A 227,992-nucleotide genomic window follows, 5' to 3' on the forward strand; every position below is an offset into this window, starting at 1 on the left:
CTCGCGCACTTCCATTTCGACCAGTTCCAGCAGTTCTGCGTCGTCAACCAGGTCGCACTTGTTCAGGAACACGATGATGTATGGAACGCCAACCTGGCGTGCCAGCAGGATGTGCTCGCGAGTCTGCGGCATTGGGCCGTCAGCAGCGGAGCAAACCAGGATCGCGCCGTCCATCTGCGCAGCACCGGTGATCATGTTCTTGATGTAGTCGGCGTGGCCTGGGCAGTCAACGTGAGCGTAGTGACGGTTGGCGGTCTCGTACTCGACGTGGGCGGTGTTGATGGTAATGCCGCGTGCTTTTTCTTCTGGAGCAGCGTCGATCTGGTCGTAAGCTTTGGCTTCGCCGCCGAATTTCTTCGACAGAACGGTTGCGATAGCAGCGGTCAGGGTGGTCTTACCATGGTCAACGTGACCGATGGTGCCAACGTTCACGTGCGGCTTAGTCCGCTCGAACTTTTCTTTTGCCATTTTAGACTCCTAACAAATGTTGAGTTGCTGGGCACGCGCCCGACTAATCAGATGGATACTGCAGAATTCTGGTGCCCTTGACGTGGATTGAACACGTGGCCTCTCCCTTACCAAGGGAGTGCTCTACCACTGAGCTACAAGGGCTTATTTTTACTACCATGCTGCTTGGAGCGGGTGAAGGGAATCGAACCCTCGTCATAAGCTTGGAAGGCTTCAGCTCTACCATTGAGCTACACCCGCGAGGTCCGACAACATTCGACTACAACTTCACTCAGCTTCCTGCATTTGGTGGAGGGGACTGGATTCGAACCAGTGTACTCATAAGAGGGCAGATTTACAGTCTGCTGCCTTTAACCACTCGGCCACCCCTCCGCGAAGGAACCGCAGAGTATGAAGCAACTTCTAAACACTGTCAATGCTGTTATTTGCTTATTTCGCAAACGCTGCATGACGTGCGCTTCGGGGCGAGATTGTAAAGGCTAGCCCTGCAAAAATGCAAGTGTTGTTTTTGGGTTGCGGCAATTATTTTTGAAAGCCGGTAAAGCGGGCTCGGGCACAAGTGCCGACCCGAACCTGATCGGCTTGAAGAATCAAGGACTTAAGCCCTAAATGCTGTGCTTGCGCAGACAGTGCCAGCCCCTTGGGTCTGACACCGCCTTACCGGTTTTAGGGCGACAAGGCCGTCAACACCTGCGCTTTCAGCGCCCGAATCAGGGAAGTTTCATCCGGCGCCACCCCCTCCGGCGCCGGCAGCGCCCGGTCCGCATAGAACAAGCCCAGCTGCACACCCTGCAACACCAGCGGCAGCACGATAAAGCTGCGCGCATCCGGCAGCAGGTCGAGATGCCACTTCGGCAACAGATCGCGGATCTTGGTCGCATTCGCATCGGCGATCATCAAATCCGCATCATTTTCCAGCGCCAGGTGGAACAGGTCCTTGCCTTGCAGCGGAAACACGAAGCCCTCCTGCCGCAACGCCCGCTGCTCGCCCAGCGCAATGCGGGCCCGGAACTGCGCCGTCTTTGCATCCTTCAGGCACACCGTGGCAAAGCGAAAGCCCATGCTGCGATACAAGGTCTCCAGCACCGCCTGGATCAGCTCGTTGACCCGCGCCTTGCCTTCCACCCGCATCTCGGTCAATTCCTGCACGCCCGCCAGCAATTGCTCGCGCGCATCGAACGGCTTGCCGCTCGGGTAAGCGCCCTCTTTCGCGCCCGCATCCAGGCTGGCCAGCGCCAGCACGCTGGGCAGGGTGCCGGCCGCGCCGGGCATCTGGTTCGATTCCGCATACGGATCGCCCGGCTCGCCCTGCGCCCCCTTGCTGCTGCCGCCGTCGAGCTGCATGCTGTCCAGCAAGGCATCCATGCTGCTGCGCGCGCGCGTCAGCACGCTGGTCACCTGTTCGCGCTCGAGCCCCAGCGCATTGCCGAAGCGCTGGTGCAGCAGGCGCACATCATCGGCCGCCGCGCCGCCCGCGCGGGTCAGCGCGCGCGCCCCGTCGATACTGAAGTGCACCACTTGGCGTATCCATTCGGCGCGGTCCGGCGGCGGGCGCAGCGTGCCGCTGGACAAGGGCGCCAGCGAGCGGATGATCACTTCGGGGATTTTCCATTCGCGCAGCACGGTCGCCGTCAGCGTATCGTAGGTGCTGCCCAGGATCATCTGCGACGCCTGCGCCTGCGTGTGCTGGCCCGCCACCACCAGCGCGTTGATTTCGCGGAAGCGTTCATGCTCGCGCGAGGCGACCAGCAAGGGGCCCAGGTTCTTGAACAGGGCGCCGATGGAAGCTTCCTCGGCCTTCTGGTAGGGGCTATAGCGCGCCAGTTCGCGCCCCACCAGGCTGGCGCAGAGGGCCGTCTCCAGTTCCACACGCACGCTTTGCGCATGCTTGCTGTTGGACAGGGTATCGACCAGCAACATGGCCAGCGCCGTGGTTTTCACATTATCGAAACCAAGCAGCGAAATCGCATGGGAAATAGTGGTCACCGGCGCCCCGGACGCCTGGCGGTATTGCGGGGTATTGGCCAGGCGCAGGATCTTCTGCGTCAGCGCCACATCCGACAACACGTGGTAGGCCAGGCTCTGCGTGCCCTGGTCGTCGGAATCGGCCATCTGCACCACGCGCGCGATGGATACGCCGAGCGCGAACAGGCCCTCGTCATCGCTGCACAACTTCTTCAGCAGGTAAGCGCGGACCGGCCGTTCTTCTGGAGGATTGCTGGAGCTCATAAGTCATTGTAGCGCCAGCAGCTATCAGATCGCGACGCGTACTCCTGCTTCGCGGCGCGGTGCCGGCCTGATGTTGTATTTCTTCAATATATCCTGGTGCAGGCCGGCCAGCGCATTGAGTTTGTTGTTGGCGGGGTCGAGGCGGCGCACGGTGGCCACCAGCGACAGCACATGCCGTCCCAGGGCGTCGTCCCAGCCATCGTTTTCCAGGCATTTCAGGATGGCCACGGCCGCATTGAAGGCCACTTGCGCATTGTCCGGCAGCTTGGCGACCGCTTCCAGCATCAGGTCGACCGCGCCGCGGAAGTCGCCGTTCTTCGCCAGCGCCGCGCCGGCCGCCACCATTTCGCCCACTTCGTTGCGGCTCTCGTCGGCCAGGCGGTGCGCCAGTTCGGCGCGGCCGCTCTTTTCCATCATGCGCACGGCGCGCTCCACGGCGCCGGGCGTGGCGGCGTTGCGCATCACATCGCGCATCACCTCGGTGGCCATGTCCTCCTTGCCCACCTCGAAGCAGGTGCGCGCCAGTTCCATCTTCATTTCATTCGACAGGCCGCTGGCGGTGCGCACGCCGGTCACCGCATAGTCCAGCGAGGCATTCATGCGCGCTTCGTTGCCGGTGAATTCGTGCAGGGCGGCCGAGGCGATGGCGCTGCAGATATCGGTATTGGGCGCGCCGGCCAGCGTCTTGTCGAGGTCGCGGATCACCGCCGCCGCCTGTACCGGATCGCCCTTCTTGACCAGCGTCTGCGCCAGCTTGGCATGGTCTTCCGGGGTGCGGAATTCGGAATAGCGCGTCTTGCTCACCACCTGCTTCATGGCCCGTTCGGCGCTGTCGACATCGCCCGCTTCCAGCGCCACTTCGCCCAGGCGGCGCAGGCGCCGCACGGCATGCGGCGACAGTTCGACCGCGTTGGCCAGCACCGCCTGCGCCGCCGCCAGGTCGCCGCTCGCCTCATGGGTGCGCGCCAGCCAGTCGTAGGCGTCGAGGAAGCGGCTGTTCTTGCCCAGCAGCTCTTCCAGCATGGCCCGCGCTTCATCGTAGCGGCCGCGCAGGTACAGGGTCTTGGCCTGGCCCAGGCGGGCCCAGTGCACCTGGCGGCTGGCCCACAGCTCGGCGTACAAGGGTTCCGCCAGTTCCGGCTCGCCTGCCTGGATATGCATTTCCGCCCGCAGGCGGCGGAACTCGGTGGCGAAGCGCGGCTGCGCCGCCTCGCCTTCCTGGCAGGCTTCGATCGCGGCGCGCAGATCGCCCATATCGATCAGCTGGTGCACCGGCAGCAAGGCGTTGCGGCGGTCGAGGGCGCGCCAGATGCGATCCAGCATGGCGTCGGCCGCGAACGGCTTCAGGATGTAATCGTTGGGCATCAGCTCGGCGGCCGAGACCACCTTGCTGAACTGGCCTTCGCCGGTGACCATGAAAAACATGGTGGAGGCATTGATCAGGCGGTGGTCGCGCAAGTCTTCCAGCATCTGCTGGCCGTCCTGGCCGCCCTCGAGCGCGTATTCGCACAGCACCAGGTCGTAAATCCGGGTCTCCAGGGCGCGGATGGCCTGGTTAGAACTGGCGGCGTCTTCGATCCGCACCAAGCCGCACAGGCTCAGCATATTGTGCAGGCTGGCGCGCATGCTGGGATTGGGCTCGATGACCAGCGCTGTCAGGCCCTTCAGTTCATTCATGGCTCTCGGCGTAGGGCATAGGCTGCCCTTATTTTAGCGCTTGCACGCTACGCGCCGTGAAAATTGGTGAGAATGAAGATGACGGCGCGGCGCGGCCGCCACAGTTGGGCTCAGGCGCCCTGGCCCAGGCCGGGGCTGCGCTCGACGACGTCATTCAGGGCGGTGACCACTTCCGGATCGAACTGGGTGCCGGCACGGTCGCGGATATAGGTCATGACTTCCGGATAAGGCCAGGGTTCCTTGTAGGGACGCTCATGCAGCAGGGAATCGAAGACATCGACCACCGCCACAATGCGCGCCGAGAGCGGAATCTGCTTGCCCTTGAGCTGGCTCGGATAGCCGCCGCCATCCCAATGCTCATGGTGGCCGCCGGCGATTTCGGCGCCATAGGTCAGGTAGCTGACGCCATCGACCATATTGGCCGCACGCTCCAGCACGCTGCGCCCGACCGCCGCGTGCGTCTGCATCAGGGCCCGCTCATCGTCGGTATGGGCGCCCGGTTTCAGCAGGATATGGTCGGGAGTGGCGACCTTGCCCACGTCGTGCAGGATGGAGGCCAGGCCGATCATGTCCACCAGCTGCGGCGTCAGCTCATCGTCATATACGCCGCGCTCCTTCATGCGCGCGGCAATGGCGGTCGACAGCTGCTGCACGCGCCGCACGTGGCCGCCGGTACAGCCGTCGCGGAATTCCGCCAGGTCGGCCAGCGCCACCACGGTGGCTTCCTGCGCCTTGCGCAGCTGGCCGAACATGTACAAATTGTCAAAGGCGGCGGCAATGCGCTCGCAGAACACTTCCAGCAGGTCGCGCTGGATCTGGGCCAGCGGCCAGGGCGGCGTCACGGAAATCAGCACATCGCGGTTTTCGTGCGTGTGAATGTAGAGCACATTGGCAGGATGCTCGAACTGGCTTTTCTTTTCCTGGAAGGCTTTGCGGATGGTCGGCCACAGCGGATGGCTGGCCGGCATCTGCTCATTTTCCGCCAGCGGCGCATAGCCGCCGGTGGCCGCCACCACGGTGGTATCGCCGGTATCGACCTGCATCAGGCACAGCACGCCGTCCGCGCCCACGTCGAGGATGGCCGATACCTGGTTCAGCACGCCGGAGGCGAACTCGCGCAGCGAATGGATCTGGTACAGATTGGTCGCGCCGGCCAGGATCTTGCCCAGGCCGATGCGCGAACGCTCCAGCATATTCAGGCTCTCATACGCGCGCAGCGCCGAGATCACGGTCGTAAACAGCTTTTGCGTGGTGAGTTCGGTCTTGGCCTTGTAGTCGTTGATATCGTATTCGATGATCACGCGCTGCTCGGGCGCCTGGCCCGGCTGGCCGGTGCGCAGCACCACGCGCACGATGGCGTTGTGCAGCTCTTCGCGGATGCGGCGCGCCAGCAACAAGCCGGCATCGTCCGTTTCCATGACGACATCGAGCAAGACCAGGGCAATATCGGGCGTGTCGCGCAGGATGTCGAAGGCTTCCCGGCCGCTGTAAGCGGAAAACAGTTCCAGCTCGCGGCCCTTGAAGCTGACGTTGCGCAGGGCCAGCCGGGTCACCGCATGCACGTCCTGGTCATCATCGACGATGAGCACGCGCCATAAGCGCTGTTCAGGCGATCCCGCCGATGCTGGCTGCTTTTCTTCTTCGTCTTCTTCGAGAAGCCAGTTGTCATCGACGGCGTGAGGGTCCGCCATGAAGTCTCCTTGATCAAAATGCGCTAATCTTTAGATCCAGCATAATCAGATTTGACTTGGCTAGCAATTAAAAATTGCCCACTCGTAAATCGCTTTGCACTCTGATACGCTTTGACAACACAGATTTTGCTAAAGGAAAAAACCATGCAAGTTAATGCGCAAGAAGACGCTGGGCAAGGCAAGGAATTCCTGGCATTCAAGCTGGGCGCAGAAGAGTACGGGATCGATATCCTGAAAGTGCAGGAAATCCGCGGTTATGAAGCGGTCACCCGGATTGCCAATGCGCCCGACTTCATCAAGGGTGTGATCAACCTGCGCGGCATCATCATCCCGGTGGTCGACATGCGCATCAAGTTCAAGCTGGGCGAGCCCGTCTATGACCAGTTCACGGTGGTGATCATCCTCAACATCAATGGCCGCGTGGTCGGGATGGTGGTCGACTCGGTGTCGGACGTGACCACCCTGATGCCGGCCCAGATCAAGCCGGCGCCGGACCTGGGCACCGCCTTCAGCTCCGAATACATGATCGGCCTGGGCACGATCGACCAGCGCATGCTGATCCTGGTGGACATTTACCGCCTGATGGCCAGCCCGGAAATGGGCCTGAGCGAAACGCTGGCGGCCGGCGCCGCCTGAACACGCCGGGCTCAGCCGGCCTTCGCGCGCGCGCAGCCGCTCTGGCCGGCGCCCAGGTTCAAGTTCTGGTAACGGATTTCATATTTACCGTTCGACAACTGGTCAACCACCAGCTTGTCATGCGGCTGCACATAGGCATAGCGCACATTCGCGCGGCGCTCCAGGTCGTACACCTTGATGAAGACCGGCGCGGCGTTGGCGCTGTTGTCCAGCGTGAGCTGCATGTCCTCGCCTTTGTTACCGACCGGGAAACCTTCCACATAGCCGGATTGGGCCGGCCACGGTTCGCCATTGGGCGCCACCGGCGGCGCCACCTCGGCTTCGCAGTCGACGGCGGCGCTGGGCAGCACCACCTGCGACAGGGCCAGCACCTTGATCGGCGGCGCAGCAGAGGATGGCAGCGTCGGCTCCGGCGAATACGGTTTGGCCACAGCCCAGCCATCGTCCGGCGTGACTTTTTCCACCCGCGGCGGGTGGATGCGCGGCGTGGCCGCCGCGGTGGCGGTGAGTTCGGCGGGCGGCTTGCCGCCCCAGGCGCCGGCCAGCACGCTGGACATGGCGCGCGGCTCGCTGACGGTGAGTATCCCGCCCAGCCAGCCGGCCGCCGCAGCGCCGCCCACCGTCCCCCAGAAACGCCATGATTGCAGGACGCGGGGCCGGCGCGGCAAGTCGAGCTGGTCGGACCAGCCCGGCTCGTGGCCCGCCTCATGCCTGGTGCTCTCCAGCCACTCGATTTCCCATTCTTCCTGGGTGATCCACTCGTCGTGCTCCTTGCGCCGTTGCGGATCGGACAAGGCGCCATACGCCGTGTTGACGATCGCCATGATGCGGGCCGCCTTCTCATCACCCGGATTCTTGTCTGGATGATATTTCTGGCTCAGGGCCTTATACGCCGCACGTATGACTTCCTGCGGCGCGCCACGGGCCACCTTCAGGTTGTCATAGTGAGTATGTATCTTTCCCATTTTTAAATGATATTACAAACGGTGGCTGCGGTCGCTACTCAGCAATGGCTCGGGCAACGCGATGCCGTGGCCAATCACCAGCACCTTGAACAATTCTCCCATTTCGGCAGGAGAAAGCAATTTCTGTAGCGCGTTAGCGTGCGGCAAGTAATTCAGGGCGTCGGCCGGATCGAAACGCTGGATCAATTCGCCGATCCCGGCGCCGATCAGGAATCCCGCCTGGCTGTTGTAAGCCAGCACATCGGCGCCCGCATCCTGGGCCGCCAGCGCCATGGCCGTGAAGTCGACGTGGGCGGTGATGTCCTGCAGACCGGGCAGGTAGAACGGTTCCGGGTGGGCGTGGTGGCGGTAGTGGCACATCAGGGTGCCGGTGGCGCGGTCGCCCAGGTAGAACTCGCGCGCCGGGAAGCCATAATCGAACAGGAACGCCGCGCCCTTGCCTTGCGCCAGCATGGCGGCCAGCGTGGCCATGAAACCGCAGCCGGCGCCATGCACCTCGGTCACGTAGCCGACCGGCAGCGCATCCGCCTCCGGAATCTGGCGCGCGATCTGCGCCTGCAGCGCGGCGCCGGCTGGCGTCGGCTGCCAGGCGAAACCGGCAGCGGTCGCCGTCACGTGCAACGATTGCCAGCCCGCCTCGGTCAAGGTGACCACGTCGACCGGCATCGCATCCAGCACCTCGTTGCCGAACACGACGCCGTCAAAGGACGCCGGCAGCGCATCCAGCCAGCGCACCTGCGGGAAATCGCGCAGCAGTGCCTGCTGGCGGGCGCGCAGCTCGCCGGACAGTTCGACGATGGAATAGCTCTCGAGCGCCACACCGGCGGCCGCCAGCTCGGTCAGGATGTCCTTGGCCAGCTTGCCGGTACCGGCGCCGAATTCCAGGATGTGCGGCGCGCTTTGGTCCATAATAGCGGCTGCGACATGCGCCAGCGTTTGCCCGAACAGGGCGCTCAGCTCGGGCGCGGTTGTAAAATCGCCATCCTTGCCCAGCTTGGCGGCGCCGCCGCTGTAGTAGCCCAGGCCGGGCGCATACAGCGCCAGTTCCATGAAGCGGGAGAATGGGATGGCGCCACCTTGCCGCGCAATGTCGTCGGCAATCAGGCGCTGCAAGGCTTGGGACGCGGCCAGCGCGTCGTTGGAAGGTGCTGGTAAAGACATGCCGGCATTGTAGCGGTTCAGCGCGGCCCGGCGCCATTTTGCTCGATTTGACTATGACTATCACAATTCCATTGCCGCGCGTGGCCCTGGTGACCGGCGCCGGTCGCCGCCTGGGACGCGCCATCGCCATCGAACTGGCGCGCGCCGGCTGGGACATCGCCGTCCATTACCGCAACTCGCACGACGAAGCGCGCGAGGTGGCGCAGGCGATTGCCGCCCTGGGCCGCCGCGCCGTCACGCTGCCATGCGATCTGTCCGACGAAGAGGCCGTGCGCGGCCTGCTGCCGGCCGCGCGCAAAGCGCTGGAGCGGGTCGACTGCGTGGTCAACAACGCTTCCCTGTTCGATTACGACAGCGACCTGAATTTCAGCCACGCCCGGCTCGACGCCCACATGCACGCCAACGTGGCGGCGCCGATCCAGCTGGCGCGCGCCTTGTACGACGCGACGCCGGATGGCGGCCAGGCCGTGGTGGTGAACCTGCTGGACCAGAAGCTTTATAATCTCAACCCTGATTTCCTGTCCTACACCCTGTCCAAGGCGGCGCTGCTGGCGGCCAACACCATGCTGGCCCAGTCGCTGGCGCCCAAGGTACGGGTGGTGGGCGTGGCGCCCGGCATCACCATGGTGTCCGGCGACCAGAGCGAGGAAGGCTTTGCCAAGGCGCACACCCAGACGCCGCTGGGCCGCTCCAGCACTCCCGAGGACATTGCCGCCGCCGTGGTGTATGCGGCGGGCGCGCGGGCATTGACCGGCACGACCCTGCTGGTCGACGGCGGCCAGCACTTGATGCCGTCACCGCGCGATGTGATGTTCCTTGCAAAATAAACGAATTTACAAATCCACCTGAAGGTATTCGCACGATGCTGTCCGCCCTGATTCACCCGCAACTGCAAGACTGCCGCCGGCTGTTCCTGCGCAACTATGAAGTGCTGATCAACATCGGCGTGCACGATTTCGAGAAAAAGGGCGAGCAGCGCGTCCTGATCAACGTCGACCTGTACATTCCGCTCGCCGTCTCGACCCCGAAGGCCGACGAACTGAACGAAGTGGTCGACTACGACTTCATGCGCGAAACCATCGCGCGCCGCATGGCCGCAGGCCACGTGCACCTGCAGGAAACCCTGGTGGACGATGTGGTGAAGGCGATGCTGGCGCATCCGAGCGTGCGCGCCGCGCGCGTATCGACCATGAAGCCCGACGTGTACCCGGACTGCGAAGGCGTGGGTGTGGAAGTCTTCCAGATCAAGGAACCAGCATGAACGCCGTCGTCGATACCAAGGCCGCCGACAAGGTCGCCCTCGAAAACAACAAGCTGCACAAGCGCCTGTGCCGACTGGTCGGCCAGGCCATCGGCGACTTCAACATGATTGAAGACGGCGACAAGGTGATGGTCTGCCTCTCCGGCGGCAAGGATTCCTACGCCCTGCTGGACATCCTGATGACGCTGCGCGAACGCGCGCCGATCGATTTCGAGATCGTGGCCGTCAACCTGGACCAGAAGCAGCCGAACTTCCCGGCCGACGTGCTGCCGGCCTATCTGGAAAAACTCGGCGTGCCGTTCCATATCGAGAACCAGGACACCTACTCCATCGTCAAGCGCCTGATCCCGGAAGGCAAAACCACCTGCTCCCTGTGTTCCAGGCTGCGGCGCGGCATCCTGTACCGCGTGGCCGATGAACTGGGCTGCAACAAGATCGCCCTGGGCCACCACCGCGACGACATCCTCGAGACCTTCTTCCTGAACATGTTCTTCGGCGGGAAGATCAAGGGCATGCCGGCCAAGCTGGTGTCCGACGACGGCAAGCACATGGTGATCCGCCCGCTGGCCTACGTGAAGGAAGAAGACACCGAGCGTTATGCCGAGGTGAAGCACTTCCCGATCATCCCGTGCGACCTGTGCGGCTCGCAGGAAAACCTGCAGCGCAAGCAGATCAAGGCCATGCTGCGCGAATGGGAGAAGAAGCACCCGGGCCGCGTGGAGAACACCTTCTCCGCCCTGTCCACCGTGATCCCTTCGCACCTGATGGACCGCGACCTGTTCGGCTTCAAGGACCTCAAGACCGACGGCATCGCCAACCCGCTGGGCGACATCGCCTTCGACGAGGAGCCCTGCTCGACGCCATCGGCCACGCCGGGCGTGATCCCGCTGCAGGCCGGCTAAGGCTGACGGATGGCGCGCGGTTTGCGCGCCTTCTCAAGCACGTCGCGCAAATTCATACGCAAATAGTCCAGGTTACCCACGTAGCTGGACATTGCGTGCAGCGCGCGCGCTTCGATTTCCTCGGGATCTGGGCCGTTATAACGTGCCATCTTGCTGACTATAAGGTCTACAGGACTGCGCACATAAACTTCAATATGCCTGGTTCCAAGCAGCACACGTATTGCATCTTTCAGATAGTCCTCATGCATTAGCGCAAACGTGCTCAAGTCGGTTTTCGATCGCGTGACGAAAGCGCGCCACGTCCGTAACGAGTCCATCAGACACCATTTGCGGGAACGAACGTGGCTTTACTCTGGTCTTGTCAAAGTACGAGCGCGCCGCACTATCGAGTGTCTTGGCATGCATCGGATATCGAGTCTTCAGTAACTGGGCCGCGAAACGGAACAAGTCCGCTTCGCCGTGCGATGATGGGCTGCGCTCCGCCCTGATTGCATCGATCAGGGCGCCAAGCATGGAATCTTCAGTCTCGCGGGCCGGGCTGGCTCTCAAGTCCGCCATCACAGCATTGCGATTCACAACACCCCAATCGTCAATTCTGTAGGATGACCCGATTTTTTCGAACCGCATGCGCAACTGTTCTCGCGCAAGGTCAATTGCGCGCAAAACTTCTGCACGAGTACATTCAAGCGCCAGCGAGGCATAGTGCGCAGTCGCTTTCTCGCCAAGCTGTTCAATTGTAAGCAGCACCGAGAAGCAGCGCCTTAAATCATGTTTGGGGAAGTCTTTGTATTTCATTGATGCCTCCTGAATCCCAGTTTAGTCCGTTATTTGATACACTTCAATTGCGTTATTTACAACATGACAGTTAGAATGGGTTTCTTCCTTAATCGCTGAAGGGGACCTCCCGATGCATCGCTTCCTCGGCTTCTGTGCCGCTTTCCTGATGTTGTCTGTTGCGCCGCTCCTGCATGCGGAGGAGCGGCCCGAGCTCGCCGTGGCGGTGGACCTGCGCCATGTGGCGCAAGACCTGTGGCGCGTGGATTACCGCTTTGCGCAAGCCGTGACGGCGGTCAAGCTGCCTTCCATCGGCGAATTTAGGAACAAGGAGTGGAAGGTGCTCACGCCAGGCATGGACATGAAATCCCGAGCGGACTTCGATGTCATTGCCTCCAAAGGCAAGCCGTTCAAGACGGCCAGCGTGCAGATCCGGACTTTCGACGGCTGGTCGCCCAAGGAGTATGTTTCCTTCAACCGTTTCGGCGATGGCGGGACGTCGGTCTACCTCGGCCACCTGCAAGGCGACGTCGAACAAGGCGGCAAGACGCTCTCCATGCACACCGATTTCAAGCTGTCTGGCCTGGCGCAGGAAAACGTGATCGCCCCGCCCACTAACCGCCTGCACCCGGGTGGCGTGCGCGGCTACGCCTACTTTGGGCCGGCGCAGGCTGTCCTTGCCGGTGCGGCGAAAGTCCTGATCGATCCAAGAACGCCGCAATGGCTGCGCGAAACGATACTCGATGTCGGCGCAAAAACTTCCGCCTACTACGAGAAGGCCTATCAGCGGCAGTTGAAGGACGAGCTCCTGATCATGGTCTCGATTGGCAATGTCGAATCGTCGGGCTTTTCGATCAAGGGAGGCACCATCATGGGCGCGGGCCAGGTTTCCTACCGGGTGGAAGGCAAACAGGTGCTGATCGACCATCCGAAGCTGCGCGAGTACGTCAGCAAAAACGTGGCGCACGAGATGGCGCACATATGGCAATTGGCGGTCTCACGCGGCGCCATTGGCGACGCCCAGGATCCTTGGATCCACGAAGGCGGCGCGGAGGCAATGGCACTCGATGCCCTGGCCCAGACCGGCCTGTTCAGCGAAGAATCGGTGCAGGCCTACCGCGCAAAGCAGGCCGCGACCTGCGAGAAACTTGGCGGCGCTGTCGATACCTACGACGGCATTTATGCCTGCGGCCTGATGCGCTTCGACAAGCTGGGCGTCGGCATCGTTCCGCTTTGGCGCTCCATGATGGCGGCGACCGAAGCGAGCGGCGCAGCCTATTCCCAGCAGATGATCGACACTATCGTTTCTGCGAAGTAGGCGCTGCTTGGGCGCGCGAGAAGGAATACGGCGCATCGGCGGGCGCGGTGCCGCGCTGCTGGTTCGCTTGCGCCGACATCGTCACATCGAAGGTGGCGCCGCGCAGTATCTCTTCGTGTGACAGCCAGTTGCGCTGCATCGCGCGGCCATTCAGTCTGGCGGCGCGGATATAACGCTGATCGGCGCCGTTGCCCGGCGCGTTGATGCGCAGCTGCTTGCCGTTTTCCAGGTGCACGGTGGCGTGCTGGAACAGCGGCGCACCCACCACGTACTGGCCGACGGCCGGCGTCACCGGATAAAAGCCCAGCGCCGAGAACACGTACCAGGCCGAGGTCTGGCCATTGTCTTCGTCGCCGCAGTAGCCGTCCGGCGTGGCCCTGTACATGCGGTTCAGCGTTTCGCGAATCCAGTACTGCGACTTCCACGGTGCGCCAGCGTAGTTGTACAGATAAAGCATGTGCTGGATCGGCTGGTTGCCATGCGCATACTGGCCCATATTCGCCACCTGCATCTCGCGGATCTCGTGGATCACGGAACCGTAGTAGCTTTCGTCGAACACCGGCGGGGTGCGCATCACGGCATCGAGCTTGTCGACAAACGCGGCGCGCCCACCCATCAGGTTCACCAGGCCGTCGATGTCGTGGAACACGGACCAGGTGTAGTGCCAGCTATTGCCTTCGGTGAAGGCATCGCCCCATTTGAATGGATTGAAGGGCGACTGGAAACTGCCGTCCTGGTTGCGGCCGCGCATCAGGCCCGTCTCCGGGTCGAACAGCTTTTTGTAGTTCATGGCGCGCTTGGCGTAGATACCGATTTCCGATGCCGGCTTGCCGAGCGCCCGGCCCAACTGATAGATCGCAAAATCGTCGTAGGCATATTCCAGCGTGCGGGCAGCGTTCTCGTTGATCTTGACGTCGTACGGCACGTAGCCGAGTTCCTTGTAGTACTGCACGCCTTTGCGGCCGACTGCGGACATCGGACCTTCGTTGTCGGCGCCGTGCTTGAGGGCTTGCCACAAGGTCTCGATATCGGGACTGCGGCTCCCCTTGATCCACGCATCGGCCACCACCGAGGCCGAGTTATTGCCGACCATGATGTCGGCATAGCCCGGGCTTGACCACTCGGGCAGCCAGCCGCCCTCGCGGTAAGCGTTGGCCAGGCCGGCCTGCATTTCGCGGTTGACCGATGGGTAGACCAGGTTCAGGAAGGGATACAGGGCGCGGAAGGTGTCCCAGAAACCGGTACCGCCGTACAGGTAGCCGGGCAGGACCTTGCCGTTGTAGGGGCTCCAGTGCACTGGCTGGCCGGAGGCATCCAGTTCGTACAGCTTGTTCGGGAACTGCACCATGCGGTACAGGCTGGAATAGAAGGTTCGCACCTGGTCGATGCTGCCGCCCGCCACTTCCACTTTCGACAGGGTGCGGTTCCACGCGGCCTTGGCACGCGCACGGGTGGTGTCGAAATCATCGCTTGCCAGCTCCCGCTGCAGGTTTAATTCGGCCTGTTCAGGACTGATAAAGGACGAAGCGACCTGCATGTGGACCTTTTCGCCGCGCGTCGTCTTGAAGCCTACGATTGCGCCGCTATGCCCACTTTCCATCTCCAGCGCGCCTGCCACCAGTTCCTTGCCGCGCCACACATCGGTGGACGTAAAAGGTTTATCGAACACCATCACGAAGTAGAGGCGGAAGTTCGACGGCAGCGGTCCGCGCGCATAACGCGTGCTGTAGCCGACCACCTTGCGCTGCTCGGGAACAATCTTGACGTAAGAACCCTTGTCGAATGCATCCACCACCACGTAGCTCTGGTCCGATTCAGGGAAGGTGAAGCGGATCTGCGCTGCGCGTTCGGTCGGCGTCAGTTCGGCGGTAACGTCGGAATCGGCGAGATAGACACTGTAGTAGTAAGGCTTTGACGTTTCGGCTTTGTGCGAGAACCAACTGGCGCGGTCGTCTTCCGTGAAGCGCTTAGCGCCTGTCACCGGCATAACGGAGAACTGGCCGTAGTCATTCATCCACGGCGACGGCTGGTGCGTCTGCTTCAAGCCGCGCAACTGATCGGCGTCGTACTGGTAAGTCCAGCCGTTACCCATCTTCCCGGTTTGCGGCGTCCACATATTCATGCCCCAAGGGACAGTGATTGCCGGATAGGTGTTCCCGTTCGACATTTCAGGCTTGCTGGCTGTGCCCATCAGGGGGTTGACCCATTCGACAGGGTCATCGACCTTGCCGACGAATTGCGCTGATGCCACCGGCGCCATCAGCACCAGCGCGAATGCGATCATCTTCATTGCTGGTATCCCGTTTGGCTGTATGGACGGGCGCTGCGTTCAACGCCCCAGTCTTTGTTCGGTTCTGCCTGCATGCGGAACGTCAGTTCACCGCCAGCCATGATGTCTTCGTGACGCAGGAAGCTGCGCGCCAGCGGCTTGCCGTTCAGGGTGACGCCGCCGACAAAGGCATTGACCGCCGACAGCCCTTCGGCACGGATGGTGAAGCGCTTCCCGTTCTGCAGGTTCAGCACCGCCTTGTCGACGAATGGGCGGCCGATTACATACTCATTACTGCCCGGCGCCACGGGGTAAAAACCCAATGCGGTGAAGACCAGCCAGGCAGACATCTGCCCCAGGTCATCATTGCCTGCCAGGCCATCAGGCTTGTTGTGGTACTGGCTGGCGACAATCTGCGCCAGCCGCGCCTGGGTCTTCCAGGGTGCGCCGGCGAAGTTGTACAGGTACGCCACGTGATGCGACGGCTCGTTGCCGTGCGCGTAATGGCCGATCAGGCCGGAGATGTCTTCCATGTGGGCGTAGGCATTGTCATCGACCTTGGCGTCGAACACCTGGTCGATTTTCGACTGCAGGCCGGCATCGCCGCCCAGCATGCCGACCAGGCCGGCGTTATCGTGCGGCATATACCAGGAATACTGCCAGGCGCTGCCCTCGGTGTAATCGCTGCCGAAGTTCGACTGCACCGGGTTGAACGGCTCCCGAAATTCGCCTGTGGATTTACGGGCGCGGACGAAGCCGGTCCTGGTGTCGAAGACGTTGCGGTAGTTCTGCGCGCGCCGGTAGAAACGCGCCGCGACATCCTTGCGCCCCATCTTTTCCGCCATGCGGGCGATCGTCCAGTCGTCGAAAGCGTATTCGACGGTCTTGGATGCGGCTTCCGGTTCCAGGTCGATCGGCACATAGCCCAGCTTCATGTAGTGCGCGAGCCCGCCGTATGGTCCGTAGTCGGCACTGGCAACCATCGCCGCCAGCGCCTGGTCGGCGTTGATGCCCTTGATACCCTTCATATACGCATCGGCGATCACCGGCACCGCGTGGTAGCCGATCATGCACCAGGTCTCCTGCCCATGGAAGGCCCACACCGGCAGGATGCCGTGCGGGCTATGCTGGCGCGAGGCGACCAGCGAATTCACGAAATCCGCATTGCGCTGCTCCGGCTGCACCAGGGTGAGCAAGGGATGCAGGGCACGGTACGTGTCCCACAACGAGAACGTCGAGTGATAGCGGAAGCCTTGGGCCTGGTGCACCTGGTTGTCCGGGCCGCGATATTTGCCGTCGCGGTCCATGAACAGGCTTGGCGCCAGCATGGCGTGATACAGGCTCGTATAGGCCATGGTGCGCATCTCGGCGCTTGCTTCGATCGTCACTGCAGACAGGGCTTCGTTCCACGCATTGCCTGCGCGCTGGCGCTCCGCATCGAAGTCCCAGCCCGGCATTTCCTCCAGGTTGGCGAGCGCGCCATCTTCGCTGACGGCGGACAAGGCGACTTTCACCAGCAGCGTGCCGTCTTCCGGCGTGCCGAAGTCGAAGGCGCCAACCAGCGCCTTGCCTTCCAGCTGGATCTTGTCCGAAGGCGTCTTGCCCGGCCCGGCAAAGCCCTTGTATTCCACACCCTCTTCCCGGTTATACAGGCTGCGGCTGGCAATCGGGCGTGAAAACTGCATTGCGAAATAGACCTGGCGTGCAGGCGCCCAGCCGCGCGTGATGCGCATGCCCGTGACTGTTGTGTTGTCGCGCACCCGCAGCGAGGACCACAGGTTCTTGCCGGTGTAATCGTAGATGCTCTGGCGCAGATCGAGGATCACTTTCGCTGCGGCGCTCTTTGCATAGCGGTAGCGGTGCAGGCCGACCCGCTCGCTGGCGGTCAGCTCGACGTCGACTTCGTGGTCCTGCAGGCGCACGGCGTAATAGCCCGGTTCCGCCCGTTCGTCCTCGTGGCGGAAGCGCGAGCGGTAGCCGCTGAAGGGGCGCTCGGGATAGCCCGGCTCCAGCCTGGTGTCGCCGGAATACGGCATCAGCAGGATGTCGCCCAGGTCGGAGTGGCCGCTGCCGGAGAAATGGGTGTGGGAGAAACCGAGGATGGAATTGTCCTCGTAGCGGTAGCCGGCCGCCCATGGGTAGCTTTGGCGGAAATGGCGCACCTGGGTATCCGGGCTCAGTTGCACCATGCCGAAGGGCCGGGCGGCACCGGGGAAGGTGTGGCCATCGCCGCCGGTGCCGATAAACACATTGACGGCGGCGGCCGGACTGCCGGGGGGCGCCGCCTGCGCCGCCGTGGCCAGCAGCGCGGCGGCGCACAGCGCCACGAAAGGTCGAATACCCATGGTGTCTCCTTTTATAGTGCTGCTTTTATAGCCTTAGCCGCTTTTCCCCCGCAATCAAAAGTGGCGAAAACACCCCCAATTTAGGTTTGTTTAGTAAACAACACCGGTGCGGTAGACCGGATACAGGTTGTGGCGGTCGTCCCACGTCGCATGGCGGCGGGCGAAGAAGTCCAGCCGCGCGCGCGGGCTCTTGGCGAAGGCGGGATCGCTTTCCAGCTTGGCTTTGAAAGCCGCCGCCAGGGCCGGATCGGCCGCCAGCATATCGCGCGCCGCCTCTTCGGCCACATATTCCTCCATGTACTCCTTGCGTTCGGTGTAGTTGTTGAAGAAGCCCCAGGCAGCCAGCGAATCAGCGCCAGCCGGCTCCAGCATGGTCATCACCAGGCGCGACTTCGCCTGAGCGATCGGCACAAACAGTGCTCCCGCTCCGACCTCGCGCTGCTCGGTTTTCCAGGCGCCCTTCCAACTGGCCAGCTGGTGGCCCTCGAAGGATGCCGCCGTCAACTTGGCTTCGTCGGCACGGAAGGCTTCGACCGCGACCGTGCCGGGGGCCTTGTCCAGGCGCTTGTAGCCGATGCCGTGCACCTTCAGCTTGGGCTCGATCAGCGCAACCTGCGCCGCCGGCACCAGGTAGCCGCCAGCCGGGGCCTTGAGCACCACGTCGGGGACGACTTCATCGCGCAGGGGCACCGTCCATTTCTGCGGCTTGCTCTCGTCGTACTTCGTCCATACCCCGCCCGAAACCTCTGATGGCGTGCGGCTGTATTCATAGCCCGGGAAGTCGATCATCTCGGAGCGTTCCGTGGTCTTGTAGCTGAGCGGCATCTCGGTCAGCTTGGCGGCGCGCACGTCGGCTTCCGCCGCCGCCTTGGCCCAGGCCGCGCCATGCTGCGCGAACTGCTCCATCAAGGAAACGATGGTGTTGCGGGTGACCTTCACCCGGTGCGGATAGGCGCGCCAGGAGTGCGTCTCCACCAGCATGGCGAGGCGGTTGCGCATGGGGAAATAGCCGGTCGAGAAGCGCGGCGTGGACATGCTGTCGACAAAGCCTGAATCCGGCTCGTCGGTCTTGTTGAAGGAGATGTAGAAGTGACGCGGGTCGGAGCCCTGCTTGCGCAGGTCGGCCATGACGTTGTCGCGCAGCGCCGTCCCCACCGGCAGCAGGGCCGCGTCGCCGCCGTGCACCGGTTCGACCTGGATCGACACGTCCGGCTGGAACTTGGCGCCGTCCGTCACGTGCAGGTCGATGTAGGCCAGAGGGTCCCAGTCATTGACCAGTTTGAGCATGGCCTGCATTTCCGGCGCATCGGCCTTCACATAATCGCGATTCAGGTTGTAGTTCTGGGCGGTGACACGCCAGCCCATTTCCACCGGGCCGCGCTGGTTGGGGCGGTTGTTCCTGCCGAAGCGTTCATGGCCGTCAACGTTGAAGACGGGGACGAACAGGACCACCTGCTTGTCCAGGGCGCCAGCGGCAGCCTTGCCTTCCAGCGCCTCGCGCAGTGCCCAGAAACCTGCATCCTTGCCGTCGATCTCCCCGGCGTGGATGCCGCCTTGCACCAGCAGCACCGGCAGCTTGCGCTGCCTGGCTGCAGCGGCAGTCAGCGCGCCGCTGCGCGATACGGCCAGCGCCAGCATCGGCCGCCCTTCCGGCGTTTCGCCGAAAGAGAAGCAGCGCACGGCCTTCGGATACGCCTTCTGGTAGGCGGCGCACAGGCGCTGCACTTCGTCATAGCGGCCGGTGGCCTGGTAGCCGGAGCGTTCGGCGATGGTGGTGAGATCGGGCGCGGCGTGCGCCAGCGGGAAGGCGGCAAACAGGGAAAGCAGTACGGCGGTACGAATCATCTCAATGCTCCGGCGGTTGTTGGAAAACGCCGGAGCATTATAGAGCGCATCAGGAACGCAGGTAGGGGCGCTCGCCGACAAACAGCACCAGACGCGCCACCTTGCGCCAGTTCGCCGGTGCGCCAGCGCCAACCGCTACCACGCCGGCACTATAGGCAAGAGCGCGTACTTCCATCGGCAGTGAACCCAATCCCTTTTCAGCCTCCATATATTTTCCAGCCTTGGCGGTTTCAAGGAAACGGCGCAGCAACGGCGCGTGCTCGCGCAGGGCCGTGGCGTGCTCCCAGTATGGTCCTGTATCGCGGCCCTCGCGCAATGCCAATGCGCAGATCAGCAGCGTATCCCAGCTTCCATCATTTGCCATCGGCTGATCCAGTGCTGCCCGCACCTGGGCGGCGCTGGCGCCATCCGATGCCGCGACCAGCACGCGCATGCCCGCCAACTGGGATGGGTCGCCCTTCACCGCGTCCAGCGCCCTGTCAAAGTCGCCGCGCGCCAGGAAGGCGTACGGGCTGCCGGCTGCGCGCTCCATCTCCACCAGCGAAGCGACGCGCGAACCAGGACGCGCAAGGCGCGATTTGACTTCGCCATCCAGCAAGCGTTGCAGGCGCTCCAGCTCCACCGGCAGGTCATCCCCCTCATACGGCAGCTTGCCCTGCACCTTGCGCAGCGGTCCGATCGCTTCTTCCCAGGCGCCGTTGTCCATCAAGGTCCGCGCCTGCAGATAGAGTAGCCAAGGGTTGTTGGGGAAACGCGCAATCGCCGCAGCGATGTCCTCTTTGCTGGCAGGCTGGCCGCAGCGCATGGCGAGGTAGGCGCGGTTGCCGTCGTCCGGGCGGGCCTTGGCACGCTCGCGCGCCGCTTCGCAGATCTGCGCCGACTCGTTGGCAACGCGCTGCTCGATGCGGCGCAACTGCACATGCTCCGGATTCGCCTTCAGGCGCTGCGCCAGCACATCCCCGGCGCCCTTCTCATGCGCCAGCTCGAGCCATTCGGAAGTCGACGGCTGTTCGATGCTGTCCCATCGCGCGTGGGCCAGCACCATGGCCTTGATTTGGGCATCGTCCTTCAGGTACCTTACCAGCGACCCTGGCCGTATTCCCGATGCCGCAGCCAGCACCTTGCGCCACTTTTTGTCCTTGCTGGTCACCGTCTGTGGCGCATCCTCAAACAGGATATCCGCATCGGTGTCGAACCAGCGCGGCGCCCCAAGCAGGGTACTCTCGTCATTGCCCGAACCGCCGTAATGGACGATATCTGTTGCCATCACCGCGCCGCCGGCAATGTTGTAGACCGACTGATGCCAGCCGTCCTCGGCGCTGAAACTCTCCAGGAGACTGCCATCGGCAAGGCGTGCTTCGACCCGGTGCTTTGCGTCCATGGTTGCATCCACCTTGGCGTGCTGGCCCGGTTCGACCAGCTTGGCATTGCCGTCGATCATCACCTGCACCGGAATGCCAAGGCCGTTATAGACCGTGACGGTCGCTGTGCCAAGCGCCATGCCCATGCCAAGCACGCTCGCCACGATGCCGCCGGCGACAGCCAGGCGCGCACCGCCGGCCAGCCAGCCGTCGGCGCGCTGGAAGCGCGACCACCAGTCCAGCGATGTCTGCAGCTTGCGCTCCCCGCCCGGCAGCAGCACGCCGTAATCGCGCGGCACCTGGCAGGGCTGCGGCGCGGCGGCAATCGCCTCCCCGCTGCGCACATGGCTGGCTACCAGGGTTTCGCTGACCAGGAGTTGCTCCAGCGCCGCGGCGCGCAGGGCGCCCAGCCAGTTGCTGGTGTGGGAACTCCAGTTCGCGGCCCATTGCAGCCATTCGTTGATGTTCTCGCGTGAGACCGGCGGCAGCGCGAATTTCTGCAGCGAGGCCTGCCAGCTTTCGCTGATTTCAAGGCGTTCCATCAATTGCGGGTCGAGCTGCACGGAGCTGTTGCTTCGATAGAATTCGTCCAGCACGAGGTACAGGCCACCGCAATCGGCGATCAGGCGCTGGATGTTCGACTCGCTCTGGCGGGCGACCGCCGTCACAACCGCGCGCGTGTTCTGCACCAGACCCCACGCATCGCGCACATTGGCACCGCAATGCTCGGCGTAGTGCAGCACATCGAGCAGACTGTCCAGATAGGCCGGCCAGCCTTCGCCCAGTTTGTTCGCAGCCGCGTAATGCCAGGCGCGTACCGTGGCGTCGTGGCGTTGCAGCTTCTCCTCCAGCTGTGCGATACGTTCATCGGTGCGCTGCAGCGCCGCGGGCAACTGGTTCAGCCGGTATTCTTCGCCGCCCAGCTGGACGCGGTTGCCCTGGGCCTTGGCATGGCCGTTGATCACCGCCGACAATTGCGCGCGTTCCTCCTGCAATTGGCGCAGCAGGCGCACATCGTCCTTGAGCGAAAGCGGATACAGCGCGCTCGCCTCTACCGCAGGCTGCGCATCACGGGCCGCGCGCAGTTCCGCCGGCTTGACGGCATGCCGCGTCAGCGAGCGGCCAAAGTACACGCCGCAGTAACGGCTCTGGAAATGCTCGCGGCGGTATTCCTTGGCCAGGCGTTTCAGGCTTTCTTCCAGTTCGACCGGCGCGGCGTTGCCTTCCTGTCCTTCCAGCAGGTGGGCCGTCATGCGCTGGCGCATGCCTGCCGGGTCGTCGAACAGCGACCATGCACTGGACTGGTCGATCGCGGCAGGCAGGTAGCGGCGCTTGGCGTTTTCCTCGCGTTCGTGGTTTTGCGGGTGGGTCTGCCACATGCGCGGCGGTTGGCCCAGTTCCGCCTTGAAGACGCGGTGCAGTTCCGGCTGTTGCTCCGGCAGCGGCGGCACGGTGCCGTAGAACGGATCGTCCAGGATGCCGGCCATGCGCGCCGTGATATGGTTTTGCACGGCGAAGGCGTCGCTGGTGGCGCGGCCGGCGCCATGTTCGCCGAACACGAATCCGACGGTGCGCTCCCAGGCATCGTCGGCTGCGCCCAGGCGGTGCAGCGCGTGCACCAGCGCATCGCTGCCCGTCAGCGAAACGGCCACCAGGTCGGCCTGCATTTCCATTTCGCGCGACAGCGCCCTTTGCATCAAGACCACCAGGCGGAAGGCCTGCTCGACCAGTGAACGCAGCGACCACACGAGGATCTGCAGGAACCAGGCGACCAGGCGCAGTCGTATATCAAGGCGGCCAATGCCTTCAATGAACTCGTCCAGCGCATCGCGGCGCGCCACCATTTCCTGCACCACTTGCTGGGCCACGTAGGCCCAGCGGCCCACCGCCATCGAACGCTGCGCGAAATGGCCGAATTCGTGGGCCAGCACAGCGCGCAGCTCGCCCAGCGGCATGGCATTCACCAGCGGCAGGCCGATTTCCAGGTTTTTCTTCGACGGGAAGATGAGGTTCAGCAGCGACAGGTCGTAAAACACCGCGGCATTCACGCGGTTCGACAGGAACACCCGGTGCGGACGCGGCGCGCCGGCCGTATCGGCCAGCTCCATCAGGTAATCGAACAGGCGCGGCTGCTCGGCGCGCTTGACCTCGACCAGGCCGGGCGACATGGCGTGGCGCACGGCGAAGATCGCCTTCAGCATGACCACGGCCAGCAGCACGGCCACGATCGCGGCGCACCAGTTGCCGAAGCCGTTCCCGCTGTGTTCGCTGGTCTTGACCAGGCGCCACGCGCTCAGCAGGAGCCAAGCGGCAAGGCCGAAATACATCAGGACAAACGCCAGCAGGCCCGCCACGGCGAGGCGGGCGCTGCGCTGGTAGGCGACTGTGGGACGAGTCAGCTCGGCCAAAGCGGCCGGCTGGTGGGGGGTGGCGGTTGCGATGACGTACTCCATAGAATTATTGCATTCAATAATTCTATGGGGAAACTAATTGCTTGTAAATATATTACTGATATTTGCAGCAGATTAAGAGCCAAAATGGTAATTCAGCTCCAGCCAGACTTGGCGTCCCGTCGGGCTGTAATTGCCGATCGGATAATACGGCCAGCCGCCGCTGTCGTCGCGCTTGATGCGGTCGAGCACGTTGTTCACCGCCAGCGTCACGGTGGCTTGTGTGGTCGCCCGGTACACCACGCTGGCGTTGACCAGGGTGGTCGGCGTCAGCCAAGCCTTGCCGGCGCCGTTCGGCACCTTGCCGTAGCGGCGCAGGAACAGGGTAGTTGACCAGTCGCCGGCATTCCATGTCAGGCTGGCGTTCAGCTTGTCGCGCCAGTCGTTGTTGTCGAGGTCGTCCTTGTCGTTCTTGAGCGGGTCGCCGTCGAACTGGCGCGACTCCTGCTTCAGGGTCTTCGAATAATTCAGCCTGGTGATGAAATTGCCGTACGCCGCGGTGCGCACGATGTACTTGCCCGACAGGTCGATGCCGCTCACCTTGGTCGACGCCGCATTGATCGGGTTGACCAGGATGGTCTTGATTTCGCCGGCTTTGTTCAGGGCGTTATCGGCAAAGCGCACAATGCGGCGGAGGGCGTCGGCGCAGGTCGGCGAGCCCAGGTCACCGTTCACCCGGCATGCCGCTTCGTCGCGCAGCAGCTTGTCGGCGCTCAGGTTGGTGACCAGGTCATCGATGCGGATATTCCAGTAATCGAGCGTGACGTCGAAGTCGGCGCTCGGCGACCAGACTGCGCCCAGGCCGCTGGAGCGGCCCCTCTCTGAACGCAGGTCCTTGCTGCCCGTCTGCACGTAGTCCGCGCCGGGCGAGTAGTTGGCGAAGTCGCAGTCGGCGACCGCCTGGCCGGCCTTGGCGCAGCGGTAATAGTCCGTGGTTGAGGCGTAGTAGCCGGTGCCGCGCGCCTTGTAGATATAGTTCATGTCCGGCGCACGGAAGCTGGTGGCGTAATTCCCGCGCAACAGCAGCTGCGTGGCCGGACGCCATTCGATGCCGCCGTTATAGGTGAACTTGCCATCGGCGCGCCCGGCGAAGGTGTAGCGGTCGTAGCGGCCCGCCAGCGTGGCGTCCAGCGACTTCACCAGCGGAATGCTGGCTTCCGCACCGACGGCAAAGCGCTTGCGCGTGCCCGCTGTCACGTCGGACGGCACCACGGTGTTGAAATAGCCCTGGTTGATGCGCGCATCGGGAGTATTGGAGAAGCCCTGTTTCCCCAGCTCCGCCACGGTCGCCACCTTGAGCGGGCCGGCCGGCAGGCTGAAGGCTTCGCCGTTGGCCGTCAGGCTCACTGTGTTGGTCCACGATTTGTCGTCGCTGAGCGAGGCGCCGGTGATGGCATTGAACTCCTCCGGCGTCAGGCGTTTGGACAGCCGCGCCGGGTCGGGGGCGTAGATGGCGATGCCGCTGGCGTTCACGCCCAGCTGGGGGCCGAGGAAGAAGCTGTCGATATTGGCCAGCGCGCGCTGGGTGCGGTTCTGGCTCTTGTACTGCGACGCGGTATAGCCCGCCTCGTACGTCCACGACGAGCTGGGAATTTGGCCGCGCAGGCCGAACGACAGCGAGGCGGCCTGGTCGTCCCAGCGGCGGTTGTAGCGCTCGACGCCGCCTATCTCTTCCGGCGAGATGTAGCGGCTCCACGCCTCGTAGACCTTGGTGTTCTGGTTCCAGAAATAGCTGTCGGTCGCCGAGCGGGAAAGCCAGGACGGGCCGCGCGTATTGTTGGTGCTGCGGTTCTTGCTGTACAGCGCCTCCGCATACAGGGTGGACGTGTCGGACAGCGCATAGTTCGCGCTGCCGAACAGGTTCCGGCTGGCATTGCCGGTCTGCGTGGTCCAGTAGGTCGGCCCCACCTTCGGGCTGGCGCAGTAGCTGCCCGCCTTGGCCGTGTACTTGACCGTGCTGCCGCCGAACAGGTCGCCGAACGCGGCGCAGGCCGTTCCCAGGTCCACATACTTGCCACTGCTGACGTTCTTGCGCGCGGCGACGGAACTCGGCGCCACCCCGTCCTTGCTAGCCATGAAATCACGGTCGGCGCTCCAGAGGGGATCGCGCTCCAGCAGTTCCGCGCTGACCAGGGTATTCAGCTTGCCGAAACTCTGGCCGCCGGTGAACTGCAGGCGCTTGTCGCTGCCGCCGCCGCGTGTCGTGGTGCCGGCCTTCAGGTTGATGTCGTAGCCGCTCGCCTGCTTTTTCAGGATGATGTTGACCACTCCTGCAATCGCGTCGGAGCCGTAGACGGCCGATGCGCCGCCGCTCAGGATTTCAATGCGCTCCACCACGCTCGACGGGATGTTCGCCAGGTTGGTGAAGTTGACCGTGCCTTCGTAGGCGATCGGGAAGTCCGCCATGCGCCGGCCGTTCAGCAGCACCAGGGTATGGTTCGGGCCCAGACCGCGCAGGCTGATGGCGTTTGCCGACGGCGTGAAGGTGTTGCCATAATCGGCGCCCTGCACGAAGCCACTGTTCTGCGTCTGGCTGGTCAGCGCGTCGAAAACATTCTTGTAGCCTTGCTTGGTGATGTCGTCGCCGGTCAGCACGGTGACCGCCGACGGTCCTTCAAGGCTGGCGCGCGGAATGCGCGAACCGGTGATGACGACGGCTTCCTGGGCCTGGGCAACGCCGAACAGCAGCGCGACGGCGCCAGCCGCCAATGGATTCAGTTTGAATTTGTTCTGCATGAAGTGGTCCTCTGGAGAAGAGCGGCCACCTTAGCAATTCAGCCTTCATTTCTGAACGAATGATTTTGCAGATGCATATAAAAAAAGCCGGGGACCCGCCCCGGCTTGTCAGGAAACCCCGTGGTTTCAGGCCGCGTGCGATGCCACAGCCGGTTTGTTGAAGTCGGCCAGCAGCGATGCTTCCTTCTGCTTGGCGGCCTTCAGATGGCGCTCCTTGACGTGGCCGTAGCCGCGGATGTCTTCCGGGATGCGCGCAATCGCCACGGCGGTCGCCAGGTTGTCGGCGTTCAGCTTGCCCAGCAGGCCTTCCACGGTCTTGCGGTATTCGCCGATCAGGGCGCGCTCCATCTTGCGCTCCGCGGAGTAGCCGAAGACGTCCAGGGCGCTGCCGCGCAGGCCCTTGAACTTGGCCAGCACGCCGAAGGCTTTCAGCATCCATGGACCGAATTCCTGCTTGACCAGGCGGCCTTCCTTGTCTTTCTTCGCCAGCAGCGGCGGCGCCAGGTGGAATTTCACCTGGTAGTCGCCTTCGAACATATTGGCGATCTTGGCGCGGAAGGCCGGGTCGCTGTGCAGGCGCGCCACTTCGTACTCGTCCTTGTAAGCCATCAGCTTGTAGAAGTAGCGGGCCACGGCTTCGGTCAGCTTCTTGCTGCCGAAGGCGCCTTCCGCCGTCTGCACCTGCGCCACGAAGTCGCTGTACTGCTTGGCGTACGCGGCGTCCTGGTAGGCGGTCAGCAGTTCCACGCGCTTGGCGATGATCTCTTCCAGCGTCTGGGTGCGCTTGAATTCGATCACGGTGGCCGGGGTGGCCAGCTTGGTCACGGCGGCGGTATCGTGCGCGCAGTAGCGGCCCCAGTTGAAGGCGGCCTTGTTGAACGGCACGGAGACCGCATTCAGCTCGATCGCCTTCATCAGCGCAGCTTCCGACAGCGGCACATGGCCTTTCTGGAAGGAGTAGCCAAGCATGAACATATTGGTGGCGATGGAGTCGCCCATCAGCGCGGTCGCGATCTTGCCGGCGTCGACGAAGTCCACATTGGCGTCGCCGCAGGCGCGCTTGATTTCGGACTGCGAGGAGGTGCCGGGGAATTGCCAGTCCGGGTTCTTCACGAAGGCCGCGGTGGTGGCGCCGGTCGAGTTGATGGCCGCGTAGGTGCGGCCTTCGCCCATGCGCGACAGCGCGTCTTTCGACGCGGTCACGATCTGGTCGCAGCCGATCACCAGGTCGGCGCTGCCGGTGCCGACGCGGGTCGAGTGCAGGTCGGCCTGCTTGTCGGCCAGGCGCACGTGCGACATCACCGGGCCGCCCTTCTGGGCCAGGCCGGACATGTCCAGCACGATGGCGCCCTTGCCTTCAACGTGGGCCGCCACGGCCAGGATCTGGCCGACGGTGACCACGCCGGTGCCGCCGATACCGGTGATCAGGATGCCGTACGGGTTGGCGGTCGACGGCAGGGTCGGCGATGGCAGTGCAGGCACTTCGCCGCCGCCGGCAGCCGCGGCTTTCTTCGGCTTTTTCAAGCCGCCGCCTTCCACCGTCACGAAGGATGGGCAGAAGCCGTTGACGCAGGAGAAGTCCTTGTTGCAGCTGGACTGGTTGATCTGGCGCTTGCGGCCCAGTTCAGTTTCCAGCGGCTCCACCGACAGGCAGTTGGACTGCACGGAGCAGTCGCCGCAGCCTTCGCACACGGCTTCGTTGATCACGGCGCGCTTGGCCGGGTCGGGGAACTCGCCTTTCTTGCGGCGGCGGCGCTTCTCGGACGCGCAGGTCTGGTCGTAGATCATGGCCGACACGCCCGGCATGTCGCGCAGTTCCTTCTGCACGTCCATCAGCTCGGAGCGGTGGCGCACGGTGACGCCCGGCGCCCAGTTGTAATCGTCCGGATATTTTTCAGGTTCGTCGGTGACCACGATGATCGGCTTCACGCCTTCCGCCGCGATCTGGCGCGAGATCATGCCCGGATCCAGCGGGCCGTCCACGTTCTGGCCACCCGTCATTGCCACCGCGTCGTTGTACAGGATCTTGTAGGTGATGTTCACTTTCGCCGCCACCGCGGCGCGGATCGCCAGGATGCCCGAGTGGAAGTACGTGCCGTCGCCCAGGTTGGTGAAGACGTGCTTCTCGTTGGTGAACGGCGCCTGGCCGACCCAGGTCACGCCCTCCGCGCCCATATGGGTGAAGGTGGAGGTTTCGCGGTCCATCCACAGCACCATATAGTGGCAGCCGATACCGGCCATGGCGCGCGAGCCTTCCGGCACCTTGGTCGAGGAATTGTGCGGGCAGCCCGAGCAGAAGTAAGGAATGCGGTCGGTCTCGGGATTGGCCTTGGCCGGCAGGTTTTTCAGCGCCGCCTCCTTGGCTTCCAGGAAGGCGATACGCTCTTTCACGCGGGCCGCGACCGGATGGTCCTTGCAATAATGCTGGATGCGCGACGCGATGGCGCGCGCGATCTGGGCCGGGTTCAGCTCATAGGTCGCCGGCAGCAGCCAGTCGCCGTGGCCGGTCTTGCCCTTATTGCTCCACTCGCCGGTGTCGTCGAACTTGCCGACCACGCGCGGACGCTCGCCGTCCGGCAGGTTGTACAGCTCTTCCTTCAGCGCGTATTCCAGGATCTGGCGCTTCTCTTCCACCACCAGGATCTCGTCCAGGCCCTTGGCGAATTCGTGCACGCCGTCCGCTTCCAACGGCCAGGTCATGCCGATCTTGTACAGGCGGATGCCGATATCGGCGGCGGCTTGCTCGTCGATCCCCAGGTCGGCCAGCGCCTGGCGGGTGTCCAGGTAGGACTTGCCGGCGGTGATGATGCCGATCTTCGGCTTGGGCGCATCCCAGATGATCTTGTTGAGCTTATTGGCGCGGCAGTAGGCCAGCGCGGCGTACCACTTGTAGCTGTTCATGCGCACTTCCATGTCCAGCACAGTGTCCGGCCAGCGGATGTTCAGACCGCCCGGCGGCAGCTCGAAATCGTCCGGCATCTGGATCTGCACGCGGTCCGGGTCGAAGTCGACCACGGCGCCCGACTCGATGATGTCGGTCACGCACTTCATCGACACCCACAGGCCGGTGTAGCGGCTCATGGCCCAGGCGTGCAGGCCGTAGTCGATGTATTCCTGCACCGACGCCGGATACAGCACCGGGATGCCGCAGGCGTTCAGGATATGGTCCGACTGGTGCGCGGTGGACGAGGATTTTGCCGCGTGGTCGTCGCCGGCCAGCACCAGCACGCCGCCGTGCTTGGAGGAGCCGGCGTTGTTGGCGTGCTTGAACACGTCGCCGCAGCGGTCCACACCCGGGCCTTTGCCGTACCACATGGAGAACACGCCGTCGTATTTGGCGTCTTCGAACAGGTTGGTCTGCTGGGTGCCCCAGACGGCGGTCGCCGCCAGGTCTTCGTTCATGCCCGGGTGGAATTTGACGTGGTGGGCGTCGAGGTGCTTCTTGGCCTTGATCGCTGTCATATCGACCGAGGTGACCGGCGAGCCGCGGTAGCCGGTGATGTAGCCGGCGGTGTTCAGGCCGGCCTTCAGGTCGCGCTCACGCTGCAGCATCGGCAGGCGGATCAGCGCTTGCGTGCCGGTCATGAAGGCGCGGCCGCGCTCCAGGGTCCACTTGTCGTCCAGGGTAATGTCGTGCGCAGGCAATAGCTCGCCGCTTTTGACGGGTGCGTTCATCAGGTGTGTCTCCAAAAACTTCTACAAGGATTTGATCGGCGCCCCGTCTTGAGTGCGGGGCTGCCGGAATTCTTTTAACCCGGTAAACCTGGGTCAGACCCAAGGGTCCGACCCGGTCTGCGCTGCCTTATCGGGGTTAAGCAGCCGTCTTGTTAGGGTCGTCCAGCACGCCGCGGCGAATCTGGTCCAGCTCGATCGACTCGAACAGCGCGCGGAAATTGCCTTCGCCGAAGCCCTGGTCGCCCTTGCGCTGGATGATCTCGAAGAAGATCGGTCCAATCACGTTCTGGGTGAAGATCTGCAGCAGCAGTTCGCGTTCGCTGTCGTTCGAATGGCCGTCGATCAGGATGCGCAGGCGGCGCAGTTCCTCCACATTCTCGCCGTGGTTCGGCAGGCGGCGGTTGACCAGCTCATAGTAGGTTTCGATCGTGTCCTGGAACACGATGCCCTGGTCGCGCAGGCCCTGCACGGAAGCGTAGATGCCGTCGCTGCCCAGCGCGATGTGCTGGATGCCTTCGCCGTGGTACTCGTTCAGGTATTCGGCGATCTGCGACTTGTCGTCCGACGATTCGTTGATCGGGATGCGGATCTTGCCGCAAGGCGAAGTCATGGCCTTCGACTTCAGGCCGGTCAGCTTGCCTTCGATATCGAAGTAGCGCACTTCGCGGAAGTTGAACAGGCGCTCGTAGAAGTCGGCCCATTCCTTCATGCGGCCGCGGTGCACGTTGTGGGTCAGGTGGTCGATATAGGTCAAGCCATTGCCGACCGGGTTGGCTTCGGCGCCGGGAATGGCCACGAAGTCGGCGTCATAGATCGAGATGTCGCCGATGGCGCCGGTCGGCTTGCCGTCGGCGGTGTTCTTGCCGCGCCAGCGGTCGACCAGGTACAGCAGAGAGTCGCCCACGCCCTTGATGGCGGGGATGTTCAATTCCATCGGGCCGGTTTTGTTGTCAAAACCCCACGCTCCCAGTTCCAGCGCGCGCTGGTACGCGAAGGCGGCATCGTCCACCCGGATCGCGATGGCGCACACGGACGGGCCGTGCTGGCGGGCGAAGCGCTGGGCGAAGGAATCCTGCTCGGCGTTGATGATGAAGTTGATATCGCCCTGACGGTACAGGGTCACGTCCTTGTGGCGGTGGCGGGCGATCGCGGTGAAGCCCATGTTTTCGAACAGCTTGCCCAGGGCCTTGGGATCGGGTGCGGCGAATTCGACGAATTCGAATCCGTCGGTGCGCATGGGGTTTTCCCAGGGGGTGAATTTCATGGTGCGTCTCCCTATTTGAATTTGCGCACAGTATAGTCCCCTGCAAGCGACATTTAATTGCAAAGATTTCCCGGCACAGAGAGGATTGAGCAATAATATTGCGAGAACTTCGATTGAAAGAGGAATTTATGACCAAGATCGCGCTGGATAAAACGGATCGCAAGATATTGTCGATCTTGCAAACCGATGGCCGGCTGTCCAACCAGGATGTCGCAGAGCAAGTCAACCTCTCTCCCTCGCCCTGCCTGCGCCGCATCAAGCGCCTGGAAGAGGAAGGCGTGATCCGCCAGTACGTGGCGCTGCTGGACCCGGACAAGATCGGCCTGGGCCTGCTGGCCTATGTGAATGTGCGGCTGGAAAAGCACAGCGACGCCGCCGCCCACAGCAATGCCCGCGCCTTGGGTGTGAACCCGACCGGCACCTCGCCGCGCGCCGATTTCGCGGTGGCGGTCGAACAGTGGCCGGAAGTCGTGGCCTGCTACGCCATGACCGGCGAAATGGATTACCTGCTGCGCGTGCATGTGGAAGACATGGACCACTTCTCGCGCTTCATGATGGCTACCTTGCTGCGCCACCCTGCCGTGCTGGACGTGAAATCGTCCTTTGCCCTGCAGCGCATCAAGGACACCACCGCCTTGCCGCTGGTGTAACCATGCGCAGCCTCGTTACCATATTGCTTGCCGCGCTGTGCGGCTTTGCCGCCGCACCCGCCGGCGCCCACGATTTCGGCCCCTACCTGCAAGCCGGCCTGCGCCTGCAGGTCATGCCCACGCTGCCGCGCCTGAAGGATCCCGAGGGCGCCGCCCTCTTGACGGTCTTGGGCGATAACGGCCGCTTCCTGGATCGGGAGCCTTTCGGCCAGGACGACATGAACACGCTGATGGATGTCTGCGGCGTCGCAAACAGGATCAACGTCGCCTACTTGCTTCACGACCTGCAGAAAAGCGTGGCCGGCGTCGATAAAAACGATGCTCAGGCGGTGGCGCGCGCCATGCAAAGCGCGGCAATGAATAATGTCCTCGAGTACCAGGACGAAATTGCCCTGGTCATGCCATTTAGCCTTCGCTGCCAGGCGCGCATTGCGCCGCTGATGGTGACTTTCCTGCGCGACCTGCCGCCGGAGCAGTTGACCGATATCAGGAAAGGCGGCGTGCGGCAGGCGCAAAATGGCTCCTATTCCAGCTACGTCGGCTATCTCTCAACGATTACCGGGGACGGGATCAAGGAAGCCAACCTGCGCCGTTTTTCCGCCGCCATGGCGGATTCGGCGCCGGCCTTTGCCTCGATCCTGCCGCTGCCAATGCGCCGCCAACTGAGGGACCTGGCAACAGCGACCAAGGCGCGGGCACCGGCGGCGCTGGCGGACGATCTGTCGAAGGTGATCGAGGCCATGGACAGCGAGAGCTGCAGCGCAATGTGCGCCATGCGGTAGGCGCGGCGCAACGGTCCCGGTCAGTCGTGCTCGTGCTGGCGCATCGCTGACTGCTCCAGGCGCTGGTAGTCGGTCGTGGCGCGCACCTTGGCGATCGCATTCCAGAGCGCCTCGATGCGCCTTGGGTCCTTGCCGTAAGCCTTGTGGCTGACCATCAGGTGGAAGTCGAAACTGGCGAAGGGCTCCTTCGCCAGCACCAGGCGCCCCTGGAAGCGCGGATCGTCGCGCAGCAGGCCCTCGGCATCGCGCCCCATCAATACCGCCACGTCGGCGCTGCCGGCGGCCAGCAGGCGCAAGCCCTCTTCCGCCGACTTGGGCGTATCGATCACCGTCTGGCCGCGCGCCTGCAGCATTTCCACGATGTAGTAGCCGCGCTGGGCCACCACCAGCTTGCGCGGGTTGACCAGGGTCTTGCCGTCCCAGCTGGCCGCGCTGCCCACGCGCAGATAAAGGGCGATGTGGTCGCGGTACATGGCGCGCTCCGGGTCCTGCGTGCCGTCGGCCCTGGTCGGCGGACGGCTGTACGAGCGCCGGCGCGGGTTGTCGATGGGGCCGATCATGCCGTCCATCACCCCGGTGCGCGTCTCTTCCTCGCAGCGCCGCCACGGGCGCGGTATGTAGTTGAACTGGTCGCCGGTCAAGCGGGCGACGCGTTTGAGCAGTTCGATATTCAAGCCGCTGCCGTCGGGCATGGTCCACGGCGCCTGCGGCACGTCTTCATAGCACAGGTTCAAGGGCGCACTTGCCGCCTGCGCCTGCGCTAGTGCTTGCGGGGCGGCGATGATCAAGCCTAAGGCGATACTGCGCAGGGCGAACGGCATGGACTGCCTCCTCTCGGGTTCAGCCCATTCTACGCCAAGCCGCCACGCCTATCCGCCGTCGGACTTTACCCCGGGGATCCTGTCGAGCAGTTTGGCGGCGGCGCGGACGTTGGCCTTCAGCGCATAGTCGAGCGAGGCAAGCTGCTCCGCCACCGCCTCCTGCAGCACGCTGGCCGGATCGGCCGGGCCCAGTTTCAGATAGGCGTCCGCCTCGCCGTAATCGCGGTGGATTTCCATGCCGGCTTTCTTCGCGATGTGCATCATGGTCGCATTCGACGACAGGCAGTGCATGTACAAGGTGTCGACGTCATTGTTGCGGCAGGCGATATTGGCGCGTTCGAACAGCTTGGAACCGATGCCCAGCCCGCGCGCGGACCGCGAGACCGACACGCCGAACTCCGCCACCTGGTCCTTCTCGGTGGATTTGTGCCGGTTCGCATCGCGCTCGGCAAACGCCAGGTGGCCCACGGCGACCAGCTTGAACACCCGGTTGTAGACGCCAAACACCAGGTCGCGGTCGAAGTCGATGCCGCCCACATAGCGCGCCACCTGTTCGTCGTTGACCGGGGAACCGAAGCGCAGCAGGCGGTCATGGCGCTCCAGCGAAAGAAAATGCCTCAACATGCGGCGGCGGTCGCGCTCGCGCAATTCCTTGACCGGGATGGTCGGACGGTCCGCGCCGCCGAACAGGCCGCGCAAGGGATTGCGGAAGAAGTTAAGGCTGGTCATGGTGATCCTCCTGCGCCCACCGCCTCATGCACCGCCTGCACGCGCGCCGCGCGCACCAGCACCGGGATCTGCTGCGGCGCGGCGGCCGAGCGCTGGGCGATCTCGCCGGCGTTGACCGCGCGCGCGGCGTCGAGCGCTTGGGCCAGCCGTTCGCGCTGCGGTGACAGCGTGGGATCCGCAACAGCTTGCGCGCATGCCGCGGCCGACACCATCTGCAGGAAGCGCGCCGGCTTGCGGAAACCGTCGCAGCGCTCGAACAGGCCGACCAGGGCGGCGGCATCGAGCGCCAGCGCTTGGTCCACGCTGGAACGGTCGCGCGCCGTCATCACGGCCAGGTCGCGGCACTCGGTCGGCACTTTCAGGCGCTTGCAGGCTTGCTCGACCTGCGGCACGCTCAGCGCCAGCGTCAGCGCGGCGAAGCGCTCCGCCAGGTCCAGCTCCCGCCCGGCGGCACGGTCGATCACCGGCTCGACGTCATGTCCATCGCCGATTTCGGGAATGATGTGCGACAGCGCGCCGCAGTCGCGCAGCGCCAGCAGCATGCGCGAGGGCTTTTGCTCCATCAGCCCGCGCGAGATTTCCTGCCAGACGCGTTCAGGCACCAGCGCATCGACCTCGCCCTCGTCCACCATGCGCCGCATCAGTGCGTTGGTCTCGGGCGCGACGCGGAAGTCCGGGTAGCGCGCAGCGAAGCGCGCCAGGCGCAGGATGCGCACCGGGTCTTCGGCGAAAGCGCCCGACACATGGCGGAAAATGCGGTTCTTGATGTCCTGCTGGCCGTGGTGCGGGTCGACCAGCGCACCGTCGTCGCCGCGCGCGATCGCATTGATGGTCAGGTCGCGCCGCACCAGGTCTTCTTCCAGCGTCACGTCGCTGGAGGTGTGGAATACAAAGCCTTTATAACCGGGCGCCGTCTTGCGCTCGGTGCGCGCCAGCGCGTACTCCTCCTGCGTTTGCGGGTGCAGGAACACCGGAAAATCCTTGCCGACGGGGCGGAAGCCGGCCTTCACCATGTCTTCCGGCGTGGCGCCGACCACCACATGGTCGTGGTCCTGGACCGGCAGGCCAAGCAATTCATCGCGCACCGCGCCGCCGACCACATATGTCTTCATTCCCATCAGTCGTCCGGCATCTCCGCGTCGTGCAGTGGCGCGGTTTCGGTTTCCGCCAGCGCGCCGGCAATCCAGGCGTCGACCGCCGGGTGGTTGCGCATCCGCTCGCAATACGCCGACAGCGCCGGCGGCAGCACCACGCCGTAGGTCTTGAAGCGGCACACCACCGGCGCGAAGAAGGCGTCGGCAAGCGAGAATTGGCCGAACAGGAATTCGTTATGGCCGAAGCGGCTCAGGCATTCTTCCCAGATTTCGCTGATGCGGCCGATGTCGGCCTGGGTGGCGGGGGTGCGCCCCTTGCCGGGGTAGCTGCCCTTGATATTCATCGACATGGTGCTGCGCAGGCTGCCGAAGGAGCTGTGCATCTCGGCGCACACCGAGCGCGCCAGCGCCCGCGCCGCCACGTCGCGCGGCCACAGCGGCTTGTCCGGGAACTGCTCGGCCAGGTATTCGCAGATGGCCAGGCTGTCCCAGATCGTCATGTCGCCGGCCACCAGCACCGGCACCCGGCCGCTCGCGCTGTACTTGGCGATATGGTTCGAGGTGTCGGGCTGGTCGAGCAGCACGCGCACCTCGGTGAACGGGATATTGAAGGCTTTCATGGCAACCCAGGGACGCATCGACCACGAGGAATAATTCTTGTTGCCGATGATCAGGGTCAGGCCCGGTTCGCGCGCCGCGGCCAGGGTTTCGGCAAGCTTCGGGTCGAGTTCTGTGGTCTGCATGGTTCTCCTCAAGTCTGCATTATCGGCCGCCGAAGGCAGCTTCCTGTTGTTCCTGTTCGGAATAGCCCTTCGGCGTCACAGTGCTGCCCAGGCGTGCCTTCATCGATTGCGGCCGGCCTTCGAACAGCGCAGCGTAGTAAGTGGCGTTGACCATCACGTTTTTCACGTAGCCGCGCGTTTCGTGGAAAGGAATCGATTCGATGAAGATGGTGGTGTCCATCGGCTTGCTCAGCTGCGTGCGCCAGGAGCGCAGGCGCCCCGGCCCGGCGTTGTAGGCCGCCGTGGCCAGCACCTGGGAGCCGTCCATGCTGCCCAGCACCATGTTCAGATAGTTCGCGCCCAGCAGGATATTGGTCTTGACGTCCGTCAGCATGCCCTGCACGAAGTCGGTCAGCCCGATCTTGCGCGCCACCCAGCGGCCGGTGGACGGCATCACCTGCATCAGGCCGGAGGCGCCCACCGCCGATTGCGCATCCATGACGAAGCGCGATTCCTGGCGGATCAAGCCATACACCCAGGCGCGGTCCAGGCCCAGGGTGCTGGTGGTGGGCTGCATGATCTCGTCATGCGGCGCCGGATAGCGGTGGGTGTAGTCGGCCTGCACCCGGGTTTTCTCGGAGGTGTACACCATCCGGTCCAGCACATGCCGCTCGCGCGCGAATTCGGCGGCGGCGATCAGTTCGCGCTCGCTCAGGCGGCGCGTTTCCCAGTTCCATTCGCGCGTGCCCTCAAAGCGCAGGCGCAGCTCGAAGAACTTGAGGGCACGCTGCAGGCCGGGATTGGCGGCGATGGCGGCCATCTCGGCCGGCGTCGGGGGCGCGCCCGGCGCGGGGATGGAAACCATCTGGCCCAGCTCCTCCCCGGCCAGGATGCCGTAGTAGCTGGACTGGTCGGCAATGCCGCGGTAGGCGGCCAGCACTTCCGGCGTATTGCCGCCCGCTTCCGCCGCCAGCGCGCGCGCGTTCCAGTAGATCCAGGCCGGATCCTTGCGCAGTTGCGGCGGCATGGCGGCGATGGTGGCCTTGACGGTTTTCCAGTCGCGCTCGCGCAGCGCGATGCGGGTCTTCCATTGCAGCTGTTCCGCGCTCAGCGGCGCGCCGGCCGTTTGCGCCCAATAGCCGGCGGTTTCCGGCGCCAGCGAATAGGACGACACCAGGGCCAGGTTGGCCCAGCCGATGGCGCGTTCCTGCGGCGTCAGCTGGGGCGCGGCCTTTTCCAGCGCCAGCCGGGCCAGCTTCATGCTGGTGCGGGCGCCGCGCCCGACGGCGACCAGGAAGGTTTCGTGGTCGGCGCGCGTGCTGCCAGCGCCCTTGGCCAGGGCCAGGGTCGGCAAATCGACCGCCTGGCCCATTTTCTTGTCCGACCCGTTCAGCAGCATCACGATGCGCTTGGCCGGACCGGTGGCATTGGTTTCGCCCGCCAGGCGCACCTGCGTCCACAAGTCTTCCTGGCTGAACTGGCCGGTTTGCGCCAGCGCCGCCACCAGCGAACCGCAGGCCTCGCCGTAGTTCGGCGGGTAGAGCAGCAGCGTGCGCGCCTCGGCGGCGACATTCTGCCCTTTGGCGATACGCGACAGCAGGTGGTAGCACTTGACCTGGGTATCGTCCTGCAGCACGAACTGCGGGAACTGCTCATCGAAGGTGGTCCATTCGCGCTTGCGGCCCAGCTCAAGCAGCCAGTCGTTGCGCAGGCGGTCGGCGATGGCGCTGCCCTGGTATTTTTTCAGGAAGGCCCGCACTTCGGGATCGGCGGCATCCTTGAAACGCGCCTTCAGGCGGTAATACTCAACGTAGGAAGGGATGGTGTAATCGGACAGGCGGGCCGCGTAAAACTCCGCCTTGGGAGCATCGTCGCGCCGGACCGCATCGCGCAGCAGCAGGAAGGCGTCGTCTTCCTTGCGGCTGTCGCTTGCGTTATCCTGCGCCCAGGCCAGTGGCGAGGCGGCGCTTGTAGCGACTATCAGTGCGCCGGCTATCCATTTCAAGGTGGAAATCAATGTACGACTCTCAAGGTAATTCACGATATGACCAGCCCAGGTAGCATACCACGCAACAGCGACGCCCAACCACCCTCCGGCAAGGCGGAATTGCGCCAGTTTATGCTGGCCGCGCGCCGTGCGCTGGCGCCGCAAACGCGCGCCCAGTGGGACCGGGAAATTGCGGCGAAAGTGGTCCAGTGGTGGCGCGAATCCGGTGTCGGCACGCTCGGCGTGTACTGGCCTTTGCGCGACGAGCCCAACCTGCAAGCCTGTTATGCGGAACTGGCGGAACTGGGCGTGAAGCTGCTGCTGCCGGTGGTGCTGGCAAAGCAGGCGCCGCTGGCGTTTGCGGAGTGGACGATCGGCGAGCCGATGGTGAAGGATGCGATGGGGGTGGCGGTGCCGGCCCTGCGGCGCCTGGTGCAGGACAATCCGCCCGCGCTGCTGGTGCCCTGCCTGGGATACAACGCGCAGGGCTACCGGCTCGGATATGGGGGCGGCTTCTACGACCGCACGCTGGCCCGTGCGCCCAGACCGGCGACGGTGGGGGTGGCCTATCGCTGCCTGGCGGCGGACTTCCCGTCCGACGGGCACGATGTGGCGCTGGACCGGATTATCACTGAAGACTAAACCCGGTCCGCGCCAGCCGCCGGGTAGTATCAGGCAGCTGTGCCCGACACAGGTTTCCCGGCGTCAGACCAGGCGGTTCCACAAGGCGGTGGTCGCCGCCGCCTGGTTCATGGAATAGAAATGCAGCCCCGGCGCGCCGCCGGCCAGCAGGCGCTCGCACAGGTCCGAGACGACGTCCAGCCCGAAGGCCTTGATCGACGCCGCATCGTCGCCAAACGAAGCCAGCTTCAGGCGCACCCAGCGCGGGATCTCGGCGCCGCACATATCGGAAAAGCGCATCAGCTGCGTGTAGTTGGTGATCGGCATGATGCCAGCCACGATCGGCACATCCACGCCGGCCTTCTGCGCCGCGTCGACGAAATGGAAATAGGCGTCGGCGTTGTAGAAATACTGGGTGATCGCCGCGTTGGCGCCGGCCTTCACCTTGCGCGCAAACGCCTGCATATCGTCCTGCGGCGAACGCGCCTGCGGGTGGACTTCCGGATAGGCCGCCACTTCGATATGGAACCAGTCGCCGGTTTCGGCGCGCACGAACTCCACCAGCTCGTTGGCATAGCGGAACTCGCCCGCCATGCCGTAGCCGGACGGCAGGTCGCCGCGCAGCGCCACCAGGCGCTTGATGCCATGCGATTTGTACTGCTGCAGGATGGCGCGGATCGATTCGCGCGTGCCGCCGATGCAGGACAGGTGGGGCGCGGCTTCTTCGCCGGCCGCCATGATCTCCAGCACGGTATCGAGGGTGCCCTGCTGGGTCGAACCGCCGGCGCCGAAGGTCACGGAGAAATACTTGGGATGCAGCTCGGACAGTTTGGCGCGCGTGGCGCGCAGCTTTTCCGCCCCTTCCGCCGTCTTGGGCGGGAAGAACTCGATACTGAAATTATGGTTAGCCATCGTTGTCTTTCAACAGGAGGGTAGACAAGGCCCAGGAGATCACGCTGTACAGCAGCGCGCCGACGATGGCGGCGCCAAAGCTGTCCACATGGAAGCCTTCCACCACTTTCGCCACCAGCCAGAACATGAAGCCGTTGATGACGAAGATGAACAGGCCGAGCGACAGCACGGTCACGGGCAAGGTCAGCAGCAGCAACACGGGGCGCACCAGGGTGTTGACCAGGCCAAGCAGGAGGGCGGCAACCAAGGCGGCGCCCATGCTCGTGACGCTGATGGAATGCATCAGGTACGGCACGGCGAACAGGGCGGCGGCATTGATTATCCAGGTGAGGACCAAACGCATAGAGTTGCTCGCTTTGTTGAGAACCGGTACACCAGTGTCCGACCCGCAGGGTCAGACACGATTGCGCGGCGGACGCGGACAGGCGCCGGCCCCAGGGCCGGTTCCCGCCGCGTGGCCGGTTTTAGTAGCGGTAGTGCTCAGGCTTGTAAGGGCCTTCGACCTTCACATTGATGTACGCTGCCTGCTCGGCGGTCAGGGTGGTCAGCTGCGCGTTCAGCTTCTTCAGCTGCAGGCGGGCCACCTTCTCGTCCAGGTGCTTAGGCAGGGTATACACGCCGACCGGGTAGGCCTTGGTGTTGGCGAACAGCTCGATCTGGGCGATGGTCTGGTTGGCGAACGAAGACGACATCACGTACGACGGGTGGCCGGTGCCGCAGCCCAGGTTCACCAGGCGGCCTTCGGCCAGCAGGATGATGCGCTTGCCGTCCGGGAAGATCACATGGTCGACCTGCGGCTTGATGTTTTCCCACTGGTACTTCTTCAGCGAAGCGACGTCGATTTCGTTGTCGAAGTGGCCGATGTTGCAGACAATCGCCTGGTCCTTCATCTTCAGCATGTGCTGTTCGGTCAGGATGTGGTAGTTGCCGGTGCAGGTGACGAAGATGTCGCCGTGTTCCGCGGCGTAATCCATGGTCACCACGCGGTAGCCTTCCATTGCCGCCTGCAGGGCGCAGATCGGATCGATTTCGGTCACCCAGACTTGCGCCGACAGGGCGCGCATGGCTTGCGCCGAGCCCTTGCCCACGTCGCCGTAGCCGGCGATGACGGCGATCTTACCGGCCACCATCACGTCGGTGGCGCGCTTGATGCCGTCCACCAGGGACTCGCGGCAGCCGTACAGGTTGTCGAACTTGGACTTGGTGACGGAGTCGTTGACGTTGATGGCAGGGAAGGCCAGCTTGCCTTCCTTGTGCATCTGGTACAGGCGGTGCACGCCGGTGGTGGTTTCTTCGGTCACGCCCAGGATCGCCGGCAGGCGCTTGGAGTACCAGGTCGCGTCCTTGGCCAGGCGGGCCTTGATCGAGTTGAACAGGCAGGTTTCCTCTTCCGAACCCGGCTTGGCCAGTACGGAGATGTCCTTCTCGGCGCGTGCGCCCAGGTGCAGCAGCAGGGTGGCATCGCCGCCGTCGTCCAGGATCATATTGGAGTACACGCCTTCACCCGGCCATTCGAAGATGCGGTGGGTGTATTCCCAGTATTCGTCCAGGGTTTCGCCCTTCACGGCGAAGACCGGGGTGCCGACGGCTGCGATGGCGGCGGCGGCGTGGTCCTGGGTCGAGTAGATATTGCAGGATGCCCAGCGCACTTGCGCGCCCAGCGCTTCCAGGGTGCGGATCAGGACCGCGGTCTGGATGGTCATGTGCAGCGAACCGGTGATGCGCGCGCCTTTCAGCGGCTGCGCGGCGGCGAATTCCTCGCGGATTGCCATCAGGCCAGGCATTTCCGTTTCGGCGATCTTGATCTCTTTTTCGCCCCAGGCCGCCAGGCCGATGTCAGCGATGATGTAGTCTTGGGAATCTTTGAGTACGGCGTTCATCACGCCCTCCTTTCATTGGTTGAAAAAAGTAACGTGAGCGCGGTGTTGATATTCCGAGCCTGGCCAGGCTTGCTGGTCGCAGCGCTCCTCGGAGAAATGGGATTGTAGCATTGTGCCAGGCACAAGCGGTAAACCGGTGTCCGACCCGCAGGGTCCAACACCGGTTACGCGGCGCTCGCGCGCCTGATGCTGATTACAGGCCGGCGGCGGCGCGCAGGATCGCCGCCTTGTCGGTGCGCTCCCAGGTGAACTCCGGCTCTTCGCGGCCGAAGTGGCCGTAGGCGGCGGTCTTGGCGTAGATCGGGCGCAGCAGGTCCAGCATCTGCACGATGCCTTTCGGGCGCAGGTCGAAGTGTTCCTGCACCAGGCGGGCGATCTTCTCGTCGGAGATCACGCCGGTACCTTCGGTGTACACGGTGATATTGATCGGGCGTGCCACGCCGATGGCGTACGACACCTGCACCTGGCACTGGCGCGCCAGGCCGGCGGCCACCACATTCTTGGCCACGTAGCGGGCGGCGTAGGCGGCGGAACGGTCCACTTTCGACGGGTCCTTGCCGGAGAACGCGCCGCCGCCGTGCGGGGCTGCGCCGCCGTAGGTGTCGACGATGATCTTACGGCCGGTCAGGCCGCAGTCGCCCTGCGGGCCGCCGATGACGAAACGGCCGGTCGGGTTGACCAGGAATTTGGTGTCCTTGATCCAGGCGGACGGCAGCACCGGACGGATGATCTCTTCGATCACCGCTTCTTCGATCTGGCTATGGCTCATTTCCGGCGCGTGCTGGGTCGACAGCACCACGGTATCCACCGACACCGGGCGGCCTTCCACGTAGCGCAGGGTGACCTGGGATTTGGCATCCGGGCGCAGCCATGGCAGGCGGCCGTCCTTGCGCAGTTGCGACTGGCGCTCGACCAGGCGGTGCGCGTAATAGATCGGCGCCGGCATCAGCTCCGGGGTTTCGTCGCAGGCGTAGCCGAACATCAGGCCCTGGTCGCCGGCGCCCTGGTCCAGGTCGATGCCCGCACCTTCGTCCACGCCCTGGGCGATGTCCGGCGATTGCTTGTCATATGCAACCAACACGGCGCAACCCTTGTAGTCGATACCGTAATCGGTGTTGTCGTAGCCGATGCGCTTGATGGTATCGCGGGCGATTTGAATATAATCCACGTTGGCGTGGGTGGTGATTTCACCTGCCAGCACGACCAGACCGGTATTGCACAGGGTTTCCGCGGCGACGCGGGCCCGTGGGTCCTGGGCGAGAATGGCATCCAGAATCGCGTCGGAAATCTGGTCGGCGACCTTGTCCGGGTGGCCTTCCGAGACGGATTCGGAGGTGAAGAGGAAATCGTGAGACATCGCAAGCTCCTGACATTGGTTGAAAAATAATATTGTCGCAAAACCAAGGCAGCTTGCGACGCTTTAGCGACATTTTTATACCGCTTCGCAAGTTGTCTGTTAACTCAGCGGTTACTCCTAACGTGGTATTTTACGCTTCTTAAAAAATTTTTGTGCAGAGCAACGTATAAAATGCTCTTATATACTTATACATGCTGTTAAGAATATTCCGTTTTTTCTCGATCTTCCCCCTGCCGCTGCTGCATGGCATCGGCGTCGGGCTTGGCTGGCTGGTCTACCTGCTGTCCCCCGCCTATCGGCGCCGCCTGCGCGCCAATATGCGGCAGGCCGGTTTTTCCGCCCACCTTGGCAGCGCCGTCGGCGAAGCCGGCAAGGCCATGTTTGAACTGCCCTTCATCTGGTGCGCTGACCCGCAGCGGGTCAGCCGCCGCGCCAGCGTCGAAAACTGGGAGCTGGTGCAACATTACCTGGATGCGGGCAAGGGCATTGTCTTCCTGACCCCGCACCTGGGCTGTTTCGAGATCACCGCCCAGGAAATCGCCCACCGCAGCGAGCTGATGGTGATGTACCGCCCGCCCCGCAAGGAAGCGCTGAAACCGCTGGTCGAAGGGGCCCGCGCCCGCAAGAATCTGCTGTTGGCGCCGGCGAATATGGGCGGCGTGCGCCTGCTGGCCAAGTTCCTGAAGAAGGGCAAGCCGATCGGCCTGCTGCCCGACCAGGTGCCGCAGGAAGGCGAAGGCGTCTGGGCCGATTTCTTCGGCCGCAGCGCCTATACCATGACCTTGCCGGCCAAAATGGCCCAGTTGGGCGATGCCGTGGTCCTGATCGTCTACGCCGAACGCTTGCCACGCGGCAAGGGCTATGTGGTGCGCTTCGTGCCGTTCGAGGGTTCGCTGGACGGTGACTCCGCCGCCCAGGCGCGCGCCATCAATGCGGCTATGGAAAAGCTGATCGCGCGCTGCCCGGCCCAATACTACTGGAGCTACAACCGCTACAAGGTGCCGGCCGGCGTGGCCGGCCCGGCCGCGCAGGAGGCTGCATGAAGTTCCTGCTGAGAATGATGTGGCTGCTGCACTGGCTGCCGCTGCCGGTGCTGGGCCGGATCGGCAAGGGCATCGGCAGCCTGCTGTTCATGGTCATGGCGGCGCGCCGCAACATCGCCCTGACCAACCTGCGCCTGACCATGCCGGCCCTGGACGAAAGCCAGCGCCGCGACATCGTGCGCCAGCACTTCCAGGCCTATTCGCGCAGCGTGCTGGAACGCGCGATCCTGTGGTGGGCGCCGCCGGCCCGCCTGCGCAAGCTGATCCAGGTCGAGACCAGCGTCGGCATGCCGCCCGGCCGCATTCCGGTCGAGGCGATGACGGAAAAGCCGACCATCCTGCTGTGCCCGCATTTCGTCTGCCTGGATGTGGGCGGCGCCGCCGTCGCCATGGAAGCGTCGGCATCGTCGATGTACGTGGCGCAAAAAAACAAGGTGTTCGACGAGGTGCTGCGCGCCGGCCGCGCGCGTTTCAAGCCGGTCAAGCTGTTCACGCGCCAGGACGGCATCAAGCCCATCCTGCGCGCCCTGAAGGACAAGCTACCCTACTTCATGCTGCCCGACATGGACTTCGGCGACAAGGACGCCGAATTCGTGCCCTTCTTCGGCATTCCGGCCGCGACCCTGACCGCCACCGCCCGCATCGCCGCGGCGACCGGCGGCCAGGTCATGCCGGTGGTCGCCACCTTCCTGCCCGATTACCAGGGCTACCGCGTCAAGTTCTATCCGGTGTGGGAGAATTACCCGGGACCCGATATGGTCGCGGCCACGCGCCGTATGAATGAATTTATCGAAGAACGCGTCAAGGAAGCGCCGGCCGAATACTTCTGGACCCACAAGCGCTTCAAGACCCGCCCGGAAGGCGAACCTTCCTTCTATTCAAACAAGCGATGAAACTCAAATTCACCAAGATGCACGGCGCCGGCAATGACTTCGTGGTCATTGACGCCATCAACCAGCATATCGACTTCAGCCCGGCCCAGTGGCAGGCGCTGGCCGACCGCCGCTTCGGCGTGGGCGCCGACCAGATGCTGGTGGTGGAAAAGTCCCGCCTGCCCGGCTGCGACTTCCGCTACCGCATCTTCAACAACGATGGCGGCGAAGTGGAACAGTGCGGCAACGGCTCGCGCGCCTTCGTCAAGTTCGTGGTCGAAAAAGGCTTGACCGCGTCGCGCCGGATCACGGTCGAGACCCTGGCCGGCGTCATTTCCCCGTGCCTGGAAGACGACGGCAGCATCACGGTCGATATGGGGGCCCCGGTGCTGGATGCGGCGCAGGTGCCGTTCGACGCCGACGGCCTGGCCGGCCAGCCGGAAGGGCGCGAAACCCTGTGGCCGCTGGTATTGGAACTGGGCGGACAGCGCGAAACGGTGCAAGTGTCGGTGGTATCGATGGGCAATCCGCACGCGGTGCAGGTGGTGGCGGATGTCGATGCCGCGCCGGTCGAGCTGATCGGCCCCCTGATCGAGCACCATCCGCGCTTCCCCAAGCGGGTCAATGCCGGCTTCATGCAGCTGCTGAACCGCAGCCATATCAAGCTGCGCGTGTTCGAACGGGGCGCCGGCGAGACGCTGGCCTGCGGCACGGGCGCCTGCGCGGCGGCGGTGGCGGGCATCCGCCGCGGCTTGCTCGATTCGCCGGTCAGCGTCGACGCGCGTGGCGGGCAGCTGTCGATTGCCTGGGCCGGCGAAGGCCAGCCGGTCTACCTGACCGGGCCGGCCGTGACCGTGTTCGAAGGCGAAATCGAAATTTAACGCGGCCAGCCCGGCGTCAGGCGGCCGCCATCATGCCGGCGCCGAACCAGCTCTTGAGCCGGTACAGGCGCTGGCGGTAATTGCCTTCCAGATCCGCATCGACCTGCTCAAACAGGCGGAGGATGCGGTCCAGCTTCTGGCGCTCGGCCGCGGTGCGCACCAGCACCAGGCGGCGCTTGCTGCGCCCGTAGCTGGCGCGGATATCCACCACCAGGCAATGGCCCTGGTCGGCCGCCGTCACATCCAAGAGCAACGCTTCGGCGCGCGTCAGCCGGAACAGGACCGCCAGCTCGATGCGCGCCGCCAGCAAGGGCTGGCTGCCCAGCAGTTCGCGCGTCAGCAGCGGCACCAGCGGCTCGGCCCAGCTGGCTGGCGGCTGCGGCGGCGCGATGCGCTCCAGGGCCTGGCGCGCCTCGGCGCTGCCCTGGGCCGCCGCCTTCTGCAGCCAGTACACGGCACGCACATCATTGTCCTCGGCTCCGCGCCGCGCGCGCCAGGCGTGGATCCCGCATTCCAGCTGCGCCGCGCTATGGCCCATGCCGGCCGCCCGTTCCAGGCAAGCCTGGGCCTCGCTCGCGCTGCGCTGCGAAAACTCGGGGCGGATATAAATACGCGACATGGCGAACCAGGCGTCGGCCAGCCCCTGCTCTCCGGCCTGCGTCAACCAGCGCAGGGCGCGTTTGAAATTGACGGTGCCATTCATCGATGCCACCCGGTCGCCTTCGCTGTTCATGCGCGCCAGGTGCAAGCCCAGCGCCAACTGGGCGTCGCGGTCGCCGCCCTGGGCCGCCAGGGTGCGCAGGCGCAGCAAATCGTCCTGGTCGGCATCCCGGTCCGCCTCCAGCGCGCGCCAGGCATCCGGCGCCCCGGCCAGGCGCGCCGCGGACGGCGCCGCCGCGCCAGACGGGGCACTGGGCGGGGCCGGCGCCGGCTCAGCAGGCAGGGGCGGATCGATGCGCCGCAGCTGCGCCAGCACGCGCACCGCCGCCGGCACGCCTTCCTGGGCAGCGCGCGCATACCATGGCAAGGCTTGGCTGCGCACCGGCAGCGCCACTTCAAAGGGGATGTGGGCGCCGATCAGCCGCCAGGCGTCCGCCACGCCCTGCTGGGCGGCGCGGCATAGCCAATACAGGGCCGTCGGCACGTTTTGCGGCAGGCTGGCCCCGCCAAACAGGTAGAGCTTGCCCAGCGCCAGCTGGGCGGCGGCGTCTCCCGCCCGCGCTCCCCTGATAATCACCAGCTCTTCTCGATTTGCCATCGATCCATCCGGTATCCAAGGAATAAGCTGCCCGTTCAGTGTAGCCGTGCCGACTTGCCTTGGCACGCTGCCCGCGGACTTTTTGATATGTGACAAATGTGACAGGCGCGGCTTTCGCTTTCCTTACAGGGCGTCGGGCTATCTGAGCAGCCTGGCAAGCGTTTCAAAAATACAACAGGATGCCCGCGCTTTGCGCGGTTTTGACCCTTTTTCCTGCCCATAAACGACCACGCAGCGGGAAGCTGGCGCCCTCAGCACGTATGGTGAAAGCATCGCCGTCCCCGGTTTGACTCATAAAAAGGAAAACATATGAAGACATCGTTATTGGCTCTGGCCTTGCTGGGCGCTGCAAGCGGCGCTGCCTTCGCTCAGTCGTCCGTGGTCATTTACGGCACCCTCGACGCCGGCGTGACCAAGACCACCAATGCGCCGAACAGCGCCCTGTCGGAAGGCAAGCGCGATAACAACAAGCTGGGCTTTCGCGGCGTGGAAGACCTGGGCGGCGGGCTGAAGGCCTTGTTCCACCTGGAAATCCGCTTCGAACCGGACACCGGTACCATCGAAGGCGTCAGCCGGCCCCTGTTCCAGGGCCAGAGCCGGGTCGGCCTGCAGGGCGACTTCGGCACGGTGCGCCTGGGCCGCGCCCTCACCGCGCTGCAGGAAACCACCGGCTTGTTCGAACCCTGGTCCGGCATGCCGAACCAGGCCGGCTTCCAGACCGACCTGATGGTGGCCGGCTACCGCACCGCGACCTCAGGCAGCGGCTCCGACCCGCTCGGCCTGGCCGGCAACTCCGGCAACCGCTTTGCCAACGCGCTCTGGTACAACACCCCGGTGTTCAACGGCTTCCAGCTGAACATCAACGTCGCCAGCAAGGAAAACAATAGCCTGCCCACGGCCATCGTCGGCCGCGGCACCGCCGCCGCGCCGCAATACCCGGCCGGCGCGCTGGCGGGCGCCTATCCTTACTCGGTCAGCGCCACCTATATGGCGCCGGGCACGCTGCCGCAGTATGCCGTGTATATCGGTACCGAGCGCAATGCCACCGAAGTGAAGTGGCATTCCGTGGGCGCCTACTTCCGCCCGGTGCCGGAACTGAAGCTGATGGCCAGCTACGGGCGCCAGGACCTGAGCCACATCCGCGCCGTCAACGACACCATCCGGGCCTGGCTGGTGGGCGCCAACTACACCGTGGGCACCGGCATGTTCCGCCTGGGCTATGGCCAGAAGGATGCGGACGGCGAAGTCAAGACCAAGGAAATCTCGGTGGGCTACGAGCACAACCTGTCGCCGCGCACCTACCTGTACCTGGACTTGTCGCAGAAGAAGATCCCGAATGCCCTCACCCCGGCGCTCTCCGATGTGAACCAGAACCACTACGCCCTCGGCATCCATCACAACTTTTGATGGCTTGCCCGGCCGGAGCGGGCGGCAGCCCGCCCCGGCCATGGTTTTCATCGGTTAAAATGTCCACGCCTGCAATATGAGATGTGACAACCGATCATGACCGACACCCTGGATTCCGCAATCGTCGCGCAGTACCTGGCCGACCATCCCCACTTCTTCGAAGAACACGCCAGCCTGCTCGGCGACGTCAGGCTGTCCAGCCCGCTGACCGGCCGTGCGGTGTCGCTGCAGGAGCGCCAGATGGAAGTCATGCGCGACAAATACCGCGCGCTGGAACTGCGCCTGTCGGACCTGAGCCGCCATGCCCAGGAAAACGCCACGATCGCCAATCGCTTCCACGGCTGGCACCAGGCCATCTTGCGCGTGCGCAACGACGCCGACCTGCCGCGCGCCGTGGTCCAAGGCTTGACCGACAGCTTCCACGTGCCGGCCGCCACCCTGCGCCTGTTCAATGTGGCGCAGGAATTCGCCGGCGAATGGTTTGCCAGCGGCGTTTCGGAAGATGCGCGCCTGTTCGCCAACAGCCTGCTGGCGCCTTACTGCGGCAGCAACAATGATTTCGAAGCCGTGCGCTGGCTGGACGACGCGGACGAGATCAAGTCCACCGTCATCCTGCCGCTGCGCAAGCCCGGCGCCAAGGGCCCGGCCTTCGGCCTGCTGATCATGGGCTCGCCCGACCCGGAACGCTTCACCTCCCTGATGGCGACCGACTTCCTGGTCCACATCGGCGAGAGCGCCAGCGTCGCGCTGGCGCCCCTGCTGGCCTGAATCCCGTGAGCGCCGCCAAGCAGGAACAGGCCGGCGCCTACCTGGCCCACCTGGCCACGCAGCGCAAGCTGTCGGCGCATACGGTGGCGGCCTACGGCCGCGACCTGCGCGAGCTGGCCGCCCTGTCCGAGGGCAAGGACTGGAGCGCCCTGACCCACCTCGAGATCCGCCGCTACGCGGCCCAGCTGCACAGCCGCGGCCTCGATGCGCGCAGCATCGCGCGCAAGCTGTCCGGCTGGCGCGGCTTTTTCGCCTGGCTTGGCCAGCACAGCGCCCTGGCCGCCAATCCGGTGGCCGGCGTGCGCGCGCCCAAGCGCGCCAGGAGCTTGCCCAAAGCCCTGTCGGTGGACGACGCAGTGCAGCTGGTGGCCCCGTCCGCCCCCAGCGCCGGCGCTGGCGAGCCGGCCCGCCTGTGCGACCGCGCCATGTTCGAACTGCTGTATTCGAGCGGCCTGCGGGTGTCCGAGCTGGCCGGCCTGGACCGCGAATTCCGCAAGGCCGGCGACGGCCAGCCCGCCTCGCTGGGCTGGCTGGAGCAGGACAACGCCGAAGTGGTGGTGACCGGCAAGGGCGGCAAGATGCGCCGCGTGCCCGTCGGCAGCGCCGCCCTGGCAGCGCTGCAAGCCTGGCTGGCCGTGCGTCCCGCTGCGGCCGACGGCAGCGCCGCCCTCTTCCTCAACGAGCGCGGCAAGCGCGTCACGCCGCGCGTGGTGCAGCTGCGGCTGAAGGCGCACGGCATCCGCAGCGGCGCGCCGGTGGCGGTGCACCCGCATATGCTGCGCCACTCCTTCGCGTCGCACGTGCTGCAATCCTCGGGCGACCTGCGCGCCGTGCAGGAGATGCTGGGCCACGCCAGCATCTCCTCGACCCAGGTCTATACCGCCCTCGATTTCCAGCACCTGGCCCTGGTCTATGACAAGGCCCACCCACGGGCTAAAATCAAATAGCCGGGATTTGATCCTGCTCAAGTTTGCCCATTTGCCAGCATTTCCAGAATTCCGGCATAATCGACCGATTCCCAATGCTACTCGCCCGACTATGGCAATGATCCCGACGACTATTTTGACCGGCTTCCTCGGCGCCGGCAAAACCACGCTGCTCAACCGCATCCTGCGCGAAGAACACGGCATGAAGATCGCCGTGATCGAAAACGAATTCGGCCAGGAGAATATCGATAACGAAATCCTGGTGCAGGAAGCGCGCGAACAAATCGTGGAAATGAATAATGGCTGCATTTGCTGCACCGTGCGCGGCGACCTGATCGTCGGCCTGAGCGATCTGGCGAAACGGCGCGCCGCCGGCGAAATCGCCTTCGACCGCGTGGTGATTGAAACCACGGGCCTGGCCAATCCCGGCCCGGTGGCGCAGACCTTCTTCATCGACGAGGAAGTAGGCGCCAACTATCTGCTCGACGCCGTGGTCACGGTGGTCGATGCGCGCCACGCCATGCAGCAGCTCGACGAGCACGAGGAAGCCCAGCGCCAGGTCGGCTTTGCCGACAAGATCCTGCTGTCCAAGACCGACCTGGTGGACGGCGCCGCCGTCGCGGCCCTCACCGCGCGCCTGAAGCGCATCAACCCGCGCGCACCGATCAGCCGTTCCGATTTCGGCCAGGCGCCGCTGGCCGAGGTGCTGGACCTGCGCGGCTTCAACCTCAACGAAAAGCTGGAAATCGACCCGGCCTTCCTGGCCGAAGACGAGCACGGGCATGCGCATTGCGGGCATGACCACGCGCCTGGCCATGTGCACGATGCACAGTGCGGCCACCACGACCACCAGCATGACCACCATCACCCCCACCACAGCGACGATATCGCGGCCTTCGTGTTCAAAAGCGAACGACCGTTCGATCCGGCCAAACTCGACGAATTCCTGGGCGGTCTCGTTGATGTGTACGGTCCTCGCATGTTGCGTTACAAAGGCGTATTGTGGATGCAGGGCGCCGACCGAAAAGTGGTTTTCCAGGGCGTGCACCAATTGATGGGCAGCGACCTGGGCGCCAAATGGGGTGAAAACGAGACACGGGCCAGCAAAATGGTGTTTATTGGCAAAAATCTGCCGAAAGAGATCTTTATTACTGGCCTTGAACAATGTTTGGTATAAACTAAGGCGTTTTTTTGACGCCCCCCACGCAGAAATTTGAAAACTCCGTCGTATCGAAGGTAAGCGAAGTCATGACAAAAGCAAATAAATCGACCCCCGCCGCGGAAGTCCTGCTCACCGAAGAAGAAATTCTGAAGATGAGCGATAAAGACTATATGAACCCGGCTCAGATGGCGTTTTTCAAGAATAAGCTGCAAACCCTTGAAAAAGAATTGCTGAAAAACGCTGGCGAAACCACCGAACACCTGCGCGAAACCGTGCTGGTGCCGGATCCCGCCGACCGCGCCACCATCGAAGAAGAGCACGCACTGGAACTGCGTACCCGCGACCGCGAACGCAAGCTGTTGAAGAAAGTGCAGCAATCGATCCAGGCAATCGACAATAACGACTATGGTTATTGCGAAGAAACCGGCGAACCGATCGGCATTCCACGCCTGATCGCCCGTCCCACCGCGACCCTGTCGCTGGAGGCACAGCAGCGCCGCGAGCTGAAACAAAAGCTGTACGGCGACTGATCCGCCACACAAAACGGGAAAAAGGCACGCTTAGGCGTGCTTTTTTCTTTTCTTTACTCCTACGGTACGCCCTTATAATTTTCCATTGGGCTACACTAGTGATCCTATGGGACTGTTCTCCATTTTTAAAAAAGGCAAGGTTGACGAAACCATCGTGCAAAACGATGGCGACGCCGCACGCCTGGCCGCGAACAGCGAACTGGAGCGCCAGCGTGCGCAACAGTCGGACCTGCAACGCGAAATCGCCCGTGCCACTGCCATGAAGATTGACGCCATCGAAGCAGCGATGGCGGCCGATATTTTTAACGAACCGGAACCAGCCTGGGCGCGCAAGCCGCGCCCACTGCAAGCAGCCAACGGCGCCAGCAATGACGACGCCACCCTGCCGATGCTGGACCAGTACACCACCGAACTGCTGGGTGACGACGACATGCCGCTGGAAGCGGCGGCCGCCGAGAGCGCGCCCATCGTCGAAGAGATCGCCATCCTGTACTCGAACGGCCAGGCGGAAGTGGCCGAGCAGATGCTGCTGGGCAGCCTGCCCGACGCCGCCCAGGACCGTACTGTCTGGTGGATGCTGTTCGACCTGTACCAGGTGCTGAACCGCCAGGAATCGTTCGAGAATATCTCGATCGACTACGCCAGCCATTACGAAACCTCGCCGCCGTCCTGGATCCCGCCGGCCAGTGCCGCCAGCGCGGCGCCGGTGGCGGTGCGCGGCTATTCCGGCGTGACCCCGACCGTGGGACTGGGCGGCGTCCTGAATGCCTCGGTGGGGCCGCAGCTGGAGCGGCTCGACAGCATGGACCAGAAGCTGCCGCTGCGCCTGGACTTCTCGCGCATCAACGGGGTCGAGCCGGAGGGCTGTGCCCTGCTGCTGGCGGCGCTGAAGAAGGCCCAGGCCGGCGAGCGCGAACTGGTGGTGGTGGGCGCCGCCGAACTGGCCGAGCAGGTGCGCAACACCTTGACCATCGGCAACCGCGACGGCGGCGAAGCGCCGTGGCTGCTCTATCTGGAGCTGCTGCACCTGCTGAACCGCGAAAAGGACTTCGAAGAATCGTCGATGGACTATTGCGTGACGTTCGAAGTCTCGCCGCCGCCCTTCGTGCCGCCGAAAAAGGTGGCCAATGCGCCGCGCCAGGCCACGGCTGCCGCCTCCGACCGCTTCATGCTGCCGGCGGTGATCGAAGGCGACGTCACGGCGCTGCTGTCGGCCATCGACGAATACGCCGGCCAGTACCAGGCCCTGGTCTTCGACTGCGGCCGCCTGGCGCGCATGGAATTCGGGGCCGCCAGCGCCCTGCAAGCCAAGATTGCCGAGCTGGCGACCGGCGAGCGCCGCATCGAATTCCGCGACCTGAACCACCTGGTGGCGGCGTTGATGCGCCTGCTGGGCTTCGCCGAAATGGCGCGGCTGTTCCCGCACAAGTATTAAGAAAGGGGGGATCGCCCCTTTTTCTTGAGATTTGGGGGCTGCGCCCCCAGATAGCGCGTTAATCCAATACAAAGGCATTAACATGGAACAATTTCACGGCACCACCATCCTGTGCGTGCGCCGCGGCGCCGAGGTCGCCATCGGCGGCGATGGCCAGGTCACGCTTGGCAATATCGTCATGAAAGGCACGGCGCGCAAGGTGCGCAAGCTGTACCAGAACAAGGTGCTGTGCGGCTTTGCCGGCGGCACGGCCGACGCCTTCACGCTGCTCGACCGTTTCGAAGCCAAACTGGAAAAACACCAGGGCCACCTGCTGCGCGCCTCGGTCGAGATGGCCAAGGACTGGCGCACCGACCGCGTGCTGCGCCGCCTGGAAGCCATGCTGCTGGTGGCCGACAAGGATGCCACCCTGGTCATCACCGGCAACGGCGACGTGCTGGAACCGGAAGGCGGCGTCGGCGCCATCGGCTCGGGCGGCAGCTATGCCCAGGCGGCCGCCAAGGCCCTGGTCGAAAACACCGCGCTGTCGCCCAGCGAGGTGGTGAAGAAGGCGCTGACCATCGCCGGCGAGCTGTGCATCTACACCAACCTGAACCACATCATCGAAACCCTGGACCCCGCATGAACATGACTCCCCAAGAAATCGTCGGCGAACTCGACAAACATGTGGTCGGCCAGGGCAAGGCCAAGAAGGCGGTCGCCATCGCGCTGCGCAACCGCTGGCGCCGCCAGCAGGTGGAAGAGCCGCTGCGCCATGAAATCACCCCCAAGAACATCCTGATGATCGGCCCCACCGGGGTCGGCAAGACCGAAATCGCGCGCCGCCTGGCCAAGCTGGCCGGCGCCCCCTTCATCAAGGTGGAGGCCACCAAGTTCACCGAAGTGGGCTATGTGGGCCGCGACGTCGACACCATCATCCGCGACCTGATCGACATCGGCGTCAAGCAGACCCGCCAGTCGGAAATGGCCAAGGTGCGGGCGCGCGCCGAGGACGCGGCGGAAGACCGCGTGCTCGATATCCTGCTGCCGCCGCCGCGCGACTTCGGCTTCGCCAACGCCACGGCCGAGCCGCGCAGCGACGACGCCACGCGCCAGACCTTCCGCAAGCGCCTGCGGCAGGGCGAACTGGACGACAAGGAAATCGAGATCGAGCTGGCCGAGCAAAGCCCGACCATGGAAATCATGGCGCCGCCCGGCATGGAAGAAATGACGGAACAGATCAAGTCCATGTTCTCCGGCATGGGCAGCGGCCGCAAAAAGGCGCGCAAGGTCAAGATCAAGGAAGCCATGAAATTCCTGCTGGAAGAGGAAGCGGCCAAGCTGGTCAACGAAGACGAGATGAAGAAACAGGCGCTCACCAACGTGGAGCAGAACGGCATCGTGTTCCTGGACGAAGTCGACAAGATCGCCTCGCGCTCGGAAACGGGCGGCGCCGACGTCTCGCGCGCCGGCGTGCAGCGCGACCTGCTGCCGCTGGTGGAAGGCACCACCGTCAACACCAAGTACGGCATGGTGCGCACCGATCACATCCTGTTCATCGCCTCGGGGGCCTTCCACCTGGCCAAGCCGTCCGACCTGATCCCCGAGCTGCAGGGCCGCTTCCCCATCCGCGTCGAGCTGGAATCGTTGTCGATCGCCGACTTCGAGCGTATCCTGACCAGTACCGACGCCTGCCTGACCAAGCAATACCAGGCCTTGCTGGCGACCGAAGGCGTGCACCTGGAATTCGCGCCGGACGGCATCCACCGCCTGGCGGAGATCGCCTTCCAGGTCAACGAGCGCACCGAGAACATCGGCGCGCGCCGGCTGTACACGGTGATGGAAAAGCTGCTGGAAGAGATCTCCTACACGGCGACCGAAACCGGCGACCAGGCCGTCACCATCGATGCGGCCTATGTCAACCAGCGCCTGGATGCGCTGGCCGTCAACGAAGATTTATCGCGCTACGTCCTGTAATGGCCAACAAGCAGCTGGCGACCCGGCAGAAGATGCGCATCCGCGTCGAACCCTCGCAGAACTTCGGCAAGCCGCGCAACCCGATCGCGGCGCTGGCCAAGGCGCGCGCGGCGGGCCCGCACGACAAGCACCGCGTCACGGCCGAACGCCAGGCGGCCAAAAAGCTGATCGACCGGAAGCTCGATGGGTCCGATGAGCAATAGCCCGTCCGCCACGCTGCGCGTCGGCGACTGGCGCGTCAACCGCCTGACCGGCGAGCTGGCGCGCGACGGCGCCTGCCTGCGCCTGGAAGAGCGCAGCCTGCGCCTGCTGACCTGCCTGGCCGACCGGGCCGGCGACGTGCTGTCGGCCGAGGAGCTGCTGGCCCATGCCTGGCCCGGCGTCGTGGTCTCGCCCGATTCGCTATACCAGGCCATCACCCTGCTGCGCCGCCAACTGGGCGACGATGCGCGCAATCCGCGCTATATCGCCACCGTCTCGCGGCGCGGCTATCGCCTGGTCGCGGCCGTGTCGGACACGGCGTTGCCAGCGGACCCGGCGGCGTCCCCGCTGGCGCCCGCCGCCCCGCCGCCCGCCCCGCGCCAGCGCAAGCGGATCGCCCTGTTTGCCGGCGTCGCCGCCGTGCTGGCCGGCCTGGCGGCGCTGCCGCTGGCCATGCCCGGCAGCCGCTCGGTGGCCGTGCTGCCCTTCCTCGACCTGACGGACGAGATGAACGAAGAACCGTTTGCCGACGGCATCAGCGAAGAACTGATCGGCAAATTGAGCCGGCAGCCGGGCCTGTCCGTCGCCCCGCCCGGCGCCTCCTACTATTACAAGGACAAGCGCGCCACGGCAGCCGAGGTGGCGCGCGCCCTGAAAGTGGCCTACGTGCTGGACGGCAGCGTGCGCCGTTCCGGCGGCGCCCTACGCATCGCCGCCCGCCTGACGCGCGCCGCCGACGGCTTTGTGGTCTGGTCCGACAGCTACGACCGCACGCCGGGCGACAAGCTGGCCATCCAGGCGGAAATCGCGACGGCGGTCAGCCGTGCCGCCGCCGCCCAGCTTCACTGAGCGACCGAATTCATCTGCATTTCCTTGCCCGCGTCCGGATCCGGTCCCACCGCCGCCTCCAGCTGGATCTGCACCGCGATCGCGTCGCCCACCAGGTCCATATAGGCATCGAGCCCGAAGTCCGAGCGCTTGACCGTGCTGGTGGCGCTGATGCCGATCGATGGCTTGTTGCTGACGCGGTTCACGCCGATCTTGTTGACCTTCATCTGCAGCGCCACCGGCCGCGTCATGCCGGCCAGCGTCAATTCGCCGTGCAGCACGCCGCTCATGGCGTCGCGCCGCTCGATGCGGGTGCTGCGGAAGCGGATCTCCGGCTGCTTGAACAAGGCGGTCCAGGCGTCGTCGCCGCGGATCTGGCCATTCCATAGCCCGTCGCCCATATCGAGCATGCTGGTCGGCATGCTGACCGCGACCGACGATTTCGACCAGTCCTCATTGTCGAACACGAAACTGCCCGGGGCGACCTTCAGCGTCCCCGAGACCGGGATGAAACCCTGGTGCTCAAAACTGAAACTGACCTTGGAAAGCTTGCTGACGATGGTGTAGGTGACGGGTGCGGCCTGCGCGGCAGCGGCGGACAGCAAGACCGCGCAGACAGCGGCGCGGCGGATATGACGGTACATGGGGACTCCTTTTCTTGGGTTGGAGCCCTCTTTGTACCGGCCGCAGCCCGCTCAAGTCCTGAAAAAGTCCTGAAAAGTTCTGAATTGACGCGATTTACCAGACCGGACCGAGGAACAGGTAGAGCGTCTCCTCGCCCTGGCGCGTGGCGCCGGCACCGAGGAACAGGGGGCCGAAGCGGGTTTCCACCGACAGGAAGGCGCTGCCGGCCTGCTTCAGCGCGCGTCCGCTCGCCGTCACGCCACGATCGAAGCCGCCGCCGGTTTCCAGCGAAAAGCCGGCGCGCATGGTGCCGCCAAGGCCGCTCGGCAGGGAAGCGATGCGGCGCGCCAGCACCAGGCGCCCCAGCAGGATGGTCGGGTCCTGGATCGAATCGGTCGGCGTGCCCGACAGGCGCAGGAAGCCGCCCAGCGTCACCGGCGACGCCCCCACCTGGGCCCTGGCCCATTCCAGCGACACGTGGCCGGCCCAGTCCGCGATGTGGAAGGCTTGCAGCGCGGTGGCGCCCCAGTTGGTGGTGGCCGTGCCGACGCCCTTGCCGCTGCCCGGCGTCTGCTCGCGGCCGAGGGTGAGCAGGGTGCCGCGCGTGGGGAAGGCCAGCGAATCGAGGGTGTCGACGCGAAAGCGCGCAAAGCTCTTGGTGTCGTAGACGCGCCGCACGCCGGCGGCCGGATCCTGCGGGATCAGCGGCCGTATGGTATAGGCCTGGCGCGACACGCCCACCGAGAATTCGCCCCAGTTGCCGAACTGGCGCCCCAGCGCGAACGAGGCCGCGCGCGCATTGTAGGACAGGCGCTCCCGCCGCAATTCCTTCTCGAAGATGTCGCCGGAGGTCTTGCCGACCTGCGCCGCCGGCATCACGAACCACTTGGCGCCAGGCCCCAGCGGCTGCCACCACTGCATGCCGAGGCCGCGCTCATTGCCCAGCCGCCCTTCGGTACGCAACTCGCCGCCCCAGCTGTTCAAGGCCGCGCGCACGTGCATCACCTTGATGGCGAAATTATTCGCATCGCGGAAATCGCTGGCCAGTTCCAGCCCGACCCGCATGCGGCTGCGCGTCCATTCGGCTTCGGTGGCGCGGATGGTGACGGTGCGTTCCTCGTCCACGTCGTCGATATCGGTCTCCACGCGGGCCAGGTCGCCGCGGCCGTAGAGCGCCACGGCCGCCTGCCGCACCTGCTCGCGCGTGGTCGGCTGCCCCGGTTCCAGGCCGGACTGCCGGGCCAGCACCGCGGGATTCACCTCGCGCGTGCCCTGGACCTGCACCCTGGCCAGCGTCACGGGCCGGTCGGGATCGAGCGGCGCGGCCAGGCGCAGGCTTTCCCTGCCGGCGTAGTCGGGTTCCGGCAGGGCCAGGGCCGCCAGGCGCGGGGCCAGCGCGCGCGCCGCCGCCTCGCCGGCGGCCATGGCTTGCTTCCAGGTCGAGAAGTCGAGGAAGGTGACGCCGCCCAGGTCGGGGGCGATCAGGATGTCGTCCTGGTGCAATTCGCTGAGCGAGCGCTGCACATTCTGTTCGGTCAGGATTTGCAGCATCTGGTTGGCCACCCCCAGCGCGCTGCCCAGCTCCTTTTCCGGCGCCAGCGGGGTGCCGACATTGACGGCAATGACGATGTCGGCGCCCATGGCGCGCGCCATGTCGACCGGCAGGTTGCGTACCAGGCCGCCGTCCACCACCAGACGGTCCTTGATGCGCACCGGCGCGAACACGCCCGGCACGGCCAGCGAGGCGCGGATGGTCTGGAACAGCGGCGTGTTGTCGAGCACGACCAGCTCGCCGGTCAGCAGGTCGGAAGCGACCGAGCGGAACGGCAGCGGCAGCTGGCTCACCGGCAGGTCGCGCGTGCCGCGCGGCAGCAGCTTTTGCAGGGCCATTTCCAGGGCGGCGTTGCCGGCGGCGGCCGGCGGGCCCTGCACCCCTTTCAGGGTGAGGCCGAATTCGATGCGGGAGGGGATCTGGATGTCTTCGTCGCGGCGGCGGAAGTGCAGCTCGTCGCGCGCCGGGCGGTCGGCCACCACGCTGTCCCAGTCGGTGCTGGCGGCCATGCGCTCCAGGTCCTGCAGCGAGGCGCCGGCGGCCCAGGCGCCGCCGATCACGCTGCCCATCGAGGTGCCGACCACGATGTCGACCGGCACATGCATTTCCTGCAGGGCGCGCAGCACGCCGACGTGGGCAAAGCCGCGCGCGCCGCCGCCGCTTAATACCAGGGCGATTTTGGGGCGGGCCGAACGCGGTAATGCGGCCTCAGACCCGCCGGGGCCGACGCCCGCCTGCGGCGGCCGCGTTTCCGCTGCGCTGGCAAGACCCGCGCAGAACGCGAGGGCCAGCGCCAGCCGTTTCATTGCAACTGCGGCTGCGGCGGCTGGCCCGAGACGGTCGGCGGCTGCGCCGGCGCCATCTGCACCGGCGGCGGCGCCGGCTGCGGCAGCGGCACCGCCGCCGGTTCCTGCGGGCCGCCCAGCGGCGTTCCGGTCGGCGACAGCAGGCCGCCGCCGGAGCTCACGCCCTGGTCGCTGGCCAGCTCGATGCGCTTCTGCACGCCGCCTTCCATCAGGATCACGAAGCGCGGCTGCACCTCTTTCACGCTGACGCCGGGCGCCAGCTCCGCGCCGACCGGGAAGGCCTTGGCCGGCTGGTTATCGGCCGCAATGATCGCCACGCTGCCACGGCCGCGGGTATCGGCCACCACCCCGCGCAGCTGGTAATTGCTGGCCGCGGCCACTGCGGTATTGCCGCCGAACAGGCCGCGCGCGGCGTCCATATTCGCTTCCGGCGCCTGCGCCACCGGCACGGCGGCGATCGGGCGCTGCTTTGGCTTGAACAGCTGCATGCCCCAGTAGGCCAGCGAGGCAGACAGCGCCGCAACGGCGGCCACACTGCATATCAAAGGCAATCGTTTCAATTCAATTCTCCAGATTCAGCGCACCAGCTGATTGATTTCGATGATCGGCATCAGCACGGCCAGCACGATCAGCAGCACCACCACGCCCATTGCCAGGATCAGCATCGGTTCCAGCAGGCCGGCGATGGTCAGCGTGCGGCGCTCGAGGTCCGATTCCTGCGCGCTGGCGGCGCGGTCCAGCATGGCGGGCAGTTCGCCGGTGATTTCGCCGGCGCGGATCATGTGGATCAGCATCGGCGGGAAGTGTTTTTGCGCCGACAGCGAGCGCGCCAGGCTGGCGCCTTCGCGCACCGAGTCGCTGGCCTGCTCCACCAGCGCGCGCATGGCGACGTTGGACAGGGTGTCGCGGCTCGTTTCCAGGGCGCGCAGGATGGGCACGCCGGAGCCGGTGGTGATCGCCAGCGTGCTGGCGAAGCGCGAGGTGTTCAGGCTGCGTTCGAACTTGCCGTACAGCGGCGCCGTCAGCAGCCAGGTATGCCAGCGCAGCTTGGTGTCCGGGTTCTGCAGCATCTTGCGCACCATGAAGCCGGCGGCGATCAGCAGGCCCAGCACGACCAGGCCGTAGCTGCGCACGAAGTCCGAGACGGCCAGCATGATCACCGTCAGCAGCGGCAGCTTCTGCTTGGTGTTGGCGAACACGGACACGATCTGCGGCACCACATAGGTGAGCAGGAAGATCACGATCAGGAACGCCACCACGGTCACGATGGCCGGATAGGTGAAGGCCAGCTTGACCTTCTGCACCAGGGCATTGCGCCGTTCGATGTAGTCGGCCAGGCGCGACAGGACGCGCGACAGCTGGCCGATCTGCTCGCCGGACGCCACCAGGGCGCGGTAGATTTCCTGGAAGTCACGCGGGTGGCGCGACAGCGCGTCCGACATCGAAGAGCCGCCCATCACTTCCGAGCGGATCGAGGCCACCAGGTCGCGCACATACTGGCGCTCGGCCTGTTCCAGCAGGGCCGTAAACGCCTGCTCCAGCGGCAGACCCGCTTCCAGCAGGCTGGCCAGCTGGCGCGTAAACAGGGCCAGTTCGGTGGTGTTGAGTTTTTCGCCGAAGCCGCGCCGTGCGGCGGCGCCGCTGGCGTCGACCTGGGACTCGATGGCATCGACCTTGATCGGCACCAGCCCCTGCGAGCGCAGGTCGGCGCGCGCCGAACGGGCGCTGTCGGCGTTGACCACGCCCTTCTTGCTGGCGCCCGTCGCATCGACGGCTTCATAACGGAAGGCCGGCATCGCTTAGTCCTTCGTCACGCGCAGCAATTCCGCCGGCGTGGTGACGCCCTGCTGCAGCCAGCGTTCGCCGTCTTCGCGCATGGTGCTCATGCCGCCATGCTGCTGGGCGGTGGCGCGGATCTCCGCCTCCGAGGTGCGGTCGTGGATCTGGGCGCGGATATGCTCGTCCGTCTGCAGCAGCTCGTAGATGCCGACCCGGCCCTGGTAGCCGGTATGGCCGCAGTGCTCGCAGCCGACCGCCTTCCACTGCGTGCCGTCGAAGCTCTTGCAGCTTGGGCACAGCTTGCGCACCAGGCGCTGGGCCAGCACGCCAAGCAGGGAGGAGGACAGCAGGAACGGTTCGATGCCCATGTCCAGCAAACGCGTCACGGCGGCGGCGGCGTCATTGGTGTGCAGGGTCGCCAGCACCAGGTGGCCGGTGAGCGAGGCCTGCACCGCGATCTGCGCCGTCTCCAGATCGCGGATCTCGCCGATCATGATCACGTCCGGATCCTGGCGCAGGATGGCGCGCAGGGCCTTGGCGAAGGTCATGTCGATGCGCGCGTTGACCTGGGTCTGGCCGACGCCGTGCAGGTCGTATTCGACCGGGTCTTCCACCGTCATGATATTGGTGGAGGTGTTGTTCAGCATGGACAGCGCGGCGTACAGCGTGGTGGTCTTGCCCGAGCCGGTCGGCCCGGTCACCAGCACGATGCCGTGCGGCTGGTTGATCAGGCTGTTGAACTGGCCCATCATCTTTTCGCTCATGCCCAGGTGGGTCAGGTCGAGGCGGCCCGCTTCCTTGTCCAGCAGACGCAGCACGGCGCGTTCGCCATGGCCGGTCGGCAGGGTCGAGACGCGCACGTCGACCGGCTTGCCGCCCACGCGCAGCGTGATGCGGCCGTCCTGCGGCAGGCGTTTTTCGGCGATGTCCAGCTGCGCCATGATCTTGATACGCGAGATCAGGGAACCGTGGATGGCCTTGCGCGGGCGCACGATGTCGCGCAGCGCGCCGTCGACGCGGAAGCGCACCACGGAAGTCTGCTCGAACGGCTCGATGTGGATGTCCGAGGCGCCGTCGCGCAGGGCCTGCGTCAACAGCGCGTTGATCATGCGGATCACGGGCGCGTCGTCGGACGCTTCCAGCAAGTCCTCGATGGCCGGCACGTCCTGCAGCAGCTTGGTCAAGTCCAGGTCGGCGTCGAATTCGTCCGCTACTTGCGAAGCGTCGCCGCCGGCACTGGCGTAGGCGGCGGCGATGGCCGCTTCCAGGTCGGCGCGCGGCAGGTGTTTCAGGTTGATGCGGCCGAAGCGGCGCGACACTTCCGCGATCGCGGAAGCGGGCGTGGCGGACGACATCATCACATCGACCGCGTGCTCGGCTTCGGCGCTGGGCTGGGCCAGCACCAGGAAGTCGCGCGCGAAGGCGTAAGGCAGGAGGTTGCTCATCGCTGTTGCTGTTTCTGTTCAGGCACGCTCGGCGCGGCCGGCGGGATCGGGCGCACCAGCTGGCCGCTGGCGGTCGGCCTGCCGTCCTGCAGCGTCGGCAAGGTCGGGCCGCCCAGGTTCTGCACCGTCATGCTCGGCTCGGGCGCGGACGCTTCCTGCGTGGCGCGCATATAGTCGTAGCGGTCGGCCGTCAGGCTCATGCCCTGCTCGCGGTTGCGGATCACCACCGGGCGCAGGAAGACCATCAGGTTGGTCTTCTTGCGGTTGCGCTTCTGGTATTTGAACAGGTTGCCGATCAGCGGGATGTCGCCCAGGCCCGGCACCTTTTCCACGCCGTCGCTGGAATCGTCCTGGATCAAGCCGCCCAGCACCAGGATCTGGCCGTCGTCGGCGATGATATTGGTCTCGATGGTGCGGTTTTTCAGGATCAGGCCGTTGGCATTCGACGCCACCGAGGTGTCGATGCTGGAGCTTTCATTGTAGATGGCCAGCTTGATGGTGCCGCCTTCGGAAATCTGCGGGCGCACTTTCAGCGTGATGCCGATGTCCTTGCGGTCGACCGTGGTGAACGGCGAACCGGTGGAACCGGCCGCGCTGGTGTAGGAGCCGGTCACGATCGGCACGTTCTGGCCGACCTTGATGGTGGCCACTTCATTGTCGAGGGTCAGCATGTTCGGGGTCGACAGGATATTGCTGTCGTCGTCCGCGCCCAGCGCATGCGCCACGGCGCCCAGGCCCAGCTTGCCGTTCGCCAGCTGCTTGAACACGCCCAGGGTCAGGCCCGAGCCGGGCATCACGGCATTGGTGCTGCCGGCGGCCAGCTGCGCCAGGTTGGTCAGCTTGTTTTCACCACCGGCCACATTGTTGTACGTGGTGGCGCCGCCCACGCGGTAGCTGCTGCCGCTGTTGCCGCTCAGGCCGGCCCACTGCACGCCGAACTCGGACAGCTTGGCGGCGTTGACTTCGACGATCATCGATTCGATATAGACCTGGGCACGGCGCACGTCCAGCTGCTCGATCACCGAGCGCAGGTTGCGGTAGACGGCGTCCGGCGCGGTGATGATCAGGGTATTGGTGGTGGCGTCGGCCTGGATGAAGCCGCCCTGCCCGCCGCCGCCCTGCTGCGCGCTGGATTTGCCGCCGCCGGCCAGGGTCGGGTTGCTCGGCCCGTTCTGGCCGCCGCCCTGCTGCGAAGCGCCCAGACCGCCCTGGCCCATCTGGCTGTTGCCGGCGCCGCCCTGCGACAGGCTGCCGCTGCCGGACTGGCTGGCGCTGCTGCCGCCCTCGCCCGTGACCACCGAGCGCAGGGTTTCGGCCAATTTGGTCGCTTCCGCGTTTTTCAGGTAGACCACGTGCACATTGCCGGCCTGCTCGGTCGGCTGGTCCAGCTTGGCGATCAGAGACTTGGCCAGGTTGGCGCGCGCGGCCGACGGCGCCCGCACCACCAGCGAATTGGTGCGCGGATCCGGCACCAGGGTGACGCGGCCGGCATCGCCGCCGGCGCCCGGTTCCATCAGCTTGTTGACCATGGCCGCCAGGTCGCTGGCGATGGCGTAGCGCACCGGCACCACGTCCAGGTCGGCCGACGAAGGCGCGTCCAGCGAGGCGATGATCTTGGCCAGGCGCTTCAGGTTGTCCGAGTAGTCGGTGATGACCAGGGTGTTGTTGCCGGGGTTGGCGTTGATGGTGTTGTTGGGCGTGATCAACGGGCGCAGCACGGTCACCAGGTTGGCCGAATTCTCGTGGTTCAGGTGGAAGATCTGCGTCACCACCTGGTCGCCCTGCGGGCTTTTCTGGCCGCCGATCACGGTCGGCGAGGCCTGCAGCTTGGCTTCCGCTTCCGGCACCACCTTGGCGTAGCCGTCGCCGCTGACGATGGCGTAGCCTTGCAGGCGCAGCGCGGAGGCCAGCAGCTGGAAGGCTTGCGACTTGGTAATCGACTTTTCCGACACCAGGGTGATGGTGCCCTTGACGCGCGGGTCGATCAGGAAGGTGATGTTGGTGTAGTGGCCGACGGCCTTGATCACCGATTCGATGTCGGCACCGACAAAGTTCAGCGCGGCTTCGTCATTGGGCTGGGCCCAGGCCGTGATGGGGGCGGCGGCGGGCGCCAGCGCACAGCACAGCAACGCGGCGGCGCTCAGGCGGCGCAGCGCCGGGAAGGGGGTGGGGCTTGCAGTGTGTGTTTTCATTATCGGAACTCTAGTGCAATGACGTTTTTACCGCTATTCGGCTTGGGCTGGCCCAGCATGTTCAACAGGCTGGCCAGCTGCTCTTCAAATCCTTTTGCCGCTTGCGCCTGGCCGGAGAACTGCAGGCGGCCATGCTCGAATTTCCCCGTACCGCTCAACAGCAGGGGCCCGCGCTGCGAATCCAGCGCCAGCGCGGCCTGCTGGCCCTTCCAGTCGAACGCCAGCTGATAGCTGCCCAGCGGCTTGAGCGAGGTCAGGCTGGACGACATATCCTGCATCTCCAGCGTGGTGCGGCCCTGCAGCGACACCGCCGGCCCCGCGCGCTCGAGCTGCAGCGAGGTCCAGGACAGCTTCATGCGCCCGCTCGGCGCCAGCGTATTCAGCGGCGCGCCCAGGCCGGCCAGGCCGTCGGCCGGCAGCATCAGGGCCGCCGGGCTGACTTCCCAGCTGCTCCAGCCGCCGCGCAGCGACACCGGCTGCGTCAGCGCGTCCGGGTTGGCCAGCTCCACGTCCACGCTGCCGAACACCACCAGCGGCGACAAGCGCCAGCTGAAACGTCCCGGCAGCAGCGGCGTGACGGCGCCGTCCTTGCTGGCGGCACCGCCAATGAAGGCGGAACCGCGCCACAGCGTGCCTTGCGCGTCGCCCAGGGCGAAGCGGCCGCCGCTCTGGCTTTCCACCAGCACGCCCATCCAGCTGGCCGGCAGGCAGGCCAGCACCGTCAGGCCCGCGCTCAGTGCGATGGCCAGCAACCACAACGCTGCGCGCTTCATTGGACACCGGACTCCTGGCGCAGCGTCAGATTGGCATCGACCTGTCCGGCCGGGCCTTGCTGCGTCACCTGGCCTTCCTGCACGCGCACCCGCTGTTCGCGGCGGATGGCGTCCAGCCAAGCCACCAGGCCGGCGAAGGGCACGCCCTTGAATTCCACTTTAATGTAGTCGCCCGTGACGGCAAGGTTTTGCGTCGTCAAACCGCTCGCCTGCAGCTGCGCCGCCACCGCGTCCTTGTTCAGCGGCTGCGGCTGCACCGCCGGCTGGGCCGCCAGCTGCGCCGCCTCGCCGGCCAGGGCCTGCAGTTCGGCCATCTGCTGGTTCATCTGCGGCAGCTGTTTTTGCAGCTTCTCGCGGCCCGTCATGGCCGGTTCCACCAGCACGCTCCAGACCAGGCCAATGGCCAGCACCGCGCCGCCGATGGACAGCATGCGCTGCTCCTGTTCGGTGCGTGCGCTCCACCAGGCGGCGGCATGCGCGCGGTAGCCGTTGATGCTGTCGTTCAGTCCGGCCATCACTTGCCCCCCGCTTTCACCAGCCAGACGCCCGGCCCGGTTTCGCTGGCAACCAGCTTGCGCGCCGCCAGGCTGGCCTTCATCTGCGCCAGGGCGTTGGCGTCAACGCTGTTGGGCTTGAATTTGACGGTCATGCTGCGATCCTTGTAATCGATGCCGGCCAGGACTTCGCGGTTGGGCAGCACGGCCAGCACCTCGCCCAGCACCGCGCTCATATTGGTGAATTCATCGGCCGTGCCGGCTCCGGCGCCGGCGCGCGCCGCGGCGATATTGTGGCGCATCTGTTCGACCGGGTCGCCGATCATCGGCTGGTTCGGATAGGCGGAGCTGAATACCTGCGTCATATTCTTGCGCAAGGCGTCGGCTTCGCGCTTGAGGCGCAGCCATTCCCAATTCAAGCCCACGATATTCACCAGCACGGCGGCGATGGCGATGCGCAGCGGCCATTTCCAGCGCGCCCAGGCGCGCGCATTGGCGCCGCTGGCGGCGCCCAGTCCGGCCGCCAGGTCGAACGGCACGCCCCGGGCGGCGGCGATGCGGTGCACCCAGTTGTCTTCTTCCAGCGTGATGCCGGGCAGATTGGCGGCCGCCGCCGCGTACTCGGCGCGCTGGGCCGGCGCCACGTACAGCGTCAGCGGCGCGTCGCCGGCCAGGGCGCGCAGGGTATGCAGGGCCGCTTCGGGAGCGTTCGGCAGGGTCAGGCCCAGGCCTTCATGGGGCGCGCTGCGCAGGGTCAGCTCCAGGCCGGCATCGTCCAGTCCCAGGGCGGCCGAGACGCTGCCCGGCGCGAGCGGCAGGCTCAGTTGCACCGGCAGCGCCGACACGCCGTGCGCGCCCTGCGCCACCAGGGCCTTGACCAGCACTTCCAGCCAGGCGCGGCTGGCCACGGCCACCACGCGCTCGTCGCTGTCGCCGCTGGCCGGCGCCAGCGCCAGCACGCAATCGGCCGGATCGCCCAGCACCTGCTCTTCCACCAGGTGGGGCAGGGCGGCTTTCAGCCGGGCGCCCGACAGCGGCGGCACCCGCACTTTCAGCAGGGAGACATCGGCAGCGGCCAGCAGCAGCACCACCCGGCGCGCGCCCGACACCAGCTCGCCCAGGTTGCCCAGCGCCCCGGCGCCCTGCTGCATCACGTTGCCGCCGTCGCCCACCAGTGCGAACTGGCAGCTCGACGGCACGCCGTTGTCGGCGGCAGCGGCGCGGGCCGGATACCGAATGTAGAGTGTTGTCAAAGCTTGCCTTCCCTATTCCTTTAAATTTCCCGTATCCACACCACGCGCGTGCCGTTCTGGTCGCGCTGCACCAGCGACCAGGAAATCAGCTCCGCGCGGTCCAGCTTGACCCGGCTCATGACCAGGAAATAGCGGCTGGTCACGTCGATCTGCACGTTCTCGGGCAGCGACTTGCCCCGCGCTTGCAGCTGGGCCTTGAAGTCGTCCGCATTGCGGAAGAAGGTGCGTTCGCGCGCCAGCGCCACGCCCTGCCCTTCCGACAGCGACATGCCGGCCAGCGCCGCCAGCACCGGCGCCGGCGCGGTGTTCACATTGACCGGCGTCGGCTCGGGCAGCGCCACCACCAGATCGCGCAGTTTTTCCACCGCCCGCTGGTCGAATCCCGTCACCGCCAGCAAATCCTCCACGCGCAGCAGCTTCATCGGCCGGCCGCTGCCAGCCGGCACCGGCTCCACATTCGGCTGCGGCGGCGTGCCCGGCTGCGGCGCCTGGCCGACGCCCTGGCTGCGCACCACCTGGATGGCCACGGTGCGCGCCAGCCCCGGATCGAGCTGCAGGTTCTGCAGCAGGCGGCTAAACACCGCCAACTGCGCCTTATTGATGCCGCCGGCACCGTCCGTGCTGGCCAGATTCGCAAGATTGTAGCGCGACTGCGCGTCGTAAGTCTGTCCTGAAATGGTGGCGTTGAAGCTTTCGCCTTCCACCCGCTGGCGGTCGGCGAACTCGTCGACCCGCGTTTCGCGCAGCGGCGTGGCCCAGATGCCGTCCAGGCGCGTCAGCCCCTGGCCGGTGCGCAGGTCCTCGCGCAGGATAAAGCGCGTGAAATCAAGGCCGCCGCGCAGCATCCAGCGCGTCTGGAAGTGCAAATACTGGTTCTCCAGCGAGCGTACCTGAACCTGCTGCTGCCAGAACAGGCTGGCCACGATGGAAACGGCCAGCGTGGTCAGCAGTAGCGCGGTAACAACAGCCACGCCGCGCTGGCGTGCCGGGAAGCGCCGCATCATGCGGCCCCCAGCAGGAAAACCTTGATCAGCGGCGCCGGCTGGCCCTGCAGTTGCAGCGAGATTTCCAGCCCGATCGGGCCCTGGCGCTGCGGCACCTGGACCGGCAAGGGCGCTTTGCCGGACGGGTTGCTGGACGGATTGCCGCCGCTACCCTGCCCCTGGCAGGCGCCGGGCACGGTGCTGGTGCACGGCGCGTCCTCCTCTTTCGGCACGGCGTTTTCAAACGACGTCGAGGAATACTGCGGCAGCTTCCAGCCGCCGATCTCCCAGATCCGCACGGCCATGGACTCGACCCCGGTCTGCAGGCCGACCGCCGCCTGGGTCCCGCCCTGGCCGATGGCCGACTGCCACAGGCCGTCGAGTTCCGCCAGGTCGCGCGTGACGGCCGACTCGCTGCGCGACAGCACGCCGTCGCGGATGTTGTAGCTGACCACCTGCAACTGGGAAGCGGCGTTTTCCACCAGCACGGTGCGGATGAAGACCAGGCGCGTGTTATCGGCCAGCAGGTTCTGGTGCTCGCGCAGCAGCGGCTTGTCGGCCAGCTGTTCCAGGTCGCTTTGCAGCTGGGCGAAACTGAGCTGGATGCTGCGCGTCTGCTCCATATTCTGGGTCAGTTTTTCGCGCGAACGGATGATGGTGTCGAGCCCGCGCCAGCCCATCACGGCGACGATGGCCAGCACGGTGATCGCCACCAGCAGTTCGACAAGGGTAAAGCCGCGCGGGTTCTTCATTCCAGCAGCACCATTTGCCTGATCGGTTTGATGACGCGCCGCTCGGGCGCGCTGGCTTCATAGACATTCACCTCGACCCAGCGCATGCGCGGATTGGGGGAGGTGTTCACTTCCTGCACGCAGATGAGCTTCAAGTCGGCCTGCGGGCACTCGGTGGTGGTCTTGCCCGGCGCCGGCCATTCCTTGGCCAGGCGCACCTGCACCAGCCGGTTTTCAGCCGACCAGGTCGCCATCATGGTGGTGCGCAGGCCGTCGCTGTTCTGGGTCAGGCTGCCCATGGCGCGCAGGGCGGCGCCCAGCGCCGTGCCGACGATCAGCAGCGCCACCAGCACTTCCAGCAGGGTAAAACCTCGTTGCCGCATTCTTCAGTCCACAGTGAAATGGCCGACGCCGTCGGCGCGGATGGTGCCGCGCAGCTCGCCGCTGATGAGGGTCAGGGCGAACGGCCGGTCGACCGGCTCGCGGCCAAAGACAATCCGCATATTGCCGGGCACATTGGTCGCCGGATCGAGCAGCAGGGTCACCGGCGCCAGCTCGAAGGGACGCTCGCGCAGCATATCGTCCTGCGGCAGCGGCTCCCAGCTCTTTTCGTTGCGCACCAGGAAGCGGTAGCTGTCCGGCCCCGCCTCGAACGCGACCGGCCGGTTGCGCACGATGGCTTCGTCGCGCGCCAGCTGCAGCAGCAGCGCCAGGCGCTGCGCATCCTTCTGCATGGCTTTCGCCTGGCTCGGCGCGACGCTGACCACGGTCAGACCGAGCGTGACGCCGATGATGACCAGCACCACCAGCAGCTCGATCAGCGTGAAGCCGCGCCCGCGCCGCTTAGATTTCCCAGGAACCGATATCAGCATCATCGCCGGTGCCGCCTGGCTGGCCGTCGGCGCCATACGAGAACACATCGACTTCACCTTTCACGCCCGGGGACAGGAATTTGTAGTCGTTGCCCCATGGGTCCTTCGGCATTTTTTCCAGGTATGGCGCTTTCCAGCCGCTGGCGGCCGGGCCGGCGGTCGGCTTGGCCATCAGGGCTTGCAGGCCCTGTTCCGTGGTCGGGTAGCGCTGGTTGTCCAGCTTGTACATCTTGAGCGCCTGCATGATGGTGGAGATCTCCACCTTGGCCGCAGCAACCTTGGAGGTGCCGACGCGGTCCAGCACCCGCGGCAGCACCAGGGCCGCCAGCACGCCCATGATCACCACCACCACCATGATTTCGATCAGCGTGAAGCCGGCGGAGCGGCGTTTGCTTAGCTTTTGCATAAGATTCACTAAAAATTAAACTGGCAGTATAAGTGATTCAATCGTGCTTGCGGCCAATTGCGCCGACCTGGCGCAACACCGCGTCGTTGGAGCCGGCGATATTCGACGGCACCGGCGCCAGCGCCTTGACCGCCGGCGCGTCCGCGACGAAGGGCTTGATGCCCAGCGCCTCGTCCACTTCCTTAGGATAGACGATCTGGCCGCGCGTGATCACGGCCGCCACCTTGCGCACGTCCTCGATATTGCGGGTCGGGTCGCCCTCCACCAGCACCAGGTCGGCCAGCTTGCCCGGCTCGATGCTGCCGCGCTCGAAGCTGGTGCGGGTATAGCGCGCGCCGTTGCGGGTGGCCACCTGGATCGCCTGGGCCGGGGTCAGGCCGGCTTTCACCAGCAGCGCCAGCTCCGAATGCAGGGTGAAGCCCGCCAGGTCGTCGGTGCCGGCCACGATCGGCACGCCGGCCCGGTACAGGATGCCGACGAACTGCACCATCTTGGCGTAGGACTTGTCGTAGCGCGCCTGGGTGGCGGCATCCGGGATTTTCATGGTGCCGACGTGGAAGCCGCGCGCCACATCGGGCGGCATATTGCCTTCCAGCGCGGCCCAGGGCTCATTGATCTCGCCGTCTTTCTGCTTCAGGAAGGCGAAGGCGGACAGGGTCGGGTCGATCACGATCTGCTTTTTCTTCAGCGTCGCGACGAAGTCTTGCACTGGCTTCGAATGGAAGTCCAGCTCCGCCACTTTCTCGGCCGGCAGGTAAAAGCGCTCCAGGCTGCGGGTTTCCACGCCCGGCTTGAACAGGAAGTTCAGCATCACCTGGTTGATGTGCTGGATCTCGTCGTAGCCGGCGTCCAGCGCCTGCTGGGCGCGCAGGCCGGCCGGGATGTGGCCGGACACGCGCATGCCGCGCAGGTGGGCGTAGGCCACGGTGTCCTTCAAGATCTCTTTCGGGAAGGAGTTGTAGATCTTCAGCTGCGGGTAGCCATGCTCGGCATACCAGTCGATGGCGCGCCTGGACTGCTCCAGCGTCTTCACCAGGAAGCCGCTGATGGAGGCATACGGGCTGTCGCCCTCCAGGAAGCCGGCCGGAACGATCTGCGGCGCCAGCAGCTTGCCGCCCGCGGTCTCGTCGATCATCATCTGCAGCTGGGCATTGTCGTTGCCCATGTCGCGCAGCGAGGTCACGCCGGCGGCCACGTGCAGCGCGCCCTCCCAGCGGGTGATATGGCCGTGCATGTCGAACAGGCCGGGCAGCACGATGCGCCCGCCGGCGTCGATCTCGTTGGCGGCGCCGCGCACTTCGGTACCGGCCGGCACGATGGCGCTGATACGGCCGCGCAGCAGGTAGATGTCGGACGGGGCGCCGACCACGGCCTGGTTGCTGTCGAAGATGCGGGCATTCTTCACCACAGTCAGGCCGGGCAGCGGATGCTGCAGCCGGGCCGCCATATCGTTCAGCAGTTTGGCCTCGGCCGCCTTCTGGCGCTCGGCCAGCAGCTTGCCGTTGTCCTGCCAGCCTTCGACGGCGAACACGAAGGTGCCCGGCGCCACGGCGGCAAACAGGGCAGGATTGGCGCCCTTGCTGATCCACAGGAATTTCGGGCTCAGGCCCAGGCCGGTCTGCGCCACCAGCTGCACCTGTTGGGTCTGGCCGTTCGGGCCGCTGACCTGCACTTCGTCGAGCACGGCCTGCTTCAGGGTGCCGTTCGGCAGCAGGGCAATGCTGGCCGACGGCGTCTTGGCCAGCGCGGCGATGGCGCGCGAGTCGGTTTCAAAACTGCTGTTCAAGGGCACGTACACGGCCGGGCCGCTGACCTCCCTGGCGCCCTGCTCGCTGGTGGAGCGCCACTGCGCCTTGCCGCCGCTGCGCTGGAAATGCTCGTCCACCACGGCGCCGAAGGTCGAATTGCCCTTGACGTGGTATTCCGCCATGGTGCCGTCGGCAGCCAGGCGGAATTCCTCCGTCAGCTCGGGGCCGCGGCCATTGTCCTTGAAAATATAGCGCACCCTGGTGAGCCCGTCGTCGTGGTTTTCCACCACTTGCTCGCCCATCTGCTTGCCGTTGTTCTCGGAAATGAAGACGTAGCGCGTGGTTTGGGTGACCGCCGCCTGTGCCCATGCACTTGCGACCGCCAACGCCAGGACGGCGGAAGCTCTTTTCATCTGTTGATCTCCTATGGGTGTTGGGTGCCGCACACGGGACAGGCCTCGTTGCGGCCGATGCTGATGCTATTCCACTCCATGCGCAAGCCGTCCAGCAGCAGCAGGCGGCCGGACAGCGATGCGCCGATGCCCATCACCAGCTTGAGCGCCTCGGCGGCCTGCATGGCGCCCACCACGCCCACCAGCGGCGCGAACACGCCCATGGTGGCGCAGGCCACGTCCTCGAAGGGCTGATCCTGCGGGAACAGGCAGGAGTAGCAAGGGCCGCCGCTGCGCGTATCGAACACGCTGACCTGGCCGTCGAAGCGGATCACGGCGCCCGATACCAGCGGCACGCGCTGCGCCACGCAGGCGCGGTTGACCGCATGGCGGGTCTTGAAGTTGTCGGTGCAGTCCAGCACCACGTCGTGCTGCGCCACCAGGGACGCCAGGCGCGCGTCGTCCGCGCGCTCGACCAGGGGCGTCACATGGCATTCAGGATTGATGGCGTTCAGCGTGGCGCGCGCCGACTCGGCCTTGGGCTGGCCCACGCGTTCGGTGGTGTGGGCGATCTGGCGCTGCAGGTTGGTCAAGTCGACGCTGTCGTGGTCGACAATGGTGAGCTGGCCGATGCCGGCCGATGCGAGATACAGGGCGGCCGGGGAACCCAGGCCGCCCGCGCCGATCAGCAGTGCCCGGCCCTGCAGGATCGCCTGCTGGCCCTCGATGCCGATGTCGTCGAGCAGGATGTGGCGCGAGTAACGCAGCAGCTGCCGGTCGTCCATTTATTTCGCGGCCAGCTCGGGCTTGGCCGTCTTCACCGGCAAGCCCTTGAAATGGCGCAGTGCCTGCTCCAGCTGGAAGTCGTCCTTGCCGCCGAATTCGAATGGCTTCTGCTTTTTCGCGGCGGCCAGCAGGCGCTGCTCCTCCGCCAGCTCGTCGCGCAGGGGGCGGGCCTGCTTGTCGTCCTCGCCGCCGGCGTTGGCCAGGTGCTTCTGCAGGTCGGACTCGCGCAGGCGCAGGCTGTTGATGGCGTCGCCCTCCGCCGTCTCGTCCACCCGCACGTCCGGCGCGATGCCCTTGGCCTGGATGGCGCGGCCGTTCGGTGTGAAGTAACGCGCGGTGGTCAGCTTGACGGCCGAATCGGCCGTGATCTGGCGCAGGGTCTGCACCGACCCCTTGCCGAACGTCTGGCTGCCCATGATGATGGCGCGCTTGTAGTCCTGCAGCGCGCCGGCCACGATCTCGGAGGCCGAAGCGGAGCCGCCGTTGACCAGCACCACCATCGGCACCGTCTTCAGGGCCGCCGGCAGCTTGGCCAGCGGGTCGCTGCCGCGGCGTTCCGCGTAGTTTTCGGACGTCGCGCGGAAGGACTGCTTGGAATCGGCCAATTGGCCGTCGGTGGACACCACCAGGGCGTCCTTGGGCAGGAAGGCGGCCGACACGCCGACCGCGCCCTGCACCACGCCGCCCGGGTCGTTGCGCAGGTCGAGCACCAGGCCCTTCAGATTGGGATCCTTGGCGTACAGGGCGCCCAGCTTCTTCGCCATGTCCTCCACGGTCGGCTCCTGGAACTGCGAGATGCGCAGCCAGGCGTAGCCCGGTTCCACCACCTTCAGCTTGACGCTCTGCACCCGGATTTCCTCGCGCACGATGGGGATCAGGAGCGGCTTGTCCTCGTCCTTGCGCGACACCGTCAAGACCACCTTGCTGCGCGGTTCGCCGCGCATTTTCTTGATCGCCTCGTCCAGCGACAAGCCTTTCAGCGGCTCGCTGTCGACGCGGGTGATCAGGTCGCCCGCCTTGATGCCGGCGCGCCAGGCCGGCGAATCCTCGATCGGCGCCACCACCTTGATATAGCCGTCCTCCACCCCGACCTCGATGCCGATGCCGACAAACTTGCCGTTGATGGACTCGCGCATTTCCTTGAACGCGGTCTTATCGAGATAAGTGGAGTGGGGATCGAGCGACGAGACCATGCCGGCGATGGCGTCCTGCAGCAGCTTCTTGTCGTCGACCTGTTCGACGTAGTCGGACTTGATCAGGCTAAACACCTCCGACAAGGTGCGCAATTCCTCCAGCGGCAAAGGCGAACCGGCCTTCTGCGCCAAGGCGGAAAACTGCATCGAGACGGCTACGCCGGCCACCATTCCGAGGCCGACCAGGCCCAGGCTCTTCGTTTTGTTGCCCATTGATTGCTTTCCGCGGCTAGAACTTGACCCACCCGGCCGGATCGATCGGCTTCCCCTGGTGGCGCATTTCAAAGTATAAACCCGATTCTTCGTAACCACCGGTATTTCCAACGGTGGCGATCACTTCGCCCGCCTTGACCACGTCGCCGGCGCGCTTCAGCAGCGACTCGTTGTAGCCGTAGCCGCTCCAGTACTGGCCGCCGTGGTCGATGATAATGAAATTGCCGTAGCCGCGCAGCCAGGTCGCATGCACCACTCGGCCGGCCGCCACGGCGCGCACTTCGGCGCCGGGACCGGCCTTCACCACCATGCCCTTCCAGGCCACGCCATCGGCATTCTTGCTGCCGAAGTGCTTTTCCACCTTGCCCGCCACCGGCATCGGCAGCGCGCCTTTCAGCCTGGCGAACACGCCATCCGGCACCACCGGCGCCAGCGCCACCTCGGACGGGCGCGGCGACTTCTCGTCGCGCTGCTCGGAAGCTTCCGGTTTGGCGGCGACCTTCGGCTCCTCTTCAGCCGGCAGCGGCTTGGGTGCCGGCTTGCCGGCTTTTTTCGCTTCCTGCGCCAGGCGCTCGCGTTCCGCCTGCGCCTTGGCGCGGGCCAGGACGCGCGCTTCCGCGTCGGCCTTGGCCTTGGCGGCCCGTTCGGCGGCCAGTTTTTCCTGGCGCGCCTTTTCGGCGGCGGCGATGCGCGCCTGCTCCTCGATCAGCTTGTTCAGCTTGTCGACCATGGCGTCCAGGCGCTGGGCGTCCTGCTCCATGCGGCCCGCCTCCTTGCGCTGGGTGGCCAGCTTCTTCGACAGGCTGGCCAGGGTCGCGGTGCGGCGCGCCTTTTCCTGCTCCAGCCGGGATTTCTGCTGGCGCTCTTCCTCGGCGATTTCGTCCAGCTCCTGCTTGGCGTTCTGCGCCGCGGCCTGGTTTTCCTCGACTTTTTTCAGGTTGCTGCGCAGCGAGTCGAGCAGCCGCGCCTGCGACTGCGACACATAGGCCATCAGCTGCAGTTCGCGGTTGATGCGGTTCGGGTTGTCGCCCGAGAGCAGCAGCTTGATACGGTCTTCATTGCCGGCCAGGTACTGCTCGCGCAGCAGCTTGGCCAATTGCTGCTTCTGCGCCGCCACGGTGGCGGACAGGCGCAGCTGCTCGGCGGCCAGCTCGGCCACCTTGCTGTTGAGCTGGGACTGCTCCGAGGCCAGTTCGCGCAGGCTGCGGTTGGCGTCGGAAATGGCTTCCTCCGACTCGGCCAGCGTATCGGCCGCGTCTTCCTTGGCGCTCTCGGTCTTGCCGATTTCTGCCTTCAGGTTGGCCAGCTTGCGCGACAGCGCGGCCCGCTCGGTTTCGGCGGCGGCCTTTTGCTTGCTGCGTTCGCTCGGCTTCGGTGCCGCCTGGGCAGCATGCACGGCACCCAGGGCCAGCAGCAGGCTGAGCGCCAGGCCGCGCCAGGCCCCGGCGCGGCGAGTCGGATGGAAGGCCACGGGAATTACTTGGCCTTGCCCTGGTTGGCCACGGCCGCCTGGGCGGCGGCAATGGCGGCCGGGTCGCCCAGGTAGTAGTGCTTGATCGGCTTCAGGTCGGCATCCAGTTCATACACCAGCGGCTGGCCATTCGGGATGTTCAGGCCGACGATTTCCGCGTCGCTGATGCCGTCCAGCATCTTGATCAGGGCGCGCAGGCTGTTGCCATGGGCCGAAATCAGGATCTGTTTGCCGGCCTTGATGGCAGGGGCGATCTCATCGTCCCAGGCCGGCATCACGCGCGCCACGGTGTCTTTCAGGCATTCGGTGAGCGGGATGGCGTCTTGCGGCAGGCCGGCATAGCGCGGGTCGTGGAAGGAGGTGCGGTCGTCGTCCGCTTCCAGGGCCGGCGGCGGAATATCGTAGCTGCGGCGCCATACCAGCACCTGGGCGTCGCCGAACTTGGCGGCGGTCTCGCCCTTGTCCAAGCCCTGCAGGGCGCCGTAGTGGCGCTCGTTCAGGCGCCAATCATGCTTGATCGGCACGTACATTTCATCCATGCCGTCCAGGGTTAGCCACAGCGTGCGGATGGCGCGCTTGAGCACGGAGGTATAGCACAGATCGAAGGAGAAGCCGGCATCTTTCAGGATTTTCCCGGCGGTTTTGGCTTCGTTGACGCCTTTTTCAGTCAGGTCCACATCGGTCCAGCCGGTGAAGCGATTTTCCAGGTTCCAGGTGGACTCGCCGTGACGCATGAATACGATTTTGTACATAGAGCAGTTGGGTTAATAAGTTGAAAATCGCCGCCGAAGCCACGAACAAGCATCTATTTTATAATGCTCGGATTAAGTTCAACCATTGGAATACCGTGAAATTCATCATCGACAATATTTTACTGATCGCCATCGTCCTGCTGTCCGGCGGCGCCCTGCTCTTCCCCCTGCTGACCCAGCGCGGCAAAAAAGCGTCCCCAGCCGAAGTCACCCTGCTGATCAACCGCAGCAAGGCCACCGTGCTTGATGTGCGCGCCAAGGACAAGGCGGAAAGCCGTATCATCGATTCCAAGCATATCCCGCTGGCCGAACTGGGCAACCGCATGGCTGAGCTGGACAAGTTCAAGAGCAAGACCCTGGTGGTGGTATGCGATAAAGGGATCAGCGCCTTCAGCGCCGCCCGCATGCTGGAAAAATCCGGTTTCTCCGACGTTGTCGTGATGGAAGGCGGCATCGATGCCTGGAAAGCACAAAACTTGCCGCTGACCAAATAAAGGACTCGCCATGACTGCCAACGTAACCATGTACAGCACCCTGGTGTGCCCGTATTGCGTGCGCGCCGAACGTTTATTGGAAAGCAAGGGTGTCACCGCCATCAATAAAATCCGCGTCGACCTCGACCCGGCCCAGCGCCAGCTGATGATGGAAAAGACCGGCCGCCGCACCGTGCCGCAGATCTATATCGGCGACACCCACGTGGGCGGTTTCGACGACCTGTATGCCCTTGACCAGGCTGGCGGACTGGACCCCTTGTTAAAAGCTTAAACACCCCCAAATACAACGGACTGGCCGGCGAAACGTTTGAAAATAAATCATATTTGCTACAATTGCCGTCGCGTTTGACTTGGGCTTCCCGTGGCCTGGACAAGCATTAACTATATAACTGATACGAAAGCGCTCCATGTCTGAAGAAAACCTGCAACCTGTATTCCAAATCCAACGCGTCTACCTGAAAGACATGTCGCTGGAACAGCCTAACTCGCCATCCATCTTCCTGGAGCAGGAAGCCCCTTCGATCGAAGTGGCGCTGGATGTGGGCGCGGAACCGCTGTCCGAAGGCATCTTCGAGTCCACCGTGACCGTCACCGTGACCGCCAAGGTCAAGGACAAAGTCGCGTTCCTGGTCGAAGGCAAGCAAGCCGGTATCTTCGAAGCCCGCAATATTCCAGCGGAACAGCTGGATCCGCTGCTGGGCATCGGCTGCCCGAACATTGTGTACCCATACCTGCGTTCGAACATCGCCGACATGATCACCCGCGCCGGTTTCCCGCCGATCCACCTGGCCGAAATCAACTTCGAAGTGTTCTACCAGCAGCGTCTGGCAGCCATCGCCCAGCAGCAAGCGGGCGAAGCCGGCGCGACCCCGGTCGAAGGCACTGCCACCGTCCAGTAATACTTCTGCGATACTATGGGGAACCGCGCTTCCCCGGAATGCAAAGGCCCCCGCGGGCCTTTGCGCATTTTTAAGGTCCTCTTGATGAATTTACGCCGCATTGTCGCCCTCGCCCTGTCGCTGCTGGCCTGCGCCAGCGCTCAGGCCATCGACTACCGGTGGGTAGGCGCCAGTCCTGCCGTGCTGTACGGCGCACCGTCGACCCGGGCCGCCAAGCAGTACATCGTGCCGTCCGGCGCCCCGCTGGAAGTCGTGCTGACCTACGGCGAGTGGGTCAAGGTGCGCGATATGGCCGGCGACCTGGCCTGGACCGAAGCCAAAGGCCTCAGCCTCAAGCAACGCAACGTCATCGTGCGCAGCGCCAATACCAAGGTGCGCAGCGGCGCCGACGACACCGCGCCGGTGGTCTTCATCGCCGACAAGGGCGTGCTGCTGGAACTGGCCGAACCGGCCGCCAACGGCTGGACCAAGGTGCGCCACCGCGACGGCCTGACCGGCTACGTGCGCAGCGCCGACATCTGGGGCAACTGATGAACACGCGCAAGATCAGCGTACTGGGCGCCGGCGCCTGGGGTACGGCCGTCGCCATCGCCGTCGCCGCGCGCCACGACGTCCTGCTGTGGGGCCGCGACGCCGCCGCCATGGCGGAAATGGACGCCGCCCGCGACAACACCCACTATCTGGCCGGCTATCCCTTCCCGCCCGCGCTGCAGGTGACGGCCGATTTCGACGCCGCCGTGGCCCACGCCGGCCAGGACGGCCTGCTCATCGCCGCCTGCCCGGTCGCCGGCCTGCGTCCCCTGCTGCAGGCGCTGCACGGCAAAGCGATCCCCAACCTCGTCTGGCTGTGCAAGGGCTTCGAATACGACACCGGCATGCTGCCGCACCAGATCGTGCGCGCAGTGCTGGGCGACGGCGTGCCGGCCGGCGCCCTGTCCGGCCCATCCTTCGCGCAGGAAGTGGCCAAGGGCCTGCCTTGCGCCCTGACCATCGCCTCCGGCAACGCCGCCCTGTGCGAACTGGTAGTGGGCGCCGTGCACGGCGGCAGCATGCGGGTCTACTCCAGCGAAGACATCGTCGGCGTGGAAGTAGGCGGCGCGGTAAAAAACGTGCTGGCCATCGCCACCGGCATTGCGGACGGCATGGGCCTGGGCCTGAATGCCCGGGCCGCCCTGATCACGCGCGGCCTGGCCGAAATCACCCGCCTCGGCACCGCCCTGGGCGGCAGCGTGGCAACCTTCATGGGCCTGACCGGCATGGGCGACCTGATCCTCACCTGCACCGGCGACCTGTCGCGCAACCGGCGCGTCGGCCTCGGCCTGGCGCAAGGCAAGACGCTGGACACCGTGGTCAATGAACTGGGCCATGTGGCCGAAGGCGTGCCCTGCGCCAAAGCCGTACGCGAGCTGGCGGGCCGCCTCGGCGTGGAAATGCCGATCACCAACGCTGTTGCCAGCGTACTGTTCGACGGCCTCAAGCCGGCCGACCTGGTGCAAGGTCTGCTGGCGCGCGACCCGCGCTACGAAAGCTTCAACCCGACAGCAAAATAGTCAGCAGCAAAACGGCATCGGCGTTCGCCCGCAGCGAATGGGGCGCGCCGCCTTCCAGGTAAAGCAGCTCGCCCGCGCGCAGGATGGCGGTGCGGCCGTGGGCCTCGAACGCCACCTCGCCCTCCAGGCATTGCAGCGTGATCTGGCCGCGCACCGCGTGTTCCGGCAAGGCCCGGCCCGCCGGCACGGTCATGCGGATCAATTCCAGCTGCTCCGTCTTGGCCAATGCGATGGAAGAAAACTGCGACAAGCTTTCACCGGCCTCGCGGCCAATCCGGACCACCTGCCCGGACGATGCATGTGGTAGCGCCATATGCCCTCCCGTTTTCTGCGTATGCTACCGGCAAAAGTCGGGGTCAGGTCTGTCATTTGGACACGCAGCCAACTTCTTTGATCTATTTCAATACGCAAAATCGGGCGAATTGGCATATTGAGCTACATCAAAGGTTCTAACTGGATGTCCAAATGACAGACCTGACCCCGACTTTTATACCTTACTTCTGGTCGCCGCCAATGAAGCGGTAGATGGCGGCGCCGGCCGCCGCGCCCAGCAGCGGTGCGAGCCAGAACAGCCACAGCTGCGCAACCGCCCAGCCGCCCACGTACAGGGCGACGCCAGTGCTGCGCGCCGGGTTGACCGAGGTGTTGGTGACAGGAATCGAAACCAGGTGGATCAGCGTCAGGCACAGGCCGATGGCGATTGGCGCAAAGCCGGCCGGTGCGCGCTTGTCGGTGGCGCCCAGGATCACGATCAGGAAGAAGGCCGTCATCACCAGTTCCGTCAGCAGCGCGGCAACCAGGCCGTAGCCGCCCGGCGAATGCTCGGCATAGCCATTGGAGGCGAAGCCGGCCGACACGTCAAAACCGGCTTTGCCGCTGGCGATCAGGTACAGCACGCCGCCGGCAGCGATGCCGCCCAGCACCTGGGCCACGATATAGCCGGGCAGGTCCTTGGCAGGGAAGCGGCCGCCCAGGCAGAGCCCGACCGATACCGCCGGGTTCAAATGGCAGCCGGAGATATGCCCGATGGCATAGGCCATGGTCAGCACCGTCAGGCCGAAGGCCAGCGATACGCCGTGCAAGCCGATCCCCACGCCGGGGAAGGCGGCCGCCAGCACCGCGCTGCCGCAACCGCCCAGCACCAGCCAGAACGTTCCGAAGAATTCCGCACCCAGTTTTTGCATGTCTACCCTCCGTTGACTATCAGTAATTTTGAAAACAGACTAACGATAAATGGCGGAAATGACAACGGTGTGATGTGTTGCACTGCGCAACACGGCGCCGGGGAAATTTCACTTGCGTTACCGAAGTGATTGCCATAAAGTTAATCAATGAGTAAAAATTCCTTTGCCGAGATGAATTGCCCGATCGCCCAGACCCTGGAACAGGTCGGCGAATGGTGGACCTTCGTCATCCTGCGCAATGCCTTCTGCGGCATGAGCCGCTTCCAGGATTTCCAGCGCCACCTGGGCATCAGCACCAGCATCCTGGCGCGCCGGCTGGAAAAGCTGGTGGAGAACGGCATCCTGCTGCGCCAGCCTTGCGCCGATGACGCGCGCGTCGTCCATTACCGCCTGACGGCCAAGGGCCGCGCCCTGTATCCGGTGCTGGCCGCGATGACGCTGTGGGGCGAACAATGGGCGCCGCATCCGGATGGGGCGCGCCTGACACTGGTGGACAAGGCCAGCGGCCTGCCCGTGGCCGGCGTCGGTATCCGCGCGGCGGACGGGCGCGACCTGCAGCCGGAACAGATCGAGACGGTGGCCGGTCCCGGCGCCGATGACAAGACGCACGCATTGATGCGCATACGAGAGGAGACCGCATGACCCCTGACAAAGTCTGGCTCAAGTCCTACCCCGAGGGCATTCCCGCCACCATCGACCCCGGCCTGTATCACTCCCTGCCGCACTTGCTGGAGGAATCGTTCACCCGCTTCGCCGAACGCGATGCCTATGCTTGCATGGGCAGCAGCATGCGCTATCGCGAGTGGGAACGGCACTCGCGCCACCTTGCCGCCTGGCTGCAGTCGCGCGGTCTGGAGCGGAACGCGCGCGTGGCGGTCATGATGCCCAATGTGCTGCAGTACCCGGTGGCGGTGGCGGCGGTGCTGCGCGCCGGCTTCACAGTGGTTAACGTCAATCCGCTGTACACGGCGCGCGAGCTGGAGCACCAGCTGGCCGACGCCGGCGCCGAGGCGATCTTCATCCTTGAAAACTTCGCCACCACGCTGGAGAAGGTGCTGCCGCGCACGCGGGTCAAACACGTGGTGGTGGCCAGCATGGGCGATATGCTGGGCTTCGCCAAAGGCGCCCTGGTAAATTTCGTGGTGCGCAAGATGAAGAAGTTGGTGCCCGCCTTCAGCTTGCCGGGCGCCGTGCCATTCCGCGCCGCGCTGCGCGAGGGCGCCGGGCGGGAGCTCGACAAGCCGGACCTGGGGCATGAGGACGTCGCCTTCCTGCAGTACACCGGCGGCACCACCGGCTTGTCGAAAGGCGCCACCCTGACCCACCGCAATGTGATCGCGAATATGCTGCAGAACGATGCCTGGGCCGCGCCGGCCCTGCTCAATGAACGCAGTGGCAGGCAGGTGGTGACGGTGTGCGCCCTGCCGCTGTACCACATCCTGGCGCTGAACGCCTGCATGCTGATGGGCGCGCGCTGGGGCGCGATGAACCTGCTGGTGCCGAACCCGCGCGACATGGCCGGCTTCGTCAGGGAGCTGGCGAAGTACCGCGTCCACTTCTTCCCCGGCGTGAATACCCTGTTCAATGCCTTGTTGAACCAGCCCGGCCTGGCCAAGGTCGACTTCTCGGAATTGCGCATCACCCTGGGCGGCGGCATGGCGGTGCAGCAGGCGGTCAGCGAGCGCTGGCTGCAGGCGACGGGCTGTCCGATCCTGGAAGGCTACGGACTGTCGGAGACCTCGCCGACCGCCACCTTGTGCCGCACCGACCAGAAAGGCTTCAGCGGTACCATCGGCCTGCCGGTGCCGTCCACCGAGGTGGCGATTGTGGACGACGACGGCGCGCCGCTGCCCTTCGGCGAGCCCGGAGAAATCGCCATCCGCGGCCCGCAGGTGATGGCCGGCTACTGGCGCCGGCCGGGCGAAACCACGGCCGTGATGACAGCTTCCGGCTACTTCAAGTCGGGCGATATCGGCATCATGGATGAACAGGGCTATGTGCGCATTGTCGATCGCAAGAAGGACATGATCCTGGTCTCCGGTTTCAACGTCTATCCGACCGAAGTGGAATCCGTCGCGGCCGCGCATCCCTTGGTGCTGGAATGCGCCTGCATCGGCGTGCCCGATGCAAGTTCGGGCGAGGCGGTCAAGCTGTTCGTGGTGCGCAGGGATCCCTCGCTCACCAGCGAGCAGATGATGGAGCATTGCAGGGAACAGCTGACGGCTTACAAAAAGCCGAAGTACATCGAGTTCCGCGACAGTCTGCCCAAGTCGAATGTCGGCAAAATCCTGCGCCGCGAATTGCGGGATGATCTGCCTCAAGAAAGGGCCGCTGCGTAGCTTCCCTTATGGGTTGCGCCTATGGAAATTCAATCGTGTCGGGGCCTATAATGGCCGTGCGCCCCGGCACGCTTTTGCCGACCTTGGAGAATTGCATGAAACACTTGATCGTCGCCACCCTGGCACTCGCACTGACCGTTCCAGCCTTTGCAAAAACCACGTCCGCCAAAACCACCGCCACCCACCACAAGGCACACGCGACGGCCGGCAAGCACAAGACTTCGGCCAAGAAAACCGCGCACCATAAAACTGCGAAAACCAGCGCCCATAAGCACGCATGATTTTCGTCTGGGGCAGGAAGGCGGTATATAGCCCCGCCGGTTACGTCGCTGACTTCTGCCCCGTGTGCCGGGCGGCCCGTGCATTCTCCGTGCAGCGCATCGGCATGGCCTGGCATGTGTACTACATCACCCTTTCCAAAGGCGAGCTGGCCGGATACCAGCGCACCTGCTGCGACTGCGGCATGGCGCTGCCGATGGAAGCTGGCCACTACTCCCGGCTGAGCGTGGAGCAGCTGCCGCTGGCGCAGCTGGAACAGGCCACCAATCCCCATTTATCGCTACGCCACGCCGATGCGCTGGCGGCCGCAGCGCGCCTGCGCGAGGCGCCATTGCTGCTCGATGAATCGGAGCGCCGGCGCCAGCTCGACGCTGCCCTGCGCCTGCAGGCCGACGCACTGGACGAGTATGAAGCGACGACCCGCCTGGATAAGGAAGTGTGGTGGTCGATCGGCGCGGCGTTCGCCTTTTGCGCTGCTGTCCTCACCGTGCTGCGCCAGCAAGCGCCGCAGAATATGGACACCGGTTTCATCATCGCTTTCTTTCTCAGCCTGGGCGCCGTCGCCTGGCAGTTGAGCCAGATGGGCGAACGCTTCCTGCAACGGTCCATCCTGCCCAAGCTGGCCCGTTCGCTGGCGCCATTGCAGCCTTCCCAGACGGAGCTCGACGAAGCGTTCCAGCGCATGGGCGAGCAGGAACGCAAGCTGGCCAAGCGCATCGACAGCGCGCGCGTGCAGCAGGCTATCGCAGCCCTGCGCGGCTAAGAGGCTGTTTCAAAATGGGCGTGGCTAGGCGCAGCGACGAAGGCAGTGCGCCTGCACGGCAAGGAGCTGCAACAACGCCATGGCCATTTTGAAACGGCCTCTAAGCCAGCGCCAGCGCGTCGAGCAGCCGTTCCAGCTGCTTCAGGCGCGCTTCAACCTCCTCCACTTGCGGCGCGCTGCCGCCCATGCCGTGAAACGCCGTGTTGTGCAGCAGCGCATTGCGGAAATCCGCCAGTCCGCGCGCCTCGCGCAGCAGCGCCAGCATGCCTTCGCTGGCCTGCGGCGATTGCTGCTTCAATGCCGCCTTGATGCGGTCGATACGCTTGCCGAAGGTGAGTTTGCGGGTCTCGTCCGTGCCGATACCCCGCGCGCACAGGATGAAAACATGCGCTTCCAGCCGGGAGAACTCGTGAATAAAGCTCCCCAGCAGCAGCTTCCAGTGAAGGTCGGACGGCAGCGTGGACATCATGTGCTTGATTCTACGCCGGCAGCCCGGCCGCTTCGGCTTTCAGAGTCGTAGCTGCGCCGCCAACCGGACATTTTTGTATCCCAGTGTATCTGGCGCCATGCCAGATACACAACTTGCGGAAACGCCGCATACCGCCGACACAAGCGATACACACTGCCCCCTTAATCTGGTCACACCTTAACCCAGGAGACCAGAAACATGAAAACCACCTACGCAGGCATCGCCGCCACCCTCGCCATCGCACTGTGCGCCTCCGCCGCCCACGCAGAACCGAAGAAGGAAATGGAGAAGTGCTACGGCGTGGCGAAAGCCGGGCATAACGATTGCGCCGCAGGTCCGGGCACTTCGTGCGCAGCCACTTCCAAAACCGACTACCAGGGCGATGCCTGGATCCTGGTCGAAAAAGGCACCTGCACCAGCATCAAGACCCCCAAGGGCTACGGCTCGCTGAAGGCGAAGTGATGCGACGCGCCGCCACCGTAGCAATCGCCCTGGCCGTCAGCCTGACCGGCGCGGCAAGCGCCGCAACCCCGGCTGCAGCGCCGACCGCTCCGCCGATCGCAAAGAACATCGTGATCGTACCGGGTGCCTATATCGACGCCTCGAGCTGGCGCGTAGTGCACGACATCCTGCGCCTGAAAGGCTACAAGGTCACCGTCGCGCAACTGCCGCACACCTCGCTCGACGACGACATCGCCATTGCCCGCAAAGCGATTTTCCAGCAGTTCGGCAACGTGCTCCTGGTCGGCAACGGTATCGGCGGCACGGTGATGTCGAACGTCGCCAGCGGCGACAAGGTCAAGGGCATGGTGTATGTGGCTGGCCTGGCGCCGGAAATCGGCGAGACCTCGCAGCAGCTGTTGTCGTCGATGCCCGGTGCCAGCGGCGACCCGCGGCCTGACCGCGGCGGCTTCCAGTACTTCGATGCCGCACGCTTTCACGCCGCGCTGGCCGCCGACCTGACGCCGAACCGCGTCAACTTCATGGCGGCCTCGCAAGTCCCGGTCAGCAATGTGCTGATGGGGACGCCGAGCTGGTTCGCCATGTGGCACCAGAAGCCGAGCTTCGGCATCGTCGCCACGCAAGACCGGCTGGTCAACCCGGAACTCCAGCGCTGGATGTACAAACGCGCCGGCGCCCAAGTGACCGAAATTGCAGCAAGCCATGCAGTGCAAGTATCGCAGCCGGAAGCGGTTGCGAAAGTAATCGAAGACGCTGCCCTCAGCGTCCTCTAATTCCACGTTAATCAAAGGAGAAATACCATGTCTATCGCTACCAAAACCCGTGCTGGCCTGGCCGGCGCCGCCGCCCTGATCGCACTGTCGACCCTGTCCGCACCATCCTTCGCCGCGGAAAAAGCGAAAGAAGAACCGGGCCGCTGTTACGGCATCAATACCTGCAAGGGCACCAGCCTGTGCGCCACCGCCAAGAACGACTGCAAAGGCCTGAACCAATGCAAGGGCATCGGCGTGCTGGTGAAAACCCCGACCGAGTGCAAGGCACTGGGCGGCACCCTGACCGAAGCCAAGTAAGCACCCATCGGAGACACATCATGCATGCCCATCGCTTTGGCCTCGGCCTGCGCCGCGAGCACTACCGCGATTTCCTCGAAGGCGACGTCGGCGTCGATTTCGTGGAAGTGATCTCGGAGAACTTCATGGTCGCCGGCGGACAGCCGCGCGACATCCTGCGCCGGGTGCGCGAGCGCCATCCGGTGGTGCTGCATGGTGTGTCGATGTCGCTCGGTTCCGCCGACGGCCTGCGGCCGGACTATCTGGCGCGCCTGTGCGCCCTGGTGGAGGAGATCGAACCGATGTTCGTCTCCGACCATCTAAGCTGGTCGCGTATCGGCAGCTTCAACTCCCACGATCTGCTGCCGCTGCCTTATACAAAGGAAGCGCTCGACATCGTCTGCAACAATATCGACCAGGCGCAGGAAGCGCTGGGGCGCACCATGCTGGTCGAGAACCCGTCGAGCTACCTGCAATACGCCGAATCCACCATGATGGAATGGGAATTCATCGCCGCCATGGCCAAACGCACCGGCTGCGGCCTGCTGCTGGACGTGAACAATGTCTTCGTCAGCGCCAGCAACCACGGCTTCGACCCGCAAGATTTCCTGCGCGGGATTCCAATGCACCGGGTCTGCCAGATCCACCTCGCCGGACATAGCCAGGGCGACGGCCTGCTGATCGACACCCACGACAGCGCCATCAACGACGCCGTCTGGTCGCTGTATGCGCAGACGATCGCGCGCTGCGGCCCGGTCGCCACCATGATCGAACGCGACGGCGATATTCCGCCGCTGGGCGATCTGCTCGCCGAGCTGGATATGGCCCGCCGCCTGGCAGCGCATAAGGAGGCAGCATGAACCTCGCCAATCTCCAGGGCAGCTTCCAGGCCATGCTGGCCGCATCGGGGCCGCTTCCCATGGCCGCCGCGCATGTTCCGGCCGGCCCTGGCCGCGCCGTCTACCAGAACAACTATCGCGCGCAGCTGGTCGGCTGCCTCGAGGAGAGCTACCCGTACCTGCGCGCCTTCATTGGCGAACCAGCGTTCCTGCACGCCGCCGCCGCGCACATCGGCCGCCGGCCGCCCCATGCCTGGACGCTGGACGCCTACGCCGACGGATTCCACGACACACTGCAGGCGCTCTTCCCCGACAACCCTGACCTGCACGAACTGGCGTGGATCGAGCACGCGCTGGGGCAGGCCTTCGTCGGCCTCGACGCAGCCCCCGTCGCCCCGGAAGCGCTGGCGGCCATCGACTGGGACCGCGCACGCCTGCAATTGACGCCAACGGCGCACCTGCGCGCCGCCACCACCAATGCGGCAGATCTCTGGTTCGCCCTGCGCGACGGCGGTTCGCCCGAAAGCGAAATGCTGCCTGCCGCCGGCGGCCTGCTGGTCTGGCGCCGCGGCTTCGTCTCCTGCCTGCGCGCCCTGGACCCGGTCGAATACGCCGCGCTGGCCCACCTGCAGCGCGAAGGCAGCTTTGTCGGCCTGTGTGCACTGATGGTGGAACGCCTAGGCGAGGAGCAGGGAATTGCCAGCGCCGGCGCAATGCTGGCCGACTGGCTGGCGAGCGAATTGATTACAGGAGTTGAAAATGAATGAGACACGCCGCCTGTTCCTGCTGTCCGCGCTCGCCGGAATGGCCGGTGTGGCAAGCCTCGCCTTCGCGCCAGCCCTCGCCGGAGCCGCGCTGCCGCTGCACAGCGCCACCGACGCGCTGCGCGCCGTCGCGGCCGCGCAGCCCGCGCTCAGCTACCACACGGCCGGTCCCGAAAACGGCCGCCCCATCGTGCTCGCCCGCAGCCACGGCCAAAGCATTGAAGGCTACGCAGAAATCGCAAACCTGCTCGCGGCGCAGGGACACCACGTCCTGCTGCCGCAACTGCGCGATGCAGATCCGGCCCTGCTCGGCCAGGACCTGATCGCCTTCCTCGATGCTCTGCATATGCCGGAAGCCGTCTTTATCGGCGCCGGAGAAGCCCTGCACGCCGCGCAGGCAGCCGCCAAGCTGCGCCACACGCGGGTCATCGGCCTCGTGCTGGCGGGCGCGGAAGGCGCATCCACCAGCGGCCCCGCCGTGCCGACTTTCATCCTCCCCGCCAAGGCAACAGCGCAGCAAATCGCGGAATCCGCAGCCACCTTGGTTCGAGACGGCAAATGGCGCACCTGAAACCCAACAATACGGAGAACATAATGAGTACTGACTTCGCCCCCACCCAGCCTGGCGCATACCCAGCACGTAGCGGCATGGCCGCCCGCATCGCATCCCTGCACATGCTCGCAGCACGCCTGCTGCCCGCGTCGGTCCGACTGCTGGCCGCCCGCCTGGCGGTCGCCGCGATCTTCTTCCTCTCCGGCCGCACCAAGGTTGAAGGCTGGTTCACGCTGAAAGATTCGACCGTCGACCTGTTCCGCTACGAATACATGCTGCCCCTGGTCCCGCCGGAGGTCGCAGCGCCGATGGCCGCTTTCGCCGAGCACGCCCTGCCGATCCTCCTTGTCCTCGGCCTGTTCACCCGCAGCGCCGCCCTGGGTTTGCTGGGCATGACCGCCGTCATCGAAATCTTCGTCTATCCCGATGCTTGGCCCACCCACCTGAGCTGGGCGGCGCTGCTGCTCCCATTGATCGCACAAGGCGCGGGCAAATTCTCCGTTGACCGATTACTGACACGTCGTACATGAAAACTTTCGCCGTGCCTGAGGCCCAGGCCATTCTTTCTCGGCTCATAGATAAAGCAGGAAGCGCTTAGCACGTTGCTCCGTAAGTACCCTTGCCAGTTACAACGTCAATGCCGAAGTAGCATAGGTATCCATCTTCGTCATGGGTGCAAAGAAGATCGCCCCTGCGCCTCTCACGATATCCGGCAGCGGCGCTACAGGAATCTTTTACGTCAGGGCCGATCTGATTGAAAAGGTCTCGCGCCAGGGCGCCGGTTATTTTGAACGCTACCTTCTTGTCTTTGGCGCTGGGGGAAGCATTTCCGATAGCGTTCCACCGTAAATTTGATAGTTGCCACTCAGGGGTTTGCGCGACGGAATTTCCGGTTCGCTTTGCATTTTTTCGGCGGCACTGACCAGCGATAACAATGCAAGTGCGCCGGTGGCGAACGCCAAACGGGCCTTCATATACTCACCCTTGGCATTTGTAGGTCGTAGACTTTTTCGGGGCGTGACACGCGTGCCTCTTGCCCAACCAGTTTATCTTTGCGGACAGGACGACAATCCATCTCAATCCCTTTCTGATGACTTGATCACGCGGTCTTCCCATAAGGCCCATTTTTTTTCTTGGAGCTGCTGGGCAGCCCTTCAGGCGTATAGGCGCTTTGCAGGTGCCGGAAAGGGTGGGAAGAATGGCTGCCACGAGGCTTTATGTATCCTCACTGTACTGAAAGCGTACTTTTCGATGACCACAAAGACAAACACCTTAGGTGCAAGACACGTAAGCGTTGTTTTTATTGCCATGTCTTGGTGCCGGCTGCAGGATTTGAATCCGCCGCCTGATGATTACAAATCATATGTGCGTTTGGCATTTGCCTCTGTGCAGAATGCAGGGGCCTCCGCCTCAATGTGCCCTGTTGAAATCAGAGTGTTGCGTTTCGATCAAGAGCTACTTAGAGCGCGGCACCCAAGGGCTATTACCCACGCGAGCAACTCGTTGCCTTGGTGGATCAAGTCCGCTATAATTTTACGTCCGCCCTTGTAGCTCAGTTGGTAGAGCACCTGACTTGTAATCAGGGGGTCTCGGGTTCGATTCCTGACGGGGGCACCAAAATAACTCAAGCTTTGGCTTGAGTTTTTTTATTTCCACAAGCGAACGCTGCCAGGCGATCGCAAGAGCCGGCAAATCCCACCGCTTTCAAGTCCCCATGGCGCTCACTGCGCCACAAATGAAAAATGGCTTACGGACGGATCACGTAAGCCATTCATCGGGTTGAGCGCTTTACTTAATGCGCGTCAAAGTGGGACGTCCGCCTTTCTTTGGTGGCTCGCCGCCATCGTCAGGACCATTGTCGTCATCATTGCGTGGTACAGGCGCCAGCGGCACCGATGCCAGGGTAGGCGCCTGTGCAATTTCCTCGACTGCGGCCGGGACCTTGGCTGCGGGCGCTTGGCCCAGCAGTGGTTCGAACGCCATGCCCTGGCCGTTTTCGTTGGCGTAAATCGCCATCACGTTATTGACCGGAACATAGATTTCGCGGGACACGCCGCCGAAGCGGGCGTGGAAGTGGATCGCGTCGTTATCCATCTTCAGGCCGGAGGTGGCGCCGAAGCTGATATTCAGGACGATTTCGCCCTTCTTGACGTATTCCATCGGGACCTGGGTCGCGGCGTCGACCTTGACGGCCAGGTAGGGGGTATAGCCGCAATCGGTGCACCATTCGTAGATGGCGCGCAGCATGTAAGGCTTGGTGGAGATTTCTGCCATGTTCAAACTATAAGTTGCGGCGCGCTCAATGCAAGCAAGGACGCGCCGCAGGGGCCGCCATTAGCGGCGCATTACTTTCTCGGACGGAGTCAGCGCTTCGATGTAGGCAGGACGCGAGAAGATACGCTCGGCGTACTTCATCAGCGGCGCGGCGGTCTTCGACAGCTCGATGCCATAGTGGTCCAGGCGCCACAGCAGTGGGGCCACGGCCACGTCCAGCATGGAGAACTCATCGCCCAGCATGTACTTGTTCTTCAGGAACAGCGGCGCCAGCGTGGTCAGGCGGTCGCGGATTTCTGCGCGGGCCTTGTCGTGGCTCTTGTCGCTCGTCTTGTTGCGCTCGCTTTCCAGCGTGTGCACGTGCACGAACAGTTCCTTCTCGAAGTTGAACAGCATCAGGCGGGCACGGGCGCGCATCAGCGGGTCGGCCGGCATCAGCTGCGGGTGCGGGAAGCGCTCGTCGATGTACTCATTGATGATGTTCGATTCGTACAGGATCAATTCGCGCTCGACCAGGATCGGGACCTGGCCATATGGGTTCATGGTCGAAATATCTTCCGGCTTGTTGAACAGGTCAACATCGCGCACTTCAAAGTCCATGCCCTTTTCGAACAGGACCAGGCGGCAGCGCTGGGAGAATGGGCAAGTAGTGCCCGAATAGAGAACCATCATTTTCCTAGTTCCTTAGAAACAAAGGGGGCGAGACCGCGAACGGTTCACCCCAGTTGGGCCGCCCGGCAGCCCGGACGGCGCAATAAAACACGCGCCGGAACATCCGGCGCACGCGATTTTATTTGACTTCTTTCCAGTACGACGCGTTCAGGCGCCATGCCAGTAGAGCAAAGATAGACATGAAGATGACCACCCATACGCCCAGCTGCTTGCGCTTCTGGGCGGCTGGCTCGGCCATCCATTCCATGTAACCTACGATGTCGGCCACGGCAGTATCGAACTCGATCTTGCTCATGGTACCCGGCTTGACCTGCTCGAAGCCGACGAATTTGTGCACCTTCTTCTTGTGATCGTGCGGATCGGCCACTTCATCGAACTTGGCGCTCTGGATACCCTGCAGCTCCCACAGCACGTGGGGCATGGCGGCGTTTTCCAGGACCATGTTGTTGAAGCCGGTTGGCCGGGTGTCATCCTTGTAGAAGGTACGCAGGTAAGTATACAGGTAGTCGGCGCCGCTGCCCTTGGACGGATCGGCCTTGGCGCGCGCGATCACGGACAAGTCCGGCGGCACGGTGCCGAACCAGTTCTTGGCATCCTTGGCCGGCATGGCAGTGGTCATCAGCTCGCCCACTTTTTCGCCGGTGAACAGCAGGTTGTTCTTGATCTGCTCTTCGGTCAGGCCCAGGTCGCGCAGGCGGTTGTAGCGCATGCTCGACGCATTGTGGCAGTTCAGGCAGTAGTTGACGAACAGCTTGGCGCCGTTTTGCAGGGCGGCCATATTGTGCGAACGGTCTGGCGCCTTGTCCCATGCGATGCCGCCTTCATTGGCGAAGGCCAGCACCGGTACCAGGGCCAGGAGGGCCAGCAGTTTCTTAGGAAAATTCATGTATGAGTCCTTTGCTTAGCGTTCTGGTCGTCAATTAGTGCGGATGGAACGTCACGCGGTCCGGCACCTTCTTGAACGTACCCATTGCGCTCCACCATGGCATCAGCAGGAAGAAGCTGAAGTAGTACAGGGTTGCAATCTGGGCGATGATGGTGCCGACCGGGCTAGGCGGCTGGGTGCCCAGGTAGCCCAGGGCGACGAAGGCGATGGCCAGGCCGGCGTACACATACTTGTGCCAGTCAGGACGGTAACGAATCGATTTCACCGGCGAGTGGTCCAGCCATGGCAGGAAGGCCAGGATCACCACGGAACCGCCGAAGAACACCACGCCCCAGAACTTGGCGTCCAGCGCGTGCGGCAGCATGCCGACGATCATCAGCAGCGCCACGACGCTGACGATGCTCTTCACCGTGCTCGACAGCTTGGACTTCATCCACAGGAAGACGGTGTAGGCGGCGATACCGGCCATCAGTACCCACAGGAAGTCCGAGGTGGTGGCGCGCAGCACCGAGTAGAACGCGGTGAAGTACCAGGTCGGCGCGATGTGCGGCGGGGTCTTCATCGAATCGCCCGGCAGGAAGTTGTTGTACTCCAGGAAGTAGCCGCCCATTTCCGGCGCGAAGAACACCACGGCGCTGAAGATGGTCAGGAACACGGAGACGCCGAACAGATCGTGCACGGTGTAGTAAGGATGCGACGGGATGGAGTCGACCGGGTGGCCGTCCGGACCCAGGTTTTCCTTCACTTCGATGCCGTCCGGATTGGACGAGCCCACTTCGTGCAGCGCGATCAAGTGGGCCGCCACCAGGCCCAGCAGGACCAGCGGGATGGCGATCACGTGGAAGGCGAAGAAGCGGTTCAGGGTCGCGTCGGACACCACATAGTCGCCGCGGATCCACAGCGACAGGTCGGGGCCGATCATCGGGATCGCGCCGAACAGGTTGACGATCACCTGGGCGCCCCAGTACGACATCTGGCCCCACGGCAGCAGGTAGCCGAAGAAGGCTTCGGCCATCAGGCAGAGGAAGATGGCGAAACCGAACAGCCAGATCAGCTCGCGTGGCTTGCGGTAGGAACCGTACATCAGGCCGCGCGTCATGTGCAGGTAGACGATGATGAAGAAGGCCGAGGCGCCGGTCGAGTGCATATAGCGCACCAGCCAGCCCCATGGGACTTCCCGCATAATGTATTCGACCGATGCGAAGGCCAGGCCGGCGTCCGGCTTGTAGTGCATGGTCAGGAAGATGCCGGTGACGATCTGCAGCACCAGGACCAGCATGGCCAGGGAACCGAAGATGTACCAGAAGTTGAAATTCTTGGGCGCGTAGTACTTGCCCCATTGGTCATTCCACAGCTTGGTCGCCGGGAAGCGGTCGTCGACCCAGCCCAACAGTTTCTGGGCGGCGGGTGCGTCGGCTGGGAATTTGGTTTCCTTGAATGCGCCCATGGATTATGCCTCGCCTTTCTCGTCTTTACCGATGATCAGCTTGCTGTCGCCAAGATACATATGGCGCGGTACCTGCAGGTTGTCCGGCGCCGGCTTGTTCTTGAATACGCGGCCGGCCAGGTCGAAGGTGGAACCGTGGCAAGGGCAGAGGAAACCGCCGGCCCAGTTGTCCGGCAGCGACGCCTGCGGGCCCGGGGCGAATTTTTTCGATGGGGAGCAGCCCAGGTGGGAGCAGATGCCGACCGCCACCAGAATGTCCGGCTTGATCGAGCGGTTGGGGTTGCGCGCGTATTCCGGGGTCAGGTCGTCGGGGGTACGTTCGGATTTCGGGTCGGCCAGTTCGGCTTCGGTCTTTTTCAGCGATTCCACCATCTCGGGGGTACGCTTCAGGATCCAGACCGGCTTGCCGCGCCATTCGACGGTTACCATATCACCCGGCTGCAGCGAAGAGATGTCTACTTCCACCGGGGCACCGGCGGCTTTGGCCCGCTCGGAAGGTTGGAAGGTGCTTACCAGAGCGCCAGTGGCGCCCAGACCGACTACGCCACCTGCCGCACATGTTGCGACGAGAAGGCCACGCCGGCTCGAATCGACCTGCTTTTCGTTACTCATTCTAACCCCAATCAGTCAAAAATCCGAAAACTCTAATTAGCAATTAACCAAGCTTCTAGCAACCTTAAATTATAGAGTAGTGGATTGGCGTTTTAAAGCAAAACCTTGCAAAGTATTAACCAATCCCAACGTATCACCTCTTGCGCGCAGCATGAAATTGCAGCAAAGTTGACACAGATCAAAACTTTCCCGGAGGGCTACTATGGGCATGATGCAGGAATTTAAAGACTTTGCCATGAAAGGCAATGTGGTCGACCTGGCGGTGGGCGTGATCGTCGGCGCCGCCTTCGGCAAGATCGTCGATTCCCTGGTGGCCGACGTGATCATGCCGCCGATCGGCATGCTGCTGGGCGGCCTGGATTTCGCCAACTACTACGTTCCCCTCAACGGGCAGGCAGGCAATCTGAGCCTGGCCGAAGCCAAGAAGCTGGGCGCGGTGTTAGCGTATGGCAACTTTTTCACCATTCTGCTGAACTTCGTCATCCTGGCCTTCGTGATCTTCCAGATGGTACGCCTGGTGGCCAAGCTGCGGCGCGACGAAGCGCCAGCCGCCGCACAGGCGGCACCGGCGCCGCCGGCCGAAGATATCGTGCTACTGCGCGAAATTCGCGATTCTTTGCGAAAATAGGAGCTATCTCCATTTTGTAGCAATCCTGCCATGCGAAGACTCTGGTTATTGTTTGCACAAACGGTGACCATCGCATTGGCACTGTACTTTGTGTATTCGGCCGTGCAGCGGCCGGCCGCCGCGCCAGCCGCCCTGGCCAGCCGCGCCGCCGTGCTGGCCGACGCCAGCCCGCCCTCGCCCGGGTCCTACCGCGCCGCCGCCGGCCGCGCCATGCCGGCCGTGGTCAATATCCTCACCACCAAGGCGGTGCGCAAGCGCCATCCCCTGTCGCGCGATCCCTTCTTCAAGCGTTTCTTCGGCGACCGCGACGAGGACGACGACCAGAACAGCCTGGGTTCCGGCGTCATCGTCAGCCCGCAGGGCTATATCCTGACCAACTACCACGTGGTGGAGGCGGCCGACGAGATCCAGGTGGTGCTGCCCGACGGGCGCAAGGCGGCCGGCAAGCTGGTCGGCACCGATCCGGAGACCGACCTGGCCGTGGTGCGCATCGACCTCGACAAGCTGCCCGTGGTGGCCCTGGGCCAGGTCGAACAAGCCAAGGTGGGCGATGTGGTGCTGGCCATCGGCAATCCCTTCGGCGTCGGCCAGACCGTCACCATGGGCATCATTTCCGCCCTGGGCCGCAACAACCTGCACATCAACCATTTCGAGAACTTCATCCAGACCGATGCCGCCATCAATTTCGGCAATTCGGGCGGCGCCCTGATCGACACCCAAGGCAACCTCTTGGGGATTAACTCCGCCATCTACTCGCAGACCGGCGGCTCGGTCGGCATCGGCTTCGCCATCCCGGTCAGCACGGCGCGCAGCGTGCTGGACGCCATCGTCAAGGACGGCCACGTGGTGCGCGGCTGGATCGGCGTCGAGTCGCAGGAAATCACGCCCGAAATGGCGCACAGCTTTGGCCTGGACCGCGACTCCGGCGCCATCATCGCCGGCGTGGTGCGCAACGGCCCGGCCGACAAGGCCGGCATGCGTCCCGGCGACATCCTGCTGTCGGTGGATGGCAAGCCGGTCAAGGACACCAATGAAATGCTGAACCTCATCGCCCAGCTGTCGCCGGGCGGCCAGTCGACCCTGCGCATCCTGCGCAAGAGCCGCGAAAGCGAGCTCCAACTCACGGTGGGCAAACGCCCGCCGGCCAAGAAATAAGACACCATGCACCTGCGCGACCTGACCCGCTATCTGACGGAACTGTCCGACAACAACAACCGCCCGTGGTTTGTGATGAACAAGCCGCGCTACGACATCCTGCGCGAGGAATTTCTCGAGCTGGTGACCCAGGTGATCGCCGAACTGGGCAAGTTCGACGCCCAGGTCAAGTTCTGCAATCCGAAAAAGGCCATGTTCCGCATCAACCGCGACGTGCGCTTCGCCCACGACAAGAGCCCGTACAAGACCCATTTCTCGGCCGCCATCGCGCCCAACGATATGCGCCGCCCCAGCATGGCGGGCGGCCCGACCTGGTACTTCCAGATCAGCCCCGACGGCGTATTGGGCATCGGCGCCGGCGAGTACATTCCGCCGCCGCACCGCCTGAAGGCCCTGCGCCACCATATGGTCAACGACGCCGCCGGCTTCCGGAAGGCCCTGGCCAACAAGGCCCTGAGGGCGCGCTACGGCACGATCACCGAGGAGCACAAGCTGCAGCGCCCGCCCAAGGGCTTTGATCCCGAGCATGAACACATCGAGTTCATCAAGCTGAAAAGCTTCTTCGTCTACCAGGAAGTCAAACTGCCGCTGAACAAGCCGGACGAGCTGCTGGGCATGATCGCCGGCGCCTTCAAGGACGCCTGGCCGCTGGTCCAGTGGATGCGCTCGGCCCCGGTCGAAGGCGAGGCGGAAGCGGCGTAGAATAGCGCCCATGGCAACGCTGCGCATCGTCCTGCTGGCACTGGTCCTGCTCCTCAACTACTCGGTTGCGGCGGCAAAGCCGGTGCGTGCATGCTGCCTGGATGCCGATTGCCCAGCCACTGCCTGCCTCGACATGGGCTGCCTGCCGGGCGCCGTGCCGCCCCTGGCCGGCCCGGCCGATATGCCGGGCCTGGCGCCGTATGCCGGGCGCGAAGCGGCGGCACCCGAGCCGCATGCGCCGCGCTCCACTGCGTTTGACAGCATCTGGCGGCCGCCCCGGTAGCACCGGCTTCCCCGCCGGCGCGGGCCCGCCTGCCCGCATCCTGTCAACGTGAATGGAGTACACCATGAAGAACATCATCCTGGGCGCCGGCCTGCTGCTGGCATCGGCCGCCGCCTTCGCCGCCAGCAAGGACTGCTGCCTGAGTATCGAATGCTGCCTGCGCATGCTGGGCTGCTGCTGAAACGGTAGCTGACACATGACGACCCACCGCATCGCGGTCATCGCCGGCGACGGCATCGGCAAGGAGGTGATGCCGGAAGGCCTGCGCACCCTGCACGCCGCCGCCGCCCGCTTCGGCCTGCCGCTCGAGTTCACCGCCTTCGAATGGGCCAACTGCGATTACTATATGCAGCATGGCCAGATGATGCCGGCCGACTGGTTCGACCAGTTGAAAGGCTTCGATGCGATCTACTTCGGCGCCGTCGGCTGGCCCGATGCGGTGCCCGACCATGTTTCCTTGTGGGGTTCCCTGATCAAATTCCGCCGCGAATTCGACCAGTATGTGAACCTGCGCCCGGTACGGCTGATGCCGGGCGTGCCCTGCCCGCTGGCCGGGAAAAAGCCCGGCGACATCGATTTTTATGTGGTGCGCGAAAACACCGAGGGCGAGTACTCCTCGGTCGGCGGCCGCCTGTTCGAGAACACCGCGCGCGAAACCGTGCTGCAGGAGGCCGTGTTCACGCGCAAGGGCGTCGACCGCATCCTGCAATACGCCTTCGAGCTGGCGCGCTCGCGGCCGAAGCGGCATTTGACCTCCGCCACCAAGTCGAACGGCATCGCGATCAGCATGCCGTACTGGGACGAGCGCGTGAAGGCCATGGCGGCCGGCTTCCCCGACGTGCATTGGGACCAGTACCACGTCGACATCCTGGCGGCGCGCTTCGTACTGAGCCCGGAGCGTTTCGATGTCGTGGTGGCGTCCAACCTGTTCGGCGACATCCTGAGCGACCTCGGACCAGCCTGCACCGGCACCATCGGCATTGCGCCGTCGGCCAACCTGAACCCGGAACGCACCCTGCCCTCGCTGTTCGAGCCGGTGCACGGCTCGGCGCCGGATATCTACGGCAAAAATATCGCCAACCCGGTCGCCATGATCTGGTCCGGCGCCATGATGCTGGACTTCCTCGGCAACGGCGACGCGCGCTACGCGCAGGCGCACGACGCCATCATGCGCGCCATCGAAACCGTGCTGCTGCAGGGCCCCCGTACACCGGACATGGGCGGCAAGGCCTCCACCACCGCCATGGGCGAGGCCATCGCCGCCCTGGTTTAAGCGCCCAGCAGCGCCTTCACCGCCGCCAGGTGGCGCTCGCTGACCGGCACCCGGTCGCCGCAGCGCAGGCGCAGCTGGCTTGCGCCATCGGCGTCGCGCTCGAGCGCCGCCACCTCGCTGCTGCGCACCAGGGCGCGCCGGTGCACGCGCAGGAAGGCGGCGGGATCGAGGTGCTGCTCCAGGCTGGCCAGCGGCACCCGGTGCAGGACGCGCCGCTGCGCCAGGCGCAACTCCACATAATTGCCCGCCGCTTCGATCCACAACACTTCATCCACCTGCACGCATTCGATGCGGCCGACCGAGCGCACATTCAGCTGCCGCAGCCAGGACGGCGCGGGCTCGGCAAAGGCCCGCATGGCGCGGCCGTAGGCGGCGCGCTGGCGTTGCTCGAGCATGGCGGCGGCGCGCTCCAGCGCCTGCGCCAGGCGCTGGTCGTCGAAGGGCTTGAGCAGGTAGTCCAGCGCATGCACTTCGAAGGCCTCGATGGCGTGCTCGTTGTAGGCGGTGGCGAAAATCACCAGCGGCGGCTCTGCGCGCCGGGCCAGCTCGCGCGCCAGCGCCAGGCCGGTTTCCTGCGGCATCTGGATATCCAGGAAGACCACATCGACCGCCTGCGCGTCCAGCACGGCGCGGGCGGCCGCGGCGCTGGCGCATTCCGCCACCAGCGCCCAGCCCGCATGCGGCGCCAGGCCGTAGCGCAGGTTGATGCGGCCCGGCTCTTCGTCGTCGACGATCAGGGCGCGGATCTTCATGCGGCGAAGTACATCGGCATATGGATTTCAGCGACAAAGCGGCCGCCGGCGCGTGCGGTGCGCAATGCGGCCCCGCTGCCGCAGGCCAGGCGCAGGCGCGCTTCGATATTGCGCAAGCCCATGCCCAGGCCGGGATTGGGCGCGGTTTCGCGCACCGAATTGCTGATGTGGATATGCAGCACGCCGCCCTGCTCGGCGAAGCGCAGCAGGATGTCGCCCTCGCCGTCATGGCAATCGAGATCGTGGCGCAATGCGTTTTCCACCAGCGGCTGCAGCAGCAGGGGCGGGCAATCGGCCGACAGCACGGCGCCGCTGTCGCCTTCGATGGCGACCCGCAGGCGCTCGCCATAGCGCATCGACTGCAGCGAAAGGTAGTCGCGCACGAACTGCAATTCCTCCGCCAGCGTGACCCAGTCGCGCGCGCTGGCCGACTGGGCGTAGCGCAGCAGGCCGGAGAGGCGGCTGACGGCGGTCAGGGTGGCGCCCTTGTCGTCCATGCGCACCAGGGCGCTGACCGCGTTCAGGGCGTTGAACAGGAAGTGCGGCTCCAGCTGCCCGCGCAGGGCCGCCAGGCGCTGCCGCTCCAGTTCCAGGCGCAGCGACAGGTTGTCGGTCTCGCGCGCCCGCTGCAGCTGCCAGATGCGGATCCCCGCCACCGTCACGAAGGTGAAGGTGGTCCAGGTGAGTTCGACGAAGAGGCCGGACAGGCTCATTTTCTGCAGCTGCGCGGAGAACAGGCATTCCAGCGGCAGGAAGAGCAGCAGCACCAGCAGGTAGGCGCGCCCGATGCCGCGCGGGCTGGCTAGCGCCTGCGGCCAGCGCTGCAGCGCGAGATACAGGACGGCGCTGAACACCACCATCAGCCCATGGGCACCGATCCAGCTGCCCAGCAGTTCCCCGAAAGAAGGGTTGGCGCCCCGCTGCAGCAGCGCCCCATAGGAGGACATGGCGCCGGTCAGGCAGATGGCGCTCCAGGCCAGGGCGCTGGCGCCCAGGACGCGCAGGAAATGCAAGGCTCTCATGGCGGGAGAGTATAGCGCCCCCGGCCGCGGGCCGCGACGGCGTCCGTCACCGGGGCATCCGGCTTCGTCACACCGGCTTTCCTGCATTTCAGGTCGCATTTTCTGCATTTCGTCGCACGTCGATGGTGCTCGACACCGCACATATCTATAGTTCAATCAACGAAACGCGAAACGAACTTAACCCAACCGAACGGAGAGCAAAATGAACATCGCCAAAAACATGGAATACATCTTCCTCGCTGCAGTCGCCGTGATCGGCGCCACCGGCCTGGCCACCGCCGCCACCCCGCTCAAGCACAGCGCCCCGGCAGCCATCGTCGCCAAGGCCGATGCCAAGGCAATGCCAGTGGTGACCGTCACCGCCAAGCGCCTGAGCGCCGCCGAAAAAGCCGCGCTGTAATTCGACACGACACCACCTTCACGGAGCCACGACATGAACAAGTTCTTCACCGCCACGATGATGACCGCAGCAATCTTCGCCGCCGGCTGCACCGCCCAGGCCGACGAAGTCATCACCGAAGCGCGTACTGTCGACGGCCGCGCCGTGAAAGTCGTACTGGAAGGCGTGATCGACCTGAAGCTGAAGCAAGGCGCACCGGCGCTGCTGCTTTCGGGCGACAAGCGCTACCTGCCAAAGATTACCGTGACCCAGGATGGCGACACGATCCGCATCGGTACCGACAATGTGCGCGGGATCGATACGGGCAGCCATCGCCTGAAAGCGGAACTGAGCCTGCCGCAACTGCGCGAACTGGTGTCCGCCGGCGTGGGTTCGGCCGACGTGAAGGGATTCGACGGCGACGATGTGCGCCTCTCCCTGGAAGGCGCCGGCGCCATGAACGTGGCCTCGCATTACAAGAAAATGGAGGTCCGCCTGTCCGGCGTCGGCAGCATGAATATCAGCGATACCAAGGCCGAGCAGGTCGACCTGAACCTGAAGGGCGCGGGCCAGATCGCGATCTCCGGCCAGACCAAACAGCTGGACGCCAAACTGGGCGGCATCGGCAGCCTCGATGCCAAGCAGCTGCAAAGCGACAGCCTCGACGCCGACATGACCGGCCTTGGCAGCGCCACCTTCAACGCCAAGACGTCCGCCAACCTGCGCCTGAGCGGCATGGGTTCGGCAACCGTGTACGGCAAGCCGGCCAACCGCCAGTCCGAGGCCCGCGGCCTGGGCAGCGTGTCCTGGAACTGACGCCAAGATTTCCCAACCAACTCGTGAGTTGTTTCACGGTGCTTGCCGCCCGCTAACCCCGGGCGGCTTTTTTACGCCCGCATCTTTCCCCAGCACGATGCGCAGCTGGGGCTCGCCGCTGCCGCGAATCTCGACCCGCGTCTCGGCCACATTGAAGGGGATGGTGTTGGTCAGGCGCACCACCTGCATGCCCTGCTCCCGCAAGCGCCGCGCCACGGCGGCGGCCATGCCGCGGATGCCGTTGCCGTTGCTGACCTCCAGCCGGGTGGGCGCCGCCGGCGCGGGCCCCCTCCGCTCCCCCTGCTCCCCCTGCTCCACCTGCGCCCCCCGCTCCACCCGCGCCACCTCGACCAGGCCGGCGCCGACCTGGCGCACTTCCACGCGCGCCATGCCGGCCGGCCACAGGCCCGCCGGTTCGCTGCCGGCTGCCGGTGCGGCGGGAGCGGCCGCCGCCGCTTCGCGCAGCATGCGCGCGTGGCGCATGGCTTCCAGCGCGCGGCCGGTCTCGCCGCCCGCTTCCAGCAGCGCCGCCAGCCGCTCCCAGGCCAGCGCGCTGGATGGCGCCAGCAGGCAGGCGCGTTCCAGCGCGGCGCGGGCGTCCTCCATGCGTCCGACCAGATAGTAGGCGTAGCCAAGGTCGCCCAGCTGCGCCGCGCCGGGGCGGCGCTGCACGCGCTGCTCCAGCAGGGCAATGGCCTCGGCATAGCGGCCTTCGCCGGCCAGCGCGGCAGGCGCCGGCGGCAAGGCCGGCAATGGCGGCGCCGTCTCCGGCGCGGGCGGCATCACGGGCAGGCTGCACGCGGCCAGCATGCCGGCGCAGGCGGCGACAATCGTTTTACGCATAAGGCCTCCTAACGCCCGCCATGCGCGGCGGGCAGCAGCACGGACTTCATCTGGATCGACGCGGGTCCCAGCAGCACGATCATCAGCGCCGGGAAAATGCAGAAGATCAGCGGGAACAGCAGCTTGAGCGCCACCTTGGCCGCCGCTTCCTGCGCCACCACCGCACGCTTGCGGCGCAGGTTGTCGGCGTGCACGCGCAGCGACTCGCCCATGCTGGTGCCGAAGCGCTCGGCCTGCACCAGCATCGCCACCAGCGCATCGACATCCTCCACGCCGCTGCGCAAGGCCAGGTTGCGCAGCGCGCGCTCCTTGCTAAAACCGGCGCGCATCTCCATCAGCACCAGTTGCAGCTCCTGCGCCAGGGCCACACTCTTGATGTGGATCTCGCCCGCCACCTTGACCAGGGCGCGCTCCATGCTGAGGCCCGCCTCGACGCAGATGGTCAGCAGGTCCAGCGCATCGGGCAGGCTTTCAAAGATGTCGCGCTGGCGCGCCCCGGCACGCCGCGCCAGCGCGCCGTTGGGCAGGTAATAGCCGATGGCGGCGGCGCCGAACAGCAGCAGCATCAGGTTGCCGGCGCGCCCGGCCAGGGGCAAGGCCACCAATGCCGGCAAGCCCAATGCCAGCACGGTTTTGGCGGCGAAGTACAGCCCGGGTGCGGACGGATGGCGCCAGCCCGCGTTCATGAAGCGGGTACGCAGGGCCGACTTTTCCCAGCCTTCCTCGGGCAGCGACAGGCGGCTGAATGGTTCCGCCACGCGCGCCACCTTCTCGATCCACTCGCCCTGGCCCGGCGCGGGCGCCGCCTCGGCCTCCCCGCTGAGGGACTTCAGACGTTCGCGCAGCGGCACGCCGGAGAAGGCCAGCATCAGCCACAGGGCCAGTCCCGCCACCACGCCGAACACCAGCAGCAGGAACAGCATATCGGCGGCGCTCATACGCGCACCTTGACGATGCGGCGCATCCACACCATGCCGGCCACGATGGCGCAGACCGCGTACCACAGCAGGCGCTGCCCGTTCGGGTCGTGCCACAGCACGCCGCTGTATTTGGGATTGGTCAGCTGCATGGCCGCCATCAGGCCGACCGGCATCAGGGTCAGCACCCAGGCCGACATGCGTCCCTCCGCCGACATCACCCGCACCTGCGCCAGCAGCTGCAGGCGGGCGCGCGTCATGCGCGACACGTTGTCGAGCAGCTCGGCCAGGTTGCCGCCCGATTCGCGCTGGATCAGCACCGCGATCACCAGGTAGCGCAAGTCGGTCAGCGGCACCCGCGCCGCCAGGTTGTGCAGCGCATCCTGCATGGTCACGCCGAAATTGACTTCCTCGTAGGTGCTGCGGAATTCGCCGCCCAGGGGGTCGGCCACCTCGTCGCCCGCCATCTGCATCACATTGGCGAAGGAATGGCCGGCGCGCAGCGCACGCGCCAGGAAGTCGGCCATTTCAGGCAGCTGGGATTCGATGCGGCGCACCCGCGCGGCGCGCGCCCGCAGCAGCATGGCGCCCGGCGCGGCGGCGCACAGCAGGCCGGCAATGGCCGCCGGCAGCGGCGGCAGGTGCAGCACGGCGGGCAGCAGCAAGCCAGCCAGCACGGCGCCCCCCTGCACCGCCAGGAAGCGCGCCACCTGCCAGCGCAGGCCCGCTTGCAGCAGCAGGCGGTCCAACGCGGCGGCCGCCGGCATGCGCCGCAGCAGCCGGTCGAGCGCCGGCGCGGCGGCGTAGCGGCGCTCCTTGAGGATGCTGATGGCGCCGCCCGCGCTGTCGGTGCGGCCGGACATCAGGCGCAAGCGGCGCGCCACCCGGCGCGCGCTATGGCCATGGCTGTTGCTCCACCAAAGCCAGGCGCCCTCGCACAGGCAGATCACGGCGGCAAACAGCAGAACGGAAAAGCCGGTCCAGGCGAAATCCATGGCGCCCTCCTTATTCGTACACCTTGCCCGGGTCGAACAGGCTGTCCGGCACCGGGACGCCGAACATGCGCAGGCGGTCGGCAAACCGCGGCCGCACGCCGGTGGCGTAGTAATGGCCCTGCACCCTGCCCTGGCCATCGACGCCGGTCTGCTCGAAATGGAAGATCTCATGCATGGCCACCGTGTCGCCTTCCATGCCGGTGACCTCCTGCAGGCTGACCAGCTTGCGCGTGCCGTCGGTCAGGCGCGTCAGCTGCATCACCACCGTGATGGCGGAGCAGATCTGCTGGCGCGCCGTGCGCGGCGTCAAGTTGGCGCCGGCCATGCCCACCATGCTTTCCAGCCGCGACAGCGCGTCGCGCGGCGAGTTGGCGTGGATGGTGGCGAACGAGCCCTCGTGGCCCGTGTTCATGGCCTGCAGCATGTCGATCGCCTCGGCGCCGCGCACCTCGCCCAGGATGATGCGGTCGGGCCGCATGCGCAGCGCATTGCGCACCAGGGCGCGCTGCGTCACCTCGCCCTTGCCTTCCACGTTCGGCAGGCGCGTTTCCAGGCGCACGATATGGGGCTGGCGCAGCTGCAGCTCGGCCGCGTCCTCGATGGTGACGATGCGCTCGCTGGCCGGGATATAGCCGGACAGCACATTCAGCAAGGTGGTCTTGCCGCTGCCGGTGCCGCCGGAAATGAGCACGTTCAGGCGCGCCTGGCCCAGCGCCTTCAGCACTTCCGACATGGGCGGCGTCAGGCTCTTGAACTCCAGCAGCCGCTCCATCGACAGCGGCTGCGCCGAAAAGCGGCGGATCGACAGGATCGGACCATCGACCGCCAGCGGCGGGATGATGGCGTTCACGCGCGAGCCGTCCGGCAGGCGGGCGTCGACCATCGGGCTCGATTCGTCGACGCGGCGGCCCACGCGCGACACGATCTTTTCGATGATCTTCATCAAGTGCGTGTTGTCGTGGAAGCTGATGCCGGTCAGCTCCAGGCGGCCGGTGCGCTCGACGTAGACCTGGGCGTGGGTGTTGACCAGGATGTCAGACACGCCGGGGTCGGCCAGCAGCGGCTCCAGCGGCCCGAAGCCCAGCATCTCGTTCTGGATATCGAGCACCAGCTTGTGCCGCTCGCCCTGGTTCAGCACGATGCGCTCGTCGTCGACGATGCGCGCCACCAGCAGCGCCAGTTCATGCTTGAACTGCTCGGGCGTCAGGCGCTTCAGGCGCTCCAGGTCGATGCGCTCCAGGATCATCTGGTGCATGGACTTCTTCAACTCCTGGTAAGCGGCATCGGCCATCGCCGGCGCGCTCGGCGCGGCGCTGTCCTCGTCTCCCAGGGCCAGGCGTTCTCTCAGGCTCATGGCATGCTCCTTTTCAATGCTCTGTCTCTGCACGGCCGAACAGGCGGTCGAACAGGCCTTTGCTCTCGGGCAGGCGGCGCTCGGTGACCGTCTCCACCAGTTCGGCCAGGCTGCGCGCCACCGGGCTGCTGCGCGCCAGCTGCAGCAGCGGGATGCCCTGGTTCACCGAATCGGTGGCCGACAGGTAGTCGTTGGGCACCGTGTGCAGCACGTCGGCGCCAAGCGCCTGCTCCAGGTCCGCCAGGCGCAGCTTGCCGCCCTTTTCATAGCGGTTGACGATCAGGCGCACACGCCCGGCCGGATAGCCGAGCGAGCGGAAGATGTCGAGCAGGCGGCGGCCGTCGCGGATGTCGGGCAGGGCCAGCTGCAGCACCGGGTAGATGGCGTCGGCCTGGTCCAGCGCGCGCAGCGACAGCGCATCGATCTGGCGCCCCACATCGAGCAGCACGTAGTCGTAGTGCTGGCGCGCCACGCGCAGGATGGCGTCGATATGGTCCGGCTTCATCTGCGTCGCCATGGCCGGGTCGTCGGCCGCCGCCAGCACGCCGAAGCCGGGCGCCACATGCACCAGGCAGGACTCCAGGAATGCCGCGTCCAGGCGCCCGATCTGGCTGCAGATGTCGGACAGGGTCATGGCCGGCTTCTGGTCCGACACGTACAGCGTGGCGTCGCCGAACTGGCCGTGCAGGTCGAGCAGCAGCACCTTGCGCGCGGCCAGCGCCGCCAGGGCATAGCCGAAATTGGTGGCCAGGAAGGTGGCGCCGCTGCCGCCCTTGCAGGAGATGAAGGCCAGCGCCTTGCCCTCGCGCACCGCGGTCACGCCGCGCTCGATCTCGATGCGGTCCAGGGCCTCGTGCAGGGCGCGGTGCACCAGGGGCAGCTGCAGCACCTCGCGCATGCCGACCCGCATGGCGCGGATCAGCAGATCGTGCTGCGGCGCCCGCGTCAGCAGGATGAAGGAGGCGTCCGGATAATGGCGCGCCAGCGGCTCCAGCAGCGCGGCATGCGCCGGCTCCACCTCGCTGGCATCGAACAGCACCAGCTCGGGCGGCTGCGGCAGCAGGCGCTCCACCGCCTCGCGCAGGTCGCGCCGCGTGGCCGCCAGCTGCAGCGCCGGCAGGCGCGCCGAGCCCTGCGCCGCCAGCTCCGCCCGCAAGACCTCGTCATTGCTGATCAACAGCGCTTTCATGGCACCTCCTTGGTCGATGGATTCAGGGGCAAGGCGCCTGGCCCGGCGCATAACCCAGCGATTCGGCCGCCACCAGGGCGCTGGCGGCGGGCAGCGCATCGGGCACCGGCACCATCGGCAGCAGCGCTTCGTAGGCCAGCGCCGGACAGCCGGCGCCGCTGCCGCACAGGCGCACGCGCACGAAGCTGATGCAGGCGGCGCCGTGCGGGTCGCGCGCGCAGTTGACGCGGTTGGCCAGCGGGCAGGCCGGCAGCAGCGGCAGCGGCGCCAGCGCGCCGGCGGCGTCCTGCCACAGGTACTCGATGCGCAGATTGGCGCTGCCCACATTCGGCGCCAGCGGCAGCGGGCCGTCGTCGCTGCGGAACAGCGCAGCCCGGCGCAGCGCCTGCAGCGCGGCGGGATTGCTGAAGTCCGCCGCCGCGGCAGCGCGGGCGGCGCGCCGCGTCACCTCCGGCACGGCATTCCACAGGAATACCAGGCGGCCGTATTCGATGGTGGCGAACAGGAAGGGCATCACCACCAGGCAGACGATGGCGAATTCGACGCTGGCCAGGCCGCGCCGGCGGGACGCCCTAACGGTCACGGCCGACCTCCACAAAGGCCGACAGCTGGAGCGGGAAGTTGGTTCCAAACAGCTCGTCATGGAATTGCACCACCACTTCCACGCCGGCCTTGGTGGGTGTGCTGCCCGGCGGCAGGGTGGCACAGGGCGATGGATCGCAGAAGAAGTTCACCTGCAGCTCCTGCACGTCGACGTTGGCGGCGGCCAGCGTCTCGTCGATGATGCCTTGCGCGGCCGACAGGGCGGCGCTGCGCGGCACGCTGTCGTGCAGGACTTCCACCGGCACCGTCGCCAGGTAGCGCGCGGCATTGCTGGCAGCGCGGTCCAGGGCGGCGCCGTTCAGCGCCAGGCGCCCGCAGTAGACCAGGTTCGCCAGCAGCGAGGTGGTGGCCAGCATCACCAGGCCCGCTTCGATGGCGGCGGCGCCGCCGCAGCGCCGGCGCTTCATTGCAGCAGCTCCACGTCGGTCGCCAGCGCCGCCACTTCTTTGGCGCTGAGGATGCCGGCAAATTCGCCCGGCACTTCGCTGGCCGAGGCTTGCGCCGTCAGCAGGAAGCGCGCCACGGCCAGCACCGTGCCCTCGGCATAGGCGCCGGCGGCGATGGGGCAGGACAGCAGCGGCACATACAGCAGGCGGCGCTCCTTGCGGCTCGGGGTGGCGCCGGGCTGGGTGGCGAAGGCCGGCGTGTTGTACGGCGCCGCCGCGCTGGGCCAACTGGTGCCGGTATTGCTGAAGCCCGGCGAGGACGGATAGAGGACGGCCCAGCTGCTGGTGGTAAAGGCGCTGTTGTTGCTTTTTTTGGCCGCGCCGTAGGCCCATAGCGTGCCGTACTGCGCCGGCGGCACGGCTGCCAATGGCGGCGCGCGGTCGGCCACGGTCATCAAGGGCTTGCCGGCGGCGGGCGTGCTGGAGGCGGCCGAAGCTTGCGGCGGGTAGCTGCTCATCCAGCTGGCCTGGGTGCCGCGGTATTCGCGCACATTGCTGTCGGCCGGCGCCAGGTGGCGGTCGCAGGGATCGCTGCCGCCATAGCTGCCGAAGCGCGAATTGAGCTGCCGCCACAGGCCGAAGGGGCCGCCGCGGCGCAGGTGCAGCCGGCCCGTCAGCGAGGGATAGGCCAGCTTGCCGATGCACATGAAGGGCGCCAGCTGGCTGTCGTCGATGGCGGCCGCCGCGCCGCCCGGCGCGCTGAGCGGGTCGACCAGGAAGTACTCGCCGCTGGCGGCGCCGGCGGCGGCGTTCAGCGCCAGCAGGTTGTAGCCGACGCCGAAGCGAAAGCCGTAGTCGACCCGCTCATCGAGGCCGCCGCCGTTGGCGCGCGTGGCCACCGGCACGCTGCTCGGGGCGCAGACGGCCAGGGGCAGCACGCGCATCCCGTTGGGACCGGCCACGGCGCGCGCCGTCACCGCGGCCGGGGCGCTGGCGCCCAGCAGGCTGCCGAAGATGACCGGCAAGGTGGTGAAGGCCGCCCCCAGCGCCGCCATGTCGGTGCGCACGTAGCGCAGGCCGGACGGCGCCGCCAGCGCCGCGTCGTAGCCTTGCCATGGGCCGGACGGCTCCCCGGCGAAGGACAGGGCCCCGCTGCCCAGCACCACAGCGCCCACGCCGCGCACGCTGCGCGTCGATGCCGCCTGCGCCGCCTTGGTGAAGGCATTGGCCACGCCCGCCGCCGTGCCGTCCAGCTGCTGCGCGGCCGTCAGCGCGGCGCTGTCGGCCACCTGCTGCAGCAAGGCCCCGCGCTCGAAGGCCATCGACAGTTCCAGCGCCAGGCCGCCGATGCCGACCGCGATCGGCAAGACCGCGGCCGCCAGCACGGCCACCGAGCCGCGTTCGCCTGCCGCCTTCATTTGCGCTCTCCCATGTCGGGCGCCGGTTCGCTGAAGGACTTGCGGTAGCGCGCCTGCGCCGCCGCCGCCGCCGCGCCGTCCATCCCCGCGCCCTCGCCTTCCGGCCGCACCAGGTGCGCGGTGATCACGAACAGCAGTTCGCTGCGGTCGTTCTGGAAATCGCTGCTGCGGAACAGGGCGCCCAGCACCGGGATCTCGCTCAGGAAGGGCACGCCGCGTATGCTGTTGACCTCCGTATGCCGGATCAAGCCGCCGATCGCAAAGCTCTGCCCATCCTGCAGCTGCACCGTGGTGCTGGCGCGGCGCGTGGTAATCAAGGGGAAGATGGCGCGCCCGGTCACCGTCCCCGTCGTCACGCCGATGCCGTCGCGCGACAGCTCCGACACTTCCGGCGCCACCTTCAGGTTGATGCGCCCGCCCGCCAGCACGGTGGGCGTAAACTTCAGGCCGACGCCGAACTCCTTCTCTTCCAGCGTGACCCGGTTATTGTCCTGCGCCACCGGCACCATCACCTTGCCGCCGGCCAGGAAATTGCCTTCCTGCCCGCTCATCGCCATCACGGTCGGTTCGGCCAGGATGCGCACCTGGCCGTCCTGGTGCTCGGCGTCCAGGCGCACGCTGCTGCCGTTGGATTTGGTCAGCGTCAGGCCGGCACCCAGGGTGCCGCTCAGGAAGTCGGCCAGCACCATGGCGCTCCAGCTGCCGCTGGCATGGCGCAGCGACAGGCCCGCTTCCAGCTTGTCGAGCAGGGTTTTGGAGACCTCGGCCACCTTCACTTCCAGCTTGACCTGCTGCGGCGCGCTGACGGCCAGCAGGTTGACCAGGCGCGGTCCGGGCGGCGTTTGCTGGGCCGATGCGCCGTCGCGGCGCTCCAGCGGCTGCGGGGCCTGGCGCACAAAGGCTTGCGCCAGGTCGAGCACCTGGGCCAGGGTGGCGCCGTCGCTCACGCTGCCGCTCAGGGCAACGGCGTCGGCGGCGGCGCTGACCTTGATGCCGCGTTCCTGCGGCAGCAGGTCGGCCAGGCTGGCGCGCAGCGGCCCCACGTCCAGCCCCACCGCCACCTCCACCACGCTGCAGCTGCCGCTCTTGCCCTGCACGATCAGGTTGGTGCCGCCGATTTCCGCGCCGACCAGGTAAAGCGTGTCGGGCGCCACCAGGGTGGCTTGCAGCACATGCGGGTTGCCGATGCTGCGCCCGTACACCGCATCGGGCAGGCGCATCAGGGTGGATTTGCCCAGTTCCAGCGCCAGCTTGCCGGGCACGGCGGGCGTCCCGGCGCAGCGCAGGCCATCGCCACGGACCGGCAGGGACAACAGGGCCAGCACAGCCGGCAGACAGATCGATGCGGGTCGCATGGCGCCTCCTCACAGGCATTCGCGGCGACTGCGGTTGCCGTCGATGACGCCGATGCAATAGCGCGCCGGCGCGGCGGATGGCGCCGCCCGCGCCAGGCGCGGTGCGGCGGCGGCGGGCGGCGGCGCCACGGCGGGCACGCCCGGCGCCGGATCCATGCCCAGCACGCTATGCCGCGTGGCGCCCGGCGTGGCGCCCGGGAGCGGGTCGACCTGGTTGCGCAGCGCCAGCGACAGCGTGCCGACGCTGCGCGCCAGGTCCAGGCGTTCGGCCTGGTCCGGCGTCACCTCCAGCGTGACGGCGTTGACCACGCGCGGCTTGGTATCGTCGCGCGCCACTTCCTGCGCCACGGCCAGCACCAGGATGCGCTCCAGCACGATCTTCGACAGCGCGGGCTCGTTGCCGCTGCCCTGGCCCGGCGCATGCACCAGGATGTCGACGAAATTGCCCGGCAGGGCAAAGCCGGCCACGCCCACCACATCGTTCACGCGCACGGTGATGGCGCGCTTGCCTTCGGTGATCAGGGCCGACAGCCCGCCCAGGGTGCCGGCCGGCGCCAGCTTGGCGGCCGTCACCGGTTCGCCGCGCTGCACGCTGGCTTTCAGCACGCGCCCCGCCAGCGGCGCCAGTTCGCGCTGGGCCCCGGCCGGCATGCTGGCGCCCGGCCAGTCGGCCAGCGCCAGCATGTCCGGCGCCAGGCGCTGGCCCAGGCCGACATCGGCCGCCGCCACGGCGATGCGCACGGTGGCCGGCGTGGCCTGGCGCAGCAGCCAGCGCGAGGCCAGCAGCACGGCAGCCAGGCCCAGCACGGCGGCCAGCCCCAGCATCAGCAGCGCGCGCCGCCCTTTCATGCGGCACCATCGGCGAACATGCTGGACCAGGCCTGGTCCAGCGTGGCCGGATTCAGCTTGGGCACGGTACCGGCAAAGCCCGCGAATTCCGCCACCCGCGCCACGATCTCGTGCGGCAGGCTGGCCAGCAGCGGCTGGCCGCTGCCGCGGTGCAGCTCGCCCACCAGGTAAGCCAGGGCCGCGTCGTCGGCGTCCATGCCGCGCGCCCGGCATTGCTGGCGCAGCAGGCTGCGGTAACTGGCTTCGGGCAGCGGCCCCAGCGCCACCTTGTAGCCGATGCGGCGCAGCGCCGCGCCGTCGAGCAGGGCTTGCGGCGCCAGGTTGGTGGCAAAGGCCAGCGCGGCACGGCAGGGCACGCTGAACGCATGGCCGCCGGGCAGCGCCAGCTGGTCGGTGCCGGTGTCCAGCAGTTGCGCCAGCCGGTTCAGCAGGGTCGGCGCCGGCCAGCGCTGGCGCCCCAGGTCGTCGATGATCAGCAGGCCGTGGCAAGCCTTGAGCTGGGGCGGCGCCAGATAGCAGCCGCCGGCCGCGTCATGGCACAGGTCGAGCATGCCGGCGTCGAGTTCCGGCCCCAGCTGCACCACGGGACGCTGGCTCAACAGCCAGCGCGCGTCGCCGCCGCGCGCCGCGGCCTGCCGGCCGGGCAAGGGGGGCGGCGCCAGGTGCACCGCCGCGTCGTAGAGCTGGATGATGGCGCCGCCCACCGCCACCGCATACGGCACCGCCACCGTGCCCTGCAGCAGGCGTCCCAGCTTGCGCGCCAGGGTGCTCTTGCCGCTGCCGGACGGTCCGTACAGGCAGAGCGAGCGGCCCGCATGCATGGCCGCCCCCACCAGTTCGTGGATGCGCGGCGGCAGGCAGTCGTCGGCGAACACCGTCGCCACGTCGGCGGCCTGCACCGGCGGCAGGCGCAGCGCCTGGCGCTGCAGCTGGGCGCGCCAGGCATCGAGCGGCACCGGCACCGGGCCCGCATAGGGCGAGCGCTCCAGCCACTCGGCGGCGCGCTGGCGGCCGATGCCGGTCAGTTGGTATTGCACGTCGATATCGGCATCGCCGCGCGCCGCCACCTCCACCACCTGCTCGCCCTGCAGGCCGTCGAGTACTTCGCGCAACACATTGATCGACAGGCGCAGGCGGCCCGTCAGCGCCGCCAGATGGCAGCGGCCGGCGCCCAGCAAGGCCTTGCCGGCCAGCTCGGCCAGCATGGCCGGCTCCAGGCCGGTGTCGCGCACGGTGCGCGGCGGGGGCGGCAGCAGCGGCTGCTCATCGTCTGCAAAATCGATCATGGTGACCTCCCTGTTGGAAACGATGATAGCCACGGCTTTCCAGGTGGATATTGAGGCGGAGCAAAGGTCAGCGATGCGCCAACGCAACGGTGGCGATGGTGCCGGCGGCGATCGCCACCGCGTAGGGCATGCCGTCCGCTCTGGTGCCACGCCAGCGCGCCAGTTGCAAACAAAACAAGGCCAACACGCCGCCGGCCATGGCGCTCCACAGCGCCAGCTGCAGCGCCTGCCAAGGCCCGAGGAAACTGCCGGCCATGGCCAGCAGCTTGACGTCGCCGGCCGCCATGCCGCCCAGGACATACAGGGGCATGAACAGCAGCAGGCCGACGCCCGCACCGGCCAGTCCCTGGGCCAGCAGCGAGCCGCCGCCGCCGACGCGCCAGTGCAGCAGCAGTGCCAGCAGCAAGCCCGCCAGCACCAGCACATTGGGTACCCGGCGCCACGCCAGGTCCGAGGCTGCCGCCTGGATCACCAGGCACAGCAGGATGATTTCGAGTCCGCTCATGGGAAATTGGCCAGCTGCCTGGCCGCCACCGGGCAGCTGGCCAGCCCGCTTATGGTGCTGGCGTCAAGGCGTCCTTCACCTTGCCGAACACCGCTTCCAGCTTGCCGCCGATATCGCCCATCACCGCCGAGACCGCCACGGCAATCACGGCGGCGATCAAGCCATACTCGATCGCCGTCACGCCCCGTTCGTCCCGGATGAACCGCCTTACTGCAGAAAGTGCTCTCATGATGATCTCCTTTGCTAGGAAAACTCTGACGCCTGGGCTGCGCATCATTGGCTTCACTATAGGAGCCATTCCTACGAGCAAGTTGATTTTGCGCAAGCTTTCCGCATAGAACTTTTCCGCATGCGCGGCGGTTCTGTGTCACACTAAAGCCATGGAAGTGTGTTGCATTGCGACCGTGTTCTGCATGAAACTACGCGAAGCTAATTGCCGAGAATGCAAAAAAGATTTATCCTGATCAGCTATTCTTTAGAAAGCCCCTCGCTTTACCTCTGAGCGCCTAGTTATCGGACACTCATATGGACTCCCTCCTGAAACACATGGTGGACATGACCGGCCACCGCGATCACACGATGCTGGACATCTCGGTGATCTCGGCGGTAGCGGAATTGGCATCTGCCGCGCAGGTACGCGTATTGAGCATCGTCAATGTGCGCGGCCAACTGTACCTGCGTTCGCGCGCCGTGATCGAGCGCGGCCGTGCGCCGCGCATGGAAGAGCACCTGGATCCGTCCGCAGCGGGCGATCTGGTGAGCAACTTCCCCGCCCTGGCGCGCTGCCTGGCCCACCATGAATCGAGCGCCGACTACATGTCGCCCGAGGGTGAGCACACACTCTGGCTACCCATCTGGATGGGCGAAAAGGCCGACACCTGCCTGGAAATCGTCAACCCGACCCCCTACACCAGCGACACCATCCACATCATTGGCGGCATTGTCAGCGTGTACAGGAATTTCCAGAATCTGCTCGACTATAGCGAGCGCGACTCGCTGACGGGCCTGCTGAACCGCAAGACCTTCGACGACCAGTTGGCCAAGATGCTGCAGGCCTCGGCCGAGAACGAGATCATGGCGGTGCCGCCAGACGGCCGCGAGCGCCGGAATCCGCAGGAGCAGGAAAAGCAATGGCTGGCCGTGATCGATGTCGACCATTTCAAGGCCGTTAACGACAAGTTCGGCCATTTGTACGGCGATGAAGTCTTGATCCTGATCGCCAACCTGCTGCAGTCGTCCTTCCGCTCACAGGACCGCGTCTTCCGCTTCGGCGGCGAGGAATTTGTGGTGCTGCTGCGCTCGTCCACGCTGGAAAATGCCAAAAAGATCATCGAGCGCTTCCGCATGAATGTGGAACAGCACGATTTCCCGCAGGTGGGACGGGTGACGGCGAGTGTCGGCTTCGTCAGCATCAGCGCCTACGAGGCGCCAGTGATCATCCTGGGCCGCGCCGACCAGGCCCTGTACTACGCCAAGAGCCACGGCCGCAATATGGCCTGCCATTACGACGAACTGGTCAGCGGCGGCCTGCTGCAGACCGTCGAATCCAACGATACCGCCGAGTTCTTCTGACCCTCAGGCCCCGGCCAGGGTCAGGAAGCGCATCGGATCGACCTGCCATTTGGACGGCGACTCATGGCCGACGATCTTGTCGCCGCCGCCAAAGCCCAGGCCGCGCGACAGGTCGACGGTTTCCGGCTTGATGTAGACCTTGTTCCGGGTATTGAAGAAAACATTCACCTTCGGCGCCAGCAGATTGGTTTCGTGCGGCTCGACCACCACGCCGAGGCGGCCCGATTCCAGCATGACCAGGGTGCCGACCGGGTAGATGCCGACGCAGCGCATGAATTCCTGCACCAGCTGCGGGTTGAAGTGGTGCTTGCTCCACTCATAGATCTTGCGCAGCGCCGCGGCGGCCGGCAATCCCTTGTGGTAGACCCGGTCTGCGGTAATGGCATCGTACACATCGACAATTGCCGCCATCTGCGCGATTTCGCTGATATCGTCGCCGGCCAGCTTGTCCGGGTAGCCGGTCCCGTCGCGCCGCTCGTGGTGGTGGCGCGTGATGTCCAGCGCCAGCGCCGGCACCTCGGGCGACTGGATCAGGATATTGAAGCCATCCATCGGGTGCTTCTTGATGATGGCGAATTCCTCGTCGGTCAGCGGCCCCGGCTTGTTCAGGATGGCATCCGGCACCAGGGCCTTGCCGGTGTCGTGCAGCAGGCCGCCCAGGCCGGCTTCGCGCACGATCGCCTGCTCCATGCCGCGCGCGTTGGCGAAGGCCACCAGCAGGGCGCACACGCTGACCGAATGCAGGAAGGTGTAATCGTCCTTGGTCTTGATGCGCAGCAGGCCCAGCAGGGCGCCCGGGTTGCGCAAGATGGATTCCGTGATGTTTTGCACCACCGGCTGCACCGCGCCGATTTCGATCGCCTTGCCAAGGCGGGCGTCGGCCATGACATTGCGCACCACACCGGCCGCCTGCTGGCGGATCTGGGCGGCGCGCTGCAGCTCTTCGCCCAATGAGGTTTTAATAATGCGTGCCGGTTCCCTGGCGATCGCTTCCAGCGCGCGCTCGGTGGCGGCCTGCGCCTCTTCCAGCGACGGCGCTTCCTCCACATCGAGCCCTTTGGAAGCGTCGATCACCACATCGTGAATGCCGGACTGGACGATCTTCTGGATCTGCTCCTGGCTGGAAATCACGAAGCGGTTGCGGACGAAGGGGTGGGTCATCCAGTCGCAACTGAGGTCGTGAATATACATGCCGACCTTTAACTGCGCTGAATCGACTTTCTTTAACATGGTGGGGCTCGGCTAGTGTGCTGGAGAACGTTAGAATAAGTATACACAATGTTTTCCCAAGGGAATATGGAACTCCGACAACTGCGTTACTTCGTTGCCATAGTCGACCATGGATCGCTGTCGCGTGCGGCCCTGGTCTTGCATGTGGCCCAGCCGGCCTTGACCCAGCAACTGCGCCAGCTCGAGGAGGAACTGGGCGCGCAACTGCTGCACCGCAGTGCCCAGGGCGTGCTCAGCACGGACGCGGGTAAAGTATTTTACGACCATGCCCAGGCAATCCTGAAACAAGTTGTCGATGCCCGTTCCGCCGTGACACAGTCGGCGCGTCCTGCCGGCAGTGTCACCATGGGCTTGCCGCATAGTATTTCCGGCGCCCTGGCCCTGCCGCTGCTGACCGCCGCGCGCGAGCACTATCCCGATATTACGCTACAGTTGACCGAAGAACTCACCGGTAACCTGGCAGAACAGCTCAAAAGCGGCCGGGTCAACCTGGCCGTGCTGTTCGACGATGGCCAGTTGACCCCATTCGCCAACACGCCGCTGGCGGAAGAAGAGCTGCGTTTCATCTGCCGCCACGACGCGGCATGGTTTACCGGCGCCGAGTCGGTCACCTTGCAACAAGCCCTGCACACGACCCTGATCCTGCCCGGGCTGCAGCACGGCGTGCGCCCGCGCATCGAAGCCGTGGCGCGCGCCGCCGGGCTGGCGATTGGCAACGTGATTGAAATCAACTCGATCGCCATCCTGAAATCGGCCATCATGGCCGGCATGGGCGCGACCATCCTGCCCGTGGCGCCGGTGCTACCGGAAATCGACTTGGGCCAAATGCGCAGCGTGCGCATCCACCAACCGGCCATCCACCGCACCGTGGTACTGTGTGCATCGCGCAACATCCCGCTGACCAATGCCGCCAACGCCATCGCAGCCCTGACCCAGCAAGTGGCCACTGAGCTCTGCCAGCGCGGCACCTGGCCCGGCGCCCGCCTGCTGGGCTGATGCCGCCCGCCCCATTCCGCCGCGGCTGGCCATACGGATGGGCGGTCAAGCCATCACTTTTTCTTATACCCCCATCCCCAAACCATATTTCCGTCTACGTAAAGTAAACCGTAAACTCTGCGGCTGAAATTGGCGGCACACCCGCAGCCAACGTGACTTAGGCGAGGACGCGCTGACCCGGCGCCGACCTGTGCCAGGCACATACCGAACCATGATTTTGGAGACAGCCACCATGCCAGACAGCAAGGCAGCAGGCAGCAACGCGCCTGTACTCAACGACGTCAGCCTCGACGACAAATTCACTTCCACCACCGGTAAAGTTTTCCTGTCCGGCATCCAGGCGCTGGTGCGCCTGCCCATGATGCAACAGCTGCGCGATGCGCGCGCCGGCCTGAACACCGGCGGTTTCATCTCCGGCTACCGCGGCTCGCCGCTGGGCGGCCTGGACGAGACGCTGTGGAAGGCCCAGCCGCACCTGGAAAAGCACCATGTGCAATTCGTGCCGGGGGTGAACGAGGATCTGGCGGCGACCGCGGTCTGGGGCTCGCAGCAGGTTGACCTGATCGGTCCGGCCAAGTACGACGGCGTGTTCGCCATGTGGTACGGCAAGGGCCCGGGCGTGGACCGCTGCGGCGACGTCTTCAAGCACATGAACCATGCCGGCACGTCGCAACACGGCGGCATCCTGCTGGTGGCCGGCGACGACCATGGCGCCTACTCCTCCACCCTGCCGCACCAGTCGGACCATATCTTCTCCGCCTGCATGATCCCCGTCCTGTATCCCTGCAATGTGCAGGAATACATCGACCTCGGTATCCACGGCTGGGCCATGTCGCGCTTCTCCGGCTGCGCCGTCGCCTTCAAGGCGCTGGCCGACACCGTCGAGTCGAGCGCGTCCATCGATGCCGATCCCTTCCGCGTCGACGTGAAGATCCCGCAAGATTTCGTGATGCCGGAAGGCGGCCTGAATGCCCGCCTGTCCTCCATCCCGCTGGGCCAGCAGGCGCGCAACCAGGAAGCGCTGATGCAGGACTATAAGATCTACGCGGCCCTGGCTTACGCCCGCGAGAACAAGCTGAATCACACCACCATCGATTCCAAGGACGCCAAGCTGGGCATCATCGCCTCCGGCAAATCCTACCTGGACGTGCTAGAAGCGCTGGAAGAACTGGGCATCGACGAAGCCATGGCGGCCAAGGTTGGCCTGCGCCTGTTCAAGGTTTCCATGCCATGGCCGCTGGAGCCGGACTCGGTGCGCGAATTCGCGCAAGGCCTGGACGAAATCCTGGTGGTCGAGGAAAAGCGCCAGTTCGTCGAATACCAGCTGAAGGAACAGCTGTACAACTGGCGCGACGACGTGCGCCCGCATATCATCGGCAAGTTCGACGACAAGGGCGAGTGGGTGGCCCCGCGCGGCGAATGGCTGCTGCCGCCGAAGGCCGACTTCTCGGTGTCGCAGGTGGCGCGCGTGATCGCCGGCCGCGTCGCCCGCTACATCGCCGACACCCATATCCAGGACCAGATCAAGGCGCGCCTGGCCTTCCTGGAAGCCAAGGACGCGGTGCTGAAGAAAGCGATCGAGACACCGTTCCGCCCGGCCTTCTACTGCTCCGGCTGCCCGCACAACACCTCGACCAAGGTGCCGGAAGGCTCCTTCGCCCTGGCCGGCATCGGCTGCCATGTGATGGCGACGTCGATCTACCCAGAAATGAACAAGCTGACCACCCATATGGGCGGCGAAGGCACGCCGTGGATCGGCCAGGCCGCCTTCAGCAAAGTGCCGCACGTGTTCCAGAACCTGGGCGACGGCACCTACTTCCACTCCGGCTATCTGGCGATCCGCGCCGCCGTCGCAGCGAAGGTCAACATCACCTACAAGATCCTGTACAACGACGCCGTGGCGATGACCGGCGGCCAGCCGGTCGACGGCACCGTGTCGGTGCCGATGATCGCGCAGCAGATGGCAGCCGAAGGCATCCAGCGCATCGCCCTGGTGACCGAAGACCTGTCGCGCTACACCGACCGCTCCGCCCTGCCCGGCAGCGTCACCCTGCACGACCGCAAGGACATGGACGCCGTGCAGCGCGAACTGCGCGAGCTGCCGGGCTGCACCGTCATCATCTACGACCAGACCTGCGCCGCCGAAAAGCGCCGCCGCCGCAAGAAGGGCGAGTTCCCCGACCCGGCCAAACGCATGGTCATCAACGAAGCCGTGTGCGAAGGCTGCGGCGATTGCGGCATCCAGTCCAACTGCGTCTCGATCCTGCCGAAGGAAACGGAATTCGGCCGCAAGCGCACCATCGACCAGTCGTCCTGCAACAAGGACTATTCCTGCACCAAGGGTTTTTGCCCATCCTTCGTCACCGTCGAAGGCGGCACGCTGAAAAAGACCAAGACCGGCACCGCCAAGAACGACGACTGGGGCGATATCCCGGCGCCCGTGCTGCCGGGCATTGAACAGCCGTACAACATCCTGATCAACGGCATCGGCGGCACCGGCGTGATCACCGTCGGCGCGCTGATGGGCATGGCCGCCCACCTGGAAGGCAAGGGCGCCTCCGTGCTGGACATGACCGGCATGTCGCAGAAAAACGGCTCCGTGACTTCCCACGTCAAAGTGGCGAAGACCCCGGCCCACCTGCGCGCCCAGCGCATCGCCACCGGCGAAGCGGACCTGATCCTGGGCTGCGACATGCTGACCTCCGGCGCCTACGACGCCGTGTCGAAGATGCGGCCCGGTCGCACCTTCGCCATCGTCAACCAGCATGAGCAGCCGCCAGGCACCTTCGCCCAGAACGCCGACTGGCAGTACCCGGCTGAAAGCGTGGAAGCACTGATCACCGAATCGGTCGGCGGCGCACAGTCCGTGGACTTCATCAACGCCACCAAGCTGGCGACGGCGCTGATGGGCGATTCGATTGCCGCCAACCTGTTCATGCTGGGTTACGCCTGGCAGAAGGGCCGTATTCCGCTCAGCGAAGCCGCCCTGCTGCGCGCCATCGAACTGAATGGCGTGGCGGTGGAATCGAACAAGCGCGCCTTCCTGTGGGGCCGCCGCGCCGCGGTGGACTTCAAGCGCGTGGAAAAGATCGCCACCCCGACCCAGGCGGTCGTGGTGCAGATGCCGCAGTCGCTGGAAAACGTGATCAAGAAACGCGTGGAATTCCTGACCGGCTACCAGGATGCCGCCTACGCGGCCGCCTACGAGACGCTGGTGGCCGAAGTCCGGGCCAGGGAAACCGCGCTGGGCCTGGGCAACAAGCTGTCGACGGCCGTCGCCAAGTCGCTGTTCAAGCTGATGGCCTATAAAGATGAATATGAGGTGGCCCGCCTGTACACCGATGGCCGCTTTGTGGAGCAGCTGAAGTCCCAGTTCGAAGGCGATTTCTCGCTGAAGTTCAACCTGGCGCCGCCGCTGTTCGCGAAGAAGGATGCCAAAGGCCACCTGGTCAAGGCGGAATACGGTTCGTGGATGTGGAAGGCGTTCTCCCTGCTGGCCAAGTGCAAGGGCCTGCGCGGCGGTACTTTCGATATCTTCGGCTACAGCGAGGAGCGTAAGATGGAACGCGCCTTGATCACCGAGTTCCGCGGGGTTGTTGCTGAGCTGCTGGCCGGGTTGTCGGCTGGCAACCATGAGCAGGCGGTGGCGCTTGCCAACCTGCCCGAGAAGATCCGTGGCTTTGGCCATGTGAAGGAAAAGGCTGTGGCCGAGTACCAGGTGAATCAGGCGAAGATGATGGCTGCGTTCAAGGGCGCCAACCACGCGCACGCCGCCTGAAACCGGTAAACCCGTGTCCGGCCCGCGGCCGCCGCGTAGCGGGTGTCTGACCCTGCGGGTCAGACACCGAACTACCGGTTTTGCTTGACTTGACGTTAACGTAAACGTCATATAATCAACCATCCCCCGTTCCAAGGAACAAACATGAACGACCTCGCCAACGCCAAGAAACTGTCCGCCGAGCCTGAGCAGGCCAAGACCGCGAACAAAGTGCGCTTTGTCACCGCCGCGTCCCTGTTCGACGGCCACGACGCCTCGATCAATATCATGCGCCGCATCCTGCAATCGCAGGGCGCCGAAGTGATCCACCTGGGCCACAACCGCTCGGTGGACGAGGTGGTCACCGCGGCCCTGACCGAAGACGTGCAAGGCATCGCCATCTCCTCCTACCAGGGCGGCCACGTCGAATACTTCAAATACATGATCGACCTGCTGCGCCAGCGCGGCGGTTCGCACATCAAGGTCTTCGGCGGCGGCGGCGGCGTGATCGTCCCGAGCGAAATCGCCGACCTGCACGAGTACGGCGTGACCCGCATCTTCTCCCCCGAAGATGGCCAGCGTATGGGCCTGGTCGGCATGATTGAGTGGATGGTGCAGCAATGCGATGTCGACCTGTCGACCTACTCCCCGACCCAGCTGGACGCGATCCGCGACGGCGAGATCGAACAGCGCCACCGCCCGCTGGCCCAGCTGATCACCGCGCTGGAAAACGGCAAGGCTTCGGACCAGCTGCGCGCCGAGCTGACCGCCGCGGCGCAAGCCATGACCGCCCCGACCCTGGGCATCACCGGCACCGGCGGCGCGGGTAAATCCTCGCTGACCGATGAACTGATCCGCCGCATTCGCCTGGACCAGGGCGATGCGCTGAACATCGCCGTGATTTCGATCGACCCGTCGCGCCGCAAGTCCGGCGGCGCCCTGCTGGGCGACCGTATCCGCATGAATGCGATCAACCCTTGGAACGGCAAGAACCGCGTCTTTATGCGCTCGTTGGCGACGCGCGAAGCCGGCTCCGAGATTTCCCAGGCCCTGCCCGACGTGATCGCAGCCTGCAAAGTGGCGGGCTTCGACCTGGTGATCGTGGAGACCTCCGGCATCGGCCAGGGCGACGCCGCGATCGTGCCGCATGTCGACGTCTCCATGTATGTGATGACGCCGGAATTCGGCGCCGCATCGCAGCTGGAAAAGATCGATATGCTGGACTTTGCCGACTTCATCGCGATCAACAAATTCGACCGCAAAGGCGCGCTGGATGCCCTGCGCGACGTGGCCAAGCAATACCAGCGCAATCGGGAAATGTGGAGCAAGCGTCCGGAGGAAATGCCGGTGTTCGGCACCCAGGCGTCCCGCTTCAACGACGACGGCGTGACCGCGCTGTATCAAGGCCTGTTGCCGGTGCTCGCAGGTAAGGGGCTGAAGACCGCCAAAGGCGTGCTGGCGCCGATGGACGTGCGTTTCAGCTCCGGCAAAAACGTGATCGTGCCGCCGGCCCGGGCGCGCTACCTGGCCGAAATCTCCGACACCGTGCGCGGCTACCACAAGAAGACGCAGGCGCAAGCCAGGCTGGCGCGCGAACGCCAGCAGCTGCAGGAATCCAAGCGCATGATGGCGGTCGCCGGCAAGCCGGTGGCCGACTTCGACGACCTGATCATCGAACGCGACCACGCCATGGACGGCGGCGCCAAGAAGCTGCTGGCCCAGTGGCCGGACCTGCAGCAAGCCTACGCCGGCGACGAATACGTCGTGAAAATCCGCGACAAGGAAATCCGCACCGGCCTGGTGCAGCACACCCTGTCCGGCACCAAGATCCGCAAGGTCTCGCTGCCGAAGTATGAAGACCACGGCGAACTGCTGCGCTGGCTGATGCTGGAAAACGTCCCGGGCTCCTACCCGTTCACGGCCGGCGTGTTCGCCTTCAAGCGTGAAGGCGAAGACCCGACCCGCATGTTCGCGGGCGAAGGCGATGCATTCCGTACCAACCGCCGCTTCAAGCTAGTGTCCACCGGCATGGATGCGAAGCGCCTGTCGACGGCGTTCGACTCCGTCACCCTGTACGGCGCCGACCCGGCGATCCGTCCCGACATCTACGGCAAGATCGGCAACTCCGGCGTGTCCATCGCGACCCTGGACGACATGAAGGTGCTGTACGACGGCTTCGACCTGTGCAACCCGAGCACCTCCGTCTCGATGACCATCAACGGCCCGGCGCCTGCCATCCTGGCGATGTTCATGAACACCGCCATCGACCAGCAGGTCGAGAAATTCGTCAACGAGAACAAGCGCCAGCCGTCCGAAGACGAGTTCCAGAAGATCAAGGACTGGGTGCTGATGAATGTGCGCGGCACCGTGCAGGCCGACATCCTGAAGGAAGACCAGGGCCAGAACACCTGCATCTTCTCGACCGAGTTCTCGCTGAAGGTGATGGGCGACATCCAGGAATACTTCGTGCACCACCAGGTGCGCAACTTCTACTCGGTGTCGATCTCCGGCTACCACATCGCCGAAGCGGGTGCGAACCCGATCTCGCAGCTGGCCTTCACGCTGTCCAACGGCTTCACCTTCGTCGAAGCCTACCTGGCGCGCGGCATGCACATCGACGATTTCGCACCGAACCTGTCGTTCTTCTTCTCCAACGGCATGGACCCGGAATACACGGTCCTGGGCCGCGTGGCGCGCCGCATCTGGGCCGTCACCATGAAAGAGAAATACGGCGCCAACGACCGTTCGCAGAAGCTGAAATACCACATCCAGACGTCCGGCCGCTCGTTGCACGCGCAGGAGATCGACTTCAACGACATCCGCACCACGCTGCAGGCGCTGATCGCGATCTACGACAACTGCAACTCGCTGCACACCAACGCCTACGACGAAGCGATCACCACGCCGACCGATGAATCGGTCCGCCGCGCGCTGGCGATCCAGCTGATCATCAACCGCGAATGGGGCCTGGCGAAGAACGAAAACCCGAACCAGGGCGCCTTCATCATCGAAGAACTGACCGACATGGTGGAAGAAGCGGTGCTGCAGGAGTTCGAACGCATCGCCGAACGCGGCGGCGTACTGGGCGCGATGGAAACCGGCTACCAGCGCGGCAAGATCCAGGAGGAATCGCTGCTGTACGAGCACAAGAAGCACGACGGCTCGCTGCCGATCATCGGCGTGAACACCTTCCGCAATCCAAAGGGTTCGGAAGCGCCGGCCACCATCGAACTGGCCCGCTCCACCGACGACGAAAAGCAATCGCAGCTGACCCGCCTGGCGGACTTCCACGCCCGCAATGCGGACGCCGCACCGGTCGCCCTGGCGGCCCTGCAAAAGGCCGCCATCGACAACGACAACGTGTTCGCCAAGCTGATGGACGCAGCCCGCGTCTGCTCGCTGGGCCAGATCACGACCGCGCTGTTCGAAGTCGGCGGCCAATACCGCCGCAATATGTAAGGGCCTGCGGCCGTGGCATATCGGGGTCAGACCCTTGGGTCTGACCCCGCTTTACCGGTTTAATGGAAGAACAGCCAAACCAGCAGCAGCACAATCCCCGGCACCCCCAGCAGCCAAGCCAAAAAATACTTCCCCATGACAGCCTCCTTGAAAAGAGTATGTCATCAGGCTAAGCGGCGCAGCGCAGCAAGTCAGTTAGCCACAGCACGTTTCTCGCGGAAAAAGTTCCACACCTCCTCCGTCGTATCCACATCATGGTTCATCTCCCCCAGCACCTTGCCCAGCAGCCAAGGTAGCTCCTCCGTCCTGGAAGACCAGGTATGCCCGCCGCCGTCGATGCGCAGGAACTCGACCTGCACGCCGCGCGGATCGCTGCCCCACACCGTGCTGAGCGCCGATGTCTTCCCCGATTTCGGGAAGCGATGGTAGATGGGGGTCTCCGGCAATCCCGCCAGCTTGCGCCATACCGCCACCGACGCTTCCGCGCTCAAGCCCGTTCCGCGCCCCCGCAGCCCCCAATTGCCGACCGCACCGCCGCCATACGGCGCAATGGAATCTTCCGTGCCATGCGTGATAAACACCGGCAAGGCCTGCGCGGGAGCCTTGCAAGCGCTATGCGCCGGCATCAAGGCGCTTTGTGCGGCAATACCGGCCAGGCGCGGCGCCAGTTCGATGCCAAGCCGGTACGCCATGCCGCCGCCATTCGAGCTGCCATACACATAGACACGCCGCGGATCGGCGCGATAGACCTTGATCGCCCTGTCGATCAAGGCCGCGATGAAGGCCACGTCGTCGGTCGGCGCGTTGGTCGTCGCGTCGCCCCGGCAATCGTTCCAGGCAAACTTCCCGTCCGCCCCCTTCACGCCCTGCGGCGCGATCACCAGCAGGTTCTCGCGCGCAGCCAGCCGCTGCCAACCATCGGACTTAAATCCCAGGAAGGCATTCTGGCCCAGCATGAATGCGGCCGTGCTGCCATGGCCATGCAACAGGATCAGCAAAGGGTGCAGATCGCCGCCAAGATCGCGCGGCTGCATCACCATGTATTGGCGTACCCCTTCCGGGGTTGGCAAGTCGCGCGCATCAATCGATTGCGCGGCAACCTGCTGCATGACCAAGCCTGCGACGGCAAATGCCGCCAGTTTTCCCAAGTTCACTATTCCCTCCTCGCGAATCGCGGTAACATTTATTATTTACCAAGATTAAGAGGGCGGCAATGGCAGTAGTACTGGGACCTATCCTGAAGTTCTGTGCTTGCGAGGACGGCAAATGGACCGTCAGCGCGCTGGTCGTCTGGACGGGCGACGCCGCGCCGGCCGTGACGGCATCGCTGCTTGCGGGCGCCGCAGCCGACGCGCGTCCCCTGGCTGCGACGTCGCGCATCCTGCGCACCCGTTTGCACAAACGCACCCTGCACACTGTCACGAGCTGGCGATTCACCATCGAACAGCATGCAACGCGCGAACTGCAAGTCCAGTACACGGTCGATGGACAAGCTTTCACCTTCGCTGTTCCCGCCCGCGACAGCGCCCCCACCAGCGCCTACACCTCCTGCAATGGCTTCTCCGACTTCAAGAAGATGAAGGATATCCCGCAGGATCCGGTCTGGAACAAGATGCACGACAACCACCTGCAGCGCCCCTACCACCTGCTGCTGATGGGCGGCGACCAGATCTACAGCGACGCCATGTGGTCCACCACCGCCCTGCACGACTGGGCCGCCGCGCCGAACGACAGGAAGCTCGCCAATAAGCCGGTCAGCAAATCGCTGCAGACGGAAATCGACGATTTCTTCTTCGGGAATTACCTGAAGGTGTGGGCTTATCCGCACGTTGCACGCATGCTGGCCACCATCCCGACCGTCATGATGTGGGACGACCATGACATCATCGATGGCTGGGGTTCTTATCCCGACCAATTCCAGCAGTCGCCCGTCTTCCAGGCCATCTACAAAGTAGCGCGCGACTATTTCCTGCTGTTCCAGCAGCACAGCATTTCGGCGGACGAGGTGCCGATGCGGCTGACGATGCAGCCCGGCTTCACCCAGGCTGCGCGCTTCGGCGACTACGGCCTCCTGGCGCTCGATTTGCGCAGCGAACGCACTCCGGATGTCGTGATGGGCGAGCAAGCGTGGCAAGCGGCCTACGGCTGGCTCGACGCGCAGCAGAACTGCAGGCACTTGCTGGTCATGTCCAGCATCCCGGTCGTGCACCCCGATTTCAGCACGCTGGAAATGCTGCTGTGCGCCCTGCCCGGCCAGCAGGAACTGGAAGACGACCTGAAAGACCATTGGCTAAGCCGCACCCACCAATGGGAACGCCTGCGCATGATCCACCGCTTGCAGGAATGGTCCCTGCGCACCGGCGGCCGCGTGACCATCCTTTCCGGCGACGTCCATGTCGGGGCCATCGGCGCCATCGAATCCAGCCAGAAGCAGTACCAGGGCAAGCCGATCACCATCCACCAGCTGACGTCGTCCGGCGTGGTGCACCCGCCACCACCGGCGATGGCGCTGTTCTACCTGGAGCATGTCGGCGACAAGGTCGAGGAGCTGGAAGGCGGCATCACCACTTCGATGTACAAGTTCCCCGGCACCTCGCACCGCTATATCGGCGCGCGCAACTACCTTAGCCTGGAACCGGACCGCGTCGAAGACGGCCGCTCACGCAACCGGCTGTGGGCCAACTGGTACGTGGAAAATGAAGCGCAACCTTACCGCCAGGCCATTCTGCCGCTGGTGGATTGATCAGCGCACAGCCTTGCAGAGGGTAGCGCCGGCATGCAGCGCCGGCTGCCACAGTTCCTGAAGGCCGGCAACCGGCTTGCCGTCGATTCGGTCCAGCAGCATCGCCGCCATCTTCGCCCCGGCCGCGCGCGCGTTGGGCTGCTCGATGGTGGCGATATCGAGGCCTGCCAGGGTGTCGGCCATGCGTCCCCAGACGACCAGCGCCATGTCGCGGCCAATCTCAATGCCCGCATCGAGCAGCGCGCCCACGGCGCCCAGTCCGGCCAGGTGGTTGTCCACCACGATCGCCGTCGGGCGCGGCGCCATGGACAGCAGCGCCTGCACGGCGCGGTAGGCGCTGCGGCGGTCGATGCAATCGTCAGCCAGGAAGCGCGGATCGACTGCCAACCCTGCGCTGGCCATCGTGGAAAGAAAACTCGCGCGGCGCTGCGCGGAACAATTCAGCGCTAGCGGCGCGCTGAGCATCGCCACACGCCGGTGGCCCAGCGCCAGCAGCCGCTCAAGCGCCATGCGGATGCCGGCCTCGTTGTCGTAATCGAACCAAGCGTAGGGAAGGTCGGTCCGGGTGCGTCCATGGGCGACAAATGGGAAGCCCGCCTTGGCGAGACAAGCGATGCGTTCATCGTGCACCAGCGTGTGGTTCACCACCAGCCCGTCGACGCGCCGGCCCCGCACTGCCTGTTCATAGGAGCGCAATTCATTGGCGGGCGAAACCGGGGCGATGATAAAGTTCATGCGCCCCCGCTCCAGGGCTTGCGCCACGTCACCCATGACTTCAAGGAAGGACGAGTCGCCCAGGCCGTCGGATTGCATCGCATAAATCGTTCCGAGCACATGGCTGCGCCCCACTGCCAGGCTGCGCGCCATGGGGTTGGCCTGGTAGCCTGCTTCGCGCGCTGCCTGCACCACACGCTGGCGCGTGACCTCGCTGACCTCGGGATAGCCGTTCAGCGCACGGCTGACGGTGGCTTTCGACATGCCGAGCCGGTCGGCGAGGATCTTCAGGTTCATAGCGAAATTATAGCGGCCGCCGAATTGGCAACACGAATCTCTGGCATTCGGCCTGATTTTGACCTAACCTGACCTAGGTGCCTGAATGGAAGGTTGCCCCAAAGGGTAGATTCGTGGTCTCTTTGAATTCTGTCAATTCTCTGCAGTCCGCCGTGACTTTTGCTGAGCGAAAGGTTCAGCAGGATCGCGACCAGGTCGCGCAAGATGAGGATCGCCTGGACTCCAGCCGCTCGCAGCTTGACCTGGACAACCAATCCCTGACCAGGGCCCAGCGCGACAGCAAGCGCGCGCAATCCGCTACGACGCCAGCGCCAGCGACACCGCGCCTCGACAGCGCCATCGAGCAGCGCATCCCCTCCCGCTTGCTACCCAAAGCGCCTACCCTGAATACCTTGGGCGAGACAATTGGCAAGCTGATCAACGTGGTAGCCTGAATCAGCCCTGGCCGCCTTCCAAGCGTGCCAGCGCCTGTTTCGCTTTGGGGTGGCCGCCTTCCGCCGCGCGCTTGTACCAGGCTTTGGCGTCGCCAAGGTCGGCTGACGTTCCCCGGCCACGCTCGAGACAGGTCGCCAGCCAATACATGGAAGTCACATCCTTACCATTTGCTGCCGCCTGCAAAAGCGCGTAAGCCCGCCGGTCATCGCTGCCTTGCTCCAGCAGCATGGCACCCAAGGCGCCCTTGGCCTTGACATGGCCTTGCGCAACAGCCTGTTCCATCCATTTGGCCGCTTCCGTCTTGTCCTGTTTGACCCCGTTGCCAAAAAACAGCATCGCACCCAGGTAAAACTGGGCGTTGGCGCTGCCTTTGACAGCAGCGGTACGGAACAGCGCGGCAGCGCCGTCAAAGTCGTTCTGCTGCAAACGCTTCATTGCCGCGTATTCTTCCGGCGGCGCGGACTCTTCAATTGTCCAGACATATTGCATCTTCTGCCAGGACTCGATGGCTTGACCACCCTCGGTCCCGGGCTTAAAGGTGCAGGTCCGCAGGCCAGCCATGGCAGCCTCGTCCAGCAAAGAAGAACCACTGGAAGCCAGCAACTTGGCATCCTTCACTTTGCCATTCGTTCCGATCAACATGGACAGGCTGACCGTTCCCGTCTCCTCGTTCCGTAGAGATTCGCGCGGCCATTCCGGCTTCCTGCAGCTGTCAAAGATCAGCACAGGGACCGTACGGTTCGGCGCCGCCGGCAACTCGGCATTTGCCGCGCCGGCGGCGACAAGCAGGCCAAAGGCCAAGACAGGAATTCTATTCATTCGGGGTGTTCGCTGGTTTGAGGGGGGCTTGTGCAGCCGCCTTTTTCGCCCACATGGCGGCTTCGTCCAGATCGACGACAGTAAAGCGTCCAACCTGAAGCTGGAAGGCAAGCGCTTTCTGCGCTTCGACATGCCCCAGTCCAGCCGCAGAACGCAACAGGCGCATGCCAAGGTCCGCGCTGATTGTCCTGTCCGGATTCCCGTAAAGGTAGCCTACGCCCATCCGAAACATCGCCGCCGCGTCGCCGCTTTCAGCTAAGACCATGTCGCGGCGCCATTTCTCCCGGTTGCCCGCTTCAGGTGCCCAGAGGAAGGCCAGGCGCGCCCATACGGGGCTTGTGCGGCCGAGTTTTGCGGGCGGGGTATATGAGCATTTGCGCAGAGCGGACTGCGACGCTTCATCGAGCCAGGCAAAGCCACTGGACTTTAGCACCAATGTTTCCAGCACCTTCCCGTCGGTGTCGACGCGAAACTTCAGTTCGGACCGGCCTTTATCGCCGCGCTCCAGGGCGCCGGCCGGCCAGACGGGCTGCTCGCACGAGGCGAAATCGATGGAGAATTGCTTTTCCGCTTCCTTGTCTACGGGTTGGGATTCTTGCGCGTACGCGGGGAAGTGCGACAGCCCGATCAGGGCCGCCAGCAGAATTTTATTCGGGGGCATGGAGGAACATAAACAGTCGATCTAATCCCCGCCACTTTACCACGCGGCAGCAAGCCAGCCGGTCGGTCGATGCTGAGTTGCCGAGGCGCCGCCGGATCACAGCTTATCGCGCCAAGACGTTGACTTGCGCCACAGGCTGCCGTACCGGTGGCATCGGCGGCATTGGCGGCAACGCCGCCTTCGGTACCGGCCACATTTTCAGGAATTGTTGATAGGGCTTCATGCCATCCTCCACCAGGCGCCTGTGGCCTGCGGTTGTGCGATATTGAGCGCTTCGCCGATCATCGGCGTCGCCAAGGCCTGGCCGCGCGCGGTGGCCAGGGCGCTAATCTGTTCGAACGGGTCGTCCCAGGCGTGCATGGCCAGGTCGAAGGTGCCGTTATGAATCGGCAGCATGACCTTGCCGCGCAGGTCGATATGGGCCTGCATGGTTTCCCTTGGCTGCATATGGACGTCCGGCCATTTCGGGTCGTAGGCGCCGGTTTCCATCAGCGTCAGGTCGAAGGGACCGAACTTGTCGCCGATTTCCTTGAAGCCCTTGAAGTAACCGGTATCGCCGCTGAAGAAGACGCGCAGGCCAGCGCTTTCGATCACCCAGGAAGCCCATAGCGTCTTGTTGCTGTCCCACAGGGTGCGGCCGGAAAAATGCTGGGCCGGGGTGGCGGTCAACTTCAGGCTGCCGGCCGTGGCCGATTCCCACCAGCCCAGCTGCCTGACCTTCTCGACCGGCACGCCCCAGGAGACCAGCGTGTCGCCCACACCCAAGGGCGCCAGGAAGTATTCGGTCTTGGCCGACAACTCGCGGACGGCCGCATAATCGAGGTGGTCGTAGTGGTTATGCGACAGGATCACGCCCTTGATCGGCGGCAGTTCGGCAATGCTGATCGGCGGCGCATGGAAGCGTGCCGGGCCGGCCCACTGTACCGGCGAGGCGCGCTTGGAAAACACGGGATCGGTCAGCCAAAACTCGCCATTCAGCTTCAGCAGAATGGTCGAATGCCCCAGACGGAACAGGGTATTGTCTTCAGCCGCCAGCAACTGGCCGCGAGTGAGTGCTTGCACCGGAAGTGCCCGCGACGGCACGGTGTCGGCCGGCTTATGGAAGGCGAAGTCCCAGAAGATCTTCAGCGCCTTGAGAAAGCCCGGCTGCCGACGCGGCGCGTCGTTCTGGTACGCGGGACGGGAATCATTGCAAATCAGGCTGGTCATGGCGAGGCTCACTCCGGTCAGGTGGATGAATTACACTACACAGTGTAGTTTCTGTTTTGGGAAAAGTAAACTACCCGGTGTAAAATATTCCTTATGAACCAACCCGACAAACTGACCGACCGCAAGCGCGCTGCCATCGTCACGGCCGCCATCGCCGAATTCCGTGCGCGCGGTTTCGAAGCCACCAGCATGGACCGCATCGCGTCCTCCGCCGGCGTCTCCAAGCGCACGGTGTACAACCATTTCCCCAGCAAGGACGAGCTGTTCGAGCACATCCTGGAAGAGCTGTGGAACTGCAGCGCCGCCGTCAACGCCACCATCTACCAGCAGGGCAAGCCGATCAAGCCCCAGCTGCAGGAGCTGATGCGGCAGAAGATGGCGATGCTGGGCGACGACTATTTCCTCGACCTGGTGCGGGTCGCCATTGCGGAAGCGATCCATGCGCCGCAGCGGGCCCGCGACACGATGGCCAAGCTGGGCAAGAAGGAGGAAGGCGTGGCGACTTTCCTGCGGGCGGCGCAGGAAGACAAGGTCTTGAAGGCCGGCGATCCGGGCTTCATGTCGCATATGCTGCAGGGACTGCTGAAGTCTTTCGCCCTGTGGCCCCAGGTAGGCCTGGGCAAGCCCTCGCTGACGCCGGCGGAACAGGAGGCGGTCATCACCGCCATCGTGGAAATGTTCCTGGCCTATTACGGCGCTAATTGAAGCGCACCGCGTACACCGGCGGCAAGGTGGTGGAAATGGTTTGCCAGTGTTCGCCGCCGTTGGTGGACAGCCAGCAGCCGCCGGTGGTGGACGCCATCAACAGCGTCTTGCCGTCGTCGGCCACCGCCAGCCCATGGCGGTACACCAGGTCGTAGCAATGATCCTGCGGCAGGCCGCCGCGCAAGGTGTCGAAGCTGGCGCCGCCGTCCCCGGTCCGGTTGACGGCCAGCGCCGCGTCCACCGGCACCCGCCGCTGGTCGGCCACGGCGGGCGCGAACCAGGCAGTGTGGCCGTCGCGCGGATGGACCGCCACCGCGAAGCCGAAGCTCGACAGCGGCGCTGTCACCTCCTCCCAGCTATCCCCGTTATTGCGCGAATGCCAGATGCCGTTATGGTGCTGGCACCACAGCACATCGGGCGCGCCGGCGCAGCGCACGATGCGGTGCGGATCCTGCACCGCGCCCACGTCCTGCATCTCGGGCGGCATATAGCGCGCCGCCATGCCCCTGGTGCGCAGCTGCCAGGTGGCGCCGCCATCGCGCGTCAGCCAGACGCCGCCGCAGGAGACGCCGACCAGCACCGCATTGCTGTCGCGCGGATCGACGCAGATGCTGTGGATGCCGGGCACGTCGTAGCCGCCGCCAAACCACTGCGTGCGCTCGGGGACGTTCCATAGCGCATCCACCAGCTGCCAGCTGTCGCCGCGGTCGTTCGACCGGAACAGGCCGCCCGGCAGGGTTCCCGCCCACAGGACGCCCGGCTGGTCCGGGCCGCCCGCCTCCAGCGACCAGATCTGCTTCAGGGTCCAGTCGATCTTGTCCGCGCTGCCGGCCGGCTTGGCCGGATAGGCGGGCACGGCAATCTCCTGCCATGCCGTGCTGCCGGCATCGCGCCGGTGCAGCTTGGCGCCGAAATGCCCCAGGTTCAGGCAGGCATAGGTGGCGCCGTCGCGCGCGTCGTGCAGCACCATCGACAGCGGATCGCCGAAGAAGGACGTGTCCGGCTCCAGCTGCCATCCACCAGGGCGGTGGGCCAGTTCGAACAAGCCTTTGCGGGTTGCCAGGAAAGCGCGGTCTGCCATGTCAACCTCCGGATAAGGCTTGCAGCACATAAATCGTCGAATCGGCCCGCAGCGGCGTGTCGAGCTCGCTGCGCCTGCCATCGATGAACACCACCACATTGGCGCGGATGCGGCCCTGCTCGTCCAGCACGTACGCCCCCAGGCGCGGGTTGGCGGCAAACGCCCCGTCCAGCGCGGCGCGCAGGGTGGCCGCCTGGGTCTCCAGGGTCGGGACCGGCAGGAAGCGGGCCAACTGCTGGGTAAAGATGATCTGGGCCATGGGAAGGCCATTCTAGCGCGCTTTGGCCTACAATAAGCCCGTGTGCATAACCGGAGCCACACATGGGTATCACCCCGCGGGAACTCGAGCTGTTGATGCATGAAGTGGAACTGGAAGACCCGATCGATTTCGCCGACCTGCCCTTCGACGAGCAGGAATTGCGCGAACTGGTGGCCAACCATCTGTGCGAGATGGCCGACGCCCTGGAGGCCTTCAGCGAAGAAGACCGCCGCCTGACCCTGCTGGCGGTGGCGGCCAAGCTGGTGCTGGAAAACCTGGTGCTGCACGTGCAGCTGCTGCGGCGCCACGGCCTGCCGCTCAACGACCAGACCGCAGCCCTGCTGTCGCGCCTGCGCAAGGGCGGCGGCGACGCTTCCGATTAAACCCGCGCGGCGGGCTGCAGCATATTGCGCGCCAGGCGCAATCCCCACTTTGCCATGCCCTGGTCCCAGGGCGTGAAGCGCGGCAACTGATACCAGTCGGCGGCGCCGCGGCTGGCACCCCAGGCAGTCGACACCGCCGCGTCGAAGCCCAGTTCCCGCACCATGGCCACGTGTTCGGGCAGGTAATCCTGGCCCGGCTTGCCGTTCGGGTAGGCGAAGGTACGCACCGGCGCGTCAAGCGCCGCTTCCAGCGCCGCCTTGCCCTGGGCGATTTCCTGCCGCGCTTCCGCCGCCGGCAGGCGCGCCAGGATCGGGTGGTTGACCGTGTGGCCGCCGATGCCCATGCCCGCCGCATGCAGCTTGCGCAGCTGGGCGCTGGTCATCATCAGGTCCTGCGGCAGGTCCACGCCGGACAGGCGCGCCAGCTTGCCCACTTCTTCCAGGCGCTGCGCCATCGGCTGGTATTTGAGCTGGCCGATCAGGGCGCCGATGGCGCTGCGGCGCTCATCCCAGTTGCCGGTCGCATGCCGGCCCAGGCCCAGCGACGTCGCATCGAACGCTCCGCCCGGTGCCCGGCGCACCGATTCGATCACGGTATCGTTCCACATGCGGCCACCGTCCAGGAAGCCGGTGGCGATGAAAAAGGTGGCGTGCAGGCCGTGCTGCTGCAGCACCGGCAGCGCCACTTCGCTGTTGTCGGCATAGCCGTCGTCGAAGGTGATGCAGGCGCTGCGGGCCGGCAGCCGGCCCTCGGCGGCGAGGCGCACCGCGTCCAGCAGGGGCAGCACATTGAAGCGCGACTTGAGCCAGCCCAGCTGGCGGTCGAACTGCGCGCGGTGCACCTCGGTTGGGAACAGCGGGTCGGGCGCCGGCAGCACGCGGTGGTAGATCAGGATCGCCGGCGCGCGGTGGCCGCCGCCCGACAGCAGGGACAGGGCGCTGCGCTCCAGCTGCCGCTTAAGCCACATGTTCCGCCTCCGTTTCCAGCGCGGCCGGCGGCTGGGCGGCGCGCTCCTTCAGGGTTTTCTGCACCAGCAGGCGGGTCGCCACCATGGTCACCATAATGTAGTAGGGCACGTCGAAGTAGGCCAGGCTGAGGAAGGCGCCGCCGACCAGGAAGCCGATCAGGCTCACCTGCAGCATGCGCACCAGCCGCAGGGCCCATTCCAGTTCGGGAACCTTGGCCGCATGCTTGATCACCCAGGCCCCGTTGCGCCAGACGATCAGGTACATCAGCAGGAACAGCAGCAGCCCGACATAGCCATGCTCGCCCAGCACCTGGAAATAGATGCTGTGCGCGGCGTGGATATCCTCCGGAATCGGCGCATAGCGGGCGAAAATCTCGCGGTTGTAGATCTGGAAGCCGCCGCCGAACAGGGGATGGTCCGCCGCCAGGTTGATCGCCATTTTCCAGGCGTTGATGCGGCCCATCGCCGAGCTGTCCTGCTCGTAGGTGTTGATGGTGTCGATGCGGTTGTGCCACTGCTCCGGCATGAACACCAGGGCCAACGGCGCCATCACCACCAGCAGCACGCCGACTTTCAGCTTGTCCTGGCTCTTCAGCCACAGGAAGCCCAGCATGGCCGCCAGCGCCAGCGCGGCGCCGCGCGAGTAGGACCCCAGGGCGGCCAGCGCGCACAGGCCGGCCGACGCCCACATGGCGCGCTTGCTCCATTTGCTGGCCAGCAGCGGCACCAGGTACAGCATCAGCGGCACCACCATGATCAGGGCCAGCGCGATTTCATTATTGCCTTCGATGAAGGTACCGGCCGGCCCCCACACCCGGTACGCCCCGGCGCTGCGGATGGTAAACAAACCGCCCTTCACGCCGTAGAATCCGAGCGAGATCACGATGATCCACACCAGCATCTCGATGTCCTTGCGCGTGCGCACCAGCATGGCCACCACCACGGTCATGCCCATGATCTTGACCACCTTGTTCAGCAGCGGCAGCGGGTCTTCCGGCCCGATGGCAAACACGGTCGACAGGCACATCCAGCCGGTAAACGCCAGCAGCGTCCAGGTCAGGCCGGTATTCGGGAACGCGATGTCCCTCGGCTTGGTCATCATCGCCAGCAGCGTCGTGCCGGCGATGATGGCGGCAAACGGCATGCTTTGCGCCCAGCCCCAGCTTTGGGTGTGCGGGTTCATCACGCTGATCCAGATCCACATCACGGCCCCGTAGAAGGGCCGTTTGAACGCAAAGGGCAGTCCGCAAACGACCAGCAGAGTAATGATTATGTCGCGCATGCCGCCTCCGGGCTTACTTGGTCAAGGCGTTCCATGGGGTCTCCAGCTTGGTCACGCAATAGCGGTATTTGCCGCTTTTTTCAGGCAGGATTTCCGGCACCAGTTCGACATCGATTTTCACCTGCTTGCCCATGCGGGCGTGGAAGCCGGCCTCGATGCCCTGCCGTTCGCTGTCGCCGAACTGGCCGTCGTACACGATCTGCACGCGGGTCCAGTCCAGGGTCTCCTGGATCACCTTGAAAGCGCGCACAGCGGGCAGGTCGCGCATTATATAGGCCAGCGCCGCGCTGTGGATCAGGGTGCCGTCCTGGTTGATCAGGAAGTCGGTGGTGCGGCCGTGGATTTCCTTCAGCACCGGCAGCGTGCGCCCGCAGCTGCACGGTTCCGGGTCCAGCGCGCCGACGTCCCCGGTGCGGTAGCGGATGAAGGGAAAATCGCCCGACTGCAGGTGGGTGACCACGATTTCGCCCGATTCGCCGGGCGGCAGCTGCCGCCCTTGCGGGTCGAGCACTTCGATCACGATGTCTTCGGCCGTGATGTGCAGCTTGCCGGCCGGGCACTGGTGGGCGATGAAGCCGGCATCGCGGCCGCCGTAGCCATTGGCCACCGGGCAGCCGAACACGCGCTCGATCTGTTCGCGCTGCGACGGGTACAGGCACTCCGAGGTGACGAAGGCGACCCGGATGCCCAGCTTGTCGAGGGCGATGCCCTTGTCTTCCGCATGCGAGGCGATACGCGCCAGCACGGTCGGATAGCCGAACAGCATCTTCGGCTTGCGCTGGCGGATGCGCTGCACATGGCCGTCCAGGCCCGCTTCGGTGGTGGCGAAAGCCGACATCAATTCGGTGCGCATGACCGTGTCGCGCACCGCGCGCACGCGGTCCTGCGCGCTCAACTCGATGGGCGACCCCCAGATCACGATTTCGCGGTCGCCGATGTCGACATTCCACCAGCGCGTGGCGCGCCATTTGGCGGCCACGTCGTGGCTGACGCGGTGGCGCCCGACGAAGAAGGTCAGCGGCGCGCCGGTGGAGCCGCCGGTGTTGTAGCGCACCAGGTTCTGCGCGTTGTCGGCTGTCAGCGCCTCGCTGTGTGCGCGGATGGCGGCTTTGTCCAGCAGCGGCAGGCGCACCAGGTCGGGCACGCCCTGGAAGTCGCGCGCCGGGTCGAAGCCGCTGCGGGCGAAGGCGTCGCGGTAGTACGGCACATGCTGCTGCGCGTGCAGCAGCAGCGCGCGCAGGCGCTCGCGCTGCAGCTGCTGCAGCTTGGGCAGCGGCCAGTATTGGGTCTGCTCCATATGGCGCCGCACGGCCACGCTGCTGTGCTTCTTCAGTTTCTCATGCAGCGGGAACAGGACGCCGGATACCAGGGCGGTGTAAATCATGGGCGGCGCCCTCCTTTGCTTGCCAGTGCCTGGCGGTACACGTCCAGCAGGCACGGTTTGACGCTGGCCCACGCGTACTGGGCCACGCTGGCGCGGCCGGCGCTGCGCAGCGCCTCGGCCAGGCCGGGTTCATCGGCCAGCCGCAGCACGGCCTGCGCCATGGCGGCCGGATCGGCCGGCGGCACCAGCAGCGCCGTCCTGCCGTGCTCCACCACATAGGGCACGCCGCCGACGTCGGTGCTGACCACCAGGGCGCCGCTGGCCAAGGCCTCCAGCACGGAATTGGGCATATTGTCGACCAGGCTGGGGTTCAGCATGATGTCGGCATTGCGGTACAGGGCCGGCATGTCGGCGGTTTCGACGCGGCCGGTGAAATGCACGGCATCGGCCACGCCCAGCTCGCGCGCCAGCTGTTCCAGTGCGCTGCGCAGCGGGCCGGAGCCGGCCACCGTCAGGCGCGCTGCTGGATGGGCCGCCCGCACCAGGGCGAAGGCGCGCAGCGCGCTGGCGTTGTCGTAGATGTCTTCCAGGTTGCGCGCCACCAGCAGGCGCAATCCGCCCAGCGCGCGCGGCGCGGCGGTGGCGGCGAAACGCTCCAGGTTGACGATATTGGGCACGATCACCGCATCGATGCCGTGCTGGCCGAAGACATGGGCCAGGAAGCCGGACGGCACGGCCAGCGCGGCGCAGCGGCGCAGGCTGGGGCGCATCCAGGCCGCGGCCTGCTTCAGGAAGTTGGCCGCTTCGCCGCCCCGGTAGTTCACCACCACCGGCGTGCCGCGCAGGTGGGCAATCCAGATCGCCGGCGCCGCGAACAGGTGCCAGGACCAGCCGGAGTTGGCCATCACGTGGAAGACCTGCACCCGTCCGGCCGCGCGCCACAGCGCGCCGAGATACGGCACCATGCGGAACAGGGCGCGCACGCCGCGCAGCCTGCCGGCCCAGGCCGGGCGGTAAGGCGCGTTGGTCTGCACGAAATCGACGGCGATACCGGCCTCGCGCAGCAAGCCGGCCAGCTGCAAGGCCTGGTTGGCCATGCCGCCCGACGGCGGCGGCAGCGGGCCGACCAGGGCGATGCGCTGCACCTCCGGCCCGCTGAGCGCGTGCGCCGCTGCGGCGAATGCTGGCTGCGAGGCGTTCATGCCAGGGCCTTCTCCGTGAGGCTGCCGTACACCTGGCGGTAGCGCGCCACGCTGGCGGTCCAGTTGCGCTCCTGCTCGACGAAGCGGCGCCCCATCTGGCGGAATTCCTGCCATTTGTGCGGCGCTTCCAGCAAGGCCAGCACCTGCCGCGACAGCGCCCCGGCGTCGTCGGCGGTAAACAGCACGCCGGTGCGGCCGTCCTCGATCAGTTCCTTGTGGCCGCCCACGTCGGACGCCACCATGAGGCGGCCCTGGGCCATGGCTTCCAGCGGCTTGAGCGGCGTGACCAGGTCGGTCAGGCGCATCTTGTGGCGCGGGTAGCACAGCACGTCCACCAGGTTGTAGTAGCGCTGCACTTCGCCGTGCGGCACGCGGCCGGTGAAGATCACATGGTCTTGCACGCCGAGCGCCCTGGCCTGCGCGCGCAGCGCCTCGTCCTGCGGTCCGCCGCCCACCAGCAGCACGCGGATGTCGGGACGCTGCGCCAGCATGGCCGGCAGGGCGTTGAGCAGGATGTCCAGCCCCTCGTAGGCGTAGAAGGAGCCGATGAAGCCCAGCACCGTCTTGCCGTCCAGGCCGAGCTGCTGCGCCAGCGCCTCGTCGCGCGGGCCGCCGATCGCGAAGTCGGCGATATTGACCGCGTTCGGGATCACTTCGATCTTCTTGGCCGGGATGCCGCGCCCGATGATTTCGCTGCGCAGGCCCTCGCAGATGGTGGTGGCGGCGTCCACCCGCTGCAGCGCCCAGGTTTCCATGGCGCGCGTCAGGCGGTAGCGCAGGCCCCATTCCTTGCTGGTGCCGTGGTCGACGGCGGCGTCTTCCCAGAAGGCGCGGATTTCATACACCACCGGGATGCCCAGCTTGCGCCCCACGCGCAGCGCCGCCACGGCGTTCAGGGCCGGCGAGTGGGCGTGCAGCACATCGGGCTTTACCTCCTTCGCCACTTCCAGCAGGCGCGCCGCCAGGGCGTTGATCACGGCCAGCTGGTTCAGCACCGGCAGCCTTGCCAGGGCGCCGCCGGCCGGCGGCGTGCGGTGGAACTCCAGGCCGTCGACGGTTTCGCGCAGCGCGGCGCTGGCGCCCTGCTTCGGGCTGGTGATATGGAAGGTCTGCCAGCCCAGCGCACGCTGGGCCTGCAGGATGGCGCGCGTGCGGAAGGTATAGCCGCTATGCAGCGGAATCGAATGGTCCAGCACGTGCAGGATACGGATACTCATGCCTGCATCTCTTTTTTCAGGAAGGCTTCAAACATCAGCAAGGTCCAGATCGGCGCGCTGTAGTCGCGCCGCCCGCTCAAATGCTGCTCCACCAGTTCGCGCAGGTAGGCCTGGTTGAACATGCCGGTATCGGCCAGGGCAGGTCCCAGCAGCGCTTGCTGCACGCGCGCGCGCAGCGGGCCGCGGAACCAGGACGCCAGCGGCACGGCGAAGCCCTGCTTGCGGCGGTACAGGATATCGTGCGGCAGGTACTTCTCCATCGACTTCTTGAAGATGTACTTGCCCTCGCTGCCTTTCAGCTTCATCTCCGGCGGCAGGCCGGAAATCCATTCCACCAGCTTGTGGTCCAGCAGCGGCACCCGCACTTCCAGCGCATGCGCCATCGAGGCGCGGTCGACCTTGGTCAGGATGTCGCCCGGCAGGTAGGTCTTCATGTCCAGGTACTGGATCATCGACAGCGGATCGTCGGTCGGCGACTTGGCCGCGTGGCCGCGCATCACGTCGATCGCGCTATAGCCCTGCAGGCCGGCGCGGAACTTGTCGGAGAACAGGCGCGCGCGCATGGCGTCGGTCATGATCGAGACGCCGTGGAAATAGCCTTCCACCAGGTCGCGCGAGAGCGCTTCGAAGGTGGTCTTGGCGCGCAACACGCGCGGCGCCCAGTCGGCCTTCGGGTAGACCCGGCCCAGGGTGCCGAACACCGGCTTGCGCAGCATTTCCGGGATGCGCCCGCGCACGCTCTGCTCCGCCATCGCGTAGCGGTAGCGGCGGTAGCCGGCCAGGTTCTCGTCGCCGCCGTCGCCCGACAGCGCCACCGTGACGCGCTTGCGCGCCAGCTGGCACACGCGGTAGGTCGGGATCGCCGAGCTGTCGGCGTACGGTTCGTCGTACAGGTGGGCCAGCGTGTCGAGCAGGCCGTAGTCGTCGGTGTCCACCGTTTCCACGAAATGGTCGGTCCGGTACAGCGTGGCCACCTGCTGCGCGTACGCCGACTCGTCGAAGGCCTTGTCCTGGAAGGCGATCGAGCAAGTGTGCACGGCGCCCTCGTCCAGGCCGGCCATCATCGCCACCACGGCGGAGGAATCCACGCCGCCGGACAGGAAGGCGCCCAGCGGCACTTCGGCCACCAGGCGGATCTTCACCGCTTCGCGCAGGCGCTCCACCAGCTCGCCCTGGGCGTCGCTCTCGGTCATCTTGTCATGCCGCTTGAACGGCACGTCCCAGAACTGCTGCGGCTGCGCCAGCGGCGCGCCGACCTTCTGCGTCAGGCGAAAGCCCGGCGACAGCTTGAGCGCGCCCTGGTAGATGGTCTTCGGCTCCGGCACGTAGCCGTAGGCGAAATAGTCCTCCACCGCCTGCGGGTCGATCTCGCGCGGCAGCGAAGGATGCATGCGCAGCGCTTTCAGCTCGGAGCTGAAGGCGAACCAGCCGTCCGGCGTCATGGCGTAGTACAGCGGCTTCACGCCCAGCCGGTCGCGCGCCAGGAACATCACCTGCTTGTTGCGGTCCCACAGGCCGATGGCGAACATGCCGCGGAAGCGGTGCACGCAGTCCTCGCCCCACTGCTCCCAGGCGTGCACGATCACTTCGGTATCGCTCTTGGTCTTGAAGGTGTGGCCCAGCTCCTTCAGCTCCGCGGTCAGCTCGCGGTAGTTGTAGATTTCGCCGTTGTAGCACACCATGACGCTGCCATCCTCGTTGCCGAGCGGCTGCTGGCCCATGGCGATGTCGATCACCGACAGCCGGCGGTGGCCGAAGCCGATGCCGGGTTCGACATAGGTGTCGCCCTCGTCCGGGCCGCGATGATGCTGGGTGTCGTTCATGCGGCGCAGCAGCGCCTCGTCCACCGCGCGCCCGCCGCGCGCATCCATGATCCCTGTTATTCCGCACATGATGGTACTGGCTTTCTGATTTTGAGCTTACGTTCGCACAAACTGTCGTACATGTCCTGGTAGGCGGCCACCATGGCCGGCATGCTGTATCTGCGCAGCACCCGCTCGCGGCCCGCCTGTCCGTGGCGCCGCGCCATGGCGGGCGCCTCCACATAATGTTTCAGCGCGGCCGCCATGGCCGCCGGGTTGGACGGCGGCACCAGCTGGCCGGTGACGCCGTTGTCGATCACTTCCGGAATGCCGCCCACGCGCGTGCCCACCACCGGCAGGCCGCTGGCCATGGCTTCCAGCGCGGAGCCGGGCGTGCCCTCGGCGATCGAGGACATGGCGAACGCGTCGAAGCTGCGCAGGATGTCCGGCACATCGTTGCGCGCGCCGGGCAGCCAGACCGCGTCGGCGGCGCCGGCCGCGGCGGCCCGGTCGCGCAGCTTGTGCAGCAGCGGGCCGTCGCCGACGATGGCCAGGCGCAGCTGCGCGCGCTGCTTCGGCAGCAGTTCGCGCAGCAGCAGGAAGGCGTCCAGCAGGGTGGCATGGTCCTTCACGTCCTGCACCCGGCCGACGGTGCCGATCACGATCTCGCCCTGGTTGAAGAAGGGGCGCGCCTCCTCGTCCTGCCGCGGGCGGAAGCGCTCGGCGTCGATGCCGTTGGCCAGCATGCGGCTCTTGGCTTTCGGCACCCCGATCACGGCGCGGTTCCATTCCTCCATGGCGGCCGAATTGGCATAGCAGACGTCGTAGAACGGCAGCATCAGGCGGCGCAGGAAATTGTGCTTGCGGTTGCTGCCGTCCGGATCGGTGTGGTCGCGGCCATGGGCGCCGTTGACGCGCACCGGCACCCCCGCCAGCAGCGCCGCCGGCGCATATTCGATGGCCGAGAAGTTATAGGTGTGCAGCACGGCCGGCTGCAGCTGGCGCAGCAGGCGCCACAGCACGGCGTGGGTGGCGGGCGACAGGCCGGGCTGTTTGCCCAGGGTGTGCACCGCGACGCCCGGCTTGCTGATGCGCTTGACGAAGTCGGGATTGACGCGCGTCAGGCAGACGATGGCGTGGCGGTAGCGCTCGGCCGGCATGCGGTTGATGCGCTCGACCATGAGGTTTTCCATGCCGCCGAAATCCAGGGCATAGGTCAGGTGGACGATGAGGGGAATGTCGTTCATGGCCAAGCTCAGGGGCGCCGGTTGGCGGCCAGGCTGCGTTCCAGCGGCGCCAGGTTGCTGTCCAGGAAAGCGCGCATGGCGCCGCGCGCCGCGGCCGGGTCTTCATCATAGGGCGCAAAGACCATCACGGCGGCGCCATCGCTGCTGCCGGTGAGCAGCTTGCTCTTGGCCTGCAGCAGTTTGCCCACATAGTCGCTGCTGGTCATGCTGCCGTTGATCCAGTACCACTGCCACACCAGCAGGCGCCGCCCTTCCACCCCCAGCATGGCTTCGCGCACGGCCACGGTGCGCCCGGCGAAGCGCTCGTCGCGCAGGGCGGCACTGTTTTCGCGGAATTCGGTTTTGGCGTGGCCCAGCTGGTTGGTCGAGCTGACCAGCTTGGCGCCGCCCGCTGCGTCGCGGTAGTACAGCACCGTCAGGCCGACCGGCGGCGCGCCGCCGAAGGACTGGCGCAGGGTGGCGCTGGCCGGGGCGAAGTCCGGTTCCCAGCGGCTAAATTCCGGGCCCGCTGGCGTGGCCGGCGCGAACGCCAGCCGCACCGGCGGCGCAGCGGCGGCGGCGGCCTGGTCGGCGCGGGCGGCCAGCAGCGGCCAGGCCAGCAGCATGGCCAGCACGCCGCCGGCGGCGCCCAGCAGGGGACGGGCTGGCAGCTGCGGCGCCGGCGCGGGGACGGCGGCCGGCGCCGGCGCCGCCTGGAGGTCTTCGCGCCAGAAGCTGCCGATCCAGAACAGCAGCAGCATCACCAGGCCGAAGAAGATCCAGCCGTAGATCAGGTGGTCGACGCCGACCGCCAGCTTCATGCCGCTCAGGTGGCCCATCATCACGATCATGTAGGCGCGCACGCCGTTGGCGGCCAGCGGCACGAGCACCGAGGCCAGTACGAAGGCGGCGCGGCGCCACACGGTGCGATAGCTGAGGTAGGCGAACAGGCAGCCCAGGGTGATGGACGAAATCAGGTAGCGCAGGCCGCTGCACGCTTCCACCACCGACCAGTTGCCGGTGGGGATGGAGAAGCTGTTGCCGTCGCGCAGGACCGGGATGCCGGTCAGGCGCAGCGCATCGACAGTGAAATTGGCGGTCAGCTCGATCAGCGGCGGGATCAGGCTCTCGCCCACCGGCACCGCGAACAGCACGAAGGCCAGCGGGAACAGCAGTGCGCCGGCGACGCGCTTGCCCAGCACAGCCAGCACGCTCAGCGGCAGCATCAGGGCCAGCGCGTACTGGCGCACGATGCCCACTTCGACCAGGTCGGCCAGCAGCCAGGCCGCGCCGCAGGCGGCCAGCAGCGGCATGGCCGGCCAGTACGGGCGCAGCGGCAGCGCCGCCAGCGCGCCGCGCTGGCGCCATACCAGGTATAGGCTGATCGGCAGGATCAGGAAGCCGTGCGCGAAGGTTTCCGAGCGCTCCCAGATCTGCGCCAGCGTCAGCGCCGTTTCGTGGAAGACCAGCAGAGGCAGCAGCATGACCAGCGCCACCAGCAGGGCGTTGCGGGCGCCGTCCGCCGGGGCGGGCGCGCCGGCGCTGCCGGGCGCGGCGTCGGGTCCGCTGGAAGGTAGGGTATTCATGCCGGGGTCCACAGGGCTGGGGCGGCCGCCTGGTCCGGCGCCACCGCGGTTTCGATCATGCGGTCCAGCGGCGCCAGCCGGGCATCCCAGCTATAGGCCGCCAGCACCCGCGCGCGCGCCGCCTGCGCCAGCGCCTCCAGCGCGGCCGGCGGGCCGGCCAGGGCATCGGTCACGGCGGCGATCCATTGCCCGGCGTCTTGCGCCAGCAGCAGCTCGCGCCCGACTTCGGCGTCGATGCCTTCCAGCGCCTGCGGCGTCACCAGCACCGGCTTGGCCATCGCCATGGCTTCCAGCACCTTGTTCTGGATGCCGCGCGCCACGCGCAGCGGCGCCACCGACAGCGCGGCATGCGCCACATAGGCGCGCACATCGGGCACGGTGCCGGTCACGGTGATGCCCGGCTGCGCCGCCAGCGCCTGTACTTCGGCCGCGGGGCGGGCGCCGACGATCACGAAGCGCAGCGCCGGGTCGCGCGCGCGCAGCGCCGGCAGCACCTCGGCCGCGAACCACTGCACGGCGTCGATATTGGGCCAGTAGTCCATGGCGCCGCAGAACACCAGCGCCTTTTCGCCGGCTGCATAGGGATTGGCATACGCGCCGGGCGCGAAGAAAGCGGTATCGACGCCGTTGCTGAAAGAGCCGATGCGCGCCGCGCTTTCCGGCGCCAGCTGGCGGAACAGCGCCGCTTCCGGCTCCGAGACGAACAGCGAGGCGTCGAAGCTGGCGGCGATCTGGCGCTCGTAACGCAGCAGGCGGCTCGCTTCGTAGCGGAACACCAGGCTGGCCGGCCACGGCTTGCGCTCGGCGTACTGGCGCCATTTGTCGGAGTCGACGTCGACGAAATCGATCACGCGGCGCGCCTGCGGCCAGGCCTCGGTGTACTGCGCCATCGGCGAAGAGAACACCACCATGCGGCCGATGCCGTGGCGGCGCATGGTGCTGTCGACCCAGCGCTGCATGCCGGCATGGCGATAGTAGTCATAGGACAGGGAGCGGTTGCGCAGCAGCGCGCCCAGGCTGCGCAACCGCGCGGCGCGCGGCGCCAGACCGACGCAATGGGTCGACGCGCAGATCGCCTCCAGCACCGGCACGTGCTGCCAATCGTCGGGGTCGTCGACGAACGTCGCCAGGTGCACGCGGTAGCGCTGCGCCAGGTGCTTGAGCAAATGCCAGGAGCGGATCTTATCGCCCTTGTTGGGCGGATAGGGCATGCGATGCACCAATAGCAGCAGGTCTTCCACGATTTACCCCAGGTGCTTGACGATGTGAGGGCCCAGCGCATTGGCCAGCGGCAGCGGCATTGCCTTCCACAGCTTGATGAACAGCTGGTATTTGGGATTCAGCGGGTTCACGTCCGGCAGGGTGTCGGACGCGAACAGCTGGTACTCGTACGGGATCGGCTGGGCCGTGAAGCCCCAGTTCTTCTTGAAGTCGAAGGCGCCGGTGCCCTTCTTGCTGCGGCCGAAATCGAAGAGGCGGCAGCCCTTGGCGGCGGCGGCCTGCATCAGGTTCCAGTACATGAAGTCATTGCCCGCCACGTCACGCGCAAGGTCCATGCCGCCGCCGTAGTAGGGCAGCACTTCGTCGCGGAAGAAGAAGCTCAGCACGGCCGCCACCAGCTTGCCGTCCTGCAGGATGACGCGCACTTCGCAGTCGTCCTGGAAGACGTCCTTCAGCATGGCGAAGTATTGTTTCGGGAACACCGGCGTGCCGAGGCGGTGCACGCTGTGGGCGTAGGCGGTGAACATGCGCTCGACATTGTCGTCCACCACGCCTTCCAGTCCCAGCTTGATGCCCTTGCGCACCATGGCGCGCTGCTTGCGCGGGATGGCGTTCAGATTCTCTTCGTCGTCGCCGCTGATGGCCTTGCGGAAGGTGTAATACAGGTCCTTGCCCTGCCACTTCGGATCACCCGGGTGGGCCGGCGCGTAGTTGCGGTATTCCAGGTGGCCCACGCCCAGCGCGGCGGCCAGTTCTTCGGCCGCCTGGTCCAGCAGGCGGCGCGCCGTCTCCGTGATGGCGGCCACGCCGCCGTACACGCAGAACGGCAGCGAAGCGAGGTAGTGGCCGAACAAGCGGCTCTTCATGCGCGCCAGCGGCAGCACGCCGGTGATCACGCCGCCCTCTTCCACGTAAAAGAACCAGGTCGGATGGCCGTAGCATCGCTCGATCACGGTCTGCCAGCCGCTGCGGTGGAAGAAGGTCGCCTGCGGGCAGGTCTGCACGAAGGCGTCCCAGCGGGCGCGCTCGTCGGCGCTATTGCCCAGCAGCTGGACCAGGGGCGCCGCGCCGAAGCCCGGCAAGGCGGGGCCAGCCCCCTGGGCCGGACCCGCTGTGCCGGATTTGCCGGCAGCCACCGCCAATGCGGTGGCCGCTTCGGCTTCGGCCTTGGCCCGTGCGGCGCGGCGCTCGGCCGCCGCTTCGATAATCGACGTCATTGCGGCCCCAGGAAAATGCGGTCCATGCGATCCCACGCGAAATCGCGCGTCAAGGCCCTGATGCGCGACTCCATGCGGTGCAGGTTGACGTAGTGGCGGAAGCGGGTCTTCAGCCCCAGCCCCTCCGGGCGCGGCTGGCCGGGATCGAGCTCCCACGGATGGCAGTAGAAGATGGCCGGCTGGCCGTCTTCCCGGTTCACGCGCCGCATCATGCTGCGCGACAGCGCATACGGCAGCAGGCGGAAATAGCCGCCGCCGCCGGCCGGCAGGTTGCGCTGGCCGATGCGCACCGTGGTGATCGGCACTTCCAGTAAACCCTGCTCGCCGTTCGGATGGAAGGCAAAGCGCGGCGCGTCCGGCATGCCGTAGTGGTCGTGCGCGATCGGGTAAATCGAGGAGCTGTAGCGGTAGCCGGCCTGCTGCAGCACATCGAGCGCCCACAGGTTGCCGGGGCCGATCGAGAAGCTCGGGGCGCGGTAGCCGAGCACCTGCTGGCCGCCGATGTCCTCCAGGATCTGCTTGCTGCTGGCGATATCGTCCAGGAACTGGGCGCGCGACTGGTCGGAGGCGCGCAGGTGGCCGTAGCCGTGGCTGGCCAGCTCGTGGCCGCCGGCCACGATGCGCCGCACCATCTCGGGATAGCGCTCGGCGATCCAGCCCAGGGTGAAGAAGGTGCCCTTGGCGTTGCCCGCATCAAGGATGCCGAGGATGCGGTCGATATTGGCTTCCACGCGGCATTCGCGCTGCGGCCAGCTCTCGCGGCTGATGTGCGGCGCGAACGCCGACACCTGGAAGTAGTCTTCCACATCGATGGTCATCGCATTGCGGACGGCGGCGCCCATGGTCAGCCCCGCGCCTTGAGCCAGTCCAGCACGATGGCGGCGATGCGTTCGGCGGCGCGGCCGTCCCAGAAGTGCGGGATGCGGCCGGCCTTGCCGGCGCCGGCCAGCTGCGCCTCGTAGGCCGCCAGGATGTGCGCCGGGTCGTTGCCGGCGATGGTGTTGGTGCCTTCGTCGACGGTGATCGGGCGCTCGGTGTTGTTGCGCAGCGTGATGCAGGGCGTGCCCAGGGCGGTGGTCTCCTCCTGGATGCCGCCGGAATCGGTCAGCACCACGCGCGCATCCTTCATCAGGCCCAGCATCTCCAGGTAGCCCATCGGCGGCAGCAGCAGCACTTCCGGCCGGTCCAGCAGGTGGCTCAGGCCGAATTTTTCAATGGTGGCGCGGGTGCGCGGGTGCACCGGGAAGATCACCGGGGTGCGTGCGCTGATGTTCGCGGCGGTTTCCAGCAGGCCTTGCAGCACCTCCCGCTCGTCCACGTTCGCGGGGCGGTGCAGGGTCAGCACGGCGTATTCGCCGCGGCCGGCCTTGAACTCGGGGCGGCCCGCATCGGCCGCGATCTGCGCCGCCGGGATGGCGCGCGCCAGGTTGGCGCGCAGGGTGTCGATCATGACATTGCCGACGAAGTGCACGCGGTCGGCCCCGATACCTTCCCGGGCCAGGTTGGCCGCGCCGCTCTCCTCGGTGGTAAACAGCAGGTCCGACAGCTGGTCGGTCAGCACGCGGTTGATTTCCTCCGGCATGGCGCGGTCGAAGCTGCGCAGGCCCGCCTCCACATGGATCACCGGCACGCCCTTCTTGGCCGCCACCAGCGCGCAGGCGATGGTGGAGTTGACGTCGCCCACCACCAGCACGGCGGCCGGCTGCACCTCATCCATGGCCGGCTCGAAGCGCTTCATCACCTCGGCGGTCTGCTGGGCGTGGCTGCCGGAACCGACTTCCAGGTTGATGTCGGGGCTGGGGATGCCCAGCGCCTCGAAATACTGGTGGTTCATGGCCACGTCGTAGTGCTGGCCGGTGTGCACCAGCAGCGCTTCCACCTGCGGCTTCAGCTGGGCAAAAGCGGCCATGATGGGCGCCATCTTCATGAAATTCGGGCGCGCACCGACGACGCACAGGATACGGAAGGGGCTCATTCGTTGCTGTCCTGGTGGATATTGTAGGACGCCGGCGAGCGCACGATCTTCTTCAGGATCGACAGCACCGACGTCAGGGATTTTTCGACGCGCATCATGCGCTCGTCCAGCACGGCCGGGTACGGACTGCCGAACAGCGGCGCCGGGTCGGCGCCCGTTGGGGCGGCGCCAGGCTGCGCTGCCGCGGCATCGGCCGGCGGCGCCTGGAATTCCTGCTGGATATCGCGGATCACCGTGTCCACGTCGGCATCGCTGAATTCCTGCATCTCTTCCAGGAATCCCATCAGCAGCAGGCGGTCCATCAGGTGGTTGGTCTTGCGCGGGATGCCGCCCGTGTATTCGAACACGGCGGCATAGGCGGCCGGAGTCAGGTGCGGGTGGCCGCTCCAGCCCACGGTGCGCAGGCGGTGCTCGATATAGGCATTGCTTTCCGTGCTGTCCATCGGCCCCAGGTGGTAGGTGGCGATGACGCGCTGGCGCAGTTGCGACATGCCGGGGCTGTGCAGGGTGGCGCGGAATTCCGGCTGGCCCAGCAGGAAGGTCTGCAGCAGCGATTTGTCGTCGGTCTGGAAATTGGACAGCATGCGCAATTCTTCCACCACTTTGGGCGTCAGGTTCTGCGCTTCGTCAACCACCAGCAGCGCGCGCTTGCCGTCCTGCTCGCATTGCCGCAGGAAAACCTCCAGCCGGGCCAGCAGGGTGGTCTTGCTGGCCGTGTCCTCGCAGGGCAGGCCGAAACCGCCCACCACGCCGCGCAGCACATCGTCGGAATCGAGGTGGGTGTTGACCAGGTGGCAAGTGACGATCTTGTCCGAGGCAATCTGGTTGAACAGATTGCGCACCAGGGTGGTCTTGCCGGCGCCCACTTCGCCCGTGATGACGATGAACCCCTCGCCCTGCGACAGGCCATATTCCAGATAGGCCATGGCCCGCTTGTGGCCCTTGCTGCCGTAGAAGAAGTGCGGGTCGGGCCGCAGGCGGAAGGGCTTGTCGCTCAGCCCGTAATAGCTTTCATACATGAGGAGACCTTGCTGCTCAGAATTTGGTTGTGATCGCGGCGGCCACGGCGTTTTCCGTGTACTGCTGCCCGCCCAGGCCGGTGCTCCCGCGCACATGGCGCAATTCCACGCTGCCGCTGGTGCGCGAGCTGTAGGTGCGCGCCAGGTTCAGGTGCAGATCGCGCTGGTGGCTGCTGCGCGCATCGCTCAGCGATTTGGCGTTGATGGCATTGCCGATCAGGGTCAGCACCGTTTGCGCGCCCGGCTTGTAGCTGACGCTGGCCAGCACGCCGAGCTGGTCGGTGTTGTCGTTCAGCGTCGACAGGGAACTGCCCAGCAAGCGGCTATCGACCTGCTGGCTCGACAGCATCTCGCGCTTGGTCTTGAACACGCTCAGCGTGCTGGTGGTGCGCGCCAGCTGCCAGCCGACCGCGGCATTGAACTGCTTCATCAGCGAATAGCGGTTGCTGAGGAAGTTGACGCTGGTGGCCAGCGACTTCGGCAGCCCGGCCGACTGGATATACGCCGCCACGGCGGCGGCGCGCAGCTGGGCGTCGGGAATCTGGGCGCGGAACAGGTTGTCCAGCATGCTCGCCGTGTTGACCGCCTGCGGCAGCAGGAACTGGCTGCGCGTGGTGCTGACCGAATCGCTGTAGGCGACGTTCCAGACCGTGCCGCGGCTGCGGTGCTGCAGCGCCAAGCTGTAGCTGGGGCCGTAGAAGCGGTGGCCGGCCGTGGCCTGGATCGAGGTGCGCGCGGAAGGCGTCCACTGCAGGTTGCCGCCGTAGGCCACGCCGGACTGGGAGCCGCCCAGGCCGCTGTAATCGTAATCGTCGTAGCCGCCGAACACCCCCAGGTTCAAGGTCGGCGACACGGCATAGCGCAGGTTCAGGTTGGCGGCCTTGGAGCTGGTGTTCTGCTGGCGTTCGCCGCCGCCCGCTTCCGGCAACTGTTCATCGATCACCGAACGCATCACGCTGGCATCCCAGCCGAAGCGGCGGAAGGTCGGGCCGCTGGTCAGTTGCGCGCTGAGGGTATTGCCGTCGCTGCGGCGCATGCCGATATTGTCGGTGCTGACCGAATCGCGCGCATAGCGCAGCTCGCCGTTGGCAAACGCGCCGAAGCGGTGCACCAGGTAGGGACTGACACGGTAGGTGCGCACCTCGTTGCGGTTGGTGCGCAGGTAATCGTTGCCCGAGGAAAGCGGGCCGAACAGCGAGGTGGCTTGCTGGCGGATGGTGGCGCCGGCATCGAGGTAGAGCAGCTCTTCCACCAGGCGCGACTTGAGCTTGCCGTCCAGGTCCTGGCTGTGGCGCAGGGCGCCGCTGCGGCGCGAGCCGGAGTATTCGTAGAGGCTGAGCGCGTAATTGAAACTGAGATCGAAGCGCGCCGAGTGGTTCAGCAGCTGGAAGCCCGGCGTCATCTGCAGCACCATGCCGCCGCCGGACCGGTCCTCGGGCAGCAGGGCGACATTGTCGGAATAGGTGGCGCGCGCCGCCGCCACCGGCGTGAAATCCCAGGCCGCATGGGCCGGGCAGGCCGCACCCAAGCCCGCCGCCAGAGGCAGCAGGGCCAGACGGCTACGCTTAGCCATAGTGATAGTCATACGTTTCGGTACCCGGGAATTCGCGCGACTTGTTGTAGATCAGGTTGACGTTATTCAAGCCTTCCAACTGGCGCAGCGATTCCTTGACCGCATGCTGGGTGGTGCGTTCCGATTCCACCACCAGCACGATCTGGCCCATATTCGAGGCCAGCACATGCGATTCCGAGGTCAGCAGGAGCGGCGGCGAATCGAAGATCACGATACGGTCCGGGTAGCGGTTGGCGATCTCGGTCACCAGGTTCTTCATCATGTGCGACGCCAGCAGCTCGGTGGCGCGCGGCGAACTGGTGCCGGCCGGCAGGATCGACAGGGTGTTGACATTGGTGCGCAGCATGACGTCGGCCATGTCGACATTGTCGTCCAGCAGGATGTCCATCAGGCCGCGCTGGGCCGGCAAGCCCAGGGTGCGCAGCACCGACGGGCGCGCCACGTCGGCGTCGACCAGCAGCACGGTGTGGTCCAGTTCCATGGCGATGCTCATGGCCAGATTGATCGAGCAGAAGGTCTTGCCTTCGCCCGGCAGCGAGCTGGTGATCATGATCAGGTTGCCCGGGTTGTCGCCCGGCTTGCGGGCGGCAAAGGCACGCTTGATCAGCGGGCGCTTGATGATGCGGAAGTCTTCCACCAGCGAGGTGCGGCCGCCGGCGGCCGTGACCAGGCCGGCTTCATGCATGCGTGCCAGATCCAGTTCCACCGTGTGGGTGGTGCGGCGCGGCCCCTCGCTGCGCGGCTGCAGCGAGGCCAGCACCGGCATCACCGGCGATTCGGCGGGGGCGATGGCCGGGGCGGCGGCAGGTGCGGCAGTGGCGGCAGGTGCGGCGGCAGGTGCGGCGGCTGGCGCGGCAGCGGCGACCGGCGGCGCTGCTTCGGCGACCGGTGCCGCGACCGGTGCCGTTGCCTGGCTCATACTGGCGTCAGCAGCCGCTTCGGCAGGACGCTGGCCGAGGCGGTTGGCGGCTTTTTCGATAATGCTCACGTGGTGGACTCCCTGGGTGTTGCGGGCTCAGGCGGCACGCAGCAAGGTAACGGTGATGACGCCGCCAAAGGCGGTGAACAGCGAGGCCACCGCCAGGCCGAAGCCGTACAGGCGGCGGCGGCGCGAGGATTTCTGGGTTTCGGTCCAGTTCATGCCGATGCTGCCCAGGATCGGCACGCCGGTGACTTCGCGCAGGCTGTGCTGGCTGAGGAAAGTGGGCCGTACTTGGCTCATCAGGAATGCGCTGCCCAGGCCCACCAGCAGGGAGGCAACGAAGACGATGGAATAGAAGCGCGCGCGGTTGGGGCCGACCGGGGTCTGCGGCACGTTCGGCGGGTCGATCACGCGGAAGCTCATCATGTCGGTGGCCGAGCTCAGGTCGCCGGACAGCTTGGCCGCCTCGCGGCGCTGCACCAGCTTCTCGTAGTTTTCCTTGTTGATCGCGTAGTCGCGGTTGAGCTGGGCCAGCTGGGCTTCCACTTCCGGCGCTGCCGTGCTCTGCGAGCGCATGCGTTCCATGCGCGCCGAGTACTCGCTGACACGGGCCTTGAGCGAGGCCACGCGCGCCTCTTCCACCGAGAGCGCCACATTCATCTGCTGCAGCATGGGGCTGTAGGCCAGGCCCGGGTCGCTGCTCTTGGCCAGTTTCTTCGCCTCATCCTTCTTGCGCTGCTGCAGGGTGGCGATCAGGCGCTTGGACGAGACGATGTCCGGGTGTTCCTCGGTGTACTGCATGCGCAGGGTGTCGAGCTGTTTTTCCAGCGTCGCGATGCGGCCGTCGATTTCCGGATTGCTGATATTGGCCTGGTCGCTCGACGGCGCCATATCTTCGCCGGCGATCTGGCGCTTGATGGCATTGCGGGCCTGCTCCGATTCCGTCAGTTCGAGGCGGGCCTGGGCCAGCTTTTCCGACAGGTCGCCCAGGTTGCTCGAGTAGTCGGTGCCCTGGCGCGGCAGCAAGCCCATATTGCGGATCTTGAATTCCTTGAGCGCGTTCTCGCCCGAGGCCAGGCGCTCCTCATACATCTTGATCTGGTCGTCGATGAACTGGACGGCCTTTTCCGAATCCTGCTTCTTGCCGCCGAAGGAGCCCTCGACGAAGATGGTCAGCAGGGACTGCACCACGTCCTTGCCCAGCTTGGGATTTTCGTTGTTGTAGGAAATCGTATAGATATCGTCGCGCTCGGTGCCGATGACCTTGATGGCCGTCATCAGCTCGTCGATCTGCTTCTCGTGTTCCTTCGGATCCTTGGCCTTGATGTCCAGGTCGACCATGCGCAACACGCGCTCGACATTGGGACGGCTGATCAGGGTGCGGCGCATGAACATGACCTGCTGTTCCACATTGGGCGTGGTGGTCATGCCCGACATCAGCGGTTTCAGAATGCTCTGGGTATCGACATACACGCGGGCCGACGCCATGTAATCGTTCGGCAGGCGGTACACCACGGCCCAGCCGACGATGGCCACCAGCCAGGCGATTGCTACTGCATACCAGCGGTACTTTCCGATTGCCTTAAGAAAGGTCAACAGCAAGGCCATTAATTCTGCCATCTCGATCACTCATCCTTGGTTAAGACAGGCAAACTGTCGCAATACCGACTTCTAATATTGCCTAAATAACATCTAATCTCTATCATACAGCAGAACACGCTGCCTGTTACTATTAATTTATGCCTGTTGTGCGCTGATGACGAAAAGAATTTAACATTTCCACTTGGAAATTCACCATTCCGGAGACCCCATGGTCAAGCTGATTTCACTTTTGCTGGCGGCCTGCCTGCTGTGCACCAGTCCCGCCGCGCCTGCCGCCCCCCTGCCCCGCACCATTGCCGCCGTCAAGCCCAGCGTGGTGGGCATCGGCACCTTCAACCGCACCCGCAGTCCCGCCATCGTATTCCATGCCACGGGTTTTGTGGTGGGCGATGGTTTGTCCGTGATCACCAACGCGCACGCGGTGACGGCGCTCGATTCCGAAAAGCTGGAAACGCTCGGCATTGTCACCGGCAAGGGCGACCAGCTGCAGTTCCGTGAAGCCAGCGTGGTCACCATCGACCGCGCCCACGACCTGGTGCACCTGCGCCTGACCGGCAACCCGCTGCCGGCCTTGACCCTGGCCGGCAACGATATGCTGGACGAGGGCAGCGACCTGGTGTTTACCGGCTACCCGCTCGGCATCCTGCTCGGCCTCAACCCGGTCACCCACCGCGCCCTGCTGGCGGCGCAAACGCCGGCCATCCTGCCCACCCCGACCTCGCGCGGGCTGAACCCGCGCGCCGCCCTGCAGCTGCAGCGTGGCGCGCCGTTCACGATTTACCAGCTGGACGGTACGGCATACCCCAGCAATAGCGGCAGCCCCGTGTATGATCCCGAAACCGGCGCCGTGGTGGCGGTCATCAATATGACCCTGGTCAAAGGCACCAAGGAAAGCGCGATCACCGATCCAAGCGGCATCAGCTACGCCATCCCGGTGCGCCATGTACGCGAATTGCTACAACAAGGCAGCATACCGAAATAGAAGGTAAACTAGCAAGACTCGTGGTATAACCGGCAATGCTAAAAAGCAAACAAGGAGAATAATGTGAAGATGCAATCCAAGCTGGCCCGTTTCGTCGCCGCGAGCGCCGTGCTGCTGGGCGCACTGGGCCTGGGCGGCTGCGCCGCCACCCACGGCAACGCCCCGGCCGATGCCGGCGTCGTTCCGCAAACGGATTACCTGATCGGCCCGGGCGACAATCTCAGCATCATCGTCTGGCGCAACCCGGAAGTGTCGCAAGTGGTGCCGGTGCGCCCCGACGGCAAGATCACCACCCCGCTGGTGGAAGATTTGCCGGCCAGCGGCAAGACCTCCACCGAGCTGGCGCGCGATATCGAAAAAGCGCTGGCCAAGTTCATCCAGCAACCCGTGGTGACCGTGATCGTGACCGGCTTCGTCGGCACGTACGGCGAACAGATCCGCGTGATCGGCCAGGCCGCCAAGCCGCAGTCGCTGCCGTATCGCCGCGACATGTCCATCCTCGACGTGATGATCGCGGTCGGCGGCGTCACCGAATTTGCGGCCGGCAACAAGGCCAGCATCATCCGCATGGTCGACGGCAAGCAGCAGCAGTTCACCGTGCGGCTGAACGACCTGATCAAGGATGGGGATATTTCCGCCAATGTGCCGATGCGCCCCGGCGATATCCTCGTCGTCCCGGAAAGTTTCTTCTAAACTTGGTATTAGGGCGAAAGTTGCCCGCGGGTGTCGAGAATTCTTACAGTTCAAGATATGATAGCCAGGCAGGATACTTTTCAGTCCTGCCTGACATGGCTAACCGCCTGATTCTTCAGGTGTTGCCTAGGTGAAACGCGTATCTGGAACGGTACTTGCTTGTTCACTAAGTAATATGGGCAATTGCCTTCTACCAATTCGCAAGGACAAGACGTGGCCAACGAACAACAGCCCGGCAAGCCATTGAGCGCCCAAGGCGCGGCGCGCCGCCGCTTTACCCGCGCCGGTGCCGCTGCATCCGGCGTCCTGCTGACCGTCCATAGCCAACCCGGCATGGCGGCCGTGATTTGCGCCGGGCCGTCGGGCTTCCAGTCCGGCCTGGTCAGTGCGCGCAATGTCGATCCCGGCGCCTGTGCCGGGCGTTCCCCCGGTTTCTGGAAAAATGCCGATACCGCGGGCAGCGGCGGCGGCAAGGGCAAGCCGCCCAAGGAGCCGCTGCCGAACAAGGTATGGCCGGCCGGCGCCACCGCCAACACCAAATTCCGCACCGTGTTTACCTGCACGGCGGCGATGGGGCAGACCTACGGTTCGGATACCTGCACCCTGGACTGGATCCTCGGCAGCAATGCCGGCTGGGACAAGCACAACCTGGGCGCCCACCTGGTGGCCGCCTACCTGAATGTGCTGGCCGGCTACACCGGCTACCTGACCGTCAACCAGCTCAACGCCATCTGGAACGAGTGGCGCGACTACGGCTATTACACGCCGACCGCCGGCGTGAAATGGACCGCGTCCCAGATCGTGCAATACCTGAGCGGAACGATGTCTTGACGGCCCCGGCCTGGCGCATCCTGCCAGGCCAGTCCCTGCGCCACCGCAGCTGGGACGGCCAGGCCGTGCTGTACAACGACGTGTCCGGTTCCACCCACCTGCTGGACCAAGCCACCCTGGACTTGCTGCACGCCTTGCGCGACGGCGACATCACGCCCGATGAACTGGCCGATCCCGACCTGGCGCCGGCCCTGGCCGCGCTGCAGAAACTCTACCTGGTGGAAGCATGCTGACCGTCGCCAGCCTGGCCCCGGAGGCGCTGCACGCGCGCCTGGCGGGCGCCGGCCTGCGCCTGCGCACGGGCCGCTTCACGGTACGGCTGCAGGCCGACCTGCCCAGCGTGACGGCCGGCATCGCCCTGCTGTATGGCGGCTATCCCCTGCTGCAGGACGACGACTTCGCCGAATTCCACCTGAAGCTGGCGCGTCCGCGTTCGGCGCGCCGCTGGCTGCGCCCGCAAGTCCGGCTGGCCTGCGACGGCTATGAAATGTTCCAGCCGATGCCGCTGCAGCACGCCTTCCCCATGTTCGAGTGGGGCTTCAACTGGTGCGTCTCGAGCCGCGCCCACCGCTACCTGATGGTGCATGCCGCCGTGCTGGAACGTAATGGCCGCGCCGTGATCCTGCCGGCGCCGCCCGGTTCGGGCAAGAGCACCCTGACCGCCGCCCTGTCCGGCAAGGGCGGCTGGCGCCTGCTGTCGGACGAACTGACCCTGCTGGAACTGGACAGCGGCCTGCTGGTGCCCAACCCGCGCCCGATCAGCCTGAAGAACGCCTCCATCGACATCATCCGCCGCTATGTGCCGGACGCCGTGCTCAGCACGCCGGTGCAGGACACCCTGAAAGGCACGGTGGCGCATATGCGCGCGCCGGGCGACTGCGTGGCGCGCGCCGCCGAGACGGCGCTGCCGGCCTGGATCGTGTTCCCGCATTACCAGGCGGGCGCCGCCACCACGCTGGAAGCGCTGCCGCGCGCCGCCACCTTCATGGAACTGGCCGGCAACAGCTTCAATTACAGCGTGCTGGGCGCCGCCGGCTTCGCGGCGCTGGGCGATCTGGTCGAGCGCGCCGCCGGCTTCCGTTTCCGCTATAGTGCGCTGGATGAAGCCCTGGACACCTTTGCCCGCCTCGATGCCTTTGCCGCCTGACGGGCCGCTGCTGCTGCGCATCCTGCGCGCGCCGGAGCAAGCGGCCGCCCTGGCGCCGGCCGGCTGGGACCTGCTGCTGCGGCAGGCGGAAACAGCCAACCTCAGCGCCACCCTGCATGACTGGCTGGACCAGCATGGCGTCCTGGCGCAGGCCTTGCCGCAGGCGCGCGAGCAGCTGTCCTGGAGCGCCGTGCTGGCGCGCCGCCACCGCCAAGCCACCTACTGGGAAATCCGCCTGATCGGCCGGGCGCTGGCCGGGCTCGGCCTGCCGCTGCTGCTGCTGAAAGGCGGCGCCTATGCCGCCGCCGGCCTGCCGCCGGCCGCCGGGCGGCTGTTTTCCGATATCGACATCCTGGTGCCGGAAGCCAGCCTGCCACAGGTGGAAGCGGCCCTGATGCGCCACGGCTGGGCCGGCCAGCAGCATGACGCCTACGACCAGCGCTACTACCGCGAATGGATGCACGAGCTGCCGCCCATGAGCCATGTGCTGCGCCAGACCACGATCGACGTGCACCACACCATCCTGCCGCGCAGCGCCGCCCAGCGCCCCGACCCGCATGCGCTGCGCGCCGCCGCGCGGCCCCTGGCCGAACCGGCCGGCGCCGCCGTGCTGGCGCCGCTGGACATGGTGCTGCACAGCGCCACCCACCTGTTCGCGGACGGCGAGTTCGACAAGGGCTTGCGCGACCTGTGGGATTTGCACCGCCTGTTGACCCATTTCGGCGCGCACGAGCCCGGCTTCTGGGACGCCCTGCCGGCGCGGGCGCGCCAGATGCAGCTGCAGCGCTTCATGTGCTACGGCCTACGCTACAGCGCCCTGCTGCTCGGCACGCCGGTGCCGCCGGCCACGCTGGCCGCCATGGCGGGCGACGGCCCGCCGCCCGCCTTGCAGGCCCTGATGGATGCCCTGTTCACGCGCGCCCTGCTGCCCCACCATGCCAGCTGCCGCGGCGCCGGCGGCAAGCTGGCCGACTTTCTGCTGTATGTGCGCGGCAACTGGCTGCGCATGCCGCCGCTGCGCCTGGCACGCCACCTGTTCCACAAGGCATTTTTGACACCGAAAAACTCGCCCGGCGCGGCCGTATAACGCCAGCGCCTGCCAACTCTGCCGGTCTACAATGGTGCATGGATCTTGCCAAGCAAGGCGCCATGCTGTTGCTGGCCGCGCTGGCCCTGCCGGCCGCGGCACAGAATGCCGCCACCCTGATCGACCGCGCGCTGCGACTGGAACATGGCGAAGGCGTGGCGCGCGATCCCGCCGCCGCCGCCGCGCTCTACTGCCAGGCGGCCCGCCTGGGTGCGCCCCAAGCCCAGTATGCGCTGGGCTGGATGTATGCCAACGGGCGCGGCGTCCTGCACGACGACGGCGCCGCCTGGCGCCTGTTTGCCCTGGCCGCCGAGCAAGCCCATCCGCAAGCGCAGCACATGCTGGGCCTGCTGGCCGCGGCACCGCAGGCCGCCCTGCCCGCCTGCATGGCGCCGGAGCCGGCCCTGCTGGTCGAGGCCGGTGACGCAGCAGCCGAGCTGCGCGAGGTGCCGGCCGCCCTGCGCCGGCTGGTGGAAAGGCTGGCGCCGCAGTACGAGGTGGACCCGGCCCTGGCCCTGGCCGTCATGGCCGTGGAGTCGGGCTTCAACCAGCACGCCGTCTCGCCGAAGAATGCGCGCGGGCTGATGCAGCTGATTCCCACCACCGCCAGCCGCTTTTGCGTGCTGGACGCCTTCAATCCGGAACAGAATGTGCGCGGCGGCCTGGCCTACCTGCGCTGGCTGCTGACCCGCTTCGGCGGCGATGTGCAGCTGGCGGCGGCGGCCTATAACGCGGGCGAACAGGCGGTCGAGCAGTACGGCGGCGTGCCGCCGTATGCCGAGACGCGCGCCTACGTGCAGCGCATTGCCGCGCTGTATGGCAAGCCGGCGCATCCGATGGCGGCCGGCCCGCACAGCGCCTGCCGCCGCCAATAAAAAAACCGCCCTTGCGGGCGGTTTCTCGGACGGCGCGCTGCGCTTAAGCGGCGCGGCGGCGGCGGGCCACGGCCACGCCCAGGATACCGAGGCCAAGCAGGGCCAGCGAACCTGGCTCAGGTACCTGGCGGGTTTGCAGGGCAAACTGGCCGCCGTTCAGGGTCAGCAGGCTGTTCGGCGGGCTCTGATGGTAATTGGCCGGCAGGCCGAAGGCGCTCAGCATGTTCGGATCCATCGGATTCGAACCATCGAGGTGGGCGTTCGAGGTGACGAAGCCCAGGGTGAAGCCGGCCAGCAGGTCGTTACCCAGGGCATCGGTCCAGACGCCGGCCATCAGGCTGGTGGCCACGAATTGCAGCGAGATCACGCCATTGTCCAGCGGCACGCCGTTGGCGTCGATCTGGCCACCGCCGCCCGCGAGCTGGGTGAAGGTGCCGATTTTCACGCCCGTGGTCGAACCGTAGGCGTTGGCGGAGCCGGTGCCGTAGGCGGTGCCGGGGCCGACGCCGTTCCACCAATAAAACTCCAGGGTGCCGCCGGCATTGAAGGTGAAGTTGCCGCCCAGGTTGCCGCTACCGGTACCGCCCACATAGCGGGCAGTCAGCTGCTGGTTGAAGTTCAAGGGCAGGGACGCACCGGCGTTGATGGTCTTGATGTTGAAGAAGCCATTGTCGGTAAAGGTGAACGGTGCGCCAGGTGCCGGGCCGCCAGGAATGGTGTTCTGGATGAAGCTCGCACCATTGAAGTTCAGGTTGTCGATACCGGCCGTGTTGATCGGGGCGCCCAGCGGCTGCAGGTTCAAACGCCAGTCGTCGAGCTGGGCTGCTTGTGCTGCATTGCTGAACAGTGCAGCGCCGGCCAGGGCAATCCCGCCCAGTACCGAATACAACTTAGTCATGGTGGTTTTCACTATCTGTTCTCCTTGGATTCACATCGTATGTAGCGTTCTACATCCAAGTACGTAGCAGCTTCCGTGCCACTGCTCTAAGTCATTGTTTTTACAGTGTTTGCAAATGGACAACATGAAAAATCACGCGATCCTGTAAAAATCTCCGACATTAGTTGCGTAAGAGTACTGACAGCGGCTTGCGAATCGAACGCGCCGCCGGTGCCGGCCCCGCGCCGATGCGCGCCATAAACACAGGGAAACCGTCGTTTCCAGCCATCATTGCTGTGCGCGGCCGCAGGGCCTTGGCGGCGTCGACGATGGCGCGCACCCGGGTGAAATCCTCGCGCCCGGCGTCCAGGTAGCGCGCAAAAATCAGCGGCGTCATTTCCGGCTGCATGAAGAAACCGAGCCGGGTGGCGGTCAGCCAGAAGCGCTGCACGGCGCGCCCGCCGGCCACATAATCGTCGATGCTGCGCAGCGGCTGGTCCGCCAGCAGCACCACGTGGGCCGCGCAGGCCAGGCCGGGCAGCAAATCCATCTGCAGCCGCGCCGCCGACGTGCCGAGGATGGCATTCATGCGCGCCATGCGCTGCCAGCTCTGCATGGCCCAGTGCATCAGCTTGAGGGTGGCGTTGTCCACCCCCAGCGCCTGGTCCGGCACCTTGGTCTCGCTGAACTGCTTGCCCCAGTCGATGATGCGGGCATGCACCTCGTAGGCTTCCGGCATGGTCAGGCGCAGCTTGGCGTTGTGGAACATCAGGCGCGCCGCTTGCCAGCGCTCGCCGAAGGTCGACAGCCAGCGCAGCCGGTAGCCGGGCCCCACCGCCGCTTCCAGCTCGCGCCGCTGCGCGTCGCTCAAGGGCGTGGTGCGCATCGGGCGGCGCTGCACCGAGCGGCGCGGAATGGCGTCCAGCAAGGCACTGGGCACGATGGCCGGATCGGGGCTGAAGCGCACGTCGAAGGCGCAGCGGGTCCGGTCTTTCTCGTCAGCAAGTTGGCGCCGTGTGCAGTGCGTCGCCAGCCCATGGGCGGTGGCGGCGATGGCCATGGTTTCCAGCAGCGCGCCAAAGGCCAGCTGGCTGCTGTGGCCGTCGAGGTCGTAGACCGTGTCGGCGCTGGTGTCGTGGCCGTAGACCACCACGTGGTCCGGGCCGGCGATCTCGAATTCGTGCGATTGCACATTGTCGCCGCTGGGCGCCCAGCGCGCCAGGTCGAGGATGCTTTCCAGGGTTTGTCGGTTCATGCCGTCTCCAAGGCGCGCGCATAGACGCGGCGCCCGATTGCCAGCGCCAAGCTCTGCAGGGGGTTGCGGTGGCCGCCGGGGCGCCAGGTGCGCACCAGCTTGTCGCGGTAGGCGTCGTACTGGAAACCGCGCGGCGCGCACAGCAGTTCGCCGCGCCCCAGCAGGATCTTCAGCGCCTGGGTGGCGGCGATGCCGGCGCACAGCTGGCAGGCCATGATGGTCGAGGGGCCGCGCCGTTCCTTCAGGTTGACGGCCTGCGGCCACACCAGGTAGGGCCGGTGCAGGCCGGCCGGCGCCAGGCCGATCAGAAAGCGCAGCGCCTTGTCCAGCTCGGGCAGGTCGCCCCAGCCGAAATACTCTTCAAAGCTCATGCGGCCAGGCAGGAAATTCAGGCAGGCCGCGCCGATGCCCAGCGGCGCCACCGTGGTGGCCGGGATGGCGCGCGCCGTGCACTGGTTGAACAGCATCTGGCGCGTGGCGAAGACGAAGAAATCGAGGCCATCGACATACAGGTCGACGCCGGACAGGAAGGCCTCGAGATTGCCCTCGTTGACGCCTTCCTTGAAGAGGCGGATATCGAGCTCGGGATTGATATCGCGCGCCATGCGCGCCGCCACGTCCACCTTGGGCAGGCCGACGGTGGACATGAAGGCCGCGGCCTGGCGGTTGAAGTTGGGAATATCGTAGGTGTCGAAGTCGGCCACGTGGAAGGCGCCCACGCCCAGGCGCGCCAGGGTCAGCAGGTGGACGGCGCCCACCCCGCCCATGCCGGCAATGGCAATGCGCTTGCCGCGCAGCACTTGCTGCTCGTCCGGCGTGACCCAGCCGATATTGCGGCCAAAGGCCTGCTCGTAGGAAAAGACCGGCGCCATGGCAGTCATTGGATATTCTTCAAGCGTTGCAGGATGCCCTGTTCCTCGCGCGGGGAATAAAACATCGCGTAAAAGGAACGCTCGGCGGCCGCCGCGGCGGCGCCCTTGCCGCCCACGCGCTGCACTTCCCGCGTGACGAAGTCCAGGTCGACCACCAGCAGATAGGCGGGGGCATCGACGCGCGGGTTGGTGCGCAATTCGCCCAGGCGCTGGAAGCCCAGCATGGTTTCGTAGAAGCGGCGGTGGCGCGGGTTGATTTCGATAAAGATGTGTGTGCAGTTGTGCAAGTCCCGCGCATACATCACGGCCAGGTGGAAGAGCGAGGCCATCTGCTCCTTGGTGCCCTCGCTGTCGAAGGCCAGTTTGGTGATTTCGCACACGCGCGCACCCTTGGCGCGGTAGGCATCGACTTCCGGCTTGAAGATCTCGTCGGCCATGATGCCGATCTCGGAATCGATGCCCAGCGTGAGCGTGCCCACCACCTCGCCCTGGTTACTGGCCGACAATGTAATCCGGTTGGGGTCGTCGGACAGTTTGTGCGTGCCCGAATAACCGCGCCAGGAGTACATTTTGTTGATCAGCAGACTTGCTTTGCTGCGGCCTTCCAGGGTGTCTATCATGCGTATACCAAATGACTTCTCATCGGTAACCAAGTCCTCCATGTCAGCAGGCAGCTGGTCTTCGATTGTGGCGCGCGCATGTTTGTCGCTTGCGCGGGCCTGGGCCTCACGCTCGACAGGAGTGACTAAACTATTCATCGTTTCCTCCTCCGGCACCGTGACCTCCGTCGGTACCGATAGGCCTGGTTTGCGGCGCGGGGGCCAGGCTCATCCGTTCAATAATAGGTCATTCAAGTTGCCTCAGCAATGCGCGTGCGCTATCGTGCTCAGCAAACCGATTGCCATTTGCTAAGGCCGTCTGCAACTCTTTTTTGGCCAATAACTTTTCCCCGTTCTTGCTCAAGGCAAGAGCCAGGTGGTAGCGGATCTCCCCCGCCTGCGGCGCCAATCCGACCGCCTTGCGCAGTAGTGGAATACTGCGTTCGAGCTGGCCTTGCTCGGCCAGGATCCAGCCCAGGGTGTCGACCACGGCCGGATTGTCCTTGTCCAGCTGGAAGGCGCGCTCGGCCATCGTCAGCGCGCGCGGATCCTGCTGGTACTGGTAAGCCAGGGCCAGGTTGTTGAGCGCCGGCACCGCCTTGGGATATACCTTGAGCACCTCTTCCAGTTCGGCACTGGCTTTCTTGTAGTCCTTGTTGTTCAGGCTTACGCCCGCCGTGTACAGCAGCGCGACCGGGTCCTGCGGATGGGCCGCCTGCCATTGCGCCACGCGCGCATCGCCTTCGCGTCCGCGGCCTTGCTGGCGCATCAGCTCGGCGAGCTTGACCACCAGCTCGCCGGACTGGCCGCGCTGCCAGGCTTGCTCATAGGCCGCCAGCGCCTGCGCATTCTGCTTTTGCGCCAGCAGCACATCGCCTTCCAGCACCCAGGCCGTGGCGGCGCCGGGATTGAGTTTCTGCGCCTTGCGCAGCAGCGCCAGGCTGTCGGCCGCGCGCCCGGCATCGAGCTGCAGGGCGGCCAGCTGCAGCAGGGCGCCGGCGTTGTCCGGTTCCAGCGCCAACGCGCGCCGCACATCGTCCAGGGCGGCGCCCTTTTGCTTTAGCTGCAGGTGCACATTGGCCATGCGCAAATGCGGCAGGGCCGCCTTGGGCTGCACCGCCGCCAGCTTGGTCAGATTGTCCAGGGCGCCGGCGCCGTCGCCCGTTTCCAGCTGGGCCTTGGCCAGCATGTCGAGCAGCACGGCGTTGTCGCCATGTTCGACCTGCAACTTGCGCAGCAGGGCGACCGCCTTCGCCCCCTCGCCGCGCGCCAGCAGGAATTCGCCCAGGCGCAGCGCCGGCACCGGGTCGGACGGATGGCTGGCCACGGCTTGCTCGAGCAGGCTGCGCACCTGCTCGGGCTGGTTCAGGGCGGCCGCCACCTGGGCCAGGGCCATCTGGGCGTCCAGGTTGTTCGGCTCGCGCTCCAGCAGGCCCTGCAGCAGGGCCCGCGCGGCCGCCGGGTCCTTGTCCTGCATCGCCATTTCCGCCAGGGCCGACACCGCCGCGTAGGAGGCCGGCGCGGCAGCCACCGCCTCGGTGAACGCTTGCTTGGCGGCGGCACGCTGCTTCTGTGCCAGCAGCACGCGGCCGCGCAGGATCAGGTAATCGGCTTCCTTGCCGTGGGCGGCGGCCGCCTTGTCCAGCACTTTCAGGGCCGGGCCCGGTTTGCCGATGGCCAGCAGGGTGCGCCCCAGCGTCATGGTGGCCGGCAGGTTGGCGCTGTCGAGCGCCACCGCCCGCTCCAGCTCGGCCAGTCCGCGCGCCTGCTGGCCTTGCGCCAGCAAGGCCGTGCCCAGCGAGCTGCGGAACAGGGCGTTGTCCGGTTGCTGGGCCACCGCCTGTTCCAGCAGGGCCACCGCTTCCGGCCACTCCTTCAGGCGGATATGGGCCTGGCCGGCGATTTCCAGCACGGCCACATCCGCGCCGGGCACGCCCAGCAAAGGGTGCAGGGTTTCCAGGCAGGCGGCGGGCTGGTCCAGGCGCAGCAGGGACAGGCCGAGCAGCTTGCGCGCGGTGGCGTTGTCCGGGTAGCTGGCCAGGTATTTGCGCAAGTCCTGCTCGGCGCGTTTGTAATTGCCCAATTCGAGATTGCTCATGCCGGAGATGAGGACGCTCGGCATGTGGTCCGGCGCATCCTTGAGCACGGCCTGCACCTGGTCGCGCGCCACACTGAACTGGCGCTGGGCGAAGCTCATGGCCGCCTCGGTATAGGCCACCAGCAGGGGCTGGGCGCCCGCCTTGCGCGCCGCCGCCATGCTGGCGCGCGCCTGCTGGAAATTGCCGGTGGCAATTTCCAGCACGGCTTTTTCCAGATGGGCACTGCGGTGGCCCGGCTGCAGGCGCACCACTTCCGTATAGGCCTTGAGCGCTTCCTGGGGACGGTTGAGGCCGCGCATCAGCTCCCCCTTGAAGCTGAGCGAGGCAATATTGCCCGGTTCGCTGGCCAGGGCGGCGTCGGCCAGACGCTCGGCCTGCGCCGTATCGCCGCTGCTGGCGGCATGGCGCGCCAGGCCGGTCAGGGCGTCGGCATTCTTCGGCTGCAACGCCAGCGCCGCGTCGAACATGGTGCGCGCCTCGGGCAGCTTCTTCAGGCCCAGCAGGGCGAGGCCGCGCCGCGCCCGCAGCGCCGCGCTGGCGTCGAGCACCTTGGTATCGTCCAGGACTTGCTTGAAGGCGCCGCGCGCCAGCAGAATGTCGGCCAGCAGCACCAGCGCTTCCTCCTGCGGGTGGTGCAGGGCCAGCGCGCGCCGCGCTTCCTTTTCCGCCGTATCGAATTCTTCCAGCTCGAAGCAGACGCGCGCCAGCAGGAAGCGCGCTGCGGCATTGTCGGGCGCCTGCTGCAGCGCATTGCGCAGCTGGATCTGCGCCGCCTTGCGCTCGCCGTGCTGGTACTGGCTGTGCGCCTCGGCCAGCAGCTGCTCGGCGCTCTGCTGCTGGCAGCCGGCCAAGCTTCCCGCCAGCAGGCTGGCGGAGAAGGCCACGGCTGCCGCCATGGCCAGAGATGGTACGCGGGTCGCCATGTTCGTCTACTGTAAAAATTGCTAACAGATAGATGGTGGCACGGTCCCGCTTGCCTTGCAATACTTACAAGATGATTGTTGTAAATTTATTGGTGTAACTTCATCATTGCAACTGTTTGAGCAGGGCGCGCGCCTCGTCCGACGGCGTGAAGCCGGTATCGGCCAGGGCGATATCCATTTCCTTGCGCGCCTGCGCCTTGTCGCCCTTCTTGTGCAGGCTGGCCGCGTAGTGGTAGTGGATGTCGCCCGCCTTCGGCGCCAGTTCGGCGGCCTTGCGCAGGATCGGGATGGCGCGCTCGAGCTGGTTCTGCTCGACCAGGATCCAGCCCAGGGTATCCATGATGACCGCGTTCTCGCCCGCCAGCTGGTAGGCTTTTTCCGCCGTGGCCAGGGCGCGCTTGTCCTTTTCCTGCTGGTAGCTCCAGGCCAGGTTGTTGAGCGCGACCACATTGTCGGGCTGCTTGGACAGCACGTTTTCCAGCTGGCCGATGGCGGTCTTGAATTGCTTGGAAGCGATATTCTGCTCCGCCACATACATCAGGCCCAGCGGTTCATCGGGATGCGCCTTGCGCCAGGTCGCCACCTGGGCATCGGCTTCGGCGCTGCGGTTGGTGGCGCGCAGCACGGCCGCCAGCTTGATCAGCAATTCCGGCCGCGAGGTCATGCTGAACGCTTGCTGGTAAGGCGCGGCCGCCAGGGCCGGCTTGCCGAGCTTCACTTGCAGGTCGCCTTCCAGCAGGAAGCCGGCGAAATGCTTGGGCTGGCTCTTTTGCAGGTTGCGCGCAATGGCCAGGGCATCGTCCGGCTTGTTTTGCAGCAGGGCCAGGTCGGCCTGCATCAGGTGGGTCGGCACATAGTTGGGATCCAGGCTGAGCGCCTTCTTGGCGCTGGCCACGGCACCCGGCAAGTCCTGGCGCTGCACCTGCACGCTGGCCAGGTAGAGCTGGGCCTGGGCCGACTTCGGCACCGCCCCAGCCAGCTTGCTATAGGTTTCATAGGCGCCCGGCAGGTCGTTGCTCATCTGCTGGGCGCGGCCCATCAGTTCCAGCACCGACGGTTCGGCCGGATGGCTGACCAGCACCTTGCGCAGCTGCTCGACCGCCTTGGGCGCCTGCCGTGTCTGCAGATAGTAGGCCCCCAGGCGGCTGGCCGGCGCCAGGGCGTCGGCATCGACGGCGGCGGCTTTTTCCAGCCATTTGGCGGCTTCGTCACGCTTTTTCTCGCGCTCGGCCAGCATGGCCAGCGCCGTCATGGCCTGGACATTGTCCTTGTCCTTGTCCAGCAGCTTCATCAGGTGGGCCCGCGCCGCCTCCGGCTTTTGCTCCATCAGTTCCAGCTGCGCCAGGTTGGCGACGGCGCCGTAATTGCCCGGCGCCAGTTCCACCGCCTTGGTGAAGGCGGCGCGCGCGCCGGCCTTGTCCTTCTTGGCCAGCAGCACATGGGCTTTCAGCACGTGCAGTTCGGGCTCCTTGCCATGCTTGGCATCCTGTTTGGCCAGCACGGCCAGGGCCTCGTCGAATTCGCCCATGCCGAGCCGGGTGCGCGCCAGCGCCATGGCGGCCGGCATCGAGTCGGGCTCGATGTCCAGCGCCTTGTTCAGCATGGCGAGGCCCTTGTCGCGCTCGCCCAGCGCCAGGCGTGCGCCGCCCAGCGCGATATAGCTCGGGGCGCGCTGGGGATTGAGTGCGATGGCCTGCTCCAGCAGGGCGGCGGCCTTGGCCGGGTCGCGCTGCAGCATATTGGCCTGGGCCGCCAGCTCCAACAGGCTGCCGTCGCTGACCTTGCCTTTCAGGGTGGGTTCCAGCACTTTCAGGGCATCGGCCGGGCTGTTTACGCGCAGCAGGGTGGCCGCCAGCAGCTTGCGCGCATACACATTGCCGCCGTCGGCCTCGAGGTAGGTGCGCAGCTTGGCTTCGCCCTGCTTCAGCGTGCCCAGGTGGAAATCGACCGACGCCGAGAGCAGCATGCTGGGCAGGTGGTTGGGCGCGCTCTTGGCGACCGCCTGCAGGCTGTCGCGCGCCGCCTTGTAGTTGCCGCGCGAATAGTCGATCAGGGCCTGGGTGTACAGGGTCGGCAGGCTGCGCGGCGAGGATTTCTTGGCCGCGTCGACGGCGGCCTGGGCCGCGTCGAGCTTGCCGGCCACGATGTCGAGGTAGGCTTTTTCCAGGTTGGCGCTGCTGTTCGTCGGGTCCAGCTTGAGCACTTCGGCAAAGGCGGCGCGCGCTTCGTCCGGCTTTTGCTGGGCGCGCAGCAACTCGCCCTTGAAATTGAGCGCATTGATATTGCCGGCGTCCTTGGACAGCGCTTGTTCGGCCAGGTCGCGCGCCCCTTCCAGGTCATTGCCCATGGCGGCCAGGCGCGCCATGCCGGTCAGCGCTTCGGCGCTGTCGGGCTGGGCGCTCAGGGCGCCCTGGAATTCCTTCTTGGCGTCGTCCAGCTTGCGCAGGCCGATCAGGGCCTCGCCGCGCAGGGCCATCAGGGCCGGGGTCTGCTCGAACTTGGCGGTATCGTCCAGCATCTTCTGGAAGTCGCCCAGGCGCAGCAGGGCTTCCGCCAGCAGCGGTTCGCTTTCCTTCAGCTGGTATTTCAGTTCCACCGCGCGGCGCGCTTCCTTTTCCGCCGACACCGGATCGTTCATCTGCAGCGACAGCTTGGCCAGCTGGTAGCGCGCCTCGCCGTTATTCGGATCCTTGGCCAGCGCATTCTTCAGCTGGATCTGGGCGCCCTTGCGGTCGCCCTTCTGCTGCAATTGCTTGGCGTCGGCCAGCAGGCTTTCCGGCGTGTCGGATTTGCAGCCGGCGAGCAGCGCGCTGGACAGGGCCAAGGCCAGGAACAGGGGTGAGATGCGTTTTGCCATGGAGGGTTCGTGGTCGCGTGAGTGAAGGTTGAGTGGCATGGTGGCATAGCATGGCGCGATCCGGCAAGTGGCCGGGTCCGCGCTACAACATTCGCTGCTTCATGCCGCGGCGCCGCGCTGGCGCGCCAGCTGCCAGCCGCCGTAGCGGTCGTAGGCCACCTGGGTCGCCATGCGGCGCAGGCTTTGCCAGGGACGCCCGGCCAGCAGCACATTGCGCTGCGCCGCCGGCTGGCCGGCCAGGGCCTGGGCCGCGGCGGCCATGCCGGCCGGTTCGAAGCGCGCGCGCTCGGCGTCCAGCCAGGCGCACAGGCGCGCCAGACGCTCCTGGTTGACGGCATGGCGCCGCACCTGGCCGCCGCTGTCGCTGCGCTGCACGTATTCGAAAGGATGGGTCAGCAGCACCACCAGCGGCACGCCGGCCGCGTGGGCCTGCTCGAGCAGGGTGCGGGTTTCCTCGAAGCTGGTGCCGGCGATGGTCAGCGTCTTCAGGTGGCGCCGCCCGCCCAGGCGCCAGTCCTGGAAGGTCAGCACCGGGCATTCCAGCACGCCGGCGCGCGCATGCACGCCGCTATACAACTGGAAGTCGCGGTCGCCGGAATCGAAGATGGCCAGGCCGACGCAGGAGCTGTACGGGATGGCGCAGCGCGCCAGTGCCCGGTAGAGCGCCGCGTCGTGCTGCAGGCTGCCGCTGCGGAACACCGTCGGCGGCGCCACGCCCCAGTTGCCGAACGCTTCCTGGCCGCGTGCGATCAGGCGCACCGAGTCGTCTTCCGCGCGGCCGAAGAAATCGTCCTGGCGCGGCTCGGCGCGCACCCGCTGCGGCCAGTCGGGGTAGCCGAACACCGACCAGCAGGGATGGGCGTGCAATTGCACCTCGTGGCCGTCGGCGGCGATGCGCTGGGCGATAGCCGCCATCGGATCGCGCGTGAAATATTGGCGCTGCAAGGCTTCCACGAAGAACGTTGCCGGCACCTGGTGGCGCTGGAACTGTTCAAGCAGGAAGCCCAGCCCTTCCGAGCGCCCGCCCACCTCGCACCACACCATGGGCTCGCCCACCGGCAGCCGGCTGGCATCGGCAAACGCGCCGCCGATGGAAAATTCCGTGTCGATGGTGATGCAGACGCGGGTGCGCATGTCAGGCTTTGTGGTGGCGGAACCACTGTTCCAGCATCATCAGCACCCAGACCATGGTGCCGTGGTAGCCGGCGTGCTCTTTCAAGTGGGTGCCGACCAGCTGTTCGATGAATTCGCCGCGCACCACCTTGCGCGACTTGAGGTCGCTCAGGCTGTCGGCCGCCAGCTGCTGCAGGGAACGGTGCTGCTGCAGCCAGACGCCGAACGGCAGGCCGAAGCCGTGCTTCTGCTTGCTGATGATGGCGTCCGGCAGGAAGCCGCGCAGGGCTTCCTTGAAGAACCAGCGCAGCTGGGTGCCGTTCAGCTTCTGCTGCGGCGTCAGGCCGGCCGAGAAGGCCACCATCCGGTCGTTCAGGAAGGGGAAAGCCGCCTCCACGCCGGCCAGCTCGCAAGCCTTCATCACCTTCGGCAAATCGTTGTCGGCCAGGGTGATCTGCAGGTCCAGCGCCAGCATGCGGTTGATCAGGGAGCGGGCCTCGCTGCGGCCGTAATTGCGCTCGAGCGTGGCGATCGGGTTGCCGATGTCGGCCGCCGCCAGGAAGTCGTCGGTGAACACTTGCTGCGGGCCGTAGCGCCCCAGCAGGTTATAGGTTTCCAGGCGCGCCGGCATGCCCACCGAGGCTTGCTCGATATAGCTGCGCGCCTTGCGCAGCAGGCGCACCCGCTCGCCGCCCGGGAAGTTGAACACGGCCGGCTCCAGCAGGGCCTTGCGCACCAGGCGCGGCACCCGCTCGTACAGCTCGAACACATGCTGTTTGGCATAGCGCTCGTTGCCGCCGAACAGCTCGTCGCCGCCGTCGCCGCCGAACATGCGTTCGATGCCGTCGGCCTTGGCCATGCGCGCGCAGTAGAAGGCCGGCACCGCCGAGGCATTGCCGAAGGGCTGGTCGAACACGGCCGCCACCTGCGGGATGGCGTTCGCCACATCGTCCGGCGTCACATAGTATTCATGGTGTTTGGTGCCGAAATGGCGCGAGGCGATGCGCGCATACTCCATCTCGTCGTAGCCTTGGGCTTCGAAACCGATCGAATAGGTGTCGGCCGCCACGCCGCCGACCTGGGTCAGCATGCCGGCGATGGTCGAACTGTCGGTGCCGCCGGACAGGAAGGCGCCCACCTTGCGCCCGCCCGCCCGCCGCTTCCTGCACGCTGTGGCGCAGCACGGACAGGAAGTCTTCCTTCAGCTCGCCGAACGAGCGCTTGCCCTCTTCCTCGAAATGCATGCGCCAGTAGCTGCGCTCTTCGACGCGGCCCTGGCGGTAATGCAGGAAGTGGCCGGGCAGCAGGCGCTGCTGGCCCTGGTACACGGTGCCGGGCGACGGCACCATATGGAAGTACACATAGTTGTACAAGCCCTGGTGGTCCAGCACGCCGGGCGTGAGCGGGTGGCGCAGCAGCGCATCGGCCGAGCTGGCGAACACCAGCGTTTCGCCGGCCAACTGCCAGGTCAGCGGCTGCACCCCCATGCGGTCGGTGGCCAGCAAGGCTTCGCCGCTGCGTTCATCGAGGATGGCCAGGGTGAAGCAGCCGTGGATCTGGTGGCAGGTGCGCTGCGGGCCTTGCGCCCAGAGGGCGGCCACGGTGGCGGCCACGCCCTGGGCGGCAGCCTGGGCCGCCAGCGCCGGGTCGTCCAGGCGCGGCTGCCCCCACAGCGCCACCAGCAGGCCGTCGCGCTGGTAGACCTCGGCGCCGCCGGCCTGGGCCGCCACCGCCACGCCGCTGCGCTGGCCGGAGCGGGCCTGCACCTGGCCCTGGTCGAAGCGGGACAGCGGCGCCGCCATCTGCTCCAGCAGTTCCGGCGCACCGGCAAACCCAATCCATCCACAGATCCCGCTCATACGCTTACCTTTCCGCTTACACGAGAACTTCGGCCGCGGCCGGGTGGCTGAGGAACGCCGCCGGACTGGCCGTGGCGCCATACGCGCCCGATTGCAATACCACCACCAGGTCGCCCGGCTGCGCCTGTCCCAGTTCCATCTGGTCGGCCAGCAGGTCGAGCGGGGTGCACAGGGGACCGACCACGGAGGCCAGCTCGCGCGGCCCGCCGGCCACCCGGGTGCCGACCACGACCGGATAATTCTTGCGGATCACCTGGCCGAAATTGCCGGAGGCCGACAGGTGGTGGTGCAAGCCGCCGTCCGTCACCAGGTAGACCTGGCCGCGCGACTCCTTGCGGTCGACCACGCGGCAGACATAGGCGCCAGCCTCGCCCACCAGGTAGCGGCCCAGTTCGATCACCACCTGGGCGCCCTGCAGGCGCGGCCGCACGTCCTCCAGGATGCGGGCCAGGTTCTGGCCCACGGCCGCCAGGTCGAGCCGCTCTTCGCCGGGGAAGTAGGGGATGCCGAAGCCGCCGCCGATATTCAGGATGCGCGGCGCGCGCGGCGCCGCCTCGGCCAGGCGCAGGGCCAGGGCGAAGGTTTTTTCATGGGCGTCCTGCAGCGCGGCCGCCTTCAGGTTCTGCGAACCGCTGAAGATATGGAAGCCGTGGAAGTCCAGGCCCAATTCGCCGATGCGCGCCAGCATGGCCGGCACCCGTTCGGCATCCACGCCGAACTGCTTGGGACCGCCGCCCATCTTCATGCCCGAGGATTTCAGTTCGAAGTCCGGGTTCACCCGCACATTCACTTTCGGCACGATGCCCAGGCGCTGGCCGATGCGGGCGGCGCGTTCCAGCTCGCCCTCCGATTCCAGGTTCAGCACGATGCCGGCGGCAATCGCGCAGGACAGCTCGGCCTCGCCCTTGCCCGGCCCGGCGAAGCTGATATTGTCCGGCGCCATCACGGTATCCAGGGCCACGCGCAGCTCGCCGCCGGAAGCGACATCGAGGCCGTCGACCAGGGTGGCCATATGCTGCACCACGGCCGGCATCGGGTTGGCCTTCATGGCGTAGTGCAGGTGCACGTCCTGCGGCAGGGCGGCGCGCAGCTCGGCCACGCGCTGCGTCATGGCGGCGCGCGAATAGGCGTAGAACGGGGTCTGGCCGACCCGGGCCGCCAGGCGCGGCAGCGGAATGCCGCCGATCAGCAGGCAGTCATCCTGCACGGCGAACTGCAGCAGCGGGGCGTGCTGCGGGCGTGGGCGCGCGGCATCCATGCTCATGCGCCCTCCGCGAAGATCTCGGCGTACTGGGTCGACAGCAGCTTGCGGTCGATCTTGCCGTTCGGGTTGCGCGGCAGCGGCGTGGCCGACACCAGCACTTTTTGCGGCAGCATATAGGCCGGCAGGTGCGGCTTGATGGCCGCCAGCAGCTCGGCATCGCTGAAGCTCTCGCCGTCGCGCGGGTAGGCCAGCAGCACGATGGCCTGGCCCAGGGACGGATGCTTGACGCCCAGCGCCGCCGCCTCGCCCACCTTGTCGCGCGCGTACACCACTTCCTCCACCTCGGTCGGGCTGACCCGGTAGCCGGACGTCTTGATCATTTCATCGTTGCGGCTGATGAAGTAAAGGAAGCCTTCCTCGTCGCGCCGCACGATATCGCCCGACCAGACGGCCATCTCCACCAGCGGCAGGCCGTACTGCGGCGAGGCATAGGGCTTGAAGCGTTCGGCGGTCTTGGCCTGGTCGTTCCAGTAGCCCAGCGACACCAGGGCGCCGCGGTGCACCAGCTCGCCCGGCTCGTTGGGCGCGCATTCGCTGCCGTCGGGGCGCAGCACCATCACTTCCGCGTTCGGGATCGCCTTGCCCATCGAATCGGGGCGGCGTTCCAGCTCGGACGGCGGCAGGTAGGTGGAGCGGAAGGCCTCGGTCAGGCCGTACATCAGGAAGGGCTGGGCGTTCGGTAGCGCCGCGCGCAGGGCGTCCAGCGTGGCGCGCTGCATGGCGCCGCCGGAATTGGTCAGGTAGCGCAGGGTGCAGTCGGCCGGCCAGGCCAGCGGCGCCAGCTGAATCCACAGCGGCGGCACGGCGGCCAGGCCGGTGATTTTTTCCGCCAGCACGGCCTTCAGCACATCGCTGGCGAACAGGTGGTTGATCAGGACGGCGGTGGCGCCGACGCGGAAGGCCGTGGTCAGCTGCGACAGGCCGTAGTCGAAGGACAGCGGCAGCACGGCCAGCAGGCGGTCGGCCGCCGTGTTGTCCAGGTAGGTCGAGACGCTGACGGCGCCCGCCACCATATTGCGGTGCGACAGGACCACGCCTTTCGGGCGGCCCGTGCTGCCCGAGGTGTACAGGATGGCCGCCATATCGGTATCGATGCAGCGGTGCGCACCGGCCGGCGGCGCGTCCTGCATGGCGGCCGCCCAGGGCAGCACGTGCAGGTGCGGGAAGCTGGGCAGCGCGTCCGCCTTGCCGGTCACGATCACCGTCTGCAAGTCGGGGCAGGAGGGCAGGGTCGCGGCCAGCAGGCGCAGGCGGTCCGCCGAGGTCACTAGCACCCGCACATTGCAGTCGGCCAGGATGTAGCCGACCTGCTCCGGCTTGAGCAAGGGATTGACCGGCACGAAGACGCCGCCGGCGGCCGCCGCACCGAACATGGCGGCCACGTTCTCGATATTTTTTTCCAGGTAAACTGCTACCCGTTCGCTGCGTTGCAGTCCGCGCGCCAGCAAGCCATGGGCGGCACCTTGCACCGCGGCGGCCAGACTGGCATAGTCCAGGCGCCGCTCGCCGTAAACCAGGGCTTCGGCTTGCGGCGTGCGTTGTGCCGAGGCAAAGATAAATTGATGGATCAGGTCGCTCATGGTGCTCAGTCGATACGCAATAGCATTAATTATATTGCAAAACTTTCAAAAAAATTGACGCACATTCCAGCCGCCGCGAAACGGATACAGATTTGCTGCATTTATTCACACACGAGCAACACACTTGCATTTAATATATGGATCTCTGTGCCAAATCGATCGCGTTGTGAAAAATACTGCTAGCCCTGTTTTGCCGGCCACGCCGGCGGTTGCCCTGGTCGTTGGCCTCTGCAGTCATGGATTGTCCATCGTCCGCGCCCTGCATGACGCGGGCGTGGAAGTGTACGCCCTGGAGAAGGATGGCGGGCTGCCGGGCGTGCGCAGCAAGGCGATCCGCCACACCTTCCTGTGCAGCGCGGCCGAACTGGCCGACCTGGTGCCGACCCTGGCCGCCCTGCGCGCGCGCCTGCCGCAGGACCGCCCGGTGGTGCTGTTCCCCTCCAACGACACCCATGTGCGCCTGATGGGCGAAGGGGTCGCGCAGCTGCGCCCGTATTATCGGCTCAGCTGGGCCGACTGTGCAGACCATGTGCTGCGCTTGCAGCGCAAGAACGAACTGGAACAGGCGGCCCGCAGCCAGGGCCTGAATTATCCGCGCTCGGCCACCCTGGATGCCGTGGCCGGCGCGGCGGCGGCCGTGGACGGGTTCCGCTACCCGGTGATCCTGAAACCGGCGCGCCCGCTGTCGTCGTTCAAGACGGCGCTGGCGCACAGTCCGGCCGAATTGCGCGGCCTGCTGCTGCAATACCAGGCCGACCTGCCCATCCTGGCCCAGGAATACATCGACGGCGGCGACCAGAGCCTGTATTTCGGCGCCCTCGTGCTCGACCACGGCAAGGTGGTGCAGGAAATGGTGGGGCGCAAGATCGCCTCCTTCCCGCCCGCGCGCGGCCAGACCACGGTGGCGGAAACGGTGGACGAACCGGCCGTGCTGGCCCTGACGCGCCAGTTCTTCGCCGGGCTGGCCCTGTCCGGCCCCGTGTCGCTGGAACTCAAGCGGGCGCCGGACGGCAGCTTCTGGGTCATCGAGCCGACCGTCGGCCGCACCGACTTCTGGCTGGAACTGTGCGTGGCGGCCGGCTTCAACCAGGTCTACCAGGAATTCCAGCTGGCCCTGGGCCTCACGCCGCAGCCGACCGCCCTGCGCGGCCCGGTCGCCTGGTTCGACGGCGAGCGCGACATCCTGTCCTACTGGAAGGCAGCCTTCGCCGCCCGCAGCCTGCGCCCCTATGGCGGCAAGCGGGCCGCCTTCACCTATTGGCGCCCGGGCGACCAGGGGCCCTTCCTGCGGGCGTGCCGCATGGGCCTGGCCATCCACCTGCGCCGCCGCCTGTCCCGCCTGAGCGGGCGCCAGGGCCAGGACTTGCGCGTGCAGGAGTTTTCCATGGACGCGGCGCTGCCGGCCGAACTGAGCGCCTGGCTGCGCCAGCACCAGCCCGATCCGCTGTTCTGCTCGCCGGAATGGTATGAGGCCCTGGTGCGCTTCGAGCGCTCGGCCTATCCGGAAAACGCCGACCGCATCTACAGCTGGCTGTTTGTCTGGCGCGGCGCGGAGCCCTGCCTGGCGGTGCCGATCGAGCGCCGCCCCGGCCTGCTGCGCAGCCTCGATGTACGCCTGCTGAGCAATTTCTATTCGCCCTTCGTCGACCTGTTTGCCGATGCCCAGCAACTGTCGCAAACGGAAGCGTGGAAGGTCATGCTGCAGGCGCTGGACCAGCTCGACAAGAGCTGGCTCCGGCTGAGCGCCGCCCCGGTCTGCCCGCTGCAGGCCGAAGTGGCCAGCGCCGGCGCCCGCCAGTGCGGCCACGCGGTGCAGCAGGTGCAGTTCTCCACCAATTACTCGTCCCACGCCTACGACCAGGAAGGCTACTGGGCCAAGCGCCCTTCGCAGCTGCGCAACACCATCAAGCGCAAGGGCAAGGCGCTGACGCGCGAAGCGCACCGCTTCGAAGTGGTGACCGCGCCGAGCCCGCAGCAGGTGGAAGACTACTGGTCGACCTACCAGCTCAGCTGGAAGGTGCGCGAACCGTCGCGCTGCTTCATCGACTGGCTGATGCGCTGGAGCGCCGAGCTCGGCTATCTGCGCCTGGGCCTGCTGTACCTGGATGGCCGGGTGGTGGCCAGCCAACTGTGGCTGGTGGTCGGCGGGGTGGCCCATATTTTCAAGCTGGCCCAGGACCGCGACGCCGACAAGTTTTCGCCCGGCAGCCTGCTGACCGGCCACCTGGTCGACTATGTCTACCAGCACGACAAGGTCGAGTGCATCGATTTCATGCTGGGCGACGATCCCTACAAGGCGCTCTGGATGGAACAGGAGCAGCCTTACTACACGCTGGAGGTGCTGAACCAGCGCCACCTGCTGGCGCCCGTGCTGCGCCTCTACCTGGCGGCACGGGGCTGGCTGCGCCCCAGCCGTGGCGAAGCGGCCGACGGAATCGTGGCCACCGTTCCATAATCGATAACAGTGATGCATAATATGCAATCCAGCCCGCCGGCGAGCGTGCTGGACCGGTTAAATCCGGACCATGTACCATGTCACTTTTATCGCTGCCACGGAGTTATGCATGTATTTGGAAGAAGTCAAAGCCATCCTGACCGATGTCCTCGCCCTCGGTCCCGCCGGCCGCAACCTGGATGAGCACTCGGCCCTGCTGGGCAGCCTGCCGGAACTCGATTCGATGGCCGTGGTGCAGCTGATCGGCGCCCTGGAAGAGCAGTACGGCTTCAGCATCGACGACGACGAAATCGATGCCGCCACCTTTGCCACCCTGGGCAGCCTGGCCGCGTTCGTGAAGCACAAGCTGACGGCATGATGCCAGCGCCGGCGCAGCCGCTGTTCATCGGCCAGGGCGGCGCGGCCCGCTTCGGGCTGTACCATGCGCCGGCCGGCCCCTGCCGCGGCGCCTGGCTCTACCTGCATCCCTGGGCCGAGGAAATGAACAAGGCGCGCCGCATGGCCGCCCTGCAGGCGCGCGCCCTGGCCGCCGCAGGTTGGGCCGTGCTGCAGCTCGATCTGCACGGCTGCGGCGACAGCGCCGGCGATTTCGGCGACGCCGGCTGGGACAGCTGGCGCGCCGATGTGGCGCGCGGCCTGGACTGGCTGCACAACACCGTCGGCAGCCAGCTGCCGCAGGCGCCCGGCCTGTGGGGCCTGCGCCTGGGCGCCCTGCTCGCCCTCGATTACGCGGCGCAGCCGGCAGGGCGCGCCCCGGCCCGGCTGCTGCTGTGGCAACCGGTGCTGCAAGGCGCCACCCACCTGACCCAATTCCTGCGCCTGCGCGTGGCCGCCCAGATGCTGGGCGAAGGCGGCGGCGAGAGCGGCACCGCCGACCTGCGCGCCACGCTGGCCGGCGGCACGCCGCTGGAAATCGCCGGCTACACCCTGGCGCCGGCCATGGCCGCCGCCCTCGACCAGCTGGACGCCGCGCGCCTGGCGCCGCCCTGCCCGGTGCACTGGCTGGAAGTGGTGGCCGCCGACGGCCGCCCCCTGCCGCCGGCCGCCCAGCGCCTGCTGCAAGCCTGGCAGGCGGCCGGCGCCGATTGCCGCGTGCAAACGGTGGCCGGGCCGCAATTCTGGGCCACCCAGGAAATCGCCGAAGCGCCGGCCCTGCTGGAAGCCACCCGCACCGTCCTGCTGGAGGCTTGCCATGCTTGAGGAGCGCGCCCTGCTCTTCGGCTGCGAGGGCGAAAGCCTGGTCGGCATCCTCAGCCCCGGCGCCGCCGCGGCCCGGCGCGGCGTCCTGATCATTGTCGGCGGGCCGCAATACCGCGCCGGCAGCCACCGCCAGTTCGCCCTGCTGGCGCGCCACCTGGCAGCGCAGGGCATTCCGGCCCTGCGCTTCGACTACCGTGGCCTGGGCGACAGCAGCGGCCCGGCGCGCACCTTCGCCGCGGTGGACGCCGACCTGCGCTGCGCCATCGACGCCTTCCAGGCCGCCGTGCCGGGCTTGCAGGACGTGGTGCTGTGGGGCCTGTGCGACGCCGCCGCCGCCGCCCTGTTCTACGGCCCGCACGATCCGCGCGTGGCCGGCCTGGTGCTGCTCAACCCCTGGGCCCGCAGCGCCGCCGGTCTGGCGCGCAGCACGCTGCGCCATTACTACTGGGCGCGCCTGCGCGACCCGGCCCTGTGGCGCAAGCTGGCCAGCGGCAAGTTCGCCCTGGGCGCCGCGCTGCGTTCCCTGCTCGGCCTGCTGGGCGCGGCACGCCGGGCGCCCGCGGCCGCCCCCGCCGCCAGCGCGGCGCCGGCCCTGCCGCGCGACGGCAGCGCCCCGCCCCTGACGCCCGACCTGCATGCGCGCCTGCTGGACGGCATGCAGCGCTACCGCGGCAAGGTCCTGTTCATCTTCAGCAGCGCCGACCTGACGGCGCAGGAGTTCCTTGATATGTGCAAAGCTTCGCCCAGCTGGCAGCGCCTGCTGGCCGGCCCGGCCATCCAGCAACGCACACTGGAGGGCGCCGACCACACGTTCTCGCGCCGCGTCTGGCGCGACCAGGTCGCCGACTGGACCGCCGCATGGGTGGCCGCATGCTGAAGCGCGTGCTGATGGTGGCCTTCCACTTCCCGCCCCTGCGCGGCAGCAGCGGCATCCAGCGCGCGCTGAAATTCGCCCAGTACCTGCCGGCGCTGGGCTGGCAGCCGCTGGTGCTGTCGGCCCATCCGCGCGCCTATGCCAACCAGGGCCCGGACCAGCTGGCGGAAATCCCGCCGGAAGCCGTGGTCAAGCGCGCCTTCGCCCTCGATACCGCGCGCCACCTGTCCTGGCGCGGCCGCTACTTCGGCTTCACCGCCTGGCCCGACCGCTTTGCCGGCTGGGTGCTCGGCGCCGTGCCGGCCGGCCTGGCGCTGGTGCGCCAATACCGCCCGCAAGTGCTGTGGACCACCTACCCGATCGCCAGCGCCACCCTGATCGGCCTGCTGCTCCACAAGCTGACCCGCCTGCCGTGGGTGGTCGACTTGCGCGACCCGATGACCGACGTCAACTACCCGCCCGACCCGCGCCTGCGTTCCATCTGGCGCTGGATCGAGCGCAAGGCGGTGGAAAACGCCGCCCTGGTGGTGTGCAATACGCCGAGCGCCGTGGTGACCTACACCACGCGCTATCCGGCGCTGCCGCGCAGCCGCTTTGCCATGCTGGAAAACGGCTACGACGAGGAAAACTTCCGCAGCGCGGCCCAGGCCCCGGCCAAGGCGCGCGCCGCCGGCCAGCCGTTCACCCTGATCCACAGCGGCATCGTCTACCCCTCCGAGCGCGACCCGCGCCCGCTGGTGCGCGCACTGGCCGAGCTGAAGGCTGCCGGCGCCATCGACGCCGGCCAGCTGCACATCGTGCTGCGCGCCACCAACCACGACGATTACCTGCGCGGCCTGCTGGCCGAGCACGGGGTCAGCGAGCTGGTCAGCCTGGCGCCGCACGTGCCCTACCAGGCGGCGCTGGCGGAAATGCTGGCGGCCGACGGCCTGCTGCTGCTGCAGGCCACCAACTGCAACCACCAGATCCCGGCCAAGCTGTATGAATACCTGCGCGCCGGGCGGCCGATCCTGGCCCTGACCGACGCCGCCGGCGACACCGCCGCCACCCTGCGCGCAGCCGGGGTCGACACCATCGCCCCGCTGGACGACAGCGAAGGCATCAAGCACGGCCTGCTGCACTTCCTGCAACTGGCGCGTGAAGGCCGGGCGCCCCTGCCGGCGCCGGCCGCCGTCGCCGCCGCCTCGCGCCAGGCGCGCACGGTCGAACTGGCACGCATGCTCGACAGCGTGCTGCCCCCATCGCAGGCCTTGCAGGCCTCAGCCCGTTCCACGGAGGAAGCATGAAATACCGTCTTTTGGCCCTGGCCGCCATCCTGTGCGCGGCCGCCGGCTCCGCCAGCGCGCGCCATGTGTGCGGCGAACTGACCGGCCGCGAATACGATTACCGCACCGGCCCGGAATACATGCTCAACCTGGTGAACGACCGCCATTTCACGGAAGACGTCGAACAGGGCATCCGCGGCGCCTCGGGCGCGCTGGCGCCCGACATCGAGTACACCCTGCGCGTCTTCCCCAACCACAAGCGCGCCCTGGCCACGGCGCTGCGCATGGCGGCCCGCTACCCCAGCGGCGTCATGCCGGAAGCCAAGCTGCCGATCGAATGCTATTTCGAACGCGCCGTGCGCGTGTTCCCGGACGACAGCGTCACCTGGCTGATGTACGCCCGCTTCCAGTACATGAAGGGGCACGAAGCGCAGGCGACCACGATGCTGACCAAGGCGCTCGAATTGTCGCCGGATGACCCGACCATCAATTACAACCTGGGCCTGGCGTACGCCAAGCAAAAGAAGTATGAGCAGGCGCTGCCGTATGCCCAGAAAGCCTACTCCCTGCAGTTTCCCCTGCCGGGCCTGAAGCAGATGCTGGTCAAGGCCGGCAAGTGGGTGGAGCCGCCGCCACCGCCGCCGGCGGACGAAAAGGCCGAGGCGCCGGTCGCAGCGGCTGCGGCAGCATCGGCGGCGTCGGCCCCGCCGGCCGAACAGGCTGCCGCCACCCCGGTCGCCTCCACGCCCCCCGTCAAGCCATGATGCGGCTCGTGGCGCGGCGCGGCGCGGCGCTGGCCGCCCTGGCCCTGCTGCTGGCCGCCGCCAGCGTCTATCCGGCGCCCAAGCTGCCCATGGCCCTGATGCTGAGCGGCTACCTGGCGCTGTTGTTCTGGCGCCCCGAAGCCTGGCTGGTCGCCGTGCCGGCCCTGCTGCCGGTGCTCGACTTCGCGCCCTGGACCGGCTGGTTCTACCTGGAAGAGCTGGACTTGCTGCTGCTGGCCACCTGCGCCGCCGGCTACTGGAACCTGGGCGACGCACGGGCGCCGACCAGATTGCCGGGCGCGGCGCGCTTCGCGCTGGCCCTCTTCGTGCTGTGCTACCTGGTCGCCGCCTGGCGCGGGGTGACGCCGCTGGCGCCGCTCGACGCCAATTCCTTCGCCAACTACACCAGCCCCTACAACGGCCTGCGCGTGCTGAAAGGCGTGCTGTGGCCGGTGCTCCTGCTGCCGCTGCTGCGCGCCACCGCCGGCGAGAACGCCAGCAACCTGCAGCGCCTGCTGGTGCCCGGCATGATTCTGGGCCTAGTGGCCTGCAGCCTGGCCGTGGCCTGGGAGCGCATGGCCTTCCCCGGCCTCCTGAACTTCTCCAGCGACTACCGCCCCACCGCGCCGTTTTCCGCCATGCACACCGGCGGTGCGGCCCTGGACGCCTACCTGGCCATGGCCTTCCCCTTCGTCACCCTGTGGCTGGTCAACCATCCGCCGCCACGCCGCCTGATGCTGGGCCTGGTGGCCCTGGGCCTGGGCCTGTTCGCCGGCCTGACCACTTTCTCGCGCGATATTTACCTGGCATATGCCGCCGCCGGCGCCATCATCGCGGTGCTCGGCTCCAGCCACCATCTACGCAGCGGCACCCTGTCCGGCCGCAGCATGGCCGCCTCGCTGCTCCTGCTGGTGCTGACCTACTGGGTGCTGGGACAAGTCTTCGCCCACGGCGGCTACCGCGGCCTGGGCGCCGCGCTCGGCCTGCTGGCCACGGCCCTACTGCTGGGCGGCGCCGCGCCGCGCCTGCCCAAGCCTGCCATCGCCGCCACGGCGGCGGCCGGCTTGCTGCTGCTGGTGGGACTGATCGGCCTGCTCGATGCCCCCGGCGCCAGCGCCAAAGGCACTTATGTGGCGTACGGGCTGGCCCTGCTGTGCGCCGGCGGCGGCACCGCCCTGCTGGCGCTCGGGCCTTCCCAGCAACGGCCCTGGGGCGTGCTGCTGCTGGCGGCTGCCCTGCCGGCGCAAGCGCTGGCGGCGGCCCTGGTGGCGCGCCATTACGGCGGCAACGACGCCCTGCCCGGCATCGGACTGGCGGTCCTGCTCGCGCTGGCGATGGGCGCCAGCCGCCTGCTGCCGCAGCCGCCGTGGAAGCTGGACCGCGGCACCCTGACCGTGAGCTTCTTCAGCGCCATCGTCTGCGCCGCCCTGATCCCGATTTCCAGCAGCTACTACACGGGCAGCCGCTTCGCCACCGTCGGCAACGACCTGGGCGTGCGCCTGACGCACTGGAGCGAAGCCGTGCACATGATGGACGACAATGCCATGACCACGGTCTTCGGCCAGGGCCTGGGGCGCTTCCCGAGTTCCTATATGTGGCAGAACACGCACGGCGAAGTGCCGGGCACCTTCAGCTACGCCGACGAACCGGGCAACCGCTACCTGTGGCTGGGCGCGGCCCAGTATGCGCGCGGCTGGGGCGAAGTGCTGCGCATGCTGCAGCACGTCGATATCCAGCCGGGCCAGCACTACACGCTCAAACTCGACATCCGCCGCAAGAGCGCCGATGCCTGGCCGGTGGCGATGGTTTGCCAGCGCTGGCTGATCTATCCGGAAGACTGCAGCGTGGCGAAATTCCGCCCCCAGCCGCTGGCCGATGGCTGGCAGACCCTGGAAGCCGAGATGCCGGTGCGTACCACGCGCAATCGCTGGGGCGCCCCGCTGATCCTGGAGCTGTACAACCAGTCGCACAAGGCGCCGCTGGAAATCGACAATGTCAGCCTGGTGGAAGCCGGCACCGGCCATGAGCTGATCCAGAATGGCGGCTTCACCGACGCCAATAACTTCTGGTTCTTCAGCAGCGACCGCAACCACATGCCCTGGCACGTGAAGAATTTCGCGGTCAACCAGCTGTTCGAGCTGGGCTGGGTGGGCGTGCTGGCCACCGCCTTCCTGCTGCTGGCAGTGGGCGCGGGCATGGTGTCGCGCGGCCTGGCCGGCGACAGCTATGCCACCGTGTCCCTGGCGGCGCTGACCGGCTGCATGATGGTCGGCCTGTTCGATTCGATCACCGACGTGCCGCGCCTGTCCATCCTGTTCCTCCTGATCGCGCTGGCGGGCAGCCTGAAGGCGGCGCGCAAACGCATCAAGGTGAGGCGCCAGCCGGTGCGTGCCGACCATGATCCCGACACACTCGCAGCACAACCGTGATGGCCACGCGCTTGGCGGCGTGACCTGGAGCAGGTGCTTGAGAAGAAGGTGCCGGACTACTCCCCTGTCAAGGCGAATGCGAGGAATTTGTTCGCTCGTTGCATAAAAGCCGCCGCAGGGTTTGGGTCGACCAGCGACACCGCCATGATGCCTTCCAGCGCAGCGAAAATCATTTCCGCGAGCTCGCGCGCTGGCATGGCCTTCGAGGAAGCAGGCCCGCCCTCTTCTTGACGCAATACCTGCTCCAGCCAATCGATGTTTTGCTGCGCAAACAAACGCAGCTCGTCGACGCAGGCTCTCTCCTGAAAGGACGGCTCCCGCACCAGCATCAGGTACATGCACGGGCGCTTCCCGTCCTCCAGCATGCCGGCAAACAGTCCAGCGTATTGCTGCAATTGCGCCGCTGGCGTCAAGTGTCCCGCGTCTGCGATCGCCAGCAGCCGCGACGCTTGTTCCTCGCGGTACTGCCGCATCGCCTGCCGTGCCATGTCTTCTTTCGAAGCGAAGTGATGATAGAGGCTGGGCGCCTTTATTTGCAGTTGATCTGCAATTTGACGCATACCGAGGCCGCTGAAGCCATGCTGCTGGAACAGGCGGATCGCCGCTTCCAGTATGGATTCCCGCGTGAGCGCGGGATGATTTGCTTTGGCGGGGGCCATCGTGGTTTACTCCCTGATCTCGATGCCGCCGTGGTGGGCGACGAACAGCAGCGTATCTTCTACGGCGCAGGCTTCGTGCTCATCGCTTCCTTGAACCTGCAGTACGTCACCGGCACGCAATTCGACATCGTTGAAGCGGATGGCGCCTTCCAGAACGATGATCTGCTCCCAGCCGTGGTGAGTATGTTTTGGAAATAGCGCCCCGGCCTGGAACCTGGCGAAATAGCCACCGTCGCCCTCAATACCGGTCCATGTTGAGCAAGTCTGCACGCCGGGAATACCGGAATTGCACCAATCGCGATTAATCTGCCGAACCAAAATCATTTGCAAACTCCCATGTATGACAACGCGCCATACTCTAACTAACGTTCGTTAGTCTGTCAACGGTGGGCGATGCGTTTGATATCGATTGGCTGCGGCATGTCCCCGGCTAGTTGCGGCAGGCGCAGCGCGCCTGCGTTCAGCCTGGACTTTTACTGCGCGGCAGTGCTGAATGTCCAGCTCTTGTTGATGGCCTTTCCGTCCACCACGGCGATCAGGGCAACGCTGTAGGCCGTGTTCGCTTTGAGCCGCTGTGCCGGTACCAGCGTTGCGGTGAATCCTTGCATCAGCCCGTCGTCCACCAGCGCTGGCCCATTGCTGGCAATGACCGGGCCAAGCTTTCCGGCCTGGTTCACCAGGATTCTGGCCTCAACGGCCGTGCCGCCGACTGGCGCCAGGGCGAACTGGCTGATGGCTATCGGGGTGTTAACCGCCAGTCCCCTGGTTTCGAAACTGACGGTCACCGGCGTGCCAGTTTCCAGCAAGTCCGGCACCGGCGTCGGCGTTTCATTGCGGTTGAAGAAAACAAACGGCACGTCCACCTGGTTCGCGTAGGGGTAAGCGCGGATACTGCCGGCGCCCGGCAACTGCGCCGATTGCGAGATGCTGGTGGCGATGTCGACGACGCACAGCGTGGTGGCGCCGCCAGCCGGATTGAAATTATTGGCCGATATGCCGATGTCTATCGTGCTGGCGAACAGCAAGGCCGCGTGATAGACGGAGTTGGCCCACTCCGCGACACAGGTGGCATACCTATCCGCCGCGCCGGTGCTGTAGATCGCCTCGCCCGAGACTGCCGCCGAGTAGCCGGCAGTGGCAATTCTATCGACAGTGCGGGCGCCGGTAAAACCCATCCTGCCGGCTGTTTCGCCATGCAATTCTGCACTACCGTTCTGGTTGATGTAGCCCCAGTGCGCTTGCGCCGACTTGTCGAGCAGCAGGCTCTGGGCCAGCAAGCCGGAGCCGATTTTGCTGCGCAAGGCGTTGATGGTATTGAATACCGTCAGGCTGCCGCTGCCGGCCGTATAGGTCGGAGCAGGGACCGAGGTGACAAGATTGCCGTCGGCGGGTGGGGCCGGGGTGGGTGCGGCGGGGGGTGTATTGCTCGCCGCGACCGGCGAGCCGCCCGAACCGCCGCCGCCGCAGCCAGCCAGCGATAGCGCCAATACCAGCAGCGGCAAGCCCCTGAACTTAGTCATGGTGTGCCTCCCGACGGCGCAGGATGAGAAGAACCAGACCCAGCCCTAGCAGGGCGATGCTGCCGGGTTCAGCGACAGTGGCCTGCGGCAGCTGGTGCGGCGTCCCGCTGGGATGGGGGCCGGGTGTCGGCATTGGATACACGACGTCGAATGGATCCGGCGCCTGCGCCGGCGCCGCTGGCGCCGGGTAGTCCAGGTAGCTGAATTCGATACTGTTGACGTTGCGGGAAGGCTGGGGCGCGGGGGCGGGATCCGCTAACGCCTGGGCCGCTGCCAGGACAGCGCAGGCCAGCAGGCAAGACTTGAACAGCGTTTTGGCTTCCATATGGCGCTCCAAAGATTTGAGTTAGAAACACTACAAACCATTCGAAGCATCAAGCGTGCCCATTGGTAAGCCACTGATTCGCCGGGCGCATCGGCGGTCCCGCGCCCGGCATGTCAAATCCGGCGACGCGCGGCGGGCGCCGGACAGGAATGGGACAGGCGCGACCGGATGCCGCGCCCGGCTCGCTCAGGAGGCCTTGATGGCGTGGCGTTCGAGCAAGTCGTACAGGGTCGGGCGCGAGACGCCCAGGAGTTCGGAAGCCTTCACGATATTGCCTTCCACGCGGGCCAGCGCGCGCACAATGGCGCGGTATTCGGCCTCGTCGCGCACCTGGCGCAGGTTGAACGGCTCCTCTTCCACCGGCGCGCCGGACAGGCCCAGGTCGTCGGCCGTGATGGCCGGGCCGTCGGCCATGATGATGGCGCGCTTGATGCAGTTTTCCATTTCCCGCACATTGCCCGGCCAGTCGTGGTGGGCGATCTGCGCCAGCGCGTCGGGGCTGAAGTGCAGGTTGCCGCGTCCCTCCTGGGCGCAGAAGCGGTTCTTGAAGTGCTGCGCCAGCAGTACCGCGTCGCCATCGCGCTCGCGCAGCGGCGGGATGGTCAGCACGATCTCCGACAGGCGGTAATACAAGTCTTCGCGGAAACGTCCGGCTTTCACCAGGTCCTTTAGGTTCTGGTGGGTGGCGCAGACGATGCGCACGTCGACCGGGATTTCCTCGTGCCCGCCGACGCGCTCGATCACCCGCTCCTGCAGGAAGCGCAGCAGCTTAGCCTGCAGCGGCATCGGCAAGTCGCCCACCTCGTCGAGGAAGAAGGTGCCGCCGTTGGCCGCTTCCACCTTGCCCTTGGTCTGCTTGACGGCACCGGTGAAGGCGCCCTTCTCGTAACCGAACAGCTCCGATTCGAGCAGGGTTTCCGGAATCGCCGCGCAGTTGATCGCCATGAAGCGTTCCTTGGCGCGCGGGCTGCCCTGGTGCAGGGCGCGGGCGATGACTTCCTTGCCGGTGCCGGATTCGCCCAGCACCATGGTGGTGGCCGAACTCGGCGCCACTTTTTCCACCTGGCGGCAAACCTTCTGCATGCCGGGGTCGCGCGAAATGATGCCGGACAGCGGCGAGTCGGCGCTGCCCTGCTGCATGCGGCGGTTTTCCTGCTGCAGCCCGTGCAGGAAGAAGGCGCGCCGGATCACCAGCGACAGCAGTTCCGGTTCGCAGGGCTTCTGGTGGAAATCGTAGGCGCCCATGGCGATCGCCTGCACGGCGTGGGCGCGGTCCTGGTTGCCGGTCAGGACGATGACCTTGGTGTCCGGGGACAGCGCCAGGATCTGCTGCAGCGTGGCCAGGCCTTCGGTGGCGCCGTCCGGGTCGGGCGGCAGGCCCAGGTCCATGGTGCAGACGGCCGGCTCGTGGCGGCGCAATTGGGCCAGGGCGGCTTCGCGGTCGCCCGCCACCACCACATCGTAGTCGTCGAAACTCCACTTGAGCTGCTTCTGCAGGCCCGGGTCGTCTTCAATGATCAACAGCTTCGGTTTGCTCTGGCTCACAACATGTCCTCGCGCCGTCAGGCGGCTTGTTCAATGGTTTGCTGGCGGTACAGCGGGAGGCTGACCGTGAATGTGGTGCCTTGCTCGGGCACGCTGCGCACCTGCAGCGTTCCACCCAGCTGGTGGATGTACTCCCGGCTTTCAAACGCGCCAATGCCCATGCCGGCCGACTTGGTCGAATCGAACGGCTTGAACAGGCGCTCGCGGATGAATTCTTCGCTCATGCCGGAACCGGTGTCGATCACCTCGACCTGCACCCGTTCGCCGGCCGCGGCCACGCGCACCGTCACCTGGCCATCGCGCGGCGTGGCTTCGATGGCGTTCTGGATCAGGTGGCCCAGCACGCGTTCCAGGCGCTCCGCTTCCGCCAGCACCCGCAGCCCCGCCTGCGCGACCTGCAGCTGCGGCTTGGGCTCGAAGGCGGCCTTCAGCGCCACGGCCTGGGCCAGCACCTGGCCCACGTCCTGCGGCACAGCCCGCTCGGGCGAGGCGGTACGGCTGAGTTTTTGCAGCATCAATTTCATTTTCTGCACCGACAGGTTGACCGTTTCCATCATATCGCGCTGGAACTCGGGATTGTCGGCATGTTTTTCCGCATTGGCGGTCATCAGCGACAACTGCGCCACCAGGTTCTTCAAATCATGCACCACGAAGGTGGAGAGGCGGTTGAAGGAGTCGAACTGGCGCGCCAGCATCAGGGCATTGTCGGCTTCCTGCTGCGCCAGGTAGGAGGCGGCCTGGGTGCCGGCGATCTTCAGCAAGTCCAGCACTTCCCAGTTCAGCTTGACGCCGCTGCGCGAGTCCATCAGGACCACGAAACCGGCCATGCGGCCCTGCAGCAGCAGCGGCACCACCAGCCAGGCCTTGGGGAAATGCTGCAGCCATTCAGGCAGCGCCACTTCCGGGTCGTGCAGCACGTGCGCGCCCACGTCGACCAGCCACTGCTTGCTCTCCATCAGCTGGCAGAACGGCGAATCGGCCGGCTCGCTGGCGTGCTGGGCTTGCACATGCCAGGAAGCCAGCGGCTCGAAGCGCTGCTCGCGGCGTACCCACAAGGCGCCGCCCTGGCTCTCCACCAGTTCGGCGAGGGCGGAAATGCTGCGTTCGCCCAGGTTGGGGCCGGTGGCCGCCAGGGTGCGGGTAAACGCCAGCCATTCTTCGCGGTAATCGTAATTGTAGCGGTAGAAGTGCTTGCTGATGAACACCTTCAGCCAAGCGCGGAAGGCCCCGGAAAACAGCACGCCGGCCAGCAGGAAAGTGGCGCCGAACAGGAAGGCCAGCTGCATCAGCCCGCCCCAGGAACCGCCCACGAAGCGCAGGTAGTACGCCGCCATGCTCATGGCCAGCAGGTAGAGCGCCGAGCCCAGCAGCGCCGCGGAATGGAAGGCCACACGGCGCGACACGGCCAGCTGGGCTGGCCAGGACTGGCTGCGCAGCATGGAAATGGCCAGCAGCGGGACGGTCAGGGCATTGACCACGCCACGCGCCGCCCACAGTTCGGGATCGAGCTCGCGCAGCAGCAGCATGTCGCTGTACAGGTAGAAGTCATAGGCGAACATGGCGCCCAGGCCAAGGCAGACGAACTTGATGGCCCAGCGCACCTGCACACTGCGGTCGCGGTACAGCTGCTCGACCAGCAGCATGCCCAGCACCGCCATGCCAAGGCGGCCGACCGACAGCAGGTGGAAGGCCAGGCCGTTCGGCAGCTGCGCCGCCAGCATGCCAGCGACGGCCATGGCCAGGTACACCGCCGCACTGACCTGGAAGGTGCGCGCACTGCGCTGCCACAGGCCCAGCATGGATAGCAGCAACGCGGTCCAGGCGGCATTGCGCAGCCATTCGGCGCCGTGCAGCACCCAGGCCGCCCACGGCACCACGGTGGCGCTGGCCATCACGCCGCCCCACAGCGCGGTGGTCAGCGAGGCGGCCGCCAGCGAACGGTGGTGCGGGCGGTGGCGCCAGCCCGTCAGGAGCAGCAAGCTAAACAAGAGGAACGCCAGCGCGGCGCTGGCGTAACTGAAGGCCGTGGTGCTGGTCGGCATCAGGGCTCCATGTGCTTAACGGCCTCCCCTGAACATGACCACCTTGATGGTATCGATCAGGACCAGCACATCGAGCAGAAGGCTGTTGTTCTTGACGTAGTACAGGTCGTACTGCAGTTTCTGCAGCGCGTCTTCGACCGTATCGCCATAGCCGTAGCGCACCTGGGCCCAGCCGGTGATACCCGGCTTGATGCTGTGGCGCACATTGTAATAAGGTACCCGCTCCGTCAGCTGCTCGACAAAGTAAGGACGCTCGGGGCGCGGGCCGACGAAGGACATTTCCCCCTTCAGCACATTGAGGATTTGCGGCAGTTCGTCAATGCGCAGCTTGCGGATGATATTGCCCACGCGCGTGATGCGCGGGTCGTTCCTGGCGGCCCACTGCGGCGTCCCGTTCTTTTCCGCGTTCTTGAACATGCTGCGGAATTTCAGGACGCGGAACACATGGCCGTCCTTGCCGACCCGCTCCTGCGAGTAGAAGATCGGCGCACCGTCCTCGATCACGATGGCGATGGCGGTGATGAGCATGACGGGCAGTGACACCACCAGCAGGGACAGGCTGGCCACCACGTCCACCGCACGCTTCATGAAGGAACGGATGAAGCTCTGGTCGAAGCCGCCGCCGAACACCAGCCACGATGGCTGCACCGACTCAACCCGGATCTGGTAGGTCTCGCGCTCGAAGAAGGTGGCGGCGTCGGTGACCTGGATGCCGTACAGCTTGCAATCGAGCAGCTCCTTGATCGGGAAGGCGCCGCCGCGGCGGTTCTGCACCGAAACCACGATTTCCGTGACGCGCTGGGCGTTGGCCAGGGCCACCAGCGAACCGCCTTCCGGCAGGTGCAGCAGCTGGTTCTGCGGCACGCAGGTTTCCTCCGACGGCACCGCGATGAAGCCGGCGATATCGTAGCGGCGGTAGTTGGTGTCGCGCACCGCCAGTTCGCCGCATTCCTTGGCCATCGCGCCGCAGCCGAGGAAAATGATGCGGGTGGCCAGGAAATGCGTGCGCGAGGTCTTCAGGAACATGGCGCGCGCCAGCAGGATGCCGGAACCGGCGATGAGGAAGACCAGCACCAGGATGCCGCGCCCGAAGTACAGGTCGGGCGCCAGGTAGAACACCAGGGTCAGGATGCAGAAACCCATGGCGAACGAAGGCATCAATTGCAGGAAGAAGGGATTGCGCAAGCCTTCCTGGAAATTGATCTGGTACATGCCCAGCGCGGACATGCTGAACACGATGGCGGCCGCAAAAATGCAGGCCGACATGAAGAAGTGGTCGAGCTTCGGTATGGCGAACTGGTCACCGTCGAAAAAACGCAGACCAGCACCGGCGTAGAACGAGCCAATCAGGATCAACACTTCCAGGAAGAGCAGGCTGAACACAACCTTGGAGATGTAGTGATTGGAAATTCTTAGCATTTTTATTCCCTCCCGCTTACTGCTTATGCCGGCCGTGAAAGCGCGCGCGGCTTTCGGACCATGCCCGGTTCCTTAGTGTTGCGGGGCCAGATGGCGGACGTACCAGTCCATGGCCTCTTTCAAACCCTCGCCGATACGGTGCGAGGGATCAAAACCCAACAGCTCACGCGCCTTGCTGATATCGGCCTGCGAATGGCGCACGTCGCCGGCCCGGAACCCCTGGTATTGGGCCTGATGCTGGCGCAGGTGCGGGAAACGCTCCTGCAGGAGTTCGCGCATCATCAGGTAAAGTTGGTTGAGACTGGTGCGCTCGTTGAGCGCCACGTTGTACACCTGGTTGACGGCGCCCGGCTTGTCGGCCAGGGCTGCCAGCAGGTTCGCTTGCACCACGTTATCGATAAAGCAGAAATCGCGGCTGGTTTCGCCGTCGCCGTTGATGAGCAGGGGACGGTTGCGGATCAGGGCCGACACCCACTGCGGGATGACCGCCGCATAGGCGCCGTCCGGATCCTGGCGCGGGCCGAACACATTGAAATAGCGCAGGCCGATGGTTTCCATGCCATAGGTACGGGCAAACACATCGGCATACAGCTCGTTGGCGTATTTGGTGACGGCATACGGCGACAGCGGCCGGCCGATGGTGTCTTCCACCTTGGGCAGGGCGGGATGGTCGCCGTAGGTGGAGCTCGATGCCGCGTAGACGAAGCGCTTGACTGGCGCGTCGCGCGCCGCCACCAGCATGTTCAGGAAGCCGGTCACATTGGTGCCGTGGGTCAGCAGCGGATCGTCGATCGAGCGGCTGACCGACCCCAGGGCGGCTTCGTGCAGGATGTAGTCTTTCCCGGCGCAGGCGGCGTGGCAGGCGGCCAGGTCGCGGATATCGGCTTCGATGAAGCTGAAGGAAGCCCAGGCTTCGGAACCGACCGCCTCGCGCACCTGGTCCAGGTTGTGCTGGTGGCCGGTGGCGAAGTTGTCCAGGCCCGTGACCTGCTGGCCGAGCTTGAGCAGCGCCTCCACCAGGTTGGAGCCGATGAAACCGGCCGCCCCCGTCACCAGCCAATGGTATCGCTGGCCACGCAAGTGCAGCCGCACGTCGTCGAACTTGCCCACTACCGCCCTCCAGGCTTCCCTAATACTTTTTTGTTACAGGCGCCAGACGCTGTAGCCAGCTTCTTCCAGGCCTGCCATATTGAATGCCGACTTCACGTCGATGAAGACGCCGCCCGGGTTCAGCTTCGAAGCCAGCTCGCCCAGCGACAGCGCCAGCAGCTCCTTGTGCGAGACCGCCGCCACCAGCGCATCGGCTTGCGGCAGGTCATCCCATGCTTCCAGACGAATACCGTATTCGTGCACCGATTCGGCGTTGTCCGCCACCGGGTCGTGCACATGCACATCGAGACCGTACGATTGCAGTTCGAACACAACGTCCGCCACCTTCGAATTGCGCAAGTCCGGGCAGTTTTCCTTGAAGGTCAGGCCCAGCACGTTCACTTTCGCGCCCTTGATGTGGCAGCCCGCCGCGATCATCTGCTTGACGGTTTTCTCGGCCACGAACTTGGCCATGCCGTCATTGATGCGGCGCCCCGCCAGGATGACCTGCGGGTGGTAGCCGATCATGTCGGCCTTGTGGGTCAGGTAGTAAGGATCGACGCCGATGCAGTGGCCGCCAACCAGACCGGGACGGAAAGGCAGGAAATTCCACTTGGTGCCAGCCGCCTGCAACACTTCCAGCGTATCGATGCCGATCTTGTCGAAGATGATCGCCAGCTCGTTCATCAGCGCGATATTCAGGTCGCGCTGGGTGTTCTCGATGACCTTGGCGGCCTCCGCCACTTTCACGGAAGAAGCCCGGTATACCCCAGCAGTCACTATCGATTCATATAGTTTAGCAACCTCTTCGAGAGTTGCTGGATTATCTCCGGACACCACTTTCAGGATAGTGGTCAGGCGGTGCTGCTTGTCGCCCGGATTGATGCGCTCAGGGGAATAACCGACGTTGAAATCCTGCGGCCATTTCAGGCCGGAATGCTGTTCCAGGACAGGAATGCAGACTTCCTCGGTGGCGCCCGGGTAGACCGTCGATTCGTACACGACGATGGCGCCCTTCTTCATGTGTTGGCCGACCGTGGTCGAGGCACCGACCAGGGGGCTGAAATCGGGGGCATGGGCGATGTCGACCGGGGTCGGCACGGCGACCACGATGTAGTCGGCTTCGGCCAATGCGGCCGGGTCGTACGTCACGTGCAACTGGGTCGCTGCGCGCAACTCCGCTTCCGACACTTCGCCGGTGGGGTCGCAGAACTTGCGGTAATTCTCAATCTTGGATTGCGACAGATCGAAACCAATGGTCTTGCGCTTCTTGCCGAATTCGACCGCCAAAGGCAGGCCCACATAGCCCAAACCTACGACTGCTACAACCTTGTTGTCATCCATATCAGGTTCCCGTGAGAATTACCTATTACTATTATGCTAATAATATATATCAGTTGGCCGGCAACTACAATGTACAGTTCACAATTCGTGCCTTTTCCACCAGGAAAAGTGAGGATTACGTGCCAGCGCGTGTAACAATCTGCCAGTATTCCGTTGGTCAAATGCGACAATGATGTATGAATCATTTGCCAATTATCTTGTGCATTTGATACGGATTGTCAATTTTACACGGAAGCCCGCAAGCTGTCACAGCCTTTCCATCGCACTGCACCATAAAGCAACGCGGCGGCCCGCAGGCCGCCGAGGTTAATCAAATTATAATTGTTTATTGAGACAAGGCGATGACGGGACGCGTGCTGGACGCGGGCGGCAGTGCCGGGCGTTGCGCCGGCGCCGCACTGCGGGCGGCGATTTCCTTCAGCTTGAACACGGCAAACGCTTGCGCCACCCACTCGGTCTGGCGCGCCAGGCTGCTGGCCGCCGCCGCCGCCTGCTCGACCAGGGCGGCGTTCTGCTGCGTGATATCGTCGATCTGCACCACCGCCTGGTTGACCTGGCCGATGCCGCGGCTTTGTTCCTCGGTGGCATGCTGGATCTCATCCATGACGCGGGTGACGCGGCCCACCGATTCGATCACTTCGCTCATGGTGGCGCCGGCGTTATTGGTCAGTTTCGCGCCCGCGTCGACCTTGGCGATCGAGCTGTCGATCAGCTGTTTGACTTCCTTGGCCGCCGTGGCCGAGCGCTGGGCCAGGCTGCGCACTTCGGTGGCCACCACCGCGAAGCCCTTGCCGTGCTCGCCGGCGCGCGCCGCTTCCACCGCCGCATTCAGGGCCAGGATATTGGTCTGGAAGGCGATGCCGTCGATCATGCCGATGATGTCGAGGATCTTGCGCGAGGACTGGCTGATATCGTCCATGGTCTGCACCACCTGCGAGACGATGTCGCCGCCGGCCGCCGCCACGCTGGAGGCCTGGCCGGCCAGCTCGTTGGCGCTGTTCACGCTGGCCGCGCTCTGCTGCACATTGCTGGTCAGCTGCTCCATGCTGGCGGCGGTCTGCTGCAGGCTCGACGCCTGCGACTCCGTGCGGCCCGACAGGTCCATGTTGCCGCTGGCGATTTCACTGGTGGCGGTCTGGATCTCGTCGAAATTGCTGCGCACGTCGCCGATGATGCTGTGCAGGTTGACGTTGGTCTGGCGCAGCGCGGCCAGCAACTGCCCCATTTCATTGTCAGCCCCGATTTCCAGCACCCCCGTCAGGTCGCCGCCCGCCATCTTGCGCGCGAAACCGGTGGCCTGGCGCAGCGGCAGCACGACGGCGCGGTGCAGCGAATACCAGAAGTACAGCGCCGCCGCGATGAAGCCGGCATTGGCCAGGGTCAGCCACGTGGGCGCCCCTTGCGCGGCACCGGAGACCGCCAGGAAGGCCAGCAGGCCGGTCAGCGCCGCCATGCCGATGCCGATATGCCGGGCCAGCGACAGATCGCGCAGCTGGCTGGCCCAGTTGCGCCAGCCGCGCTGGCGCAGGCGGCCGCGTTCGAGGCGCAGGCGGCGCGGGTTGCCGTCGCGGATTTCGCGGTAGAGACGATCGGCTTGCGCCACCTGGTCGCGACTGGGCTTGGTGCGCACCGACATATAGCCGACCGGCCGCCCCGCTTCGATCACCGGCGTGACATGCGCATAGACCCAGTAGAAGTCGCCGTTCTTGCAGCGGTTCTTCACCATGCCGCTCCACGGCATGCCGGCCTTGATCGAGGTCCACAGGTCGGCAAAGGCTTCCGCCGGCATGTCGGGATGGCGCAGGATGTTCTGCGGTGCGCCGATCAGTTCGTCCTCCGTGAAGCCGCTGACTTCGATGAAGTAGGGATTGGCGTAGGTGATCTTGCCCTTCAGATCCGTGGTCGAAACAATGGTCTTGCCCTCGTCCAGGATGAACTCCTGGCTCGTGACAGGGGTGTTGAGGCGCATGGCGGTACTCCTATTCGGCTATTTGGGAATGGATTTCGCACGAACCGGGAGTTGGGGTCCGCATGGCCGGAATGGGGCGCGATCAGGGGCCGCCTGCCATGTCATGGGCTGAAGTATAGGAAGGCGGTGCGTTGCAGAAACTCACCAAAAGTTACGATTGAAAAATTTTATAGGCAAGCCGCAACACTTGCGGCTTGCTATCAAGCGGCGGCGCCACGCCGCAGCATGCCGCGCACTTCGGCCACCATGGCGCGGTTGAAGGCCAGGCAGGCCAGGCCGTAGGCCAGCATGCCGCCCAACACCTCCGCCACCAGGGCCCAGGCGCGCGGCTGGGCGGCCAGCGGCGCGCGCAGCAGGGTGACGGCGCCGAACATCAGGGCCGCGCACAGCACGGCCGGGCCGGCGCGCCGCACCACGTCGCCGGCGCCGAGGCCGATCACCTTCAGCATGCGGCGCATGTTCAGCATCAGCACCAGCGGGTACACCAGCAGCCAGGCAAAGGCGATGCCCTGGATGCCCCAGCGGCTGCTTAGATAGAAAGCGGGCGGCATGACGGTGCAGCCCAGGATCACATTGCGCAGCCCCACACCCGGCTGGCCCAGGGCGTCGGTCACGGTCGGCAGCAGCTGCGCCAGGGCGCGGAACGGCATGATCAGGCACAGCACCTGCAAGGGCAGCACGGCGCCGCTCCAGCCCGGTCCCAGCACCACGTGCACCAGTTCGGGCGCCACGCTGGCCATGCCCCACAGCATGGGGAAGGCCAGCAGGCCCACATAGCCCAGCACTTGCAGGACGCCGGCACGGATCGCCGGCATATCGTGCTGGGCCCGCGCCAGCACCGGGAACAGGGCCTGGTTGAGAATGGCCGTGATGCGCTGCATGGGGAGCGAGGCCAGGTGCATCGAGACCGAGTACAGGCCCAGCAGCTGGTCGCCCAGCACCCGGCCCACAATCAGGATATCGGCCTGCATGAAGCAATACCACAGCAGGCGCGCCGCCGTCATCTTGCCGCCGAAACCAAGCAAGGCGCCCATGCCCTGCCCCGGCCACTGCGGCCGCCAGTAACTGGGCGCGCAGCAGTTCAGCGCCAGCGCGCGCAACAGCAGGCTGGCCAGGGTACCCAGCGCCAGCGCCCAGACGCCCGCCCCGGTCAGGGCCAGGGCCAGCGTCACCAGACTACCGCCAACGGCCCCGCCCAGTTCGATCAGCGAGCGCTCGCGGTACGCCAGGTCGCGCTGCAGCTGCGCGTCGGGCAGCACCACCAGCGGCAGCAGCAGGAATTGCGAGGACAGCGCATGCACCAGCGCTTGCAGGCGCGGCTCATGGTAGAAGGCCGCCACCAGGGGCGCCGCCGCATTGGCCAGCGCAAACAGCAGCAGGTTGACCAGCCAGATGATGCCGAGCGCCTTGCGGAAGTCCTGCTCGCTGACTTCCTTGCGCTGCACCAGCGCCGGCCCCAGCCCGACTTCGGAAAACATGAGCAGCAGGCCCAGCAGCACAGTGGCCATGGCCAGCAAGCCATAGTCGGTCGGCAGCAGCAGGCGCATCACATAAATCGTGATGCCCCAGGTGATCACCTGGCTGCCCAGCTTTGCGCCCGCGACCCATTTGACGCCGCGTGCGACTTCGGACTGCAGGTTCATTGGGTCCGCACCCAATAGCGGTGCAGGCTGTTCGGCAGGCGCAGGTGGAAGGACAGGCGCCCTTTGCCCAGGCGCATGGCCAGCAGGAAGGCATAGGTGGTAAACCGGCTCAGGTACTTACCGGCGAACTCCGGCGCCTTGAGCATGCTGCGCAGGCTGTCGGCGCCGCGCCGCGCATGCTGGCGCAATTGCTCGGGGCCGAATTCGTCCCACTGGTAGCTCATTTCCGTCGGCACCGGCAGCGGGCATGGCACATGGCCCGGATAGGCCTGCCATGGCACTTCCAGCACGCCGCCGCCGAAGCAGGCCAGCCAGTCCATGTAGAACACGTGGCGCAGGAAGGGGTCGGCCGGTTCGGACAGCACGCCTTCCAGCAGCTCGCCGTCGAAGAACGGCAGCTCGAACTCGATGCGCGTGGTATCCAGCGTTTCGAAATGGTGGAACAGGTGGCGGCGCTGGTCGTTCAGCACCAGGAACAGGAACATCTTGTGGGCCGGGTCGCGCGGGGTCAGCGCATCGAGTTCGGCGCGCATGCCCTGCTCCACCTGCTGCTGCAGCTGGCGGCCCAGTTCCGGCTTCATCAGGCGCACCGACAGGTGGCAGTGGTTGAAGTCGCGGAAAATGCCGAGCGCCTGGTCGGGCCGGCCGGCGCGCACGGCGGCGTACATGGCTTCGGTCAGGTAGACCGCTCCCATGCAAACGCTGCCGCCGTCGCCGGACCAGATCACCTGGGGGCGCGGCAATGGGCCGGCCGTGGTCTGCGCCTTGCCCAGCCATTCGAGCACGGACGCTTTGCTGTACGGGTCGCCTTCCACAAAGGGGCGCATTTCCAGGCGGCTATGGGTGGTGCCGAGGCGCTCGGCAGCCATGGCGCCCAGGCCCTGGTCCTGGCTTTGGGCCGGGGCGAAATTGCTGGTGGCGACAGCCACCTCCTCATCGCGCAGGGCTGCCACGATGGCGCGCGAATCCAGGCCGCCGCTCAGGAAGGCAGCCGCCGCGTGGTCGCCGCCCAGGCGTGCGCGCACGGCCTCGCGGAAGATACGGTACAGGCGCTGCGGCCCCGGCTCCCCGCCGGCGGGACGCGCCGCGATCTGGTCCCAGCGCCAGTAGCGGCGGCGCTGCAGGTCGGCGCCATCCACGCTCAGCACTTCACCGGCGTGCAGGCAGACGATGTCGCGGTAAGGGGTGCGGTCCGACAGGGGGAAGCCGAAGCAGGCCGCTTCCGCCACGCCTTGCAAGTCGAGTTCGCGCGGCATGCCCTGCAGCGCTTCCAGGATGCGCTGGGCCGTGGCAAAGATCACAAAGTCCTTCTGAATCCAGCAATACAGCGGACGCACGCCGCACTTGTCGGTGGCCAGGTGCAGGCGCCCATCGTCGTGCGCCACCACCAGGCAATAGGTGCCGCGGCTGGCGCGCAAGCCGTCCTGGGAGCCGGCAGCCAGCTCATGGGCCAGCTGCGCCAGGCTGGCGTCGCGGCCCAGGGCGGCGGCGCCCGGGGGCTGCAGCAGTGGCGCACCCGCCACAAAGGCATGCAGGCCGTCGCCGTGATAGGCGCCGCTGCCGCCCAGTGCGCCGAGCTCCAGACTGACAACAAAGCTGCGGCTGGTGTGGATTTCACGCAACCTTGCCTCATCGCCCGGATGGCGCGAAAGATTGCGCCGCAGCTGGTCGATCAGCGCGGGCGGCAAGGTGGCGGCGGGATGGCGGGCGACAATTCCGGCAAAGATAGACATGGTAGCGAGGATTAGGTGTGCATTCCGTACCAGCGTATCGGATTGCAATTAGGATAAGTTAGATGGTCGGTAGCCGCAAGCACTGCGGGTAGCGCAAAGATTGACAAAATGTCCACTATATTAACTGAATGACACAGGTCAGGCAATGTCATTCAGTTAATACAATTGACACTCAAGCGGCGCTGCTGGCATGATTCGAATGGTTAAATGGCAACTTTTCACGGGGGTCAAATGCTCCAGCTGTTCAGTTCGATCAAAGCCCGGTTCACGCCGCCTCCGCCACTACCGCAGCGCGCTGCGGATGAACGCACCGCCGACCAGCGCGGCTTGCCGCCCGACGATCCCGGCATCGATGCCGTGATTGCCGCCTGCACCGACTGGCTGTGCGCGGCCCAGGACCATTCCGCCTCGGCCGACGGCGGCATGGCCCGCGATTTCAGCCTGGTCAAGGGCTGGTCCACATCCTATCCCGAAACCACCGGCTACATCATTCCCACCATGATCGACCTGGCCTGCCGCCAGGAGAGCGCCGCACTGCACCAGCGGGCAAGGCGCCTGCTGGATTGGTTTGTCGCCATCCAGTTCCCGGAAGGCGGCTTCCAGGGCGGCCGCATCGATTCCACGCCGCGCGTGCCGGTCACTTTCAATACGGGCCAGATCCTGCTCGGCCTGGCCGCCGGCGCCCGGCAATACGGCGATCCCAAGTACTTCGACGCCATGCACCGCGCCGCCGCCTGGCTGCGCGACTCCCTCGATGAGGATGGCTGCTGGCGCAAGCACCCGACCCCGTTTGCCAAGCCTGGCGAAAAAGCCTATGAAACCCATGTGTCCTGGGGCCTGTTCGCCGCCGAGCGCGTTGCGCCGGGCCATGGCTACGGCGAGGCCGGGCAGCGCCAGGTGGCCTGGGCGCTGACCAAGCAGCAGCCCAACGGCTGGTTCGCCTCCAACTGCCTGAACGACCCGCAGCACCCGCTCAGCCACACGATCGGCTATGTGCTGCGTGGCGTACTGGAAGGCTACCTGCTGTCGGAACGCCCCGAACTGCTGGCCGCCGCCATGCGTACGGCGAACGGGATGCTCGAAGTGATCGGTGCCGACGGTTTCCTGGCCGGCCGCCTGGACAGCCAATGGCGCCCGGCTGCCGATTACGCCTGCCTGACCGGCTCGGCGCAAAACGCACACTGCCTGTTCCTGCTCTACCAGCTGACCGGCGAGCAGCGCTACTTCGACGCCGGCCAGCGCCTGAACCGCTATGTACGCCGCAGTATCAAGATCGACGGCCCGAAAGAAACCCGCGGCGGGGTCAAAGGTTCCTTCCCGGTCGACGGCGACTACGGCGAATACGAATTCCTGAACTGGGCCGCCAAATTCTGCATCGACGCCAATTTGCTGGAACAGGACTTGCTGAAAGCACGCCATGCTTAAGCAGGCCAAGCGGCTGGCCAAGGCGCTACTGGAACAGCTGCGCCGGCGCCGCAGCGCCAAGGCCGCCGAACAGAACCTGCGCCATGTCAGCCGCGAAGAGCTGGTGGCCGGCCTGCACCGGCTCGGCATTGCCAAGGGCGATGCCGTCTTCATCCACTCTTCGCTGAAAAGCCTGGGCTTTGTGGATGGGGGCGCCACCACCGTGGTGCAAGCGCTGCAGGAAGCGGTCGGCCCGCAGGGCACCCTGGTGCTGCCCACTTATTACATGCCGGGCGGCTCGATCCGCGCCACCTGCCTGATGGAAGACTATGTGTTTGATGTGCGCAAACACGGCACCAATATGGGACGCCTGCCGGAAGCCTTCCTGGCCAGCGCCGGCATTTCCCGCAGCGTGCACCCGACGCACTCGGTTTCCGCCTGGGGCCGCCACGCGGCCTACCTGACCGAGGCCCACCACCAGGCGCCGTCGGTGTTCGGCAAGGGTTCGCCGTGGGAGCGCTTTGTCGGACTGGAGAATGCCAAGGTACTGGGGCTGGGCATTTCGATGGGCCCCGTCACCTTCTATCACGTCCTGGAAGACGCCATGGGCGAGGATTTCCCCGTGCCTGTGTGGGGTAAGGAACGCTACCGCCTGCCATGCATCGACGGCACCGGCCAGCGCTGCGAAGTCGCACTGCGTCCCTTCGATCCGGAGCTGGCGCAGCGCCGCATCGACCACCGCTCGCGCGCCGACCTGCGGGCCTGGTTCATGGAGGAATTCAAGCGCGCCGGGCTGCTGCATGAAGGCCAGGTGGGCGAAGCACCGTCGTGGTGGATCCCGGCCCGCGGCTTCTTCGAGCACCTGCAGCGCCTGGCGGGCGAAAACCTGACTATCTATTCCACTCCGGAGCAATTGGCGGCAAGGCCGCCGGGCGCTGCGACCAGCGCGCCCCCAGGCGTATCATCGGCAGCTCGACCAGATGGTAGCCAAGTCCAGTCAGCAGTACCATGAGCGCCAGGAAAACGCCCCACTGCCAGAACGGATGGACCTTTTCCAGCGTGCGGAACGCCAGCCACATCAAGGGCGGATGGAACAGGTAGATGCCGTAGCTATACTTGGCAATGAACTTGCAGGCACGGTTCAGGCGCGGCGCGGCCAGCTCGCGCAGCCAGGGAATGGCCAGCCCGACTGCCAGGCACACCAGCCAGCGGCCGTAGTTATTGGCGCGCGGCTCCGCATAAACGACGAAGACCAGGCAGGCGGCAGCCAGCAATAGCGGCCACATCCAGCCGGGAAGCCGCGCCCGGTCCTGCAGGCGCCAGGCAAGCACGCCGGCCAGGAAACAGGGCGCGAATTCAACCACGCTGAGGCGCGGGCTCAGCATCGGCTGCAACAGGGCCAGGGGGATCGACAGCGCCCACAAGGCCAGCAGCCAGCGCAGCGGCCTGTGCCTGAATAGCAGGAACAGCAGCGGCAGCAGCAAATACATCTGCACTTCCAGGCACAGCGACCACAGCACGGTCGACATATAGCGCGCATAGACCAGGTTCTGGATCAGCAGCAGGTTGGCCAGCAGTTCGAACGGCGTCCAGCGCGCATCCATGAACAAGTAAATCCCCAGCAGCATGACGGCAGCCAAGGGGTAGATGCGGCAGGCGCGTTGCAGGTAGAAGGCGCGGAACATGGCCGCGCCGGCCAATTGCTGGCGTTCCAGCGACTGCATGAGCACCAGGCTGGTGTGCACGAAGAACAGCATGACGCCCAATTGTCCCAGCGCGAACGAGGTGGGATTGGTGCGGATGGTGTAGCCCGCCACATGCGCGGCCAGCACCAACAACACGGCGACCGCGCGCAGGAAATCCAGATTCGGCTTGAGCATCGCGGCTCCGATCGCATCGGTGCGGGACTTCCAGTCTGCATGAGGAGCGCCGCTCGGCACTTGAGCAAGCGCAATGGTGCGCATGACCGCCAACGCGCGCGATTTTCAATGTCAATTGTGAAACATTACATTCATCACATTACCCATTCGATGAGATGAAAATGACTAGCCTGAAAATGAGTGTGCCAGCGCCCCGCGCATCGGAAAGCCGCGACCAGGATACACAACCATTTGTGCTGCGCCCCCACCGTCCCGAGGACTTGGCATGGATCACGCAACGACACGCGCTGTATGCCCGGCAGCAGGGCTGGGACAGCAGCTTCGAAACGATGATTGGCCAGATCTGTGCCGACTTCGAACGCGATTTCGATCCCGCTCTTGAGCGCTGCTGGATCGCCGAAATGCATGGCGAACCGGTCGGCTCCATCGTGCTGGCGCGCAGTGGCGAAGAGCGTGTGGGCAAGCTTCGGCTGCTGTTGGTGGAGGAGCAGGCGCGTGGCCATGGCCTCGGATCGCACTTGGTGGACGAATGTCACCGCTTCGCACGCCAGGTGGGTAAGCGCAAGATGCGCCTGTGGACGACTGACCAGCAAAAGGAAGCACGCCTGATTTACCAGAGGAAGGGCTATGTGCTGGTGGCGCAGGAACCGGTTCACGCCTTTGGCAAGGACATGATCAGCGAGACCTGGGAGTTCAGCCTGCCCGATTGGCCCTGACCAGCTTGCCGCTGAAGTTGCCCGAGTCACGTTTCGATGCCGCGCACATTTGAGAAATATCGAAAGCTGGTCCTTCCCGCAATGCCAGCATTAATTCGCAGCGCCGAATTCCAAGTCATGCGAAAGCCAGCGCAATTTTTCGAGAGCTTTCCTGGAAATTAGCAGCCTGTATTGAAAGGTGGCAATCACAGAAAAGGGGGATGTCATGGACCGCAGATCTGCGCTGACTTTACTCGCGGGTGGGATCTTGATCGGCTGTGGTGGTGGCGGGGACGCCACGAATCCGTCTGCACCTTCGGCACCAGCAGCAACAACAGCCCCGCTCCGAAAAGTGGCTCAAGTCCAATCGCCTATCCGTATCGTACAGGCGTGTCCTTATTGGTGTTGGGCAGCGTCGATCTCGATGATCTTCGCGGACAATCATCATGCAGTCGATCAAATGCGAATCGTCCAGTCTGCTCTTGGCGGCGCGATCGTTTGCACGCCCGGGCCCTCAAGTCAGATTACCGGGCTGTTAAGCCGGTCCTGGATCGATGATTCCGGACGTACTTTCCAATCCGTCGTCACCGCTGGCTATGACTTTACGAACGGAATTTACGCAATCGATAACCGCTTCATTATCAACGAACTCATTGCGGGTCGGCCCTTGCTTTATGGCGATACTCAGCACGCGATGGTCATTGTATTGGCGGAATACATTGATTCCCTGTTCGAACCAAGGATTACAAATATCGGCGTCATTGACCCCTGGCCCGATTCGCCGGGATTCCACTATCTTTCGGCGTCGCAGTTAGTGATGCGAAATTTAGGCGGGGAGGCAACGTATATCGCGAGTGTGTCGATCATCGGCTGATAACACCGACCTTCCCACCTTGGCATGGCCTCAAGCGGCAGTGAGCGCGCCGGCACCTGTCGCCTTGCGTTCGCACCACGCCGCACCAACCTTGATCATCGGGTGTTCAATCAAGTGATAGCCCAGGAAAGGCAACACGACCATCAAGGCCCAGAACAGGCCCCACTGCAGCACGGGATGCCTGCCGGCCAGCGTATCGAAGCACAAAGCCAGCATCGGGTAATGGAAGAGGTAAATGCCATAGCTGTACTTGGCAATGGTTTTGCTCGCGTAATTCAAGGCCGGCGTCCGCAATTGGCGCATCCACGGAATGGTCAGGCCCAACGCCAGGCAAAGTGCCCAACAAGAATAGAAATTCGCACGCGTCTCGGCAAACAGGATGTAGACCAGGCTGAAGACAGCCAGGGTAAGCGGCCACAGCCAAGCAGGCAGCCGCTCCCGATCCTGCAGCCGCCAGGCAATCACCCCGCCCAGGAAGCACGGTATGTAGGAGAGCACATCCAGGCGCGGCGTCAGCAGCGTCGGCACCAGGGTTAGCGGCAGCGTCAGCAGCCAGCATGCCAGCAGCCATTTCAGCGGCCGGTGGCGGAAGAACACGAACAAAAACGGCAGCATGCAATACATCTGGACTTCCAGTGGCAGCGACCACAGCGGATCGCTCATCAGCCGGGCGTACGTCAGGTCCTGGACCAGCGCCAGATTGGCGAACAACTCGAAATGGGTCCAGTTCTGATCCATCAGGAAATAGATCCCAAGCACCAGGGTCATCGACAAGGGATAGATGCGGCAAATGCGCTGGATATAGAAGCGCTTGAACAGGGCCGTGCCGCTTGCCTGCTGGCGTTCGAGCGATTGCATCAGCACCAGGCTGGTGTGCACGAAGAAAATCATGACGCCCAACTGCCCCATCGCATACGTGGCTGGCGCAGCATGGCCGGATGCAGTGCGGAACACGTGCGCGAACAGCACGAACAGGACTGCCACGGCGCGCAACAGGTCAAGGTTCGGTTTATTCGTCATGGCGCAGCACCAGGAAAAGTCAGGATTTGTTCTTGCACGAGCAGCATGGACTGCGCTGACTCATGGAAAGCGCAGGCGCCACGGTCGCGCTCGGCGCAAGGGATTGACTTCCACCACCAGAGCGCAACGGGTCCAGCCTGCCGCGGCAAAGGCGCGCAAGGATGGATTGTTGTTGTGCCACACACGCGCAAACAGGCATTCAAACCCCTGCTCCGCCAAGTCTGCGGCCGAAACGGTAATCAAAGCCGGCGCCACCTTGCGGCCGCGCATGGAAGGCGCGGTAATGATTTGCACCAATTTGGCCTGCCCCTCCCGTAACGGCCAAAAACCGCGCGGGCGGTAGCGTTCGCCGTACCAGTAAAAACACAGGCCGACGATCCGCCCCCCCTCGCGGCAGGCATAGGCGCAGGCGCCGTCGCCGGCGTAAAAAGCTTGCTCGCGCATCAGGGGATCCGAACAAGCTTCGATTTCCGCGCGCTGCACCGGGCCAATGTCAAAGCCGGCGGCCTGTGGCGGAATCGGGGCCGGGCCGGCAGCAGTGCGGCGTTGCAAGATGCGGTAAATGGCGTATTCGCCCAGCACGACGTGGGCGAGACGCTTGAGCAGTTCCTTCATGCAGCAGCGCTCCGGCCAAAACGCAGCATGCGCTTCAGGCGCGCCTTCAGGCCTAAGCGTTCAACCACGCGCCCCAGCCAGCCCGACAGCAGGTTCATGGCGTAATGCGCGCGCAGCAGCAGGCTGTTGGCCACGCTGCGGCGTACCAGGAAAATATTGGCGCACAGGCGCTGCTCGGTGGCGAACAGGCGCTTGTGATCCGACTCGCCTTCGGTAAAGTCGAAGAAGCGGAACTTGCCCTCCTTGAACAGGTCTTCCAGCGCCAGCCATTGCAGCACGGTGCCAACCGACAGCTTCATGTATTCAGGATCGTAGCCTTGGTAGGAGTAGCTGAGCACGCCTTCGCTGGCGGGACAGAACAGGTAGGACACGGCCCGTTCGCCATCGAACAACAGGTAGGCGCGTGCCGCATCGGCGGCCGCCCAGGCCTGCGCTTGAGCGCGGAAGGATTCGGTGGTCGGCAACCCGGCGTCAAGCAGGCGGTCCTGATAGGTGCGGCGCGAGAGCGGCAAGGCCAGTTGCAGGAAGGTTTCGATTTCAGCCGGGGTGCGGTACGCTTGCCAGCGCAGCGTGCCGCCAGTCTGTTCGGCGAACTTGCGCACCTTGCGCGTGATGGTGGCGCGCGTCTTGGAAGAGAACTTGGCCTGGTAAGCCTCGAAGCCCATGCCCAGGTCGATGAAGCAATGGCGATAATGCTGCGGCACGTAACACAGGTAGTCGCCGCTTGCGCGGAACACCGGCGCTTGTTCCTCGAGCGGAACGCCACGCTCGACAAAGCCCTGGCTGCCGGGCAGCAGTTCCTGCACCGGCGCCTGCAAGGCTTGCGGCTGGCGCACTGGCGCACCGAGTTTTTCCGGACGCACTTGCAGCGCCACGGCCACGCTGCCCAGGGTCAAGTCGCTCAGAGAGAAATTAAACGGAACCTGGCGCAATTCCCAGTGGCTCATCTACGCCTCCGGCAACAAGACTGTTCGGAGCGGTACCAGATGTCCACTTCGACTGTAATCAATACATCTAGCATGGGCGCGCAAGCATCCAGTTAACAAAATTTACATAATATTAACGAGTGCCTACGGCCGGCGCAAGCCGGAACGGAATCGGGCGAGGAAAAAATGTGGCGCGGCTGGCGGGGATCGAACCCACGACCCTCGGCTTCGGAGGCAGAAGGCCTGCTCCACTCCCAAATTTTCCCAACTTTCATCTGGTTTGCTTTCCATTATTTTTCAATGAGTTAGTGCGGGCGATTTAATTTTTCAACATTACTTAAAATTCCGGCAGTTAACGCTACACTGTAACCCTAGCGTAACCCAGTTTTCTGCGTTGCCTGAGGAGTGCCCGTGGAGCAGAACCGCTTTGTATTCACAGTAGCAGCCCTGAACAAACTGCCGCCCGCGTCGCCAGGCCAGCGTGATACTTATCACGACCTGAAAGAACCCGGTCTGTCCCTGCGCGTTGGTCCAACTGGCAAAAAGCAATTCGGCGTATTCAAGCGCACCAAAAACGGTCCCCCCATCCGCATCACCCTCGGCGCCTTCCCCGACTTAAGCATCGAACAGGCGCGCACCAAGACCCTGCAGATCAAGAACAGCATCGCCCTGGGTAGCGACCCGGCCGAAACGCTGCGCGTGAAGCGCAAGGAGATGACGCTGGGCGAGGCATTTAAGTGGTTCATTGAGAATCACGCCGAACCCAACGGCCTGAAAACCATCGATGGGATGCGTGGCGACTTTGAGCGGTACCTCGGCGCACTCTCTGACGCGCCTCGCAAAAAACACGGAAAACTGCGCACCAAGTCCGCCGGCTCGGTGAACTGGCAAAACCGCCGCCTGTCTAACATCAAGCCCACTGACGCCGCACAATTGAAGGCTTCGCTCGCAAAGCATTCTGGCAAGGGTGCCGCCAACCATGCGGTGAAGCTGTTACGGTCCGTGTTTAATGTCGTGATCAAAGCAAAAATTTTTGTCGGCACCAATCCTGCAGAAGATATCGGCGTTCTCAAAATCCAAGACCGCGACCGTTTCCTGGAAATAGACGAGATGAGCCGCCTTTTGGACGTGCTTGATCGTACCCCCAACACTGATGCACGCGACTTCATTCTGTTGGCGATCTTCACTGGCGCCCGCAAGGGGAACCTCATTGCCATGAGCTGGGACAATATCTCCATGGACCGGGCCGTATGGTCTATTCCTGACTCGAAAAATGGCGATCCGGTCGATGTTCAACTTACACCTGAAGCGGTTGCGGTCCTGAAACTCCGCGAAGGCAAGCATAAGCAGTGGGTATTCCCCGGCAAGGGTAAAACCGGGCATTTGCAGTCGCCGAAGCGCGGCGTGAGTTCAATCTTCAAGGAAGCAGGTATTCAAGAGGTACGCATTCACGACCTGCGCCGAACTCTCGGTAGCTGGCAAGCCATTAACGGTAGCTCGCTGCTGGTTATCGGCAAATCCCTGGGGCACAAATCCATGGCTTCCACGTTGATCTATGCACGCTTGACGCAGGCGCCGGTCCGCCAGTCGGTCGAAATGGCCACCGCAGCCATGATGGCAAACAAGCCTGGCAAACCTGCACCAGCCACCATTGATACATCTTCGGAAGAGTACTACTACTTCGGCGCGTAGGTATCAGCGGGCACGTTCTTACCATGCGTTCGACGCAGCCGGTCAGAAGGTTCAAGAGCCACGATTTTCTCGGAGGGAATGTCTCAAGTGAAAAGCAAACAAGAGTTGGAGTCTACGGATGAGCAACTAGCAAGGTTGCATCGCGCATTCGTTGCCGGTGATCGATCAGCGCTCTTTGAGGCATTGTTGTTGGCCCCGCAGCTCAAGGTACCTTCGCCAGAGTGGCTTGCCGATGCTGCACAGGATGTACAGCGAGGTCTAGTCTCGGGACGTTACCGTAGCCCAAATCATGCCGTGGGCTGGACCAACAATGGAAAGAAAAAACGGGTCACCCGACAACGCCGTGCGATGCTCGCATCGAAAATTCTTGCAGAGCTGTTCCGCTACCGCCTTGAGGGTCGCAGCATGACAAGAAGAATTTACGCCATAACAATCGCCGGCAAACTCGGCATAAGTTCTCGTGACGTCGTGTTCGTGTATGAAAATCATGGCAAATTCATCAAAAGCATTCCCCAAAAACGAAAGGATCAGGCAGATACCTACAGCTATGCGGAAATTACATTCCCAGCAGCAATAGTGGCCGCGACAGCGTGAGCTGAGCGAACCACGTTAACTCCACAGAAACTTGGCACCCCACTGGAAACGGGGGCAATAACACCAATAGCTCAAATCGGGTCCACTTTCACGCGCAAAATGGACCTGCTATTTGAGGGGTATGAACCTACCATCACTTCAAGCAATCCACCGCAAAGTGCGGAAAGGATGAGTAACTTGGAGTGAAAATGAAAATTCCGAATCCCCCAGCTGTTGAAGCAGCACCTAGCAAATCCGCCCCCCGCAGCCCATGCTACGAAAGCGTGCAACCTATGCTTGCGTCGGAGCTGACTTCCCCAGACTACCCATCGTGCCTCGCCTCGATGCCAGTACACGTCGGCCCGGACGTCGCCGCGCTTTACCTCGAAGTCAGCGAACAGACTCTGGCGATCTGGCGCTGCACCAAGCGCTACCCGCTGCCGTACATCAAAGTTGGTCGCCTGGTCCGCTATCGCCTGAGCGACCTCGAAGCGTTCCTGGTACTGCGCACCATTGAAGCCTCTTACAACAAATAGGAGGCGTAATGGTTCCCGCAATGCCACCGCTCCAACTCCAGCTCCTCGGTTCTCTGGTGACAAGCCAGGTCATCGATGCCCCAGCTCGAACCCGCAGCAAGCCGCTGTCGCTGACCGACGACCGTCATCGCGCCGCCCTCCAGCAACTGCTGCATGGCCCAACGCCGCTGGCACAGGTCGCCCGAGCCGCCGGCACGTTGGATGCGCAGGGCCTGGTAAGCGAGCTGCGTGCACTCGATCTGGACGTGCAGATCGTCATGGTTCCCAGCCCAATTGAGGGCAACGCCGCAACCGACATGGTAATGGTCTGCTGCCTAACGAAGCGCGACACCCGCAAAGTGTTGCAGCACATCAAAAAGCAGGAGCGCAAGAATGACTCGCTCTGACCCATTCCTGAACGACGCCGACCTGAAGTTCCTGAAGGCGGTCACCAGCGGCGATTTCAAGCACTCCAAGTACTTCAGGGAAAAGGACGACGAAGAAGTGTCGGGCATCGCGGATAACGTCCGCAAGGCAGGTCATCACGTCTGCCACCTCTTCGTCAAGATTGAAGTACCCGATCATCCTCCCCACTGGAAGGCGTTCTACTACATGGAAGGTGATGACGTCATGCGCCACTTCGGTGACGACGCCGAAGTACGCTTCCCTTCCCCATCGTTGACGGTGCGCCCGCGCACCGAAGTCCGGGCAAGTATGCCCCGCGAACCGGTTGCGTCCATTGAAACCTCTGCTGACGCCGCCATCGGCCCGGAGGAAGCTGTTATCACCTACGCGCTCCTCTCCATATTGGGGAGCATGTGAACATGTTCTATTACCCCCACAACATCGGTGACTTCGACCGCGACACCCGCCACTTGACACGTATCGAGCGCAGCATTTACCGCGACATGATCGATCTGTATCACTTGACCGAAAAACCGCTAACCAGCGATGAAGCTGCGCTGTGCCGCAAATTGCTGGCCCACAGCGAAGAAGAAGTTCTGGCCGTAAAGCAAATTCTGCGCGAATACTTTATTGCGACCGACAATGGCTGGCGCCACTTAACCTGCGAATCGAATCTGATCGAATACTGGGATAAGCAAGAAAATTGCAGCAAAGGTGGCAAAGTTGCCAAGCAACGACGCGACACCAAGAAAGCAGCAGCCGTACAGATGACTAGCGGTGCTGGAGCAGTGCTGGAGCATCACGTCAGCACTGCTAACCAAGAACCATTAACCAATAACCAGGAACCAGATTCATTTACTCCCCCTGACGGGGGAGTTGTCATCGGCGCTGCCGAAGACGCGCCGCCATCCGCCACAAAACGCAGCAAAGTGGCGAAGACGACGCCCCCCTGCCCACACGAAGAAATCATCACCCTGTACCACGAGTGCCTTCCCATGTGCCCAGCAATCCGCGACTGGACCAAGGCACGGCAAGCCAAACTTCGCGCACGCTGGAATGAAGCGCCACAACGCCAGAATCTGGATTACTGGCGCCGTCTCTTCGAGTACGTAGCTGGCAATGCATTCTTGACCGGACGTGAACATGGTCCAGGCAAACGTCCGTTCTACGCAAACTTGGAGTGGATCGTGACGGAATCCAATTTCACCAAAATCCGCGAGGCGTTCTATGACCGCTAACTGCATGTTGGACCCATTACCGCTATTCGCAGAGGAGGCTGAGCAATCGGTGATCGGTGCACTGCTGCGCCATAACGGCGCCATCGACGACCTGGGCGACTTGGCACCGGACCACTTCTACCGCGCCGACCACCGCATGGTGTATGTCGAAGTTCTGCGCCAGATCAAGGCCAAGCAGCGCGCCGACGTGGTGACGGTCGGCCTGGCATTACCGGACCTGCCGGATGGCATGGCGTACCTGAACTCCATCGCGCAAAGCGTGCCAAGCGCGGCCAATGTTCGCTACTACGCCAGCATCGTGCGCGACCGTGCCGTGCGCCGTACCGCCCTGGCCATGCTAAACGAATACGCACAGATACTGCGCCGTCCTGGACCACGCCCGGTGCTGGAAGAGCTGGACGCCTTGCAGTCAAAGCTGGGGACGCTAAGCCAGGGCGTCGTGATCAAGGAGCCAGTGCGGCTGGCCGAGGCCATGGTGCCCTATCTGGAGCGCTTTGAAGGCCGCACCGACGGGGTGGTGCGCGGCACGCCAACCGGCTTTGAAGACTTGGACGCATTGCTCACGGGTGGTCCGCGTGACGGCGCGCTGGTGATCGTCGCTGGAAGACCGTCTATGGGCAAGACGGCCCTGGCGATGAACATCGCCACCAACGTGGCCGGCGCAGGCTATCCTACATGCGTGCTGTCCCAGGAAATGATGAACGACGACCTGCTTGACCGCGAGTTCGCACAGGTTGGGTCCATCGATCTGAAAAACATCATCAGAGCCAGCATGTCGTCGTTGGAATGGGACCGCTTCGGCCAAGCCAACATCACGATGGCCGACATGCCATTGTGGCTGGATGACAGCGAGGGCCTGACCCTGCTGCAGGTGTGCCGCAAGGCCCGCCAGCACAAGCGCAAGCACGGGTTGAAGCTGCTGGTCATCGACTACCTGCAACTGATGTCGGGCGACGGCGATCCGCGCAAGAACCGCAACACGCAAATTGAGGAAATCACCCGTGGCCTGAAATCGCTGGCGAAGGAATTGGGCATCGTCATCCTGTTGTTGTCACAACTGAACCGCAACGGGGCCAACAAGTCGCGTCCGCAACTGGCCGACCTGCGCGATTCCGGCGCCATCGAGCAGGATGCTGACATCGTCATCTTTGTCCACCGCGAAGAAGTAGACAACCCGCAGACCCATCTGAAGGGCTTTGCCGACGTATTCGTGGCCAAGAACCGCCAGGGCAAGGTGGACGACGTGCTGCTAGAGTACCAGGGACCGTACACCCGTTTTATCACCGCACGCCGCCCGCGACCGAGCGATCCACACGTCAACTCGCAGCGCCGTGGGCTGGCCCGCGACCTGTAACCACGCCCGGTGGAAAACATGGCGAACATAGAAACCGCAACCGTAATGCCCGCCTCGATCACGGCAGAAATTGCGACCAACGCACCAGCAAATGCAGCGCTGATCCTTTCTAGCTTCAGCACCCTATTCGGCCCGCAACAGCTGGTACCGCTGGTGGATTCCTTGAACGCTCTGGCGGCGAAGGTTCAGGGGGGCGACCTTTCGGTCGTCGAGCAAATGCTGGTCAGCCAAGCCGTGGCCTTGCAGGGCGTGTTCACGAACCTAACGCATCGCGCAGCGGCCCAGACCAACCCACGCCTGCTGCAAACCCAACTCGGGCTGGCATTACGAGCGCAAAGCCAAGCGCGTTCCACGCTTGAAGCACTGATTCAGCTCAAGCAGCCACCTTCGCCAACCTACATCAGCCAGGCAAATATAGCCGCGCAACAACAGGTCAACAACCTCCTAGCAGAAACGAGTAAGCCATTAGAAGTATGCGGTTTCAACCAAAACAAACTAATGGAGGCATGCGATGAGCAACGGCTGGACGCAGGAGCGGCGGCGACGCCAAAGCGAGCTGATCCAGGCTTGGCAACCCTGGCAACGATCAACAGGGCCTAGGACCGATGATGGCAAGAAACGCATCAGCATGAACGCATTGAAACACGGGCTAACGTCCCGAGAAGCCATCGAGGAGCGCCAACTCTCTCGCAAGTTACTCGAAGCGTGTACTCAATCGTATCAAGGCTGGGAACATGTCCGCAAAAAGGTGGCCCGGCTATCGTGATGCGCTAAAGCCTGTCTATTACTTCGCAATTTTTAACCGAACAAGGAGGTAACAATGACAATGAAGAACACGCCCAGGACAGACGACGACGCCCCGGTTCCGCTCACGCCAACGCATGTGCTGTTGATCGCTGCCGATACGGTGTATGGCGATCCCAATGATTCAACACCTGAGGGAAAGCAATATGCACTGCGCTTGCTCGACAGTATCCTCGCTGCCGCAAGCGCCGGCGGCTTCCCACATGAGCATATCCTGCGTGAACTGCTGAAGCAGAACCGTCCAACCGCTCGTTCAATTCAACTGGCACGTGCTGCCTGTGACGCAGCTGGTTACCTGGCTATGCGCAAGATCTTCGATCAAGCCGGGCTGTAATCGGCAGTCAACTACTTTGCGCCGCAATGAATATCCGCGACTCCAGCTCCCCGGACTGGTTCCAGCGATGGAAGTTCTGCGGTTGCTGGTCCTGCATCCAGCGACGAATCGAGCGCAGCCTTACGTTCTGGATTGGTGGAATCATGGGGGCCTCCTAAGCATCGCCATTGCATGCCTTACATGACGGAAGATAGTAAGACCTTACACGCAATGGGATGTGGAAAGGGCCACCGTTCCAAAAGATTCAACGCGGGGATCACGCTAGTCTTGGACCACGGTGGCCAGATCGCCCGGCGAGGTGATGGTGTGGCCGGTCAGCTGGTTGGGTTTGCCGGCGACAAAGCCGTCGAGCAGGGAGCGACCGAGTACGGTTGCCCCGGCTCCACCAGCGTAATCGCGTCTGAGGTAATGATTAGCGCCGATCCGTCGGGCCAGGTCTGCGACCGACGAACGTCCTGCGGCGCGCTGGGCGGCTGTGGCGCTGGGGCGGATTTCGGTGTGTCCATAAGTGGCAGTATAACCGGCGAACGCTTGGTCACTATCGAAGGTGGACGACAGCCGCACCACCAGTAATCTTGTGACAGTTGCCGCCAGCTCCTGTTCCGAGTTGAACTGTGGCGCCTAGAACCAGTTGCTACCTTGTTCAGCGGCAACTGGTTCGCAAAGCGGACGCGATTCATGTGGTCCGAATTGATGACGGCAGATTACCACTGCAATACTTGGCTTGCTACCCTGTGCGTCACTTCCGGCTCAATATGGAATTCACGTTCGGCGGCCATCGCCGCAATATATTCTTGGAACTCATTTTTCCCGGTGTAATTTGTTCCTGCAGAGTGACGTCCTCGGCGAGGCTGAGACTGGACCCAGTGAATAGCTTCAAGCATGATTGCCGCATAGCGTTGCTTGTGTACGAGGTAAGGCATCACCGCCTCAAGCAACTTGATGATCTGGATTTTCGAGCCGACCGTAATCTCCAGCTGGTTGCGCCAAGTCGATTTACGATTTTTGTAGCGCTTGACCGAATTTACGGCGTAGAAAAAGACGAGGCCCAGCTTCACGTAGATTTCGGACACCCGCTGAATCATCCTTACGTCCGTGTTGGTAATCCTGACCTTGGGTTCATAATAGTTCTGGCGCCCCCCCTTTGAACCGCATTTTTTGGCCTGGACGGTAGCCTGCAAGTTACCTTCCCCATCAATTATTCCAGCAAGCCATGCGAGTTCAGCATCTGTTACTTCGACAACCGACGTGATAGATGTAGGGGACAGGAGGGGCTGCGGATCAAATTCAAAAGCGTCTTGCATAAATTGTCTTGTAGATAATTGTCACGATTAGTGCGTGGCCGAACAGTGTACATTACTCCACAGTCGAGGGGTGAGTACGATCCTACGAAAACAATTTGGCGAACGAGTGAAGGAGCTGCGCCTGGCTAGTGGAATGTCACAGGAAGCGTTTGCTGACCGGTGTGGATTTGCACGTAGCTATATGAGCCGCGTAGAGCGGGGAGGCGCAAATCCGTCGCTTGATGCAATAGAGATTTTGGCCAAGGCGCTGGGCATCACAGTAGCTCAACTATTTCAGACTTAACCGACGTTGTAGTTTTTACTGCTCGCTCACCAAATACCAAATGGACGACATCCGTAATCGCGGTTTCCTCGCCGGCGAAATTGACAGTTTCCGTAGAAGATACAGGTCAGCTTACTCAAATTCTTTTGCCACCTGCGAAGCAAAATCAGACGCCGCAACCGCGCAACTGTTCAATGCCGACTTAGCCAAATTGGATTCCCCAGCCCAAATGCACGTTGTCATGGCGGTCGGGTTCTGGTGCCGTAGTCTGAGGGCCTGCCAAGGCGCAATCCTTTTGCTGGAAAAAGGGATGGTTTCGGAGGCCTTCTCGCTGACCCGCAACGCATATGAGTGCCTATTCTTTGCTGCAGCTCTTATAAGTGACCCTGGTGTCATGGAAAGCCTAAAGAGCGGAGACAGCCACGCACGTAGAGAGCAGGCGAAGTCCATGCTGGACATCGGACTCAAGGAAAATGCTTGGACACCAGAACAGGTCGCCAGCTTAGAAGAGGTAATGGCGGAACATGCTGGCGGCAAAAAGCAGCTAAGCGTGTATGAGGCTGCAGAAAAGGCCGGGATGGCTTTTGTGTACGCCACTGTTTATCGTGGACTGTCCTTCATTTCGTCACACGCAACGATCGCGTCAACAGACTCTGTTTTCGAGCAAAGAGGTGAAGGATTCGGCGCGGTGTTTGGACCATCCGACGTTCAACTCGAATTTTGCCTCGGCCTTGTCGATACCTGCCTTGCAGAAGGAATGAAGCGCCTCTCTGCATACTTGCGGCCGGCTTGATTTGGTCTACAGTACGTTTTCGCTTTCCGCAGGACTCGACGACAAGTTCCGCTACGCTGCCAACGCCGGCATCAGATTCAAACCGATTCACTTCACCGTTAGCCGAGACCGTCACCTAGGAGTTGTATGAGTACCCCTTTAACATTATCGGTCGGCGACATCATACTCACTTACAACACCATGCATATGGGCATTGACCATGGCATGCTTTTTCAAGAAAGAGACTGGCTCCGACTTGAGAATGGGCGGGTGATCTATGACCGGTGTGAGCAAAGTGACGGCGAGGAGGTATCGCTGAAAGATATGTGTTTTTGCCGCTCATTAAGTTCCCTGATTCCGCGACTTGAATTACTCGGGTACACGATAAAAGCTGTCAAAGCTGACTATGAGCGCGCCGTTGCATACGATCAGGAACAATATGCTGAAACGATGGGAACAGCATCGATCGGCAATCCTGAGCGGTTGACCTTCGATCAGCTTACTGCTTTCGTCCACAAGTACCCGGTTCATACCCTCAACGATAACTATGTTCCCGACTATGATGCCGAGCATGAAGCAAAACGAGGACTCTTCGCAAGCGAACCGGACATCAACCTATTGCCTGGCGGCGATCCCGACCGTGATACCGGCGGCTACTCTGAACGGAGCCACTTTGGCAACTTGCTAGGGTTTCTCGACCCCTACTCAGTGCTGCGAATACTTGGAGAAAATCCAGAAAATTTAAATCTGCAAGTCGTGTGGAACTGCGGCGAATTCATCGATGCAGGCTGGGCGCGAGAACACGATTTTGTTTCGGGAGCACGCCGAACCCAAACCTATTTGATTGCAACAGAAGGGTCTTCCGACACGCACATCCTAAAGCGTGCCATCGCACTCCTGCGCCCCGATATCCAAGATTTTTTCAGATTTATTGACGTGGAGGATCGCCATCCATTTTCTGGCACGGGCAGCCTTGCCAAGTTCGCCGAAGGTCTTGTGAAGATTGACGTCCAGAATCGCGTTGTGTTTTTGTTCGACAATGACGCGGAAGGCCGCGATGCGTTTCATGGTTTGCAGCGCTTCACATTCCCCACCAACATGCGAGCAACCGTCCTTCCTGATATCGAGGAACTACGCAATTTCCCTGCACGTGGGCCTGACGGCATCACATACGTTGATATCAATCGTCGGGCAGCAGCTATCGAGTGCTACCTCGACTTGCGGTTGAAAGACCGGAAGCCGCCGCAGGTGACCTGGACAAACTATAAAGAAAAGCTAGGTGTTTATCAGGGCGCGCTCGATTTCAAAGAAAGCTACGCAAATGCGTTCTTCAATGCGACAGAAGAGTCCATTCGATCCAATGAATATGACGTCAGCAAGCTGCGGATCGTGTTGGACCTTCTCGAACGACAATGCTCTCTAATGGCCGAACAAATGCTCCCGTTCTGGAAGTATGGTGAGTGAATCCCCACGGATTAAAACTCAATCCTCCGCGAGCGTAGACTCCGCACATCTCGGAAAACGAGTTAGACCGGTTGCACAATCGGCACCTGCGGAGTAATCCGTTGACGGATTTCTTCATAGACCTGTATCCCAGTCTCAATGCCAACTTCAAAGCTGATACAGATTGCATAGGGAACCGCCTCGTTGAATTCTCCGGCAGTAGCGCGACAAGAAATTCGCAAAAGTAAATGGCCGTCATCAACGAACACAGCCGCATTTTCGCCAAAGCGCCGCTCATGAAAGACGCTGCCGCGAACGACAGCTTTATCAGTAGGCTGTGGTGCTTCCCTTGTAGTTGTAATCCAATACTTTTCATCCGTTCCAGGGGAAATATCAAGCGACACGCGACGGTATCCTTGATGACGTGGATTTGTAGGAGTGAACCAAACTAAAGTTGTCGTAAGGGCGCGGAAGGCGCGCTGGCCCTCAAGCCCCCCTGGAATCGGGATACGGTAGAGCCACGCTTTACCTGGCGTTATGGTCCCAATTCCGAGTAGGGTTGCCCGGTTTTCAGTACAATCGATGACCCGCTCAATGTCCGGCATCCCAAAACCAAGAAGTCTCGAAATGTCATCTCGCCGCACGACGTGGCTCCCTACACCTCGCGGCTGAAGATGCTCATCGAGCATTTCTCCCTTGCCGCCCCAACTAGCCCCGTGAACCAGGAGTGCCTTGGCTGCAAGGGCGCGAAATTCAACTGGGAGATCCGCGTGATTTGATCCTTCCGCTTCGTTGACGAGTACTTCCAATATCTGGTGTCCTGCACGTGTTGCAAGAGCCGTAGCTGCACTGGTACCCACAGTAAAGTCTTCTCTACGAATACTCCCATGGGCGTCCGGGGCAGCCGCTTTCAATCCAAACAGTCGAGTTTGCCTGACCACTGGCTCAATCGTAACTCCTTGTCCAGAGGCGACCACGCGAACAGGTAGTCGTCCACCGGCGAATAACAAGTCTGGCTTAATCGACTTACGATATCCAAGACCCATCGCTGACATGATGTTGGGCAGGCCTTCACCATCGTATGGATCAATCAGATTGGCTGGTAGACCATTAAAGGCCTGGCTTTTATGAGCGGCACCAATGGTGAGCGCATTTACGGACTCTGCAGGAGACAACAAAGTGCGCTGACTCTTCTCTGAGTCTAGCGCTGCTAGCACCTCTTTCTCTCGCTCCGCCGGATCGGCAGCTTCAAATGCGATCGAGTTTTCATAACGGGGAAGCCTTAATCGACCGCCGACATTTCCAGCACTGACGAGGAACAAAACTCGATAACGATAAGCGAGGTCATCCAGCAGTCGAGCCAGCGGACTCATCAGCCTAGCAAACGGGCGCCAACGATCCCCAATCGACAGGTTGAAAAGTACGACGCTGGGCGCAATCGCGTCATCGTCACGGTTGCCGACTTTGATACGACGAACCGCACGATGGATTACATCAACCAAAAGCTGGTCGGCCAATGTATGCTCCGAATCCCCATTATCCGGCTGCATCACGGGGTGAACTACTATAGGCCGCGTCAAAGGAGTTCCCGCGTTTGAGAGGTCACCGTGTACTATTAACGAGGCCATTTCGGTACCGTGTCCTCGGCGGTTTACAGGGTATCGCGCTTCCAACCCGTCAGGGTCATCAATAATAATTCGACCTGCAAGACGGATATGATTTTGAACAGGAAACCCGTCTAACAAAGCTGCAAGTGGCTCTCCGGCTGGCAACGGCGATTCGTCATTAACACCACCGAAATCGTCACCGTCGCGCTCCTCTTTCCTGATGGGGCGCCCTACTGATTGAGGCCTCAAGAACATGATGTCATCGATGCGAGCCAGCTCAATATCTGGGTGATCAATAAGCTGCTGGGCCTGAGCGGCGGGAATATCGACTAGCGCTGCATGGTAACGAATGTCCGCCACCTCTGCATGGTGGACCACTCTTCCACCCATTCGCTCCACGGAATCACGCACTCGTGCAAGCGCGGCGGTTCGCATTGCATCTCGCTCGTGAAACCACATCTCGACTTCAAACCGGACCGGCGCGCCAGGACTCGCCGCTAGCTCCTCTCGCCAATATTCAATGGTTTCAGGAGGCACCCGATCTTGAGGCCCCCAAGGCCTGATATCTACCAGCAAAGAAAACAGCGTGCCCCATTCACCCCGCCCGCTCGGCATTCTCCCATTTTGAAATCTCCGCCAGAGGCCCAACAGTTCCTGAAGCGCTCGCACATCAGGCATCGCCAAATAAACGCGGCCTGAAAAACTTTGTCCGGGTTTCTTGATGTTGGAGAAGTCTGCGCCAGACTCAATCTCAACCTCGTAGTCGCCGAGATATTCAATCCCCAGATTCTGGGCCTGCTGATAGAAGTCTTTGAGTTGACCAGCCACTTCAAAAACAATCGCACGCTCCGGGGCAATCGAGGCCGGGTCTGCCCGTAAGGCCAATAGATCGTGCGGGTTCCCAGCTATTTGCATCAATCGGGCAAAACGAGGAGCTAGGCGATCGCGCTGCCTGTCTCGCGTCGGCGTTTCAATTGTCTTTCTACCAGGGGGGCCAGGATGCGGCTGAAAATCGACTGGCTCAGGCAACTTCAGAATTGGGCGATCTGGCATGAGAAACTTAGTCCTCCTTTACTTGAACACGAACACGAGTGGTCCAAATCTTCAGCTGTTGCTTAGTAATCTCCGTCGGCGATGCATCGCCACCCGAAAGCACATGCCTTCTTGCGACGTTCAAGAAGAACTGTTCAGCTTCACTAAAGCTAATCCTGCCCAATGCCTTTGAGATTTCTTCCACGTTCACCCCCAATTTCAATCCGCTAGTGCGACTCAGACTTGAGAGGTATGTTGCTAATTGCTTCTGAGTCGGCCTTGGAAGCGGTAGTCGAAGCTGGAAACGACGCCAGACTGCACGATCCAATAACTCAGCGTGGTTGGTTGCAGCCAAAATCACCACGTAACTTGGAAGATCGTCGATCTGCATCAAGAGCGAAGTCACGACGCGCTTAATTTCACCTGTTTCGTGGGTATCGCCACGTTCCTTGCCCACGGTATCAAACTCGTCGAAAAACAAGACACAGGGTGTCGTCCGGGCAAAGTCGAACACGCGCCTCATTCGGCTGGCCGTCTCACCTAAGAAACTTCCGATCATCGCGTCGTACCGCACCACAAAGAACGGTAATGCTAAAGCCTCGGCAACCGCTTCAGCCAATGACGTCTTGCCATTACCAGGTGGGCCAACGAGGAGCATACTGTTACGAGGTTCAAGAGAATGCGCACGCAAAATATCTGCACGCTGCTGTTCTTCGATTAGCTGCTGTACGGCTGCCTTTGTCGCATCCGGGAGCATCAAGTCCGCAAGGATTCTGCGCGGCATTACCTCGGCTATGAAATCGCGTGCGCGACTATTTTGATCTGCCGCGTACTGCGATTGCCGCTCGCTCCCACTGCTCGTGTACCCACCGTTCAGGGAGGTGGTGCCACTTCCCCCAGCGCCATTCGCGGACGCGAACGCCTTTTCAATCCTGTCTGCCATGATGTTGTGCTGTTTCGCCCTTTCCTCCGCAACGATGGCTTCAACTGTCTTGCGCAAGGTGCGTTTGTCTCCGTTCGCGCCGGCCTTCACCAAACTGATAAGCAGATCACTGCGAGCCATCGCGGCCTCCGCTTGCAACTCGACGACGGCCGCGACGGTCATTCAGCTCCGCGTCTGATATATCGATACCTAACGCGCTTAAACCTTTAAGTACCACAGCACGCATGCTTTCTCCACGATCAGCACACATAAGAGCAACTTGACGCCGCACACTTTCGGGCACCATGACTTGCATTGGTACTTCTTCGCAAGCGGGAATTGGTAAAGATGTCGAAGGCATATTACGAGAAACAGGTTTCATATGCCCTTTATCCATTGAGCCAGCTGTACTCATCAGTTCTTCCTTTCTTCATGATTTTATGTCCTCACAAAGTTGGCAGCAAGGCAAATGTTTCCCCTTTCGGGCATACAAATGCTAACTTTCAGGGGCATGTGTTGTATTGATCTGGACCTAGAGTCCGCGTGGACAAACGGGATCTTCCGAGCTACCTAAAGCGGCCCGCGTAACCCACGTGTAACCCAGGTATGAAACTGATGAGTTAGGGGCTAACCTAACTATTTGATATTTATGGCGCGGCTGGCGGGGATCGAACCCACGACCCTCGGCTTCGGAGGCCGATACTCTATCCACTGAGCTACAGCCGCGTTTTTTGAATGCTGAAGCGACACGAAGGATAGCCGGAAATCCATTCCATAGCTAGGGGTTTCCGTCTATAATCGCAGGTTTGACGAGGGTCCGGCGGATTCAATGCCAAAATAACAACCCTTCAACAGCTTTGAAAACTGTCCTAAGGAAATTATGAGCCACGAGTCCGCTATCAGAACGCCCAAGCAGCTGGTCGCTGCCGTTGTAGGTTTCTTTGCTGTTACTATCATTGGCATCGTTTTGCTGGTGCAGTTTGTGACCCAGGAAAAGCTGACCGGCGCCGGTTCCGAAAGCCAGAGCGCGGAAGCCGTGGCCGCCCGCCTGAAACCTGTTGCAGACCAGGGCTTCACCCTGAAAGACGTCAATGCTCCTAAAGTCCTGATGGCCGGCGAGGCTGTCTACACCGCGACTTGCGCAGCCTGCCATGGCTCCGGCGCTGCCGGTGCACCGAAATTCGGCGACGCTGGCGCCTGGGGTCCACGTATCGCCCAGGGCTATGACACTGTGGTCAAGCACGCGATCGAAGGCCTGCGCCTGATGCCTGCAAAGGGCGGCAATCCTGATCTGGATGACGTGGAAGTGGCGCGCGCGGTGGTGTACATGGCTAATAAGTCCGGCGGCAAGTTCAAGGAGCCTGAGGTCAAGCAGGCGGCTCCGGCTGCCGAGGCTCCTGCAGCTGCGGAGCCGAAGTAAGCTGACTTGCTTCGCATATAAAAAAACCGCTCGTTTGAGCGGTTTTTTTTTGCCTTTTCAAACCGGTAAACCGGGGTCAGACCCAAGGGTCTGACCCCGTCTGCGCGACTGACGGGGCAGGGGTAAGGCCTCTGGTTCTCAGAACAGGTCAACGGCCGCGAACCTGCGCCATTAAGCGTTGCGCAGGCGGGATTACCAAATGATCACGCGCTCTTTCGGCGCGAGATACATCTTGTCGCCCTTCTTCACGCCGAACGCGTCGTAGAAGCCCGGCTGGTTGCGCAGCGAGCCGTTGGCGCGGAACTCTTCCGGCGAGTGCGGGTCGGTGGTGATCTGGCGGATCAGCGCCGCTTCACGCGACTTGGCGCGCCATGCTTGCGCCCAGCCTTGGTAGAAGCGCTGTTCGCCGCTGAAGCCATCGATCACTGGCGCCGGCTTGCCGCCGAGCGACAGCTTGTAGGCCTTGTACGCGATCGCCAGGCCGGAGTTGTCGGCGATGTTCTCGCCCAGCGTCAGTTCGCCGTTGATCTTGTAGCCTTTGACGGGGCTGAAGGCACCATACTGCTTGACCAGCATCTTGGTCTTGGTCTTGAAGTTGGCGTGATCGCGCTTGCTCCACCAGTCGCGCAGATTGCCGTCGCCGTCGTACTGCGCACCCTGATCGTCGAAGCCGTGCGAGATTTCGTGGCCGATCACGGCGCCGATGGCGCCGTAGTTGGCCGCGTCGTCGGCACTGGCGTCGAAGAACGGTGGCTGCAGGATGGCGGCCGGGAAGACGATCTCGTTCAGCTCAGGGTTGTAGTAGGCGTTGATGGTTTGCGGCGTCATGCCCCATTCGTCGCGGTCGATCGGCTTGCCCAGCTTGTCCAGTTCCTTCTGCACCGCGAACTCGGTGGCGCGGGCGACGTTGCCAACCAAGTCGTTGCGGTCGATGGAAAGCTTGCTGTAGTCGCGCCATTTGTTCGGGTAGCCGATCTTCGGCGTGAATTTGGCCAGCTTGGCTTGCGCTTCCTTCTTGGTCTGGGCGCTCATCCACGGCAGCGTGTCGATGCTGTCCTTGTAAGCGACCAGCAGGTTCTTCACCAGTGCTTCCATGCGGGTCTTGTTGGCAGCGGGGAAGTGCTGCTCCACATAGACTTTGCCGATGCTTTCGCCCAAGGCCGATTCGGTGGCCGAGACGCCGCGCTTCCAGCGTGGGCGGTTTTCGGTGGCGCCACCCAGCTGCTTGCCGTAGAACTCAAAGTTCGCTTCGACGAAGGCCTTGGACAAGTATGGGGCGTTGGCGCGCAGCACGCTCCAGGCGAAGTAAGGCTTCAGCGTCTCGAGCGGGGTTTCGGCCAGCAGCTTGTCCAGGGCTTTCAGGTAGGTCGGCTGGCTGACGATGACGTAATCGACTTTGCCGGACACGCCCAGGCCATCCAGGTAGGCATTCCAGTCGTAGCCCGGCATCAGCGCGCCCAGCTTGGCGACCGGCACCTTGTTATAGGCTTTGACCGGGTCGCGCAGTTCGACCTTGGTCCAGTGCAGCTGCGCGATCCGGGTTTCGAAGGCGACCACGGCCTTGGCATTGGCGGCGGCATTGGCGTCGCCGGCCAGCGCCAGCATTTTTTCGACGGTGGCGGTGTACTTCGCCAGCGTCTCGGCCATTTTAGGGTCGTCTTTTTTCAGATAGTAGTCGCGGTCAGGCATGCCCAGGCCGGACTGCACGAAGTCGATCACGTACTTGGTGGAGTCCTTGTTGTCCTGGTGGATGCCCATGTCCATCGGCGCCGCGAAGTTGTGGCGGTTGTGGTACGCGAACAGGGCTGGCAGCTGCTTCTTGTCGCTCAGGGCGGCGATGCGGGCCAGTTCCGGCTGGATTGGCGCCACGCCCAGTTGCTCCAGGCGGGCCTCGTCCATGAAGGCGGCGTAGAAGTCGCCGATGCGCTGCTTGTCGGCCGTGTCGGCGTTCTTTGCGGAGTCTTCGATAATCTGGCGCAGTTGCGGCTGGACGTCTTCGAACAACTTTTCGAAGACGCCCCAGCTCGACATTTCAGCGGGGATTTCGGCCGTCGACAGCCATTTGCCGTTCAGGTGCTTGAAGAAGTCGTCCTGGGCGCGGACGGCGGGGTCGATGTATTGAAGTTCGATGCCGGATTTGTCGGCGGCGCCGGCAACGGATGCCAGCAACGCGGCAGCGGCGGCGGCGATGAGGTGTTTTTTCATTGGGGAGTCCTTAAAAACCGGAAGAACAGTGCCGGACGCGCAGGGTCAGGCACCTTTATGCGGCGGTCGCGGGCCCAGTGTCTGACCCTGCGGGTCAGACACTGAACTACCGGGTTTACCAGATAATCGCGCGTTCTTTCGGCGACAGGTACAGCTTGTCGCCTTGCTTCACGCTGAAGGCTTCGTAGAAGCCCGGCTGGTTGCGCAGCGTGCCATTGGCGCGGAATGGGCCCGGCGAGTGCGGGTCGGTCTTCACGCGCGCGATCAGGGCGGCGTCGCGGAACTTGGTGCGCCATACCTGGGCCCAGCCCATGTAGAAGCGCTGGTCGCCGGTGAAACCGTCGATTACCGGCGCCTTCTTGCCCTTCAGCGACAGCTTGTACGCCTTGTACGCCACGGCCAGGCCGGAGTTGTCGCCGATGTTTTCGCCCAGCGTCAGCTCGCCATTGACCTTGTAGCCCGGCAGCGCTTCGAATTCGCCGTACTGCTTGACCAGGATGCCGGTGCGCTCCTTGAAGCGCTTGCCGTCTTCCTCGGTCCACCAGTTGCGCAGGTTGCCGTCGCCGTCGTACTGCGAACCCTGGTCGTCGAAGCCGTGCGAGATTTCGTGGCCGATCACGGCGCCGATGCCGCCGTAGTTGACCGCGTCGTCAGCCTTCATATCGAAGAATGGCGGCTGCAGGATGGCGGCCGGGAACACGATCTCGTTCATTTCCGGGTTGTAGTAGGCGTTGATCACCTGTGGCGGCATCAGCCACTCGTCGCGGTCGATCGGCTTGCCCAGTTTGTTCACATTGCGCAGGTGTTCGAACTCGTTGGCACGCATCACGTTGCCCACCAGGTCGTCGCGCTTGATTTCCAGCGCGCTGTAATCGCGCCACTTGTTCGGGTAGCCGATCTTGGTGGTGAACTTGGCCAGCTTGGCATGGGCTTCCTTGCGGGTCGCAGGGCTCATCCACTCCAGGGTGTCGATGCTCTGGTTGAAGGCTTGCAGCAGGTTTTTCACCAGCTTTTCCATGCGCGCCTTGGCTTCCGGCGAGAAGTGCTTGGCCACGTACAGCTTGCCGACCGCTTCGCCCATGGCGCCTTCGGTCAAGCTGACGGCGCGCTTCCAGCGTGGGCGCTGTTCGGTGGCGCCGCTCAGGGTGGTGCCGTAGAAGGAGAAGTTCTCGTCAACGAAGTTCTTGGACAGCTCCGGCGAGAAGGTCGCCAGCAGGCGGTAGTCCATGTAGGCCTTCCAGTCCTCCAGCGGCACTTCGGCCAGCACCTTGTCCAGCGCCTGCAGGTAGGTAGGCTGGCTGACGATCACGTCCTGGACCTTGCCGCTCAACAGCACGCCTTGCAGCCAGCTGTCGAAGTCGAAGCTTGGCATCAGCTCTTTCAGCTTGGCGATCTCGTATTTGTTGTAAGCCTTGACCGGGTCGCGGAGCTCGACCTTGGTCCACTGGATCTGGGCCAGGCGGGTTTCGACATTGACCACGGCCTTGGCGGTGGCGGCGGCATTGGCGTCGCCGGCCAGCGTCATCATCCGGGCCACGTGGGCTTCGAACTTGGCCAGGGTCTCGGCCAGCTTGGCGTCGTCTTTTTTCAGGTAGTAGTCGCGGTCAGGCATGGACAGGCCGGACTGGCCCAGGTCGGCCACGTAGCGGGTCGAATCCTTGTTGTCCTGGTGGATGCCGACGTCGAACGGGCTGCTGACACCCATGCGCGAGAAATGCGCGAACTGGGCGGCCAGCTGCTTCTTGTCGTTCAGGGCGGCGATGCGGGCGCGCTCACCGGCCAGCGGGGTGATGCCCAGCTGCTCGGCGCGGGCGTCGTCCATCATCGAGGCGAACAGATCGCCGACGCGCTTGGCATCGGCGTTGCCGCCCTTGGCGGCGGCTTCTTCAATCAGGGCGCGCAGCTGCGGCTGCACGGTTTCGGACAGCTGGACGAAAGTGCCCCAGCTGGAACGGTCGGCCGGGATCTCGGTGTTCTTCATCCAGGTGCCGTTCTGGTGCAGGTAGAAATCATCCTGGGCGCGGACGGCTTGGTCCATGGTGGCGGTTTCGATGCCGGATTTCTGGGCAGGCTTGCCGGCCGCGATGGCGGCGTGGGCGGTGAACAGGCCGATGATCACGGCGCTCAGGATCTTACGTTTCAAGGTTACCCTCCTAGGTAGGTGTGACGGTATCGCGCGACTCTAGCACGCCTGGGCGAAACGTTGAAAGAAAAGCCACTGCCCAGCGTGGCTTTTTGGCAGTGATTGCAAAAAAATCAAAAGAATACGACTATTCGGACTCCTTCAAATACTCCAGATCCTCATGCGCCCCATTCTCCTGGCCCTACTTGCTGCATCCACCAGTGCGTCGGCCGCCAACTGCCATCTCGACGAATTGAGCGACGGCCAACGCTACAACTTCAGCTACCAGCCCGCCTATTTCGATAGCAAGAAGAGCTATGAGCTGGACCAGCCCTTCACCGTCAAGTCCGGCGACCAGCTGGCCTACCGCAAATTGGGACGGCGTCACCTGTACCTGGTTCCGGAGACCAATGTGACCTACAAACCGGACTGGTTCCTGGCGATCACCTTCCGGCTGAAGGCTGGCCAGAAGTACCGCGCCGAAGTCAATGCGCAGAAAGGCGGCCCCAGTTACGTGATCCGCGAGTCGGGCGGCGCCGGGGTATCCCAATTCTTGTATGTCACCGACAAGGGCGAACTGTGCGAACGTGTCGGGTCCTACCGGGATGCGTCGGGCGGCATGGGCGCGCTCACCACGCTGGTCAAAGGCGTTTACGCGGCGGAACCAGCCGAGCCGCAACTGAAGGTGGTGGAGGAAGTGGACCCGAACTACTCGCGCGCCTTGTCGGTGACCCTGGAAGACCAAGGGCCGGCAATCGTGAAGCTGACGCTGAATGTGTTCGGCCAGAACGGCGTGGAACGCACCACCAGCAAGCAGTTCGACCGCAATGCGCTGGATGATGTGCAATTCGAAGGCTGGCGCTTCGCGTTGAAACGCCAGCCCGATGGCAGCTACCAGGCCAGGGTGCTTTCCCAGCCTGGTTAAACGGGCGGGGCCGGATTACCAGATGATGATGCGGTCTTCCGGCTTGACGTACATCTTGTCGCCTTCCTTCACGCCGAAGGCTTCGTAAAAGGCCGGCTGGTTGACCACGGTGCCGTTGGCGCGGAAGCGGCCGGCGGAGTGCGGGTCGGTCTTGATCTGCACCAGCGCCTGCTGTTCGCGCATCTTGGTGCGCCAGACCTGGCCGAAGCCCATGAACACGCGCTGTTCGCCGCTCAGGCCATCGATCACCGGCGAAGGCTTGCCGCCCAGCGAGATCTTGTACGCCTTGTAGGCGATCGCCAGGCCCGAGTTGTCGGCGATATTCTCGCCCAGGGTCAGTTTGCCGTTGATGTTATAGCCAGGCACCGGCTCGTAGGCGCTGTACTGCTTGACCATGGCGTCCGCCTTGACCTTGAAGGCGGCGCGGTCTTCCGCCGTCCACCAGTCGCGCAGGTTGCCGTTGCCGTCGTACTGCGAGCCGGAGTCGTCGAAGCCGTGCGAGATTTCGTGGCCGATCACGGCGCCGATCGCGCCGTAGTTGACCGCGTCGTCCGCCTTCATGTCGAAGAACGGCGGCTGCAGGATGGCGGCCGGGAACACGATCTCATTGGCGGTGGGGCGGTAGTAGGCATTGACCGTCTGCGGGGTCATGCCCCACTCTTCCTTGTCGATCGGCTTGCCCAGCTTCTCGAGATTGCGGTTGTAGGCAAACTCGGTGGCGCGGCCCAGGTTGCCGATCAGGTCGCCGGCCTTGAACTGCAGCTTGCTGTAGTCCTTCCATTTGTTCGGGTAGCCGATCTTCGGGGTGAACTTGGCCAGCTTGTCCTGCGCCTGCTTCTTGGTCTCGGGACCCATCCAATCGATGCTGTCGATGCTCTGCTTGTAGGCCACCAGCAGGTTCTTCACCAGTTCCTCCATGCGCGCCTTGCGTTCGGCCGGGAAGTACTTGGCCACATACAGCTTGCCCAGGCCTTCGCCGATCGCGCCTTCCACCACGCCCACGCCGCGCTTCCAGCGTGGCTGCTGTTCGGTCACGCCGGTCAGCACGGTGCCGTAGAAGGCGAAGTTGGCCTGGTCGAAGTCCTTCGACAGGTAAGGCGAGGCATCGCGCAGCAGCTGCCATTCAAAGTAAGCCTTCCAGGATTCCAGCGGGGTGCTTTCCACCAGTTTGGCGAACTCGGTCATATAGCTTGGCTGGGCCACGATCACGGTATCGGTCTTGGCGGCGATGCCGGTTGCACCCAGGGCGGCTTTCCAGTCGTAGCCCGGGGCGATTTCCGCCAGCTTGCTGATCTCCATCTTGTTGTAGCGCTTGACCGGGTCGCGGTTGTCGACGCGGGTCCACTGCACCTGCGCCAGCGCGGTTTCCAGGGCGACGATGGCCTTGGCTTTTTCCGCGCCGTCCTTGTTGCCGGCCAGGCCGAGCACCTTGGCCACGTGCTGTTC

Annotated in this window: 208 protein-coding genes, 5 tRNA genes, 2 pseudogenes and 1 riboswitch (1 of these 216 cut by a window edge); of the genes and pseudogenes, 85 read left to right on the top strand and 130 right to left on the bottom strand. The window is 64.8% G+C overall.

Features of this window, described 5'->3' with window-relative positions:
* From H597_RS0116525 to H597_RS0116555, 7 genes are all read right to left on the bottom strand, one after another.
* A partial coding sequence (locus H597_RS0116525; RefSeq protein ID WP_028103101.1) for a GTP-binding protein occupies positions 1–468 on the bottom strand: 468 nt, incomplete at its 3' end.
* A gap of 69 nt (positions 469–537) precedes the next feature.
* Positions 538–612: transfer RNA gene (locus H597_RS0116530), tRNA-Thr, on the bottom strand.
* Positions 613–634: 22 nt separating this feature from the next.
* Positions 635–708 (bottom strand) — tRNA-Gly (locus tag H597_RS0116535).
* Positions 709–754: 46 nt separating this feature from the next.
* A tRNA-Tyr gene (locus tag H597_RS0116540) sits at positions 755–840 on the bottom strand.
* A 294-nt stretch (positions 841–1,134) separates the two neighbouring features.
* Entirely contained in the window at positions 1,135–2,697 is a 1,563-nt protein-coding gene (locus tag H597_RS0116545; protein ID WP_028103102.1) for an HDOD domain-containing protein, read from the bottom strand.
* Between the two features lie 24 nt (positions 2,698–2,721).
* Positions 2,722–4,374, bottom strand: a complete 1,653-nt coding sequence (locus tag H597_RS0116550; protein WP_028103103.1) for a tetratricopeptide repeat-containing response regulator — start codon at positions 4,372–4,374, stop codon at positions 2,722–2,724.
* A 110-nt stretch (positions 4,375–4,484) separates the two neighbouring features.
* Positions 4,485–6,065 carry a DUF3369 domain-containing protein gene (locus H597_RS0116555; RefSeq protein WP_028103104.1) on the bottom strand — a complete coding sequence of 527 codons (1,581 nt, stop codon included), beginning with the start codon at positions 6,063–6,065 and terminating at the stop codon, positions 4,485–4,487.
* 144 nt (positions 6,066–6,209) lie between these two features.
* Here H597_RS0116555 and H597_RS0116560 point away from each other — a divergent pair, with 144 nt between their 5' ends.
* Positions 6,210–6,701 (top strand): chemotaxis protein CheW, encoded by a 492-nt coding sequence (locus tag H597_RS0116560; protein WP_028103105.1) that lies wholly within the window; start codon positions 6,210–6,212, stop codon positions 6,699–6,701.
* 11 nt (positions 6,702–6,712) lie between these two features.
* On the opposite strand, the gene H597_RS0116565 is transcribed toward H597_RS0116560, so the two are convergent.
* Positions 6,713–7,666, bottom strand: a complete 954-nt coding sequence (locus H597_RS0116565) for a J domain-containing protein (protein WP_035374537.1) — start codon at positions 7,664–7,666, stop codon at positions 6,713–6,715.
* A gap of 12 nt (positions 7,667–7,678) precedes the next feature.
* Positions 7,679–8,827, bottom strand: coding sequence for a class I SAM-dependent methyltransferase (locus H597_RS0116570; protein WP_028103107.1), 1,149 nt, complete (start codon positions 8,825–8,827; stop codon positions 7,679–7,681).
* Positions 8,828–8,880: 53 nt separating this feature from the next.
* Here H597_RS0116570 and H597_RS0116575 point away from each other — a divergent pair, with 53 nt between their 5' ends.
* Genes H597_RS0116575 through ttcA form a run of 3 tightly spaced genes read left to right on the top strand, consistent with a single transcriptional unit; the run spans position 8,881 to position 10,990 of the window.
* Entirely contained in the window at positions 8,881–9,654 is a 774-nt protein-coding gene (locus H597_RS0116575) for an SDR family oxidoreductase (protein ID WP_035374539.1), read from the top strand.
* Positions 9,655–9,689: 35 nt separating this feature from the next.
* Complete coding sequence (locus H597_RS0116580) at positions 9,690–10,088, top strand: dihydroneopterin aldolase (protein ID WP_028103109.1); 399 nt, start codon at positions 9,690–9,692, stop codon at positions 10,086–10,088.
* Positions 10,085–10,990 carry a tRNA 2-thiocytidine(32) synthetase TtcA gene (ttcA, locus tag H597_RS0116585; RefSeq protein ID WP_028103110.1) on the top strand — a complete coding sequence of 302 codons (906 nt, stop codon included), beginning with the start codon at positions 10,085–10,087 and terminating at the stop codon, positions 10,988–10,990. Before H597_RS0116580 ends, ttcA begins: the two co-directional genes overlap by 4 nt.
* Here the strand turns inward: ttcA and H597_RS35720 are convergent.
* Together H597_RS35720 and H597_RS0116595 are read right to left on the bottom strand one after the other, a co-directional pair.
* Complete coding sequence (locus tag H597_RS35720; protein WP_154668143.1) at positions 10,987–11,238, bottom strand: DUF6036 family nucleotidyltransferase; 252 nt, start codon at positions 11,236–11,238, stop codon at positions 10,987–10,989. The genes ttcA and H597_RS35720 overlap by 4 nt on opposite strands.
* On the bottom strand, positions 11,231–11,785 hold the full coding sequence (locus H597_RS0116595) for a hypothetical protein (protein WP_028103111.1): 555 nt from the start codon (positions 11,783–11,785) through the stop codon (positions 11,231–11,233). The genes H597_RS35720 and H597_RS0116595 overlap by 8 nt, the downstream gene beginning before the upstream one ends.
* A gap of 112 nt (positions 11,786–11,897) precedes the next feature.
* Between H597_RS0116595 and H597_RS0116600 the strand changes: the two genes are divergently transcribed.
* The gene (locus tag H597_RS0116600; RefSeq protein WP_035374542.1) at positions 11,898–13,082 is read left to right on the top strand and encodes a hypothetical protein; all 1,185 of its coding nucleotides are present in this window, start codon (positions 11,898–11,900) and stop codon (positions 13,080–13,082) included.
* On the opposite strand, the gene H597_RS0116605 is transcribed toward H597_RS0116600, so the two are convergent.
* The 7 genes from H597_RS0116605 to hppD all read right to left on the bottom strand — a co-directional run bounded on the left by H597_RS0116605 (position 13,063) and on the right by hppD (position 31,027).
* Positions 13,063–15,372, bottom strand: a complete 2,310-nt coding sequence (locus tag H597_RS0116605) for a GH92 family glycosyl hydrolase (RefSeq protein ID WP_028103113.1) — start codon at positions 15,370–15,372, stop codon at positions 13,063–13,065. The two genes, H597_RS0116600 and H597_RS0116605, sit on opposite strands and share 20 nt — an antisense overlap.
* Positions 15,369–17,696, bottom strand: a complete 2,328-nt coding sequence (locus tag H597_RS0116610) for a GH92 family glycosyl hydrolase (protein ID WP_051293862.1) — start codon at positions 17,694–17,696, stop codon at positions 15,369–15,371. The genes H597_RS0116605 and H597_RS0116610 overlap by 4 nt, the downstream gene beginning before the upstream one ends.
* A gap of 90 nt (positions 17,697–17,786) precedes the next feature.
* Positions 17,787–19,541 carry a M14 family metallopeptidase gene (locus H597_RS0116615; protein ID WP_028103115.1) on the bottom strand — a complete coding sequence of 585 codons (1,755 nt, stop codon included), beginning with the start codon at positions 19,539–19,541 and terminating at the stop codon, positions 17,787–17,789.
* Positions 19,542–19,590: 49 nt separating this feature from the next.
* Positions 19,591–23,355 (bottom strand): M48 family metallopeptidase, encoded by a 3,765-nt coding sequence (locus H597_RS0116620; protein WP_051293863.1) that lies wholly within the window; start codon positions 23,353–23,355, stop codon positions 19,591–19,593.
* Between the two features lie 72 nt (positions 23,356–23,427).
* Entirely contained in the window at positions 23,428–26,088 is a 2,661-nt protein-coding gene (locus tag H597_RS31290; RefSeq protein WP_035374544.1) for a TonB-dependent receptor plug domain-containing protein, read from the bottom strand.
* Between the two features lie 126 nt (positions 26,089–26,214).
* Positions 26,215–29,763 carry an indolepyruvate ferredoxin oxidoreductase family protein gene (locus tag H597_RS0116630; RefSeq protein WP_028103117.1) on the bottom strand — a complete coding sequence of 1,183 codons (3,549 nt, stop codon included), beginning with the start codon at positions 29,761–29,763 and terminating at the stop codon, positions 26,215–26,217.
* A gap of 136 nt (positions 29,764–29,899) precedes the next feature.
* Entirely contained in the window at positions 29,900–31,027 is a 1,128-nt protein-coding gene (gene hppD / locus H597_RS0116635; RefSeq protein WP_028103118.1) for a 4-hydroxyphenylpyruvate dioxygenase, read from the bottom strand.
* A 128-nt stretch (positions 31,028–31,155) separates the two neighbouring features.
* On the opposite strand from hppD, the gene H597_RS0116640 reads away from it, so the two are divergent.
* Positions 31,156–31,677 (top strand): Lrp/AsnC family transcriptional regulator, encoded by a 522-nt coding sequence (locus tag H597_RS0116640; protein ID WP_028103119.1) that lies wholly within the window; start codon positions 31,156–31,158, stop codon positions 31,675–31,677.
* Positions 31,678–31,679: 2 nt separating this feature from the next.
* The gene (locus tag H597_RS0116645; protein WP_028103120.1) at positions 31,680–32,459 is read left to right on the top strand and encodes a hypothetical protein; all 780 of its coding nucleotides are present in this window, start codon (positions 31,680–31,682) and stop codon (positions 32,457–32,459) included.
* A 20-nt stretch (positions 32,460–32,479) separates the two neighbouring features.
* Here the strand turns inward: H597_RS0116645 and H597_RS33375 are convergent, their stop codons facing one another.
* The 5 genes from H597_RS33375 to H597_RS0116670 are packed head-to-tail and all read right to left on the bottom strand — an operon-like array spanning position 32,480 to position 37,830.
* Positions 32,480–33,280, bottom strand: coding sequence for a substrate-binding periplasmic protein (locus tag H597_RS33375; protein WP_051293864.1), 801 nt, complete (start codon positions 33,278–33,280; stop codon positions 32,480–32,482).
* A 48-nt stretch (positions 33,281–33,328) separates the two neighbouring features.
* The gene (locus tag H597_RS0116655; protein ID WP_035374546.1) at positions 33,329–34,009 is read right to left on the bottom strand and encodes a GNAT family N-acetyltransferase; all 681 of its coding nucleotides are present in this window, start codon (positions 34,007–34,009) and stop codon (positions 33,329–33,331) included.
* A complete protein-coding gene (locus tag H597_RS0116660; RefSeq protein ID WP_028103122.1) occupies positions 34,006–35,121 on the bottom strand; it encodes a tRNA nucleotidyltransferase/poly(A) polymerase-related protein in 1,116 nt (371 codons plus the stop codon). Before H597_RS0116660 ends, H597_RS0116655 begins: the two co-directional genes overlap by 4 nt.
* Before the next feature lie 5 nt (positions 35,122–35,126).
* Entirely contained in the window at positions 35,127–35,846 is a 720-nt protein-coding gene (locus tag H597_RS0116665) for a glutathione S-transferase family protein (protein WP_028103123.1), read from the bottom strand.
* Between the two features lie 19 nt (positions 35,847–35,865).
* Positions 35,866–37,830 (bottom strand): lytic transglycosylase domain-containing protein, encoded by a 1,965-nt coding sequence (locus tag H597_RS0116670; protein WP_229632195.1) that lies wholly within the window; start codon positions 37,828–37,830, stop codon positions 35,866–35,868.
* Between the two features lie 39 nt (positions 37,831–37,869).
* Here H597_RS0116670 and H597_RS0116675 point away from each other — a divergent pair, with 39 nt between their 5' ends.
* Positions 37,870–38,454, top strand: a complete 585-nt coding sequence (locus H597_RS0116675) for a 5-formyltetrahydrofolate cyclo-ligase (RefSeq protein WP_083941148.1) — start codon at positions 37,870–37,872, stop codon at positions 38,452–38,454.
* Positions 38,455–38,517: 63 nt separating this feature from the next.
* Here H597_RS0116675 and metF read toward each other — a convergent pair whose 3' ends face one another.
* The 4 genes from metF to metK all read right to left on the bottom strand — a co-directional run bounded on the left by metF (position 38,518) and on the right by metK (position 42,582).
* On the bottom strand, positions 38,518–39,345 hold the full coding sequence (metF, locus tag H597_RS0116680) for a methylenetetrahydrofolate reductase [NAD(P)H] (protein ID WP_028103126.1): 828 nt from the start codon (positions 39,343–39,345) through the stop codon (positions 38,518–38,520).
* Positions 39,338–39,688: a phage holin family protein gene (locus H597_RS0116685; protein ID WP_028103127.1), complete on the bottom strand. Its 351-nt coding sequence runs from the start codon at positions 39,686–39,688 to the stop codon at positions 39,338–39,340. The genes metF and H597_RS0116685 overlap by 8 nt, the downstream gene beginning before the upstream one ends.
* 121 nt (positions 39,689–39,809) lie before the next feature.
* Positions 39,810–41,225, bottom strand: coding sequence for an adenosylhomocysteinase (gene ahcY / locus H597_RS0116690; RefSeq protein WP_028103128.1), 1,416 nt, complete (start codon positions 41,223–41,225; stop codon positions 39,810–39,812).
* 28 nt (positions 41,226–41,253) lie between these two features.
* A riboswitch (S-adenosyl-L-homocysteine riboswitch) is annotated at positions 41,254–41,321 on the bottom strand.
* A 97-nt stretch (positions 41,322–41,418) separates the two neighbouring features.
* The gene (gene metK, locus H597_RS0116695; RefSeq protein WP_028103129.1) at positions 41,419–42,582 is read right to left on the bottom strand and encodes a methionine adenosyltransferase; all 1,164 of its coding nucleotides are present in this window, start codon (positions 42,580–42,582) and stop codon (positions 41,419–41,421) included.
* A 191-nt stretch (positions 42,583–42,773) separates the two neighbouring features.
* Between metK and H597_RS0116700 the strand changes: the two genes are divergently transcribed.
* From H597_RS0116700 to dapF, 3 genes are read left to right on the top strand one after another with little or no spacing between them, the layout of a single operon-like run.
* The gene (locus H597_RS0116700) at positions 42,774–43,625 is read left to right on the top strand and encodes a lysophospholipid acyltransferase family protein (protein WP_028103130.1); all 852 of its coding nucleotides are present in this window, start codon (positions 42,774–42,776) and stop codon (positions 43,623–43,625) included.
* On the top strand, positions 43,622–44,518 hold the full coding sequence (locus H597_RS0116705) for an LpxL/LpxP family acyltransferase (RefSeq protein WP_028103131.1): 897 nt from the start codon (positions 43,622–43,624) through the stop codon (positions 44,516–44,518). Before H597_RS0116700 ends, H597_RS0116705 begins: the two co-directional genes overlap by 4 nt.
* Positions 44,515–45,378 carry a diaminopimelate epimerase gene (gene dapF, locus H597_RS0116710; RefSeq protein ID WP_028103132.1) on the top strand — a complete coding sequence of 288 codons (864 nt, stop codon included), beginning with the start codon at positions 44,515–44,517 and terminating at the stop codon, positions 45,376–45,378. Before H597_RS0116705 ends, dapF begins: the two co-directional genes overlap by 4 nt.
* Before the next feature lie 16 nt (positions 45,379–45,394).
* Here dapF and H597_RS0116715 read toward each other — a convergent pair whose 3' ends face one another.
* Entirely contained in the window at positions 45,395–46,636 is a 1,242-nt protein-coding gene (locus H597_RS0116715; protein WP_028103133.1) for a tetratricopeptide repeat protein, read from the bottom strand.
* A 309-nt stretch (positions 46,637–46,945) separates the two neighbouring features.
* Between H597_RS0116715 and H597_RS0116720 the strand changes: the two genes are divergently transcribed.
* The 10 genes from H597_RS0116720 (at position 46,946) to H597_RS0116765 (ending at position 55,870) form a co-directional block, all read left to right on the top strand.
* Positions 46,946–48,043: a porin gene (locus H597_RS0116720; protein ID WP_028103134.1), complete on the top strand. Its 1,098-nt coding sequence runs from the start codon at positions 46,946–46,948 to the stop codon at positions 48,041–48,043.
* Positions 48,044–48,139: 96 nt separating this feature from the next.
* On the top strand, positions 48,140–48,811 hold the full coding sequence (locus tag H597_RS0116725; RefSeq protein WP_028103135.1) for a DUF484 family protein: 672 nt from the start codon (positions 48,140–48,142) through the stop codon (positions 48,809–48,811).
* Between the two features lie 5 nt (positions 48,812–48,816).
* Positions 48,817–49,758 (top strand): tyrosine recombinase XerC, encoded by a 942-nt coding sequence (locus tag H597_RS0116730; protein WP_028103136.1) that lies wholly within the window; start codon positions 48,817–48,819, stop codon positions 49,756–49,758.
* A gap of 91 nt (positions 49,759–49,849) precedes the next feature.
* Entirely contained in the window at positions 49,850–50,914 is a 1,065-nt protein-coding gene (locus H597_RS0116735; RefSeq protein WP_028103137.1) for a CobW family GTP-binding protein, read from the top strand.
* A gap of 71 nt (positions 50,915–50,985) precedes the next feature.
* Complete coding sequence (gene dksA / locus H597_RS0116740; protein WP_028103138.1) at positions 50,986–51,429, top strand: RNA polymerase-binding protein DksA; 444 nt, start codon at positions 50,986–50,988, stop codon at positions 51,427–51,429.
* A 106-nt stretch (positions 51,430–51,535) separates the two neighbouring features.
* Entirely contained in the window at positions 51,536–52,864 is a 1,329-nt protein-coding gene (locus tag H597_RS0116745) for a hypothetical protein (RefSeq protein ID WP_028103139.1), read from the top strand.
* A gap of 82 nt (positions 52,865–52,946) precedes the next feature.
* Positions 52,947–53,489, top strand: a complete 543-nt coding sequence (gene hslV / locus H597_RS0116750; RefSeq protein WP_028103140.1) for an ATP-dependent protease subunit HslV — start codon at positions 52,947–52,949, stop codon at positions 53,487–53,489.
* On the top strand, positions 53,486–54,820 hold the full coding sequence (gene hslU / locus H597_RS0116755; protein ID WP_028103141.1) for an ATP-dependent protease ATPase subunit HslU: 1,335 nt from the start codon (positions 53,486–53,488) through the stop codon (positions 54,818–54,820). The genes hslV and hslU overlap by 4 nt, the downstream gene beginning before the upstream one ends.
* Positions 54,820–55,023 (top strand): hypothetical protein, encoded by a 204-nt coding sequence (locus H597_RS0116760; protein WP_028103142.1) that lies wholly within the window; start codon positions 54,820–54,822, stop codon positions 55,021–55,023. The genes hslU and H597_RS0116760 overlap by 1 nt, the downstream gene beginning before the upstream one ends.
* Entirely contained in the window at positions 55,013–55,870 is an 858-nt protein-coding gene (locus H597_RS0116765) for a winged helix-turn-helix domain-containing protein (RefSeq protein ID WP_028103143.1), read from the top strand. The genes H597_RS0116760 and H597_RS0116765 overlap by 11 nt, the downstream gene beginning before the upstream one ends.
* On the opposite strand, the gene H597_RS31300 is transcribed toward H597_RS0116765, so the two are convergent.
* From H597_RS31300 to gpmA, 19 genes are all read right to left on the bottom strand, one after another.
* Positions 55,864–56,493 (bottom strand): YceI family protein, encoded by a 630-nt coding sequence (locus tag H597_RS31300; protein ID WP_051293866.1) that lies wholly within the window; start codon positions 56,491–56,493, stop codon positions 55,864–55,866. The genes H597_RS0116765 and H597_RS31300 overlap by 7 nt on opposite strands.
* A 94-nt stretch (positions 56,494–56,587) precedes the next feature.
* Positions 56,588–58,831 (bottom strand): patatin-like phospholipase family protein, encoded by a 2,244-nt coding sequence (locus H597_RS0116775; RefSeq protein WP_028103144.1) that lies wholly within the window; start codon positions 58,829–58,831, stop codon positions 56,588–56,590.
* A complete protein-coding gene (locus H597_RS31305; protein ID WP_154668144.1) occupies positions 58,828–59,391 on the bottom strand; it encodes a type II secretion system protein N in 564 nt (187 codons plus the stop codon). The genes H597_RS0116775 and H597_RS31305 overlap by 4 nt, the downstream gene beginning before the upstream one ends.
* A 15-nt stretch (positions 59,392–59,406) precedes the next feature.
* Complete coding sequence (gene gspF, locus H597_RS0116785) at positions 59,407–60,627, bottom strand: type II secretion system inner membrane protein GspF (protein ID WP_028103145.1); 1,221 nt, start codon at positions 60,625–60,627, stop codon at positions 59,407–59,409.
* Between the two features lie 3 nt (positions 60,628–60,630).
* Positions 60,631–62,055, bottom strand: coding sequence for a type II secretion system ATPase GspE (gspE, locus tag H597_RS0116790; protein ID WP_028103146.1), 1,425 nt, complete (start codon positions 62,053–62,055; stop codon positions 60,631–60,633).
* Entirely contained in the window at positions 62,052–64,247 is a 2,196-nt protein-coding gene (gspD, locus tag H597_RS31310; RefSeq protein WP_051293867.1) for a type II secretion system secretin GspD, read from the bottom strand. Before gspD ends, gspE begins: the two co-directional genes overlap by 4 nt.
* Positions 64,247–65,020, bottom strand: a complete 774-nt coding sequence (locus H597_RS0116800; protein ID WP_028103147.1) for a type II secretion system protein N — start codon at positions 65,018–65,020, stop codon at positions 64,247–64,249. The genes gspD and H597_RS0116800 overlap by 1 nt, the downstream gene beginning before the upstream one ends.
* Positions 65,017–65,535, bottom strand: coding sequence for a type II secretion system protein M (locus H597_RS0116805; RefSeq protein WP_028103148.1), 519 nt, complete (start codon positions 65,533–65,535; stop codon positions 65,017–65,019). Before H597_RS0116805 ends, H597_RS0116800 begins: the two co-directional genes overlap by 4 nt.
* Complete coding sequence (gspL, locus tag H597_RS0116810; RefSeq protein WP_035374551.1) at positions 65,535–66,767, bottom strand: type II secretion system protein GspL; 1,233 nt, start codon at positions 66,765–66,767, stop codon at positions 65,535–65,537. Before gspL ends, H597_RS0116805 begins: the two co-directional genes overlap by 1 nt.
* Before the next feature lie 20 nt (positions 66,768–66,787).
* Positions 66,788–67,771: a type II secretion system minor pseudopilin GspK gene (gspK, locus tag H597_RS0116815; protein WP_307580081.1), complete on the bottom strand. Its 984-nt coding sequence runs from the start codon at positions 67,769–67,771 to the stop codon at positions 66,788–66,790.
* Positions 67,768–68,502 (bottom strand): PulJ/GspJ family protein, encoded by a 735-nt coding sequence (locus H597_RS0116820; protein WP_028103151.1) that lies wholly within the window; start codon positions 68,500–68,502, stop codon positions 67,768–67,770. The genes gspK and H597_RS0116820 overlap by 4 nt, the downstream gene beginning before the upstream one ends.
* Positions 68,499–68,864: a type II secretion system minor pseudopilin GspI gene (gene gspI / locus H597_RS0116825; protein ID WP_028103152.1), complete on the bottom strand. Its 366-nt coding sequence runs from the start codon at positions 68,862–68,864 to the stop codon at positions 68,499–68,501. The genes H597_RS0116820 and gspI overlap by 4 nt, the downstream gene beginning before the upstream one ends.
* A 3-nt stretch (positions 68,865–68,867) precedes the next feature.
* Positions 68,868–69,356: a GspH/FimT family pseudopilin gene (locus H597_RS0116830; protein ID WP_229632196.1), complete on the bottom strand. Its 489-nt coding sequence runs from the start codon at positions 69,354–69,356 to the stop codon at positions 68,868–68,870.
* Positions 69,325–69,759 carry a type II secretion system major pseudopilin GspG gene (gene gspG, locus H597_RS0116835; RefSeq protein WP_028103154.1) on the bottom strand — a complete coding sequence of 145 codons (435 nt, stop codon included), beginning with the start codon at positions 69,757–69,759 and terminating at the stop codon, positions 69,325–69,327. The genes H597_RS0116830 and gspG overlap by 32 nt, the downstream gene beginning before the upstream one ends.
* Positions 69,760–69,796: 37 nt before the next feature.
* The gene (locus H597_RS0116840) at positions 69,797–71,920 is read right to left on the bottom strand and encodes an amidohydrolase family protein (protein WP_028103155.1); all 2,124 of its coding nucleotides are present in this window, start codon (positions 71,918–71,920) and stop codon (positions 69,797–69,799) included.
* Positions 71,921–71,931: 11 nt separating this feature from the next.
* Positions 71,932–72,684, bottom strand: coding sequence for a HesA/MoeB/ThiF family protein (locus H597_RS0116845; RefSeq protein ID WP_028103156.1), 753 nt, complete (start codon positions 72,682–72,684; stop codon positions 71,932–71,934).
* Complete coding sequence (locus H597_RS31315) at positions 72,685–74,091, bottom strand: S41 family peptidase (RefSeq protein ID WP_051293868.1); 1,407 nt, start codon at positions 74,089–74,091, stop codon at positions 72,685–72,687.
* A gap of 16 nt (positions 74,092–74,107) precedes the next feature.
* Positions 74,108–75,568: a murein hydrolase activator EnvC family protein gene (locus H597_RS0116855; protein WP_371850739.1), complete on the bottom strand. Its 1,461-nt coding sequence runs from the start codon at positions 75,566–75,568 to the stop codon at positions 74,108–74,110.
* Positions 75,568–76,314, bottom strand: coding sequence for a 2,3-diphosphoglycerate-dependent phosphoglycerate mutase (gpmA, locus tag H597_RS0116860; RefSeq protein WP_028103158.1), 747 nt, complete (start codon positions 76,312–76,314; stop codon positions 75,568–75,570). The genes H597_RS0116855 and gpmA overlap by 1 nt, the downstream gene beginning before the upstream one ends.
* A gap of 95 nt (positions 76,315–76,409) precedes the next feature.
* On the opposite strand from gpmA, the gene H597_RS0116865 reads away from it, so the two are divergent.
* From H597_RS0116865 to H597_RS0116885, 5 genes are all read left to right on the top strand, one after another.
* On the top strand, positions 76,410–76,808 hold the full coding sequence (locus H597_RS0116865) for a rhodanese-like domain-containing protein (protein ID WP_028103159.1): 399 nt from the start codon (positions 76,410–76,412) through the stop codon (positions 76,806–76,808).
* Positions 76,809–76,818: 10 nt separating this feature from the next.
* Complete coding sequence (gene grxC, locus H597_RS0116870) at positions 76,819–77,079, top strand: glutaredoxin 3 (RefSeq protein ID WP_028103160.1); 261 nt, start codon at positions 76,819–76,821, stop codon at positions 77,077–77,079.
* A 136-nt stretch (positions 77,080–77,215) separates the two neighbouring features.
* A complete protein-coding gene (gene secB, locus H597_RS0116875) occupies positions 77,216–77,707 on the top strand; it encodes a protein-export chaperone SecB (RefSeq protein ID WP_028103161.1) in 492 nt (163 codons plus the stop codon).
* A gap of 84 nt (positions 77,708–77,791) precedes the next feature.
* On the top strand, positions 77,792–78,238 hold the full coding sequence (locus tag H597_RS0116880; RefSeq protein ID WP_028103162.1) for an SH3 domain-containing protein: 447 nt from the start codon (positions 77,792–77,794) through the stop codon (positions 78,236–78,238).
* Positions 78,238–79,257: an NAD(P)H-dependent glycerol-3-phosphate dehydrogenase gene (locus H597_RS0116885; RefSeq protein WP_035374552.1), complete on the top strand. Its 1,020-nt coding sequence runs from the start codon at positions 78,238–78,240 to the stop codon at positions 79,255–79,257. Before H597_RS0116880 ends, H597_RS0116885 begins: the two co-directional genes overlap by 1 nt.
* Here the strand turns inward: H597_RS0116885 and H597_RS0116890 are convergent.
* Together H597_RS0116890 and aqpZ are read right to left on the bottom strand one after the other, a co-directional pair.
* Positions 79,238–79,570, bottom strand: a complete 333-nt coding sequence (locus H597_RS0116890; protein WP_028103164.1) for a cupin domain-containing protein — start codon at positions 79,568–79,570, stop codon at positions 79,238–79,240. The two genes, H597_RS0116885 and H597_RS0116890, sit on opposite strands and share 20 nt — an antisense overlap.
* Positions 79,571–79,751: 181 nt before the next feature.
* On the bottom strand, positions 79,752–80,441 hold the full coding sequence (gene aqpZ, locus H597_RS0116895) for an aquaporin Z (RefSeq protein ID WP_028103165.1): 690 nt from the start codon (positions 80,439–80,441) through the stop codon (positions 79,752–79,754).
* Between the two features lie 147 nt (positions 80,442–80,588).
* On the opposite strand from aqpZ, the gene H597_RS0116900 reads away from it, so the two are divergent.
* The 4 genes from H597_RS0116900 to H597_RS0116915 all read left to right on the top strand — a co-directional run bounded on the left by H597_RS0116900 (position 80,589) and on the right by H597_RS0116915 (position 83,822).
* The gene (locus tag H597_RS0116900) at positions 80,589–81,083 is read left to right on the top strand and encodes a winged helix-turn-helix transcriptional regulator (RefSeq protein WP_028103166.1); all 495 of its coding nucleotides are present in this window, start codon (positions 80,589–80,591) and stop codon (positions 81,081–81,083) included.
* Complete coding sequence (locus H597_RS0116905) at positions 81,080–82,780, top strand: long-chain-fatty-acid--CoA ligase (RefSeq protein ID WP_028103167.1); 1,701 nt, start codon at positions 81,080–81,082, stop codon at positions 82,778–82,780. The genes H597_RS0116900 and H597_RS0116905 overlap by 4 nt, the downstream gene beginning before the upstream one ends.
* A 95-nt stretch (positions 82,781–82,875) precedes the next feature.
* Complete coding sequence (locus H597_RS0116910) at positions 82,876–83,061, top strand: hypothetical protein (protein ID WP_154668145.1); 186 nt, start codon at positions 82,876–82,878, stop codon at positions 83,059–83,061.
* Positions 83,058–83,822, top strand: coding sequence for a hypothetical protein (locus H597_RS0116915; RefSeq protein ID WP_028103169.1), 765 nt, complete (start codon positions 83,058–83,060; stop codon positions 83,820–83,822). The genes H597_RS0116910 and H597_RS0116915 overlap by 4 nt, the downstream gene beginning before the upstream one ends.
* A 100-nt stretch (positions 83,823–83,922) precedes the next feature.
* Here the strand turns inward: H597_RS0116915 and H597_RS0116920 are convergent, their stop codons facing one another.
* Entirely contained in the window at positions 83,923–84,291 is a 369-nt protein-coding gene (locus H597_RS0116920; protein ID WP_028103170.1) for a hypothetical protein, read from the bottom strand.
* A 198-nt stretch (positions 84,292–84,489) separates the two neighbouring features.
* Here H597_RS0116920 and H597_RS0116925 point away from each other — a divergent pair, with 198 nt between their 5' ends.
* From H597_RS0116925 to H597_RS0116960, 8 genes are all read left to right on the top strand, one after another.
* A complete protein-coding gene (locus tag H597_RS0116925) occupies positions 84,490–84,753 on the top strand; it encodes a BufA1 family periplasmic bufferin-type metallophore (RefSeq protein ID WP_028103171.1) in 264 nt (87 codons plus the stop codon).
* A complete protein-coding gene (locus H597_RS0116930; protein ID WP_028103172.1) occupies positions 84,753–85,526 on the top strand; it encodes an alpha/beta fold hydrolase in 774 nt (257 codons plus the stop codon). The genes H597_RS0116925 and H597_RS0116930 overlap by 1 nt, the downstream gene beginning before the upstream one ends.
* A 27-nt stretch (positions 85,527–85,553) precedes the next feature.
* Entirely contained in the window at positions 85,554–85,823 is a 270-nt protein-coding gene (gene bufA2 / locus H597_RS0116935) for a BufA2 family periplasmic bufferin-type metallophore (protein WP_028103173.1), read from the top strand.
* A 20-nt stretch (positions 85,824–85,843) separates the two neighbouring features.
* Entirely contained in the window at positions 85,844–86,662 is an 819-nt protein-coding gene (bufB, locus tag H597_RS0116940) for an MNIO family bufferin maturase (RefSeq protein WP_035374554.1), read from the top strand.
* Positions 86,659–87,408 (top strand): HvfC/BufC N-terminal domain-containing protein, encoded by a 750-nt coding sequence (locus H597_RS0116945; protein ID WP_028103175.1) that lies wholly within the window; start codon positions 86,659–86,661, stop codon positions 87,406–87,408. Before bufB ends, H597_RS0116945 begins: the two co-directional genes overlap by 4 nt.
* Positions 87,401–87,976: an alpha/beta fold hydrolase gene (locus H597_RS31320; protein ID WP_051293869.1), complete on the top strand. Its 576-nt coding sequence runs from the start codon at positions 87,401–87,403 to the stop codon at positions 87,974–87,976. The genes H597_RS0116945 and H597_RS31320 overlap by 8 nt, the downstream gene beginning before the upstream one ends.
* A 77-nt stretch (positions 87,977–88,053) precedes the next feature.
* On the top strand, positions 88,054–88,488 hold the full coding sequence (locus tag H597_RS0116955) for a DoxX family protein (protein ID WP_028103176.1): 435 nt from the start codon (positions 88,054–88,056) through the stop codon (positions 88,486–88,488).
* Positions 88,489–89,499: 1,011 nt separating this feature from the next.
* Positions 89,500–89,575 (top strand) — tRNA-Thr (locus tag H597_RS0116960).
* 171 nt (positions 89,576–89,746) lie between these two features.
* Here the strand turns inward: H597_RS0116960 and H597_RS0116965 are convergent.
* The 5 genes from H597_RS0116965 to petA form a co-directional block, all read right to left on the bottom strand.
* The gene (locus H597_RS0116965; protein ID WP_028103177.1) at positions 89,747–90,232 is read right to left on the bottom strand and encodes a ClpXP protease specificity-enhancing factor; all 486 of its coding nucleotides are present in this window, start codon (positions 90,230–90,232) and stop codon (positions 89,747–89,749) included.
* Positions 90,233–90,292: 60 nt separating this feature from the next.
* Positions 90,293–90,904 (bottom strand): glutathione S-transferase N-terminal domain-containing protein, encoded by a 612-nt coding sequence (locus H597_RS0116970; protein ID WP_028103178.1) that lies wholly within the window; start codon positions 90,902–90,904, stop codon positions 90,293–90,295.
* Between the two features lie 118 nt (positions 90,905–91,022).
* Positions 91,023–91,790, bottom strand: coding sequence for a cytochrome c1 (locus tag H597_RS0116975; protein ID WP_028103179.1), 768 nt, complete (start codon positions 91,788–91,790; stop codon positions 91,023–91,025).
* Between the two features lie 34 nt (positions 91,791–91,824).
* On the bottom strand, positions 91,825–93,237 hold the full coding sequence (locus H597_RS0116980) for a cytochrome b (RefSeq protein ID WP_028103180.1): 1,413 nt from the start codon (positions 93,235–93,237) through the stop codon (positions 91,825–91,827).
* A gap of 3 nt (positions 93,238–93,240) precedes the next feature.
* On the bottom strand, positions 93,241–93,849 hold the full coding sequence (gene petA, locus H597_RS0116985) for a ubiquinol-cytochrome c reductase iron-sulfur subunit (protein ID WP_028103181.1): 609 nt from the start codon (positions 93,847–93,849) through the stop codon (positions 93,241–93,243).
* A 202-nt stretch (positions 93,850–94,051) separates the two neighbouring features.
* Here petA and mscL point away from each other — a divergent pair, with 202 nt between their 5' ends.
* The 5 genes from mscL (at position 94,052) to H597_RS0117015 (ending at position 97,890) form a co-directional block, all read left to right on the top strand.
* Entirely contained in the window at positions 94,052–94,477 is a 426-nt protein-coding gene (gene mscL, locus H597_RS0116990; RefSeq protein ID WP_028103182.1) for a large conductance mechanosensitive channel protein MscL, read from the top strand.
* A gap of 30 nt (positions 94,478–94,507) precedes the next feature.
* Positions 94,508–95,632, top strand: a complete 1,125-nt coding sequence (locus H597_RS0116995) for a trypsin-like peptidase domain-containing protein (RefSeq protein WP_035374557.1) — start codon at positions 94,508–94,510, stop codon at positions 95,630–95,632.
* Positions 95,633–95,638: 6 nt separating this feature from the next.
* Positions 95,639–96,334, top strand: a complete 696-nt coding sequence (locus H597_RS0117000; protein ID WP_028103184.1) for a DUF2461 domain-containing protein — start codon at positions 95,639–95,641, stop codon at positions 96,332–96,334.
* A gap of 10 nt (positions 96,335–96,344) precedes the next feature.
* Positions 96,345–96,617 carry a hypothetical protein gene (locus H597_RS0117005; RefSeq protein ID WP_028103185.1) on the top strand — a complete coding sequence of 91 codons (273 nt, stop codon included), beginning with the start codon at positions 96,345–96,347 and terminating at the stop codon, positions 96,615–96,617.
* Between the two features lie 196 nt (positions 96,618–96,813).
* Positions 96,814–97,890, top strand: a complete 1,077-nt coding sequence (locus H597_RS0117015; protein ID WP_028103186.1) for a tartrate dehydrogenase — start codon at positions 96,814–96,816, stop codon at positions 97,888–97,890.
* Here H597_RS0117015 and H597_RS0117020 read toward each other — a convergent pair.
* Positions 97,887–98,642 carry a LytR/AlgR family response regulator transcription factor gene (locus tag H597_RS0117020; RefSeq protein ID WP_028103187.1) on the bottom strand — a complete coding sequence of 252 codons (756 nt, stop codon included), beginning with the start codon at positions 98,640–98,642 and terminating at the stop codon, positions 97,887–97,889. The two genes, H597_RS0117015 and H597_RS0117020, sit on opposite strands and share 4 nt — an antisense overlap.
* Positions 98,639–99,664 carry a sensor histidine kinase gene (locus tag H597_RS0117025; protein WP_051293870.1) on the bottom strand — a complete coding sequence of 342 codons (1,026 nt, stop codon included), beginning with the start codon at positions 99,662–99,664 and terminating at the stop codon, positions 98,639–98,641. Before H597_RS0117025 ends, H597_RS0117020 begins: the two co-directional genes overlap by 4 nt.
* A 202-nt stretch (positions 99,665–99,866) precedes the next feature.
* Here H597_RS0117025 and H597_RS0117030 point away from each other — a divergent pair, with 202 nt between their 5' ends.
* Both H597_RS0117030 and H597_RS0117035 read left to right on the top strand, forming a co-directional pair.
* A complete protein-coding gene (locus tag H597_RS0117030; RefSeq protein ID WP_028103189.1) occupies positions 99,867–100,064 on the top strand; it encodes a hypothetical protein in 198 nt (65 codons plus the stop codon).
* Positions 100,065–100,097: 33 nt separating this feature from the next.
* Positions 100,098–100,859, top strand: coding sequence for a GIN domain-containing protein (locus H597_RS0117035; RefSeq protein ID WP_028103190.1), 762 nt, complete (start codon positions 100,098–100,100; stop codon positions 100,857–100,859).
* Between the two features lie 33 nt (positions 100,860–100,892).
* Here H597_RS0117035 and H597_RS36125 read toward each other — a convergent pair whose 3' ends face one another.
* From H597_RS36125 to H597_RS0117100, 13 genes are all read right to left on the bottom strand, one after another.
* Positions 100,893–101,702, bottom strand: coding sequence for a LytR C-terminal domain-containing protein (locus H597_RS36125; protein WP_028103191.1), 810 nt, complete (start codon positions 101,700–101,702; stop codon positions 100,893–100,895).
* Positions 101,703–101,710: 8 nt separating this feature from the next.
* Positions 101,711–102,640, bottom strand: a complete 930-nt coding sequence (locus tag H597_RS0117045; protein WP_028103192.1) for a type II secretion system F family protein — start codon at positions 102,638–102,640, stop codon at positions 101,711–101,713.
* Positions 102,637–103,614, bottom strand: a complete 978-nt coding sequence (locus H597_RS0117050) for a type II secretion system F family protein (protein ID WP_028103193.1) — start codon at positions 103,612–103,614, stop codon at positions 102,637–102,639. Before H597_RS0117050 ends, H597_RS0117045 begins: the two co-directional genes overlap by 4 nt.
* Before the next feature lie 10 nt (positions 103,615–103,624).
* Entirely contained in the window at positions 103,625–104,968 is a 1,344-nt protein-coding gene (locus H597_RS0117055) for a TadA family conjugal transfer-associated ATPase (protein ID WP_028103194.1), read from the bottom strand.
* 13 nt (positions 104,969–104,981) lie between these two features.
* Complete coding sequence (locus H597_RS0117060) at positions 104,982–106,157, bottom strand: CpaE/TadZ family protein (RefSeq protein WP_028103195.1); 1,176 nt, start codon at positions 106,155–106,157, stop codon at positions 104,982–104,984.
* A 22-nt stretch (positions 106,158–106,179) separates the two neighbouring features.
* Positions 106,180–106,740, bottom strand: a complete 561-nt coding sequence (locus H597_RS0117065; protein ID WP_035374560.1) for a TadE family protein — start codon at positions 106,738–106,740, stop codon at positions 106,180–106,182.
* On the bottom strand, positions 106,730–107,167 hold the full coding sequence (locus H597_RS0117070; RefSeq protein ID WP_028103197.1) for a TadE/TadG family type IV pilus assembly protein: 438 nt from the start codon (positions 107,165–107,167) through the stop codon (positions 106,730–106,732). Before H597_RS0117070 ends, H597_RS0117065 begins: the two co-directional genes overlap by 11 nt.
* On the bottom strand, positions 107,164–108,564 hold the full coding sequence (locus H597_RS31325) for a Tad domain-containing protein (RefSeq protein WP_051293871.1): 1,401 nt from the start codon (positions 108,562–108,564) through the stop codon (positions 107,164–107,166). Before H597_RS31325 ends, H597_RS0117070 begins: the two co-directional genes overlap by 4 nt.
* Complete coding sequence (locus H597_RS31330) at positions 108,561–109,919, bottom strand: type II and III secretion system protein family protein (RefSeq protein ID WP_083941151.1); 1,359 nt, start codon at positions 109,917–109,919, stop codon at positions 108,561–108,563. The genes H597_RS31325 and H597_RS31330 overlap by 4 nt, the downstream gene beginning before the upstream one ends.
* Positions 109,920–109,928: 9 nt before the next feature.
* Entirely contained in the window at positions 109,929–110,768 is an 840-nt protein-coding gene (gene cpaB, locus H597_RS0117085) for a Flp pilus assembly protein CpaB (protein ID WP_028103198.1), read from the bottom strand.
* Positions 110,765–112,054 (bottom strand): DUF8689 domain-containing protein, encoded by a 1,290-nt coding sequence (locus tag H597_RS0117090; protein ID WP_028103199.1) that lies wholly within the window; start codon positions 112,052–112,054, stop codon positions 110,765–110,767. The genes cpaB and H597_RS0117090 overlap by 4 nt, the downstream gene beginning before the upstream one ends.
* Before the next feature lie 67 nt (positions 112,055–112,121).
* Positions 112,122–112,559 carry an A24 family peptidase gene (locus tag H597_RS0117095; RefSeq protein ID WP_028103200.1) on the bottom strand — a complete coding sequence of 146 codons (438 nt, stop codon included), beginning with the start codon at positions 112,557–112,559 and terminating at the stop codon, positions 112,122–112,124.
* A 49-nt stretch (positions 112,560–112,608) separates the two neighbouring features.
* Entirely contained in the window at positions 112,609–112,788 is a 180-nt protein-coding gene (locus tag H597_RS0117100) for a Flp family type IVb pilin (protein WP_028103201.1), read from the bottom strand.
* 296 nt (positions 112,789–113,084) lie between these two features.
* Here H597_RS0117100 and H597_RS0117105 point away from each other — a divergent pair, with 296 nt between their 5' ends.
* Entirely contained in the window at positions 113,085–114,131 is a 1,047-nt protein-coding gene (locus H597_RS0117105; RefSeq protein ID WP_028103202.1) for a GGDEF domain-containing protein, read from the top strand.
* A 3-nt stretch (positions 114,132–114,134) separates the two neighbouring features.
* Here H597_RS0117105 and H597_RS0117110 read toward each other — a convergent pair whose 3' ends face one another.
* On the bottom strand, positions 114,135–115,361 hold the full coding sequence (locus tag H597_RS0117110) for an HD-GYP domain-containing protein (protein ID WP_028103203.1): 1,227 nt from the start codon (positions 115,359–115,361) through the stop codon (positions 114,135–114,137).
* Between the two features lie 66 nt (positions 115,362–115,427).
* Between H597_RS0117110 and H597_RS0117115 the strand changes: the two genes are divergently transcribed.
* The 3 genes from H597_RS0117115 (at position 115,428) to icmF (ending at position 123,573) form a co-directional block, all read left to right on the top strand.
* A complete protein-coding gene (locus tag H597_RS0117115; protein WP_028103204.1) occupies positions 115,428–116,357 on the top strand; it encodes a LysR substrate-binding domain-containing protein in 930 nt (309 codons plus the stop codon).
* A gap of 232 nt (positions 116,358–116,589) precedes the next feature.
* Positions 116,590–120,135: an indolepyruvate ferredoxin oxidoreductase family protein gene (locus H597_RS0117120; protein WP_035374564.1), complete on the top strand. Its 3,546-nt coding sequence runs from the start codon at positions 116,590–116,592 to the stop codon at positions 120,133–120,135.
* A 144-nt stretch (positions 120,136–120,279) separates the two neighbouring features.
* Positions 120,280–123,573 carry a fused isobutyryl-CoA mutase/GTPase IcmF gene (gene icmF, locus H597_RS0117125; protein ID WP_028103206.1) on the top strand — a complete coding sequence of 1,098 codons (3,294 nt, stop codon included), beginning with the start codon at positions 120,280–120,282 and terminating at the stop codon, positions 123,571–123,573.
* Positions 123,574–123,764: 191 nt separating this feature from the next.
* Here the strand turns inward: icmF and H597_RS0117130 are convergent, their stop codons facing one another.
* Entirely contained in the window at positions 123,765–124,727 is a 963-nt protein-coding gene (locus H597_RS0117130) for a CE1 family esterase (RefSeq protein ID WP_229632198.1), read from the bottom strand.
* 59 nt (positions 124,728–124,786) lie between these two features.
* Here H597_RS0117130 and H597_RS31335 point away from each other — a divergent pair, with 59 nt between their 5' ends.
* On the top strand, positions 124,787–126,316 hold the full coding sequence (locus H597_RS31335) for an alkaline phosphatase D family protein (protein ID WP_051293873.1): 1,530 nt from the start codon (positions 124,787–124,789) through the stop codon (positions 126,314–126,316).
* Here H597_RS31335 and H597_RS0117140 read toward each other — a convergent pair whose 3' ends face one another.
* The gene (locus H597_RS0117140) at positions 126,317–127,327 is read right to left on the bottom strand and encodes a substrate-binding domain-containing protein (protein WP_028103208.1); all 1,011 of its coding nucleotides are present in this window, start codon (positions 127,325–127,327) and stop codon (positions 126,317–126,319) included.
* Positions 127,328–127,479: 152 nt separating this feature from the next.
* Between H597_RS0117140 and H597_RS0117145 the strand changes: the two genes are divergently transcribed.
* The gene (locus H597_RS0117145; protein ID WP_051293874.1) at positions 127,480–127,761 is read left to right on the top strand and encodes a hypothetical protein; all 282 of its coding nucleotides are present in this window, start codon (positions 127,480–127,482) and stop codon (positions 127,759–127,761) included.
* Position 127,762: 1 nt separating this feature from the next.
* On the opposite strand, the gene H597_RS33380 is transcribed toward H597_RS0117145, so the two are convergent.
* From H597_RS33380 to H597_RS0117165, 3 genes are all read right to left on the bottom strand, one after another.
* Complete coding sequence (locus H597_RS33380) at positions 127,763–128,563, bottom strand: TonB family protein (protein WP_051293875.1); 801 nt, start codon at positions 128,561–128,563, stop codon at positions 127,763–127,765.
* Between the two features lie 10 nt (positions 128,564–128,573).
* Complete coding sequence (locus H597_RS35940) at positions 128,574–129,242, bottom strand: energy transducer TonB (RefSeq protein ID WP_051293876.1); 669 nt, start codon at positions 129,240–129,242, stop codon at positions 128,574–128,576.
* A 219-nt stretch (positions 129,243–129,461) separates the two neighbouring features.
* Positions 129,462–130,451 carry an MBL fold metallo-hydrolase gene (locus tag H597_RS0117165; RefSeq protein WP_154668147.1) on the bottom strand — a complete coding sequence of 330 codons (990 nt, stop codon included), beginning with the start codon at positions 130,449–130,451 and terminating at the stop codon, positions 129,462–129,464.
* 93 nt (positions 130,452–130,544) lie between these two features.
* On the opposite strand from H597_RS0117165, the gene H597_RS0117170 reads away from it, so the two are divergent.
* The gene (locus H597_RS0117170) at positions 130,545–131,156 is read left to right on the top strand and encodes a TetR/AcrR family transcriptional regulator (protein WP_028103211.1); all 612 of its coding nucleotides are present in this window, start codon (positions 130,545–130,547) and stop codon (positions 131,154–131,156) included.
* Here the strand turns inward: H597_RS0117170 and H597_RS0117175 are convergent.
* Together H597_RS0117175 and H597_RS0117180 are read right to left on the bottom strand one after the other, a co-directional pair.
* Positions 131,149–132,237: a WD40/YVTN/BNR-like repeat-containing protein gene (locus H597_RS0117175; protein WP_028103212.1), complete on the bottom strand. Its 1,089-nt coding sequence runs from the start codon at positions 132,235–132,237 to the stop codon at positions 131,149–131,151. The genes H597_RS0117170 and H597_RS0117175 overlap by 8 nt on opposite strands.
* Position 132,238: 1 nt before the next feature.
* Positions 132,239–132,496: a MoaD/ThiS family protein gene (locus H597_RS0117180; protein ID WP_028103213.1), complete on the bottom strand. Its 258-nt coding sequence runs from the start codon at positions 132,494–132,496 to the stop codon at positions 132,239–132,241.
* A 62-nt stretch (positions 132,497–132,558) separates the two neighbouring features.
* On the opposite strand from H597_RS0117180, the gene H597_RS0117185 reads away from it, so the two are divergent.
* Positions 132,559–132,879, top strand: a complete 321-nt coding sequence (locus H597_RS0117185; protein ID WP_028103214.1) for a hypothetical protein — start codon at positions 132,559–132,561, stop codon at positions 132,877–132,879.
* On the opposite strand, the gene H597_RS0117190 is transcribed toward H597_RS0117185, so the two are convergent.
* Genes H597_RS0117190 through H597_RS0117265 form a run of 16 tightly spaced genes read right to left on the bottom strand, consistent with a single transcriptional unit; the run spans position 132,876 to position 153,033 of the window.
* Complete coding sequence (locus H597_RS0117190) at positions 132,876–133,847, bottom strand: polysaccharide deacetylase family protein (protein WP_028103215.1); 972 nt, start codon at positions 133,845–133,847, stop codon at positions 132,876–132,878. The genes H597_RS0117185 and H597_RS0117190 overlap by 4 nt on opposite strands.
* The gene (locus tag H597_RS31355; RefSeq protein WP_051293877.1) at positions 133,837–135,129 is read right to left on the bottom strand and encodes a putative O-glycosylation ligase, exosortase A system-associated; all 1,293 of its coding nucleotides are present in this window, start codon (positions 135,127–135,129) and stop codon (positions 133,837–133,839) included. The genes H597_RS0117190 and H597_RS31355 overlap by 11 nt, the downstream gene beginning before the upstream one ends.
* Positions 135,130–135,142: 13 nt before the next feature.
* On the bottom strand, positions 135,143–136,513 hold the full coding sequence (locus H597_RS0117200; RefSeq protein WP_028103216.1) for a phenylacetate--CoA ligase family protein: 1,371 nt from the start codon (positions 136,511–136,513) through the stop codon (positions 135,143–135,145).
* Positions 136,510–137,655, bottom strand: a complete 1,146-nt coding sequence (locus H597_RS0117205) for a glycosyltransferase family 4 protein (RefSeq protein WP_083941153.1) — start codon at positions 137,653–137,655, stop codon at positions 136,510–136,512. The genes H597_RS0117200 and H597_RS0117205 overlap by 4 nt, the downstream gene beginning before the upstream one ends.
* Positions 137,652–138,866: a TIGR04063 family PEP-CTERM/XrtA system glycosyltransferase gene (locus H597_RS0117210; protein WP_028103218.1), complete on the bottom strand. Its 1,215-nt coding sequence runs from the start codon at positions 138,864–138,866 to the stop codon at positions 137,652–137,654. The genes H597_RS0117205 and H597_RS0117210 overlap by 4 nt, the downstream gene beginning before the upstream one ends.
* A gap of 2 nt (positions 138,867–138,868) precedes the next feature.
* Complete coding sequence (locus H597_RS0117215) at positions 138,869–140,764, bottom strand: XrtA/PEP-CTERM system amidotransferase (RefSeq protein ID WP_028103219.1); 1,896 nt, start codon at positions 140,762–140,764, stop codon at positions 138,869–138,871.
* On the bottom strand, positions 140,752–141,921 hold the full coding sequence (locus tag H597_RS0117220) for a TIGR03088 family PEP-CTERM/XrtA system glycosyltransferase (RefSeq protein WP_028103220.1): 1,170 nt from the start codon (positions 141,919–141,921) through the stop codon (positions 140,752–140,754). The genes H597_RS0117215 and H597_RS0117220 overlap by 13 nt, the downstream gene beginning before the upstream one ends.
* An 8-nt stretch (positions 141,922–141,929) precedes the next feature.
* Positions 141,930–143,486 (bottom strand): exosortase A, encoded by a 1,557-nt coding sequence (gene xrtA / locus H597_RS0117225; RefSeq protein WP_028103221.1) that lies wholly within the window; start codon positions 143,484–143,486, stop codon positions 141,930–141,932.
* On the bottom strand, positions 143,483–144,727 hold the full coding sequence (locus H597_RS0117230; protein ID WP_028103222.1) for a TIGR03087 family PEP-CTERM/XrtA system glycosyltransferase: 1,245 nt from the start codon (positions 144,725–144,727) through the stop codon (positions 143,483–143,485). The genes xrtA and H597_RS0117230 overlap by 4 nt, the downstream gene beginning before the upstream one ends.
* Before the next feature lie 3 nt (positions 144,728–144,730).
* Complete coding sequence (locus H597_RS0117235; RefSeq protein WP_083941154.1) at positions 144,731–145,924, bottom strand: FemAB family XrtA/PEP-CTERM system-associated protein; 1,194 nt, start codon at positions 145,922–145,924, stop codon at positions 144,731–144,733.
* Positions 145,921–146,766, bottom strand: coding sequence for an XrtA system polysaccharide deacetylase (locus tag H597_RS0117240; protein ID WP_028103224.1), 846 nt, complete (start codon positions 146,764–146,766; stop codon positions 145,921–145,923). Before H597_RS0117240 ends, H597_RS0117235 begins: the two co-directional genes overlap by 4 nt.
* Positions 146,767–146,768: 2 nt before the next feature.
* Positions 146,769–147,899 (bottom strand): non-hydrolyzing UDP-N-acetylglucosamine 2-epimerase, encoded by a 1,131-nt coding sequence (gene wecB / locus H597_RS0117245; RefSeq protein ID WP_028103225.1) that lies wholly within the window; start codon positions 147,897–147,899, stop codon positions 146,769–146,771.
* Complete coding sequence (locus H597_RS0117250; protein ID WP_028103226.1) at positions 147,896–148,918, bottom strand: XrtA/PEP-CTERM system-associated ATPase; 1,023 nt, start codon at positions 148,916–148,918, stop codon at positions 147,896–147,898. The genes wecB and H597_RS0117250 overlap by 4 nt, the downstream gene beginning before the upstream one ends.
* A gap of 16 nt (positions 148,919–148,934) precedes the next feature.
* A complete protein-coding gene (locus H597_RS0117255) occupies positions 148,935–150,491 on the bottom strand; it encodes a TIGR03016 family PEP-CTERM system-associated outer membrane protein (RefSeq protein ID WP_028103227.1) in 1,557 nt (518 codons plus the stop codon).
* On the bottom strand, positions 150,484–151,479 hold the full coding sequence (locus tag H597_RS0117260; protein WP_028103228.1) for an XrtA-associated tyrosine autokinase: 996 nt from the start codon (positions 151,477–151,479) through the stop codon (positions 150,484–150,486). The genes H597_RS0117255 and H597_RS0117260 overlap by 8 nt, the downstream gene beginning before the upstream one ends.
* Before the next feature lie 27 nt (positions 151,480–151,506).
* Positions 151,507–153,033: an XrtA system polysaccharide chain length determinant gene (locus H597_RS0117265; RefSeq protein WP_028103229.1), complete on the bottom strand. Its 1,527-nt coding sequence runs from the start codon at positions 153,031–153,033 to the stop codon at positions 151,507–151,509.
* Between the two features lie 190 nt (positions 153,034–153,223).
* Between H597_RS0117265 and H597_RS0117270 the strand changes: the two genes are divergently transcribed.
* The 7 genes from H597_RS0117270 (at position 153,224) to H597_RS31365 (ending at position 158,630) form a co-directional block, all read left to right on the top strand.
* Positions 153,224–153,997, top strand: coding sequence for a S1 family peptidase (locus H597_RS0117270; protein WP_028103230.1), 774 nt, complete (start codon positions 153,224–153,226; stop codon positions 153,995–153,997).
* Between the two features lie 69 nt (positions 153,998–154,066).
* Positions 154,067–154,690 carry an XrtA/PEP-CTERM system exopolysaccharide export protein gene (locus H597_RS0117275; protein WP_028103231.1) on the top strand — a complete coding sequence of 208 codons (624 nt, stop codon included), beginning with the start codon at positions 154,067–154,069 and terminating at the stop codon, positions 154,688–154,690.
* A gap of 213 nt (positions 154,691–154,903) precedes the next feature.
* Entirely contained in the window at positions 154,904–155,521 is a 618-nt protein-coding gene (locus H597_RS33390; protein ID WP_028103232.1) for a hypothetical protein, read from the top strand.
* On the top strand, positions 155,518–155,754 hold the full coding sequence (locus tag H597_RS0117285) for an HPr-rel-A system PqqD family peptide chaperone (protein WP_028103233.1): 237 nt from the start codon (positions 155,518–155,520) through the stop codon (positions 155,752–155,754). The genes H597_RS33390 and H597_RS0117285 overlap by 4 nt, the downstream gene beginning before the upstream one ends.
* On the top strand, positions 155,748–156,668 hold the full coding sequence (locus tag H597_RS0117290; protein ID WP_051293878.1) for an HprK-related kinase A: 921 nt from the start codon (positions 155,748–155,750) through the stop codon (positions 156,666–156,668). The genes H597_RS0117285 and H597_RS0117290 overlap by 7 nt, the downstream gene beginning before the upstream one ends.
* Positions 156,622–157,755 carry a nucleotidyltransferase family protein gene (locus H597_RS0117295; RefSeq protein ID WP_211232063.1) on the top strand — a complete coding sequence of 378 codons (1,134 nt, stop codon included), beginning with the start codon at positions 156,622–156,624 and terminating at the stop codon, positions 157,753–157,755. Before H597_RS0117290 ends, H597_RS0117295 begins: the two co-directional genes overlap by 47 nt.
* Before the next feature lie 38 nt (positions 157,756–157,793).
* Positions 157,794–158,630 carry a lytic transglycosylase domain-containing protein gene (locus tag H597_RS31365; protein ID WP_051293879.1) on the top strand — a complete coding sequence of 279 codons (837 nt, stop codon included), beginning with the start codon at positions 157,794–157,796 and terminating at the stop codon, positions 158,628–158,630.
* 43 nt (positions 158,631–158,673) lie between these two features.
* Here H597_RS31365 and pepA read toward each other — a convergent pair whose 3' ends face one another.
* The 11 genes and pseudogenes from pepA to H597_RS0117350 form a co-directional block, all read right to left on the bottom strand.
* Positions 158,674–159,528: a flocculation-associated PEP-CTERM protein PepA gene (gene pepA, locus H597_RS0117305; protein ID WP_154668148.1), complete on the bottom strand. Its 855-nt coding sequence runs from the start codon at positions 159,526–159,528 to the stop codon at positions 158,674–158,676.
* A gap of 160 nt (positions 159,529–159,688) precedes the next feature.
* Entirely contained in the window at positions 159,689–160,762 is a 1,074-nt protein-coding gene (locus H597_RS0117310) for a nitroreductase family protein (protein ID WP_028103237.1), read from the bottom strand.
* Entirely contained in the window at positions 160,759–161,634 is an 876-nt protein-coding gene (locus tag H597_RS0117315; RefSeq protein ID WP_028103238.1) for a ThiF family adenylyltransferase, read from the bottom strand. The genes H597_RS0117310 and H597_RS0117315 overlap by 4 nt, the downstream gene beginning before the upstream one ends.
* Positions 161,635–161,639: 5 nt before the next feature.
* On the bottom strand, positions 161,640–162,392 hold the full coding sequence (locus H597_RS31370; RefSeq protein WP_229632199.1) for an N-acyl amino acid synthase FeeM domain-containing protein: 753 nt from the start codon (positions 162,390–162,392) through the stop codon (positions 161,640–161,642).
* Positions 162,393–162,480: 88 nt separating this feature from the next.
* Positions 162,481–165,255, bottom strand: coding sequence for an XrtA/PEP-CTERM system TPR-repeat protein PrsT (prsT, locus tag H597_RS0117325; protein ID WP_083941156.1), 2,775 nt, complete (start codon positions 165,253–165,255; stop codon positions 162,481–162,483).
* 103 nt (positions 165,256–165,358) lie between these two features.
* Positions 165,359–168,112 carry an XrtA/PEP-CTERM system TPR-repeat protein PrsT gene (gene prsT, locus H597_RS0117330; protein ID WP_035374570.1) on the bottom strand — a complete coding sequence of 918 codons (2,754 nt, stop codon included), beginning with the start codon at positions 168,110–168,112 and terminating at the stop codon, positions 165,359–165,361.
* Positions 168,113–168,211: 99 nt separating this feature from the next.
* Entirely contained in the window at positions 168,212–169,246 is a 1,035-nt protein-coding gene (locus H597_RS31375; RefSeq protein ID WP_051293880.1) for a polysaccharide deacetylase family protein, read from the bottom strand.
* Between the two features lies 1 nt (position 169,247).
* The gene (locus H597_RS35945) at positions 169,248–170,363 is read right to left on the bottom strand and encodes an asparagine synthetase B family protein (RefSeq protein WP_229632200.1); all 1,116 of its coding nucleotides are present in this window, start codon (positions 170,361–170,363) and stop codon (positions 169,248–169,250) included.
* 169 nt (positions 170,364–170,532) lie between these two features.
* Positions 170,533–171,165: pseudogene (locus tag H597_RS35950) on the bottom strand (hypothetical protein); the annotation flags it as partial.
* Positions 171,101–172,348, bottom strand: a complete 1,248-nt coding sequence (locus tag H597_RS0117345) for a pyridoxal-dependent decarboxylase, exosortase A system-associated (protein ID WP_028103241.1) — start codon at positions 172,346–172,348, stop codon at positions 171,101–171,103. The gene H597_RS0117345 and the pseudogene H597_RS35950, both read right to left, overlap by 65 nt.
* Positions 172,345–173,928 (bottom strand): acyl-CoA ligase (AMP-forming), exosortase A system-associated, encoded by a 1,584-nt coding sequence (locus H597_RS0117350; RefSeq protein WP_028103242.1) that lies wholly within the window; start codon positions 173,926–173,928, stop codon positions 172,345–172,347. The genes H597_RS0117345 and H597_RS0117350 overlap by 4 nt, the downstream gene beginning before the upstream one ends.
* Before the next feature lie 241 nt (positions 173,929–174,169).
* On the opposite strand from H597_RS0117350, the gene H597_RS33395 reads away from it, so the two are divergent.
* From H597_RS33395 to H597_RS0117390, 7 genes are all read left to right on the top strand, one after another.
* Complete coding sequence (locus tag H597_RS33395) at positions 174,170–176,383, top strand: GNAT family N-acetyltransferase (RefSeq protein WP_051293881.1); 2,214 nt, start codon at positions 174,170–174,172, stop codon at positions 176,381–176,383.
* Between the two features lie 109 nt (positions 176,384–176,492).
* Positions 176,493–176,741 (top strand): acyl carrier protein, encoded by a 249-nt coding sequence (locus H597_RS0117365; RefSeq protein WP_028103243.1) that lies wholly within the window; start codon positions 176,493–176,495, stop codon positions 176,739–176,741.
* Positions 176,738–177,583, top strand: coding sequence for a hydrolase 2, exosortase A system-associated (locus tag H597_RS0117370; RefSeq protein ID WP_051293882.1), 846 nt, complete (start codon positions 176,738–176,740; stop codon positions 177,581–177,583). The genes H597_RS0117365 and H597_RS0117370 overlap by 4 nt, the downstream gene beginning before the upstream one ends.
* On the top strand, positions 177,576–178,460 hold the full coding sequence (locus tag H597_RS0117375) for a hydrolase 1, exosortase A system-associated (protein ID WP_028103245.1): 885 nt from the start codon (positions 177,576–177,578) through the stop codon (positions 178,458–178,460). Before H597_RS0117370 ends, H597_RS0117375 begins: the two co-directional genes overlap by 8 nt.
* Entirely contained in the window at positions 178,442–179,743 is a 1,302-nt protein-coding gene (locus H597_RS31395; RefSeq protein WP_229632201.1) for a glycosyltransferase, read from the top strand. Before H597_RS0117375 ends, H597_RS31395 begins: the two co-directional genes overlap by 19 nt.
* A complete protein-coding gene (locus H597_RS31400) occupies positions 179,740–180,486 on the top strand; it encodes a tetratricopeptide repeat protein (protein WP_083941158.1) in 747 nt (248 codons plus the stop codon). Before H597_RS31395 ends, H597_RS31400 begins: the two co-directional genes overlap by 4 nt.
* Positions 180,483–182,915 carry a hypothetical protein gene (locus H597_RS0117390; protein WP_035374573.1) on the top strand — a complete coding sequence of 811 codons (2,433 nt, stop codon included), beginning with the start codon at positions 180,483–180,485 and terminating at the stop codon, positions 182,913–182,915. The genes H597_RS31400 and H597_RS0117390 overlap by 4 nt, the downstream gene beginning before the upstream one ends.
* A gap of 56 nt (positions 182,916–182,971) precedes the next feature.
* Here H597_RS0117390 and H597_RS0117395 read toward each other — a convergent pair whose 3' ends face one another.
* The 12 genes from H597_RS0117395 to H597_RS0117450 all read right to left on the bottom strand — a co-directional run bounded on the left by H597_RS0117395 (position 182,972) and on the right by H597_RS0117450 (position 198,203).
* Positions 182,972–183,574, bottom strand: a complete 603-nt coding sequence (locus tag H597_RS0117395) for a TetR/AcrR family transcriptional regulator (protein ID WP_028103247.1) — start codon at positions 183,572–183,574, stop codon at positions 182,972–182,974.
* Between the two features lie 6 nt (positions 183,575–183,580).
* Positions 183,581–183,898 (bottom strand): cupin domain-containing protein, encoded by a 318-nt coding sequence (locus H597_RS34205; protein ID WP_083941159.1) that lies wholly within the window; start codon positions 183,896–183,898, stop codon positions 183,581–183,583.
* 149 nt (positions 183,899–184,047) lie between these two features.
* Positions 184,048–185,094 carry a spore germination YkwD domain-containing protein gene (locus H597_RS0117405; protein ID WP_154668149.1) on the bottom strand — a complete coding sequence of 349 codons (1,047 nt, stop codon included), beginning with the start codon at positions 185,092–185,094 and terminating at the stop codon, positions 184,048–184,050.
* Complete coding sequence (locus tag H597_RS0117410) at positions 185,087–185,419, bottom strand: PEP-CTERM sorting domain-containing protein (protein ID WP_028103249.1); 333 nt, start codon at positions 185,417–185,419, stop codon at positions 185,087–185,089. Before H597_RS0117410 ends, H597_RS0117405 begins: the two co-directional genes overlap by 8 nt.
* A gap of 186 nt (positions 185,420–185,605) precedes the next feature.
* Positions 185,606–186,964, bottom strand: coding sequence for a PEP-CTERM-box response regulator transcription factor (gene prsR, locus H597_RS0117415; protein WP_028103250.1), 1,359 nt, complete (start codon positions 186,962–186,964; stop codon positions 185,606–185,608).
* A 17-nt stretch (positions 186,965–186,981) separates the two neighbouring features.
* Positions 186,982–189,006: an XrtA/PEP-CTERM system histidine kinase PrsK gene (prsK, locus tag H597_RS0117420; protein WP_035374574.1), complete on the bottom strand. Its 2,025-nt coding sequence runs from the start codon at positions 189,004–189,006 to the stop codon at positions 186,982–186,984.
* Between the two features lie 15 nt (positions 189,007–189,021).
* Positions 189,022–190,425 carry a TIGR03013 family XrtA/PEP-CTERM system glycosyltransferase gene (locus H597_RS0117425; protein ID WP_028103252.1) on the bottom strand — a complete coding sequence of 468 codons (1,404 nt, stop codon included), beginning with the start codon at positions 190,423–190,425 and terminating at the stop codon, positions 189,022–189,024.
* 72 nt (positions 190,426–190,497) lie between these two features.
* Positions 190,498–191,535 carry an SDR family oxidoreductase gene (locus tag H597_RS0117430; RefSeq protein ID WP_028103253.1) on the bottom strand — a complete coding sequence of 346 codons (1,038 nt, stop codon included), beginning with the start codon at positions 191,533–191,535 and terminating at the stop codon, positions 190,498–190,500.
* Between the two features lie 33 nt (positions 191,536–191,568).
* Positions 191,569–192,858, bottom strand: coding sequence for a nucleotide sugar dehydrogenase (locus H597_RS0117435; RefSeq protein ID WP_028103254.1), 1,290 nt, complete (start codon positions 192,856–192,858; stop codon positions 191,569–191,571).
* A 325-nt stretch (positions 192,859–193,183) separates the two neighbouring features.
* The gene (locus tag H597_RS0117440; RefSeq protein WP_028103255.1) at positions 193,184–194,827 is read right to left on the bottom strand and encodes a methyl-accepting chemotaxis protein; all 1,644 of its coding nucleotides are present in this window, start codon (positions 194,825–194,827) and stop codon (positions 193,184–193,186) included.
* Between the two features lie 200 nt (positions 194,828–195,027).
* Positions 195,028–196,470, bottom strand: a complete 1,443-nt coding sequence (locus H597_RS0117445) for a lipopolysaccharide biosynthesis protein (protein ID WP_028103256.1) — start codon at positions 196,468–196,470, stop codon at positions 195,028–195,030.
* Positions 196,467–198,203, bottom strand: coding sequence for an asparagine synthase-related protein (locus tag H597_RS0117450; RefSeq protein ID WP_028103257.1), 1,737 nt, complete (start codon positions 198,201–198,203; stop codon positions 196,467–196,469). The genes H597_RS0117445 and H597_RS0117450 overlap by 4 nt, the downstream gene beginning before the upstream one ends.
* Before the next feature lie 231 nt (positions 198,204–198,434).
* On the opposite strand from H597_RS0117450, the gene H597_RS0117455 reads away from it, so the two are divergent.
* Positions 198,435–199,628 (top strand): hypothetical protein, encoded by a 1,194-nt coding sequence (locus H597_RS0117455; protein ID WP_051293884.1) that lies wholly within the window; start codon positions 198,435–198,437, stop codon positions 199,626–199,628.
* A complete protein-coding gene (locus H597_RS34210; protein WP_083941160.1) occupies positions 199,621–200,619 on the top strand; it encodes an AAC(3) family N-acetyltransferase in 999 nt (332 codons plus the stop codon). Before H597_RS0117455 ends, H597_RS34210 begins: the two co-directional genes overlap by 8 nt.
* A gap of 37 nt (positions 200,620–200,656) precedes the next feature.
* Here H597_RS34210 and H597_RS35955 read toward each other — a convergent pair.
* Positions 200,657–201,571, bottom strand: a pseudogene (locus H597_RS35955) (acyltransferase family protein); the annotation flags it as partial.
* A gap of 77 nt (positions 201,572–201,648) precedes the next feature.
* Here H597_RS35955 and H597_RS31405 point away from each other — a divergent pair.
* Both H597_RS31405 and H597_RS0117475 read left to right on the top strand, forming a co-directional pair.
* On the top strand, positions 201,649–202,203 hold the full coding sequence (locus tag H597_RS31405) for a GNAT family N-acetyltransferase (RefSeq protein ID WP_229632202.1): 555 nt from the start codon (positions 201,649–201,651) through the stop codon (positions 202,201–202,203).
* Positions 202,204–202,408: 205 nt separating this feature from the next.
* Positions 202,409–203,056: a hypothetical protein gene (locus H597_RS0117475; RefSeq protein WP_154668151.1), complete on the top strand. Its 648-nt coding sequence runs from the start codon at positions 202,409–202,411 to the stop codon at positions 203,054–203,056.
* 30 nt (positions 203,057–203,086) lie between these two features.
* Here the strand turns inward: H597_RS0117475 and H597_RS0117480 are convergent, their stop codons facing one another.
* Genes H597_RS0117480 through H597_RS0117490 form a run of 3 tightly spaced genes read right to left on the bottom strand, consistent with a single transcriptional unit; the run spans position 203,087 to position 205,638 of the window.
* Positions 203,087–204,076 carry an acyltransferase family protein gene (locus tag H597_RS0117480; protein WP_028103262.1) on the bottom strand — a complete coding sequence of 330 codons (990 nt, stop codon included), beginning with the start codon at positions 204,074–204,076 and terminating at the stop codon, positions 203,087–203,089.
* A 60-nt stretch (positions 204,077–204,136) separates the two neighbouring features.
* Positions 204,137–204,691, bottom strand: a complete 555-nt coding sequence (locus H597_RS0117485; protein ID WP_028103263.1) for a GNAT family N-acetyltransferase — start codon at positions 204,689–204,691, stop codon at positions 204,137–204,139.
* Entirely contained in the window at positions 204,688–205,638 is a 951-nt protein-coding gene (locus H597_RS0117490) for a GNAT family N-acetyltransferase (protein ID WP_028103264.1), read from the bottom strand. Before H597_RS0117490 ends, H597_RS0117485 begins: the two co-directional genes overlap by 4 nt.
* A gap of 390 nt (positions 205,639–206,028) precedes the next feature.
* On the opposite strand from H597_RS0117490, the gene H597_RS31410 reads away from it, so the two are divergent.
* The 9 genes from H597_RS31410 (at position 206,029) to H597_RS0117535 (ending at position 212,532) form a co-directional block, all read left to right on the top strand.
* Positions 206,029–207,309, top strand: coding sequence for a site-specific integrase (locus H597_RS31410; protein ID WP_051293886.1), 1,281 nt, complete (start codon positions 206,029–206,031; stop codon positions 207,307–207,309).
* Between the two features lie 78 nt (positions 207,310–207,387).
* Entirely contained in the window at positions 207,388–207,903 is a 516-nt protein-coding gene (locus H597_RS34910) for a hypothetical protein (protein ID WP_154668152.1), read from the top strand.
* Positions 207,904–208,226: 323 nt separating this feature from the next.
* Positions 208,227–208,418: a helix-turn-helix domain-containing protein gene (locus H597_RS31415; protein WP_035374579.1), complete on the top strand. Its 192-nt coding sequence runs from the start codon at positions 208,227–208,229 to the stop codon at positions 208,416–208,418.
* An 8-nt stretch (positions 208,419–208,426) separates the two neighbouring features.
* Positions 208,427–208,804: a hypothetical protein gene (locus H597_RS0117510; RefSeq protein ID WP_028103267.1), complete on the top strand. Its 378-nt coding sequence runs from the start codon at positions 208,427–208,429 to the stop codon at positions 208,802–208,804.
* On the top strand, positions 208,791–209,219 hold the full coding sequence (locus H597_RS0117515; protein WP_028103268.1) for a hypothetical protein: 429 nt from the start codon (positions 208,791–208,793) through the stop codon (positions 209,217–209,219). The genes H597_RS0117510 and H597_RS0117515 overlap by 14 nt, the downstream gene beginning before the upstream one ends.
* Before the next feature lie 2 nt (positions 209,220–209,221).
* Entirely contained in the window at positions 209,222–210,040 is an 819-nt protein-coding gene (locus H597_RS33400; protein WP_051293887.1) for a YdaU family protein, read from the top strand.
* A gap of 4 nt (positions 210,041–210,044) precedes the next feature.
* Complete coding sequence (locus H597_RS31430) at positions 210,045–211,394, top strand: replicative DNA helicase (protein ID WP_161630625.1); 1,350 nt, start codon at positions 210,045–210,047, stop codon at positions 211,392–211,394.
* Between the two features lie 18 nt (positions 211,395–211,412).
* Complete coding sequence (locus H597_RS34915; RefSeq protein ID WP_051293889.1) at positions 211,413–211,994, top strand: hypothetical protein; 582 nt, start codon at positions 211,413–211,415, stop codon at positions 211,992–211,994.
* 220 nt (positions 211,995–212,214) lie between these two features.
* Positions 212,215–212,532: a hypothetical protein gene (locus tag H597_RS0117535; protein ID WP_028103269.1), complete on the top strand. Its 318-nt coding sequence runs from the start codon at positions 212,215–212,217 to the stop codon at positions 212,530–212,532.
* 7 nt (positions 212,533–212,539) lie between these two features.
* Here H597_RS0117535 and H597_RS34920 read toward each other — a convergent pair whose 3' ends face one another.
* The 3 genes from H597_RS34920 to H597_RS0117550 all read right to left on the bottom strand — a co-directional run bounded on the left by H597_RS34920 (position 212,540) and on the right by H597_RS0117550 (position 213,836).
* Positions 212,540–212,677, bottom strand: a complete 138-nt coding sequence (locus H597_RS34920) for a hypothetical protein (protein ID WP_154668153.1) — start codon at positions 212,675–212,677, stop codon at positions 212,540–212,542.
* Between the two features lie 116 nt (positions 212,678–212,793).
* The gene (locus tag H597_RS35725) at positions 212,794–213,099 is read right to left on the bottom strand and encodes a hypothetical protein (RefSeq protein ID WP_154668154.1); all 306 of its coding nucleotides are present in this window, start codon (positions 213,097–213,099) and stop codon (positions 212,794–212,796) included.
* 137 nt (positions 213,100–213,236) lie between these two features.
* Positions 213,237–213,836, bottom strand: coding sequence for an LAGLIDADG family homing endonuclease (locus tag H597_RS0117550; protein ID WP_028103271.1), 600 nt, complete (start codon positions 213,834–213,836; stop codon positions 213,237–213,239).
* Positions 213,837–213,906: 70 nt separating this feature from the next.
* On the opposite strand from H597_RS0117550, the gene H597_RS34220 reads away from it, so the two are divergent.
* The 3 genes from H597_RS34220 to H597_RS0117565 all read left to right on the top strand — a co-directional run bounded on the left by H597_RS34220 (position 213,907) and on the right by H597_RS0117565 (position 216,334).
* Positions 213,907–214,119, top strand: a complete 213-nt coding sequence (locus H597_RS34220; RefSeq protein WP_035374705.1) for a helix-turn-helix domain-containing protein — start codon at positions 213,907–213,909, stop codon at positions 214,117–214,119.
* A 40-nt stretch (positions 214,120–214,159) separates the two neighbouring features.
* Entirely contained in the window at positions 214,160–214,891 is a 732-nt protein-coding gene (locus H597_RS0117560) for a DUF5677 domain-containing protein (protein WP_154668155.1), read from the top strand.
* Between the two features lie 126 nt (positions 214,892–215,017).
* The gene (locus tag H597_RS0117565; RefSeq protein WP_028103273.1) at positions 215,018–216,334 is read left to right on the top strand and encodes a HEPN/Toprim-associated domain-containing protein; all 1,317 of its coding nucleotides are present in this window, start codon (positions 215,018–215,020) and stop codon (positions 216,332–216,334) included.
* Positions 216,335–216,396: 62 nt separating this feature from the next.
* Here the strand turns inward: H597_RS0117565 and H597_RS34225 are convergent, their stop codons facing one another.
* The 3 genes from H597_RS34225 to H597_RS0117585 form a co-directional block, all read right to left on the bottom strand.
* Positions 216,397–218,973, bottom strand: a complete 2,577-nt coding sequence (locus H597_RS34225; protein ID WP_083941164.1) for a S8 family peptidase — start codon at positions 218,971–218,973, stop codon at positions 216,397–216,399.
* A 7-nt stretch (positions 218,974–218,980) separates the two neighbouring features.
* Positions 218,981–220,057: an AAA family ATPase gene (locus tag H597_RS31445; RefSeq protein WP_229632203.1), complete on the bottom strand. Its 1,077-nt coding sequence runs from the start codon at positions 220,055–220,057 to the stop codon at positions 218,981–218,983.
* A 467-nt stretch (positions 220,058–220,524) separates the two neighbouring features.
* Positions 220,525–220,600, bottom strand: a tRNA-Arg gene (locus H597_RS0117585).
* Between the two features lie 154 nt (positions 220,601–220,754).
* Between H597_RS0117585 and H597_RS0117590 the strand changes: the two genes are divergently transcribed.
* Positions 220,755–221,294, top strand: a complete 540-nt coding sequence (locus H597_RS0117590) for a c-type cytochrome (RefSeq protein ID WP_028103275.1) — start codon at positions 220,755–220,757, stop codon at positions 221,292–221,294.
* A gap of 192 nt (positions 221,295–221,486) precedes the next feature.
* Here H597_RS0117590 and H597_RS0117595 read toward each other — a convergent pair whose 3' ends face one another.
* Positions 221,487–223,499, bottom strand: a complete 2,013-nt coding sequence (locus tag H597_RS0117595; RefSeq protein WP_028103276.1) for a M13 family metallopeptidase — start codon at positions 223,497–223,499, stop codon at positions 221,487–221,489.
* A 115-nt stretch (positions 223,500–223,614) separates the two neighbouring features.
* Positions 223,615–225,642, bottom strand: a complete 2,028-nt coding sequence (locus H597_RS0117600) for a M13 family metallopeptidase (RefSeq protein WP_028103277.1) — start codon at positions 225,640–225,642, stop codon at positions 223,615–223,617.
* 160 nt (positions 225,643–225,802) lie between these two features.
* On the opposite strand from H597_RS0117600, the gene H597_RS0117605 reads away from it, so the two are divergent.
* On the top strand, positions 225,803–226,546 hold the full coding sequence (locus tag H597_RS0117605) for a hypothetical protein (RefSeq protein WP_028103278.1): 744 nt from the start codon (positions 225,803–225,805) through the stop codon (positions 226,544–226,546).
* A 15-nt stretch (positions 226,547–226,561) separates the two neighbouring features.
* Here H597_RS0117605 and H597_RS0117610 read toward each other — a convergent pair whose 3' ends face one another.
* Positions 226,562–227,992 carry the 3' portion of a M13 family metallopeptidase gene (locus H597_RS0117610; RefSeq protein ID WP_211232067.1) on the bottom strand. Its footprint extends 567 nt past the window's final position, so only the last 1,431 of its 1,998 coding nucleotides appear in the window; its start codon lies beyond the right edge, outside the window; the stop codon is at positions 226,562–226,564.

Origin of the sequence: Pseudoduganella violaceinigra DSM 15887, assembly GCF_000425385.1 — a bacterium.
GTDB classification, from domain to species: Bacteria; Pseudomonadota; Gammaproteobacteria; order Burkholderiales; family Burkholderiaceae_D; genus Rugamonas; species Rugamonas violaceinigra.

Coding starts and splice junctions, on each gene's coding strand:
- hslU (WP_028103141.1), top strand. CDS start 53,486: ATGAACATGACTCCCCAAGAAATCGTCGGCGAACTCGACAAACATGTG.
- H597_RS0116595 (WP_028103111.1), bottom strand. CDS start 11,785: ATGAAATACAAAGACTTCCCCAAACATGATTTAAGGCGCTGCTTCTCG.
- H597_RS0117455 (WP_051293884.1), top strand. CDS start 198,435: ATGCTCCAGCTGTTCAGTTCGATCAAAGCCCGGTTCACGCCGCCTCCG.
- H597_RS0116830 (WP_229632196.1), bottom strand. CDS start 69,356: ATGATGCTGATATCGGTTCCTGGGAAATCTAAGCGGCGCGGGCGCGGC.
- H597_RS0116580 (WP_028103109.1), top strand. CDS start 9,690: ATGCTGTCCGCCCTGATTCACCCGCAACTGCAAGACTGCCGCCGGCTG.
- H597_RS31400 (WP_083941158.1), top strand. CDS start 179,740: ATGAAATACCGTCTTTTGGCCCTGGCCGCCATCCTGTGCGCGGCCGCC.
- H597_RS0116900 (WP_028103166.1), top strand. CDS start 80,589: ATGAGTAAAAATTCCTTTGCCGAGATGAATTGCCCGATCGCCCAGACC.
- H597_RS0116820 (WP_028103151.1), bottom strand. CDS start 68,502: ATGAAGAACCCGCGCGGCTTTACCCTTGTCGAACTGCTGGTGGCGATC.
- H597_RS31320 (WP_051293869.1), top strand. CDS start 87,401: ATGAATGAGACACGCCGCCTGTTCCTGCTGTCCGCGCTCGCCGGAATG.
- H597_RS0116970 (WP_028103178.1), bottom strand. CDS start 90,904: ATGATGGTTCTCTATTCGGGCACTACTTGCCCATTCTCCCAGCGCTGC.
- petA (WP_028103181.1), bottom strand. CDS start 93,849: ATGAGTAACGAAAAGCAGGTCGATTCGAGCCGGCGTGGCCTTCTCGTC.
- H597_RS0116800 (WP_028103147.1), bottom strand. CDS start 65,020: ATGAAGCGCGCAGCGTTGTGGTTGCTGGCCATCGCACTGAGCGCGGGC.
- H597_RS31430 (WP_161630625.1), top strand. CDS start 210,045: ATGTTGGACCCATTACCGCTATTCGCAGAGGAGGCTGAGCAATCGGTG.
- gspE (WP_028103146.1), bottom strand. CDS start 62,055: ATGAGCAACCTCCTGCCTTACGCCTTCGCGCGCGACTTCCTGGTGCTG.
- H597_RS31355 (WP_051293877.1), bottom strand. CDS start 135,129: ATGCGCGACATAATCATTACTCTGCTGGTCGTTTGCGGACTGCCCTTT.
- H597_RS0116920 (WP_028103170.1), bottom strand. CDS start 84,291: ATGATGTCCACGCTGCCGTCCGACCTTCACTGGAAGCTGCTGCTGGGG.
- H597_RS0116565 (WP_035374537.1), bottom strand. CDS start 7,666: ATGGGAAAGATACATACTCACTATGACAACCTGAAGGTGGCCCGTGGC.
- pepA (WP_154668148.1), bottom strand. CDS start 159,528: ATGACTAAGTTGTATTCGGTACTGGGCGGGATTGCCCTGGCCGGCGCT.
- ttcA (WP_028103110.1), top strand. CDS start 10,085: ATGAACGCCGTCGTCGATACCAAGGCCGCCGACAAGGTCGCCCTCGAA.
- H597_RS0117190 (WP_028103215.1), bottom strand. CDS start 133,847: ATGTGGCTTAAGCGGCAGCTGGAGCGCAGCGCCCTGTCCCTGCTGTCG.
- xrtA (WP_028103221.1), bottom strand. CDS start 143,486: ATGAATACCCTACCTTCCAGCGGACCCGACGCCGCGCCCGGCAGCGCC.
- H597_RS31330 (WP_083941151.1), bottom strand. CDS start 109,919: ATGCGACCCGCATCGATCTGTCTGCCGGCTGTGCTGGCCCTGTTGTCC.
- H597_RS31415 (WP_035374579.1), top strand. CDS start 208,227: ATGCCAGTACACGTCGGCCCGGACGTCGCCGCGCTTTACCTCGAAGTC.
- H597_RS0117480 (WP_028103262.1), bottom strand. CDS start 204,076: ATGACGAATAAACCGAACCTTGACCTGTTGCGCGCCGTGGCAGTCCTG.
- secB (WP_028103161.1), top strand. CDS start 77,216: ATGTCTGAAGAAAACCTGCAACCTGTATTCCAAATCCAACGCGTCTAC.
- H597_RS0117215 (WP_028103219.1), bottom strand. CDS start 140,764: ATGTGCGGAATAACAGGGATCATGGATGCGCGCGGCGGGCGCGCGGTG.
- H597_RS31445 (WP_229632203.1), bottom strand. CDS start 220,057: ATGACCGTCGCGGCCGTCGTCGAGTTGCAAGCGGAGGCCGCGATGGCT.
- ahcY (WP_028103128.1), bottom strand. CDS start 41,225: ATGAACGCCGTACTCAAAGATTCCCAAGACTACATCATCGCTGACATC.
- H597_RS0117100 (WP_028103201.1), bottom strand. CDS start 112,788: ATGAGAGCACTTTCTGCAGTAAGGCGGTTCATCCGGGACGAACGGGGC.
- H597_RS0116775 (WP_028103144.1), bottom strand. CDS start 58,831: ATGAAACGGCTGGCGCTGGCCCTCGCGTTCTGCGCGGGTCTTGCCAGC.
- H597_RS0116665 (WP_028103123.1), bottom strand. CDS start 35,846: ATGCAGACCACAGAACTCGACCCGAAGCTTGCCGAAACCCTGGCCGCG.
- H597_RS35720 (WP_154668143.1), bottom strand. CDS start 11,238: ATGCATGAGGACTATCTGAAAGATGCAATACGTGTGCTGCTTGGAACC.
- H597_RS0117050 (WP_028103193.1), bottom strand. CDS start 103,614: ATGGATTTCGCCTGGACCGGCTTTTCCGTTCTGCTGTTTGCCGCCGTG.
- H597_RS0117270 (WP_028103230.1), top strand. CDS start 153,224: ATGGTCAAGCTGATTTCACTTTTGCTGGCGGCCTGCCTGCTGTGCACC.
- H597_RS0117485 (WP_028103263.1), bottom strand. CDS start 204,691: ATGAAGGAACTGCTCAAGCGTCTCGCCCACGTCGTGCTGGGCGAATAC.
- H597_RS0117005 (WP_028103185.1), top strand. CDS start 96,345: ATGGCAACGCTGCGCATCGTCCTGCTGGCACTGGTCCTGCTCCTCAAC.
- H597_RS31335 (WP_051293873.1), top strand. CDS start 124,787: ATGGCAGTAGTACTGGGACCTATCCTGAAGTTCTGTGCTTGCGAGGAC.
- H597_RS31370 (WP_229632199.1), bottom strand. CDS start 162,392: ATGAATAGTTTAGTCACTCCTGTCGAGCGTGAGGCCCAGGCCCGCGCA.
- H597_RS0117200 (WP_028103216.1), bottom strand. CDS start 136,513: ATGATTTACACCGCCCTGGTATCCGGCGTCCTGTTCCCGCTGCATGAG.
- H597_RS31395 (WP_229632201.1), top strand. CDS start 178,442: ATGGGTGGCCGCATGCTGAAGCGCGTGCTGATGGTGGCCTTCCACTTC.
- H597_RS0117445 (WP_028103256.1), bottom strand. CDS start 196,470: ATGAACCTGCAGTCCGAAGTCGCACGCGGCGTCAAATGGGTCGCGGGC.
- H597_RS0117070 (WP_028103197.1), bottom strand. CDS start 107,167: ATGAAGCGCCGGCGCTGCGGCGGCGCCGCCGCCATCGAAGCGGGCCTG.
- H597_RS0117095 (WP_028103200.1), bottom strand. CDS start 112,559: ATGAGCGGACTCGAAATCATCCTGCTGTGCCTGGTGATCCAGGCGGCA.
- H597_RS0117090 (WP_028103199.1), bottom strand. CDS start 112,054: ATGATCGATTTTGCAGACGATGAGCAGCCGCTGCTGCCGCCCCCGCCG.
- H597_RS0117405 (WP_154668149.1), bottom strand. CDS start 185,094: ATGACTAAGTTCAGGGGCTTGCCGCTGCTGGTATTGGCGCTATCGCTG.
- H597_RS0116980 (WP_028103180.1), bottom strand. CDS start 93,237: ATGGGCGCATTCAAGGAAACCAAATTCCCAGCCGACGCACCCGCCGCC.
- H597_RS0117030 (WP_028103189.1), top strand. CDS start 99,867: ATGAACATCGCCAAAAACATGGAATACATCTTCCTCGCTGCAGTCGCC.
- H597_RS0117565 (WP_028103273.1), top strand. CDS start 215,018: ATGAGTACCCCTTTAACATTATCGGTCGGCGACATCATACTCACTTAC.
- H597_RS0117550 (WP_028103271.1), bottom strand. CDS start 213,836: ATGCAAGACGCTTTTGAATTTGATCCGCAGCCCCTCCTGTCCCCTACA.
- H597_RS0116715 (WP_028103133.1), bottom strand. CDS start 46,636: ATGGCAAATCGAGAAGAGCTGGTGATTATCAGGGGAGCGCGGGCGGGA.
- H597_RS0117595 (WP_028103276.1), bottom strand. CDS start 223,499: ATGAAAAAACACCTCATCGCCGCCGCCGCTGCCGCGTTGCTGGCATCC.
- wecB (WP_028103225.1), bottom strand. CDS start 147,899: ATGAGCCCCTTCCGTATCCTGTGCGTCGTCGGTGCGCGCCCGAATTTC.
- H597_RS34910 (WP_154668152.1), top strand. CDS start 207,388: ATGTCTCAAGTGAAAAGCAAACAAGAGTTGGAGTCTACGGATGAGCAA.
- H597_RS31325 (WP_051293871.1), bottom strand. CDS start 108,564: ATGAAGGCGGCAGGCGAACGCGGCTCGGTGGCCGTGCTGGCGGCCGCG.
- H597_RS0116600 (WP_035374542.1), top strand. CDS start 11,898: ATGCATCGCTTCCTCGGCTTCTGTGCCGCTTTCCTGATGTTGTCTGTT.
- H597_RS0116630 (WP_028103117.1), bottom strand. CDS start 29,763: ATGAACGCACCCGTCAAAAGCGGCGAGCTATTGCCTGCGCACGACATT.
- H597_RS0116615 (WP_028103115.1), bottom strand. CDS start 19,541: ATGATTCGTACCGCCGTACTGCTTTCCCTGTTTGCCGCCTTCCCGCTG.
- H597_RS0116885 (WP_035374552.1), top strand. CDS start 78,238: ATGAACACGCGCAAGATCAGCGTACTGGGCGCCGGCGCCTGGGGTACG.
- H597_RS0117535 (WP_028103269.1), top strand. CDS start 212,215: ATGACAATGAAGAACACGCCCAGGACAGACGACGACGCCCCGGTTCCG.
- H597_RS0117045 (WP_028103192.1), bottom strand. CDS start 102,640: ATGAGCGCCGCCGATATGCTGTTCCTGCTGCTGGTGTTCGGCGTGGTG.
- H597_RS31375 (WP_051293880.1), bottom strand. CDS start 169,246: ATGCGCACCCGCGTCTGCATCACCATCGACACGGAATTTTCCATCGGC.
- H597_RS0117250 (WP_028103226.1), bottom strand. CDS start 148,918: ATGTATGAAAGCTATTACGGGCTGAGCGACAAGCCCTTCCGCCTGCGG.
- H597_RS0116655 (WP_035374546.1), bottom strand. CDS start 34,009: ATGACCAGCCTTAACTTCTTCCGCAATCCCTTGCGCGGCCTGTTCGGC.
- mscL (WP_028103182.1), top strand. CDS start 94,052: ATGGGCATGATGCAGGAATTTAAAGACTTTGCCATGAAAGGCAATGTG.
- H597_RS0117175 (WP_028103212.1), bottom strand. CDS start 132,237: ATGGCAGACCGCGCTTTCCTGGCAACCCGCAAAGGCTTGTTCGAACTG.
- H597_RS0117425 (WP_028103252.1), bottom strand. CDS start 190,425: ATGCTAAGAATTTCCAATCACTACATCTCCAAGGTTGTGTTCAGCCTG.
- H597_RS31405 (WP_229632202.1), top strand. CDS start 201,649: ATGACTAGCCTGAAAATGAGTGTGCCAGCGCCCCGCGCATCGGAAAGC.
- grxC (WP_028103160.1), top strand. CDS start 76,819: ATGACTGCCAACGTAACCATGTACAGCACCCTGGTGTGCCCGTATTGC.
- H597_RS0117370 (WP_051293882.1), top strand. CDS start 176,738: ATGATGCCAGCGCCGGCGCAGCCGCTGTTCATCGGCCAGGGCGGCGCG.
- H597_RS34920 (WP_154668153.1), bottom strand. CDS start 212,677: ATGATTCCACCAATCCAGAACGTAAGGCTGCGCTCGATTCGTCGCTGG.
- H597_RS0116620 (WP_051293863.1), bottom strand. CDS start 23,355: ATGGAGTACGTCATCGCAACCGCCACCCCCCACCAGCCGGCCGCTTTG.
- H597_RS0117350 (WP_028103242.1), bottom strand. CDS start 173,928: ATGAGCGACCTGATCCATCAATTTATCTTTGCCTCGGCACAACGCACG.
- gspG (WP_028103154.1), bottom strand. CDS start 69,759: ATGCAAAAGCTAAGCAAACGCCGCTCCGCCGGCTTCACGCTGATCGAA.
- H597_RS0116705 (WP_028103131.1), top strand. CDS start 43,622: ATGAAGTTCCTGCTGAGAATGATGTGGCTGCTGCACTGGCTGCCGCTG.
- H597_RS0116720 (WP_028103134.1), top strand. CDS start 46,946: ATGAAGACATCGTTATTGGCTCTGGCCTTGCTGGGCGCTGCAAGCGGC.
- H597_RS0117390 (WP_035374573.1), top strand. CDS start 180,483: ATGATGCGGCTCGTGGCGCGGCGCGGCGCGGCGCTGGCCGCCCTGGCC.
- H597_RS0117110 (WP_028103203.1), bottom strand. CDS start 115,361: ATGTTAAAGAAAGTCGATTCAGCGCAGTTAAAGGTCGGCATGTATATT.
- H597_RS0117020 (WP_028103187.1), bottom strand. CDS start 98,642: ATGAAGATCCGCGCCCTGATCGTCGACGACGAAGAGCCGGGCCGCATC.
- hslV (WP_028103140.1), top strand. CDS start 52,947: ATGGAACAATTTCACGGCACCACCATCCTGTGCGTGCGCCGCGGCGCC.
- H597_RS0117015 (WP_028103186.1), top strand. CDS start 96,814: ATGACGACCCACCGCATCGCGGTCATCGCCGGCGACGGCATCGGCAAG.
- H597_RS0117510 (WP_028103267.1), top strand. CDS start 208,427: ATGGTTCCCGCAATGCCACCGCTCCAACTCCAGCTCCTCGGTTCTCTG.
- H597_RS0116965 (WP_028103177.1), bottom strand. CDS start 90,232: ATGGCAGAAATCTCCACCAAGCCTTACATGCTGCGCGCCATCTACGAA.
- H597_RS0116840 (WP_028103155.1), bottom strand. CDS start 71,920: ATGAAAAGAGCTTCCGCCGTCCTGGCGTTGGCGGTCGCAAGTGCATGG.
- H597_RS0117105 (WP_028103202.1), top strand. CDS start 113,085: ATGGACTCCCTCCTGAAACACATGGTGGACATGACCGGCCACCGCGAT.
- H597_RS0117605 (WP_028103278.1), top strand. CDS start 225,803: ATGCGCCCCATTCTCCTGGCCCTACTTGCTGCATCCACCAGTGCGTCG.
- H597_RS0116645 (WP_028103120.1), top strand. CDS start 31,680: ATGCGCAGCCTCGTTACCATATTGCTTGCCGCGCTGTGCGGCTTTGCC.
- H597_RS0116675 (WP_083941148.1), top strand. CDS start 37,870: ATGACCAGCCCAGGTAGCATACCACGCAACAGCGACGCCCAACCACCC.
- H597_RS0117255 (WP_028103227.1), bottom strand. CDS start 150,491: ATGGCTAAGCGTAGCCGTCTGGCCCTGCTGCCTCTGGCGGCGGGCTTG.
- H597_RS0117025 (WP_051293870.1), bottom strand. CDS start 99,664: ATGAGAGCCTTGCATTTCCTGCGCGTCCTGGGCGCCAGCGCCCTGGCC.
- H597_RS0116915 (WP_028103169.1), top strand. CDS start 83,058: ATGATTTTCGTCTGGGGCAGGAAGGCGGTATATAGCCCCGCCGGTTAC.
- H597_RS0116845 (WP_028103156.1), bottom strand. CDS start 72,684: ATGGACGACCGGCAGCTGCTGCGTTACTCGCGCCACATCCTGCTCGAC.
- H597_RS0117315 (WP_028103238.1), bottom strand. CDS start 161,634: ATGGCGCCGGTCTTTTCCTACGAGCAGGCCTTTGGCCGCAATATCGGC.
- H597_RS0117410 (WP_028103249.1), bottom strand. CDS start 185,419: ATGGAAGCCAAAACGCTGTTCAAGTCTTGCCTGCTGGCCTGCGCTGTC.
- H597_RS34205 (WP_083941159.1), bottom strand. CDS start 183,898: ATGATTTTGGTTCGGCAGATTAATCGCGATTGGTGCAATTCCGGTATT.
- dapF (WP_028103132.1), top strand. CDS start 44,515: ATGAAACTCAAATTCACCAAGATGCACGGCGCCGGCAATGACTTCGTG.
- H597_RS0117275 (WP_028103231.1), top strand. CDS start 154,067: ATGCAATCCAAGCTGGCCCGTTTCGTCGCCGCGAGCGCCGTGCTGCTG.
- H597_RS31315 (WP_051293868.1), bottom strand. CDS start 74,091: ATGGGCAACAAAACGAAGAGCCTGGGCCTGGTCGGCCTCGGAATGGTG.
- H597_RS35940 (WP_051293876.1), bottom strand. CDS start 129,242: ATGCCCCCGAATAAAATTCTGCTGGCGGCCCTGATCGGGCTGTCGCAC.
- prsK (WP_035374574.1), bottom strand. CDS start 189,006: ATGCCGACCAGCACCACGGCCTTCAGTTACGCCAGCGCCGCGCTGGCG.
- bufA2 (WP_028103173.1), top strand. CDS start 85,554: ATGTCTATCGCTACCAAAACCCGTGCTGGCCTGGCCGGCGCCGCCGCC.
- H597_RS0116555 (WP_028103104.1), bottom strand. CDS start 6,065: ATGGCGGACCCTCACGCCGTCGATGACAACTGGCTTCTCGAAGAAGAC.
- H597_RS0117220 (WP_028103220.1), bottom strand. CDS start 141,921: ATGAACGACATTCCCCTCATCGTCCACCTGACCTATGCCCTGGATTTC.
- H597_RS0117240 (WP_028103224.1), bottom strand. CDS start 146,766: ATGGGCGCCGCCGTCCGCAATGCGATGACCATCGATGTGGAAGACTAC.
- H597_RS31300 (WP_051293866.1), bottom strand. CDS start 56,493: ATGTACCGTCATATCCGCCGCGCCGCTGTCTGCGCGGTCTTGCTGTCC.
- H597_RS0117205 (WP_083941153.1), bottom strand. CDS start 137,655: ATGAACGCCTCGCAGCCAGCATTCGCCGCAGCGGCGCACGCGCTCAGC.
- H597_RS33375 (WP_051293864.1), bottom strand. CDS start 33,280: ATGCCGTTCGCCCTGCGCAGTATCGCCTTAGGCTTGATCATCGCCGCC.
- H597_RS0117180 (WP_028103213.1), bottom strand. CDS start 132,496: ATGGCCCAGATCATCTTTACCCAGCAGTTGGCCCGCTTCCTGCCGGTC.
- H597_RS0116955 (WP_028103176.1), top strand. CDS start 88,054: ATGGCCGCCCGCATCGCATCCCTGCACATGCTCGCAGCACGCCTGCTG.
- H597_RS0117475 (WP_154668151.1), top strand. CDS start 202,409: ATGGACCGCAGATCTGCGCTGACTTTACTCGCGGGTGGGATCTTGATC.
- H597_RS0117435 (WP_028103254.1), bottom strand. CDS start 192,858: ATGGATGACAACAAGGTTGTAGCAGTCGTAGGTTTGGGCTATGTGGGC.
- metF (WP_028103126.1), bottom strand. CDS start 39,345: ATGGCTAACCATAATTTCAGTATCGAGTTCTTCCCGCCCAAGACGGCG.
- H597_RS0116905 (WP_028103167.1), top strand. CDS start 81,080: ATGACCCCTGACAAAGTCTGGCTCAAGTCCTACCCCGAGGGCATTCCC.
- H597_RS0117295 (WP_211232063.1), top strand. CDS start 156,622: ATGAAGCCCTGGACACCTTTGCCCGCCTCGATGCCTTTGCCGCCTGAC.
- H597_RS0116945 (WP_028103175.1), top strand. CDS start 86,659: ATGAACCTCGCCAATCTCCAGGGCAGCTTCCAGGCCATGCTGGCCGCA.
- H597_RS0117035 (WP_028103190.1), top strand. CDS start 100,098: ATGAACAAGTTCTTCACCGCCACGATGATGACCGCAGCAATCTTCGCC.
- prsT (WP_083941156.1), bottom strand. CDS start 165,255: ATGGCGACCCGCGTACCATCTCTGGCCATGGCGGCAGCCGTGGCCTTC.
- dksA (WP_028103138.1), top strand. CDS start 50,986: ATGACAAAAGCAAATAAATCGACCCCCGCCGCGGAAGTCCTGCTCACC.
- H597_RS0117140 (WP_028103208.1), bottom strand. CDS start 127,327: ATGAACCTGAAGATCCTCGCCGACCGGCTCGGCATGTCGAAAGCCACC.
- H597_RS0116930 (WP_028103172.1), top strand. CDS start 84,753: ATGCGACGCGCCGCCACCGTAGCAATCGCCCTGGCCGTCAGCCTGACC.
- H597_RS0117115 (WP_028103204.1), top strand. CDS start 115,428: ATGGAACTCCGACAACTGCGTTACTTCGTTGCCATAGTCGACCATGGA.
- H597_RS0116570 (WP_028103107.1), bottom strand. CDS start 8,827: ATGTCTTTACCAGCACCTTCCAACGACGCGCTGGCCGCGTCCCAAGCC.
- H597_RS31290 (WP_035374544.1), bottom strand. CDS start 26,088: ATGCAGAACAAATTCAAACTGAATCCATTGGCGGCTGGCGCCGTCGCG.
- H597_RS0116995 (WP_035374557.1), top strand. CDS start 94,508: ATGCGAAGACTCTGGTTATTGTTTGCACAAACGGTGACCATCGCATTG.
- icmF (WP_028103206.1), top strand. CDS start 120,280: ATGAACGACCTCGCCAACGCCAAGAAACTGTCCGCCGAGCCTGAGCAG.
- gspK (WP_307580081.1), bottom strand. CDS start 67,771: ATGATGCGGCGCTTCCCGGCACGCCAGCGCGGCGTGGCTGTTGTTACC.
- H597_RS0117120 (WP_035374564.1), top strand. CDS start 116,590: ATGCCAGACAGCAAGGCAGCAGGCAGCAACGCGCCTGTACTCAACGAC.
- metK (WP_028103129.1), bottom strand. CDS start 42,582: ATGTCTCACGATTTCCTCTTCACCTCCGAATCCGTCTCGGAAGGCCAC.
- gspI (WP_028103152.1), bottom strand. CDS start 68,864: ATGCGGCAACGAGGTTTTACCCTGCTGGAAGTGCTGGTGGCGCTGCTG.
- H597_RS0117060 (WP_028103195.1), bottom strand. CDS start 106,157: ATGAAAGCGCTGTTGATCAGCAATGACGAGGTCTTGCGGGCGGAGCTG.
- H597_RS0116975 (WP_028103179.1), bottom strand. CDS start 91,790: ATGAATTTTCCTAAGAAACTGCTGGCCCTCCTGGCCCTGGTACCGGTG.
- H597_RS0116685 (WP_028103127.1), bottom strand. CDS start 39,688: ATGCGTTTGGTCCTCACCTGGATAATCAATGCCGCCGCCCTGTTCGCC.
- H597_RS0116575 (WP_035374539.1), top strand. CDS start 8,881: ATGACTATCACAATTCCATTGCCGCGCGTGGCCCTGGTGACCGGCGCC.
- H597_RS0117055 (WP_028103194.1), bottom strand. CDS start 104,968: ATGAGCCTGAGAGAACGCCTGGCCCTGGGAGACGAGGACAGCGCCGCG.
- H597_RS0117490 (WP_028103264.1), bottom strand. CDS start 205,638: ATGAGCCACTGGGAATTGCGCCAGGTTCCGTTTAATTTCTCTCTGAGC.
- H597_RS0117235 (WP_083941154.1), bottom strand. CDS start 145,924: ATGACGTCGATTATCGAAGCGGCGGCCGAGCGCCGCGCCGCACGGGCC.
- H597_RS0116550 (WP_028103103.1), bottom strand. CDS start 4,374: ATGAATGAACTGAAGGGCCTGACAGCGCTGGTCATCGAGCCCAATCCC.
- H597_RS0117560 (WP_154668155.1), top strand. CDS start 214,160: ATGGACGACATCCGTAATCGCGGTTTCCTCGCCGGCGAAATTGACAGT.
- H597_RS36125 (WP_028103191.1), bottom strand. CDS start 101,702: ATGCGTAAAACGATTGTCGCCGCCTGCGCCGGCATGCTGGCCGCGTGC.
- H597_RS0116700 (WP_028103130.1), top strand. CDS start 42,774: ATGCTGTTAAGAATATTCCGTTTTTTCTCGATCTTCCCCCTGCCGCTG.
- H597_RS0116745 (WP_028103139.1), top strand. CDS start 51,536: ATGGGACTGTTCTCCATTTTTAAAAAAGGCAAGGTTGACGAAACCATC.
- H597_RS0116560 (WP_028103105.1), top strand. CDS start 6,210: ATGCAAGTTAATGCGCAAGAAGACGCTGGGCAAGGCAAGGAATTCCTG.
- H597_RS33400 (WP_051293887.1), top strand. CDS start 209,222: ATGTTCTATTACCCCCACAACATCGGTGACTTCGACCGCGACACCCGC.
- H597_RS0117375 (WP_028103245.1), top strand. CDS start 177,576: ATGCTTGAGGAGCGCGCCCTGCTCTTCGGCTGCGAGGGCGAAAGCCTG.
- H597_RS0116725 (WP_028103135.1), top strand. CDS start 48,140: ATGACCGACACCCTGGATTCCGCAATCGTCGCGCAGTACCTGGCCGAC.
- H597_RS0117000 (WP_028103184.1), top strand. CDS start 95,639: ATGCACCTGCGCGACCTGACCCGCTATCTGACGGAACTGTCCGACAAC.
- H597_RS0116760 (WP_028103142.1), top strand. CDS start 54,820: ATGGCCAACAAGCAGCTGGCGACCCGGCAGAAGATGCGCATCCGCGTC.
- H597_RS0116545 (WP_028103102.1), bottom strand. CDS start 2,697: ATGAGCTCCAGCAATCCTCCAGAAGAACGGCCGGTCCGCGCTTACCTG.
- H597_RS0117170 (WP_028103211.1), top strand. CDS start 130,545: ATGAACCAACCCGACAAACTGACCGACCGCAAGCGCGCTGCCATCGTC.
- gpmA (WP_028103158.1), bottom strand. CDS start 76,314: ATGTACAAAATCGTATTCATGCGTCACGGCGAGTCCACCTGGAACCTG.
- aqpZ (WP_028103165.1), bottom strand. CDS start 80,441: ATGCAAAAACTGGGTGCGGAATTCTTCGGAACGTTCTGGCTGGTGCTG.
- H597_RS0117345 (WP_028103241.1), bottom strand. CDS start 172,348: ATGAGCATGGATGCCGCGCGCCCACGCCCGCAGCACGCCCCGCTGCTG.
- H597_RS0116605 (WP_028103113.1), bottom strand. CDS start 15,372: ATGAAGATGATCGCATTCGCGCTGGTGCTGATGGCGCCGGTGGCATCA.
- H597_RS0117310 (WP_028103237.1), bottom strand. CDS start 160,762: ATGAACCGACAAACCCTGGAAAGCATCCTCGACCTGGCGCGCTGGGCG.
- H597_RS0116610 (WP_051293862.1), bottom strand. CDS start 17,696: ATGGGTATTCGACCTTTCGTGGCGCTGTGCGCCGCCGCGCTGCTGGCC.
- H597_RS31365 (WP_051293879.1), top strand. CDS start 157,794: ATGGATCTTGCCAAGCAAGGCGCCATGCTGTTGCTGGCCGCGCTGGCC.
- hppD (WP_028103118.1), bottom strand. CDS start 31,027: ATGAAATTCACCCCCTGGGAAAACCCCATGCGCACCGACGGATTCGAA.
- H597_RS0117590 (WP_028103275.1), top strand. CDS start 220,755: ATGAGCCACGAGTCCGCTATCAGAACGCCCAAGCAGCTGGTCGCTGCC.
- H597_RS0117185 (WP_028103214.1), top strand. CDS start 132,559: ATGGGTATCACCCCGCGGGAACTCGAGCTGTTGATGCATGAAGTGGAA.
- H597_RS0116890 (WP_028103164.1), bottom strand. CDS start 79,570: ATGGCGCTACCACATGCATCGTCCGGGCAGGTGGTCCGGATTGGCCGC.
- H597_RS0117515 (WP_028103268.1), top strand. CDS start 208,791: ATGACTCGCTCTGACCCATTCCTGAACGACGCCGACCTGAAGTTCCTG.
- H597_RS0117165 (WP_154668147.1), bottom strand. CDS start 130,451: ATGACCAGCCTGATTTGCAATGATTCCCGTCCCGCGTACCAGAACGAC.
- H597_RS0116805 (WP_028103148.1), bottom strand. CDS start 65,535: ATGGCCGGACTGAACGACAGCATCAACGGCTACCGCGCGCATGCCGCC.
- H597_RS0117395 (WP_028103247.1), bottom strand. CDS start 183,574: ATGGCCCCCGCCAAAGCAAATCATCCCGCGCTCACGCGGGAATCCATA.
- prsT (WP_035374570.1), bottom strand. CDS start 168,112: ATGGCAAAACGCATCTCACCCCTGTTCCTGGCCTTGGCCCTGTCCAGC.
- H597_RS0117265 (WP_028103229.1), bottom strand. CDS start 153,033: ATGGCAGAATTAATGGCCTTGCTGTTGACCTTTCTTAAGGCAATCGGA.
- H597_RS0117290 (WP_051293878.1), top strand. CDS start 155,748: ATGCTGACCGTCGCCAGCCTGGCCCCGGAGGCGCTGCACGCGCGCCTG.
- H597_RS34210 (WP_083941160.1), top strand. CDS start 199,621: ATGCTTAAGCAGGCCAAGCGGCTGGCCAAGGCGCTACTGGAACAGCTG.
- H597_RS0116660 (WP_028103122.1), bottom strand. CDS start 35,121: ATGAAGACATATGTGGTCGGCGGCGCGGTGCGCGATGAATTGCTTGGC.
- gspF (WP_028103145.1), bottom strand. CDS start 60,627: ATGCCGGCCTTCCGTTATGAAGCCGTCGATGCGACGGGCGCCAGCAAG.
- H597_RS0116765 (WP_028103143.1), top strand. CDS start 55,013: ATGAGCAATAGCCCGTCCGCCACGCTGCGCGTCGGCGACTGGCGCGTC.
- H597_RS0116910 (WP_154668145.1), top strand. CDS start 82,876: ATGAAACACTTGATCGTCGCCACCCTGGCACTCGCACTGACCGTTCCA.
- H597_RS0117440 (WP_028103255.1), bottom strand. CDS start 194,827: ATGCGCCTCAACACCCCTGTCACGAGCCAGGAGTTCATCCTGGACGAG.
- H597_RS0116735 (WP_028103137.1), top strand. CDS start 49,850: ATGGCAATGATCCCGACGACTATTTTGACCGGCTTCCTCGGCGCCGGC.
- bufB (WP_035374554.1), top strand. CDS start 85,844: ATGCATGCCCATCGCTTTGGCCTCGGCCTGCGCCGCGAGCACTACCGC.
- gspD (WP_051293867.1), bottom strand. CDS start 64,247: ATGAAAACACACACTGCAAGCCCCACCCCCTTCCCGGCGCTGCGCCGC.
- H597_RS34225 (WP_083941164.1), bottom strand. CDS start 218,973: ATGCCAGATCGCCCAATTCTGAAGTTGCCTGAGCCAGTCGATTTTCAG.
- cpaB (WP_028103198.1), bottom strand. CDS start 110,768: ATGAAAGGGCGGCGCGCGCTGCTGATGCTGGGGCTGGCCGCCGTGCTG.
- H597_RS0117365 (WP_028103243.1), top strand. CDS start 176,493: ATGTATTTGGAAGAAGTCAAAGCCATCCTGACCGATGTCCTCGCCCTC.
- H597_RS0116925 (WP_028103171.1), top strand. CDS start 84,490: ATGAAAACCACCTACGCAGGCATCGCCGCCACCCTCGCCATCGCACTG.
- H597_RS34915 (WP_051293889.1), top strand. CDS start 211,413: ATGGCGAACATAGAAACCGCAACCGTAATGCCCGCCTCGATCACGGCA.
- H597_RS0116880 (WP_028103162.1), top strand. CDS start 77,792: ATGAATTTACGCCGCATTGTCGCCCTCGCCCTGTCGCTGCTGGCCTGC.
- H597_RS0116640 (WP_028103119.1), top strand. CDS start 31,156: ATGACCAAGATCGCGCTGGATAAAACGGATCGCAAGATATTGTCGATC.
- H597_RS0117450 (WP_028103257.1), bottom strand. CDS start 198,203: ATGTCTATCTTTGCCGGAATTGTCGCCCGCCATCCCGCCGCCACCTTG.